This window comes from Brevundimonas naejangsanensis, assembly GCF_003627995.1.
Classification (GTDB): Bacteria; Pseudomonadota; Alphaproteobacteria; order Caulobacterales; family Caulobacteraceae; genus Brevundimonas; species Brevundimonas naejangsanensis_B.
Map to the genome: position 1 here is coordinate 297,501 of NZ_CP032707.1, position 223,277 is coordinate 520,777.

The window sequence follows — 223,277 nt, forward strand, 5'->3', positions numbered from 1 at the left end:
ATGTCTTTTCAAAAAGACCGCAGTTGTCAGTGTCGACTGATAGACCCCGAAGGGTCATCGCCAGGACACCGCCGCCTGCGTTTCTCTTTCCAGATCAACGATTTCAAAGACCAGGACCGGAAGAACCGGCCGGACCGTTTAGCGCCGGGTCCGCGGCGGAGGCGGCTATCTAGCCGACCCAGTTTTCGGTGTCAAGCAGTTCTTTTTAAAGAACTTTCTTTTCACCAAACCGCTCCGGGAGGAACGGCGGAGGCGGCTGTCTAGTGAGAGCCGATCTCCTTGTCAACCGGGCTTTTCAGCCTTTCTGCGTTTTCCGAAACCGAAGCTCCGAAGGCCGCAGATCATCGCCGAGAAAACCGAGAGGCTTGTCCCCCAAAGCATTTCAGCGATTCGATTGAGCCGTGGAAACTAACCGAACCAACCGACCGAGGCAAGAAGCTTTTTCAAACTCCTGCCCCGACCAAAACCCCGGAAATCCAATCTCCGAAGCCCGTCGGGCCAGCCCGTCTCCGAGCGAGGCGGCGATATACGTCCCGCTTTTCGGGGTGGCAAGGGCGTTTCTGAAGAAAGTCGAACCATCCACAGGCGGCCGACTTATGCACAGGCGCCCCGCCCGTCAGCCCGCCGCTATGTAGGTGCGCAGGCTTTCCGCCTCCTGGGTTGCGGCGGCGATCTGGCATTTCACCACGTCGCCGATGGAGACCACCCCCGCCAGCCGGTCGTCCTGCAGCACGGGCAGGTGGCGTATCCGGCGATCCGTCATGCGCGTCATCAGGAGCGCCACGGTCTCTGCCGGCTCGGCGAAGATCACCTCTGTCGTCATATAGGCGGAGGCGGGGCGCGACAGGGCCTCGGCGCCGTCGCGAGCAACGGCCCGGACGATGTCCCGTTCCGAGAGAACCCCGACCACCTGATCGTCACGGCAGACGATCAGGGCGCCGACCTGCTTGCGGTCCAGTTCCTGGCTCGCGTCGTGAAGAGAAACGTCGGGCGCGAGCGTGAAGACATCGCGTCCCTTGCCCTTGAGAATTTCGGCGACCAACATGACGGCGTCCTCCATCGCTGGTGACTGGGTGAACCGCGGATCAATCGCGGCTCGACCGCTCTGACGCAGGATCGCTCAGACGCCGCCGGTACGCAAATCACGCCCTGGCGTTCGACCCGCGCGCCAGGACGCCGACTGTGAGCAGGCCGAAGACGAAGCCTATGGCGTGGGCCTCCCAGGCGATGCGCGCGCCCTCGGCGCCGGGGGCCAGGCCGATGAGTCCCACGATGAGATTGACCGCCATCCAGGCCGCCGAAGCCTTGAGCACCGTCGGATGCAGCAGGGGCAGAACCCGGCCATGCCCGCCCATCAGCCGCGTCGCCGCCCCGATCAGGCCGAAGACGGCGCCCGACGCCCCGACCAAGGGGTCGACGCTATAAGGATGAAGCAGGCCATAGCCCAAGGCGGCGAGGGCGCCGCTCACTATATAGAAGAGGACGAAGATCAGCGGCCCGACGCCGCGCTCCAGCATCCGCGCCACGGGCGCGCCAAAGGCTAGGGCGCCGATCGCGTTCATGGCCACATGCGGCCAGCCGCCGTGCAGTAGCATGGAGGTGAACAGGCCGCCCCACTCCCCGCGCCACATATCGGCGGGGCGGAAGGCCATGGACAGCCCCTGATCGGGCAGCCGCTCCTGAAAGAAGAACAGCACCGGCATGGAGGCGGCGATCAGCAGCGGCAGGAAGGGCGCGTTGAAGATCTTTTCACGAGGCGGGCGCGGCGACGAGGCGTCGAAATGAGGCATGCCCCTTGATGGGGGCAAGACGCGCCAATCTCAAGGCGAACCTCTGCGCGGGGCTTTGGCTCATTCCGAGACTGGCACAGGCGTTGCTGTGTCCCGTTCAGAAGTCCTGCGGAGCGCGTGATGTCGTCTCATACACTGACACTGATAGCCGTGACGGCGGCGGGGGCCCTCGCGGCCGCCGACGCGTCAGCCCAAGCGGCCGGGTCGGCCGGCGCGGGCCAATTCCAGGCCGGCTACGGCGCCTCGCGCTACACCACCGCCCGCCCCTCGCAGGGGACGACCCGCGACGCCAACGGCAACCGCCTGGTGGTCAACGGCATCATCCAATCGGGCGCCAGCAGCTACTCCAGCACGTCCAGCGGCGTGTCCTCCTCCGGCTCGATCAACGGATCCGGCAACGGCTCGGGAACCAACATCAGCGGCGCCACAGCCATCGGCAACAATCTGAACGTGGTGGTCCAGGGCAACCGCAACACCGTCGTCGTCAACTCCACCCAGAACAACACCGGCAATATCACCGCCGGGACCGCGCTGAACGGAACGCTGGTCTTCCCATGATATTCTCCGCCTTTGGTTCTCCCTTGCGTTCCCTGGGCTGCCTGGCCGCAGCCGCCGCCCTCCTCGCCGGGTGCGCCAGCACCAGCGCGGGTTCGTCGGGCCATTACGCCAAGCCGATCGGCAACGCCCCGGTGACGTCGAACCCGACGCCCTATTCGACGGCGCTCTACTGCCTGGCCGACTATGCGCGCCGCTACAATCTGCCCTCGCCGCGCATGGCGGTGGGCCGGATCAGCGACTACACCGGCTCCATCTCTTCCGACGGCGGGCGCCAGATCACCCAGGGCGCGTCCCTGATGGCCAACACCGCCCTGGCCAAGGCGGGCGCGCGCATCGTCGAGCGCTACGACACCTCGGTGTCCGAGCTGGAGCTGCGCTACGCCAACAACAAGCTGATCGGCGACGACCAGCCCAACGGCGCGCCCCAGGACGCCGCCTTCCGCCGCATCCTGGCCGGCCAGGTGCCGGGCTCGGACTTCTACATCGTCGGCGGCATCACCGAGGTGAACTACAACATCCGTTCGGGCGGCTTCGACATCGCCGGCGGCGAGGTGAAGCAGAACGGCGGCTCGGGCATGCTGACCGGCAAGGTCTTCGTCATGAACGTCGCCATCGACCTGCGCCTAGTGCAGACCACCACCCTCGAGGTCGTGGACGTGGTCTCCTATCAGAAGCAAATCGTCGGCCGCGAAGTGTCGGCAGGCGTGTTCGACTTCCTGAACGGCAACGTCTTCGACATTTCGGCCGGGTCCAGCGGCCTGGAGCCGGTCCAACTGGCGGTCCGCGCCCTGGTCGAACGCGCCACGGTCGAGTTCATGGCCAACCTCTACGGCGCCCCCGGCCCGGAAATCTGCCTCAACCCCGCCAACGATCCGCTGGGCGGCAGCCCGGTCGGTCCGACCGGCGGCTACTATCCCGCTTACGCCAACACGGACACGAACAATGGCCAGACTCGCGCCGACCCGTCTCGCTGGCACGATCGCCGCGACAGCGCTGTGCGTGGCGGCGGCCGCTGAGGCCTCCGCTCAGGCCCAGCCCCAAGATCGAGGCCTAGTCCTGAACGAACAGCTGAACCTGGGCGACGTCATCGCCGGCCAGCGCCTGAACGTCGTCAACGTCAGCGACAACGTCGCTGTGTCGAACGCCGCCATGGGCAACGCCCTGGTCGGGGGCGCGGACGGCCGCGCCGTGGACGTGCGCTCGACCCAGGACACGCAGGGCGCCGTCGTGGCCGACACCGCCCTGACCCTGCGCGGCGAGACGGGCCGCGTGAACAGCCTGACCCAGGCGCGGGGGAACTATCTGGCCGGGACCGCCGTCAACACCGGCATAGACGTGGACGCCGCCCAGACCCTAGACGGCGCCGTCACCGCGCGCAGCCGCATCGAGGAGACCGGCGCTCGCCTGATCCATGGCGGCTACATGAGCTCCGACGCCATCGGCAACACCGTCGCCCTGGGCGGCGGCGGAACGGCAGCGGCGCGCGGCGCCGTGACCGGCCGCGCGGATCAAACCTCGTCCGGCGAGATCTACGCCGAGACCGAGGCCCGCTTCACCTACGCCCCGGCCCAGACTGCCTTCGCCAGCCAGGCCTCAGCCAACGCGGTCCAGGCCACATCGACCCCGAACGCGCACCAGGACCTGTCGGTCCGCCAGAGCGCCTCGGGCGCGGGCGTCACCGCCTGGACCGGCGTGTGGGCAGGCAACGCCTGGGACATCGCCGCGCGAAGCCGCGCCGCCTCCAACCAGGCCGCCTTCTACAACCAGGGCGGGTCGCTGGTGGTCGACGTCGATCAACAAAACGAGGCCGAGGCCCAGTCCCGCACCGAACTCAGCTCCTATGACTTCGGCGCCGCCTATGCGACGGCCGAGGCCGTGGGCAATGAGGTCCATGCCGGCAACAACGACATCTACGTCAGCATCGACAACGCCCAGATGAACACCGGCGGCGTCACCGCCAGCGCCGGCTTCACCGGCCAGAACGGCTATGACGCCTATGTCGGAGCCAATGCGGCGGGCAACGCCGTCACCGGCTTCGCCTGTTCGGACTGCGGCGGCGACCTGAACGCGCGCAACGTCCAGACCAATATGGGCGACGTCCGGGCCACGGCGACCACCACGATCAACGGCTGGGGCCGCAATGTCGTCGCCGGATCAAACGCGGTCGGCAATACGGCGAGCTTCTACGTCACCCGCCCGTGAATTAACTTTCGGTAACTTGAGGTAGTCAAGTTCGTTTGTCACCGTGAAACAGACGCGCGGCCTGGGGCGGCGCGTCCGTCATAGGGTGCAGGGCCGCCATCAGTCTCGGGGCCGCCCGTTCGCACGCCGCGGAGACACAACCGAATGCGATCCCCTCGCCGCCTGCTTCTGCTCGCCGCCTCCAGCCTGGCCCTGATGGGCGGCGCAGCGCTTCCCGCCTTCGCCCTGACGCCGCCGTCGGCCGTCGCGACGCAGGACGCCCCTCCGTCTCAGCCTTGGGCCCAGGCGGCCAGCGACATTCCCGCCGACGCGGCCGTGCGCTTCGGTGTCCTGCCCAACGGCATGCGCTACGCCATCATGAGGAACGCCACCCCGCCGGGCCAGGCGTCGCTGCGCCTGCGGATCGCGGCCGGCTCCCTGATGGAGAACGACGACCAGCTGGGCCTGGCCCACTTCATGGAGCACATGGCCTTCAACGGCACGACCAATGTGCCCGAAAACGAGCTGTTGCGAATCCTCGAGCGTCTGGGCCTGGCCTTCGGCGCCGACACCAACGCCTTCACCAGCTTCGACCAGACCGCCTATGTGCTGGAGCTGCCTCGCACCAACGACGAGACCGTCGACACCTCGCTGCGCATTATGCGTGAACAGGTCTCCGAGGCCCTGATGAAGGCCGAGGACATCGACGCCGAGCGCGGCGTGATCGAGGGCGAGGAGCGCCTGCGCAACACGCCCGCCCTGCGTTCGCTGAAGGCCCAGATCGCCCTGCTGGCGCCAGGTCAGCGCCTGTCCAACCGCCTGCCGATCGGCGACCTCAGCATCATCCGCTCGGCCCCGCGCGAGCGTTTCGTCGAATTCTACGAGGCCTATTACCGCCCCGAGCGCGCCACCCTGATCGCGGTCGGCGACTTCGACGTCGATCAGATGGAGGCCAAGATCAAGGCGACCTTCGGCGACTGGACGCCCAAGGCCGCCGACGGCCCCGAGCCCGATCTGGGACAGGTCGCCCCGCGCCGGCCCGAGACCCGCATCCTCGTCGAGCCGGGCATCCAGTCCTCGGTTCAGCTGAACTGGATCCGCAATCCCGATCTGGACCCCGACACGGCGGCCGAGCGTCGCGACGACCTGCTGCAGAATCTGGGCCTGGCCGTGCTGAACCGCCGCCTGGGCGAACTGGCCCGCGCCGACAACCCGCCCTTCATCAGCGCCGGCGTCGGCCAGGGAACCCTGTTCAAGACGCTGGACCTCGGCAGCGCGTCCGCCAACTTCAACCCCGGCGGGCTGAAGCGCGCCCTCGAGACCATCGAGCAGGAGCAGCGCCGCCTGGTGCAGTTCGGCGTGTCCCAGGTCGAGCTGGACCGCGAGATCGCCAACGCCCGCACCGCCCTGGAGAACGCCGTCCAGGCGGCGGCGACGCGCAGCACCCCGGCCCTGGCGAACGCCCTGCTGGGCGCCGCCAACGACGCCAAGGTCTTCTCGGCCCCCGCGACCAACCTCGCCCTGTTTGAAGCCTCGGTGAAGGATCTCAAGGCCGAACAGGTCAGCGCGGCGGTCAAGCACGCCTTCGAGGGGCAGGGCCCGCTGGCGCTGGTGGTCACGCCCGAAGCCATCGAAGGCGGCGAAGCCGGCGTCACCGCCCTGCTGGAAGCCAGCCGCGCCGTCCCGGTCAGCGCTCCGGCCGAACAGGCCAAGCTGGACTGGCCCTACGCCGACTTCGGCGCCGCCGCCGTCCCGGCCTCGACGACCCAGGTCGCCGCCGTCGGCGCCACCATCGTCACCTTCCCCAACGGCGTGCGGCTGACGGTCAAGCCGACCACCTTCAAGGACCAGCAGATCCTGGTCACCGTGCGCACCGGCATCGGCGAGATGGGCCTGCCGACCGATCGCTTCACGTCGCAATCCCTGGCCCCCATGGTCTTCACCGCCGGCGGCCTGGGCAAGCTGACGGCCGATGAGCTGAACCGCGTCCTGACCGGCAAGATCTACAGCGCCGGCTTCACCATCGAAGGGGACGCCTACCGGTTGGCGGGTGCCACCCGTCCCGCCGACCTGCAACTGCAGATGCAGGTCCTGGCGGCCTATCTGACCGATCCGGGCCTGCGCCCGGCGCCGTTCGAGCAGATCAAGGCCCTCCTGCCGCAGTTCATGGCCCAGCAGATGGCCACGCCGGGCGGCGCCTTCAGCCTTCAGGCCAGCGGCCTGCTGGCCAGCGGCGACAAGCGCGAGACCATGCCGTCCCCGGCCGAGATCGCCGCCTTCACCCTGGACGAGCTGAAGCAGGGCGTGGTTCAGGGCCTGGCTTCCGGCCTGATCGACATCGTCATGGTCGGCGACGTCAAGGTGGAGGACGCCGTCGCCTCGGTCGCCTCGACCTTCGCGGCCCTGCCGACGCGCGCCCCGGCGGCCCAGCCCCTGCCGGGCGCGGACCAGCGGCGCTTCCCGGCGCCGACGGCCCAGCCGATCCGCCTGCTGCACGCCGGTCCGGTGGATCAGGGCCTGGCCTACGTCGCCTGGCCGACGACCGACGCCGTCGACGACCGCACCGAATCCCGCAGGGTCGCCATCCTGGCGGAGGTGCTGAAGCTGCGCGTCCTGGACGAGATCCGTGAAAAGCAGGCCCTGGCCTATTCGCCCGGCGTGCGCGCCTCGGCCTCGGACGTGTTCAAGGGCTATGGCTCCATCTCGATCACGGCCGACACGGCGCCCGAGAAGTTCGGCGCCTTCTTCGCCGCCGTCGACGCCATCACCGCCGATCTGCGCGACACCCCGATCACCGAGGACGAGCTGAACCGAGCCCGCCTGCCGGTTATTGAAACCCTGCGCCGCAGCCTGGCCGGCAACGAATACTGGGTGGGCCAGCTTCAGGACCTGGCCGCCAAGCCCGCCTCCCTGGAGCAGATCCAGACGCACATCAGCGACCTGGAATCCTTCACGGCAGCGGACATCCAGGCTGCGGCCCGCCAGTATCTGCGGCCGGACACGGCCTGGAAGGCCGAGGTGGCGGCGGCCCAGTAACACAACGAAGGCCCTCCCCCTCAATGGCGGAGGGCCGCAAACCCCTCTCCCGCCGGGAGTGGGTCTTTGCACCTCACGCGAAAACCTTGGCCCAAAAGAAAGGGCCCCGTTCCTTTCGGAGCGGGGCCCAGTCGTTTGCAGGCCTGTCGACGGAGAGTCGATGCGGCAACCCTAGCCCGCCCCGCCTGTCGGCTGGCTGAACGGCGGGTTCAGAAAACCCGCCCGCCGACGCCGCCGTCCAGCATCATCATGCCGCTGACCGCCTCGCCCTGGACCATCTCCTCGCGATATTCGGTGTAGGTCTCCTCGCGGATCAGGGTCAGCACCTTCACCCCCGCGCCGTAGCGGCGAAGCAGCGAGCGCTCGTTGCAGTCGCGCGCCGCCTTTTCCGGGCGGCATTCCAGGCGGCCGCCCGCGCCGTGCCACAGGGCCTCGCGCTTGTTGCACGCCATCGTCTCGCCCGGCGCGCCCTCGGCCTCGCTGATGGTCCACTGCAGCTTGGTCCCGGCGATGCAGCGATACAGTTCGCCGTCGTAGTCCCCGCTCACGTCGCGGCCCGGACGCACCTGGGAGGCCGGGTGCGGCACGTTGCGGTCGTCGATGCAGACCGCCTGAAGAACCACCTGCTTCTCGATGCGGCGCGAGGCGGTGAAGGGCACGCGCACCATCTGCATCGCGCCCTGGACGTTCAGGCCCTGGATGGTGGTCGGATAGGGCTGGTCGACGTTGAAGTAGGCCCCGCCGCCCCCGCCGACGATGATCGTAGCGCCGCTGCGCGAGCCGGCGAAGGCGCGCGCCGTCGCCGTGGCGTTCGCGTTCGCGTTCGCACTGGCGTTCGCATTGACGTTGATGTTGACGTTCACATTGCCCCCGCCCGAGCCGCAGCAGGCCGGAGGCGGAGGCGGCAGGCAGCCCCCGCCGCCGCACGGCGGCGTGACCGGCGGCTGCGGCGGCAGGCAGCCGCTGGGGCCGCACCCCCCGCCCGGAGGCGGCGTCACCGGCGGCGGCATGATCGGCGGCGGCGGCGGCGGCGGCAGGCAACCGCTCGGGCCGCAGCCCGCCGAGGCGACGTCGGCGACCGCCATCAGGCCGGCGAAGGCCGCCGCGCCCGCCAGAATTTTCAACATCCCTGCCCGCATGGGATCGGACTCCTGCATCGATCGTCGACCGGTCGTTGCAAGCGCCGGGCCGCACGGGGCGTCCGACAATGGCCTGTTCCCTCGGTTTCCCCAGCCCTTCGCCGCCCCCGGCGGGCGGGCCTGTGCCATTGTGAGCCGTGCCAATGTGGGCCGGCCGGATCAGCCGATCAGCGTCAACTCCGCCACATAGCGCCGCCAGTTCTGGACATAGTGCTGGGCCGAGGCGCGCAGCCCCTCGATCTGCCCTTCGTCCAGTTCCCGCACCACCTTGCCGGGCTGGCCCATGACCAAGCTGTTGTCGGGGATGACCTTGCCCTCGGTGATCAGGGCGTTGGCGCCGATCAGGCAGTTCTTCCCGATGCGCGCCCCGTTCAGGACGACGGCGCCGATGCCGATCAGGCTGTTGTCGCCGATCTCGCAGCCGTGCAGCATCACCTTGTGCCCGACGGTCACGCCGGCGCCGATGGTCAGGGGCGCGCCCACGTCGGTGTGCAGGATGCTGCCGTCCTGAATATTGCTGTCGCGGCCGACGATGATGGGGTCGTTGTCGCCGCGCAGCACGGCGTTGAACCAGATGCTGGCGCCCGGATGCAGAATCACGTTCCCTAGAACGGTTGCACTCGGCGCGATCCAGTATTCGCCTTCCGGCGGAAGCTGAGGCTTGCTGTCGCCCAGGCTGTAAACACTCATCCGCACACCGCCTATCCTTATCGAAATGAAGGCTTTAACCCTTCGGAAACCACGTTAGCATCAGCCTGTTGATGCGATTCGAGGCCCCTATATCGGCCCCGGATCCGAAGCTGGATCAAGCCCGGTCCGGTCAGATGCTGGAGAATGCGCTTGGCGTGTTCGCGACCAGTCCGGGGACGGCGACGCACCTGCTGCGGCGAAGACCCTGCGACCGTTCGGGACGGCCACGCGGCTTCGGCCCCCACCTCCCCCACCGACGACCAAGGCGAGACCCTGCCGGGCTCGCCTTTTTTCATGCCCTGGAGACGTCCATGAGCAAACGATCGGCCATCAAGCGTCAGTTGCGCGAAGGCGTGCTGGATTCGCCCGAATTCATTCAGGACGCCAAGGTCAGGCGATTGCCCGCCCGCGTCGGCGGCTGGTCGCCCCTGCCCTCGAACGACGAGCGCGATCAGGGCTATCTCAAGACGCTGAAGCCCAAGTCGGACGGCCAGGCCGAACTGATGGAGGCCGTCGATCACGCCAACCTGGTGCTGGCGCTGGGCCCGGCGGGCACGGGCAAGACCTATCTGGCCGTGGCCAAGGCGGTCGAGGCGCTGGAGGCGGGCAAGGTCGGCCGCATCGTCCTGAGCCGCCCGGCGGTCGAGGCCGGGGAATCCATCGGCTTCCTGCCCGGCGACATGGAGGACAAGCTGGCCCCCTACCTGCGGCCGCTCTACGACGCCCTGTCGGACCGGCTGTCGATGAAGCGGGTCAAGGCCCTGATGGCCGAGGGCCTGATCGAGATCGCCCCCATCGGCTATATGCGCGGCCGCACCCTGAACAACGCCTTCATCGTCGTCGACGAGGCGCAGAACTGCACCTACGTCCAGCTGAAGATGCTGCTGACCCGCCTGGGCTGGCACTCGACCATGGTGGTCACGGGCGACCCGCATCAGTCGGACCTGCTGCCCGGCGTGTCGGGGCTGTCCGACATCGCCGACCGCCTGGAGGCCGTGCCCGAGATCGCCGTCGTCCGCCTGGCCGAGCGCGACATCGTGCGCCATCCCCTGGTCGCCAGCATGATCGGGGTATTGTGACCCTCGCCCTACTCTGATGAGAGAAGGAAAAAATAGAGTCCAATTCGTCTGAATCGTCTGAAATCCCCTCTCGGCCCGGATGCAGTCTAGCACAGGCGCCGAGGGGGGATGGCCGATTGCAGATTTAGGCTCGCGCGTGATCGCCGTCTTCCGCCATCCGCTGGTGGCTGACATGATCGAGGTGTTGCGATCCTTGCCCTTCTCCCCTTGTGGGAGAAGGTGGTCCGTGAGGACCGGATGAGGGGTGTCTGCGAGGCGACCCGCCGGTTTCGCTGAGAGCCTGAACGGTTGATGAGGTGTAAGCACCCCTCATCCGAACGCCTCCGGCGCCCACCTTCTCCCACAAGGGGAGAAGGAAGAACGCCTTACGCCCGCACCGCCCGGCTGGCGTCGACGCCCAGCGCCGTCAGCGCGGTCGCCGCGATGTGGTCGGCGTTGAGGCCCGCCTGGGCGTACATGGCCTCGGGCTTGTCCTGGTCCTGGAAGACGTCAGGCAGATGCAGGGTGCGGATCTTGAGGCCGGCGTCCAGCGCGCCCTTCTCGGCCAGCAACTGCAGCACGAAGGCCCCGAAGCCGCCCATGGCGCCCTCTTCCACCGTGATCAGGCACTCATGCTCGCGCGCCAGGCGCAGGATCATGTCGGCGTCCAGCGGCTTGGCGAAGCGGGCGTCGGCGACGGTGGCCGAGACGCCCTTGGCGGCCAGCAGATCGGCCGCCTTCAGCGATTCCTGCAACCGAGTGCCCAACGACAGGATGGCGACCGAGGTCCCTTCGCGGACGATGCGGCCCTTGCCGATCTCCAGCGGGGCGGCCAGTTCGGGAATGTCGACGCCGACGCCCTCGCCGCGCGGATAGCGGAAGGCGCTGGGGCGGTCGTCGATGGCCAGCGACGTCGAGATCATGGCGGCCAGTTCGGCCTCGTCGGCGGCGGCCATCAGCACCATGCCGGGCAGAGCCCCCATGAAGCCGATGTCGAAGCTGCCTGCGTGGGTCGCGCCGTCGGCGCCGACCAGGCCGGCGCGATCCATGGCGAAGCGCACCGGCAGGGACTGGATGGCCACGTCATGGACCACCTGGTCGTAGCCGCGCTGCAGGAAGGTCGAATAGATGGCGCAGACCGGCTTCATGCCGTCGGCGGCCAGACCGGCGGCGAAGGTGACGGCGTGCTGCTCGGCGATGCCGACGTCATAGGTGCGGTCGGGGAAGGCCTGGCCGAACAGGTCCAGCCCCGTGCCCGACGGCATGGCGGCGGTGATGGCGACGATGGAGGGGTCGCTTTCGGCGTGCTTGATCAGCTCCGTGCCGAACACCTTGGTGTAGCTGGGCGCGTTCGAGACCGCCTTGGACTGCTTGCCCGAGACCACGTCGAACTTGACCACCGCGTGCAGCTTGTCGGCGCTGCTCTCGGCCGGGGCGTAGCCCTTGCCCTTCTGGGTCACGACGTGGACCAGCACCGGACGGTCGGTGATGGCGGCGGCGTTCTTCAGGATGGGGACCAGATTCTCCATGTCGTGGCCGTCGATCGGCCCGACGTAGTAGAAGCCCAGCTCCTCGAACAGGGTGCCGCCCACGATCATGCCGCGGGCGTATTCCTCGGCCTTGCGCGCGGCATCGCGGAAGGGGCGCGGCATATGGTCGACGAACTTCTTCCCGACCTTGCGAATGTTCTGATAGGCGCCGCCCGAGACCTGCTTGGCCAGGTAGGCGCTCATGCCGCCGACGGGCGGGGCGATCGACATGTCGTTGTCGTTCAGCACCACCATCAGCTGGCCGTTGGTGGCCTCGGCGGCGTTGTTCATCGCCTCATAGGCCATGCCCGCCGACATGGAGCCGTCGCCGATCACGGCCACGACGCGGTTCTTCTCGCCCTTGTGGTCGCGGGCGGAGGCGAAGCCCAGGGCGGCCGAGATGGAGGTCGAGGCGTGGGCCGCGCCGAAGGGGTCGTATTCGCTTTCGGAACGCTTGGTGAAGCCCGACAGACCGCCGCCCTGGCGCAGGGTGCGGATGCGGTCGCGCCGCCCGGTCAGGATCTTGTGCGGATAGCACTGGTGGCCGACGTCCCAGATAAGGATGTCCTTGGGCGTCTCGAAGACGTGGTGCAGGGCGACCGTCAGCTCGACCACGCCCAGACCCGCGCCCAAATGGCCGCCGGTCACCGACACGGCGTCGATGGTTTCCGCACGCACCTCATCCGCCAGCTGCTTCAGCTGGGCGATGTCGAACCCCCGCGTGTCGGCGGGGATTTTGACGGTGTCGAGAAGCGGGGTGTGGGGCATAGGGATCGGGAGCCTTCGACGCGAGAACGTCACACAGTAACCCGCACGAAGCGGGCGCGTTTCCTATCAGGACCGGCGCTGGAGCACAAAGTCCACGCTGGCCCTGAGGATTTCGGCGTCATGGCCGAACAGGTCAAGGTGCGAGCGGGCCTGATCGGCCAGGTGCGCGACCCTCTGTCGCGCCGCGTCGACGCCCAGCAGGGTGACGAAATTGGTCTTGCCCAGGGCCGCATCCTTGCCGCCGGCGGCCTTGCCCATCTCCTCGGCCGAGCCTTCCGCGTCCAGCACGTCGTCGACGATCTGATAGGCCAGGCCCAGGTCGTGGGCGAAACTGGTCAGGGCGTGCCAGGCGGCCTCGCCCGCGCCGGAGATGATCAGCGGAATCTCGAAGGCGTAGGCGAACAGGGCGCCCGTCTTGAGCCGCTGCATCCGCGCCACGCCGCCGAGGTCGTCGCGCACCCCCATCAGGTCGATCATCTGGCCGCCCGCCATGCCCCGCGCGCCCGAGGCGAACGACAGCCGCCGCGCCAGTTCGCAGCGGACGGCCGGGTCGTCGTGGGTCTCTTCGTCCAGGATGATGTCGAAGGCGGCGGTCTGCAGCGCGTCGCCGGCCAGGATGGCGGTCGCCTCGTCATAGGCGATGTGCAGGGTCGGCCGACCGCGCCGCACGTCGTCGTCGTCCATGGCCGGCAGGTCGTCATGGACCAGGGAATAGGCGTGGACGCATTCCAGGGCGCAGGCGGCGCGCAGGACCGCGCACTCCTCCACCTCCAGCATCCGGCCGGCTTCCATGGCGAAGAAGGGGCGCAACCGCTTGCCGGGACCCAACGCGGCGTAGCGCATGGCCTCGGTCAGGCGGGCCTCCGGGCCGTCAGCGCGCGGCAGCAGCCGGTCCAGGGCGACGGTGACCACGTCGGCGATCTCGGCCACCCGGTCGATGACGGCCTGCTCCGGGGAATTGGCGGCGAGCATGGTCATAACGACGTCAACCGAACTCGGCCGGTTCGACGCCCTTGGCCTGACCGTCAGCGCCGACGACGATCTTCTCGACCCGCAGCTGAGCGGCCTTCAGGCGCGTCTCGCAGTGGGCCTTGAGGCGCGCGCCCTCTTCGTACAGGGCGATGGACTCTTCCAGGGGCGCCTGGCCCGACTCCAGGCGCGAGACGATGCCCTCCAGACGCGACAGGGCGTCCTCGAAGCTGAGGTCGGCGGGCACGGCGGGAGAAGCGGAAGCGTCGGTCATGATGCGGGCAACCTAGAGACGCCCGCGCGGCGCATCAACGACGAAAGGCCTCAACGCTTCTCGTAGCGACGTTGTGACCAGTATTTGAAGCCCTGGTTATGGGCCAGGCGCCAGCCGTGGGCTTTCAGCCTCTGGCCGACCATGTGGTTGAAATAGCCGTGGGCCAGGACCAGAACGTCCTGACCTTCGCCGGCGCGGGCGATCAGGACGCGCGCGGCCTGATCGGCGCGGACCTCGGCCTCGGCGCGGGTCTCCTGACCCTCGTGGTGATTGAACACGTGCCACCAGATGCGCGAGATCACGCCCCAATAGCGCGGCGACAGCTTGATCCAGGCCGGGAAGCGCGGCGGCGGCAGGGGCGCCTCGATGAACAGGGCGTCGACCAGGACGTCGCGGCCCGGCGCCACGGCGCGGGCGGTTTCCTGCGCCCTGGGACGGGTAGAGGCATAGATGGCGCCGGCGCCCTCGGCGGCGGTCAGCAGGGTCTGGGGCGGGGTCTGTCCGGCGCGCAGGCCGCCGATCTCATACCGGCCCCACCAGTCGCGGTACTGATCCGAGGTGATCATGCATTTGCGCGACAGGGCCGGCTCGCCGTGCCGGGCCAGGATGATCGCCCCATGGCCCATCGGCGCCTCGGCGGCGTCGCCGGGCGTCGCCAAGGTCCGGGCGGCTTCGGATTCGGAGTGAGTCATGAGCGCAGGAGAAGTCATAGCACGGGGATCAGCCTGTGAAACCAAGGCTTTGGCGACCCTCACCCTCCCCCGTTTCGGCATTGGCGCGCGCCGGTTCGGCGCGCTTCGGACCAAGGTGGTAGCCCCCGCCGCGCCCCCCTGCAACCATCCAGAGATGACGAGGCCGCGAAGGCCGTCTTCACAAAGGCGCTGTCGGCGGCTTCACCCCGGCCCGGCCCGGCGCTAAGCCTCGCAGGATGACCGAGCCCGTAATCCGCCCCGCCCGCCCCGACGACGCCGCCGCCCTGGGCGTGCTGGGGCGCCAGACCTTCATCGACACCTTCGTCACCGGATTCGGCATCCCCTATCCGGCGGACGACCTGAACGCCTTCCTGGACGCCAGCTTCAACGCCGAGACCATCGCCGCCAAACTGGCCGAGCCCGGCGCCGCCTGGTGGGTGGCCGAGCGCGACGGCGAACTGCTGGCTTTCGCCAACGCCGGGCCGAACACCTTGCCCCACCCCGACGGCCGCGCCAGCCACGCCGAACTGCGCCGCCTCTACGTCGGCAAGCCCGCGCAGGGCCTCGGCCTGGGCACGCAACTGCTGAAGGTGGCCCTGGAGTGGATGGAGGCCCACACCGACGGCCCCCTGTGGATCGGCGTCTGGAGCGGCAACGAAAAGGCCCAGAAGCTCTACGCCGCCTACGGCTTCGAGAAGGCCGGCGAGTATCAGTATCCGGTCGGCGCCTGGATGGACGACGAGTTCATCTTGCGGCGGGGATAGGCTAAACTACCTTCATGACCCGCGCTGAACTCCTTCAGAAGCTGCGAGACCTCAAACCGTGGCTGGCTGAGCAGGGCATCGTCAATGTGCGCCTGTTCGGCAGCTATGCGCGCGACGAAGCGGGACCGGACAGCGACGTGGATCTGCTGGTGGACATGACCAAGCCCTTGGGCTGGGATTTCTTCGGCATCGAGCGCGGGTTGAGCGAACAACTGGGCGTCAAGGTTGAGATGGGGACGGAGGATTCCATGCATCGCCTCGTCCGCAACCAAGCGGTCCGCGAGGCGGTCCTTGTCTGAACGCGACCGGCTGCACCTGCAGGAAATGATCGGAGCGATCGACGAACTGGCCGTGCAAACGGCGGGCGGCGAGCAGGAAAGCTGGATCGAAGATCGAACACGTGTCGCTGCCGCATCAATGTATCTGATCGTGCTCGGCGAAGGCGCGCAAAACCTGTCCGAGACTATGAAAGTTCAGACCCCGGATGTTCCCTGGGCCAATATCGCGGGCCTTCGCCACAGGTTGGCCCATAGCTACTTCCGGGCAGACAGGCGGCTGATCTGGCAGGCGGCGTCGGATCACGCCCAGGCCTTGAAGCCTGTTCTGGAGCGCTTGCTGCAGTCCCTGGGTCCCGAACCGCTCTGATGCTCCTGCCCTTCTTCACCGCCCTGCGCGAGGCCAAGGTGCCTGTGTCGCTCAAGGAATGGCTCCATCTGATGGAGGCCATGGACAAGGGCGTGGGGGGACGTGACATCGAGGCCTTCTACCACCTGTCGCGCGCCCTCCTGGTCAAGGACGAGAAGCACTATGACCGCTTCGACCAGGTGTTCGGCAAGGTGTTCAAGGGGCTGGAGGGCGTCGGTCCCGGCGAGGAGATCACCGCCGACATCCCCGAGGACTGGCTGCGGCTGCTGACCGAGAAGTTCCTGACGGACGAGGAGAAGGCCCAGATCGAGGCTCTGGGCGGCTTCGATAAGCTAATGGAGACGCTGAAGCAGCGGCTGGAGGAGCAGAAGGAGCGCCACCAGGGCGGCAATCGCTGGATCGGCACCGGCGGAACCAGCCCCTTCGGCCACGGCGGCTACAACCCCGAAGGCGTCCGCATCGGCGGCCCCGGCCGCCACGGCCGCGCGGTCAAGGTCTGGGAGAAGCGCGAGTACCGCAACCTGGACGACACGGTCGAACTGGGCACGCGCAACATCAAGGTCGCCCTGCGTCGCCTGCGCCGGTTCGCCCGCGAAGGCGCGGCCGAGGAACTGGACATCGACGGCACCATCGACGGCACGGCGCGTCAGGGCTGGCTGGACATCCACATGCGGCCCGAGCGACGCAACACCATCAAGGTGCTGCTGTTCCTGGATGTCGGCGGCTCGATGGACGGCCACATCCAGCTGTGCGAGGAGCTGTTCTCGGCCGCGCGGACCGAGTTCAAGAACCTGGAGTTCTTCTACTTCCACAACTGCCTCTACGAAGGCGTGTGGAAAGACAACCGACGCCGTCACAGCGAACGCATCCCGACCTGGGACCTGATCCATAAATACCCCGGCGACTGGCGCGCCATCTTCGTCGGCGACGCGACCATGTCGCCCTATGAGATCACCATGCCCGGCGGCTCGGTCGAGCATTGGAACGAGGAAGCCGGCGCGGTCTGGCTGAAACGCGCCCGCGAACAGTGGGGCAAGTCCGTCTGGCTGAACCCCGTGCCCGAGCGGCACTGGGCCTACACCCCCTCGGTCGGCCTGATCGGCGAGGTGATGGAGCACCGCATGTTCCCCCTGACGCTGGAGGGGCTGGAGCGAGCGATGCGGACGCTGGCGCGCTGAACCCGCCCGCCCTTCATGAGCGGCGTTTGTCGTAAATTTATTTGACAATACTGGCCGCTCGCCGCGACCATCCTCGGCTCAGGCGCACGGCGCCGTGCGGAGAACTCGACATGGTGTTTGCGACAAAATTCCCTGGCCGAAGCCTGGTCGCCCTAGCGGCCTGGGCGGCGGCCGTCGCCGCGCCGGGCATGGCCGCGGCCCAAACTCCGACCTATCCGGATGCGGCGGCCAGCGATCCCGTCGCCATGGGCTGGATGCAGGGCGTGCCGCCGCCCCCGGAACGCACCATCCGGTTCGAAGACCTGAGCTTCATGCAGTTTCCGCAGACGCGGTGGAGCTTCTCCCACTGGCGCGAACTGATGCCGACGGCCGAGGTCGCGCGCGGCGACGGGGCGGTCGGCGCCCTGCCCGTCCGGCTGCGGGAGGATCTGGACACGGTCAGCTTCATCCCGCTGGGCGGCGGCGCGCCGATGAGCTGGCGGCAGTCGCTGGACGCCAACTACACCGACGGCGTCCTGGTCATGCATCGCGGCGTCGTCGTCTATGAACGCTATTTCGGGGCGCTGACGCCCGCCGGGCAGCACCTGGCCCATTCGGTGACCAAGTCCTTCGTCGGCACGGCGGCGGCCATGTTGATCGCCGAGGGGCGGCTGGACCCCGAGGCGCCGGTGGTGCGCTACATCCCCGAACTGGCCGACAGCGGCTTCGCCGACGCCACCGTGCGCCAAGTCCTGGATATGACCACCGGCCTCGCCTACTCCGAAGTCTATACCGATCCGGCGTCCGACGCCTTCGACTTCATCCGCGCAGCCGGCCTGATGCCGCGCCCGCCCGGCTATGACGGCCCGCGCACCACCTTCGACTATCTGCGGACCGTCAAGAAGGCCGGGCGGCACGGCCAGGCGTTCGCCTACAAGTCCGTCAACACCGAGGTCGTCGGCTGGCTGGCGGCCCGTGTCAGCGGCCAGCCCCTGGCCCAGGTGCTGAGCGAGCGATTCTGGAAGCCGATGGGCATGGAGCGGGACGCCTATCTGCACGTCGATTCCAGCGGCGCCGGCTATGCCGCGGGCGGGCTGAGCCTGCAGCTCCGCGACCTGGGCCGGTTCTGCGAGATGATGCGCAACGGCGGCGCCTTCAACGGGCGCCAGATCGTGCCCGCCGGCGTGGTCGCCGACATTGCCGCGGGCGGCGACCGCCGGGCCTTCGCCTCGGCCGGCTACTCCACCCTGCCGGGCTGGAGCTACCGCAACCAGTGGTGGGTCTCGCACGACGACCACGGAACCTTCATGGCGCGCGGCGTCTATGGCCAGGCCTGCTACGTCGACCCGAAGGCCGAAATGGTCATCGTGCGGTTCGCCTCGAGCCCCCAGGCCAGCAACAGTCTGCTGGATCCGCTGTCCCTGCCCGCTTATCGGGCGGTCGCTGAACGCCTGATGGCGGACTGACCTAGCCTTTGGGCGCAGCGGGCTGGGCGCGCAGCCAGCGGGCCACGGCCCAGCTGTGCGCCTCGTGCCGAAGGCTGAACAGCGCCTCGAGCGGGTCGAGCCAGACCAGTTCGTGGTCGGCCTCCTGCTTGGCCGAAGGATCGGCGCCGGTCACGTGCACGATCCAGACGCCGCCGACGTTGTTGACCGGCGTGCCGTCGGTCTTGAGGAAATACTGCGCCGCCTCGGTCAGGCGGTCGACCGGCTCGACGATCAGGCCGGTCTCCTCGGCGAACTCGCGCACCAGGGCCTGCTGCTCGGTCTCCTCGCCATCCAGGGCGCCGCCGGGCAGGTCGAAATAGGGCGCGCCCTCGCCGCGGTCCACGCGCACGCAGGCCAGACGGCCCTCGCGCTCGGCCAGGCCGAAGACGGCGGGACGATGAATGTAGTCGAGACCCGGGCGGGCCGTGCCGAACTGAAGCTTCATTGGCGGAGCTTAACCCCGCCCCGTCGCCCGACGGAACCCCCGAAAGCGCCGTCGCGCCAGAGCCCCGCTCAGAGCTCGAAAGCCAGGCGCGCGCGCACCCCTTGGTGCGTCGGGTCGAACTCGACTGCGGAGCGCAGGCCGCTGGCCATGGCCGAGATGATCTTGGACCCCAGGCCCGTGCCCTGGGGCACGCCGTCGCCCAGGCCCGGCCCGTCGTCCTCGACCGTCAGGAGGGCGCGCTTGTCGCAGCACTTCTGCAGGATCACGCGAATCTCGCCCGGCGCGCCGGGGGCATAGGCGTATTTGGCGGCGTTGGTGACCAGCTCGGTGACGATGACGCCCAGGGAGACGGCCTGGTCGGTCGTCACCTGCAGCGGTTGGGCGCGCAGGGTCAGGCGCGGCTCGCCGCCGTCGGGTCCGATGGACTTGCCCAGTTCCTCGACCAGGCCGGCCAGATATTCGTCCATCTGCACCCGCTCGACGTCGGCCGAGGTGTAGAGGCGGCGATGGACGTGAGCCACGGCGTCGATGCGGGCCTGCGCCTCGCGCAGGGCGGCGCGCGCGCCCTCGTCGGCCAGCTGTCGCAGTTGCAGGGAGATGAAGCTGGACACCAGCTGCAGGGAGTTGCCGACGCGGTGGTTGACCTCGCGCAGCAGGGCTTCGGCGCGGTCGCGCGCCTGGCGCACCTCTTCGTGGGCCTCTTCGTTCTCGCGCTCCAGGCGACGGCGCAGCAGGGCGTCCTCAATCGCCGAGCGCAGCAGGGCGGTGAAGTCCTCGGACACGTCCTTGATGACGTAGTCGGCGGCCCCGGCGCGCAGGGCGGCCACGGCGATGCGCCCGTCCTGAGCCCCGGTGACATAGACCACCGGCGGCGGGTCCGACAGGGCCAGGATGTCGGGCAGGACATCCAGGCCGTCGCGGCCGGGCATGTAGTGATCCAGAGCGCAGACGTCGAACCGGCCCGCCTTCAGCGCCTCATAGCCGGCGTCGGCGTCGGGGGCGCAGGTCACGTCGTAGCCGTGGCGGCCGAGCTCCTTCTGCACCAGACGCGACAGGCCGCGATCATCATCGATGTACAGGAGACGGATGGCGGCTGCGGGCTCCGTCACGGCGTCAGATCTCGGGCGCCTGCATGACCGACAGGAACAGCCCCAACTGGCGGATGGCGCCGGCGAAGGCCTCATAGTCCACCGGCTTGGTGATATAGACGTTGCAGCCCAGGTCGTAGCAGCGGCGGATCTCGACCTTGTCGTCCGTGGTGGTCAGGACCACGACAGGGGCGCGACGCAGGTTTTCGTCGGATTTGACTTTTTCGAGAATGTCGGTCCCCGACATGTCCGGCAGGTTGAGGTCCAGCAGGATCAGCAGCGGCCCGTTGTGGCGGACCTCGTCGCTGAACAGATACGCCAACGCCGCGTCGCCGTGATCGAAGTGGACGATGTCGTTGCCGATGTTCGCCCGCCGAATGTTTTTTTCGATGAGCTTGGCATGACCGTGATCGTCCTCGACCATGACGATCTTCACCGAGTGGCTCACAGACGGTCTCCTTGATGGTCGCCCAGCACAACCAGACGTTTCGGAAATTTGAGGTGAAATGTCGACCCCCGGCCGAGTTCTGACTCGACCTCGATCGTGCCACCGAGGCGGCGCACGATGTTGCGCACGAAGGCCAGACCCAGGCCCTCGCCCGGTTTGTCCTGCTTGCCCGAGCGACGGAAAAGCTCGAAAATTCGCTCGTGATCCTTGGGCGAAACGCCCCGCCCGTTGTCGATGACCCGGTATTCGATCCAGCCTCCGGGCAGCTCCTGACCTTGGACCTCGACCCGGATCGGTCGGTCCGGCTGCTGATACTTCACCGCATTGTCGATCAGGTTGCCGAAGATCTGCTCGATCGACAGGCGGTCGCTCTCCAGGACGGGCAGGCGAGCGACCACGATTTCGCCGCCCGCTTCCCCGACCTGATGATGGACGGTGTCGGCGATGGCCCGAACCATGGCGGTCATGTCGAGGGGTTCGGGCGCCAGGGCGCGCCGTCCCTCGCGCGACAGGCGCAGGATGGCGTTGATCAGCCGATCCATCTTGGCGGTCGAGGTGCGGATGAAGCCGACCGCCTCGGGCGCGTCCTCTCGCACCGCGCGCAGCGCCTCGGGATCGACAAGGCCGGGCTGAGCCGCCTCGATGTCCGTCAACTGCTGGTCCAGCAGCCGGCTGACCTGCTCGAGCTCCGAGGTGTAGCCCATGATGTTGACCAGGGGCGCGCGCAGGTCGTGGCTGACGATGTAGGCGAAGCGCTGAATTTCCTCGTTGGCGCGGGTCAGTTCGGCGGTGCGGTCGCGCACCTCGTTTTCAAGCCCGGCGTTGACGCGATCCAGTTCGAAATGGGCCGCCTCGATCTCTCCGACATAGCGGCGCACCAGCCAGGCGCTGATCCCCGCCAGCACAAGGATCAGCAGCCCGGCCAGGGCGTTGACGGCGACGGTCACGGCCTGGGCCCATTCGGACCGGCGGGTGCGCTCGGAGAGGCGTCGCGCCTCGATGGCGTCGATGGCGGCCAATTCGTCCCGCATGGCGTCCATCAGGACCTTGCCCCGGCCGTTTCGGATGCCGGCCACCGCCTCGCCGATGCGGCCCGTCCGGGTCAGGTCGATGGTCCGTTCCATCATCACCAGACGGTCGTCCGCCATGGCCTGGACCTTGCTGACGCGGGCCGCGGATTCAGGGTCGTCGGCGACCAGGCTCTCCAGCCGCGCCATCACCGCCGGAAGCTTGGCCACGGCCTTGTCGTGCACGCCCAGGTATTCGTTCCGGGCCGTCAGCATGAAGCCGCGCTGACCCGTCTCGGCGTCGGTCAGCAACATGAGCGTGTCCTTGGCGGCCAGCCGCACCTGCTGGCTGTGGTCGACGGTGTCGTTGTACCGGGACGTCCGCTGGATCATCACCAGGGTGGCCGTATTGACCGCCAGCAGCAGCAGCAGCGCCAGGGCCAGAAGAGCGATGATCGAACGGCTGAGGGTCGGGGTCCGCAGGAAGACGCCGAAGGTGCGCAGGGCCGGCCGAATGCGTTTCATGCCCTCAACCTTTATTCAGCCGCTCCCCCGTGTCCAGCGTCAGACCGAGCCGACGGTGCGCAGCCGCGCCTTGGGGTGAATCTCGTTCTGGCTCATCACCACCGTCTGACCGCGGAAGCGTTCGATGATGGAGCGGACGTAGGGGCGCACCTGCGGCCCGGTCAGCAGGACCGGGTTCTCGCCCGTCATGGCGGCGCGCTCGAACACGTCGCGCACGGCGCGGATGAAGTCCTGCAGGCGGCTGGGGGCCATGGCCAGCTGCTTGTCCTCGCCGGGGCCGATCAGGCTCTCGGCGAAGGCCTGCTCCCATTCCGGCGACAGGGTGACGATGGGCAGGGCGCCGTCGTCGGCCCTGTGCTGCCAGCACAGCTGGCGCGCCAGGCGGCTGCGGACGTGCTCGACCAGGGTGGCGACGCTGGTCGTATGCGGCGCCGCCTCGGCCAGGCCTTCCAGGATGGCGGGCAGGTCGCGGATCGACACCTTCTCGCGCAGCAGGGCCTGGAGGACGCGCTGCAGGGTGGTCACGGTGACGACCGTGGGGATCAGCTCCTCGACCAGCTTCTGCTCCTCGCCCTTCAGCTCCTTCAGCAGCTTTTGCACCTCGGCGTAGGAGAGCAGCTCGGCCATGTTCTCCTTGAGGATTTCAGTCAGGTGGGTGGTCAGCACCGTCGAGGGGTCGACGATGGTGTAGCCGCGGAAGGTCGCCTCTTCCCTCAGCGACTCGTCGATCCAGGTGGCGGGCAGGCCGAAGGCGGGCTCGCGCGTGTGCTCGCCGGGCAGTTCGACCTGACGCCCGGCCGGGTCCATCGCCATCAGGGAGCCGAGGCGCACCTCGCCGGACCCAGCGTCCATCTCCTTGATGCGGATGGCGTAGCCCTGATTGGGCAGGCGCATATTGTCGAGGATGCGCACGCTGGGCATGACGAAGCCGTATTCCTGGGCCAGCGAACGGCGCAGGGCGCGGATCTGGTCCGTCAGGCGCCGCCCTTCCAGATCGTTGATCAGGGCCAGCAAGGCGTAGCCCAGCTCGATCTTCACCTCGTCGATGGTCAGGGCGGTGGCGATGGGCTCCTCCACCTCCTCCTTGGGCTTGAGGTCGACCGGCTCGGCGGGCGGCGGCTTCAGCCGGTCGCGGCCCAGCCGCCACGCCATGAAGCCCGTGCCCAGCGCAAGCGCCGCGAACGGCAGCAGCGGCATTCCCGGGATCAGGCCGATCAGACCCGCCGTGCCGGACACCACGCCCAGCGACACGGGGTTGGTGGCCAGCTGGCTGACGAAGGCCTTGTCGGCCGAACCCTCGACCCCCGCCTTGGTCACCAGGAAGCCGGCGGCGACCGAGACGATGATGGCCGGGATCTGCGTCACCAGGCCGTCGCCGACGGTCAGCTGCACATAGGTGTTGGCCGCGTCCATGGCGGGCATGCCGTGCTGCAGGATGCCGATCAGCAGGCCGCCGATGACGTTGATGAAGGTGATGATCAGGCCCGCGACCGCATCGCCGCGCACGAATTTCGAGGCGCCGTCCATGGCCCCGAAGAAGGTCGATTCCTGCTCCAGCTCCTTGCGGCGCAGCTTGGCCTGAGCCTCGTCGATCAGGCCGGACGACAGGTCGGCGTCGATGGCCATCTGCTTGCCCGGCATGGAGTCCAGGGTGAAGCGGGCCGAGACCTCGGCGATGCGGGTGGCGCCCTTGGTGATGACCACGAAGTTCACCACCAGCAGGATGGCGAAGATGATCACCCCGATGATGAAGTTGCCCCCCATCATCAGCTCGCCGAAGGCCTGGATGATCTTGCCGGCGCTGTCGTGGCCTTCCTGGCCGTGGCTGAGGATCAGCCGCGTCGAGGCCAGGTTCAGCCCCAGGCGGTACAGGGTCGAGACCAGCAGCACCGTAGGGAAGATGGCGAAGTCCAGCGGCCGCTTCATCATCACGGCCGTCATCAGGATCAGGACGCTGGACACCAGGGAGATGGCCAGCAGCAGATCCAGAAGCATCTTCGGGATCGGCATGATCAGCAGCATGATGACGGCGATGACGCCGACCGCCATGCCCACCTCGCCGCGCAGCAGCCAGCCGAGCGCATCGCGCCCCGTGGGGCGCGCCAGGCCGTCCTTCATCAGGATCGGCGCGTCAGCCATGGCGGAAGGCGAAGGTCATGCCGCCTGATGGCAGGATTCGCCGGGTCTCAGCCATGCCCCAGCGCCTTGAGCGCCTGACGGGTCGCCTCGGCGATCACCGCCTCGCGCTGGGCGTCGGTGGAGTCGGCAGTCGCATGGAAATAGACGGCTAGGACGATGGGCGCCCCAGTCGGCGGCAGGATCAGGCCGATGTCGTTGACCGGGCCGTAGCCGCCGGTGCCCGTCTTGTGCGCCACGGTCCAGCCGACGGGGACGCCCGCCCTGATCCGGCCCTGCCCCGTCGGCGTCTCGGTCATCCAGCGCATCAGCAGCGTCTTTGAGGCCGGGCTCAGCGGCGTGTCGGCTGAGACCAGCAGGCGCTCGATGTTCCGCGTCGATTGGTCGGGCGTGATGGTGTCCTTGTCGCCGTCCAGGCGGTTCATCTCGGGCTCGAGACGGTCGACGCGGGTGATCGTGTCGCCGAGGCCGCGATAGAAGGCGCGGAAGGGCTCCAGCCCGCCCATCTCGCGGATCAGGATGTTGGCGGCGGGGTTGTCGCTGACCTCGACCGTGCCCTTCATCAGTTGTTCGATGGTCAGGGTCGAGCCGACGGCGGGCTGCGTGACCGGGGCGTGGCTGACCATGTCGGCGGCCGTGATCGGGATCGCCCGGTCCAGCCGCTCCAGCCCCGACTGGACGCGTAGCAGGGTCGCCGCGGCCAGATACATCTTGAAGGTCGAGCAATAGACGAAGCGTTCGTCGCCGCGCCAGGCGGCGCGCTTGCCCTCGGTCGCGACGGCCACGCCCAGGCGGCCGCCGTGGCGGGCCTCCAGCGCCGACAGGTCGAGGTCGAGCACGACGGGTTCGGCCATCGCAGGCTCCGTCGTCCGGGCGCAGGCCCCCAGCGCCAGGGCGCCCGCCCCGATCAGCACGGTGCGACGGTCGGCGCGCATCGGATCAGCCCGCCGCGCCATAGGCGGCCGCCACGCCGGACTGCGGCGCCGGGATCGGCGTGCCCTGGTCGGCGTATTCGTTCAGCTTGTTGCGCAGGGTGCGGATCGAGATGCCCAGGATGGTCGCCGCATGGGTGCGGTTGCCCAGGCAGTGGCTGAGCGTGTCCAGGATCAGGGTCTTCTCCATCTCGGCCACCGTCTGGCCGACGAAGCTGCGGGTCACGGCGTCGGCGGCCTGGGCCGCCTGACCGGCCACGCCGGCGTCATAGGTCGAGGCGGCAGGCGTCGAGGCTCCCGCACCGCCCAAAAGCGGGCGGCCGTCCGGCAGGCGAATGGCCTCGACGTCGATCTCGGACCCGGACGCCAGCAACACCGCACGGTGCATGGCGTTTTCCAGCTCGCGCACGTTGCCGGGCCAGCGGTGGGCGACCAGGGCGCGCCGCGCCTCGGCCGAGATCGGGCGCGGCGGCACGCCGTTGGCCGCGGCGTACTTGCGGATGAAGTGGTCGCACAGGACGGCGATGTCGCCGGGGCGCTCGCGCAAGCTGGGCAGGCGCAGGTTCACCACGTTCAGGCGGTACAGCAGGTCCTCGCGGAAGCTGCCCTCGGCCACGGCCTTGGCCAGGTCGCGGTTGGAGGTGGCGATGATGCGGATGTTGACCGGCACGGGCTTGGAGCCGCCGACGCGGTCGATGACCCGCTCCTGAATGGCGCGCAGCAGCTTGGCCTGCAGCCGGGCGTCCATCTCCGAGATTTCGTCCAGCAGCAGGGTGCCGCCGTCGGCCTCCTCGAACTTGCCGATGCGGCGGGCCACGGCGCCGGTGAAGGCGCCCTTCTCGTGGCCGAACAGCTCGGATTCCAGCAGGTTGTCGGGAATGGCGGCGCAGTTGACGCTGATGAAGGCCTTGTCCGCCCGACGCGAGTTCGTGTGCAGATAGCGCGCCATCACCTCCTTACCCACGCCGCTTTCGCCGGTGATCAGGATGGAGGCTTCCGAACGGGCCACCTGGTCGGCCAGTTGGATGACGGACTTCATCGCCGGGTCGGCCGAGATCATCGGCCGTTCGTCGTCGGCCACCGCCGACAGGACGGCGGCGATCAGGTCCGCCTCGGGCGGCAGGGGGATGAACTCCTTGGCCCCGGCGCGGATGGCATCCGCCGCCTCGCGCGCGTCGGCGTCGACGCCGCAGGCGACGACGGGGACGTGGATGCGCTCGGCGTCGTTGGCGGAGATCAGGGCGGCGATGTCGATGCGGTAGTCGACCATCAGCAGGTCCGCGCCCTGCCCCCGGCGCAGTTGCTCGGTCGCCTGATCGGCGCGCTCGACGTGCTGGACCTTGGCGCCGTGCGCCATGGCCATCTTCACCGCCGTCGCCAGCTGACCGCTGAGACGGCCCACCACCAGAAGACGCATCGCCCTACTCCTCTAGAACCCGGTTTCCGAAGCGGTCGCCCGTCAGGCGCCCTTGTCCTCGGTCTTGATGATTTCCGTCATGGTCACGCCCAGGCGGTCCTCGACGACGACGACCTCGCCGCGCGCCACCAGGCGGTTGTTGACGAAGATGTCGATGGCCTCGCCGACCTTGCGGTCCAGCTCCAGCACCGAGCCCTTGTTGAGCTTCAGCAGCTGGGCGACCGACATGTGCGCCTTGCCCAACACGGCGGAGATGTTGACCGGCACGTCGAAGACCGGCGCCAGGTCGACAGCGGACTTCTCGCCGCCGTCATCGGCCAGGTTGAGGGCGGTGGACTCGCCGAATTCCTCAAGCGAAAGATCGTCGGTGGCCATCAGAAGCCCCTCCTGTCATGGGCGGCGTCAACGGGGGGGTCGGCGTGCCCGGCCTCTGCGGCCAGGGCGGCGTTGAGGGCGGCGGCGACGCGGCCTTCCGCCTCGGCCGGGTCGAATTCGGCGCGGCCGTCGGCCCATTCCAGGGCGAAGGCGGCGGCGGGCAGGTGCGGCTCGTCGCGGAACACCACGAGCCCTGAGAAGCCCGCCTGGGCGCACAGGGCCTCGACCTGGGCGCGGCCCTCGTCGTCCAGACCCGAGGCGCGGACGACCAGACGCGGCGTGGCGTCCATCTCCTGACCCAGGGCTTCGAGGGCGGCCTCGAGCGGGCGACGGGGGAAGCGGTCGAAGGCGGCCGAGGCGACGACCCGCGCGGCGGCCAGCGCCAGGTCGGCGGATTCGCGCCGGTGCGCCTCGGCCACGTTGCGCAGCAGGGTCGCGGCCTGAGACGTCGTCTGAGCCAGGATGGACAGGGCGTCGGCGCGCAGGGCCTCGACCTCGGCCAGGGCCTGCTGGCGGGCCTCGAGCCGGGCCTGGGCGACCAGGGCGTCGACCTCGGCCGGGGCGTAGGACCGCTTGACCGGCTGCCAGGTCGAGGGGCGCACCACGGCGCCGTCGGCCCCGAACTCGGTGTCGAAGACGAAAGGTCTGGCGTTGGCGGGAATGGCGGTCATGTCAGTAGATCAACTCGTCGTCGCCGCCCTGGCCGGCCAGCATGATTTCGCCGCGCGCCGCCAGGTCCTTGGCCACCTGGACCATGGCCATCTGGGCGCTGTCGACGTCCTTGAGGCGGACAGGCCCCATGGAATCCATATCCTCGCGCATGATCTTGGAGGCGCGCTCGGACATGTTGGAGAAGAACATTTCGCGCAGGGCGTCCGAGGAGCCCTTCAGCGCCAGGGCCAGTTGGTCCTTCTCGACCGCACGCAGCAGGGTCTGGACGCCGCCGGGGTCGAGGCGCGACAGATCCTCGAACACGAACATCAGGGCGCGGATGCGCTCGGCCGAGTCGCGGTTGCGTTCCTCCAGGGCGCCGATGAAACGGGCCTCGGTCTGACGGTCGAAGCTGTTGAAGATGTCGGCCATCAGCTCATGACTGTCGCGCTTGGACGTGCGCGCCAGGTTGGACATGAACTCGGTCCGGAGGGTCTGCTCGATCTTGTCCAGGATGTCGCGCTGCACCGGCTCCATGCGCAGCATGCGCTGGACGCACTCCAGGGCGAAGTCCTCGGGCAGGGCCGTCAGCACGCGCGAGGCGTGGTCCGGCTTGATCTTCGACAGGACCACCGCGACCGTCTGCGGGTATTCGTTCTTCAGATAGTTGGCGAGCACGGCCTCATTCACATTGCCGAGCTTGTCCCACATGGTGCGGCCCGCCGGACCGCGGATCTCCTCCATCAGGGCCTCGACCCGATCGGTGGGCATGAAGGACGCCAGCAGGCGCTGTGTCTGCTCGTAGGAGCCCATCAGCGAGCCGGAGCCGCCGATGCCGGAGACGAATTCGACCAGCACCTCCTCGACCACGGCGGCGGTGACATTGCCCAGCCCGGCCATGGCCTGGGAGACTTCCTTGATCTCCTCGTCGTCGAGCTGCTGCCACAGGGCGGTGTGATCCTCGCCGAGCGACAGCAGGACCACGGCCGCCTTTTCAGGCCCCGTCAGCTTCTTGGCGTCGTCGACCGCCGCCCCCTTGGACACCAGCCGCGCCATCAGGTTTCATGCATCCAGGCGCGCAGGATCGCCGTGGATTCCTCGGGGTGGGTGTCGACGAAATCGGCGACCTTCTTGATCGAGGAGGCCTTCACCTGGCCCTCGATGCGGGCGATGTCGATGCGCTGCTCCATGTCGCTGGGCCCGGACAGCATGGGCGTCCCGCCCGGCGAGGTTCCGCCGACCAGCTGGGTGTCCAGGGCGGTCACGGGGATGCCGCCCGCCAGGGCCGGAACGCCGCCCTGACCCGAAGCCGTCTTCAGCAGCGGCCGCACCACGAAGAAGATCAGCAGCAGGCCGGTGACCAGCAGCACCGCCAGTTCGACCCCGCGCATGATGTCGTTCTTGTCGAAGGCGAACATCGAGGAGCCTTCCTCGGCGCCCGGCGCGGCCGAGGGCTCGCGGTTGAAGCGGACGTTGACGACCTCCAGCTTGTCGCCGCGCGTCTCGTCGATGCCGACGGCGGCCGCGACCAGGGCCTTGATCTGCTGCACTTCCTCTTCGGTGCGGGCGGCGTAGGTCGGCTCGCCCTTGCCGTCGGCGGCGGGGGTGTATTTGCCGTCGACCGCGACCGAGACGGACAGCTTCTTGACCTCACCCGGCTCCTTCACCGTGGTCGTGGTGGTGTTGGAGATCTCGTAGTTGGTCGTCTCGGTGTTCTCGGCGCGGGTCGAGCCGAGCGGCGTCACGTTCGGGTCGGCGCCGCCGGGGATGTTGTTGGTGGCGGTGACGCCGCCGTCGGCCTGCCCCGTCGTGTCCTGCGACTGGCTGCCGTTGGTCGAGGTCGAACGGACGACCTGGCCGTCGGGATCGAACTTCTGCTCCTGGGTGGTGGAGCGGCTGTGATCGATGTCGGCCGTCACCTGGACGCGCGCCGCGCCGGCGCCGACGACGCCCTCGACGATGTCCTTGATGCGCGCCTGCATCTGGGCCTCGGTCGAGGCCTTGGCGGCCTCGGCGGTGGCCGAGGTGAAGCCGGAATCCTCGGAGCCCGCGGCCAGGGTGCGGTTGGCCTGGTCCGTCACCGTGACCTTGTCCGGCTTCAGGTTCGGGACGGAGGAGGCCACGACGTTGCGGATGGCGCGCACCTGATCGGCCGTCAGGTCGCGGCCCGACAGACCCACCACCACGGCGGCAGTGGGGTCGATGGCGGCGGCCTGGAACATCTCGCGGCGGGGCATGGTGATGTGGACGCGGGCCGAGCTGATGCCGCGCATCGACATGATGGTGCGCGCCAGTTCGCCCTGCAGGGCGCGCTGCTCGTTCAGGTTCTGCTGGAACTCGGTCTGGCCCAGCACCGACTGGTTGTCGAAGATCTCGTAGCCGACGCTGCCCGAGGTCACGAGCCCCTTGCCCGCCAGCATCAGACGCGCCGTGCCCACCTCGTCGCGGCTGACGAAGATGGTCGAGCCGTCGCCCTTGGAGGAGTATTTGATGCCCGCCTGGCCCAGCGCCGAGCCGATCTCGGAGGCTTCGCGCAGGTCCAGGTTGGAATAGAGCAAGGCGTCCGGGGCCTGGCCCACGCGCAGCATGACGGCCACCAGAACGGCCGCCACGCCCGCCGCGACGCCGAGCACCGCGGCCAGGCGGCCGATACCGAACTTCTGCAACGCCGCCGTAAAGCCGCCCACGCGCCACCGCCCCTGAACCAGCGGACGAACCGGACCCGCTAGGCAGAAACTGCCGCCTGGATGGTAAACGCAGCGTTAAGAGGCGTTAAAGACCGGGGGAATCCCAAGCGCGTCCCCTTCTCCCTCCCCTTCATGGGGAGGGTGGTCGCGTAGCGACCGGGTGGGGAGGGCTCGCGACGGTAATCGCACCCCATCCCTCTCCCGCCGGGAGAGGGAAGAAAAAAGGGCTGCGAGACTTTGACGTCCCGCAGCCCTTCATCCGTTTCATTCGCGAGGCGCGATTACAGCTTCAGCGCCGCAGCCTTCTTGTCGGCCGCGGCCTTGATGCGGGCCTCGGCGATGGCGTCGGCGATCAGGTGGGTCGGCTTGTTCTCGACGACCGAACGCTCGAGGATCTCCTCGAAGGTCTCCATCAGGCGCGACAGCTTGCCTTCGACCCACGACGGGTCATAGGCGCCGCCGGTCTGACGGGCGTTCATCTCCGAGGCGACGTTGATGATGCCCCCGCCGTTGATGACGTAGTCGGGCGAATACAGGATGCCGCGCTTAAACAGCTCGTCGCCGATGTCGGCGGTGGCCAGCTGGTTGTTGGCGGCGCCGCAGACGGCCTTGACCTTGAGGCGGTCCAGCGTCTGCGGGTTCAGCGTCGCGCCCAGGGCGCACGGGGCGTAGATGTCGGCGGCGACGTCATAGATGGCGTCCGGGGCGACGATCTCGGCGCCGGTCTTGGCGGCGACGGCTTCCAGGTTGGCCTGGTTGACGTCGGTGATGATCAGCTTGGCGCCGGCCTTGTGCAGCTTCTCGGCCAGATAGGCGCCGACGTGGCCCACGCCCTGGATGGCGACGGTCAGGCCGGTCATGTCGTCCTGCTTGAACAGGCGGCGGGCGACGACCAGGTTCGAGCGGAACACGCCCTCGGCGGTGACGGGGCTGGGGTCGCCCGAGGCTTCCGGGCCGTCCTTCAGGCCCAGGACGTATTCGGTGACCTTGCGCGCTTCGGCGATGTCCTCGACCGAGGTGCCGACGTCTTCGGCGGCGTAGTAGTGGCCGCCCAGGCCGTTCAGATAGCGGCCGAAGGCGTGGAACAGCTCCGGCGTCTTCTGGGTGCGGCTGTCGCCGATGATGACCGACTTGCCGCCGCCCATCTCCAGGTCCGCGACGGCGTTCTTGTAGCTCATGCCCTTCGACAGGCGCAGCACGTCTTCCAGGGCCTCGGCCGAGGAGGCGTAGTTCCACATGCGGGTGCCGCCGACGGCCGGGCCGCGCGCGGTCGAGTGAACCGCGACGATCGCCTTCAGGCCGGTTTTCTCGTCGTAAAAGGCGTGGACGCCTTCATGGTTCGCGAAAGAAGGGGATTCAAACAGCGTCTTGCCCATGACAGGCCTTTCCTGGGGTACTTTTTTGTGCGGATGGACATACGCGCCCGCCGGCCAAACGGCAAGCACGACCATCGGCCCGTCGCAGAGGGCGGTTCAGCGCGCCTTGGGATCGGCCTGCAGCGCCGGCAGGACCGGCGGCGCGCCGGACGGCAGGGGGGCGGCGGGGTCGCGCAGCCAGGCCTCGACGTCGGCGAAGACGGCCTCGGCCTGAAGGTCGCGGTTCAGGATGTGCCAGCCCTGGGCATAGTAGCCGGTCGTCAGATTGGACCGCGGCCCCGCCTGCTCCAGGGCCCGGCGCATGGGGCGTTTGGCGATGATCTGGTCGTGGGCGCCGTAGAGCAGCAGGGTCGGCGTCTCGATCCCGCCCAGGCGCCGCGTCGCCATCTCCATCAGGTCGACCAGGCCGTAGAGGGAATCGAACCGCGTCGACAGGATCGACAGGGGGTCGCGGCCGTTGCGGATCAGCTCCAGCGTATTGTCCGAGGCGCGGATGTCTCGCACGGCGAAGGCCGGGGGCTCGACCTGCTTGGCGCCCATCAGCCGGGCGGCGGTCCACAGGCTCGCGCGATTGAGGGCGGTCTGGCTGGACCAGCCCCAGACCGCGGGCGCCAGCAGCACCACCCGGTCGGCGTCCGGCGGCGCCTCCGAGCCGAAGGCGGCGATGGCCGAGGCCCCGCCCATGCTTTCGCCCGCCACCACGATCAGGGCGTCCGGCCGCTCGGCCCGGACCAGCGACACGATGGTGCGCAGGTCCTGGCTGGTCAGGCTTTCGGGGGCGAACTCGCCCCGGTTGGGGGCCAGGCCGAAGCCGCGCTGGTCATAGGCCCAGGTCTCGATCCCCCGCGTCGCCCACCACGGCCCGGCCAGGCGGAAGGAGGCGTAGTGGTCATTGAAGCCGTGCAGGGCGACGATGACGGCCCAGGGCGGCTCGTCCTCGGGCGTCCAGCGCAGATAGGGCAGGCTCGCCCCATCCTGGACAACGAAGGCGCCGCGCCCAAGCGTCCCTTCCTCGATGCGAGGGCCGCTGAACCCGGCGGGCGGCGTCAGCGACGGCTGGAGATGGGGCGTGGCGCAGGCTGCCAGGGCGAGAGAGAGACAGACCGCGATCCATCTTCCTTCTCCCCTCGTGGGAGAAGGTGGCTTGCGAAGCAAGACGGATGAGGGGGCCGCCGGCCGCCCCCGCCTCATCAACCGCTTGAGGCGCCGACAGACACCCCTCATCCGAGCGCCTCCGGCGCCCACCTTCTCCCACAAGGGGAGAAGGGGAAGATCGTGAGTCACGCCAGCATCTCCCTCACCCGCTCTCGAAGGTAGGGCAGAACCTCCGCCTCGAACCAGGGGTTCTTCTTCAGCCAGGCCGTGTTGCGCCACGACGGATGCGGCAGGGGCAGGATCGCGGGCGCATAGTCGCGCCAGGCGCGGACGGTCTCGGTCATGCCGGCCTTCGCGCGATCGCCCAAGGCCCACTCCTGAGCGTAGCCCCCGACAAGCAGGGTCAGTTCCACCTTGGGCAGTTCGGCCAACAGACGCGGCCGCCACAGTTCGGCGCAGCGACGCGGCGGCGGATAGTCGCCGCCCTTGGGATCGGTGCCGGGAAAGCAGAAGGCCTGGGCGGCGACGCCAATGCGCGGATCGCCGTAGAAGGTCGCCTCGTCCACCCCCAGCCAGTCGCGCAGGCGCACGCCGGACGGGTCGGTAAAGGGCAGGCCGCTCTCATGCACCCGCCGCCCCGGCGCCTGGCCGCAGATCAACAGGCGCGTCTGCGGCGTGACCATGACCACCGGGCGCGGCGCGTGCGGCAGCAGCCCCAGGCACGCCCGGCAGGCGCGGATCTCGGCCAGGACGCCGTCCAGGCCGGTTTCCGATTCAGACGAAATCGTCATCCGAAGCTTCGACCGGCGGCAGGGCCGCCTGGGCCGCGGCCGTCTCGGCCTCGGTCGGCAGGCGCAGGCGGATCACGCCCTTGAAGGCGTTCGGGTCGACCGGCTTGCCCTTCTTGGTGATGGTCAGCTTGCCCTGGCGCATCAGGCCCAGGGCCGTCGCCTTCACCTTGGGCAGCATGCGCTGCCACTGCTCGGGCTGCAGCTCCTTGGCCACATCGGCCGGTTCAATGCTCTTGCCGCCGACGTTCTTGGGGTCGGCCTTGGCCAGTTTTTCAAAAATGGCCGCTTCGATTGGATCGCTCATGGGCGCTATATGCTGCAGGGCGAGACCGGAAAGAAGGCGAAACCGACATGGTCGGAAGAATCACTGTCACCGAGGGCGAGTTCGCCGGCTGGGAAACCTATGAGGTGAGCGGCGCCACCTTCGATTCCACCGTCGGCCCCTTCTATCGCCGGCCCGACCCCGACGGCTCGATGCGCTGCGCCTTCCGCGCCGAGCAGAAGCACATGAATTTCGGCGGGCGGATGCACGGCGGCTGCCTGATGACCTTCGCCGACATCGCCATGTTCCAGATCGCCTATCAGGAGATGGAGGGCGCCTCGGGCGTGACGGTTCAGTTGGACTCCACCTTCATCGACGGCGCCTATGTCGGCGAACTGCTGGAGGCGACCGGCCAGGTCACCAAGGCGGGCAAGAGCCTGATCTTCGTGCGCGGCCAGATCGTCACCGGCGAGCGGCTGCTGATGACCTTCTCGGGCGTAATCCGGAAGTTCACGCCGCGCGGCTGATCCGCGTCACGACCGACAGGATCAGGGCGAACCCCGCCGCCGGCCACAGGGCGATCAGGCCCACGCCGTGATAGGCCGCCGCGCCGAGAAGGGCGCCGCCGGCCAGGCCCGCCCACAGGGCCAGATAAGGGCGGAACGCCCAGGGATCGCCGCCGCGCAGGGTCGCCGCCAGGGCATGGCCGGTCTTGACCAGGGTTCCGGTCATATAGGTCAGGCTGACCCCCACCTCGCCGTCGCGCAGGAAGACGGAGTTCTCCGCCCCCATGGCCAGAGCCATCAGGCCGATCGCCAGGGGCGCGAGGCCGGCGCCCGCCGCGACGGCGGCCCCGGCCAGCAGCAGGGCCTCGACCGCCAGCACCCGGCTGCGCGAACGCGCGCCCTCGCCGCCCGCGACCAGGGCGCCGATCATGGCCCCCAGGACGAACAGCCCGAGGATGGCGGCCACCCCGGCGGCGGCGGCCCAGCGTCCCTCGGCCAGCTTGACCGCCATGCGGGTGGTGTTGCCGCTCATGAAGGAGACGAAAACCCCGCCCAGATGCAGGAAGCCCAGACTGTCGACATAGCCCGCCAGGGCGGCCAGCAGCAGGGCCAGCCAGCGGTCCGGCGGCGTCAGCGTCCGCAAGGCCGGGTCACATCCCCGCCGAGGCCGCCGGGCGGGCGCGGCAGGCCTCCAGCCAGCGGGCCAGGTGGGTGAACTCCTCGGGCGGCCGGTATTTGACCAGGCGGGCGAAATCCAGCCCGACCACGCCGACGATGTCGGCGATGGTGAAGCGGTCGGCGGCGACGAACTCATGCTCGGCCAGATGGCGGTCCAGCGTCTTCATGAAGCGCTCGGCCGAGACGCGGTTGTAGTCGGCCACCTGGGGCTGCTGGGTCGCCTCCAGCGCCGCCAGCGCCGGATGGGTGTGGCGCACGTTCAGCATGATGGGGTTGGCCAGGTAGAACTCGCAGCGGCGGGTCCACATCTCGATGACGGCCTGTTCGCGCGCGTCGCGCCCGAACAGGTTCGGCTCGGGATAGAGGTGCTCCAGATAGCGGCAGATGGCGATGGATTCCGAGATGCAGGTCCCGTCATCCAGCTCCAGCGCCGGGACGTGGGGCACGCCCACCTTTGCGCGATAGTCGGGCGTCCGGTGCTGACCGGCCAGCAGGTCGACCTCGACGATCTCGACGTCCTGGACGCCCTTCTCGGCCATGACCCAGCGCACACGGCGCGGGTTGGGGGCGCGGCGGCTGTCGTAGAGCTTCATGATGCGAGACCTTCGGTTTCCTGCGGAAACGCTACTAGGCGAAGACGGAGGCGGGCAAGGCCCCGACGATGCAGGCCGTCATCAGGGTGGCCAGGAAGCCCGCGAACAGCGCCTTCCACACCATGCCCAGAACCTCTTCGCGCCGCTCGGGCATCAGCACCGACAGGCCGGTGACGGTGATCCCCACCGAGCCGATGTTGGCGAAGCCGCACAGGGCATAGGTCATCAGCATGCGGGTGCGCTCGCTCATCTCGCCCGCCGGAATCTTGCCCAGTTCGATGAAGGCGACGAACTCGGTCAGGGTCAGCTTGACCCCCAGCAGCCAGCCGGCCTTGGACGCCTCGGCCCACTCCACCCCCGTCAGCCAGGCGACCGGGGCGAACAGCACGCCCAGGACGCGCTCGACCGTCAGCGGCTCGCCCGCGATGACGAAGCCGCTGAGAAAGACGTTGGCCAGGGCCACCAGGGCCACGAAGACGATCAGCACGGCCGAGATGTTCAGCACCACCATCAGGCCGTCCGACGTGCCCTTGACGATGGCGTCGATGGCGCTGTCGTACTTCAGCGCCGAGTTGTAGTCGGCGACCGCCCCGCCCTCGCCCGGCTTTTCCGGGATGATGACGCGCGCCAGCAGCACGCCCGCCGGAGCCGAGACGATGGAGGCCACCAGGACGTGGCCCGCCGCATTGCTGAGCACCGGCGCCAGAATGGTCGCATAGGCCACCATGGTCGAACCGGCTACGGTGGCCAGGCCGACCACCATCATCAGGAACAGCTCAGAGCGGGTCAGCTTGTCCAGATAGGCGCGAATGACGATGGGGCTCTCGATCATGCCCAGGAAGACGTTGGCGGCGACCGCCAGGGCCGAGGCCCCGCCCAGACCCATGGTCCGCTGGAACAGGAAGCCGAAGCCCAGGGTGATCCACTTCAGAATGCGCCAGTGCCACAGCAGGGCCGACAGGGCCGAGATGACCAGGATCAGCGGCAGCACCTTGAAGGCGAAGGTGAACAGGGCGCCCTCGTTCTGCACCGGATAGGGCTGATCGCCGCCCGCCAGGAAGCCGAAGACGAACTTGGTCCCCTCCTCGGTCGCCAGCTCCAGGCCCCGGACCGCGTTGTTGATGCCGTCCAGCACCACCTGCGAGCCGGGAATGGCGAAGGTCGCCAGCACCAGGGCCGCCTGCACCAGCACCGCCCCGATCGCCAGCCGCCAGGGGAAGACGCGGCGGTTCTCGGAGATCGCCCAGCAGACGGCGACGATGACGACCAGGCCGAACAGGCTCTGGAGGTTCAGGAGGCTGAACATGGAAAGGCGGCTCCGCGACCGGCGCTACGGGAGCCGGCTTCTCAGCTGTGCTTGAACGACAGCCGCGCGCGGCTGGCAAGGGGGACTTTTTCCCTCTCCCGATGGGAGAGGGCTTGAGCGCACGAGAGCGAAGCGATCGTCCTTGCGCGAAAGGGTGAGGGTTCGCGATTGAAGGGGTCGCGCAACGGCTGACGCCGACTTCAGCCGAGAACCCTCACCCTTTCGCCTTGGCCAATCGCCTTCGGCTCTTGGAGGCTCAAGCCCTCTCCCATCGGGAGAGGGAGACTAGAGCGTTCCGCGCACCAGCTTGCCGTAGTCGTCCATCAGGGTCAGCGACAGCTCGCCCGGCGCGAAGCGATAGTCGCCGACAACGCCCACGGGGGTCACCTCGGCCGCCGAGCCGGTCAGGAAGCACTCCGAGAAGTCCGCCAGTTCTTCCGGCAGGATGTCGCGCACCACGACCTCGGTCCCGCGCGCCTTGGCCATCTCGATGACCGTCTGGCGGGTGATGCCGTCCAGGATGTGGTCGACGCGCGGGGTGTGCAGGGCGCCGTCCTTGACGAAGAAGACGTTGGCGCCGGTCGCCTCGGCTACATAGCCGCGCCAGTCCAGCATCAGGGCGTCGTTGAAGCCGCGCTTCTCGGCCGCCGTCTTGGACATGGTGCAGATCATGTAGAGGCCCGCCGCCTTGGCCGTGGACGGGGCCGTGGCCGGGTCGGGGCGGCGCCATTTGGCCCACTCCAGGGCGATGCCCTTCTTCTTGACCTCAGGGTCGAAATAGCTGGGCCATTCCCAGGCGGCGATGGCCAGGTGAACCCTGCTGTTCAGCGACGAGACGCTGAGTTGCTCGGCGCCCAGATAGGCCACGGGGCGGATGTAGCAGTCCGTCAGGCCGTTGCGCGCGCAGGTTTCCTTGCAGGCGGCGTCGATCTCGGCCACGCTATAGGGAATCTCGAAGTCGAGCAGTTCGGCCGAGCGCTTCAGGCGCTCGCTGTGGGCTGTCAGCTTGAAGATTTCACCGCCATACATACGCTCACCCTCGAACACCGACGAGCCGTAGTGGAGGCCATGGGTCAGAACGTGCGTTTTCGCCTCTCGCCAAGGGACGAAGTCGCCGTCAAACCAGATCCAGCCGTCACGATCGTCGAAAGGAACGAAGGCCATTGAAGAACGTCTCCCGCGCAACGATCTCGGTTAGACGCCTGTCGCACGCCAGCGTCAACGGCGCATCGCGAGGAGAGTCGCTATGAGCATGATCGATCCTCGCGCCGGCGGGCGCTCGGGCCCCGTCGCACCGGCGGGCAGCGGCCGCCACCTGCTGATCGTCGACGACGACGACCGCATCCGCGAACTGCTCAAGGAATTCCTCAGCCGCGAGGGCTATCGCGTCACCGGCGCCGCCCACGCGGGCGCCGCGCGCCGCCTGGTCGAGTTGATCGAGTTCGACCTGATCGTGCTGGACGTGATGATGCCGGGCGAGAGCGGCTTCGACCTGACGACCTGGATCCGCAGCCAGGCGGCCCTGTCCAAGACGCCGGTGCTGCTGCTGACGGCCAAGGGCGACCCGGACGACCGGATCGAGGGCCTGTCGCGCGGGGCCGACGACTACATGTCCAAGCCCTTCGACCCGCGCGAGCTGGCGCTGCGGATCGAGGCCATCCTGCGCCGCACCGGCGGCAAGCTGATGACGCCCAAGGAGATCCGCATGGGTCCCGCCGTCTTCGACATGGAGCGGCTGGAGCTGACCCGCGACGGCGCTCCCCAGCGCCTGACCGAGGCCGAGGCGCAACTGCTGAAGACCCTGGCCATCCACGCCCATTCGCCGGTCGAGCGCATGACCCTGTCGCCGGATACGGCCGACATCACCGGTCGAGCCGTGGACGTGCAGGTCACCCGCCTGCGCCGCAAGCTGGAGGCGGACCCCAAGAACCCGCGCTATCTCCAGACCGTTCGCGGCGTCGGCTATATGCTGGCGCCGGACTGAGGCCGAGCCTTGCGACCCTCTTTTCCGTCATCCCCGGGCTTGTCCCGGGGATTCATAAACACGGCCGTTCGTCGTCGTGCGCGGTCGTTGAGGTCGGCGTCTATGGGTGGCCGGGACAAGCCCGGCCATGACGTTTCTGGAGCGCGCCGAGCCTTTCCGCGGTCGTGTTTCCGGATTCTCGGGACAAGCCCGAGAATGACGGTGAGAATAGGCTCGACCGAGACTCGTAGGACGCCCCCATGCGGCTGATGCCGTTCAACGTCTGGACGCGGTGGATCAAGCGTCGGCTGCCGACCTCCCTGTGGGGCCGGTCGCTGCTGATCATCGTCCTGCCGGTGCTGATCATGCAGGCGGCGGTGACCTGGGCCTTCTTCGACGCCCACTGGCAGGCGGTGACCGCGCGCCTGTCCGAAGGCCTGGCCGGCGACGTGGCCTGGGCGGCGGAAAGCTATCGCGACGATCCATCGAGCCCGAACCTGGCGCTGATCTCCGAGCGCGCCGAGCGGTCGATGCAGCTATCGATCGCCTTCCAGCCGGGCGCCGCCCTGCCCAAGGAGGAGCGACGCGGCGCCCTGGGCCTGGTGGACCGGACGCTGGAGAAGGCCCTGGCCTCGCGCCTGGACCAGCCCTTCTGGTTCGACACCACCCGCTACCCCGCCTATGTCGACATCCGCGTGCAGGAAGCCGGCGGGGTGCTGCGCATCATCGCCCCGCGCGAGCGGGCTGTGGCGACCCAGGCTCACATCTTCGTCCTGTGGCTGATGATCGCGACGGTGCTGCTGCTGGGGGTGGCGGTACTGTTCATCCGCAACCAGGTGCGCGCCATCGAGCGCCTGGCCCATGCGGCCGAGGCCTTCGGCCGGGGCGAGAGCGTGCCCCGCTTCAAGCCGCACGGCGCGCGCGAGGTGCGGGCCGCCGCCAGCGCCTTCCTGGACATGCGCTCGCGCATCCAGCGCCACATCGACCAGCGCACGGCCCTGCTGGCCTCGGTCAGCCACGACCTGCGCACGCCCCTGACCCGTCTGCGGCTCGAACTGGCCCTGGCCCCGCCCTTCAAGCGCGCCGAGGCGATGAAGGGCGACCTGGACGAGATGGAGCACATGATCGACGAATACCTGGCCTTCGCCCGCGGCGAGGCCGGAGAGGCGATGCAGACCGTCTCCGTGCCCGAAATGCTGCGCCGCGCCGCCGAGGACGCCCGCCGCTCCGGGGCCGAGGCCGAGGTCGAGGCGCCCGACGACCTGGACATGCTGGCCCGCCCCCTGGCCTTCCGCCGGGCGATCAACAACCTGGTCGGCAACGCCGCCTCGCACGGCGAACACGTGCGGCTGACGGCCCGTCCCTTGCCCTCGGGCGGGCTGGAGATCACGGTCGAGGACGACGGCCCGGGCATTCCCGAAGACATGCACGAAGAGGCCTTCCGCCCCTTCTCGCGGCTGGACGCCTCGCGCAACCAGAACCGCAAGGGGGTGGGCCTGGGCCTGGCCGTGGCGCGCGACGTGGCGCGCGGCCACGGGGGCGACATCACCCTGGGCCGCAGCGACCTGGGCGGGCTGAAGGCGTCCATCCGTCTGCCGGCGGATCGTCGCGCCCCTTAGATCTTCGCGCGAAGGCTCTGGCGCAACAGCGAAATCATCGCCATGTTGCACCTGTTCCAGGGGGGCCTGGAATCAGGAGTCCGACACCATGCGTCGTATCGCCTTCCTCGCGCCGCTGGCCGCCGCCCTCGCCGTCTCCGGCGCCGCTGCGGCCCAACCTTCCGCCGTGGTCGTCACGGTCAGCCCCGACTTCGCCAAGACCGCCCAGGAACTGGGCGAGCGCGACGTGCAGCAGCAGGTCAGCGACCTGACCCGCACGGTCGAGCGCGTGCTGACCCAGCGCCACGCCCTGGACGGCGCCCGCATCGAACTGGTCATCACTGACCTGAAGCCCAACCGGCCCACCATCCAGCAGATGTCGGACAAGCCCGGCCTGGACATGATGCGCAGCCTGTCGATCGGCGGCGCCGCCGTGGAAGGGACGGTGACCATGGCCTCGGGCGCGGTCGAGCCGGTCAAGTTCGACTACTACACCCCGACCCTGGCCGACGCCCGCGGCTCGACCACCTGGACCGACGCCCAGCGCGCCTATGACCGCCTGGCCCGCAACCTGGCCGAAGGGCGTTACGTCCAGCGGTGAGACTTCTTTCCTCCGGGGAGGCCCGCACATGCCCCTCTCCCGCCGGGAGAGGGTTGGCCTAGGCGCTGAGTTCCGTCGACTTGGCGACCGCCGCCGTCACGGCGTCCTGGACCGCGCGGTCGAGGGCGCCGTTTTCGTTCAGGGCGACCAGGCCGGCCTGGGTCACGCCGCCGGGCGAGGCCACGCGGTCGATCAGGGCATCGAGGCCTTCCGTCCCCTCCACCCCGGCGGCAGCCGAGCGCAGGGTGGCGCGGGCCAGACGGGCGGCGGCCTCGGGCGACAGGCCTTCCGCCTCCCCGGCCTGGGCCAGGGCGCGGGTGAAGGCGAAATAATAGGCCGGACCGCAGCCGGACACGGCGGTCGCCGCGTGCATCAGGGCCTCGTCGTCCAGCAGCACCGTCTCGGCGATGGGCTCGAACAGTTCCTGGCCGACCGCGAGGGCGGCCGCATCGGCGGCCCACAGCGTCGCCACGCCGCGCGCCTGGGCCACGCCCGTCGTCGGCATGACGCGCACGACCGGACGACCGGCGTAGCCCTGGGAAATCGTCTCGCCGCGCACCCCGGCCATGACCGAGACGATCACGGCGTCAGGGGCCAGATGCGGCAGGACGGCTTGCGCCGCCTCCAGCCATTTGGCGGGCTTCACGCCGATGACGAAGGCGCGGGCCTCGGCCAGGGCTTCCAGCGGCGGATTGATCCGCGCGCCCCTGGCCCGCGCCGCCTCGGCGGCGGGCTTTTCGGACGGCGTCAGGATGATCAGGTCGGCCGGGTCGACGGCGCCCGTCGCCAGCCAGCCTTCCAGAATGGCCGAGCCCAGGCGGCCCACGCCCTGAAGGACGATCGGCCGCCGCGTCATCAGGCGTTGCCCACGGTCTCGAACAGGCAGGCGTCGATCGCCTCCTTGGGCTTCTTGGAGCCGCGCACCATGAAGTCGAAGGCGGGATAGTAGCGGTCCGCCGCCTCGACCGCCGCGTCGATCATGGACGCGGCCTGGGCCAAGGTCGGCCGCTCGCTATGCGGCAGGGCCAGGGCGTGGCGGAAGACGATCTCGCCCTCGTCCGGCCAGATCTCGAAATGACCCAGCCAGGTGCGTTGGTTGATCATGGAGACCAGTTCATAGGCGGCCGCGCGGCGCGTCTTGACCACGCGCAGGTCGAGCGCCAGGCACAGCTGCAGGCAGTCGCCCTCGGGGCGCCAGGCGAACCACAGCTCATAATCCTTCCAGTCGCCGGCTAGGGCGAAGGCCAGATCGCCCTCGTCCGTGCGGTCGAACGGCAGATTTTCCGCCGTCAGGACGTGTTCGACCACATCCAGCGGATCAAAGGGCAGGTCGACCTCTTCGGGTCTCACAGCATCCATCAGGCGTTCAACTCTTCAACGGCGGCAGCGACTCAGAGGAGCGCTTTCCAGGACGGTAGGCGTGTTCGCAGATTCGGCTCAACCGGCTGAATCCGGGGTCGAGGCGGCGTCTGTGGACGATCCCTTGGCGGCCTTCAGCGCCGCGATCTCGGCGCGCAGGGCGGCGATCTCGTCCTTGAGCACGTCGAACTCGTCGCGGCGCACCAGGTCCATCTCGGCCACGAAGCGGTCGGCCTGGGCGCGCCAGGCGGCCTTGGCCTCTTCACCCGCCGCCTGGGCCAGGCCCATGGCGCCGGTGGTCAGCTTGGCGAACTCATCAAGCAGGGGGTTGCGCGTCTGCATGGCGGCCTCTTGAGAACTCACGGACCTGAGGTCCGATCATGGTTAACGGTGCATTGATTTGGGTAAACCAAACCTTACCCGCCAGCCGCCTATAGACTGCTTCGCTGGAAAAGCGCGCGACGAATGCAGTCCCGCTTGCTAGACGAATGGACGAACCCTGAAAGCGCAGACGGAGGCCCCGTGCCCTTTCCCGAATTCGATCCCATCCTGATCCACATCGGCCCCCTGCCCATCCGCTGGTACGCCCTGGCCTATGTGGCCGGCATCGTGCTGGGCTGGTGGTATGCCTCGCGCCTGGCCAAGACGGAGCACCTGTGGGCGCCCGGCAAGCCCCCGGTCACGGGACCGCAGCTGGATGACCTGGTGTTGTGGATCACGCTCGGCGTCATCCTGGGCGGCCGCTTCGGCTACGCCCTCTTCTACAAGCCGTCGATGTTCACCCAGCTGTTCACGGGCGACAGTTGGGGCCAGCGGCTGGAGCTGCTGCAGCTGTGGACCGGCGGCATGAGCTTCCACGGCGGCTTCCTGGGCGTGGTCATCGCCCTGGCCCTCTACGCCAACCGCCAGAAGATCAATCCGCTGAGCCTGGGCGACCTGATCGCCCCCGTCGCCCCGCTGGGCCTGTTCTTCGGCCGCATCGCCAACTTCATCAACGGTGAGCTGTGGGGCCGCGAGACGACGGTTCCCTGGGCCATCCGCTTCTGCAACGAGCGCATTCAGCAGATGTACGGCTTCTGCCCCGCCGGCAACGAGCCGCGCCATCCCAGCCAGCTGTATGAGGCAGGCCTGGAGGGCCTGCTGCTGTTCATCGTCCTGTCGCTGGCGGTGTGGAAGTGGAAGATGTTCAAACGCCCCGGCTTCGTCACCGGCCTGTTCCTGCTGGGCTACGGCGTCAGCCGCGCCGCCCTGGAGAACGTGCGCCAGCCCGACATCGGCATGGAGAACCTGCCGCTGGGCCTGACCATGGGCATGATCCTGTCGATCCCGATGATGCTGGCGGGCGCCTGGCTGATCTGGCGGGCGCTGAAGAAGCCGGAAGCGGCCGCGTCGGCGGATTGATTTTCTTCGTCATTCTCGGCCTTGTGCCGAGAATCCAGAAACACGACGGTCGGATTCAGGACGCGACGCGCCTATGCCAGGCCTTGAGTTTCTGGATCCCCGGGACAAGCCCGGGGATGACGGAAAAAGAGAGCAGCAGGACATGAGCCCTCCATCAGAGCCCCCAGTGACGCAGACGCTCAAGGACCGGCTGGTCCGCGAGATCGTGCTGACCGGGCCGATGACGGTGGCGGACTACGTCACCCGCTGCCTGCACGACCCCAAGGGCGGCTATTACGCCACGCGCCCGGCCTTGGGCGAAGGCGGCGATTTCATCACCGCCCCGCTGATCAGCCAGATGTTCGGCGAACTGATCGGCCTGTGGGCCATCGAGACCTGGAGCCGCCTCGGCGCGCCCCAGCGGGTGCGGCTGGTCGAGGTCGGGCCGGGCGACGGCACCCTGATGTCCGACGTGCTGCGCGCCGCGCGGCTGGTCCCGGCCTTCCTGCAGGCGGTCGACCTGATCCTAATCGAACCCAGCGCTCCCCTGCGCGCCGAACAGGCGCGGCGGCTGGCCGAGGCCGACGTCCACCCGCGCTGGCTCAGCGCCCTGCACCAGGTCGAGACCGACGCCCCGGTCATCCTGATCGCCAACGAAGTGCTGGACTGCCTGCCCGCCCGCCAGTTCATGAAGACCGAGGGCGGCTGGGCCGAGCGCCGCATCGGCGTGACCGACGATAACGAACTGACCTTCGGCCTGACCGCCATCGCCGACGGATTCGAGACGCCGGGCTTCGAGGTCGAGCCGGGCCAGATCATCGAGATTTCGGAACAGCAGGCCGCCTTCGGCCGCGACCTGGCGACGCTGATCCGCGCGGCCTCGGGCGCGGCCCTGCTGATCGACTACGGCCGCGGCAAGCCCGAGGCGGGCGATACCCTGCAGGCCCTGCGGCGGCACCGGAAGGTCGACCCGCTGGAGACGCCGGGCGACGCCGACCTGACGCAATGGGCCGACTTTCCCCTGGTACTGGAGGCGGCGGTGCGCAGCGGCGCCGACGTGACCGGCTGCGTCGGCCAGGGCGACTTCCTCAAGGCCCTGGGGATCGAAGCCCGCGCCCAGCGGTTGATGCAGGGACGCCCCGAGGCCGCCCCCGTCATCCAGCGCCAGCTGGACCGCCTGACCGCGCCGGACCAGATGGGCGACCTGTTCAAGGCGGCGGCGATCTTCTCGCCCCGCTCGCTGGCCCTGCCGGGATTTGAGGCATGAGTTTGAACCCCATCACCCACCCCCTTCTGGACAAGGCCGGGGTGCGTCACGGCTTCTTCACCCGCGAGGGCGGGGTGTCCGAGGGCATCTACGCCGGACTGAACGCCGGCGTCGGCTCCAGCGACGATCCGGCCCGGGTCGCCGAGAACCGCCGCCGCGTCGCCGCCTGGATGGGCGGCTCCTACGACGATCTGTGCGGCTGCTATCAGGTCCATTCCTCCGTCGCCCGCGTCGCTGACCGCGGCTGGGCGGGCGAGCGCCCCGAGGGCGACGCCGTGGTCGCGGGGGTGAAAGGGCCGATCCTGACCGTCCTGACCGCCGACTGCGCGCCTGTCCTGTTCGCCGACGCTGAGGCGGGCGTGGTCGGCGCGGCCCACGCGGGCTGGAAGGGCGCCCTGGGCGGCGTCATCCACTCGACGGTCGCGGCCATGACGGCCCTGGGCGCGCGGGCCGACCGCATGGTCGCCGTGGTCGGCCCCTGCATCGCCCAAGCCTCCTATGAGGTCGGCGCCGACTACCAGGAGCGCTTCGCCCACCACGACCCCGGCAGCGAACGCTTCTTCGCTCCCGGCGCGGCGCCCGACAAGCGCCAGTTCGACCTGCCCGGCTTCGTGCTGTGGCGGCTGGAGCAGGCCGGCGTCGGCGAGGCCGCCTGGACCGGCGACGACACGCGCGCGGACGCAGAGCGCTTCTACTCGAACAGACGCGCCTTCCTGGCGGGCGAGCCGGATTTCGGGCGATTGGTTTCGGCGATCACCCTGACCTGATCCTTCTCCCCTTGTGGGAGAAGGTGGGCGGCGAAGGCGCTCGGATGAGGGGTGTTGCGACCTCGGACAGGGATTTCTCGGCGAACCATAGAGAGACCCCTCATCCGTCATGCCTGCGCATGACACCTTCTCCCACAAGGGGAGAAGGGAAAACTCAGCCCGCCATCGCCATGTCGGGGACGCGGATCGTTTCGCGCCAGGCGTCGGGCTGGGCCAGCAGGGCGCGGACCAGCTTGTTGTTCAGGGCGTGGCCCGCCTTGACGCCTTCATAGCGGCCCAGCAGGGGCGCGCCGAGGACGTACAGGTCGCCGATGGCGTCCAGGGCCTTGTGGCGCACGAACTCGCGCTCCATGCGCAGGCCGCCGGGGTTCAGGATCTGGTCGCCGTCGATGACCACGGCGTTCTCCAGGCTGCCGCCGCGGGCCAAACCGGCCTGACGCAGAGCCTCGACCTCATGGGCGAAGCCGAAGGTGCGGGCGGCCATGATCTCGGCGCGGAAGGTCGCCTCGTCCACGACGAAATCCACCACCTGATTGCCGATGACCGGCGTGGGGAAGTCGATCTCGAACCGCATCTCGTAGCGATCGCAAGGCAGCAGGACGGCGGACTTGTCGCCCTCCTTCACCCGGATCGGCTTGAGGATCTCGATATAGGTCTGGGGCGCTTCCTGGCGGCGGAAGCCCGCGCGGTCCAGAAGTTGAACGAACGGCAGGGCCGAACCGTCCAGGATCGGCAGTTCCGGCCCGTCCACCTCGATCACGGCGTTGGAGACGCCCAGGGCCGCCAGGGCGGCCATCAGATGCTCGATCGTCGACAGGCGCACGCCCGCCGCGTTCTCGATCATGGTGTTCAGGCGCGCGTCCACGACCGCCTCGCCCGAGACGGGGATGCGATTGTCGCGGTCGGTCACGTCGGTGCGCACGAAGACGATGCCGTGGCCGGGCGCGGCCGGGCGCACGACCAGACGCACACGGCGGCCGGTGTGCACGCCGACGCCGGCGCAGATGGCCGGGGCGACGATGGTCTGTTCGTACTGGTCGTTGCGGACCGTCACTCGGAAACTCTCTATTGCACGACCCGCCCGTCGGACGGTCGCCGCCTTGCCTGTCCTTTAACCACGCGGCCGCAAGCCTGAAAGCCAAGTCCAGTTTCGGATTGTTTCGGTTCAGTTACGGCGGAGCTGAAAGGGCCAGGTCGCCGCTCATCCCGGCGAAGGCCGGGACCAGATTGTAAGGCGCATCACCTACCGAGACGGCGTGACCGAGCCCTCAAGCCCGCCGCTTCGCCATATCTGGGCCCCAGCCTTCGCCGGGATGAGCGGTCAAGGATGATCGGGTCCAAAAAGAAAAACGCCCCGGAGGTCGGCTCCGGGGCGTTTCTTGTCAGGGTCTGTTTCGGCCGATCAGTTGGCCAGGCGACGCAGGAAGGACGGGATCTCCAGGTCGTCATCCTCGACCTGGCCCAGTTGCGGGTCCTGATGCTGCGGCTGGACCGATTGGGTCTGGCGCAGTTGCTGGGTCGTGCGGTTCGACGACGGCGGCGGCGCGTAGGAGGGCTGCTGCTGCTGCGGCTGCTGGCGCTTGCGGCCGAACAGGCTCCAGCCGCTGCGACGGTGGTCGCGCTCGTCGTAGAAGGCTTCCTCGGCGGGCTCTTCGTGACGGGCGGCAGGGCGCTGGGCCGGTTGCGGCGCCGGCTGCTGGCGCTGCGGAGCGCGGTCGAAATAGAGGTCGCCCTGCTCCGAGGCGGCGGGCTGGGCGCGGACGGCGCCCTGCTCGTATTCCTCGACCCACGGATCGACGATCGGCTCCAGATTGCGGGGCGCGTCGTGGATGACCGGCTCGGGCTTGGCCTCGATCTTGGGCTCGGGCGCGCGGGCGGCCGGGGTCTCATAGGCCGGAGCCGGCGCCGGAGCGGGCTCGCGCACCGGCTCGATACGGACTTCCGGCTGACGCGGCGCGGCGGCCGACAGACCGCCCGAGCGGCTGAAGGCCTGGCCCTGCGGCTCGATCTGCTGGATGACGCCTTCGTCCATGCCGGTGGCGACGACGGAGACGCGGATCTTGCCGTCCAGGGCCGGGTCGAAGGCGGCGCCGAAGATGATGTTGGCGTCGCCGTCCACTTCACCGGCGATGGCGTTGGCGGCCTCGTCGACTTCCAGCAGGGTCATGTCCATGCCGCCGGTGATGTTCACCAGCACGGCCTTGGCGCCCTTCAGGCTGGTCTCGTCCAGCAGGGGGTTGGCGATGGCGTTCTGGGCCGCCAGCAGGGCGCGGTCGTCGCCCGTGGCCTCGCCCGTGCCCATCATGGCCTTGCCCATCTCGCTCATCACGGCGCGGACGTCGGCGAAGTCGAGGTTGATCAGGCCCGGCAGGATCATCAGGTCGGTGATCGAGCGCACGCCCGAGTGCAGGACCTGGTCGGCCATACCGAAGGCGTCGGAGAAGGTGGTGCGCTCGTTGGCGACCCGGAACAGGTTCTGGTTCGGAATGACGATCAGGGTGTCGACGTAGCGCTGCAGCTCGGCCACGCCGGCGTCGGCCAGGCGCATCCGGTGACGGCCTTCGAAGGTGAAGGGCTTGGTCACCACGCCGACGGTCAGGATGCCGCGGTCGCGTGCGCATTTGGCGATGACCGGCGCCGCGCCGGTGCCGGTGCCGCCGCCCATGCCGCAGGTGATGAAGACCATGTGCGCGCCTTCCAGGTGCGCGTGGATCTCGTCGGCGCTCTCCTCGGCGGCGTTCATGCCGACCTCGGGGTGGGCGCCCGCGCCCAGGCCCTGGGTGATGGTCTCGCCCAGTTGGATGCGACGGTCGGTCTTGGCGAAGCTCAGGTGCTGGGCGTCAGTGTTGGCGACCACGAACTCCACGCCTTCGAGGCCCGAGTCGATCATGTTGTTGACGGCGTTGCCGCCCGCTCCACCGACGCCGAAGACGACGATGCGAGGCTTCAGTTCCGTGGCTTCCGGCTTCACCAGCGAGAGAGACATTGTGTAATTCCGACCTTAGGACCCTGCCCTTCGTCCCCGATGCGAACTCCCCGCCGAATCGCATTGGTTATGAGCGCGTTAAGGAAAACCCTTTCGGCGTTAACGAAGGGTTACCCTCATAGCGTGAGTCGGAGCCGACGGGACCCCGCCGAGCCAGCTTGGCCGCGAATATTCCTGAATTTTCTTCATCCGCACGGCCGAAAGAAAAAAGGGCGGCTCCGAGGAACCGCCCTTCGTCTTCATGCTCTCAGGCCGGACTTACCAGGGACGGTAGTTCACGCCGATGTAGAAGCGACGACCGTAGGGGTCGAAGTTCGAGTAGAGCGCATCGCCGAGCCACGGGTTTTGCGCCTTGTTGAAGACGTTGGTCACGCCAGCGCGCACGGTCACTTCGTCGTTCACCGAATAGCGAACGGAGAAGTCGTTACGGGCGAAGTTGCCGGTATCCAAGGCGCTGGCCGGACGCGAGTCCGTGTTGCCGCCCGAGATGAAGTCACGCTGGAAGATGATGTTCTGAGACGTCTGCCAGTCCGTTGTCCAGGTCATCGACAGGTCAGCGTTCGGCTGCCAGGTAATGCGGTTCGTCAGACGAACGCGCGGATAGTACAGCGCCGAGGCCGACTCCACGAAGAAATCGGGCGAGGTGAAGCTGTTGTAGTTCTTCTGCTCGATGAGCCACGAACCACCCAGATCCCAGGTGATGGAGCCCAAGTCGTGGCCGATCAGGTCCGCCGTTTCGAAGCCATAGCGGCCCTTGAAGTCCAGACCGCGGACTTCGCGACGGGCGTAGTTCAGCGGGACCTGAATGAAGCCGCCGACCGGATCGCCGCTCGGGCGACCGACCTTGAAGCTGTCAACAGCGTCCGCCGCGCCCGTTTCACGGAAGATGCGGCTGCAGGCGAAGACGTCGAGCGCCGGGCCGTCCACGCACTGGTTGGCGAGGATCTGCGCCGAGACCGACTGGATCACGCTCTCGATCTTGATCTCATAGTAGTCGAGAACCATCGAGAAGTTCGGGACAAAGCGCGGCTGGAAAACCGTCGAGAAGGTGAAGGATTCCGAGGTTTCCGGCTTCAGTTCCGGGTTGCCGCCGTTCACGCCGGCGATACCCGAGGAATAGGTCGGCAGATAGGCGTTGGCCGCCGTCACATCGGTCCAGTTGAAGCTCAGCCCCTTAGCCGCCGCAAGCGCCTCACAGTTGGCGATGCGGTTGGCGCGTTCGTCACCCTTGCGCGCCGCCGACGTGATCTGGCGGGTGTCGCAGGGGTCAACGAAGCCGTTGGCGAAGGTCTGGGTGAGCGGCGCGTTGGTCTCAGCCAGGTTCGGCGAACGGAACGAGGTGTTGAAGCTGGTCTTGAAGGTGATGTCCTGAACCGGACGATAGACCAGGTTCACGCCATAGACGTCGCCCGAACCCGCCTGAGAGTAGTCGAAGTAGCGGTACGAGGCGCTGAGTTCGGCATACTCGCCAAGGAAGCTGTCACGCAGCAGCGGAACAGAGATTTCGGCAAAGGCTTCATTGCTGTCGTACGAGGACGGCAAGAAGTCGCCGCCCGTGTTCAGTTGCAGGTAACGACCGGCGGTCGAGTTGGTGCGACCGAGGCCCTGGGCCTCTTCCTTGCGCCATTCGACGCCGACAGCGTAGCCCAGCGGGCCGGCGCCCCAGAAGTCCCAAAGTTGGCCCGACTGCGAGGCGATGAAGTTCTGCTGGCGGTTACGCTCATCCAGGAAGATCGACGCCGTGATGAAGTCGATGGCTTCAGCCGATTGATTGCCAGCGCCGAAGACGTTCAACGGAGCGCACTGGGCGACTTCCGGGTCGGTCTTGGACAGAAACTCGCGCTTGTCATCCAGATTGCCGCTCCAGTTATCCACCGGACGACCTTGGGCGGCCAGCAACTGAGCCCGACAGACGATCTGGCCCGGCTTTCCGCTGACGAGACCGGCGGTATCCACCACGGCGTCTAGCGCGAGCGCCGTCCGCAGAATGTCCATGCCGGTTTCTTTATTATAGTTGTCCAGCTGCCCGAAGGTATAGGACAAGTCCCATCCGAAGTTGCGGATGAAGCCCACCTGATCATAGTTGCCCTTCAGGGCCGCGACGTAGCGCTGGACCTGACGCGAATTTTCCTGGCTGCGATTAATGCCGAAGGCTTGGTGACGCGCATAGTTGCGAGTGACGGTGCTCGTGACGGCGCCCGGGGTCGTGGGCGTCGGCGAGCCGTACGTGTCGACCTGGTTGTTTTGCAGCGCGGCACGGATCACGGCCGGCAGGAAGGCGTTGTCGTCGATACGAGTGGTGAAGGCCGACGACCCAAGCAGCGGCTGAACGGCGTCATTCGCCCAGGTGTCCGAAATATAGACGTCGAAGAAGCTGGGCTGGGTGACAATGAAGCTTTGCTCATCGACATACTTGGCTTCGACGTAAGCGGTGACGTTGTCGGTCACCTTGAAGTTGGCGCCCACTTGGAAACGCGAGGATTCCGATTCCGGAGTCCGCGAGAAGCCGCCGAAGGTGGTGTTAGCGTTATCGCCGTCGCCACCGATGTTATACGGACGGTTGGTGCCGACAGCGCCGATGCGCGTGCCCAGGTTCACCAGCCGAGCCTGACCGTTTTCATACCAGTAGGTCTTGGCCGGATCGATGGCGTAGCAGGCGGCGACCGTGTAGCTGGTGCAGTTCGCGAGCGGGATCAGGGGGTTGGTGGTAGGCGAAGGCCGCTGGCTGTTCGCGATGTTGGTGACGCCCCAACGCGGACGGCCGACGTAACGCACGTCATAGAACAAGGCGTTGTCATAGATGCCGTCAGTGGCCGGGCCGATCAGCGCATTCGTCGGATCGGCGTCCACAGCCACGACAGTGCGGCCATCACGCAGCCAAGCGATGTCTTCACCCTGGACCTCGTCGACCTTCTCGTACTCGGCGAAGGCGTAGAGATTCAGACGATCATCGAAGAAGTTCTTACCGATCAACCCCGAGATACGGCGCGTCATCGGAGCGTCGGTGTCGTCGCCCGCGATCTGACCAGCGTTGGCGTCGATTTCTAGGCCGTCGAAGTCCTTGCGCAGGTTGTAGTTCAGAACGCCCGAAACGGCGTCAGCGCCGTAAACCGACGAGGCGCCCCCGGTGATGATTTCGATGTTCTGGATCAGCAGGCGCGGGATGGTGTCGACGTCGACCAGCAGACGGCCGACCTGGGCGCCGACCTGACGGCGACCATCGATCAACGTCAGAACGCGGTCGGTGCCGAGGCTGCGCAGGTTGGCAGCCGAAACGCCGGCGATGTTTAGCGAACCCGTGGTGTCCGAAGGAACCAGCGAGTTCGACAGGGCAGGAATGGTCGCCAGGTAGTCGATGACGCTGGTCAGACCAGTTTCCATCAGCTGTTCCTGACTCACTTGGATCAGCGGCGTCGGGGCGTTCACCGGGTCGCGGCGAATACGCGAACCCGTGACGACGATCTCGCCCACTTCAGTGGTTTGACCATCGACAGGAACCGGCGCGACCGGGGTGGCGCGTTCTTGAGCGAAGGCCGGAGCCGAAACGGCGATAACGCCGGCCAGGACGGTCGTCCCAAAGAGATATTTGCGCTTCAGATGCATTTGGTTTGCCCCAACCTTCGTTGAACTCGAAGAGCGCCCCCGTTGAATCAAGAGAGCCCCGTCAGGGTCCGTCTAACCAATAACCGCGCGCAAGCAAGCATTGTGTCGTGATTTTGGCCACGAAACGTCAGTCGTGTAACAATCAGGCCACAACCCCACCAAACTTGAGGTCACAAGAAGGCAGAAGGAGTTTGCGGTTGAAATTCTCACCGCCAGACCCGCCCTGCGCGCATGAAGTCACCATTTTCAATGGCAAGACGCCATACCCGCGGCGCCTCAATCAAGGCGACATTGCGCTGCAATCCGCCCAAGTCACGGGAAGGTCGGCTGCAGGGCGCGCGCCTGCGCATCCGCCATCTGAATCGGCCCAGATGGGCAAGGATTTTTAGAATTGGGTCCGGGCGCGCCTGGAGCGCCTACAGATTATCCCGCAGCCAGCCCGCCGCGCGGGCCACCATGCCGCCGCGGTGCACCTTGGGCGCGTCGGCGGCGGTGATCTGGCGTGACATCAGCTTGCGGGCGGAGACCGCCTCGCGCGGGCCGTAGGCGGCGCGCAGCAGGACGCCGGCGGCCGAGCAGAAGGCCGGGCCGGCGGCGGCGTCGGCCAGGTGGGGCGCGCGTTGCGGGCGGCCCAGGCGCACCGGGCGGTCAAAGACGCGCACGGCCAGTTCCCGGACGCCGTTCAGTTGGCTGGCGCCGCCGGTCAGGACGAGGCCAGCGCCGGGCTCCAGGCCCATGCCGGCGTGCTTCAGGCGGTCGCGCAGCAGTTCGAGCGTCTCTTCCACGCGCGGGGCGATGACGGTCTTCAGCATGGCGCGCGGGACGACGACAGGGCCGGCCGAGGCGTCCTCGCCGCGCGGCGGGGCCTCCAGCATTTCGCGGTCTTCGTTGGCGCTGGCCATGGCCGAGCCGTGCAGGGTCTTCAGACGCTCGGCGCCGACGCGCGAGGTCGACAGGCCGCGCGCGATGTCGGCGGTCACATGGTCGCCGCCGACGTTCAGGCTTTCGATGTGCAGCAGGGAGCGTCCGCCCCAGACGGCCGCCGAGGTCGAGCCGCCGCCCATGTCGATGCACAGGGCGCCCAGTTCCATCTCATCCTCCTCCAGCGCGGCGAGGGAGGAGACGACCGGCGCGGCGGCCACGCCCTGAAGATCCAGGTGGGCCAGTTCGAGGCAGTGGCTGAGGGCGTTGAACGATCCCTCCGACATGGAGACGACCAGCAGGTCCAGCCCCAGCGAGCCGCCGCGCATCGCACGCGGATCGTGCACGCCGCGCGCCCCATCCACCGACCAGGCGATGGGCAGGACGTGGATCGGACGCCGGTTCGGCAGGCGGATCTGGGCCAGGGCCATGCCGATGGCGCGCGCCAGATCGGCGTCGCTGATCGGGTGCGAGCCCAGCGAAACGCGCGCCTGCACCCGGTGGCTGGCCATCTGGCCGATGGCCGTGGTGACGACGACGCCGGAGACGGGCGCGCCCGCCGCGCGCTCGGCGCGTTCGACGGCGTGGCCGATGGCCTGGGCCGTCTCGTCCATGTTGACGATGGCCCCGCCCTTGACGCCGCGCGACTGGACATGGCCGGCGCCGGCGACGCGAATGGTGCGGTCGGCGTGGCGCACGCCGTCCGGCTTCATGATGAAGCAGGCGACCTTGGACTGGCCGAGATCGAGCGCGGCCACGACCGGCGCGCGCGGCGCGCCCCTGCCCTGTTCCGGCTTCATGTCTCGGCTGCGTCCAACCATGGGGTCGTGTCCTTGGAGGTCAGAGGGTGTCAGGCAGCGCCTTCGGAAGGGCGGACGGCCACTTCTTCCGGCGTGCGAAGGTCGATGCGGGCGAAGCCCAGGTCCAGCAGGCGTTCGCGCTGGTCCAGGGCGTCGAGGCGGATGAGGGCGGATTCCTGATCCACGGCGGGCAGCTGGATCAGGGCGCCGTCCTTGAGGCGCAGATCCCAGCGGCGCTCGTCCACGCGGACCAGGGCGTCGACCTTGGCCATCAGGCGCGGGCGCTGGGCCAGCAGGGGCAGGACGTCAGACGCGGCCTGATCGGCGCCCTTGCCCACCACCAGCGGCAGGCGCGGATAGCGGCCCGCGTCGGCGCCCGGAATGACGATGCCTTGCGCGTCGATGACATGGGCCTTGCCGCCGACCTGCCAGACGGCGAGGCGGTCGTGTTCCTTGACGTCCACGATCAGGGTGTCGGGCAGCAGGCGCACCACGCGCGCCTCCTTGACCCAGCCGACGGTCTGCACCCGGTCGCGCACGGCGCCCAGATCCAGGCTGACGATGGGCTGGTCGGCGTGAACGCCGACGGCGGCGCGCACGGCGGCGGCGGCCTCGGGCGAGGCGCCGGTGACGTGGACCTGACGCACCTTCAGGCCCATGCCGGTCGTCACCGCGTCAAAGCGTTGAACGGCGGCGTTGGAGATGCGCTCGGCCCGCGCCCCGGTGGCCAGGACGGCGGCCAGAATGCCGACGCCCACGACCAGGGTGGCCGCCACGACGCGCGGCGACATGTCCAGGCGGCCGATCGCGGCCGCGCGGCCGGACGACGCGCCGCGCGCCCCGCCCTTGCCCGCAGACTGTCGCCGACCGCCGCGCACTACCGCGGGCATGAGGCGTCCTCCACCATCCACCGAACCAGTTCGCGATAATCCATCCCGACGAAGGCCGCCTGCTCAGGGCTGAGCGAAGTCGGGGTCATGCCGGGCTGGGTGTTGACCTCCAACAGAACGAGAACGTCGTTAACATCGTCATAACGGAAGTCGGCCCGGGAAACCCCTCGGCAACCCATGGCCGTGTGGGCCAGCTCGGCCTGGCGCAGGGCCTTCTCGAACACATGCGGCGGCAGGTCGGCGGGCAGGACGTGCTTGGAGCCGCCCTCGGCGTATTTGGCCTCGTAGTCGTAGAAGCCCTTGGTCGGGGTGATGTCGGTGATGGTCAGGGCGCGCGGACCGGTCGCCTCACCGATCACGCTGACCGCCAGTTCCTTGCCGGGAATGAAGGGCTCGACCATGACCTGGTCGCCGTAGGCCCAGTCGTCGGCGCCGACCTCGACCACCGGACGGTTGGCGCCCTCGCGCACCAGGAAGACGCCGACCGAGGAGCCCTCGGCGTTCGGCTTGACGACATAGGGCGGGTCGATGACGTGGCGGCTGGCGACCTCATGGCGGTCAAACAGGCCGCCGCCGGGAACGATGACGCCCGCGGCGTGCAGGACGGCCTTGGACTTGTCCTTGTCCATGGCCAGGGCCGAAGCCAGGACGCCGGAGTGGGTGTAGGGAATTTTCAGCGTCTCGAGGATGCCCTGGACGCAGCCGTCCTCGCCCCATTTGCCGTGCAGGGCGTTGAAGACGACGTCGGGCTTCAGCGCCGTCAGCACCTGAGCCAGGTCCCTGCCGGCGTCGACGCGCGTGACCTTGGCGACCTGCCCTTCCAGGGCGTCGGCGCAGCCGCGGCCCGAGGACAGCGAGACCTCGCGTTCCGACGACAGGCCGCCCATCAGGACAGCGACGTGAAGGGTGTTCAGGGGCGCACGCATGGCAACATCCGAAGACTAGCCCGCCCCTATGCCCTGAATACGGTTAACCGGTTGGAAACGATACGGGGTCGTGCAGCGAAATTCGCAGGTTTTCCACCCTCTCCCGATGGGAGAGGGCTTGAGCCTCCAAGAGCGCAGCGATTGGCGAAGGCGAAAGGGTGAGGGTTCGCGATCGAAGTCGGCCAAAGGCCGTCGCGCAACGGCTTACGCCGACTGACGGGACAAGCCCCTCACCCTTTCGCGCAAGAACGATCGCCTTCGGCTCTCGTGCGCTCAAACCCTCTCCCGCCGGGAGAGGGTTACTTCCGCCCGATCCGCTTGATTTCCCAGTTCAGCTGCACGCCCGTCTTGGCCAGCACGTCGGCGCGGACGGCCTCGCCCAGGCCTTCGATGTCCGCCGCCGTCGCCTCGCCGGGGTTGATCATGAAGTTGGAGTGCAATTCACTGAACATCGCCCCCCGCCGGTGACGGCGTGCAACTTGCCGCGCCAGCCCGCCTCATCGACCAGCTTCCATGAGGAATGGCCGTCCGGGTTCTTGAAGGTCGAGCCGCCGGTCTTCTCGCGGATCGGCTGGGTCTTCTCGCGACGCTCGGTGATCTCGCTGATGCGGGCGGCGACGGCCTCGGGCGCGTCAGGCGTGCCGCGATAGGTCGCCTCGATCCAGATGATGTCGGCCGGGGCGTTCGAGTGGCGATAGGTATAGCCGAAGTCGGCCAGGGCCAGTTCGACCCGCTCGCCCTTGCGGTTCAGGCCCCAGGCCGAGACCAGAACGTCCTTGGTCTCCGCGCCGTAGCAGCCCGCGTTCATGGTCAGGGCGCCGCCGATCGAGCCCGGAATCCCGGCGTAGAACTCCAGCCCGGCGATGCCCGCCTTGGCCGAGGCGCGCGCCACCATGCTGTCCAGCGCGCCCGCGCCCGCCGTGACCGTGACGCCGTCGGTCGTCACCTGGCCCCAGGCGCGACCCGCCAGCCGGATCACCACGCCCTCGACCCCGCCGTCGCGCACGATCAGGTTGGAGCCGACGCCGATCACCGTCACCGGCACGGATTCCGGGAGGGCCTTCAGGAAGTCGGCCAGATCATCGGCGTCCGCCGGAATGAACAGCGCCTCCGCCGCCCCGCCCACGCGGAACCAGGTGTAGGGCCCCAGCGGCTCGTTCAGCAGCAGCTTGCCGCGCACGGCGGGGAGGTTGTCAGTCCAGGCCATCCAGTAATCCGCTCATCCCGGCGGACGCCGGGACCCAGTGCTTTGGCTGCATCCAGCCGTTTGACGTTCAATCCGATGTAGGGCGGCAAGGCTTCGTCGTGAAGCTCTCACTGGATCCCGGCGTCCGCCGGGATGAGCGGGAGCGTGAGATTCAGCCCAGCGCCTCCAGCTGCGCCGGCAGGGCGTAGGCCCAGCTGGTGATGTCGCCGGCGCCCAGCAGCACGACCAGATCGCCCGGCTTCGCCTCTTCGCGGATGACGCGCGGCAGGGCGGCGGCGTTCTCCAGCGCAGCGACGTGGCGGTGGCCGTAGCGGCGCACGCCCTCGACCAGGGCGTGTTTGTCGACGCCCTCGATCGGCTGTTCGCCCGCCGGATAGACGTCGGCGACCAGAACGCTGTCGGCGTCCGAGAAACAGGTCGAGAAGTCCTGCATCAGATCGCGCAGCCGGGTGTAGCGGTGCGGCTGGACCACGGCGATGACGCGGCCGGGGTTGTCGGCGTTCTGGACCACCTGGCGCGCGGCCTTCAGAACGGCGGCGATCTCGACCGGGTGGTGGCCGTAGTCGTCGATGACGCGCACGCCGTTAGCCACGCCCGTGGTGGTGAAGCGGCGTTTGACCCCGCCGAAGCCGGCCAGGCCGCGACGGATGGAGTCCTCGTCGACCCCGATCTCGCGCGCCACGGCGATGGCGGCCAGGGCGTTGGAGACGTTGTGCCAGCCCGCCATGGGCAGGTGCAGGTTCTCGATGCGCGCCGGTTCCTCCAGGGCGGCCATGCCCTGCCCCTGGATCACCACGTCGAAACGCGAGCCGTCCGGGTCCATGCGGACGTTGTCGGCGCGGACCATGGCCTGGGGGTTCAGGCCGTAGGTGACCAGGCGGCGGTTGTCGATCTTGGCCGCCAGCTTCTGCACCTCGGGGTGGTCCAGGCAGACCACGCCGAAGCCGTAGAAGGGAATGTCCTCGATGAAGTCGCAGAACGCCTTCTTCACCGCGTCGAAATCGCCGTAGTGGTCGAGGTGCTCCGGGTCGATATTGGTGATGATGGCGACCGTGCACTTCAGGCGCAGGAAGGAGCCGTCGCTCTCGTCCGCCTCGACCACGATCCAGTCGCCGTCGCCGACCTTGGCGTTGGTGCCATAGGCGTTGATGATGCCGCCGTTGACCACCGTCGGGTCCAGCGAACCCGCATCCAGCAGGGCCGCCACCATGGAGGTCGTCGTCGTCTTGCCGTGGGTGCCGCCGACGCCGATCGAGAACTGCAGACGCATCAGCTCGGCCAGCATCTCGGCGCGGCGCACCAGGGGGATGCGCCGCTCGCGCGCCACCATCAGCTCAGGGTTCGTCGCCTTGACCGCCGTGGAATAGACCACCGCCGAGACGCCCTCGGTCACATGGGCGGCGTCGTGGCCGATGTAGATGCGGGCGCCCAGCTTCTCGAGCCGCTCGGTGTTGGCGCTGGCCTTGGCGTCCGAGCCCTGCACCTGATAGCCGATCTTCAGCATGATCTCGGCGATGCCGCTCATGCCGATGCCGCCGATGCCGACGAAGTGGACAGGCCCAAGGGCGAACGGAACGGGGCGGAGGCGACGGATCATCCCCGCGTCATAGCCGCACCGCCGCGACCTGCGAAGGGCCCGACCCGCTGGCGATGAAATTTACGTCAAATCAGCCACGCCGTGCGCGACCAATCGCGGGCGCCCGCGTTCGCTCCTGGCCATCAAGGGCAAATCAGGAGCGCGCCGTGACGGATCAATCCAAGAATGGGGACGTAAGGGGCAATGGGGGCGAGTTGCAGCAACAAGCCTCGACGCCCGAAGCACGGCTGACCACCAACCATGGAGCGCCGCTCAGCGACAACCAGAACTCGCTGCGGGGCGGCCCGCGCGGCCCGACGCTGCTGGAAGACTTCATCCTGCGCGAAAAGATCCAGCATTTCGACCACGAGCGCATCCCCGAGCGCATCGTCCACGCGCGCGGCTCGGCCGCGCACGGCGTCTTTGAACTGACCGAGAGCCTGGCGGCCTACACCACCGCCAAGGTGCTGACCGAGGTCGGCGAGAAGACCGAGGTCTTCACCCGCTTCTCCACCGTGGCGGGGGGTGCCGGGTCGATCGACACGCCGCGCGACGTGCGCGGCTTCGCGGTCAAATTCTACACCAAGGAGGGCAACTGGGACCTGGTGGGGAACAACATCCCGATCTTCTTCATCCAGGACGCGATCAAATTCCCCGACCTGATCCACGCGGTGAAGATGGAGGCCGATCGCGGCTATCCCCAGGCGGCCAGCGCGCACGATACCTTCTGGGACTTCATCGGCCTGATGCCCGAAAGCACCCACATGGTGATGTGGGCCATGTCGGACCGCGCCATCCCGCGCTCGCTGCGGATGATCGAGGGGTTCGGCGTCAACACCTTCCGGCTGGTCAACGCCGAGGGCCAGTCCCACTTCGTCAAGTTCCACTGGCGGCCCCGGTTGGGCACGCAGTCGACCTGCTGGGACGAGGCGGTCAAGATCGCCGGGGCCGACCCGGACTTCCACCGCCGCGACCTGTTCGACGCCATCGACAAGGGCGACTTCCCCGAGTGGGACTTCGCCGTGCAGATCCTGACCCAGGCCGACGCCGACGCCCTGCCCTTCGACATCCTGGACGCGACCAAGCTGATCCCTGAGGAGACGCATCCGTTGAAGGTGATCGGGCGGATGACGCTGAACCGCAACCCCGACAACTTCTTCGCCGAGACGGAACAGGCGGCCTTTCTGCCGACCAACATCGTGCCGGGGATCGACTTTTCGGAAGACCCGCTGCTGCAGGGGCGGTTGTTCTCCTATCAGGACACCCAGTTGTCGCGGCTAGGGACGGTGAACTTCCACCAAATCCCGATCAACCGGGCCAAGGGCTGCCCCTTCCAGAACTTCCAGCGCGACGGCCACATGCAGACCCAGGTTTTCACCGGCCGGGCCAACTATGAGCCGAACAGCCTGGCCGAGTCTGGCGAAGCGGGCGGCCCGCGCGCCGACGCCAAGGGCGGCTTCACCAGCTTCCGCGCGCCCGTGGAGGGGGAGAAGGCGCGGCTGCGCTCCGAGACCTTCGCCGACCACTACAGCCAGGCCCGGCTTTTCTTCCGCAGCCTGGAGACGCCCGAACAGGCCCACCTGGCCTCGGCCCTCGTCTTCGAACTGTCGAAGGTGTCGCTGGAGCATGTGCGCGTCCGCGTCATGGGCAATCTGCGCAATGTCGACGAGGACCTGGCCAAGCGGGTGGCGGACGGCGTGGGCATGGCCCTGCCGAAGAAGAACCCGGCGGCGGCGGAGCCGATCGACCTGGCGCCCTCGCCCGCCCTGCGCCTGGTCGGCAAGTATCCCGCCAGCCTGAAGGGGCGGATGGTCGGCGTCCTGGTCACCGACGGGGCCGACGGCGCCGTGGTCAAGGCGGTGCAGGACGCGGCCGAGGCGGCCGGCGCGGCGGTGGAGATCATCGCGCCCAAGCGCGGAGGGGCCAAGCTTAAGGACGGCTCTACGCTGAAGGCGGACCATCAACTGGCGGGCGCGCCCTCGGTGCTGTTCGACGCGGTGGCCCTGGTGCTGTCGGCGGAGGGCTGCAAGCAGTTGCTGACCGAAGGCGCGGCCATCGACTTCGCCAAGGACGCCTTTGGGCACCTGAAGGCCATAGGTCATACGCCCGAAGCCCAACCCCTGCTCGACAAGGCGGGGGTCGAGGCGGACACCGGCGTGGTCGATCTGTCGAACGGGGCGGATCCCTTCATCAAGCCCGCCGCCACCCGCCAATGGGACCGCGAACCCAAGGTCCGCATCCTGGCCTGACACCACGGGTCAAGTCCAAGTCGGCGAAGAGGGGACCCCGCGTCACGCGGGGTCCCTATTGCTGCTTATATCTCACGAGTTCGCCAAAAGGCGTACAGGGCCGCAATGTCACCACTGCACAACAGGGGCATGGCCTCGCCCAGTCGGGCGTCGTCCCAGTCCCACCACTTCATATCCAGCAGCATGGCGATGCTGTCGTCGTCGAACCGCTTGCGGATGACCCTGGCCGGATTGCCGCCGACGATGGCGTAGGGCTCGACATCGCGCGTCACCAGCGCCCGCGTGCCGATCACGGCGCCGTCGCCGATCTTCACGCCCGGCATGATGATGGCCTCGCTGCCGATCCAGACGTCATTGCCGATGACGGTGTCGCCCGCCGGCTGGAAGGCGTCGACCGCCCCGGCGAAATGCGGGACCTCGGGCATGTAGAAGAAGGGGAAGGAGCTGGCCCAATCGTTCCGATGCCCCTGATTGCCCGCCATGATGAAGGCGGCTCCGCTGCCGATCGAGCAGAAGTCGCCGATGATCAGCCGGTCCACGCCCGGCTCGGTCATCAGATAGCGGGCGCAGTCGTCAAAGCCGTGGCCGTGATACCAGCCGGAATAATAGCTGTAGCGCCCGACGATGATGTTGGGATTGGTCACCAGATCGGACAGCAGTCGGCCCTTGAACGGGCTTTCGAAAACCTGAGTCATGGAAATCTCCATGTGCGGCCGCACCCGGTCAGCGCCGGGCGGCCTTGGAATTTTTACTGAAGGCTATGAAGCGCACAGCCGTGCGCCGGGCGAAGCCGGGTCGCACAAGGTGCGCCGCTCGGGGGCGTCAGGCCCGCGCGGACGCTATCAGAAGGGTCTGACCACCATGTCCATGCGCTGATTATGGTCCCTGTCCCGCCCCCGCGCAATCTGCGCAAATGTCGCCGCGTGAATCTTGGTTACTCCGCCTTAACCGTAAGGATTCACCATAAGCGCCTCATCTGTCCGGGGCCGCTTATCCATGTCCGAGTTGAAGACCGACGTCATCCTGCGTGGCGACTGCATCGAGGTGCTGAAGGGCCTGCCGGACAAGTCGGTGGACATGGTCTTCGCCGACCCGCCCTATAACCTGCAGTTGGGCGGCGACCTGCTGCGTCCCGACAACTCCAAGGTCGATGCGGTCGACGACGACTGGGACAAGTTCGAAAGCTTCGCCGCCTATGACGCCTTCACCCGCGCCTGGTTGGGCGAATGCCGCCGCGTGCTGAAGGACGAGGGCTCGCTCTGGGTCATCGGCAGCTATCACAACATCTTCCGCCTCGGCGCGGCGATGCAGGACCTGGGCTTCTGGGTGCTGAACGACATCATCTGGCGCAAGTCGAACCCGATGCCGAACTTCAAGGGCACGCGCTTCACCAACGCCCATGAGACGCTGATCTGGGCCGCCAAGTCGCGCGAGCAGAAGCGCTACACCTTCAACTACGACGCGCTGAAGGCCTTCAACGAAGACACCCAGATGCGCTCGGACTGGACCCTGGCCCTTTGCACCGGCCACGAGCGGCTGAAGGACGACGACGGAAACAAGGCCCATCCGACCCAGAAGCCCGAGGCCCTGCTGCACCGGGTCATCCTGTCGGCCAGCCGCGTCGGCGACGTCATCCTGGACCCCTTCTTCGGCACCGGCACCACGGGCGCCGCGGCCAAGCGCCTGGGCCGTCACTTCATCGGCATCGAGCGCGACGAGACCTACGCCAAACTGGCCGAAAACCGCATCAAGGCGGTCATCCCCGCCACGCCCGAAGACCTGGTCGTCACCGGCTCCAAGAAGGCCGAGCCCAAGGTCCCGTTCGGCGCCCTGGTCGAGGCGGGCCTGCTGGCCCCCGGCGACAAGCTCTATTGCCCCAAGGGCGACCATGAAGCCCGCGTCCGCGCCGACGGCTCCCTGGTGTCCGGCGCCCTGACCGGCTCGATCCACAAGCTGGGCGCCCTGCTGGAGAACGCTCCGGCCTGCAACGGCTGGACCTACTGGCGCTTCAAGACCGACACGGGCCTGCGCCCCATCGACGCCCTGCGCGCCGAAATCCGGGCGGGGATGCAGTAAGCGGGATTTCTCCTCCCCACGCAGTGGGGAGGTGGATCGGCGGCGCAGCCGACGAGACGGAGGGGCCGCTTGCTTCCGCTGCCCCAGCTCCTCCACCGCTTCGCGGTCCCCCTCCCCATTGCATGGGGAGGAAAGGCGGCGCCAGTCGGCTAAGCCACAGGTCGGATTGACTAAAATCCTTCCAGCCACGCTGGAACTCACGCCACGGCGACGGATTGACCCTGCGTGCCCCGCGTCGGCGGGCGCCGGAGCCCGTCATGAAAATCGCTCAAGTCACGCCCTTGTATGAGGCCGTGCCGCCCAGGCTTTACGGCGGCACGGAACGAGTCGTCGCCCATCTGACGGACGCCCTGGTCGACCTCGGCCACGACGTCACCCTGTTCGCCAGCGCCGAGGCCCAGACCCGCGCCCGGCTGATCCCCGTCCGCGATCAGGCGATCCGCCTGGACCCCGCCCACCTCAAGTCCGACCTCGCGGCGCACATGACCATGCTGGCCGAGGTGCTGGACCGCGCCGACGGCTTCGACGTGATCCATTTCCACACGGACATCGTCCACTTCCCCTTCTTCAGCCCCTGGGCCGACAAGACCCTGACCACCCTGCACGGGCGTCTGGACCTGAAGGACCTGCCCGAGGTCTATGCCCGCTGGCCGGAGTTCGGTCTGGTCTCAATCTCCGACGACCAGCGACGTCCCCTGCCCGACGCCAACTGGAAGGCGACGGTGCATCACGGCATGCCCGGCGATCTCTATCGCTTCTCGCCCCGGTCGCAAGGCTACCTGGCCTTCCTGGGCCGCATCTCGCCGGAAAAGCGGCCCGACCGCGCCATCGAGATCGCTACGCGCCTGGGCAAGCCGCTGAAGATCGCGGCCAAGGTGGACGCCGCCGACCGCGCCTATTGGGAGACGGTGATCGAGCCCCTGGTGCGCGACAATCCCCTGGTCGAGTTCGTCGGCGAGATCGGCGACGCCGAGAAGTCCGCCTTCCTGGGCGGCGCCGAGGCCCTGCTCTTCCCCATCGACTGGCCCGAGCCGTTCGGCCTGGTGATGATAGAGGCCATGGCCTGCGGCACCCCGGTCGTGGCCTTCGCCTGCGGCTCGGCGCCCGAGATCGTCGAGGACGGGGCCACGGGCTTCCTCGTGCACAGCGTGGACGAGGCCGTGGCCGCCGCCGGACAGGCGCACCGGCTCGACCGCGAGGCCATCCGCACCCGGTTCGACCTGCGCTTCTCGGCCACCGCCATGGCGCGGCGCTATCTCGACGTCTATGGCGACCTCTTGGCCCAACGGCCGTTCGCGGCGCCCGCCGACAGCGCCGCGCCGCCGCCCATGCGGCTGCGGGACGAGTCGCGCAGCTTCGCGGCCGAGCCTAGACCGGTGGCGAACGTCGGTTTCCTCTGAACCCAAGGCCGCCCTCATCCATTAGCTAGGATCGAGCCCTTCGCGCGTGAGGCGAAGGGACGTTCTATTGCCGCGGCGACGGCTTCGGAGCCGCCGCCCCGGCCACAGCGAGACGCTTCATGGACGACGTGTTTTCGGTCCAGACCGCCGCCGCAGCCGAAACCAACGACCAGGACGGGCTGGAAACCCTGATGGCGCTGAAGGACTGCGACACCTTCCTGGTCGCCGACCACTGGGGGGACGTGAAGGCCGGGGCCGACGGCCTGTTCAACAGCGATACCCGACTGCTGTCCCGCTACACCCTGACCGTCGGACGCGCGCGGCCGTCGCGGCTGAGCTCCGGCGTCACCAAGGACAACGTCTTCTTCACCTGTCACTCGACCAATCGGCCCCTGCCGCCGATGGGCGGGCGCTCGGCCCCGGCGGGGGTGCTGCACCTGGAGCGGCGCCGCTTCCTGTGGGAGCAGCGGCTGTTCGAGCGGGTGCGGATGGTCAATCACGGCATCGAGGACATCCTGCTGCCGCTGACGTTCGAGTTCGACGCCGATTTCGCCGACATCTTCCAGGTGCGCGGCATGGCTCGGCTCGAGCGCGGCGAGATGCATCCCCCGACCCTGGACGGGCGGCGCGTGACCTTCAGCTACACCGGGCTTGACGGCGCGTTGAGGACCAGTTGCCTGGCCTTTTCCGAACCGCCCGCCCGGCTGAGCGCGAACCGCGCGGACTTCATGTTCAGCCTGCCCAAGGGCCGCAGCCTGGATCTGTTCATCGAATGCGGCCTGGGCGCCAGCGACCAGCCGGACCAGGAGCGCTGGCGCTGGCACTCCATCCTGGCGCGGCTGGCCATGCGACGGCGGCTGCGGCGCGGGGCCATCGTCGAAGCGGGGCGCAATCCGGTCCTCAACGACTGGCTGAGACAGTCGCGGGCGGACATCGCCCTTCTGACCACCGACCTGCCGACCGGCCCCTACCCCTATGCGGGGGTGCCGTGGTTCTCGACCCCCTTCGGGCGCGACGGCATCATCACCGCCTGGCAGATGCTGTGGATCGACCCCAGCCTAGCCAAGGGGGTGCTGACCTATCTGGCGGCCCGTCAGGCGACCGAGACCAACCCCTTCATGGACTCCGCTCCCGGCAAGATCATGCACGAGACGCGCGGCGGCGAGATGTCCGTCCTCGGCGAGGTGCCGTTCGGCCTCTATTACGGCGGGGTCGACACCACCTGCCTGTTCATCGCCCTGGCCGGCGCCTATGCCAAGCGCACCAACGACTATCAGACCATCCGCGCCCTGTGGCCGAACCTGATCGCGGCGGCGGGCTGGATGGCCGACTATGGCGACTCGAACGGCGACGGCCTGATCGACTACGCCCGCGCCGCCGAAACCGGCCTGTCCAACCAGGGCTGGAAGGATTCCGAGGATTCCATCTTCTACGCCGACGGCCGCTATCCCAAGGGGCCGATCGCCCTTCTCGAGGTCCAGGGCTACGCCTTCGCCGCCTGGAAGGCTCTGGCCGAGATGGGCGCCGTCCTGGGCGACGAGCGGGCGCCCGCATGGGCCGCCCGCGCCGAAACGGTCCGCGCCCTGGTCGAGCAGCGCTACTGGATGGAGGACGAGGGCTTCTACGCCATCGCCCTGGACGGGGACGGGGCGCAGTGCCGGGCCATCGGCTCCAACGCCGGCCACCTGCTGTTCACCGGCCTGCCCTCGCCCGAGCGCGCGGCGCTAGTGACGCGGCGGATGCTGACGGCCGAGTTCCGTTCGGGCTGGGGCCTGCGCACCCTGGGCAAGGGTCAGGCGCGCTTCAATCCGATGAGCTATCACAACGGCTCGGTCTGGCCCCACGACACGGCCCTGGCGGCGGCCGGCATGGCCCGCTACGGCGAGCGGCGGGCCGTGGCCATGCTGATGGGCGAAATCTACGGCTCGGCGACCCATTTCCAAATGCGCCTCCCCGAACTCTTCTGCGGCTTCGTGCGCGAGACGGGCGAGCCGCCGATCGCCTATCCGGTCGCCTGCCTGCCCCAGGCCTGGGCGGCGGGGTCGGTCTTCCTGATGTTGCAGTCGGTCCTGGGCCTCAGCATCGACGCGGCCGACGGGGTGGTCGAGGTGGCCAACCCGGCCCTGCCCGCCGGGCTGGACCGGCTGTCGATCACCCGGCTGCAGGTCGGCGACGGGATCATAGACCTGCATTTCCAACGCCTGGACCACCACGTCGTGGTCATGCCCCGCGAACGCAGCGGCACGGTGAACCTGAGGGCCACTGGCTGACCCTCTCCCGATGGGAGAGGGCTTGAGCCTCCAAGAGCCGAAGGCGATTGGCTAAGGCGAAAGGGTGAGGGTTCGCGGGTGAAGTCGGCCAAAGGCCGTAGCGCGGCGGCTTACGCCGACTGAAGGGACAAGCCCCTCACCTTTGGCTGCTTCGCGCCGCCCTTCGGGTCGCGCTAGAACGATCGCTGCGCTCTCGTGCGCTCAAGCCCTCTCCCACCGGGAGAGGGTTCCGAGGGCGCGCTCCAACGCCTTCCTGAACACCGTCGGCAAGGCGTTCGCCGCCTGCTCCGCCGAGGTCCAGAGGAAGTCGCCCCCCTCGCCCGCAGCCACATGCACCTCCAGCGTCAGGCTGAAGTGGGTGAAGACGTGCTCCACGCTTCCGGCCGCGCGCCATGACCCCGCGACCGGCGGCGCGAACTCCGCCGCCGCGCCCCAGTCCGAGGTCGGCAGGCCCGCCATGCCGCCTAGCAGCCCCTTGTCCGGCCGTCGCACCAGGGCGACCCGCCCCGCGCCGTCGATCAGCACATAGGCATGACCCTGCCGACGCGGCCGCTCGGCCTTCTTCGTCTTCAATGGATAGCGTTCGGGCGTTCCCGTCTTCAGCGCCTCGCAGCCGAAGGCCAGGGGACAGCGGTCGCACGATGGCGACCGGGGCCGACAGACGCCGGAGCCCAGGTCCATCAGGGCCTGCGCCCAATCGCCAGGCCGATGCGCATCCACGAACAGGGCGGCCAGGCGGCGCAGCTCGGGACGGGCGGCGGGCAACGGCGTCTCGACCGCGAACAGGCGGCTCATCACCCGCTCGACATTGCCGTCGACGACGTTGGCGGCCCGGTCGAAGGCGATAGCGGCCACGGCGGCGGCGGTGTAGGCGCCCACCCCTGGCAGAGCCAGCAACTCCGCCTCCGTATCGGGAAAGACCCCGCCGTGCTCGTCCGCCACGGCGCGGGCGCAGGCCAGCAGGTTGCGCGCCCGGGCGTAGTAGCCCAGCCCGGCCCAGGCGGCCATCAGTTCGGCGTCCTCGACCGCCGCTAGGTCGCCGACCGTCGGCCAGCGCGCGGTGAACCGCTCGAAATAGGGCGCGGCGTGCGGCACCGTGGTCTGCTGCAGCATCACCTCCGAAAGCCAGACGCGATAGGGGTCGGTCTTCGCCTTCGCCCCCGGCGGCGCGCGCCACGGCAAGCTGCGCGCATGGGCGTCGTACCAATCGAGCAGGGCGGCGCGGAGGGAGAGGACGTCGGGCATGGGTCAGGCTATATAGGACGAATGCGTCGTCCCCTGCCCTCCGAAAGCGAAGCGCGCCAGATCCTGGCGCAACGGCGCACCCGCCCGGCGCCGCGCCCGCCGCCGCCCGCGGGCCGCTCGCTGGCGCCCCTGATCAAGAAGCTGGACGCCCAGTTCGGGCGCGGCGCCTCGGCGCTGGAGCCGCGCTGGGTCGAGATCGTCGGCGAGCGCCTGGCCCGCGTCACCCGCCCGCAGAAGCTGACCAAGGGACGCGGCAACGCCGGGGGGACTCTGGAGCTGCGCGTCGCCGGCCCCGCCGCCCTGCTGGTCCAGCACCAGTCGGCCGACATCATCCAGCGGGTGAACCTGTTCCTGGGCGCCGGATCGGTCGAGAAGCTGCGCATTGCCCAGGGGCCGGTGAAGCCCCTGCCCGCGAGCGGCCCCAAGCCTCGACCGCGCGGCCGCGCCGTCCTGCCGCCCCTGCCCGCCTCGACCGAGGCCGAGCTGAGCGCCTCGGTCGAAGAGGCGCCCGAGAGCCTGAAAGCCGCCCTGCGCAAGCTGGGGCGCGCGGTGCTGTCGCAGCCCCCCGAAGACGGCCGCCGTTGACAAAATCCCGCCGCGCCTGTTCTCGACAATCCAGGTGATTTCGCGGGCATCCGCGAATCGCGCAATCTCCAGAGTCACTACTCGCGACAAGGACCGCCGAATGGCCCCGACCTCCAAATACGCCGCCATGAGCCGCCGCGCGGCGCTGACCGCCGCCGCCCTCGCCTCCATGGCCGTCATGGCCGGCTGCACGGCCAAGACCGGCGGCGCCGCCGAGGGCGACATGGCCCTGGGCGCGGCCGAGGGGGCCAAGGTCACCGTGGTCGAATACGCCTCCGTCACCTGCGGCCACTGCGCCGCGTGGAACGAGGAGGTCTGGCCGGAATTCAAGACCAAGTATGTCGACACCAAGAAGGTGCGCTACGTCTTCCGCGAATTCCCGACCCCGCCCCAGGACATCGCCGTCGCCGGCTTCCTGATCGCCCGCTGCGCCGGGCCGGACAAGTATTTCGACGTGGTCGAGGACATCATGGCCAGCCAGAAGGAATGGCTGGCGGGCGTGGCTCCACGCACCACCCTGTTCCGCGCCGGCCAGGCCGCGGGCCTCAGCGAGCAGCAGATCAACGACTGCATCCGCGACAAGTCGGCCATCGAAGCGATGGAGAAGCGCATCAAGGCCGGCATCAACGCCGGCGTGACCGGCACGCCCTACTTCATGGTCAACGGCGTCAAGGTGGCGGACAGCTCGCTGTCGGGCCTGTCGGAAGCCATCGACGCCGAACTGGCTAAGTAAGTCGTCCAACGGGAGGGGGCGGACATGAGGAAGCGCACAACGGTCGCCGGCCTGGCGGCCCTGGCCCTGATCCTGTCCGCCTGCGGACAAGCGAGCGGCGGCGGCAAAACGGCGGCGCAGGGCGACATGGCCCTGGGCGCCGCTGAGGGGGCCAAGGTCACGGTGGTCGAATACGCCTCGACCACCTGCTCCGGCTGCGCCGCCTGGAACGAGACGGTCTGGCCGGAATTCAAGGCCAAATACGTCGACACCGACAAGGTCCGCTTCGTCTTCCGTGAGTTCCCGACCCCGCCCCAGGACGTCGCCGTGGCCGGCTTCCTGATCGCCCGCTGCGCCGGGGACGACAAATATTTCGAGGTGGTCGACCACCTGATGCGATCGCAGGTCGAGATGCGCAACGGCGCCGCCCCGCGCGACGTCCTGCTGCGCGCCGCCCAGGCCGCCGGCCTCAGCGAAGCCCGCTTCAAGGAATGCACGACCGACAAGGCCGCCATCGCGGCCCTGGAGCAGCGCATCAAGGACGCGGCGGCGGCGGGCGTGTCGGGCACCCCGACCTTCATGGTCAACGGCCAGATCGTGGCCGACAACTCCCTGTCGGGCCTGTCGGCCCGCATCGATCCCCTGCTATAGAGGCCGCATGACCCGTCGCATCCTGTCTCTTCTGTCCGCCCTGGCCGTCGTCGGCCTGAGCGCCGCCCCGGCCGCCGCGCTCGACCCCGTCCGCACCGCAGCCTCGACCACGACGGCGGTGCCGGCGGTCACGGCGGCGGATCGGATCATGGGGCGAGCCGACGCGCCGGTGACGGTGATCGAATACGCCTCCTTCACCTGCAGTCACTGCGCGCACTGGACCAACGACGTCCTGCCCCAGTTCAAGGCCCGCTACATCGACACCGGCAAGGTGCGGCTGGTGTTCCGCGACATGCCCACGGCCCCGGCCCAGGTCGCGGCCACGGCGGCGGGCATCGCCCGCTGCGCCGCGCCGGACAAGTTCTTTGACGTGGCCCACGCCCTCATGCGCGGCCAGGCTGACGCCTTCGAGAAGGGCGACGCTCGCGTCTGGTTCACGGACGCCATCGCCGCCAGCGGCCGCAACCAGGCGCAGATCGAGACCTGTCTGGCCGACCCCGCCGTCAGCCAGGCCCTGCAGGCCGAGGTCGAGGGCGCGGTGGCGGCAGGAGTGACGGGCACGCCGTCCTTCTTCGTCAACGGCAAGCGCATGGCCGACCCGTCGCTGGAGACCCTGTCGGCGGCCATCGACCCGCTGATCCGGGCGCGCTGACCCCGACGCGATGCAGTTCCAGCGCCTCCGGCTCGTCGGCTTCAAATCCTTCGTCGACCCGGCCGAGGTGCACATCGAGGCCGGGCTGACCGGCATCGTCGGGCCGAACGGCTGCGGCAAGTCGAACGTGCTGGAAAGCCTGCGCTGGGTCATGGGCGCCAACTCGGCCAAGGCCATGCGCGGCCAGGGCATGGAGGACGTGATCTTCGCCGGGGCGGCGGGCCGCCCGCCGCGCAACCATGCCGAAGTCCAGCTGACCATCGACAACGCCCAGAAGCGCGCACCCCAGCCCTTCACCGACAGCCCGATGCTGGAGGTCTCTCGCCGGATCGAGCGCGGACGCGGCTCGACCTATCGCATCAACGGCAAGGAGGTGCGGGCGCGGGACGTCCAACTGCTGTTCGCCGACGCCTCGACCGGCGCCAACAGCCCGGCGCTGGTGCGTCAGGGCCAGATCAGCGAACTGATCGCCGCCAAGCCCCAGAACCGCCGCCGCATCCTTGAAGAGGCCGGAGGCGTGGCGGGCCTGCACACCCGGCGTCATGAGGCGGAGCTGCGCTTGCGGGCGGCCGAGACCAACCTCGACCGCCTGGACGACATCGGCAAGGAGTTGGAGTCGACCCTGAACCGGCTGAAGCGCGAGGCGCGTCAGGCCGAGAAATACAAGAAGATCTCGGCCGAGATTCGCGCCCTGCAGGCGGCCCTGCTCTACGTCCGCTGGACCGACGCCAAGGCGGCGGCCGAGACGGCGGCGGCCGAACTGCGCGAGGCCGACCGGCTGGTGGCCGAAACGACCACGGCGGCGGCGGCGGCCCAGACCGCGGCCCTGAACGCCCAGGAGGGGCTGAAGCCCGCGCGCGAAGAAGACGCGGTCGCCACCGCCCTGCTGAACCGCGCCATCATCGAGCGCGACCGGCTGGACATGGCTGAACAGGCCGCGCGCGCCGAAGTCGATCGCCTGAAGGCCGAGGTCGCCCGCATCGAAGCCGACCGCGTGCGCGAAGACGGCATGGCCGCCGACGCCGGGCGCGAACTGGAACGGCTGGACCGCGAGCTGGAGAAGCTGAAGGCCGAGATCGCCGCCGCTCCCGAGCGCGGTCCCGAACTGGAACGCGCCCTGCTGGAGGCCGAAGACGCGCGCAAGGCCGCCGACGCCGAGGTCGAACGGTTGGCCGGAACGCTGGCCGCCGTCGAGGCCCGCGCCAACGCCGAAAGCGCCAGAAAGCGCGACGCCGAGGCCCGGTTGGCGCGGGTGAAGAGCCAGCACGAACAGGCCCGCCGTGAACGTGAGGCCCTCGGCCCGCTGGAGACGCCCGAGATCGAAACGGCACGCACGGCGCTAGAGACGGCGCAGGCCGACCTGGCCGCCGCGCGCGAGGCCGTCGAGGTTGCCGAAGCCAAACGCAGCGACATCGCCCGCGCCGAGCAGGAAGCGCGCACCGCCGCCCGCGCCGCCGAAGACCGGCTGGGCCGCCTGCAGACCGAGGCGCGCGGCCTGGCCCAACTGCTGGTCACCGGCAAGCGCGAGCATCCCCCGGCGCTGGATCAGGTGTCGGCGGCCAAGGGCTATGAAGCCGCGCTGGCGGCGGCGCTGGGCGACGATCTGGACGCCGCGCTGGACGCCCGCGCCCCGGCGCACTGGGCGGGCGCCGACGCGTCGCCGCCCGACTGGCCGCAAGGCGTCGAGCCCCTGTCCGCCCATGTGACGGCGCCGGGTCAGTTGGCGGCGCGTCTGGCCTTCTGCGGCGTGGCCCCGCGCGGGCGGATCGCCGAACTGGCCCGCGCCCTGCCGCGCGGCGCGCGCCTGACGACGGTTGAGGGCGACCTCTATCGCTGGGACGGCTTCGTCAGCCGCGCCGAGGCGCCGCGTCCCGCCGCCGTGCGTCTGGCCCAGCGCACGCGCCTGTCGGAGCTGGAAGCCGAGATCGACCTCGGCAAGCCCGCGCTGGAGAGAGCGCAAGCCGCGCTGAAGGCGGCGGGCGACGCCTTCCGCGCCGCCGAAGAAGAGGTCAAGGCTGCGCGCCTGCGCCCCTTCACCCTGGACAAGCAGGTCGTCTCGGCGCGCGACCGGCTGGAATCCCTGATGCGCGATCAGGCCCGCAAGGAGGCCCGCGCCCAGTCGCTGGACGAGACCGTCGCCCGGCTGGACGGCGAGGTGCAGGAGGCCGAGGCCGCCTTCGCCGAGGCCAGTTCGGTGGAGTCGTCCTCCGACGTCGTGGTCGGCCTGCGTCAGGAACTGACCGAGGCGCGCGGCGGGGCCGAACGCGCCCGTCTGGCGGCGCAGGCCGCCCGCTCGACCCGCGACGAGGAGGCCCGCGACCGCGCCATGCGCGAGCAACGGCTGGGCAGCCTGACCCGCGCCCGCGAGGGCTGGGTCACGCGATCCAGCGACAGCGCCGCCCGCCTCAAGACGCTGGAGCGCGACGCCGAAAAAGCTCAAGCGGCCCTGACGAAGGCGCAGGCCGCGCCCGCCGGGTTCGCCGAACAGCGCAACGCCCTGATGGACGCCCTGGCCGAGGCGGAGAAGCGCAAGCAGGCGGCGACCGACGCCGTCGCCGTGGCCGAGGCGGGCGCTCAGGAAGCCGACCGCGCCGCGCGCGCCGCCGAAACGGCCGCCTCACACGCCCGCGAAAGCCGAGCGGGCCTTTCCGCCCGCGCCGAGGCCGCCGCCGAGAAGCTGGCCGAGAGCGCCGCCAACATCCGCGAGACGGCGCAGATGTCGCCCGAGGAACTGGGCCGGAAGCTGACCGACGACGCCATCGCCCGCCCGCCCGACGCGGCCGGAGCCGAGAGCCTGCTGTACGGGCTTGAGCGCGAGCGCGAGGCGCTGGGCGCCGTCAACCTGCGCGCCGAGGAAGAAGCCGCCGAATACGGCGACCGGCTCAGCGCCATGAAGACCGAGCGCATCGACCTGACGCAGGCGATCGCCAAACTCAGAGATGGCATCGACGAACTGAACGCCGAGGGCCGCGAGCGGCTGATCGCCGCCTTCGACGTCATCAACACCAACTTCAAGACCCTGTTCGAGGCCCTGTTCGGCGGCGGCCAGGCCGAGCTGAAGCTGGTCGAGAGCGACGATCCGCTGGAGGCGGGGCTGGAGATCTACGCCTGCCCGCCCGGCAAGCGGCTGTCGGTCATGAGCCTGATGAGCGGCGGCGAGCAGGCCCTGACGGCGGCGGCGTTGATCTTTGGCGTCTTCCTGGCCAATCCGGCGCCGGTCTGCGTGCTGGACGAGGTCGACGCGCCGCTGGACGACGCCAACGTCGACCGCTTCTGCCGGATGCTGCACGAGATGCGCAGCCGCACCGACACCCGCTTCATCGTCATCACCCACAACCCGGTGACCATGAGCCGGATGGACCGCCTGTACGGCGTCACCATGCCCGAGCGCGGCATGAGCCAGCTGGTCAGCGTCGACCTGCAACAGGCCGAAGAGATCGTCACGGCGTGATCTCTTTTCCTCCCCACTGCGTGGGGAGGGGGACCACGAAGTGGTGGAGGGGCTTACGGCGGCGGAACCAAGCAGCCCCTCCGTCTCGTCGGCTGCGCCGCCGATCCACCTCCCCATGGAATGGGGAGGAAAAAGTCAGCCCCTGCGCTTTCTCGCCGCGCCCACATCGGCCAGGGCCGGGCCGATCAGGAACCACGGCTCGACGCAGTAGCGGGTGAACAGCCGCTTCGGATCAGCGAACAGGCGGAACAGCCACTCCACGCCCAGCCGCCCCATCCAGCGCGGCGCGGCCTTCTGAACGCCCGCCTCATAGTCGAAGGCGGCGCCGACCGGCAGGATCGGAACCGGCGGCAGGGACGCCAGATTGTCGGCGATCCACAGCTCCTGACGCGGCATGCCCATGCCAACGAACAGCACGTCCGGGGCGAAATCCCTGACCGCCGCCAGTACCGCCGTATTGCTTGCCGAGCCCGGCGTCGCGTCGAAATAGCCGCTGAGCCCCTGCACCGCCGTGTTCGAATAGCGCGCCGCCAGCCGCCGCGCCGCCTCCTCGGCCACGCCGTCGGCGCCGCCGACATAGAGGACGCGCCAGCCCTGGCGGTCGGCCAGGCTCCAGAAATGGTCGCGCCAGTCCAGATAGGTGCAGCGGTGCTGCGGCCGCGCCGGATGGCCCAGCAGACGAGCGAAATGGATCAGCGGCGTCGAGTCCAGCTCGATCAGGTCAGCCGCGTCATACAGGCGGCGCATCCCCGGCGTGCGCCGGATCAGGTAGAGGCTGTGCAGATTGTGGTTGGCGACCACGCTCTGGACGCCCGCCTCGACGCAGCGCTCGACGTGCAGCAGCATCTCTTCGGGCCGCACCAGGTCGACCGGTTCGCCCAGCAGGGTGATCCGCTCCTCGGGCCGACGCGCCTGGCGAAACGGCGCGCGGGCGCGGCCGCGCCGGTCGGGCGGCGGACCGGAGGGGTCGAAACCGGAAGGCGCGTGATACATGGGCCCTGTCTAGCGCGGCCGTTTCAACGGCGGGTATGCGGACAGGGTTAACCGCAACCGGCCGCCGGGTCATGTAGAGGACCGTCATGTCGATCACCCCCGTCCTGCTGTCGGTCGCCCTGGCGACCGTCGGCCCGTCCCTGTCCGAAGAGGCCCCGACCATGGAACTGGCCCTGACCGGCGTCGGTCGGTTCGCGGTCTTCGCCGACCTGGCCTCGATCACGCCGGACGGCGACGGGGTGCGGATGCGGTCGCTGCAGGTCAGCGAGGAGGACATGATGATCGGCGGCGCGGCCTATGCCGGCGGCTGGTCCTGGTGGCGGTTCGACTGCGAGGCTGGCACGGCGGATCGGCTGGACTTCGCCTCCCTGCGCGGCGATGGCGTCGAAGGGCCGATCACGCCCGAAACCGCCCCGCCCTATCCTTTCGCGCCGGGCGGGGACGCGGCGGAACTGGCGGACGTCGCCTGCGGCCGGGTCGCGCCGCTGGTCGAAGCGGCCACGGCCGCCGAGGCGGTGCGGGTCGGCCGGGCGCGGATGCGGGACTAGCCCCTAGTCCTGCTCGATCCGGCGAGGCGGCCCGCGCCGCTCCCGATCCAGCTCCAGCCGGTCGCGCGGCAGGGCCTCGGGGCACTCATCGCGCATGAAGGCCAGCATCTTCTCGCGCACCTCGGCGCGCAGGTCGAAGGCGGTCGAGGCGTTGCGCGCGCTGGTCAGGCAACGGATCTGAGCGACGCGCTCGGTCACGTCGGTGACGTGCAGGGCCACCACGTCGCCGTCCCAGTGCGGCGAGGCGTGGGCGATCTGCTCCAGCTTGATCCGCAGCCGGTCGATGGGCGCTTCGTAGTCGACATAGAGGAAGGCTACGCCGATCAGGCGCGAGTCCTCGCGCGTCCAGTTCTGGAACGGCCTCTGGATGAAGTAGGTCAGCGGCAGGACCATGCGTCGCCAGTCCCACAGCTTGACCACGACATAGGTCGAGGTGATCTCCTCGACCCGGCCCCACTCGCCCTCGACGATGACGGCGTCGTCCAGCCGGATCGGCTGGGAGGTGGCGATCTGGATGCCCGCGATCAGATTGGTCAGGAAGGGCTGCAGCGCCAGGCCGGCGACGATGCCTACCACCCCCGCCGAGGCCAGCAGCGACAGCCCCCACTGCTTGACGCCGGGAATGGTCAGCAACGCCAGCCCCAGGGTGATCAGGCCGATCAGGATGGCGGCCACCCGCTGCAGGATGCGCGTCTGGGTGACGTGCTTGCGGGCGTGGAGGTTGTCCTCCGCCTCCATGTTGAACTTCTTCAGGTGGACGATGGCGCCCATGTCCACCGCCCCGGCCAGCATCCAGCCGCACACCAGGATGAAGCCGAACAGCAGGCTGCGGCGGATGAACAGCGACGGATCGGGGTCCAGCGGCGACACGGTGACCGCCAGGGCCAGGGCGATGATCATCACCGCGATGCGCACCTTGAGCCGGGCGCGGTTCAGCATCCCCTTCCAGAACTCGTCGCGATTGCGCACGGCCAGCTTCAGCAGGGCGAAGACGACCTGGTTCGCCGCCCAGCCGATGAAGACGAAGACGACGGTGATGATCGAGATCACCGCCCATTCCGGCAGCCAGTGGAACTGGCGCCACAGGGCGAAGACGGAGTTGGTCAGGTCGACGACGAACTGGGGCATGGGCGGAGGTTAGACGGCGCGAACGGCCACGTCATCCCGCATCCCTCTCCCGGTGGGAGAGGGTTCAGGAGGCCGCCTCGACCAAATCGGCCAGCCGCTGCGCCGCGTCGGGGATCGCCACCGACCGCGCCGCCGCCGACATCGCCGCCAGCGTCGCCGGGTCCGCCAGCATCTCCTCCAGCGCCGCCGTCAGGCTCTCGACCGTCAGGTCGTCCTCGGCGATCACCCGCGCCGCCCCGGCGTCGGACAGGGCGCGGGCGTTCAGGGTCTGGTGGTCGTCCATGGCGATCTTAAGCGGGATCAGCACCGACGGCAGGGCCGCCACCGCCAGCTCCGAACAGGTCGAGGCCCCGGCCCGGCCGATGACCAGGTGCGCCTTCGACAGGCGTTCGGCCATGTCGCGGAAGAAGGGCGCCACCTCGGCCTCGATCCCGGCGTCGAGATAGATCTGGCGCGCGCTCTCCAGCGTCTCGGGGCGCGACTGCTGCTGCACCTTCAGCCGGTCGCGGATCGCCTCGGGCAGGGCCGCCAGGGCGCGCGGCGCGGTCTCGGACAGGATGCGGGCGCCCTGGCTGCCGCCGGTGACCAGCACATGGATCGGGCCGTCGGCGCTGGGCGCGGCGTAGGCCCGGTCGAACAGGGCGCGGATGTCCGGGCGCACCGGATTGCCGACGACCTTGGCTCGCGCCTTCACCTTGTCCGAGGCGCGCCCCAGCGTCGGAAAGGCCGAGGCCACCGTCCCCACGCTGGACGCCAGGAAGCGGTTGGTGCGGCCCAGGACCGCGTTCTGCTCATGGATCAGGGTGGGGCGGCGCGTCGCCACGGCGGCGACCAGGGCCGGCGCCGACGGATAGCCGCCGAAGCCCACCACCACGTCCGCCCCGATACGGTCGAACGCGGCCTTGGCCTGGCCCACGCCCTTGAGGATGGCCACGCCCGCCTTCAGCAGGCCGATCGGCCCCGAGCCCGTCGCCGCGTCCAGCGCCAGACGCTCCTCGGCCGGAAAGGCGTGGGCGTATTGCTCGCCGCGCCGGTCGGTGGCCAGCACCACGCGCCAGCCGCGCGCCGACAGCTCGCGCGCCAGGGCCTCGGCGGGGAACATATGGCCGCCGGTGCCCCCGGCGGCGACGACGCAGACCTTGGTCTTGGCGGTCATGAACACCTCAATCTGTTGGCCGCCCCCTTAGAGACGAGCCCAGCCGCACGCTCAACCGTCATCCCGGCCGCAGCGCAGCGAAGAGCCGGGACCGCCCAAGGCGCGGCGTTTTCAGCGGTCCCGGATAGCCCTGCGGGCTTCCGGGATGACAGGGAGCGGATCACGGCAGCAGGCGGCGACGCGGGGCGACGTTGGAGCCCAGTTCATAGGCCCCCGGCCGGCGCCGGGTCAGGGCCAGGGCGAACCCCATGGTCAGCCCCATGGCCATCATGGACGAGCCGCCATAGCTGATGAAAGGCAGGGTCATTCCCTTGGTCGGGATCAGGTTCAGGTTCACGGCGATGTTGATGCAGGCCTGCAGCCCGATCAGCATGAACAGCCCCGCCGCCGCCGTCTGCTCGAACGAGTCGTTCAGCTTCATCGCCTTCCTCATCCCGCGGATGACGATGAAGGCGTAGAGGCCGATCATGATCAGCGACAGGACCAGGCCGAACTCCTCGGCCCCGACGGAATAGATGAAGTCGGTGTGCAGGTCGGGCACGTGGCGCTTCATCACGCCTTCGCCGATGCCGCGCCCGACCAGCCCTCCGGCGCGGATGGCCTCCGACGCGCGGTCGATCTGGTGGGTGTCGGTGGTCTCGGGCGACAGGAAGCGGCTCAGGCGGTCGCGCATGTGGCTGAACATGAAATAGAGCGACACCACCCCGCCCGCGCCCGCCGCCGCCAGGGCCGCGACCCATTTCAGCGGCACCCCGGCCATGAAGAAGACGGCCATGAAGGTGGTGGTGATCAGAAGGGTCTGGCCGATGTCCGGCTGGATCAGCAGGAGGCCCACCGTCAGCGCCCACAGGCCGAAGGCGATGCTGACGCCCGGCACGCCCTCCCCCTTCTGGGCCTCGGCGAACATCCAGGCCGCGAAGACGATCAGGCCGGGCTTGGCGAACTCGGACGGCTGCAGGCTGAACGGCCCCAGGTTCACCCAGCGCGCCGCCCCCTTCACCGTGTCGCCGATGAAGGGCAGGGCCGCCATGACGACGATGGCGCAGCCCAGCGCCAGCACCGCGATGCGTCGCACCCCGCGCGGCGACAGCAGCGACGCCCCCAGCATCAAAGCGCCGCCCATGGTCGCCCACACCAGCATCCGCCAGGAATAGTGGAAGGGATCGGTGATCGACTCATCCGCCAGGATGGCCGCCGGGCTGGAGGCGAAGCTCAGCGCCACGCCCAGGGCGACCAGCGTCAGCGCCGCGCCCAGCAGGCCGCGATCCACCGTCCAGAACCAGCGCGCGATCAGACTCTGATCGTTGCGGGAAAAGGGATGGCTGTAGCTGTTGTGCGTCATGCGGCGGGCTCCGGCCGGGCGCCCAGGGCCAGGACGGCGGCGCGGAACGCCTCGCCCCGGACCTCGAAATCGGGAAACTGGTCGAAGCTGGCGCAGGCGGGCGACAGCAGGACGACCTGCTCGCCCCCGGCGGCGGCCGCGTCGGCGGCGGCCAGTTCGACGGCGCGCTCCATGGTGTGGGCGACGACGTGCGGCGCATGGGCCAGGGTCACGGCGAAGGCGTCGGCGGCCTCGCCGATCAGATAGGCCTTGGCCACGCGGGGGAAGAGGTCGCGCAGGGAGTCGATCCCGCCTTCCTTGGCCTTGCCGCCCGCGATCCAGAAGACGGAGGCGTAGGAGGCTAGAGCCTGTCGCGCGGCGTCGGCGTTGGTGGCCTTGGAATCGTTGATGAAGCGGATGGAACCCAGACGGCCCACGGCCTCCATCCGGTGCGCCAGGCCGGGGAAGGTTTGTAGCCCTTCCACCGCCGCCTCATGCGACACGCCCAGCGCCCGCGCGGCGGCATAGGCGAAGGCCGCGTTCTGGGCGTTGTGCCGTCCGGGCAGCGAGCGGGCCTGGGTTAGGTCGGTCAGCAGCACGCCGTCCGCCGACAACGCTCCAGCCGCCGCCACATACCCTTCTCCCACAAGGGGAGAAGGAAGGGACGTCACCGTCTCCACCCGTCGTCCGCTCGCCCGCAGATCGGCCGCGATCCCCTGCCCCCAGGCCTCGTCCACGCCGACCAGGGCCAGCGCCTCCGCCCCCTGCGCCTGGAAGATGCGGCGCTTGGCGGCGACATAGCCCTCCATGCCGCCGTGGCGGTCCAGATGGTCGGGGCTGATGTTGGTCAGGATGGCCACGTCGGGCGCGAAGCTCGTCGTCAAATCCAGCTGATAGGACGAGACCTCGATGACATAGACCGCCTCGGGCGTCGGCGCCGGCAGGGCCAGGACCCCGATGCCGATGTTGCCGCCGATATGGACGCTCAACCCCGCCGACTTCAGCACCCAGCCGATCAGGGCCGTGGTGGTCGACTTGCCGTTGGTGCCGGTGATGGCGACGACGCGCGGGCGCTGCCCTTCCGGCAAGGCCGCCAGCGCCCGGGCGAACAGCTCGACGTCGCCGATGACCGGCACCCCCGCCGCATGGGCGCGCTCGACCGTCCAGTGCGGCCGGGGATGGGTCAGGGGCGCGCCGGGCGACAGGACCAGGGCGGCGAAGCCCGACCAGTCGGCGCGGGTCAGGTCCTCCACCACAAAGCCCTCGGCCTCGGCCTGCATCCGGCCCGAGACGCCGTCGTCCCACAGCACCGGAATGGCCCCGCCCGCCTGCAACGCGCGCGCGGCGGTGATCCCGGACCGGCCCAGGCCGAAGACCGCGACGCGACGCCCCTCGAAGCCGGGAACGGGGACCATTGGATCAGCGCAGCTTCAGCGTGGCCAGGCCGGCCAGGGCCAGCATGGCGGCGACGATCCAGAAGCGGATGACGACGGTGGATTCCGGCCAGCCCATCTTCTCGAAATGGTGGTGGATCGGCGCCATCAGGAAGATGCGCTTGCCGGTCATCTTGTAATAGCCGACCTGGATCATGACCGAGGCCGCCTCGACGACGAACAGGCCGCCGACGATGCCCAGCACCAGCTCGTGCTTGGTGGCCACGGCCATGGAGCCCAAGGCGCCGCCCAGGGCCAGGGAGCCGGTGTCGCCCATGAAGATCTTGGCCGGCGGGGCGTTGTACCAGAGGAAGCCCATGCCCCCGCCGATGATGGCGGCGCAGAAGATGGCCAGCTCGCCCGCGCCGGGCACGAAGTGGACCTGCAGGTATTCGGCGAACAGGAAGTTGCCGACTAGGTAGGAGATGACGCCGAAGGCGCCCGCCGCCATCATCACCGGCACGATGGCCAGGCCGTCCAGGCCGTCGGTCAGGTTCACCGCATTGGAGAAGCCGACGATCGTGAAGGCGGCGAAGATCACGTAGAACCAGCCGATGTTCAGCAGCACCGCCTTCAGGAAGGGGAAGGCGATCGAGGTCTCGAGCCCCGGCGAGGTCGGGGACTGGGTCATCCACAGCACGGTCAGCACGCCGGCGATCACCGCCACCACCGTCTGGGCCAGGAGCTTCTGCTTGGACGTCAGCCCCGCCGAGGTCTGCTTGGTCACCTTGGCGTAGTCGTCGATGAAGCCCAGCACGCCGAAGGCGGCGGTCACCAGGGACACGATCCAGATGTAGGGATTGGTCAGGTCGCCCCACAGGAAGACCGCCACGCCGATGCCGGCCAGGATCATCAGCCCGCCCATGGTCGGGGTGCCGACCTTGGAGAGGTGGCTGACCGGCCCGTCGTCGCGGATCGGCTGGCCCTTGCCCTGCTTGGCGCGGATCCAGTTGATGAAGCGGCTGCCCATGGCGACGGCGACGATCATGGCCGTGGCCATGGCCAGGGCGACGCGCACCGTCTGATACTGGATCAGGTGCAGCAGCGGATATTCCCGAGCGATATCCGCATAGTAGAGGTAAAGCAGGTAGAACATTATGGAGTGACCCTATCGCGTCGCGCGCGGCGCGCCGCTGTTTGAGGGGTTGTCGCCTTCGTCTTCAATTCCGAGCCTGGCCAGGGCCGCCGCGACCAGCGACGCCTTGGACCCGTTCGATCCCTTGACCATGACCGCGTCGCCCGGCTGGACCAGACTTTTCGCTTCCGCGGCCAGTTCGGCGGCGGTTTCGCGCCATTGGCCCCGCAGCGACGGCGGAAGGATGTCGTAAAGCAGGCGCATCTGCGGTCCCGCCGCGTGCACCACGTCCAGTCCGGCCGCCGCGATGGCCGGAGCCAGGCCCTCGTGCAGGGCGCGGCTGTGCTCGCCTAGCTCCAGCATGTCGGTCAGGACGACGACGCGACGACCGCCCGGCCCGACGGGCTTGGCGCCCAGGCTGACGAAGCCCGCCTTCATCGACAGCGGATTGGCGTTGTAGCTCTCGTCGATCAGGGTGAAGGCGCCGCCGGGCACTGCGACCGTCTTCATCTGGCCGCGACCGGCCAGCGGCTGGAAGCCGGCGAGGGCCTGCAAGGCGGTGTCCAGCGACACGTCCAGCGCCTGCAGCATCAGGATGACGCACAGGCTGTTCAGGCCCCAGTGAACGCCCGACTGGGCCAGGCGATACTCGATCCGCTGACCGTCCAGCTCGGCCGTGACGGTCGCGCCCTCGCTGCCGGGCGTGAAGTCCAGCAGACGCGCGTCGCAGCCCGCCTCGCGGCCGAAGGTGCGGACGACGGCCCCCGCGTCCAGCGCGCCCTGACGCACGATGTCGGCATAGGCGTCGGCGGCGTTGACCACGGCGATCCCGCCGGGGACCAGCCCCTGGAAGATGGCGGCCTTTTCACGCGCCACGCCCGCCTCGCCGTCGGCGAAGGCCTCGATGTGCACCGGGCCGACCGTGGTGACGCAGGCGGCGTGCGGGCGCACGAAGGCCGACAGCGGCCCGATCTCGCCCGGATGGTTCATGCCGATCTCGAACACGGCCCGGTCGGTGCCGTGCGCCGTCCGCGCCAGGGTCAGGGGCACGCCGATGTGGTTGTTGTAGCTCTTGATCGAGGCGTGACTGGACCCGGCAAGATCGAGGCCCGCCTTGATCGCCTGGGTCACGCTGGTCTTGCCGACGCTGCCGGTGACGGCGCCGCGCAGGCGGGCGCGCTCGCGCGCGGCGACGCCCAGCGCCTCCAGCCCTTTCAGGGTGTCGGGCACCAGGACATAGGGCCCGCCCTCCACGGGTCGGTCGACCAGGGCGAGCGCGGCCCCGGCGGCGAAGGCGGCGGACGCGAACTCATGCCCGTCGCGCGCGCCGTGCAAGGCCAGGAACAGGTCGCCCGGCTGAATCTCGCGGCTGTTGTAGGTCAGGCCCGAGACATCAGCGTCGGGTCCGTGGAGTTGGCCGCCGGTCGCCGAGGCGATGGCTTCGGCGGTCCAGAGCGGCGTTTGGGCGTCAGGCATGGTCGCGCAGGGCTTCGGTCGCTTCGGTGGCGTCGTCGAAAGGATGCACGACCCCGCCGACGATCTGACCCTGTTCATGCCCTTTTCCGGCGATCACGACCACATCTCCTTCGCGCATCAGCGATACGGCGTGGCGGATGGCCTCGCGGCGGTCGCCGATCTCCAGGGCGTCGGGGCAGCCGGCGCGCACCTGGGCGCGGATGGCGGCGGGGTCTTCCGAGCGTGGATTGTCGTCGGTGACGATGGCCACGTCGGCCAGGCGTCCGGCGATCTCGCCCATCAGCGGCCGCTTGGCCCGGTCGCGGTCGCCGCCCGCGCCGAAGACGACGATCAGACGGCCGGTCGCGTGGGGGCGCAGGGCGTTCAGCACCGTCTCCAGCCCGTCGGGGGTGTGGGCGTAGTCGACATAGACCTCGCCGCCCCGCTTGGCTTCGCCCGGAATGCGTTGCAGGCGGCCTTGGGCGCCCTGGATCAGCTCCAGCGCCGGGATGACCCGGTCGGGGTCTTCGCCGCCGGCGATGCACAGGCCCGCCGCGACCAGGGCGTTGGACGCCTGGAACGCCCCCGCCAGCGGCAGCAGAATGTCATGCACCCGGCCGCGCGCGTCGAGGGTCAGGCGCTGGCCCTCCGGCGTCGCCCGGCGCGCCAGCAGGGTCAGGTCGCGCCCGCGCTCGCCCACGCCCATGACGCCCAGCCCCGCCATGATCGAGGCCGAGGCGAAGGCCGAATAGGCGTCGGAATCGGCGTTCAGCACGGCGGTGCGGCCGCGCGGCAGCAGGGCCTCGAACAGCCGCAGCTTGGCGGCGCGGTAGTCCTCCATGGTGCCGTGATAGTCGAGGTGGTCCTGGGTCAGGTTGGTGAAGCCCGCGGCGCGGATGGCCACCCCGTCCAGTCGCCGCTGCTCGATGCCGTGGGACGAGGCCTCCAGCGCCAGGTGCGTCACCTCCTTGCGGGCCAGTTCGGCCAGCAGGCGGGCGGCCTCGGCGGCGTCGGGGCTGGTCAGGCCGGGGCCGGTCAGGGCATAGGTCTTGTCGCCCTTCTGGCCGACGACGCCCAGGGTGCCCATGCTGGCCGACTTCAGGCCCATCCCCGCCCAGATCTGGCGGCAGAAGTTAGCGACCGAGGTCTTGCCGTTGGTGCCGGTCACCGCGACGCAGGTGCGCGGCTGGGCGCCGTAGAAGGCGCGCGCGGCGATGGCGTAGGCCCGATGCACGTCGCCCGATCCGACCAGGACCGGGGCCGCGCCCGCAGGCGTGTCGGACGGGGCCAGGACAGCGACCGCCCCTTTTGCGAGCGCCTGGGGGATGAAGGCGCGGCCGTCGGCCTGCGTCCCGGGCAGGGCGACGAACAGGGCGCCGGGCACGACCTGTCGGCTGTCGGCGGTGACGGCGGTGATCTCGGGGTCTGACGAGACGTCGCGGCGCAGCAGTTCGGAGAGGCGAAGAGGGCTCATCGGCCGTCGCCCTCCACGTCCTCGAACTCGGGAATCTTTTCGCCGAGGGCGGTCGACCAGCGGTCGGCCTTGCGCTCGACGCCCAGGAAGCCGGCGATGCGGTCGGCGATGCGGCCCACGACGGGCGCGGCGACATAGCCGCCGGTGCGCGGATAGGTCCCCGGCTCGTCCATCAGCACGAAGACGGTGTAGCGCTTGGCGTTGACCGGCCCGTCGGCGGGGAAGACCCCGGCGAAGGTGCCGACGGCCGTGGCCGGGTCATAGCGGCCGTTGACCAGCTTATTGGCCGAGCCCGTCTTGCCGCCCATGCGCAGGCCCGGCGCGTCGGCGAACCGGCCCGAGCCGCGCGTCACGTTGCGGCGCATCAGGTCCAGCATGGTCGTCGAGGTCTCGGCCGAGACCACCTGGCGCGTCGCGGCGTTCGGACGACCGCCCTTGCGCAGGGTCGGGGCGACGTAGCGGCCGCCGTTCACCAGGGCGCCGTAGGCCGCCACATACTGGATCGGCGTGACCATGATGCCGTAGCCGAAGGACAGCGACGCCAGGGTGCTGTCGTCCCACTTGCGCACCTTGGGCGGACTGGCCGATTCCTTCAGCTCGATCGGCGCGGCGTCCAGCAGGCCCAGGCGGCGGAAGTAGTCGCGCATCACGTCGCCGCCCATCTCGACCGCCAGGCGCGAGGTGCCGATGTTGGACGAGTGCAGATAGACCTCCTCCAGCGTCAGCACCTTGTTGGTGGCATGGTAGTCGGTGATGCGGCGCTTGCCGATCTGCAGCGCCTGGGAGGCGTCGAACAGGGTGTTCATGTCGGCGCGGCCGGTGTCGATGCCGGCGGCGACGGTGAAGCTCTTGAACACCGAGCCCATCTCATAGTGGGCCGAGGTGACGCGGTTCAGCAGCGCGTCTTCCGGGGCGGCGTTGCGGCGGTTGGCGTCGTAGGTCGGCCACGACGCCATGGCCAGGATCTCGCCGGTCTGGACGTCGGCGACCACGGCGATGGCGCCCTTGGCCTTCACCTGTTCGGCGGCGATGGCCAGTTCGTTCTCGACCACGCCCTGAACCCGCAGGTCGATGGACAGCTGGAAGTCCTCGCCGGCGGCGCCCGCCGCGCGGATCTCCTTGTCGAAGGCCAGCTCGGCGCCGGCCACGCCCTCGCCGCCCGTGTCCGACCGGCCGATCAGGTGCACGGCCGAGGTGCCCAGCGGATAGACGCGGCGGTCTTCCGGCTCGAACGTCACCCCGCCCAGGGCCAGGGCGTGGACCACGCGGCGCTCGGCCGGGGTCAGGCCGTTCAGCACGATCAGGCGGCGCTCCCCGCCCAGCACCTTGTCCAGACGGCTGGCCGAAATGCGCGGCAGGGCGCGGCGCAGCTGGGCCTTGGCGGCCGGGATGTCCCAGACCTCCCGCGGATCGATGTAGAGGCCGTAGTGGGTGATGTTCGTCGCCAGCAGCCGGCCGTTGCGATCCACCAGATCGGCGCGCGTCAGGGCGCCCGGATGGAATCCCGCGCCCGATCCGCCGCGCGGCGCCAGCAAGGCCGCGTGCGCCGCGCCCAGGGTCAGGCAGGCGAAGACCACGCAGAAGGCGGCCATGATCACGAAGATGCGGACGCGGGTGTCCTCTTCCGGGCGAGCGTCGGCGCGGGCGCGCTCGAACGAATGCTCCAGGTTCCAGACGACGGCGGCGACCCAGCGCCCCCAGGCCGCCATGGCGCCGCCCAAGGTGGCCGACGGCCGCGCGCGATAGCCCATGCCGTGATGGTCATGCACGCTCATTGCACGACCTCCGCCGCAGGGTCGGCCGCGGGCGCGGGCGCGGGCGCGACGGGCGGCGCGACCGGCTTCTCCACCGCCGGCGGCGGCGCGATCTCGGTCAGGGCCGCCTCGCCCGCCTGCTTCTTCACGTCGACCGGCCCCAGGCCGATCTCGCGCGACAGGGCCTCCAGACGCGCGGGCTGCTCCAGGCGCGTGACCTCGGCGCGCAGCAGGCGGACCCGCTGCCGGTTCTCACGGATGTCGCGCTCGATGCGGCTGATCTCGGCGCTTTCGCGCGCGGCGGCCGCCTTGGCGATATAGACCGAGAAGACCAGGGCCAGGACGCAGGCCACGCCGATGATCTCGACGCAGCGCACGCCGCGCACCTTCCACTCGAACAGACGCTGGACCGGGGCGGGCACGGCGATCATGCGCCCCTCCCCTTCGCCGCGCCCCACGCCGGTGCGTCCGTCCGCACCGCCGCGCGAAGCTTGGCCGAGCGGGCGCGGGGGTTGGCGGCCAGCTCGGCCTCGCCCGCCTCGCGCGCGCCCTTGAACAGCAGATCGAAGCTGGGCTTGCGCGTCTCCACCGCAACCGGCGCATGGCGCGAGCCGCCCGGCGCATTGCCGGTGCGCTCGGTCAGGAAGGCCTTGACCATGCGGTCTTCCAGCGAATGGAAGGTGACGACGACCAGTCGCCCGCCGGGCGCCAGCGTCGCCTCGGCCGCCTCCAGCCCGCGCTCCAGCTCGCCCAGTTCGTCGTTGACGGCGATGCGCAAGGCCTGAAACACGCGGGTCGCGGGATGGATGGCCGCGCCGCGGCGCCCGCCCAGAGCCTTTTCCACCACCTCGGCCAGATCGAGCGTGCGGGTGAACGGCTGCTCGACCCGGCGGCGCAGGATGGCCGCAGCCACCCGGCCCGACTGGCGTTCATCGCCGTACAGCTTGAAGATATGGGCCAGCGGCCCGTGGTCCCAGGTGTTGACGATGTCGGCGGCGGTCTCGCCCTCGTCGCTCATCCGCATGTCCAGCGGCCCGTCGCGCATGAAAGAGAAGCCGCGCTCGGCCTGGTCCAACTGCATGGACGAGACGCCGATGTCGAAGACGGCGCCGTCCAGCTTCGCCTTGCCGCTCTCGGCGAACGCCTCGGCCAGACCGGAGAAGGGCGTCCGGATCAGCTGGAAGCGATCGGGGAAGTCGCGCGCCACGGCCTCGGCGAACGGCTGCACCGTCGGGTCGCGATCCAGAGCCACGACCTCGGCGCCGCGCTCAAGGATGGCGCGGGTGTAGCCGCCGGCTCCGAAGGTGGCGTCGATGATGACGTCGCCCGGCTTGGGGGCGAGCGCCTCGATCACCTCGGCCAGCAGGACGGGCGCGTGCGAAGAGGTCATGCCGCCCCTCCCGACTTCGCCGCCAGCGCCTGACCTTGGGCCTGACGACGCATCTCGCCGAACTGCTTCAGGCCCTCGCGCGCCATGCGGCGCTGCTCGGCGCGGTGCGCGGCCCACTTGTCCTTGTTCCAGATCTGGAAGCGCTCGCCGACGCCGTAGATGACGACCGTGTCGGACAGGTCGACCTCGGCGCACAGATGTTCCGGCAGGGTGATGCGGCCGCCCGAGTCATAAGCCAGCGGCTTCTGCTCGCCGAAGATCGAAGCCTCCAGCGCCGAGCGGTAGGGGTCGCCGAACGGCAGGCTCTCGATCACGGTGCGATATTCGGCGAACAGCTTGTCGCCGCCCGCTTCAAGGCAATCGGCTTCGATGGAGGGGAAGCAGAAGACGCCGTGCTCAGCGCCGTTCTCAGCCGTACGGAATTCCTGGGGGATGAGGAGACGGCGCTTGCCGTCCAGCTGCTTCTCGTAGGTCGAGAGAAACACGCCCTGCCCTATCGAACCCTGCGGCCCGTCCCTGAAATCCGTTGAAAAGCCCACGCGTCGGGCTTCAGCCCCTACTCATGAACCATTGGGATAGCATGGGATCAGATGGGTCTCAATGGGATCAGTTGACGTGCTTTAACCTAATTTGCGGTTGGCGAGGGCCGTCGGGCCCGCGAAACCAGAACATACATGGAACAAATAGAGTATTCACAGGCTGTGGACGGCTTCTAACGCCACGGTTTCAACGGAATGGTTAATGAGGAGAGACAACCCTCTCCCGATGGGAGAGGGTTTAGCCTCAACGCCCTCAAGCAGGCCGAACGGCCGTTAGGGCGACAATAAAGCCCTCAAGCAGCGCGAAGCGCGGTAGGGCAAGATATAATGCCAGACGGCCTGTAAGCCGGGTTCTGTTCCGCTCGAAAGCGGCGACGATCATTCCTCTGGGCCGGCCATTGCTGGACGGCTCTCGCGACCTACCCGGACGCCTGGGGCGGTGAGCCCTGCGGCCGAGGCCGCGCGACGTCCCTATTTGGTCTTGCTCCAGGCGGGGCTTGCCATGCCGTCGACGTTGCCGCCGACGCGGTGGGCTCTTACCCCACCCTTTCACCCTTCCCCGGGCCGAAGCCCAGGCGGTTTGCTTTCTGTGGCGCTATCCCTCGGGTCGCCCCGGGCGGGCGTTACCCGCCGCCTTTTCACCGTGGAGCCCGGACTTTCCTCGACAGGAGCAAGCCCCCGCCGCGACCGCCCGGCCGTCTGACGCGGCCTAAGTGCGCGCGAACGGGGCGAAGGTCAATGTGAGAGACGAAGCGCCACCCTCTCCCTCCCCGTCCCGGGGAGGGTGGTTGAGCCGGAAAGGGCGAAACCGGGTGGGGACGGCAGGGCGATGCGGACGCGACAGGCGGACGGCTGGATCCTCGGGTCAAGCCCGAGGATGACGGCGGAAAAAACGGATCGGGTGGCGCCTGTATCACCCAGCCGCCCCCACCCGGTCGCTGCGCGACCACCCTCCCCGGGACGGGGAGGGAGAGGCGTCGCGGCCGTGTTAATCCAGCACGCCCGTCACGCTCTCGACGGCGGCCAGTTGCAGCAACCCCACCAAACGCGCGCGGGTCTCGCCGTCGGCCACGCCGTCGACGCGGTCCGGCCGCCAGTGGCGCTGGAAGGCCTCGACCGTCAGGCGCGTCTCCTCGTCATAGGCGCCGCCCGGCTGAAGTCCGTAGCCCAGGCGGTGCAGGCCCGAGCGCAGCACGATCACCCCCAGCCCCTCGTCCCCCGGTGACAGGGCCGCGCCGAGGGCGCCGATGCGCTCGGCCGCCGGCTCGAACCACAGGCCGTGCCCGGCCTCGGCCAGGCGCTTCCAGGGGAAGAGCTCGCCCGGGTCCTGCTTGCGCTCGGGCGCCATGTCGGAGTGGGCGATGATGCGGGCGTCGGGGATGGACCAGCGCGTGCGGATGTCGCCGACCAGGGCGATCACCGCCTGGAGCTGCGCCTCGAGAAAGGGGCGATAGCCGAACTCGTGGCCCGGGTTGACGATCTCGAGGCCGATGGAGGCGCCGTTGACGTCGGTCTCGCCCTGCCAGGCGCCGCGGCCCGCGTGCCAGGCGCGGCGCTCCTCGGGCACCAGGCGCAGGACCGAGCCGTCCTCGTCGACGACATAGTGGGCCGAGACCTTGGCCTCGGGGTCGCGCAGGCGGGCGATCGCCTCCTCGGCCGTGGGCATGCCCGTGTAGTGCAGCACCAGCATGTCCGGCGGGCCGCGCCGGGCGTCGAAGTTCGGGGACGGCGCGTCGGTGTAGGAAGTCATGAGGCCGCTGTCAGCGCCCTTCCTTTTCCCAGCCGTAGGCCACCCAGGTGTCGCCGACCTTCTTGGCGTCGATGACGCCCTCGTCGCGACGGCGGCGCGCGGTCATGGCGCGGCGGGCGCGCAGGGCGAAGCCGGCGAAGAAGACCAGGACGCCCGCCACCACGGCGATCATGGCCACGGCGGCGGCGGTGAAGACGGCCAGCAGGGCACCGACCGTGACGGCCAGGGCGGTGGCCACCAGGCCCGCGAGCCAGACGAAGGGCGCCAGGACGCTGGAGCCGGGCCGACGGCGCGCGTTGAAGCCAAGCTGGCCCATCGGGTCGGACTGGATCATGAACTCAAAGCCTCTCTCGGCGCCCTGATGAACGCCTGAAGGCGCAATGTCGGTCCATCGACCTGAACGGTCAATGGACTGCGACATCACGCATCAGTCACATTTGCGGTCGCGGAAGCCTCAGAAGACCGGCTGGTCGGCCAGGACCACGGCGCCGCGGCTGCGCAGACGGTCGGCCTCGACGCGGTTCAGCATGGCCTGGGCGGCGGGGTCGCCCATGACCTGGCCGACCCTGACCATGGCCTCGGCGGCCTGGCCCGAGGCGCCGAAGGCCGAGGCCAGGGCCTCCCACGGCGACAGCGGCGTCGGGAAGCGCTTGAAGCGGACGTTCTCCGACGCCGGAATCTTGGCCAGGTCGCGCGCCTTGGCGACGGCCTCGTTCAGGCCGCCCAGCTGGTCGACCAGGCCCAGGCCGTGCGCCTGGGCGCCGGTCCAGACGCGGCCCTTGGCGATCTCGCGCACGCGCTCGACCGGCAGCTTGCGGCCCTTGGCCACGCGGGCGACGAACTCTTCGTAGATGCGGTCCATCGAGGCGGCGAAGGCGGCGCGCTGGCCCTGATCGAAGCCTTGCGTCGAGGTGAAGGCGTCGGCGTAGTCGCCGCCGACCGACAGGCCCCGCATGTCCACGCCGAACCGGCCCAGGGCGTCGGCCAGCACGAACTTGCCGCCGAAGACGCCGATCGAGCCGGTCAGGGTCGAGGGCTGGGCCACGATCCAGTCGGCCTCGGAGCTGACCCAATAGCCGCCGGACGCGGCATAGGCGCCCATGGACACCACCACCGGCTTGCCCGCCGCCTTGGCCGCGCGCACGGCGGCCAGAATCTGCTCGGACGCCTCGGGCGAGCCGCCCGGCGAGGAGACGCGGAAGACGATGGCCTTCACGTCCTTGTCCTCGATGGCGTCATAGATGGCCTTGGCCGTGTCGTCCGAGCGGATGTTGGAGCCGCCGCCGAAGGGCGAATCATTGGCGCCGCGGCCGGTCATGATGGCGCCCTCGCCGCCGACGATGGCGATGGCCGACTTGGCCGTCCCCGAGCCCGAGGTCGTGCGCGTGCCCTTCAGCGAGGCGTAGTCGCCGAAGGCGACGATCTTGGCGCCCTTGCCCGCCTTCTCCTTGGCGGCGGCCTCGGCCTCCTCGACCTGGCCGATCTTGTCGACCAGCTTCAGCGACAGGGCCTGATCGGCCGAATAGGGGCCGGCCTCGACGACGGCCTTCAGGGCCTCGGGCGTGGTCTTGCGGTCGCGGGCGATGTTGGCGATGGCGCTGTCGTGGATGGAGCCCATCCAGGCCAGCATGGCCTCGCGGTGCGGGGCGGTGAAGTCGCTCTGGGTGAATTCGTTGACGGCGTTCTTGTATTCGTAGCGCTGCTCGAAGTCGGCCTTGACGCCGTACTTCTGGAAGGCGCGGCCCAGGAAGAGGCTATCGGTCGCCAGGCCCACGGCCTGGAAGTTGGCGGTGTTTTGCAGCCACAGCTGGTCGGCCGAGGCGGCGACCATATAGCTGGACATGACAGCGCCCACGGGCATGAAGCCCTGGCTGTGGGCGATGACCGTCTTGCCCGAGGCGCGGAAGCGGGCGATCGCCTGGCGCACCTCGTCGGCCGAGGCGGGCGTCATCCCGGCCTCGGGCGCGCGCACCAGCAGGACCTTCACATTGTCGTCCTTCTCGGCCTGGGCCAGGACGTCGACGACCTGGATCACCGACAGGCTGGGCCCGCCGAAGGAGGCGAAGGGATTGGCCGAGGTCTGGTCGCTCAGGCCGCTGCGCAGGTCCAGCTCCAGCACCGTATGGGCGGGCGTGGTCGGCTTGGAGGCGCTCGCCGCCACGGCGAAGAACAGGATGGCCACGACCGGCAGGACGATGAAGAAGGCCACAAGCCCGGCGAAGACGCCGAGCATGGTGAGGAAGAACTGCTTCATGAGGAGGCGGGCGTCCAGGATCGCGGCCACAGGCGGCCAAGGTCCAAGAATAAGGCCCCTATCGGGCGCGTCAAATGACGGCTCGGTAATGGTGGTGCAGAAACGCATCCCCTCTCCCGGCGGGAGAGGGCTTGAGCCTCCAAGAGCCGGAGGCGATTGGCCAAGGCGACCCGAAGGGCGGCGCGGAGCAGCCAAAGGGTGAGGGGCTTGTCCTTTCCGTCGGCGCAAGCCGCCGCGCGACGGCCTTCGGCCGACTTCACCCAGGAACCCTCACCCTTTCGCGCAAGAACGATCGCTTCGCTCTCGTGCGCTCAAGCCCTCTCCCAATAGGAGAGGGTTCGGAGATTAGCGCCCGATGTCATACGTCCCGCTGATGTCGATGCGCACGGTCAGTTCGCCCGCCGAGACCGGCGTCGAGGCGGCGGAGTCCATGGCGACGCGGGCGTACATGGCGACGGGGCGCGGCGGCTCGGGCGCATAGCCGCCGCCCTCGGTCAGCGAGCGCACCTGGCCCAACTGCACCCCCAGGGCCTGGGCGTACAGCCGCGCCTTGTCCTGCAAGGCGCGCACGGCCAGCAGCCGCGCCTGGTCCTCGGCCGCCTTGGGGTCCTTCAGGCCGAAGCCGATGCCGTCGATCTGATTGACGCCCGCCGCGACCACGGCGTCGGCGGTCGTTCCGACCTTGGCCAGGTCGTTGATCGTCACCGTGACGCGGTTCGAGGCCTGATAGCCGCGCAGCTTGGGCGGCTCGTTCTGCTGATAGTCGTACTGCGCCGACAGGTTCAGGCCCGAGGTCTGGATGTCGCGCTCGGCGATGCCGGCGCGGCGCAGGGCGGCGACCACGCGGGTCATCTGCTGGGCGTTCTGGGCCATGGCCGCCTGGGCGGTCGCAGCCTCGGTGACGACGCCGAAGTTGATGGTCGCCTGATCTGGCGCGACCTTGACCTCGCCATAGGCCGACAGGTTCAGAGCGGGTTGCTGGACCATGGCGTGCATCATCGGCATCGGGGAGGCGCCGCCGGGCTGGGATTGAGCAGACGCGACGGCCGGCGCCGCCAGGGCCATCAGGGCCGTGCCCAAGGTCGTGCCCAGCATCAGGGCGCGCGCGGTGCGGGTCATCGAAGTCTCCGTCGTGATTTCAGCCGGCGTCGGCGCCGACCGTTGAGCCTACCTTGGCCTTTTCAGGCTGAACCAACGCGCCCGCCCCCCATGCAGGTTCCATTCATCGACGTGAAAACCCTGACAGGTCCGCGGCGTCTTTGCAGCCGCCGCGCCGCCTGCTAGGCACGTCTCCCTGCTTCGGGGGCCCGTAGCTCAATGGTTAGAGCCGACCGCTCATAACGGTCTGGTTGGGGGTTCGAGTCCCTCCGGGCCTACCACCCTCAATGAAGAACCGTCGCTGAAAGAGGCGCGTCGCTGGTCTAGCGCCCGCGACGGCGTTCGATCTGGGCCAGGCGCACCGCGCGCCAATCGGCGGGCGGCAGGGCGGCGACCAGGGCATGTTCGACATGGGCTCGGCACTGATGCGGCGCGCCGGCCGCGCGAGGAGTGACGACGACGCGATGGCGATCACAATAGTGGGCCGCGGCCGCCTGAATCCGGCCCGCCAGAATGGCCGCGTCCTCGGGCCGTTCCAGGGTCAGGTCGCCGAACGAGACGCGCATGGCGTCGTCGGCGTCCGCAGCGGAGGGGGCGACGGGAGGGGCTGCAGCCAGAGCCAGGGCGGCGGCGACGGCGGTGAACATATGCGTTTTCCTTCAGTTGTCAGCGGCCGGAAGGCCTGTTCCCGAAAGAGACCGCGCGCGCCCGCCTCGGATGCAGGCGTGCGCGTTAAATCCTTGTCATCATTACGTCTTTCCTGAAGCGCTTGCCTCCATCGCGGGTGATCCGGCCGAGAGCGGCTTGGCCCCCGGAGCGCGGCGCCCTAGGGAGAAGCGATTGCCGTCCCGAGGAAACCGCATGTCCTACGTCGCCCGCGACGACCGCCCCGCCGACAAGGCCGAACGCTATGCCGAGGTCGAGGCCGAGATTCTGGCCGTGCTGGACGGCGAGCCGAACCTGACGGCGCGCATGGCCACCGTCGCCTCCATGCTGGCCGACGCCTTCCCGGCCTTCTTCTGGACCGGCTTCTACGTGGTGGACGCGGCCAAAGAGGAGGAGCTGGTGGTCGGCCCCTATCAGGGGACGCTGGGCTGCCTGCGCATTCCCTTCGCGCGCGGCGTGTGCGGCGCGGCGGCCCGCACGCGCCAGACCCAGGTGGTCGAGGACGTCCACGCCTTCCCCGGCCACATCGCCTGCGACAGCCGCTCAGCCAGCGAGATCGTGGTGCCGGTGCTGGACGCCGCGGGCGGCCTGATCGCGGTTCTGGACGTGGACGCCACCGAGAAGGCCGCCTTCGACGCCGTGGACGCCGAGGCGCTGGAGCGGCTGATGGCCAAGGTGTTCGGCGCGGGCTGAGGCCATTCTCCTACCCTCTCCCATCGGGAGAGGGTTCCGCACACGACGCCCGACGCCTCTCGTGCTACCTCCCGGCCATGCGGATCGGAATCGACTTCGGCGGCACCAAGATCGAGGCGGCGGCGCTGGACGAGGCGGGCGCCTTCGCCGCGCGCATCCGCGAGCCCAACCCCGGAAGCTATGACGCCGCCCTGGCCCTGGTCGCCGACCTGGTACGCCGGGTCGAGGCCGAGGCGGGCCCGGCGCGCTCGGTCGGGCTGGCCATACCGGGGTCGCCCTCGCCGCGCACCGGCATGATCCGCAACGCCAACTCCGTCTATCTGAACGGCCGCCGCTTCGCCGAGGACCTGCAGGCCGCGCTCGGCCGCCCGGTGCGGCTGGCCAACGACGCCAACTGCCTGGCCCTGTCGGAGGCCGCCGACGGCGCAGGCGCGGGCGCCGCCAGCCTGTTCGGCGTCATCCTGGGCACCGGCTGCGGCGGAGGACTGGTCATCGACGGCAAGCTGGTCGAAGGGGCGCACGGGGTCGCCGCCGAGATCGGCCACATCTCCCTGCCCTGGCCCGCAGCGGAAGAAGCGCCCGGCCCCGCCTGCTGGTGCGGCCTGAGCGGCTGTCTGGAGACCTGGGTGTCCGGGACGGGCTTCCAGCGCGATCATGAAGCTGCGACCGGGCGGGCGTGGAAGGCGCAGGCGATCGTGGACGCGGCGCGTGCGGGCGATGCGGAGGCCGCCGCCGCCCTCGACCGCTATATCCAGCGGCTGGGACGCGGCCTGGCCATGGTGGTGAATCTGGCCGATCCGGAAGTCTTCGTGCTGGGCGGCGGGATGTCGAACGTGCTCGAGCTTTATGACCGCCTGCCGCAGGCCGTGGGCCGCCATGTCTTCTCCGACCACTGGGATGGGCGGATCGTCCCGGCCAGATGGGGCGATTCCTCGGGCGTGCGCGGGGCCGCGCGCCTGTGGGGCGATTGACGCCGGGGCGATTGATACGGGCGCGGCCGCCGCTATGGTCCGCGGCGAACCGATAGGGATAGAGACGATGGACAAGCGAGTCGTGGCGATCACCGGGGGGCACGGCGCCCTGGGCCGGGCCGTGGTCGAGGCGGCGCAGGCGCGCGGCCTGTCGGTCGCCGTCATCGGCCGCACGCCGGCGCGCACGCCCACCGAGGGCGTTCTGGAGGTCGACGGCGTCGACCTGACCGACGCCGCGCAAGCGAAGGCGGCGATCGAGGCCGTCATCGCCCGCTTCGGCCGCCTGGACGCCCTGCTGAACATCGCCGGCGGCTTCGTCTGGAGCCCGGTCGAGGGCGACGAGGATGCGTTCGACCGGATGTACGCCCTCAACCTCAAGACGACGCTGAACGCCAGCCGCGCCGCCCTGCCCCATCTGAAGGCCTCGCCCGAGGGCCGCATCGTCAACGTCGGCGCCAATGGCGCGATCAAGGCCGGGCACGGCATGGGCGCCTACGCCGCCTCCAAGGCCGGGGTTCACCGCCTGACCGAGGCCCTGGCCGAGGAGCTGAAGTCGACCTCGGTGACGGTCAACGCCGTCCTGCCCTCCATCATCGACACGGCGGCCAACCGCGCCGACATGCCCGACGCCGACCCGAAGAAATGGGTCGCGCCCGCCGACCTGGCCGCCGTCATCCTGTTCCTGGCCTCGCCCGAGGCGCGGGCGGTGACGGGCGCCCTGATCCCCGTCACGGGCAAGGTCTGATGCGCGCGCGCAGCGTCCTCTACCTGCCCGCCTCCAATGAAAGGGCGGTGCAGAAGGCGCGCGGCCTGGCCTGCGACGTGGCGGTGCTGGACCTGGAGGACGCGGTCGCGCCCGAGATGAAGGCCGAGGCCCGCGCGGCCGCCGTCGCGGCGGCGCACGAGGGCGGCTTCGGCCCGCGCCTGGGCGTGCGGATCAACGGCCTCGACACGCCGTGGGGCGCCGACGACCTGGCGGCCCTGCAGGACGCCCCCGTCGACCTGATCATCGCCCCCAAGGTCGAGAGCGCGGCCATGGTCCGCGCCCTGTCGGAGGGAATGCGCCCCGGCGTCGCCCTGTGGGCCATGATCGAGACGCCGCGCGCCCTGGTGGACCTGCGCGCCATCGCCGAGGCGGGCGGGGCGCTGACCGGCCTGATGCTGGGCGTCAACGACCTGGCCAAGGATCTGAAGACCGGCGCCTCGCCCGACCGCGAGCCGCTCAAGCCCTGGCTGGCGGCGGTCGTGGCCCATGGGCGCGCCAACGGCCTGAGCGTCATCGACGGGGTGTTCAACCGCATCAAGGACGAGGCGGGGTTCGCGGCCGAGTGCGCGCAGGGCAAGCTCTATGGCTTCGACGGCAAGAGCCTGATCCATCCGTCGCAGATCGAGGGGGCGAACGCCGCCTTCGGACCGTCGGCTGACGAGGTGGAATGGGCCCGCAAGGTCGTCGCCGCCTTCGCCGCGCCCGAAGCCGCCGGGCTGGGCGTCATCCGCGTCGAGGGCGAGATGGTGGAGCGGCTGCATCTGGCCCAGGCGCAGGATTTGCTGGCCGACCTTTAAACCCTTCTCCCCTTGTGGGAGAAGGTGGGCGCCGGAGGCGCTCGGATGAGGGGTTGCGGGACCTTCAACGCGGCGCCTTCATCCGAGGTCAGAGACACCCCTCATCCGTCAGCCCACGGGTCAAGCCCGAGGGCTGCCACCTTTTCCCACAAGGGGAGAAGGAAGCATGGGGTGGCGCCTTCCTACGGCAGACCGTAGACAACCCCCATGACCGCACCGCTTCCGCCCCCCTCCAAAATCCGCGCCTGGGTCTGTGCGCCGGGGGTGCTGAAGGTTCCTTTCCTCTCCGCCTTCCTGCCCGATTACGACTTCTCCCCCCTGCCCGGCCCCCAGGCCGAGGCCGTGCTCGGCTGGGGCATGAAGCCGACGGCGGCGGCGGGGCGGCGCTGGGCGGAGAAGCGCGGCAAACCCTATGTCGCGCTGGAGGACGGCTTCCTGCGCTCGGTCGGCATCGGCGAGAGCAGGGCGACCAGCCTCAGCCTGATCGTCGACGACCTGGGCGTCTATTACGACGCCACCCGGCCCAGCCGTCTGGAGCATCTGATTCAGACCGCGCCCGACTGGTGCGACGCCGCCATGAAGACCCGCGCGCGCGACCTGATCGACCGCATCGTCGCCTCCGGCGTGTCCAAGACGAACATGGGCGGGCCGCTGGACCCCGGCCTGCTGAAGCCCGGCCGCCGGGTGCTGATCGTGGACCAGACCTTCGGCGACGCCTCCATCGGCTATGGCCTGGCGAGCGAGGCCAGCTTCTCGGAGATGCTGGCGACCGCGCGGCGCGACGAGCCGGAGGCCCAGTTGATCGTCAAGCGCCACCCGGCCGTGGCGGCGGGGCGCAAGTCGGGCTGCATCCCGGCGGACCAGCTTGAAGGCGTCACCCTGATCGACACCGACGTGCGGCCCGCCGACCTGCTGGCGGCGGTGGACGCGGTCTATGTCGTGACCTCGGCGCTGGGGTTCGAGGCCTTGCTGCGCGGCCTGCCGGTGCGCTGCTTCGGCGCGCCCTTCTATTCCGGCTGGGGGCTGACGACGGACGCGGTGCAGACCGGGCGGCGCGGCGTGGCGCGGGACCGGGAGCAGATCGCGGCGGCGGCCCTGATCGCCTATGCGCGCTATATCGATCCCGTGACCGGCCAGCGCTGCGAGGCGGAGCAGGCGCTCGAACGTCTGATCGCCCTGCGCGACCGGGCCGACCGGCTGGCCGGCGACTGGGCCGCCGTCGGCTTTGCCCCGGCCAAGCGCCCGCCGGTGCGGCGTCTGCTTAACTCGCCCAAGGGCCGCGTCCACTATTTCTGGCGCTCATCCGCCGCCGTCGCCCATGCGCGGGCGACGGGCGGCAGGCTGATTTGGTGGGCCGGCAAGGAGACGCCGCAGATCCGCGCCGCCGCCGACGCCTTCGAGGGCCCCGTCGTGCGCATGGAGGACGGCTTCATCCGTTCGCGCGGCCTGGGGTCCGACTTCTTCGGCGCCCTGTCCGTCGCCCTGGACGATCAGGGCGTCTATTACGACCCGACCCGGCCCAGTCGCCTCGAGAGCCTGATCGAGGCTGGCGAGCCGTCGTCGGATCAGGCCGCGCGGGCCGAGGCGCTTCGCGCCCGCGTGGTCGAGGCGGGCCTGTCGAAATACAATCTGAAGGGCGCGGGCGTCCCGGCGTCCTGGCCCAAGGACAGGCCGATCCTGCTGGTCGTGGGCCAGGTCGAGAACGACCGCTCGATCCTGATGGGCTGCGGCCCCGACATCCGCACCAACTCCGGTCTGGTGAAGGCGGCGCGGGCTGACCACCCCGACGCCTTCCTCATCTATCGCAACCACCCGGACGTGACGGCGGGCAACCGGCCGGGCCTGCTGGACCATGCGGCGATGGAGGAGGTGGACGCCTCGGCCGACGACCTGGACATCATCGACTGCCTGAACGCCTGCGACCGGCTGGCGACCCTGACCTCGCTGACCGGGCTCGAGGCCCTGATGCGGGGCAAGCCGGTCAGCGTCTATGGCCGCCCCTTCTATGCGGGCTGGGGCCTGACCGACGACCGGCTGACGTTCGAGCGCCGCACCCGCCGCGCCTCCCTGCAGAGCCTGATCCACGCGGCTCTGATCGGCTATCCCGTCTATGTCACGCCCGACGGTTGGCCGTGCGAGGCCGAGGACCTGGTCGAGGCGCTGATCGCCGCGCGCGACCATCCCCTGCCCGCCCCCCCGCGCGGCCGGATCAATCGTTGGTGGCGAGGGATCAAGGCCAGTCTCGACCGGAGCCTTCCCCCGGCCTATTGAGGAGGTTCGTCATCGCAACGGACCCTCCCTGAAGCAGCGAGGCGCCCCACGTCGAGCGATAGGGAAACAACACAGTGTCTAAAGCCGTCATCGCCGCCACCGGCCTGTTCACCCCGGACCAGTCGATCTCGAACGCCGAACTGGTCAGCGCCTACAACGCCTGGGCCGACGCCTGGAACGCCGAGAACGCCGAGGCCATCGCCATGGGCGAGGCAGAGCTGAAGACGCCCTCGTCCGAAGCCTTCATCGAGAAGGCCTCGGGCATCAAGTCGCGCTTCGTCATGGACAAGTCGGGCGTCCTCGATCCCGAGCGGATGCTGCCCAACCTGCCCGCGCGCGGCGACGACGAGTTGTCGATCCTGGCCGAGATGGCGGTGAAGGCGGCGCAGGACGCCATCAAGGCCTGGGGCAAGCCGGTCAGCGAGATCGGCGCCGTCATCTGCGCCGCGTCCAACATGCAGCGCCCCTACCCCGCCATGGCCATCGAGGTGCAGCAGGCGCTGGGCATCGAGGGCTTCGCCTTCGACATGAACGTGGCGTGCAGCTCGGCCACCTTCGGCATCAAGACGGCGGCGGACTTCGTGGCCTCCGGCTCGGTCAAGGCCGTGCTGATGGTCAACCCGGAAATCTGCTCGGCCCATCTGAACTTCAAGGACCGCGACAGCCACTTCATCTTCGGCGACGTCGCCACGGCCGTCATCATCGAGGCCGAGGACCAGGCCGGCCCCGGCGGCTGGGATATCCTGGGGACCAGGCTGCAGACGCAGTTCTCGAACAATATCCGCAACAATTTCGGCTTCCTGAACCGCGCCGCCCTGCCGACAGGCGAGAGCGAGCCGGTCCCGGCCGACGGCCTGACCGACAAGCTGTTCGTCCAGCAGGGCCGCAAGGTCTTCAAGGAGGTGGTGCCCATGGTCTCGGACATGATCCTGGACCACGCCGCCGAACTGGGCCTGGACCCTCAGGGGCTCAAGCGCCTGTGGCTGCACCAGGCCAACATCAACATGAACACCCTGATCGGAAAGAAGGTTTTGGGCCGCGAGCCCGAGGCGGAGGAGAACGTCATCATCCTGGACGACTACGCCAACACCTCGTCGGCCGGGTCGATCATCGCCTTCCACCTGCACCACGACGGCTTCGTTCCGGGCGACACGGGCCTGATCTGCAGCTTCGGCGCGGGCTATTCGGCGGGCACGGTTTTTGTGCAAAAGCGCGCCTGACCGGGGATAACAGGAATCATTATTTCCAGCGGCGCTTGCACTGTTCGCAGATTTTTGCAAATCGTAACGCCTTGTCGAGAACAAGGGGGGACGGCGCCCACATGACTCAGACAGAATTTATCTCGCCCTGGGCTGAAAAGCTCGACGATCCGTTGGCGCACGACGTGGCCACGGTGCTGCAACGCATGGGTGGATCAGCCCACCAGGACATGGTGGTCAACTGCGTGGCGGCGCTGAAGCGTCAGCGCGGCGAGTCGGTCACTCAGGATCTGCGTCACCGCATCATCGAAGTGTTCGAACGCTATCGCGAGTTCTTCTTCCGCCCCTTCGGCGAAGGCTCGCTGCGCTGGGCGCTGAAGGCCGAACTGGCCTGATCCGAGACGGTCCCAACGAAAAGGCCCGCTCCGTCGCCGGAGCGGGCCTTCGTCGTTTCAGGGATGCAGGCGTCTTAGAAGCGGCGGACGTAGTTCAACGAATAGACGTCCACCTCGCCGCCGTCGTCGGTGAAGTCGCGGCGGGTCCAGTCGCCGCGCACGCCGTTCTGGCCGTCGAAGAAGTAGTTGGCGCCGACGCCGTAGTTCCAGCTTTCGCCGTCGGCCTTGCTCTCGAAGCCCCCCAGTTCGGCCTTGATGCGGGTCGTGCCGTAGCCGCCGCGGGCGAACAGTTCGAAGTTCGGCGTCACAGGCAGGATCCCGACCACATAGGCGGCGGCGTCATAGTCGTGCTCCAGCTTGCCCGGGACCCCGGTGACGGTGAAGTCGTCGTCCTTGACCCCGATGGAGGCCTCGCCCTCGACGCCCAGATAGGGGTTGAGCCTGGCGCCCAGACGGCCGGTGACCGCGCCCAGGTCGCCGTCGGAATGGTCCAGCTGGGAATAACCGAGCGTGCCGTAGTAGGTCGGGCCGCCCGGCTGCACGACTTGGGCGGCCGCAGGCAGGGCGAATACAGAAAGGGTGGCGGCGGCGAGAATAACGTTACGCATGAGCTTAAATCACTCCTTATAGCGATGAACAGGCGCAGCCTGCTCACCCAGCGGAGAAACAAAGCCCGAGCGGTAAGCGTCGTTCCCGCTGCTTGATCAAGCAGCTGACGACTGTGAGGACGGAAGCACACACGGCGTTCCGTCAAGATGGACACTTTCGCGGCATGAAAAAGGCGGCCGCTACGCCTCTCCCTCCCCGTCCCGGGGAGGGTGGCTGAGGCGAAGCCGAAGCCGGGTGGGGGCGGCAGGGCAAATCAAGCGCCGAGGGCCGATCGCCTGGCCCTCCCCACCCGGTCGCTGCGCGACCACCCTCCCCGGGACGGGGAAGGAGAAGCGCCAGCCAGACCCCTAGCGGTCCTTTTCGCGCTCCACGCCCGAGCGAGCGGCCAGGGCAGCCTGGGCGGCGGCCAGGCGGGCGATCGGCACACGGTAGGGCGAGCAGGAGACGTAATCCAGGCCCACCTCTTCGCAGAAGGCGATGGACGACGGATCGCCGCCGTGCTCGCCGCAGATGCCCATCTTCATGCCCGGCTTGGTGGCGCGGCCGCGTTGCTCGGCGATGCGGATCAGGTCGCCGACGCCGTTCTGGTCCAGGCGGACGAAGGGGTCGCTCTCGAAGATGCCCTTGTCCAGATAGACCTGCAGGAAGCGGCCGGAATCGTCGCGGCTGATGCCGAAGGTCGTCTGGGTCAGGTCGTTGGTGCCGAAGCTGAAGAACTCGGCGTATTCGGCCAGATCGGCGGCGCGCAGGGCCGCGCGCGGCAGTTCGACCATGGTGCCGACCAGATAGTCGACCCGGTCGCCCGCCTCGGCGAAGACCTGCTCGGCCGTGCGGTCGGTCAGTTCGCGCAGATACTTCATCTCCAGGCCCAGGGCGACCAGGGGGTGCATGATCTCGGGGATCGGCGCCACGCCCGACGCCGCCTTGACCTCCAGCGCCGCCTCGAGGATGGCGCGGACCTGCATCTCGTAGATCTCGGGATAGGCCACGCCCAGGCGGCAGCCGCGGTGGCCGAGCATGGGGTTGGTTTCCTGAAGCTCCTTGGCGCGGCGCTTCAGCTTGGCGGCGTCCAGCCCCTGATGCGCGGCCAGGGCGTCGATCTCGGCCTCGGTGTGGGGGATGAACTCGTGCAGCGGCGGGTCCAGCAGGCGGACCGTGACCGGCAGGCCGCTCATGATGGCGAACAGCTCGGCGAAGTCGGCCTTCTGGAACGGAGCGATCTTGGCCAGGGCGGCGCGGCGGCCCTGCTCGTCGTCGGCCAGGATCATCTCGCGCACGGCGGCGATGCGGTCGTCGTCGAAGAACATGTGCTCGGTGCGGCACAGGCCGATGCCCTCGGCGCCGAAGCCGCGCGCCGTCTTGGCGTCCAGAGCCGTCTCGGCGTTGGCGCGGACCTTGAGACGGCGCAGACCGTCGGCCCAACCCATCAGGGTTTGGAAGTCGCCGGTCAGCTCCGGCTCGATCATGGCCACGGCGCCGTCCAGCACCTCGCCCTTGCCGCCGTCGATGGTGATGACCTCGCCGGCCTTGAAGACGCGGCCCCGCGCGGTGAAGGTCCCGGCCTTCTCATTGATCGAGATCTCGCCCGCGCCCGAGACGCAAGGACGGCCCATGCCGCGCGCCACCACCGCCGCGTGGCTGGTCATGCCGCCGCGCGCCGTGACGATGCCGCGCGCCGCGTGCATGCCGTGAATGTCCTCGGGGCTGGTCTCGTCGCGGACCAGGATGACGGCGTCGCCCAGTTGGGACAGGCGCTCGGCTTCGTCGGCGTCGAAGACGATTTTGCCGGTCGCCGCGCCCGGCGAGGCGGGCAAACCCGTGGCCACCACCGACCGCTCGGCCTTGGGGTCCAGGGTCGGGTGCAGCAACTGGTCCAGAGCGGCGGGCTCGACCCGCGACACGGCCTCTTCCTGGGAGATGACGCCTTCGGAGGCCAGGTCCACGGCGATCTTCAGCGCCGACTTGGCGGTGCGCTTGCCGTTGCGGGTCTGCAGCATCCACAGGCGACCCTGCTCGACCGTGAACTCGATGTCTTGCATGTCGCGGTAGTGGCTTTCCAGCCGCCCCACCACCTCCACGAACTGGGCGAAGACCTCGGGCATGGCCTCTTCCATCGAGGGGGCGGCCTCGCCCATCTCCTCGCGCCCGGCCCGGGTCAGAGACTGCGGGGTGCGGATGCCGGCCACCACGTCCTCGCCCTGGGCGTTGATCAGGAACTCGCCGTACAGCTTGTTCTCGCCGGTCGAGGGGTTGCGGGTGAAGGCGACGCCGGTGGCCGACGTCTCGCCCATGTTGCCGAACACCATCGACTGGACGTTGACGGCCGTGCCCCAGCTCTCGGGGATGTCGTGCATGCGGCGATAGAATTTCGCCCGGTCGTTCATCCAGCTTTCGAACACGGCGCCGACGGCGCCCCACAGCTGGGCCTGGGGGTCCTGCGGGAAGGGCTTGCCCAGTTCGCGCTCGACCAGGGCCTTGTAGTCGGCGACCACCTTCTCCCAGTTCTCGGCGGTCAGTTCAGTGTCGACCGAGACGCCCAGGCGATCCTTGTGATCGTCCAGCACCTCTTCGAAATAGTCGTGGCCCAGGCCCAGCACCACGTTGGAATACATGGTGATGAAGCGGCGGTAGGAATCGAAGGCGAAGCGCCGGTCGCCCGACAGCTGGGCCAGGCCCTCGACCGTCTGGTCGTTCAGGCCCAGGTTCAGCACCGTGTCCATCATGCCCGGCATGGAGGCGCGGGCGCCCGAGCGCACCGAGACCAGCAGGGGGTTGGCGGCGTCGCCGAAGGTCTTGCCCACCACGCCCTCGACGTGGGCCAGGGCGGCCTTCACCTGATCGACCAGGTCGGCCGGATAGGTCTCTTCATTGGCGTAATACCAGGTGCAGACCTCGGTCGTGATGGTGAAGCCCGGCGGCACCGGCAGACCCAGCGAAGACATCTCGGCCAGGTTCGCCCCCTTGCCGCCGAGAAGGTTCTTCATCGAAGCGTCGCCGTCCGCGGACCCGCCGCCGAAGCCGTACACCCACTTGGTCATTTCGCAGTTCCTGAACCGTGGTCGTCGGCGGGAACTTCCGAGTCCCGCTTTACGGAGGCTTTCACTAGCGCGCTGCACCTGCGAAGGCGAGGCCGGGGGCGTAACAATCCGTGAGAAGATGTGTCGGAAGGCGAATTGACTTCAACCCCGCCTGTCCCGGATAGACAGGCCTAGAGGACGACCTCTCCCATCTTGGGCATGACGCCGGGACGACCCGGCACGCCATGCAAGGGAGACTGTCATGGCCTGGATTTTCCTTTTTCTCGCCGGCCTGCTCGAAGTCGTCTGGGCCTTCCTGATGAAGATGTCGGACGGCTTCTCCAGACCCTGGCCGACGATCGGGACCCTCGCCTTCATGATCGTCAGCTTCGGCCTGCTGTCGCTGGCGATGAAGAGCCTGCCGCTGGGCACGGCCTATGTGATCTGGACCGGGATCGGGGCGGTCGGCGCCTTCGTCGTCGGCATCGCCGTCCTGGGCGAGCCCGTCACGCCGATGCGCGTCATCGGCGCGGTGCTGATCGTCAGCGGCCTGATTGTGCTGAAGCTCGCTTCGAGCCAATGATCGGGGCGACAGCCTCGGAGCCTCGCCATGGAACTGATCATCGGGCCGCGCCTCTTCTCCACCTGGTCGCTGCGGCCGTGGCTGGTGCTGAGGCGCGCGGGCGCCGACTTCGAGACGCGCGAGGTCTGGTATCGCACCGAGGCGGAGAAGGCCGAGTTGCGCCGCCTCTCGCCCTCGGGCTTCGTGCCCCTGCTCAAGGTCGAGGGCGAGACCCTCTGGGACACCCTGGCCATCAGCGAATGGGCCGCCGAACGCTATCCCGAGGCGCACCTGTGGCCGATCGATGCGACCGCGCGCGCCCTCGCCCGCTCGGCGACGGCCGAAATGCACTCCGGCTTCCACGCCCTGCGCGAGCTGTGCGGCATGGGGCCGGGCCACCCCATGGCCGGGGACGCGCGGGCCCAGGCGCCCGCCGATCCGGGCCTGGACCGCGACCTGGCGCGTCTGGTCGCCCTGTGGCGGCAGATGCGCGCGCGTTTCGGCGCCGGCGGGCCGTGGCTGTTCGGCGACTGGTCGATCGCCGACGCCTTCTTCACCCCGGTGGCGGCGCGGGTGCGCCACTATCAGATTGACCTGGCCGCGCATGGCGACGACGGCGTCGGCGCGGCCTATGTCGCCGCCCTGCTGGACCAGCCGGATTTTCGCGAATGGGAGACGGCGGCGCTCTCGCCTAACGCCGGTTAACCGCGCTTGAGAACGGCGGTTTAAGATCGCCGGTTTACGGCTCAGCTTGTCCGGTGGAGGGACGAGAGGGGGCGAGGGGCCATGCGCACGATCAGCAGGAACACCGACTGGGCGCGTACGGCGCGCGCCTACGCCCTGGCGGCGCTCGTCCTGGCCCTGGTCTGGACCTCTCTGCTGTCGCTGGTGATCTAGACGCCTAGCGGGCGCCGGCCAGGACGGCCTCAGCCACCTGCAGCGGCGCCTGAACGGGCGGGACGTGGTCCAGTCGGATCGGCACGGCGCGCGCGCCCGAGGCCACGGCGTCCAGCGTCTTCAGCGGCCCGCCCATCATGCGCTGGTAGATCCAGTAGGCCGCCACGACCTTCTCCACGTATTCGCGCGCCTGGGGCACGTCGATGGTCTCGATCAGCAGCAGGGGATCGGCCTCGGGGCCCAGCTTGCGGATCGCCGCCAGCATCGGCCCCGGCCCGGCGTTGTAGGAGGCCACGGCCTTCAGCAGGTCGCCCTGGAAGGACTCGATCTCCAACAGGCGGTTCAGATAGTCCTGGCCCAGCTTCATGTTCACGGCCGGGTCCAGCAGGCGCTGCGGCGTGCGGACATAGCCCTGGTCGCCGGTCATGTGCGCGGCCGTGGTCGGCATCACCTGCATCAGCCCATAGGCGCCGGCGCTTGAACGGGCCGCGGCGTTGAAGTCCGTCTCCTTGCGCGCGATGGCGTAGACGAGGGCCTTCTCGATGGTGAAGCCGCCCTCGGGCTGAAGGTCGGGCATGGGATAGCGCAGGGCGTCGATGCGGACGGCGTCGGCCTGGGCCGCACGGCCCGCGGCCACCAGGCGATAGAGGCCCGCCCACATCTGCCGCGCGGCCTTGTCGCCGCCCGAGGCGCGCAGACCGGTGCGGGCCGCCTGCTCGGCGTCGCCGCGGCGGCCGACCTCGTACAGGGCCACGGTGCGACGGGCGTTCTCGTCCGACTGGATGAAGGCGTTCAGCTCGCGCGCGTCGACGCCGATCGGCTCGGGCGCGAAGGCGGCGCGCTGCAGCGTCGCCGTCTCATAGGAGCGCGGCCCCAGGTTCTCGATCGCCGGCTCCTCGCCCAGCTGGCGCAGGGCGATCTGGCCGTAGAAGGTGGCCGGCCAGCGCGCGGCCTGGCGCAGATATTCGACGACCCGTTCGTGGCGGCCCGACTGGCCCGCCGCCCGCGCCGCCCAGAAGGCGCCGCCGGAACGGACCCACGGGTCCTCGGCCGGGTCCTGGGCCACGTGTTCGAAGGCGCGGAAGGCGTCGGAGTGCTCGCCCAGTCGCCAGGCCGCCAGGCCCGCCGTCCACCAGTCGCCGATCTCCACGCCCTGGGCGTAGGCGCCGTTCAGGTCGTCGTTGTTCAGGGCGACGCGCGCGGCCTTGGCGGGGTCGTTGACGCCGCCGTCGCTGGGCGCGCTGGTCAGGGTGTCCCAGGTGCGGGCCAGCAAGCCGCCGGGGCGCTTGGGCTCGGCCGCGCCGTCGGGAATGCGGCGCATGGCCAGGGCGTAGACGCGCGGCGCCATGGGCAGGTCTGAATAGGTCTCCAGCCAGGCCGCCAGTTCGTCGAAGCCGGCCGTGTAGCTGGGGTGGAACAGGCGCTCGAACTCGACCTGGCCCAGCAGGACACGGTCCTTGGCCTGGCGCGCCGCCGTGCGGGCCAGCTCCAGATCGCCGCGCCGCAGGGCGTCGAAGGCGGTGGTGTAGCTGAGGCGGTCCTCGCTGCTCAGGGCCGTCGGCGCAGCCAGGACGGCGCCGCCGCCCGCGACGGCAGAGGGCCGGGCCGTGTCGTTATCGTCGGCGAAGGCGGCGGTCGCAGCTGTGGCGCAGAGCGCAAAGGCGAGCAGGGACGCGCGGCGCGTCCGGCGGAAAGGATACATACGCGGGGGCCCCCTTCATCGGCGCCGGACCCGTCTCGATTCGGGATTCTACAACGCTCTGCGGACTGGTCTCCAAGCCGAAAGGATGCCTGAATCAGGCCCCCGGCTCAACCGCTCCGGTCGCCAATCGTGCCGACAAATTCAAAATGTCCTGCCAAACCAATCCCTTGGCCTGCGGCTGGCGCAGCAGGAAGGCGGGATGCAGGGTGGCCATGGCGGGGACGGACAATCCGCCTTCGGACAGTCGCCAGTCGCGCCACTGGCCGCGCACGCGCATGATGCTCTCGTCGGTCTTCAGCACCGCCTTGGCCGAGGCAGCCCCGACCAGCAGCACGGCCCTGGGCTTCAGTAGGGCGAAGGCGCGCTCGACGAAGGGGGCGCAGATCGCCTGCTCCTGCGGCGTCGGCGGGCGGGCGCCCGGCGTCTTCCAGAAGACGGTGTTGGTGATGAAGGCCTCGTCCAGCAGGCCGCCAGCCGTCAGGATGCGGTCCAGAAGCTGGCCGGCCTGTCCGACGAAGGGCTGGCCGCGCGCGTCCTCCTCGGCGCCGGGGCCTTCGCCGATGACCATCAGCGCGCCTTGCGGGTTGCCGCGCGCGAAGACCGCCTGGCGCGCCCCCATGGCCCGCAGAGGGCAGCCCTCGAAGGCGGCGATGGCCTGGGCCAGGTCGTCCAGGCTGCGAACCTCGGCCGCGAGGCGTCGCGCCTCGGCGACAGCGTCATCGATGCTCGGGGCGCCGCCGGGCGCGCGGATCGGCGTGATCGTGGCCGTCGCCCTGGGCGTCGGGGCGACGAAGACGGTGCGGTCGACCGGGGCGTCCTCGAAACAGGCGTCCACGCCCGCGTCGCGCCAGAAGGCGAACAGGGCCTCGGCGGCAGCCATGTCGAGGGGGGTGGTGTTCATAAGGCCTAAGGCAATAAGCCTTGACCGCCCCCGCGTCACCTCCCGATAAGGCGGATAACCACGACGATATCAGGGACTACGGGGATCATGGCCGAACAAATGTTCGAGGGCGGCGCCAAAAACGCGTGGCAGGAAGCCGTCATCGACAATCTGCCGCCGCTGGAGGCCCTGGCGGGCGTCGAGCGCGAGGTCATGGAGTATGACGTCGTCATCGTCGGCGGCGGCCCCGCCGGCCTGTCCGCCGCCATCCGCCTGAAGCAGCGGGCCGAGAAGGACGGCAAGGAGATCTCCGTCGCCGTGCTGGAGAAGTCGGCCGAGATCGGCGGCCATGTCCTGTCGGGCGCGGTGATTGATCCCAGGGCGCTGAACGAGCTCTTCCCCGACTGGAAGGAACGCGGCGCGCCGCTGGAAACGCCGGTGACCAAGGACAAATTCCTGGTCCTGGGGCCGCAGGGGCAGGCGTCGCTGCCGATGTTCGCCATGCCGCCCTTCATGCACAATGACGGCTGCTACATCGCCTCGCTGGGCAACGTCGCCCGCTGGCTGGCCGAGCAGGCCGAGGCGCTGGGCGTCGAGGTCTATCCCGGCATGGCCGCCAGCCACGTCGTCTGGGAAGAAGAGACCGGCCGGGTGAAGGGCGTCGTCGCCGGCGTCTTCGGCATCGACCGCGAAGGCAAGCCGACCGGCGACTTCCAGCCCGGCATCGAGCTGCACGGCAAATACGTCTTCATCGCCGAGGGCGTGCGCGGGTCGCTGGCCAAGACCATCATGGCCCGCCACAACCTGTGCGACGGCGCCGAACCGCAGAAGTTCGGCATCGGCCTGAAGGAGCTGTGGCAGGTCCCGGCCGAGAAGCACCAGCCCGGTCTGGTCCAGCACACGACCGGCTGGCCGCTGGACGACAAGACGGGCGGCGGCTCGTTCCTGTACCACTTCGGCGACCGCTATGTGTCCGTCGGCTTCGTAGTGCACCTGAACTACAAGAACCCCTTCCTGTCGCCGTTCGACGAGTTCCAGCAGTTCAAGCACCACCCGGCCATCGCAGAGCATCTTGAGGGCGGCACGCGCGTCTCCTACGGCGCCCGCGCCATCACCGAGGGCGGCTTCCAGTCGGTGCCCAAGCTGGCCTTCCCCGGCGGCGCCCTGATCGGCTGCTCGGCGGGCTTCGTGAACGTGCCGCGCATCAAGGGCAGCCACAACGCTATGAAGACCGGCATGATGGCCGCCGACGCCGCCTATGACGCGGTCATGGCCGGCCGTGCGGGCGACGTGCTGGAGGCCTATGAGGCGGCCTATAAGGCGTCGTGGGTCTATAAGGAGCTGAAGGTCGTCCGCAACGCCAAGCCCCTGCTGTCCAAGCTGGGCACGATGATGGGCGGGGCGGTCGGCATGTTCGACCTGTGGGTCAACCACCTGACCGGCGGCTTCTCCTTCTTCGGCACGATGAAGCACGGCAAGACCGACGCCGCCTCGACCGAACCCGCCTCGCAGCACAAGCCGATCGCCTATCCCAAGCCGGACGGGAAGCTGTCGTTCGACAAGCTGTCGAGCGTCTTCATCTCCAACACCAACCACGCCGAGGACCAGCCCGCCCACCTGAAGCTGCTGGACCCGTCCGTGCCGATCAGCGTCAACCTGCCCAAATACGGCGAGCCCGCGCGGCTCTACTGCCCGGCCGGGGTGTACGAAGTCGTCTATGCGGACGAGGCGAACCGCGCCGATCCGCGCTTCGTCATCAACGCCCAGAACTGCGTCCACTGCAAAACCTGCGACATCAAGGACCCGTCGCAGAACATCGTCTGGACCACGCCCGAAGGCGGCGGCGGCCCCAACTACCCGAACATGTAAGCCAGAGCCCCTCTCCCTCCCCGTCCCGGGGAGGGTGGTCGCGCAGCGACCGGGTGGGGAGGGCCAGGCGAAGCATCCTCCCTCTCCCGTTGGGAGAGGGGATTTGCGTTCTCGAACTCTTGCGGGCGGCGGGGAAAGCGTGAAGGGTCCGGCCATGCGTTTCGTCCCTCGTCGCCCCGTCCTGCTCCTGGCCGCTTCCGCCCTTGCGATCTCGCTCGCGGCGCCCTCGCTCGCGCAGGAAGCGCCCGCCGAGGCTCCGGCCGAGGCCCAGGCCCCCGAGCCGAACGGCGATCCCCAGGTTCCGCCCATCGTCATCGAGGATGCGGAAGCTCCTGAGACGCCCGAGGTCGCGCCCATTCCCGCCGAATGGACGCCGATCCCGCTGGACGCGCGGGGCCGCAGCGCCTTCGGCCTGTATCTGGCCGGGCGCAACGCCCTGACCAGCGGAGAGAGCGCGGCGGGGGCCGATTATCTGGCCCGCGTCTATGCCCTGACGCCCGAACAGCCGCGCGTGCGCGAACAGGCCTTCACCGCCGCCCTGCTGGCCGGCGACTTGGACGAGGCGGGCCGCATCGCCCCGACCGATCCGGAGGTTTCGCCGGCCCTCCTCCAGGCCGGACGCCTGGTCGAGGCGGTGCAGACCTATGTGCGCGGCGACGCGCGGCGCGCCGACGCCCTGCTGACGACCGCGCCGGTGGGTGCGCCCCATGATCGTGCGGGCTTCTACGTCCAGGGCTGGATCGCCGCCGCCGCCAAGGACTGGGACCGCGCCCTGGCCCTGCCGCCCGCCGATTTCGACCCGGTCAGCGTCCTGGTGGCGCGCGGCAACCGCGCCCGCCTGCTGGAACAGCGCCGCCGCTATGACGAAGCCGACGCCGAATGGCGCGACCTGACCAGCCACGCCCTGGCCGGCGCCCTGTTCCGCCTGCCCTACGGCGAGTTCCTGGAGCGGCGCGGCCGCCGCGACGAGGCGCTGGTCCAGTATGACGCGGCCGTCACGGCCGGGACCGCCGACCGCCGCATCCGCGAGGGGCGCGAGCGCGTGCTCGCCAAGGCCCGCCCGCCCGCCCTGCCCTCCTTCCGCGCCAGCGCGGCCCAGGCCCTGCGCACGGCCGCCGACCAGATGATCGCCCAGCGCGCCTATGAGTTCGGCGCGGTCTATCTGCGCCTGGCGCAGAACCTGGACCCCAGCGACAACACCCAGCTGCTGATCGGCCAGACCCTGATCCAGGGCGGGATCGAACCGGCCGGGCGCGCCGCCCTGGCCCAGGTCAGCCCGCGCTCGCCCTCGGCCTACGCCGCGGCCCGCATCCAGACGGCGATCAGCCTGGGCAAGATCGACCGCGACGACGAGGCCCTGGCCGAACTGCGCCGCGCCGCCGCCGTCAGCCCCGACGAGGTCTCGATCGCCTATATGCTGGCCAGCCAGCTGATGCAGATGAAGCGCTACGAAGAAGCGCTGGCCCTGCTGGACGCCCCGCTGCTGAACACGGCGGATCAGGGCTTTGAAGTCCATTTCCTGCGCGGGGCGGCCTATGAAGCCCTGGATCGGGACAAGGAGGCCGAGGCGGAGCTGTGGACCGCCCTGCAGATGCAGCCCGACAATCCGACCCTGCTGAACTACCTCGGCTATCTGTGGGTCGACACCGGCACGCGGGTCGCGGAAGGCGCCGCCATGATCGCCCGCGCCCACGCCGCCGATCCGTCGGACGGCAACATCCAGGACTCCCTCGGCTGGGCCCAGTTCCGCCAGGGCCAGTACGATGCGGCGGTGGCCAACCTGGAAGGCGCCGTCGACAAGGAACCGGCCAACGCCGAGATCAACGACCACCTGGGCGACGCCTATTGGGCCGTCGGCCGCACGCGCGAAGCGGGCTTCCAGTGGAACCGCGTCCTGACCCTGGACGTCGACGCCCAGCGCAAGGCCGAGGTCGAGGCCAAGCTGCGTGACCGCCTGGGCCAGGACCCGACGGGGGACAAGGGGCTGGGGAACGCCGGCGGCGCGGTCGACTGATCATGACCGACGTCCTGACCGGCCTGGCCCCGGCCAAGATCAACCTGCTGCTGCATGTCGGGCCGGTGCGCGCCGACGGCTACCACCCCCTGGTCAGCCTGGCCGCCTTCGCCGACGTCGGCGACCGGGTGGCGGTGCGCCGCGCCGAGGCCCTGTCGCTGGCGGTCGAGGGGCCGTTCGCCGCCGGTCTGGACGGACAGGGGGACAATCTGATCCTCAAGGCCCTGCGCGCCCTGGGCGAGGCGGCCGGGATCGGCGATCCGCCCCTGGCCGTGACCCTGGACAAACGCCTGCCCATCGCGGCGGGGCTGGGCGGCGGCTCGGCCGACGCCGGAACAGCCCTGCGGCTGGCGGCGCGCCTGCTGGACCTCGACCTGACGGAGGCGGCGCTGGAGCGGCTGGCGCTGGCGGCCGGGGCCGACGGCCCCATGTGCCTGCGCGCCCGCCCGGCCTGGGCCTCGGGCGTGGGCGAAGTCCTGGAGGACGAGCCGCGCCTGCCGCCGCTGCACGCCGTCCTGCTGAACCCTGGCCTGCCGTCGCCGACGGGGGCCGTCTATCGCGCCTATGACGCCGCGCCGGACGGGGCGGCGGACCGGCCCGCGCCGCCCGCCGATTGGTCGGCGCCCGCCGTCATCGACTGGCTGTCGGCCCAGAGAAACGACCTTCAGGCGCCGGCCCTGACGCTGACGCCCGGCATCGACGAGGCGCTGGCGGCCATGCAGGCCGCGCCCGGCTGTCGGCTGACGCGGATGTCGGGTTCGGGGGCCACCGTCTTCGGCCTGTTCGACGACCGCGCGGCGGCGATCGAGGCCGTCTTCGCCCTCGACCGGCCCGGCTGGTGGACCCGTCCGGCGGTGCTGGGCGCGCCGGATGTCGAACCGCGTGCGGTTATTTAACTCGATTTACAGCCCCTGAAGGCCAGGCTGACGGCCATGACCCAGCTGACGACCGAACAGACCGCCGCCTTTGAACGCAGCCTGTCGCGCCTGTCGCCCGCCGACCGCACCCGCGTCGAGGCCCTCAAGGATCCGGCCGCCCGCGCCGCCGCAGAGGCGGCCCCGCACTGGGACTTCGGCCTGCCCGCCCGCACCGTGGACGCCCTGCTGGGCGCCGAGGCGAACGACGACCAGAGGCGCGGCCTGATCGCCGCCTGGGCGCTGGAGCTGCCCGACCGCATCGCCGCCGAGCGCCTGCCCCAGCCGGTGCTGGCGGGGTATCCGACCTATATCGACCGCCTGGCCGCCTATCTGGACAGCGGCGCCGCCTACGATCCTGACTTCTGGGCCAAGGATGTGCGCGTGGCCCTGGCCCTCAGCGTGCCGGGCAGCAACACCCAGATGCTGGACATGTCCTCGCCTGTCGGGCCGGGCCTGGTGGTGCGGCACATGCTGGGCGGGCGCGGCCCCGGCCCGCTGATCGCCTGGGTGCAGGCCGGCGGCTGGCGGTCCTGGCTGGAAACCCACACCGAGGCGCGCGATCTTTCGGACTTCAACGAGCCGGGCTGGGAGCGGAACTGGGCCGCCGCCGCCGCCCTGCTGCGCACCCGGCCCGACCTGGCGGGCGTCATCGGCTCCAGCTGGTTCTTCGATCCGCCGCTGGAGACCATCAGCCCGCGCCTGACCTATCTACGCACCACGCCGATGAACAACGGAGCCTTCATGGTCCATCAGGGCGGCGGCCACATCCATGACGAACGCGCCTCGGCTTCCTCGCCCACACGCCGCGCCATGATCGAGAAGGGCGAATACAGCGCCTGCTCCTGGCTGTTGTGCTGGCCGCGCAAGCCGTTGATCGCCTGGGCCGAGAGGCGGGGCCTGATCTAGGCGTCTTCTTTCCTCCCCATTGCTTGGGGAGGTGAAGCTCAGCCTTCGCTTATCCGCGCCCACGCCTCGCCCACCGGCAGGACCTCCAGCCCGGCCGCCTTAGCCAGGCGGATCAGCCGGTCCAGGTCCTCGGGCGTGCAGCCGTAGGGGGTGGGATGGCTCTCCACGTCGTGGCCATAGGCGATCAGCCAGCCCGGCGCCTCGGCCGCGCGAGCGACCAGAGCCTCCAGGTCGTAATGGGGCAGGCGGCGCGACTCCAGGCCGATGGCCTGGAGATTGGCCCGGTCGGCGCGTCCGGCGTTGACGCCGTCGCGCACTCCACGTCCCAGCAGGAAGCGCTCGTCGATCACCGCCTTGGCGCCCAGGGCCACGTCGCCGAAGGGCCAGGCGAAGGTGGTCATGACGTGGCCGTCCAGCCGCTCTTCGACCCAGGCGGCGTTCCTCGCCAGTTGCTCCGTCAGCTCGGCGGGGCTCAGACGCAGGGCGCTGACGTGGTCGAAGGTGTGGCAGCCGACCTCATGCCCGGCTGCATGCGCGGCCTGCAGGTGTTCGACCTCGAACTGGGCCTTGCCGAGGTTCTCGCCGCCGCACAGGCCGCCCGCGACGTAATAGGTCGCCCGGACCCCGTGCTCGGCCAGGATCGACCCCGCCTCGATCCAGGCGCTGGCCGGGAAATCGTCGAAGCTGAGGCTGAGAATACCGCGCGCCGGCGCCACGGTCGTCGGCCGCACGTTGAGGTAGCGGGCCGCCCGGCGGCGCATCTGGTCGATCCGTTGCTGCATCATGGCCGCCTTCTAGCCCGAGCCCGCTTGCGGAAGAATGAAGCCCGTCGCCTTGCTGGCGAAGCGTGGCGGCCCTATGGTCCGCGCCTCCCGAAATCGGACCGAAATGTCGACCGTGGCCGCTGCTGAACCTCTCTCGTTTCAGGACCTGATCCTGACCCTGCACCACTATTGGAGCGAGCAGGGCTGCGCCATCCTGCAGCCCTATGACATCGAGGTCGGCGCCGGCACCCTGCATCCCGCCACCGTGCTGCGGGCGCTGGGCAAGAAGCCGTGGAAGGCCGCCTACGTCCAGCCGTCGCGTCGTCCCGGCGACGGCCGCTACGGCGAGAACCCCAACCGGCTGCAGCACTATTATCAGTATCAGGTCATCCTGAAGCCGAACCCCGACAACCTGCAGGAACTGTATCTCAACAGCCTGCGCGCCATAGGCATCGACCCCAGCCTGCACGACATCCGCTTCGTCGAGGACGACTGGGAGAACCCCACCGTCGGCGCCTGGGGTCTGGGCTGGGAGGTCTGGTGCGACGGCATGGAGGTGACGCAGTTCACCTATTTCCAGGGCGTCGGCGGCATCGAGGTCGACGTCGTCTCGGGCGAGCTGACCTACGGGCTGGAGCGTCTGGCCATGTATGTTCAGGGCGTCGACAACGTCTATGACCTGAAGTTCAACAAGGAAGGCCTGACCTATGGCGAGGTCTTCCTCGAGAACGAGCGTCAGCAGTCGGAAGCCAACTTCCACGGCTATGACGTCGCCGCGCTGAAGCGCCGCTTTGAGGACATGGAGCGCGAGGCCGCCCACTTCCTGACCATGAAGGGGCCGCAGGGGCAGCCGCTGGTGCTGGCCGCCTATGACCAGGTGCTGAAGGCCTCGCACCTGTTCAACCTGATGGACGCCCGCGGCGCCATCGCCGTCGCCGAACGCCAGAGCTACATCGGCCGCATCCGCGACCTGTGCAAAGCCTGCGCCCTGGCCCAGGTCGAGCACGAAAGGGCGACGGCGTGATGTCCCAGCTTCTCCTCGAAATCTTCTCCGAAGAAATCCCCGCCCGCATGCAACAAGGCGCTGCGCGCGACCTTGAGCGCATGGCGTGCGACCGTCTGAAGGCCGCGGGCCTGACCTGGGACGCGCTGACGACCTACGCTGGGCCGCGCCGCCTGACGCTGGTGATCGACGGCCTGCCCGCCGCCACGCCCGATCGCAATGAAGAGCTGAAGGGGCCCAAGACCTCGGCGCCCGCGCAGGCGCTAGAAGGCTTCCTGCGCAAGACCGGCCTGACGCAGGACCAGCTGGTCGAGCGCGACGGCGTCTGGTTCGCGCAGATCAGCAGCAAGGGCCGCGCGACCACCGAAGTCGTGGCCGAGAGCGTCGACGACATCATCCGCCACTTCCCCTGGCCCAAGTCGATGCGCTGGGGCACGGGAACCCTGCGCTGGGTGCGGCCGATCAAGCGCATCCTGGCCCTGTTCGACGGGGCGGTGATTCCGTTCGAGGTGGACGGTATCCAATCGGGCGACGTGACCGAGGGCCACCGCTTCATGGGCGCGGGCCAGCCGTTCGCGGTCAAGGACTTCGCCGATTACCGCACCAAGCTGGAGCGCAACTTCGTCCTGCTGGACGCCGCCGACCGCAAGCTGCGCATCCTTGAGGGCGCCCGGGCCGTCTGCGCGGCCAAGGGTCTGGCTCTGGTCGATGACGACGGCCTGCTGGACGAGGTGTCGGGTCTGGCCGAATGGCCGACGCCGATCCTGGGCGACATGGACCCGCAGTTCCTGGCCCTGCCGCCGGAAGTGGTCCAACTGTCGATGAAGGTGCACCAGAAGTATTTCGCAGTGCGCGAACCGGGCAAGGACGGTCTCGCCCCGCACTTCGTCGTCGTGGCGAACGTCGAGGCGACCGACGGGGGGCAGGCTCTGGCGGCGGGCAACGCCAAGGTGCTGTCGGCGCGTCTGAGCGACGCCGAGTTCTTCTGGACCGAGGACCAGAAGGTCGGCTTCGACGCCTGGAACGCCAAGCTGAAGGACGTCACCTTCCACGCCAAGCTGGGCACCCTGGCCGAGCGGGTGGACCGCATCGCCGCCCTGGCGCGCGAGATCGCCCCGCTGGTCGGCGCCGACGCTGATCAGGCCGAACAGGCCGCACGCCTGTCCAAGGCTGATCTGGCCTCAGGCATGGTCGGCGAGTTCCCGGAACTGCAGGGGATCATGGGCGGCTACTACGCCCGTCTGGCCGGCCAGCCCGACGCCGTGGCCGACGCCATCCGCGACCACTACAAGCCGCAGGGACCGGGCGACACCGTCCCGACCGCCCCGGTCACGGTCGCCGTCGCCATGGCCGAAAAGCTGGACACCCTGGTCGGCTTCTTCGCCATCGACGAAAAGCCCACGGGGTCGAAGGATCCCTATGCGCTGCGCCGCGCCGCGCTGGGCGTGATCCGGCTGGTGCTGGAGAACGGGGTGCGTGTCGAGCTTTCGAATATCGTCATCCATGCAGGGCGACGACTAATGGCTCAGCAGTTGGCTGGCCGCGCCGACAAGCTTGAGGCTTTCTTGGAGCCGCTTCGTAAGAGCGGCGACTTGGCAGACAATGGGCTGTTGCAACAGCTTTCAAGCGTATCTCAAAAGACTGCCGGTGTGCTTGTCGTTGATAGCGTTGAGAAAACAACGCCTCAGGATTGGGAGCGTCGACGCTCCCTCGATTTTGGGTTGTTTGTAATGGACCGCCTGACCGTCCTCCTGCGCGACAAGGGCCAGCGACACGATCTCGTGGCGGCCGTCTTCGCGCTGGGCGACGACGATCTGGTGCGGATCGTGCGTCGGGTGGAGGCGCTGGCCGCCTTCCTGGCGACGGACGACGGGGCGAACCTGCTGGCGGGCTACAAGCGCGCCGCCCAACTGCTCAAGGCCGAGGAGAAGAAGGGGCCGCTGCCCGAGGGCGCCGTCGCCACCGGCCTGCCGAACCAGCCGGCGGAAGAGACCGCCCTGGCCTTCGCCGCCGCCGCCGCCGCCTCGGCCGTGGACGCGGCGCTGGAGGCCGAGGACTTCGCCGCCGCCATGACGGCCCTGGCCGCCCTGCGCGGCCCGGTGGACGCCTTCTTCACCGCCGTCATGGTCAACTCCGACGTGGCCGAAGAGCGCGAAAACCGCCTGAAGCTGCTGGGCCAGGTGCGCGGCGTCATGAACCGCGTCGCCGACTTCGGCCAGATCGCGGGCTGAGGCGCTCAAGCAGCCGAAGCACAAGAATGATCCTTCTCCCCTTGCGGGAGAAGGTGGACGGCGAAGCCGGACGGATGAGGGGTTGCGGGACGTCAGGTCTCGCACCCCTTTTTCATATGTCGAGAGACCCCTCATCCGGCCCTGGCGGGCCACCTTCTCCCGCAAGGGGAGAAGGAAGAAAAAGGCCCCTGCGCCGGAGCGGAGGGGCCTGATCCTGTTTACGCCTTCCGGGCGTCCAGCCAGCGGACGGCGTCGGCGTCGCGGGCCGACAGGTCGGGGTAGTCGGGGTCCGAGCCGACGTCCGGCACCCGGCGCCAGGAGCGGGCGCACTTGGGATGGTCGGCCAGCTTGACCTCGACGGTGACGGCCTCGCCGCCGACCACCAGTTCAGCGCCCGAGGTGCGGAACACCTCGGCGGCGTCCAGCCCCTCGAACGGCGCCAGCAGCTCGGCCGGGGCGGTGACAACCGGCCAGGCGTCCAGGGCGCCGCCGATGACCTTGTCGCGGCGCGCGGCTTCCAGGGCTTCGTTGACGACCTCCAGCACGGTTTCGACCTGGGCCCAGCGACGAGCTTCGGCATCATGCCGCCACGTATCAGGCGTGTCGGGGATGACGCGCGCGCAGTTGGTGCCGGCGTCGGGGAAGCGCGTGGTCCAGGCCTCGTCCATGGTGAAGGGCGTCAGCGGGGCCAGCCAGGCGGTCAGGCGGCTGAAGACCTCGTCCATCACCGTGCGCACGGCGCGGCGGCGGACGCTGTCGGGACGGTCGCAGTAGAGGCTGTCCTTGCGCACGTCGAAATACAGCGCCGACAGATCGCCCGAGCAGAACTCCAGCACCGGGCGCACCACGTCCTGGAAGCGGTAATCGCGGTAGGCCTCGCGCACCTGCTGATCCAGCTCCCACAGGCGGTGCAGGATGAACTGCTCCAGCGGCGGCATTTGGTCGTGGGGCAGGCGCTCGGCCTCGTCGAAGCCGTTCAGCGCGCCCAGCAGATAGCGGACGGTGTTGCGCAGCTTGCGATAGGCGTCGACCGTGGTCTGCAGGATCTGCTTGCCGATGCGCTGGTCGTCCGAATAGTCGACCAAGGCCACCCACAGGCGCAGGATGTCGGCGCCCGACTCCTTGATGATGGTCAGGGGGTCGGTCGTGTTGCCCCGCGACTTCGACATCTTCTCCCCGTTTTCATCAAGGGTGAAGCCGTGGGTCAGGACCGCCTTGAACGGGGCGCGGCCGCGCGTGCCGCAGCCTTCCAGCAGCGACGACTGGAACCAGCCGCGGTGCTGGTCCGAGCCTTCCAGATAGAGGTCGGCCGGCCAGTGCGACGGGCGGTCGCCCGTATAGCCGCTCTCGGCCGTGCGCGGGTCCAGGGTGAAGGCGTGGGTCGAGCCTGAGTCGAACCAGACGTCGAGGATGTCGGTGACCTTCTCGAACCGCTCGGGATCGTGCGCGCCCAGGAAGTCGGAATCGGGGGCCGAGAACCAGACGTCGGCGCCGCCCTCGGCCACGGCCTTGACGATGCGGGCGTCGACCTCGGGGTCATGCAGGGGCTGGCCCGTCTGCTTGTCGACGAACATGGCCAGGGGCGTGCCCCAGGCGCGCTGACGGCTGATCAGCCAGTCGGGACGGCCCTCGACCATCGAGCGGATGCGGTTCTTGCCCGCCGCCGGGTGGAAGGCGGTGGCGTCGATGGCGTTCAGGGCGCGGTTGCGCAGGGTGCCGTCGTCCTCGAGCCGCTCGTCCATGCGGATGAACCACTGCGGCGTGTTGCGGAAGATGATCGGCGCCTTGGAGCGCCAGGAGTGCGGATAGGAGTGCTCCATCCGGCCGCGCGCCAGCAGGTTGCCGGCCTCGATCAGCTTCTCCATCACCGCGCCGTTGGCGGGACCGAACTTGCCGGTCTTCTTGCCCTCGGTCTCCAGCACCTTGAGGCCCGCGAACAGCGGCACGTGCTCGTAATAGGCGCCGTCGGGATCGACCGTGTCCGGCACCTCGCGATGGCCGTGGGCCAGCCAGACGGCGTAGTCGTCCGCGCCGTGGCCCGGCGCGGTGTGGACGAAGCCGGTTCCTGCGTCGTCGGTGACGTGATCGCCCGCCAGCAGCGGCACGGAGAAGCCGTATCCGCTGTCCAGCGCCGCCAGCGGGTGGGCGCATTCCAGGCCCGACGGGTCGATGTCGTAAACCCGCGTCCAGGCGGCGATCTTGGCGGCCTTGAACACGTCCTCGGCCAGTTTGTCGGCGATGATGAAGCGGTCGCCCGGCTTGGCCCAGGGCTCGTAGTCCAGCCCTTCCTCCAGGGCCGTGACCTCATACAGGCCGTAGTTGATGTCCGGTCCGTAGGAAATCGCCCGGTTGGCGGGGATGGTCCAGGGCGTGGTGGTCCAGATCACCACCGACGGCGTGGCCGTGCGGAAGGCCAGCAGGTCGTCCGGATGGCTGTCGGTCGCCCCGACCACCGGGAACTTGACCCAGACCGTGGGCGAGACGTGGTCGTGATACTCGACCTCGGCGTCGGCCAGGGCGGTGCGCTCGACCGGCGACCACATGACGGGCTTGGAGCCGCGATACAGCTGGCCCGAGTTCTTGAACTTGTGGAACTCGGCGACGATGGCCGCCTCGGACGTGAAGTCCATGGTGGCGTAGCGGTTGGCGAAGTCGCCGGTGATCCCCAGGCGCAGGAACTGGTCGCGCTGCAGGTCGATGTATTTGCCGGCGTATTCGCGGCAGGCGGTGCGGAACTCTTCCTTCGAGACCTCGTCCTTGCGGCGGCCCTTGGCGCGGAACTGCTCCTCGATCTTCCACTCGATCGGCAGGCCGTGGCAGTCCCAGCCCGGCACGTAGTCGACGTCATAGCCCAGCAGGAAGCGCGAGCGGACCACGAAGTCCTTCAGCGTCTTGTTCAGGGCGTGGCCGATGTGGATGTCGCCGTTGGCGTAGGGCGGTCCGTCGTGCAGCACATAGAGCGGCGCCTTCTGGGCCTGACGCAGGCTGCGCAGATGACCGTACAGGTCGCCCCACTGCTCCAGGATCTCAGGCTCCTTCTTGGGCAGGCCGCCGCGCATGGGGAAAGGCGTCTCGGGCAGGAAGACGGTGTCGCGATAGTCGCGGCCGGAAGGGGTCTGGGTGTCGGCGTCGGCCATGGGATGTCTTTTCATCTTTGCGCGCGCGGCCGCTCGGAAACGGCGTCGGGCGTCAGTCTAGCGTGAAGGCGCCGGACGGCCCATGCCCTGATCGCCTCAGGAGGCTTCGTCTCGGCGAAATGTTTCGAAAAATCCCGACGTGCGCGGGGCCAGGCCCTGCGGCGCTACGCCGGGCGGCTAATCGAAATCGGACGGATCACGCGAACGGTCATGGTTGAAATGCTCTAGCAGAGACGCCCGCCCGCGCGCCATCCCCGGATCGCGCAAAGCTTGTCAGCCGCCCCGGCGCGCCGGATAGTCCTCGGGAGCGGCGGGAGGAATTGCGATGCGCAAGCTGATGACGGCGAAGACCACGGCCATGGCGGTGCTCGCCCTGCTGGCGGCCTGCTCCCAGGCCGGAGAAGCCGCCGACGCGCCCGAGCCGCCCGCCCCCGCCAAGGTCGGCCGCGACGCCGCCTATGAGGCCGCCGCCGGCGAACCCGAGGGCTTCGTGCGCGCGCTCTACGGCGTCTACGCCGCGACGGGCCAGGCCTCGCCCGCCCCCGGCCGCGATCCCCTGCTGGGCCGCACCCTGAACGCCATGGTCGGCGCCGACCACAACCAGGCTTTGGGCAAGGGGCGACGCCCCTATCTGCGCAAGGACTTCATCTGCGACTGCACGGGCGGCCAGGTCGTCCTGACCTCGGTGCAAACCGCCCAGGCCGACAAGAACAACGCCGAGGCCGCGGTCGTCTTCACCGTCGACGGCCAGGAGAAGCGCCAGACCCTGAAGCTGGTCCGCGAGGGGATGAGCTGGAAGGTGGCCGACGTCCTCGTCCCCGGCCAGGCCCCGCTGACGGAGCGGCTGCTCAAGGTGATCGAGTAGAAGCCCCTCTCCCGCGGGGAGAGGGTTTAGGAGAGCACGGCCCTCGCCGCCGCGGCGTCGGCTTCGATCTGGACCTTGAGGGCGTCCAGGCCGTCGAACTTCATCTCGCCGCGCAGGAAGGCGACCAGTTCCGTCTCCAGCGTCTGGCCGTAGAGGCTCTCGTCGAAGTCCAGCAGCCAGACTTCCAGCAGGGGCTCTTCGATCTCGAACATGGGGCGGACGCCCAGGTTGGCGACGCCCTTGATCACCCGCCCGTCCGGCAGACGGGTGCGGGTCGCATAGACCCCATAGGCCGGGCGCATATAGTCGCCCATGGCGATGTTGGCGGTCGGCACGCCGATGGTGCGGCCGCGCTTGTCGCCGTGGATCACCTCGCCCTGGATGGCGAAGGGGCGGCCCAGGATGGCGGCGGCGCGGTCCATGTCGCCGGCCTTCAGGGCCTCGCGCACGGCGCTGGACGACAGCTTCAGGCCCGAGGCGTCGTCGACGCGGTCGGTGACCGAGACAGTGAAGCCCAGGGTCTCGCCATAGGCCCGCAGCGCCTCGGGCGAGCCGGAACGGCCCTTGCCGAAGGTGAAGTCGAAACCGACGGCGGCGTGGGCGATGCCGAGGCCTTCGGACAGAACGCGGCGGGCGAACTCCTCGTCCGACATGGCCGCCATCTCGCGGTCGAACGGGATCAGATAGAGGCGGTCGACGCCCAGCGGCGCCAGGGCGCGGGCCATCTGGTCCGGCGTCATCAGACGAAAGGGCGCGGCCTCGGGCTGGAAGAGGCGACGCGGGTGGGGATCGAAGCTGATCACGCCCAGGGGCGCGCCCAGGCGCCGGGCCGCCTCGCGCGCCGAGGCGATGACCGCCTGGTGGCCGCGATGCACGCCGTCGAAGGCGCCGACGGCGACGGCCGCGCCCTTCTGGGCCTCCGCCAGACCGCGCCAGCCGCGAATGACCTCAACCACCGAAGGCGGCCTCAGCGGGCCGAGGGCTTGCGCCGGCGCGGCACACGCACGACGGCCACGCCGTCCATGATCAGCTTGTCCTCGACGAAGCCTTCGCACTTCAGCTGGGCGCGAGCGCCTTCCTGGTCCAGCTCGATGACGGTGATCTGGATCCGCACCAGGTCGCCGATCCGCACCGGGAAGTGGAAGGCCAGGGTCTGGGAGATGTAGATCGAGCCGGCGCCGGGCAGGATGGTGCCCACCACGGCCGAGCCGAAGGCCGCGCTCAGCAGGCCGTGGGCGATTCGGCCGCGATAGGCCGTCTTGGCGGCGAAGGCTTCGTCCAGGTGCACCGGATTGAAGTCGTCGGACGCCTCGGCGAAGAGGCGAATTCGCTCTTCGGTGACGTGAACCGTCTTCTCGGCGGCCATGCCGACATGCAGTTCGTCAAGGATATAGCCGCCCGAGGGGTGCGCTTGGACCAGATCAACCATGTGCGGCCTTTACGGCAGCTGTGACGAAATGGCGAGCCTTCACCACGTGAGTTCCAGCGCGGCGTAGCGGGCGAAGGTCGTCTCGGCGCGGAGCAATTCCCCCGCGCGAGCGGGATCCAGGGTCCCGTCGGCCGCCTTGGCCGCGTCGCCATGAATCCCTTGGGCGATGAAGAGGCAGTCCAGCGCCTGCTCGGCGGCGCCCAGGACGTCCGTCACCACCCCGTCGCCTATGCACAGCACGCGCGAGCGGTCGGCCGGGCGGCCCAGCAGCGCCTCCGCCTCCTTCAGCGCCAGGGCGTAGATGGGGCCGAACGGCTTGCCGGCCATGATCACCCGCCCACCCATGGACTCATAGAGGTCGGCGATGGCGCCGCCGCAGTAGATGATCGCATCGCCGCGCTGCACCACCCGGTCGGGGTTGGCGCAGATCAGCTCCAGCCCGCGCTCGACGGCGGGAACCAGCCGCTCGCGATAGTCCTCGGGCGTCTCGGTGGTGTCGTCATAAGGCCCGGTGACGGAGATGAAGGCGGCGTCGTTCGCGTCATGGGCGCTGGTCAGGTCCAGCCCTTCATAGAGGACGAAGTCCCGGTCGGGCCCGATGATCCAGGCCGGGCCCGGCGCGCGGCGCGCCAGTTCGACGCGCGTGGCGTCGCCGGAGGTGACGAAGGCCTTCCAGGCGCTGCGCGGCACGCCCAGGCCGTCCAGCTGCGCCACGACGTCCGAAGACGGACGCGGCGAGTTGGAGATCAGGACGACATGGCCGCCCTTCTCATTGAAGCGGGTCAGGGCCTCGCAGGCGGCCGCCCAGCTTTCGCGGCCGTTGTGGATCACGCCCCAGACGTCGCAGAGCAGGATGTCGTAATCGTCGGCGACGGCGGACAGGCGGGGCAAGGGATGCGGCAGGGTCATGCGCCGCTTATAGCGGCCGAAACGGCGGGGGAAAGGCCGGCGCCGCCCGCCGCGTCCGTGCGCTTTTCCCTCTTCGCCGCCGGGGCGCTTCCTGCTAACCGGCTGGACATGAAGATTTCCCGTCTCGCGCTCGGCGCCTACGGCGTCGCCCTGGCCGTCATCATCCTGGACCAGTTGACCAAGGCCTGGGTGCTGGGGGCCATCGACGCCGCCCATGTCTCGCACATTCCCGACGGCTACCGCATCGCCGAGGTCGCCCCGCCGGTCTTCAACCTGACCTATGTGCTGAACACGGGCGTCAGCTTCGGCCTATTCGGCGGCGGCGCCGGACGCTGGATCCTGAGCGCCTTCTCCATCCTGGTGGCGGGCCTGCTGGGCTGGTGGGCGACGCGGGCGGACCGGCGGCTGCTGGTCGCCGCCATCGGCCTGGTCATGGGCGGGGCGATCGGCAACGTCGTCGACCGAATCCGCTTCGGCGGGGTGGTCGACTTCCTCGACTTCTCAGGCACCGGCCTGTTCCCGTGGATCTTCAACGTGGCCGACAGCGGCATCACCGTCGGGGTGATTCTGCTGATCCTCGACAGCTTCCTGTCGGAACGCCGGTCCCCGGTTGGCGCGGCCCACGAAAAGTCGTAATCAAACCCTCTTAACTATCGACCCGAGCCTGCGCCCAAGCGGCGCGCCTCCCGGAGCCGAACGACCCATGCGTATCCGTCCCGTCCTGACCGTGACCCTGGCCGCCGGCGCGGCGCTCGGCCTGACCGCCTGCTCCGGCATGAAGCAGAGCATCGGCCTGGCCAAGGTCGTGCCGGACGAATTCGTCACCGTGGCCAGCGCCCCCCTGGTGGTGCCGCCCGAATACGGCCTGACCCCGCCCGCGCCGGGTCAGCCCCGCCCGCAGGAGCTGGCCCCCGAAAGCGCCGCGCGCCAGATTCTTCTGGGCCAGCGCCAAGCCGTGACCCGCACCCCGGGCGAGCAGGTGCTGGCCGCCGAGGCGGGCGCCGACCGCGCCGATCCCCTGGCCCGCTATGTCGTCGACGACGAGTTCGGCAACATCGCCCACAAGGAAGAGAGCTGGGCCAACCGCATCCTGTTCTGGCGCAAGAACGACGCGGCCAGCCAGGCCGCGACCGTCACCCAGACGGCCGAAGGCGCCAAGACCATCGACGCCGCCAGCGAGCAGGCCCGCCTGCAGGCCCTGACCGGCGGCCGCGAAGGCATCACCATCGCCCCGCGCCGCGACAGCCGCTTCAAGCTGCCGGGCCTGTAAGGGGCGCGCGTTTTCCAGATTCAAGGGCGCGTTCGCTTCGGTGGACGCGCCCTTTCCAATTGGGCGAAGACGCCGCTGGCTTCTCCTCCCTACGAAGTGGGGAGGTGGATCGGCGGCGAAGCCGGCGAGACGGAGGGGCCTCTTGGCTCCGCCGAAGCAGCCCCTCCACCGCTACGCGGTCCCCCTCCCCACAACGTGGGGAGGAAAGCGGAGCCTCTACTACGTCGTCAGCGCGCGCGGCAGCTTGAAGGTCACCGTCTCGCGGGCGCCGTCGTCCTCGGTCACGGTCAGGTCGAAGCGGGTCCGCAGGGCCTCGATCACCCCCTGCACCAGCGGCTCGGGCGCCGAGGCGCCGGCGGTCAGGCCCAGCGTCTCCACCCCGTCGAACCAGGCCCAGTCCAGGTCGCCCGCGTCATCGACCAGGCGCGCGTCTCCGGCCCCCGCCTTCAGCGCCACATCCACCAAACGCGCCGAGTTGGACGAGTTCCTGGACCCCACCACCAGCACCAGGCCGCAGTCCTGGCCCAGGCGCTTGACCGCCTCCTGCCGGTTGGTGGTGGCGTAGCAGATGTCTTCCTTGTGCGGGTCGGGCAGTTCGGGGAAGCGCCGCTTCAGCGCCGCCAGGATCTCGGCCGTGTCGTCCACCGACAGCGTGGTCTGAGTGGCGTAGGCCAGGGGCCGATCGCCGGGGCGCTGGAAGCGCTCCGCATCCTCGACCGTCTCGACCAGGCTGATGGCCCCGGCGGGCAATTGGCCCATGGTGCCGACCACTTCGGGGTGGCCCGCATGGCCGATCAGGATGACGTGGCGGCCCGCGGCGAAATTGCGCTCGGCCTCGACGTGGACCTTGGACACCAAAGGACAGGTGGCGTCCAGGAACAGCATCTCGCGCGAGCGCGCCGTCGCAGGCACCGACTTGGGCACGCCATGAGCCGAGAAGACGACCGGCCGGTCGTCCGGGCATTCGTCCAGTTCCTTGACGAAGACGGCGCCCAGGCCCTTGAGCCGGTCGACCACGTGGCGGTTGTGGACGATCTCGTGGCGCACATAGACGGGGGCGCCGTATTTCTCGATCGCGCGCTCCACGATCTGGATGGCCCGGTCCACCCCGGCGCAGAAGCCGCGCGGCGTCGCCATGCGGACGGACAGGGGGCGACGTTGAAACTGGGCGGGCGAGACGGGCGCGTTCATGGCCGCGAACTTAGGGCTTCGCGCGCCGGATCGCCACCTAGAGTCAGCACGCCGTTTGCCGCGCCTCGCTTTAGCCGCTATCACCACCCAGCGTGGCCCGTTCGGGCGTCCGATCGGCCCGCCTTCATCGACTGCCGGAAAGCTCCTGATGCGTCGCGTCCTGACCGCCCTCGCCGCCCTTTCTCTCGCGGCCGCGCTGATCCCCCACGCCGCCGAGGCCCAGAGCGGGCGCCAGCAGGGCGGCGGCGGCAAGAAGGCCGAGCAGGCGCCGTCGCGCCCGATGCGGATCGCGCCGCTGAATCGCCGCGCCAACGCGGGCCCCTGCCCCTATGTGAAGATTCTCTACGACGCGGCCCGCTACGTCGAAATGTCGGACTATGAGCGGCCCACCACCAACAGCGTCGGCTTCACCGGCGAGATCGAGGGCGTCAGCGCCGACTGCGCCTATCGCGAGGCCGACCCGATCCGCCTGGACGTGAACCTGCTGTTCAGCCTGGGCAAGGGCCCCCAGGCCCAGGGCGACGCCCGCACCTATCGCTACTGGATCGCGGTGACCGAGCGGAATTCCGCCGTCCTGGCCAAGGAGTATTTCGACCTGCCGGTGACCTTCAACGGCGCCGACCGCACCCAGGCCGAAGCCAGCCAGACCATCGTCATCCCGCGCGCCGACGCCACCACCAGCGGCGGCAATTTCGAAGTCCTGATCGGCTTCGACGTCACGCCCCAGATGGCCGAGTTCAACCGATCGGGCAGCCGATTCCGCCCGACCGCAGGCCAGCAGACCAACTAAGACATGACCGACCTCAAGACTTCTCTCAGCGAAGCGGTCGGAGCCGCCTTCGCCGCCGAAGGCGTGGACAAGGCCCTGGCCCGCGTCACCGCCTCCGACCGTCCCGACCTGGCCGACTTCCAGTCGAACGGCGCCCTGGCCGCCGCCAAGGCGCTGAAGGCCAATCCGCGCGAACTGGCCGCCAAGGTGGCCGAGCGCCTGGCCGCCGATCCGCGCCTGTCCTCGGTCGAGGTCGCCGGTCCCGGCTTCATCAACATGAAGCTGTCGAACGCGGCCCTGGCCCAGCGCGCGGCCGAGGTCGCGGCGGATGAAGAGCTGGCCGGCGCCTCGCGCGTCGAACCGCGCAAGGTGGTCATCGACTACGGCGGTCCGAACGTGGCCAAGCCCATGCACGTCGGCCACCTGCGCAGCGCCATCATCGGCGAGAGCCTGAAGCGGCTCTTCCGCCTACGCGGCGATGAAGTCGTCGGCGACGCCCACTTCGGCGACTGGGGCTTCCAGATGGGCCTGCTGATCACCGCCTGCGGCGACGAAGGCCTGGCCGACGCCTTCATGGCCGAGGGCGACGGCCCCTTCCCGGCCGAGACGCCGGTGACGCTGGCGGACCTGGACCGCCTGTATCCGCTGGCGGCGGGCAAGGCCAAGGAAGACCCCGCCTTCCGCGACCGCGCCCGAAAGGCGACCGCCGAACTGCAGGGCGGCCGCCCCGGCTATCGCGCCCTTTGGCAACACTTCGTCGCCGTCAGCCGCGAGGCGCTGAAGCGCGAATATGACGACCTGTCGGTCGACTTCGACCTGTGGAATGGCGAGAGCGACGCCGATCCCCTGATGGACGAGATGATCGCCGACCTGAAGGCCAAGGGTCTGCTGGTCGAGGACGACGGCGCCCAGGTGGTCCACGTCGCCCGCGAGGGCGAGACCCGCAAGAAGAAGCTGGCCGACGGCTCGGTGATCGAGGCGCCGTCGCCCCCGCCCCTGCTGGTCATCAGCTCGGAAGGCTCGGCCATGTATGGCACGACCGACCTGGCCACCATTCTAGACCGCAAGAAGTCGATCGGGCCGGACCTGATCCTCTACGTTGTCGACGAGCGTCAGGCCGAGCATTTCGAACAGGTCTTCCGCGCCGCCTATCTGGCCGGCTATGCGCCTGAGAAGTCGCTGGAACACCTCGGCTTCGGCACCATGAACGGCGCCGACGGCAAGCCGTTCAAGACGCGCGCGGGCGGCGTGCTGAAGCTGCGCGACCTGATCGATCAGGCGACGGAAAAGGCGCGCGAGCGTCTGCACGAGGCCAAGCTGGGCGACGACCTGCCTGCCGAAGAGTTCGAAGACATCGCCCACAAGGTGGCGGTCGCCGCGCTGAAATTCTCGGACCTGTCGAACAACCGCACGACCTCTTACGTCTTCGACCTCGACCGCTTCATGAGCTTCGAGGGCAAGACCGGCCCCTATCTGCTGTACCAGGCCGTGCGGGTGAAATCCCTGCTGCGCAAGGCGGCGGAACAGGGCGTGGCCCTGGCTCCCATCGTCATCGAGGAAGCCGCCGAACGCGACCTGGCGCTGACGCTGGACGCCTTCGACGCGGCCACGGCGGACGCCTATGACAAGCGCTCGCCCAATCTGATCGCCGAACACGCCTATCGACTGGCGCAGAGCTTCTCGAAATTCTACGCCGCCTGCCCGATCCTGGTCGCGCCGGATGCGGCGACCCAGGGCTCGCGCCTGGCCCTGGCCGCCGCGGCCCTGCACCAGTTGGAGACGGCGCTTCGCCTGCTGGGCATCGAGACGCCCGAGCGGATGTGACCGCCCGCCCTCAGGCGAGGGCGAGCATCAGATAGGTCGTCAGATTGGCCCCGGCGTGCAGGCCGTAGCCCGGCAGGATGGAGCCGCCCCCGCGCCGCTCGTTCAGCCAGCCTGCGGCCAGGGCCATCAGGAAGGCGAAGCCGATCATGGCCGCGCCGATCAGGCCGCCTCCCTGCGGCAGCAGCAGCACCGGCAGGTGGACGGCCGCGAACAGGGCGGCCTGCAGCCCATTGCCAACCGTGAAGCCGGTCCAGGCGTAGAGCCGCCGGGCGATCAGGCCCCGGAACAGCAGCTCCTCGGCCAGGGCCGTCTTGACCAGGGCGGCCACGGCCAGGGCGGCCAGGCCGACGGCGTCGGGCCGCCCCTCGCCGACCACGGCGTTGATCACCGTCTCCGGCCCCGAGGCCAGGGCCGCCAGTCCCGGCGTCTGCAGCAGCAGGGCCGCGCTCGCCGCGCCCGCCGCCGCCGCGATCAGCACCAGTCCCGCCGGCGCGGCCTTCAGCCCCAGCCAGGCCCGCAGCCTCCAGCGCCGACGCCCGAAGATCGCCCAGGCGATCAGACACAGCAGCGCGACCGCGCCCAGTTGCAGCGCTGCGCTCGCGACGCTCTCGATCAGAACAGCCAGAGCCCCCTCCCTCGTCTGAAAGACCGACGCTAGCCCGCCCATGCCGGGGTGGAGAGTTAAATTTTGTTCGGGATCGCCGGGCGCTCGGTGGACAGCCTTGGGTGCGACGGGTCTAAGTCACCGCAAGGAGTTTGCCATGTCCGACCTCGACGCCTTCATCGCCGGCCTGCCCAAGGCCGAACTGCACCTGCACATCGAAGGCAGCCTCGAGCCCGAGCTGATGTTCGAGCTGGCGCAGAGGAACGGCGTCGCCATTCCTTACGACAGCGTCGAGGCCGTGCGCGCGGCCTATGACTTCTCGAACCTGCAGGACTTCCTCGACATCTATTACGCGGGCGCGGCCGTGCTGCTGACCCGTCAGGACTTCGAGGATTTGGCCTTCGCCTATTTCCAGCGCGCCGCCGCCGACAACGTCCGCCACGCCGAGATCTTCTTCGATCCCCAGACCCACACCGACCGGGGCGTGCCCTTCGGCGTGGTGGTCGAGGGTCTGATCGCCGGGATGGAGCGGGCCAAAGCCGAGCTGGGCGTCACCAGCGGCCTGATCCTCAGCTTCCTGCGACACCTGTCGGAAGACGAAGCCTTCGCCACCCTGGAGGCCGCCAAGCCCTGGCTGCACCACTTCATCGGCGTCGGATTGGATTCCTCCGAGGTCGGCCACCCGCCGTCGAAGTTCCAGCGCGTCTTCGCCGCCGCCCGCGAGTTAGGGCTTAAGCTGTGCGCCCACGCCGGCGAGGAAGGCCCGCCCGAATACGTCCGCGAGGCGCTGGACCTGCTGCACATCGACCGGATGGACCACGGCAACCGCTCGATGGAGGATGAGGCCCTGATCGAGCGCCTGGCCGCCGAGCAGATGACGCTGACGGTCTGCCCCCTGTCGAACCTGAAGCTGTGCGTGGTCAAGGACCTGAAGGACCACCCGGTCCCCGAGATGCTGCGCCGCGGCCTGCACGTCACCCTGAACTCGGACGACCCGTCCTATTTCGGCGGCTATGTGAACGCCAACTACATCGAACTGGCCAAAGCCGTGGGCCTGACGCGGGAACAGGTGGTGCAGTTGGCGAAGAACAGCTTCGACGGCAGCTTCCTCAGCGACGCCGACAAGGCCGCCAGGATCGCCGAGGTCGAGGCCTACGCGGCGGGCTACTGATGCATCCCGCAACGGCCACAGTGATGCTTCTCGGTTTCGTCAGCTTCGGCGCCGGGTGGTTCGCCTCGGCCTTGGCCGACCTCGCCGCAGACGCCCTACGCCGCAACGGTGATGCGCCGCCGACGACGCCCGCCTTCTATCTTTTCTCTCGAAATCCGGCGGCGCTTGGCATCCGTCCATCATTTCGTCGGCTCTACTCAAACCTGCACCGTGATTACGACAACAGGTTCATCACCGGATGCGTCTATATCGCCCGGTGTGCTTTTCCTCTCGCGGCGATCCTCCTTCCGATCGGATTCCTCGCGGCGTTTTTACAAAGCTGAGGCGCTTCTCCGGCGTCGTCATCCCGGACGAGCCGCAGGCTTGATCCGGGACCGCCGGAAGCGCAACCGTTGGAATGTCGAGGCCTTGGCGGTCCCAGCTCTGCGCCTCGCGACGCGAGACTTGGCCGGGATGACGCTTGGGGAGCGTGAGCGCTCAGGCCGCCGCGATCTCATCGACCTCGTTGGCCGAGCCCAGGACGACCGGCACCCGCTGGTGCAGTTCGGTCGGGGTCACGTCCAGAATGGCCTGTTTGCCGTCGGTGGTGGACTTGCCGCCCGCCTGTTCGACCAGGAAGGACATGGGGTTGCCCTCGTACATCAGACGCAGCTTGCCCGGCTTGTTCGGCTCGCGCTTGTCCCAGGGATAGAGGAAGACGCCGCCGCGCATCAGGATGCGGTGCACGTCGGCCACCATGGCGGCGACCCAGCGCATGTTGAAGTTCTTGCCCCTCGGGCCGTCCGCGCCCTGCAGGCAGCCGTCGATGTAGCGCTGGACGCTCTCGGCCCAGTGGCGCTGGTTCGACATGTTGATGGCGAACTCTTTGGTATCGGCCGGGATGCGGATGTCCTCATGCGTCATCAGCCAGCAGCCGTCGGGCGACAGGGTGAAGCCCGCCACGCCCCGGCCCGTGGTCAGCACCAGCATGGTCTGGCCGCCGTAGAGGCAATAGAGGGCCGCGACCTGACGGCGGCCGGATTGCAGGAAGTCGGCCTCGGTCGGCGCGGCCGACGGCGCCTTCAGCACCGAGACGATGGTGCCGACGGGGGCGTTGATGTCGATGTTGGACGAGCCGTCCAGCGGGTCGAACAGGACCAGATACTCGCCCGCGGGATTGGTCGCCGGATGGACCGTGTCCATTTCCTCGGACGCCACCCCGGCCACGACCGGGCAGGCCATCAGGGCGTCGGTCAGGATGTCGTTGGCGATGACGTCGAGCTTCTTCTGCTCCTCGTCCTGGACGTTGACGGCGCCGGACGCGCCGAGCGCGCCGACCAGGGCCCCGCCCGCGACCACGGCCTTGATGTCCACGCAGGCGGCGGCGGCCACGGTCAGCGTCTGCGTCAGCCCCTGCGGCAGATCGAGCGCGGCGAGATGGGCGGCGAGGTCGGTGCGGGCGGTCATGGCGTCCTACAAATCCTGGGGGCGAAGCGCGGTTCCGCCTCTCATGGCCGTTCGGATCGCCCGCGGCAAGCCCGGCGCCGCTTGACTTCGCGCCGGAGTCGGGGCCTTACGTCGAACGCTCTCGCGGGAGAGACCGGGGTCGTTCGCGGCGCCCGGAGCCGAAGGCGCAACCGCCCCGGAAACGCTCAGGCAAAAGGACCGCGAAAGCGCACGGACGCTGGAAAGTCGCCGACGGATCGGAGGGTCCGGGAAGCGCGCCGACGGAGCAAGGCCGGCCTCTTTCGGGGACGGTCGGAATCTCTCAGGCTTCGAGACAGCGGGGGCGCAACGACGGCGGAGCTATCGCCGCAACTCGCGACCCGGAGGCGACGCCATGAGCGATCAGGCCCTTAAGACTACCCCCCTCAACGCCGCGCACCGCGCGCTGGGCGCCCGCATGGTCGGCTTCGGCGGCTACGACATGCCGGTCCAGTATGAAGGCGTGCTGGCCGAGCACCGCTGGACCCGCGAACACGCCGGCCTGTTCGACGTCTCCCACATGGGCCAGGCCCGCATCACCGGCGCCGACGCCATCGCCCAGTTCGAGCGTTTCGTGCCGGGCGACTATGCGATCGTGAAGCCGGGCAAGCAGAAATATTCGGTGCTGCTGAACGACCAGGGCGGCATCATGGACGACCTGATGGCGGGCAAGCCGTTCGAGGACGGCCTCTACGTCGTCGTCAACGCCGGCAACAAGGACGCCGACTTCGCCTTCCTGAACGCCAACCTGTCGGGCGACGCCAAGCTGGAGGTGCTGGACCGCGCCCTGCTGGCCATCCAGGGGCCGGAAGCCGCCGAGGTCATGGCCAAGCACGCGCCGGCCCTGGGCGACATGGGCTTCATGGACTGCCAGACCGTGACCCTGTTCGGCGAGGAGTGCATCGTCTCGCGCTCGGGCTACACCGGCGAGGACGGCTACGAGATTTCGCTTCCGGCCGCCGCCGCCGAGCGGGTGTGGCCCCTGCTGCTGTCGGACGCCCGCGTGAAGCCGATCGGCCTGGGTGCGCGCGATTCCCTGCGCCTCGAAGCCGGCCTGCCGCTGCACGGCCATGACGTCGACGTCGGGACCACCCCGGTCGAGGCCGGCCTGACCTTCGCCCTGTCCAAGTCGCGCAAGGAGCGCGCCGACTTCGCCGGCGCCGAGACCATCCTCAAGCAGCTGGCCGACGGCCCGGCCCGCGTCCGCGTCGGCCTGCACGTCAAGGAAGGCGCCCCGGCCCGCGAAGGCGCCGAGATCGCCGACATGGACGGCGCCGTGATCGGCAAGATCACCTCGGGCGGCCCCTCGCCGACGCTGGGGCACAACATCGCCATGGGCTACGTCCCGCCCGCCTTCGCGGAACTGGGCACGGCGCTGAAGGTTCTGGTGCGCGGTCGCCCGGCCGCCGCCGAAGTCGTCGCTACCCCCTTCGTGGCGACCCGCTATTATCGGAAGCCGAAGGCCTAAGGCCCTCCCCCCTTCCGTCATCCTCGGCACAAGGCCGAGGAAGACGCCTTGAAACAAAGCCTGGACCACAGGCTCTATGAGGAAGACCAGAATGAAGTTCACCAAGGATCACGAGTGGGTTCGCCTGGACGGCGACGTCGCCACCGTCGGCATCTCCAAACACGCGGCTGACGCCCTGGGCGACGTGGTGTTCGTCGAGACGCCGGAAGCCGGCAAGACCGTCTCGGTCGGCGACAGCTTCGCCGTCGTGGAGTCGGTCAAGGCCGCCTCGGACGTCTACGCCCCCATCGCCGGCGAAGTGGTCGAGGGCAACGCCGTCCTGGCCTCGGCCCCGGAAACCGTCAACGCCGACCCAGAAGGCGAAGGCTGGTTCGCCAAGATCAAGGTGTCGGACGCCTCGGCCCTGGACGGCCTGATGGACCGCGCCGCCTACGACGCCTACCTGACCACCCTCTAAGTCCCGCCGTCGTCCCGGACGGCGCGGCGCGCCGGTCCGGGATCGCCGGATTTTCCGCCGCTTGAAGCGCTCCCGGAGCGTCGCGCCCCGCGACCTCCGGGATGCCGCCGAGGACCTGTAATGCGCTACCTCCCCCTGACGCCCGACGATCGCGAGGCCATGCTGGCCGCCATCGGCGCCGAATCCATCGACGACCTGTTCATCGACGTGCCGCAGGCCGCGCGACGCGACGGCTTCGTCGACCTGCCCCGCGTGGCGGGCGAGCTGGAGGTCGAACGCGCCCTCTCGACCATGGCGGGCAAGAACGCCACGGCCTCGACCGTGCCCTTCTTCTGCGGCGCCGGCGCCTACAAGCACCACGTCCCGGCCACGGTCGATCACGTGATCCAGCGGTCGGAGTTCCTGACCAGCTACACCCCCTATCAGCCGGAAATCGCGCAAGGGACCCTGCAGTACCTGTACGAGTTCCAGACCCAGGTCGCGAACCTGACCGGCATGGAAGTCGCCAACGCCTCGCTTTATGACGGCTCGACGGCGATGGCCGAGGGCGTGCTGATGGCCACCCGCGTGACCCGCCGCAACAAGGCCGTCATCTCGGGCGGGGTCCACCCCCACTACGTCAAGGCGACCGAGACCGTGGTTCACGCCGTCGGCGTCGAGACCCAGGCCCTGACCGCCGCCGTCGACGCCGAAGACGCCGTCATCGCCGCCATCGACAAGGACACGGCCTGCGTCGTCGTCCAGACCCCCAACGTCTTCGGCACCGCCACGGACGTGACCAAGATCGCCGAGGCCGCCCACGCCGCCGGCGCCCTGCTGATCGTCGTGGTGACCGAGGCCGTGTCGATGGGCCTGCTGAAGTCGCCTGGCGAAATGGGCGCCGACATCGTCGCGGCCGAAGGCCAGTCGATCGGCAACGCCCTGAACTTCGGCGGCCCCTACATCGGCCTGTTCGCCACCCGCGAGAAGCTGCTGCGCCAGACGCCCGGCCGCTATTGCGGCGAGACGGTGGACGCCGAGGGCCGCCGCGGCTTCGTCCTGACCCTGTCGACGCGCGAGCAGCACATCCGCCGCGACAAGGCCACCTCGAACATCTGCACCAACTCGGGCCTCTGCTGCCTGGCGTTCAGCATCCACATGAGCCTGCTGGGCGAGACGGGCCTGCGCCAGCTGGCCCTGCTCAACCACGAGAAGGCCGTCGCCACGCGCGACGCTCTGGCCGCCATTCCGGGCGTCGAAATCCTGACCCCGCGCTTCTTCAACGAGTTCGCGGTCAAGCTGCCCAAGAACGCCGCGGAGGTCGTCCAGACGATGGCGGACAACGGCGTCCTGTGCGGCGTGCCCTACAGCCGCCTGGCCCCGGACGCGGGCCTCGACGACGTCCTGCTGGTCGCCGCCACCGAGACGACGCTGGACGCCGACATCAAGATCCTGGCGGCTTCGCTCGCCAAGGTCCTGGCCGCCTAAAGGGAGTTTGGAACCATGAGCACGATGAACACTGTCGGCCGTCCGACCGCCCCCAACGCCGGCTTCGACAACGACTACAAGCACCCGACCCTTACCGGCGGGCGCGGCCTGCTTCAGGACGAGCCGCTGATCTTCGAAGGCGAAGGCTGGGGCAAGACCGGCGTCGATCTGCCCAAACCTGCCACCGACGGCTCGGACCTGGGCGACCTGGTCCGCAAGGATCCGATCGGCCTGCCCGGCCTGTCCGAGCCCGAGGCCATGCGCCACTATGTGCGCCTGAGCCAGAAGAACCACGCCATCGACCTGGCCATCTATCCGCTGGGGTCGTGCACGATGAAGCACAACCCGCGCCTGAACGAGAAGATGGCGCGTCTGCCCGGCTTCTCGGACATCCACCCGCTGCAGCCGCAGTCGACGGTGCAGGGCGCGCTGGAGTTGATGGACAACCTGGCCCACTGGCTGACGACGCTGACGGGCATGCCCGCGGTGGCCCTGTCGCCCAAGGCCGGCGCCCATGGCGAACTGTGCGGCCTGATGGCCATCCGCGCCGCCCACGAAGCCAAGGGCGAGCATGAGCAGCGCCGCAAGGTGCTGGTCCCGACCTCGGCCCACGGCACCAACCCGGCCACGGCCGCCTTCGTCGGCTATTCGGTCGTGGAAGTAGCCCAGACCGACGACGGCCGCGTCGACGTGGCCGACCTCGCCGCCAAGCTGGGTCCGGACGTGGCGGCCATCATGGTCACCAACCCGAACACCTGCGGCCTGTTCGAGCGCGACATCCTGGAGATCAGCCGCCTGACCCACGAAGCGGGCGCCTACTTCTATTGCGACGGCGCCAACTTCAACGCCATCGTCGGCCGGGTGCGCCCCGGCGACCTGGGCGTCGACGCCATGCACATCAACCTGCACAAGACCTTCTCGACGCCGCACGGCGGCGGGGGGCCGGGCGCCGGTCCGGTGGTGCTGTCGGAAGCCCTCGCCCCGTTCGCGCCTGCGCCTTGGGTCGTGAACACCGGCGACGGCTACAAGCTGGTCGAGCGCGAGGAAGACGAGGCCGAACAGGCTTTTGGCCGCCTGTGCGCCTTCCAGGGGCAGATGGGCATGTATGTGCGCGCCCTCAGCTACATGATGTCCCACGGCTCCGACGGCCTGCGTCAGGTCGCCGAGGACGCCGTCCTGAACGCCAACTACATCAAGGCCCGTCTTGAGGACCTGATGAGCCCGGCTTTCCCCGAGGGCCCCTGCATGCACGAGGCCCTGTTCGACGACGAATGGCTGAAGGGCACGGACATCACCACGCTCGACTTCGCCAAGGCGATGATCGACGAGGGCTTCCACCCGATGACCATGTACTTCCCCCTGGTCGTCCACGGGGCCATGCTGATCGAGCCGACCGAGACCGAGTCCAAGGCCGAGCTGGATCGCTTCATCGAGGCCATGCGCCTACTGGCCCAGGCGGCCAAGGCGGGCGACGTGGACCGCTTCAAGGGCGCGCCCTTCCACGCGCCCCTGCGGCGCCTGGACGAGACCCGCGCCGCGCGCTCGCCGCGCCTGCGCTGGTCGGCCCCGGAAGGCTCCAACCGCGCCGGCTGACGTCGACGACAAGCCTGACGACAAGGAACGCCGTGTCTTTCGGGACACGGCGTTCTGCATTTCGGGCCGCCCTTACGAAAGCGTCATGCCGACGCCGCCTTTCGGCCTTGTCTCACGGGTTTAGTGCAGGTCGGCCCCTTCCCCTGGCCGCTCCCTTGTTTCGAGACGTCCGTGACCCTGGTCCTGCCCTCGCTGCGCCCTTCCTCGCCGCCCCGTCCGGGGCTGGCGCGGCGTCTGCGTCGCCTGGCCCTGATGGCCGTGGGCTTCCTCGTCATCCTGCTGGGCGTCCTGATCGCCCCCCTGCCCGGTCCCGGCGGCGTGCCGGTCATCGCGCTCGGCCTCGTCATCGTCCTGCGCAACTCCTGGTGGGCCAAGCGGCAGTTCATCCGCGCCCAGCGCGCCCGGCCCAACTGGGTCTATCCCTTCCGCCGCCTGATGCGGAAGAAGCCCGAGATCGCTCCCGTCTTCTGGCAGCAGACCCTGCGCGCCGAGAAGATGGTGCTGCGCCGCCGCCGCCGTCCGCTGGCGCGCTTCCGGCGCCGCCTGCGCCGAGCCTGGCGCGCGCTCCGCCAATAAAGGCCAAGCTAAGGCCAACACGGGAATGTGAACGGCGTTCATGCCGCTTCCGCGCGGATCGGCGTATGCTCCCCCTTGCGTAGTCTCGAAGTTGATAGCGTTGGGAGGCGCTTTTCACATGATGTCACGCGTAAAAAAGGGAATCATCGCCGGTTTCATAGCGACCGTCGTGGTTTCCGTGCTTGAGCTCGGCAACATGCTTCTGGGTCAGATGTTCGACCCGTTCCCGAGCGTTGTGGCCCGACTGTTCGGCATGCCCGGCAATCTGGCGGCCGGATGGGCGCTGCACTTCATCGTCGGTTCCCTGATCCTGGGCTCCCTGTTCGGGATCATCCATGAGCGCATCCCCACGCGGACGCCCGAGACCAAGGGCATCCTGTTCGCCGTGGCGGCCTGGGTGGCGATGATGCTGTTCATCACCATGATCGGCGATCCGCGCACCTTCACCGGTTCGGCGGGCTTCGGCACCTTCGGCTGGATGCTGGTGACCCACATGGTCTACGGCGGGGTCATGGGCAACCTCTACGCCCGCCTGGTCGCGCGTGAGAAGCGCGGCGCCGCTCCGATCGGGGCCGCTCCGGCCCACTAGGCCAAGGCTGGGTCCCGACACCTGGACCTGAAATGCAAAAGGCCCCGCCGGCGACGGCGGGGCCTGATGTTTTTGGGCTGCGCCGATCCGCTGGGGATCAGTTCAGCTTGCCGTTGATCTGGGCGATAGCCTGATCCAGCAGCGGGTCCGTCTTGGCGCCGGCGATGCGGGCGGCCAGGATTTGCTGCGCGGCCTTGGCGGCCAGGTCGGCGGCCGCGGCCTTGACCTCTTGCGTCGCCTCGGCCTCGGCCTGGGCGATGCGGCGCTCGGCCAGGGCCTGGCGGCGGGCGGCCGATTCCTCGATGCGGGCCTTGGCGTCGGCTTCCAGACGCTTGGCGTCGGCTTCGGCCGTAGCCAGCAGCTCGGCGGCCTGGGCCTCGGCCTCGGCCTTCTCCTGGCGGATCTGGGCCAGCATGGCTTCGGCTTCGGCGCGCAGGCGGGCGGCCTCGTCCAGGTCGGCCTGGATCTTGGCGCCCTTGGCGTCCAGGTTGGCGGCGACCAGCTTGGGCACCCCGGCCATCACCACGATGGCGACGAAGATCAGCAAGCCGACGGCGACCCACAGCTCAGGGTTGGCGACGTCATAAAAGTGACCGGTCAGGAAGGCGGGCATATCAGGCGGCTCCCTTGATGGCGGCGGCCAGTTCGGCGTCGGACGCCTTCGAGCCGGTCAGACGCTCCAGCATGGCGCCGGCGGCGTCAGAGGCGATGGCCGTGACGTTCGACATGGCGGCGTCGCGCGTCTTGGCGATGGCGCCTTCGGCCTCGGCGATGCGCGCGCTGACCACGGCCTCGTCGGCGGCCAGGCGGGCGTTGAATTCTTCGGTGACGCGCTGCTTGGCGGCAGCGGCGGTGGCGCGGGCGTCGGCGCGGGCCTTCTCGACCTCGGCGCGGGCGGCCTCGGCCTGTTCGGCGGCCTCGGCCTGGACCGAGCGGGCGGCGGCGATGGCGCCGTCGATGGTCTCGGCGCGTTCGTCCATCACCTTGCGCAAGCGCGGAGCGAACACCTTGGCCACCAGCACATAGAGGACGGCGAACAGGATCAGCAGATAGCCGATCTGGCCGGCCCAATGCTGGAATTCGAACTGGGGCAGTCCGCCCGAGGCATGCTCGGCCGCCGCCTGGGTCTCCGCATGGAGGTCGCCCTGCGCCGGGATCTGAACGTCGTGTGTGGGGGTGATGGCCATGAACCGTCTATCGCTAGGTCAGGACAACGGCGCGCAGGGCAGGCCCGCGCGCCGTCGATTCTGAAGAATCGTGGGCTGGGATCAGCCGAAGATCATCAGGACGCCCAGCACGAAGGCCAGGATGCCCAGGGCTTCGGCCAGAGCCGCGCCGACGAACAGGTTGCCGACTTGCGAAGCAGCAGCCGCCGGGTTGCGCAGAGCGCCAGCCAGGAAGTTGCCGAAGATGTTGCCGACGGCCAGGGCCGAGCCGATCATGCCGAGGGTGGCGAGACCAGCGCCGATGTACTTGGCGGCTTCAGCGTCCATGATGATATCCTAGTTCTTTGGAGCGTTGGAGGGTGGGGTTAGGACTGAACCAGAGCCTTAATGGCCCTCGCCCAGGTTGACCACATCGTTGAGGTAGATGCAGGTCAGAACGGTGAAGACGAAGGCCTGAAGGAAGGCCACCAGGAACTCAAGCGCCGTCATGGCCACGACCATGCCCAGGGACAGGGCCGCGACCGGAATGAAGGCGTAGGCCAGGCCGCCGGTAACGATGGCCACCGCGCCCAGCTGAACGACGAACTGGGCGAAGATCTTCAGCGCCACGTGACCGCCCAGCATGTTGCCGAACAGACGAAGGGCCAGGGTGGCCGGGCGCAGCAGGAAGGAGACGAACTCGATGGCGCCGACGACCGGGCGCAGCAGCAGCGGCGCGCCCGACGGCCAGAACAGCTTGAGGAAGCCGAAGCCGTTCTTGACGATGCCGACGATGATGACGGTCAGGAAGGTCAGCAGGCCCAGGGTGACGGTCACGGCCAGCTGCGAGGTGGCGGTGAAGGTCAGGAACATGCCCAGCAGGTTCATCGACAGAACCATCAGGAACATGGTGAAGGCGAAGGGGAAGTATTTGCGGCCTTCGTGACCGATGATGGAGTTGGCCAGGTTGTCGACCATGCCGAACAGGCTTTCGCCCGCAGCCTGCATCCGGCCCGGCACCACCTTGGCGCCCGAGGTGGCCAGGGCCAGGAAGCCCACGACGCCGACGAAGGCAATGGTCATCGCCACGTGCGAATTGGTGATGGCCAGGGTCTGCTCGCCCAGGACGGGAACATTGACCGTGCCGAACTCGACGAGCGGCGTGACCTCAAATTGTTCAATCGGACCGGCCATTAAGCCTATCGTTCCCTGTCTTCGTCATCGGCCTCGATGATGGGCTCGCCCTGTTGGGGCAAACCCGCCGCCTTGGCCTGCGCCATCAGCCGGTTGGCTGTGCGGCGCGCCATATAAATCGACAAGGCGAAGCCCAGAAGGACCCCGCCTACAACGCCCATCGGCGTCGTCCCGAACAACCGGTCGACGCCAAAACCAAATGCCAGACCGATCGCCACGCCGCCGAGCAGTTCGGCGATGATGCGATAGGCCTGCCCGACCACCTTCTGAGCGGCGACCTCGGCGGACTTGTCCGCCTGCGTCCTCGCCTCCAGAGCGGATGCGCTTTTGTTGAGGCGTTTGATCGCCTCTTCGCGCGATTCCTTCGTCGGGGACATGGGCCTGTTCGCTCAGCGCCCGGCGCGGGCCGGAACGGGTCTGAATTTCGGCGCGGAACCTATAGGCGGGAGGCCCGCAGGTCAAGGCGGCGCGCCTTGGACTTAAGTCCATGACTTTCCGTGGTTTCTTGGGGGCGCGACGTTCCGTCCCGGCTAAGGTTGCGACTCTTCGTCCTCGCTGACGAAATCCTGGGCGAATTCGGGCGCGGCGTCGTCCAGTCCGGTCAGCAGGTCCTCGCCCTCCTCGTCGCCGCCGCGCGAGGGATCGGGCACCTCGAAACCGACCGGCATGGACAGGTCCAGCAGGCCCGCGGCCTTCATCTCCTGCACGCCCGGCAGGTCATAGAGGCTGGCCAGGCTGAAATGCTCCAGGAAGCGGTCGGTCGTGGCGTAGGTCACCGGCCGCCCCGGCGTGCGGCGCCGGCCGCGCAGACGCACGAAGTCCATCTCCAGCAGCAGGTCCAGCGTGCCCTTGGACAGGGAGACGCCGCGCACGCTCTCGATCTCGGCGCGGGTGCAGGGCTGGTGATAGGCGATGATGGCCAGGGTCTCGAGCGCAGCCTTGGACAGGCGGCGCGGCTCCTCGCGCTCCTCGGTCATCAGGAAGCCGAGGTCGGGCGCCGTGCGGAACCGCCAGCGCTCAGCCACGCAGTCCAGTTCGACCCCCCGGCCCTGATAGCGCGCCTGAAGCGCGGTCAGCGCCCCGCCGACGTCGGCGCCCTGCGGCAAGCGGCGCGCGATCTCGGCCAACGACAGGGGCGCGGCGGCGGCGAACAGCAGGGCCTCGACCCGGCGTTCGATCTCGAGGTGGTCGGGGGTGAAGTCGAGGGTCACGGCGTCAACTCCAGCGGCTGGGCCAGCCCGCGCCGTTTCAGCCAGACCGCGTCGAAGGGCCGCTCCTGGCGGATGTCCATGCCGCCCTCCTTCACCAGTTCCAGACTGGCCGACAGGGTGGAGGCGGTATAGCTGGCCTGGCTCGGACCTTCCTGCCCCTCGGGCTTCTGCGGCGCCACGCGCTCCAGCGGCGTCCATTCGGCTAGGCGCGGCATGATCTCGCGCAGCCAGTCGCGCGCGGCCTCCAGCTGGAAGGCCTCGACCCGCTGGCCGGGGGCGTATTTGCGGCGCTCCTCGCGGCGGCGCTGGGCGACATAGGCGCTCATCAGCTCATAGAGGCTGGCGTCCACCCGGTCCGAGGGGATGATGACGGTCGCCTCGGGGTCGCCGCGCGTGAAGACGTCACGCTTCAGCTGCGGGCGGCCGGTGATCGCCTCCACCGCCGTGCGCATGGCCTCCAGCTTCTGCAGGCGGAAGGCCAGGGCGGCGGCGATCTCCTCGGCCGGCGGCTCCTCCGGCTTGTCCTTTTCGTTGCGCGGGATCAGCAGGCGCGACTTCAGGTAGGCCAGCCACGACGCCATCACCAGATAGTCGGCCGCCAGCGCGAAATTGCGCCGCCGCGCCTCATGCACGAAGGCCAGATACTGTTCGGCCAGGCGAGTGATGGACAGCTTGAGCAGGTCCACCTTCTGCGTCCGCGCCAGGGCCAGAAGAACGTGCAGCGGGCCTTCATAGCCCTCCAGGTCGACGACAAAGGCCTCCTGCGCCTCGACCTGCTCGACGGCGGTGAAGTCCAGGTTGGGCTGGAAGGCCTCTGTCATGCCCCCTCCCCTTCCATCTAGGCTTGCGCCTCGCCCACGTCCGGCCCCTTGGCAGCGTCAAAGCGGCCGTTCAGGGCCGCCTCGAGCCGGGCGCGGCCCTCGGCGACGTCCAGCGGCTCGGGCGCGCGGACGATGCGGTTGAGCGCGGCCTCGGCGCGGCGTCGAGCCTCGCCCTTCAAGCGCTTGGTGCCCTCGGCGACGGCGGCCATCTCCGTCAGGTCGCCGTTGCAGTGAAGCACGACGTCGCAGCCCGCCTTCAGCGACTGTTCGGCGCGCTCGGTCAGGGTGCCGGACAGGGCCTGCATCGACAGGTCGTCGGACATGATCAGGCCGGAGAAGCCCAGCCGCTCGCGCATCAGGCGGATCGCCTTCTTCGACGTCGTGGCCGGGCGCTTGGCGTCGACGGCGGTGAAGACGACGTGGGCCGTCATCGCCATCGGCATGTCCGACAGGGCCTTGAACGGGGCGAAGTCCCAGGCGTCCAGGTCCTCGATCGCCGTCTCGACCACGGGCAGGTCGTGATGGCTGTCCGAGAAGGCGCGGCCGTGGCCGGGGATGTGCTTGATGATCGGCAGGACGCCGCCGGCCAAGAGGCCTTCGGCGGCCGCCCGGCCCAGTTGGGTCACGGTCGCGGGGTCCTGGGCGTAGGCGCGGTCGCCGATGATGTCGTGGGCGCCCGGCACCGGCACGTCCAGCACGGGCACGCAGTCCACGGTGATGCCCAGCTCGCGCAGGTCATGGGCGATCAGGCGCGCGCCCAGGCGGACCAGTTCGCGCGCCGCCGCCGGGTCGTTGGTCGCCTTCAGATAGGCTGCGCCCGGCGGATATTTCGGCCAGTGCGGCGGGCCGAGACGTTGCACCCGGCCGCCTTCCTGATCGATCAGGACGGGGGCGTCGTCGCGGCCCACGCTGTCGCGCAGGTCGGCGACCAGGGCCTTCACCTGCTCGGGGCTGTCCACGTTGCGGCGGAACAGGATGAAGCCCCAGGGCTTGGCCTCGGCGTAGAAGGCGCGCTCCTCCGCCGTCAGCCTGTGGCCGGAACAGCCGTAGATGGCGGCGGAGGTCATTCGGTCAGGCCCTAGCGGACGATGCAGTCGCGGCCCGCGGCCTTCAGCGCGTTGCAGAAGGCGACGGCGCGATCGCGACTCAGGCCGGTGAAGGTGGTGCGATAGACGGTCAAGCCGTTGGCGGCGGTGACTTCCTGCACGCGCTTCTCGGCGCCCGAGGCGTACTGGCCGAAGCGAGCGGCGACGGCGGCGTATTCGCGGTCAGCGACAGCGGTCGAGGAGAAGGCGCCGATCTGCACGCCCGACGAGCCGCCAGTCGCGGTCGGGGCCGGGGCCGGGGCCGGAGCAGGCGCGGGGGCCTTGGCCGCCGGAGCGGGCGCTGCAGGCGCCGAGGCGGGCGCGGCCGCGACACGGGCCGGGGCGGCGAGCGTCAGGGGAGCGGCCTCGATCGGCGCGGCCGGGGCGGTCGGCGCGGGGCGCGGCAGGACGTCTTCGGGGCCGGGGGTGAAGGTCGGCGCCGTATCAGCGGGCTCGCCTCCGTCGCGATAGACGCGGATGTCGGCCTCGGGGTCGACCGGCTGGGCGTCCAGCGGCGCCTCGACCTTCATGCTCTCGACCGGCGAGCCCACGGCGGGCGGGGCGTCGGTCGAGGAGCGCACGCCCGAGCGATAGAAGACCACCACGGCCACGATCAGCAGCAGCAGGACCACGGCGCTGATGATCAGGGTGATCGGCGGCGACTTGGCGGCCGGGGCCCGACGGGGGTCATAGCCGCCGCGCGTGAAGGGCAGGTCGTCGTCGGTCGGCGGCGTGTAGGCCCCGCGCTCGCGGCCCGCGTTGGGGTGGCCTCGGTGATCGTCGTCGTAGGACATGGGTCGCGCCTTGGTGGTCTCAATGGCCCGCGCGCGAATCGGCGCGCAGGGATGTTCAGTCTAACCCGCCCCCGGCGGCTTTCGAATCACAGATCGAGGGCGAGGTCGAGACTGAACAGCTTGCGGTGCACCTCGATGGCGTAGCGGTCCGTCATCCCGGCGATGTAGTCGCACACCGCCCGCGCCCGCGCGTCGCGGTCGTCGGTCAGGGCCGAGGCCTGCCATTCGGGCGGCATGACCTCGGGCTCGGCCATGAACAGCTGGAACAGCTGGGCCAGCACCCGGCGCGCCTGGCTGCGGGTGCGATTGACCCGATAGTGGCGATACATCCGCTCGAACAGGAAGCGGCGCAGCACGGCCAGCTCGGCCATCATGCCGGACGAGAACTGCACCAGGGTCTCGGGCGCGTTGCGGACGTCCTCGACCGTCTCGATCCGGTGCTTGGCCAGGCGGCGCTCGGTCTCGGCCAGGACGTCGTCGACCATGACGCCGATCATGCGGCGCACCGCCTCCAGCCGCAGCATCCGCTCGTCGATATCCGGCCAGTCGCCGCGCGCCTCGGCCAGGCAGCGCCCGATCAGGGGCACGTCCATCAGGTCGGCCAGGGTGAACAGTCCGGCCTGCACGCCGTCGTCCACGTCGTGGTTGTTGTAGGCGATGTCGTCGGCAATGGCCGCGCACTGCGCCTCCAGGGAGGCATAGGTGCCCAGGCGCAGGTCCCAGTCGGCCTCGCCGCCCGGCGCATAGGCGGCGACCGCCTTCCACGCCGGGTCCGTCAGCTGGTGCGCCACCGGGCCGTTGTGCTTGACCACCCCCTCGACCGTCTCCCAGCTCAGGTTCAGGCCAGGGAAGCCGGGATAACGGGTCTCCAGTTCGGTCACCACGCGGAAGCTCTGGACGTTGTGGTCGAAGCCGCCGAAGGCCTTCATCTGCTCGTGCAGTTCGTCCTCGCCCGCGTGGCTGAACGGCGGGTGGCCCAGGTCGTGGGCCAGGGCGACCGTCTCGGCCAGGTCGTCGTCGAGGCGCAAGGCATGAGCCAGGGAGCGGGCGATCTGCGCCACCTCCAGGCTGTGCGTCAGCCGGGTGCGGTAGTGGTCGCCCTCGTGCGCCACGAAGACCTGGGTCTTCTCCTTCAGGCGACGGAAGGCGGTGGCGTGGATGATGCGGTCGCGGTCGCGGGCGAAGGCGGTGCGGGTGCGGCTGGCGGGCTCGAAGACGCGGCGGCCCCGGCTGGCGGCGGGGTTTTCGGCGTAAGGGGCGCGGGTCTGGCTCAATTCGTCAGGCCTCGTGGGGAAGCGGCAGGACTTCGTGATGGCGACAGGCCTTTGCGAACGCCCGTCAGCCCCTCATATAGAGGGCCGTGAGCACCGTCCAATCCACAGAATCAGCCCGCGACCTGTCGCTGTCGGTCGCAACCCGGTCGCCCGAAGGCATCGTCCTGGCCGAAAGCGGCGCGCGACGCCTGGCCAAGCTGTCCGAAGCCGAGGGCAAGCCGGTTCTGCTGCGCGTCGCCGTCGACGGTGGCGGCTGCTCGGGCTTCCAGTATCGCTTCGAACTGGTCGACGGCCCCGAGGCCGACGACCTGATGGTGCGGCGCGACGGCCAGGCCGTGGTCGTCGACCCGGTCTCCGTGCCCTTCCTCAAGGATTCCGAGATCGCCTTCGTCGATGAGCTGGCGGGCGCCCAGTTCGTCATCCGCAACCCCAACGCGGCCTCGAGCTGCGGCTGCGGCGTCAGCTTCTCGATCTGAGACCGCGCCCCTGATGGGCGCGCCCTCCCATAAACCTCGTCATTCTCGGCCTTGTGCCGAGAATCCATAGACGCCGACTTCGAGGTTGATGCTCGCCCCGGCGACGCCTGTGTGTCTGGATCCCCGGGACAGCCCCGGGGATGACGAAGAGAGGTTAGTGAGCCGAGGGCCGCGCGCCCTCGACCGCCTTCTTCCGTCGACCCCGACGCGGCGCCTGGGCGAAGGCCTCGATCATCGCCGCGTTGAAGGCGGGCAGGTCGTCGGGGCTGCGGCTCGTGACCAGCCCCTCGTCGACCACCACTTCCCGATCCACCACCTCGGCGCCCGCGTTGCGCAAATCGGTGCGGATGGACTTGTAGGCCGTCAAGGTGCGCCCCTCGGCCACGCCCGCATCGATCAGAATCCACGGCGCGTGACAGATGGCGGCCACCGGCTTGCCCGCGTCGAAGAAGGCCCGCACGAACCGCAGGGCCCCCTCATGGATGCGCAGCCGGTCTGGGTTGGCGACGCCGCCGGGCAGGACCAGGCCGTCGTAGAGGGAGGCGTCCGTCGCCTTCAGCGTCTTGTCGACCGGGATCATCTCGTCCGGCGTCAGGTGGTCGAAGCCCTGGATCCAGCCCGGCTCGAGCGAGACCACCTCGACCGTCGCCCCTTCGGCCCTCAGCGCCTTGACCGGCTCCTGCAGCTCGATCTGCTCGACGCCGTCCGTGGCCAGGACGGCGATGGTCTTTCCGGCGAGAGTTTGAGTCATGGGGCGGCTCCTTGAACGCGATGCGGCGGTGCGCCCTAAACCGCTCGTCCCGGAAGAGGTTGCGGCCGCGCTTGGCGCGACGGCGAGGCGCGCCCATCTTCGCTCCATGCGCCGTTTCGTCCTCGCCCTGCTGCTGATCGCCGCGCCGATGACCGGCGCGGCCTCGGCCCAGACTTGGCCCGGCTGGCCTGCTCCGCCGCCGCGCGGATACGACCCGCAACAGGCCGCCGCCGAACAGCACCGCCAGGCGATCGAGCAGCTGCGCCTCGAGGCCGACCGGCGCGAGATCGAGGCGCGTCAGAACCGGCTCGAATCCGCCCTGACCGTCCAGCGGCTCCAAGCGGCGCGCGCGCCGTTGCCCGCCTCGCCCCCCGCCACGGCCTATGCGCCCGCGCCTGCCGTACTACCCGCCCCCGCCGATCAGACGGCGCGCGGGGTGGACGAGATCGACGCCTGGCTGGCGCGTCGGCCGCACTGACGCGCCTTTACGTTTGCATCCCTTCACCAGGCCCTGCGTTTTCGCCTAGCTTCAGACCAGACGGGACAGCGGAGAGCGACACATGCGTTGGCAGGGCGGACGGCGCGGCGGCGGAGTCGAGGATCGGCGAGGCATGGGCGGCGGCGCGGTCGCGGGCGGCGGCATCGGCGTGCTGGTGCTGGCGGCCATCGGCTATTTCGTCTTCGGCATCGACCCCAACACCACCCAGCAGGTCGCCAGCCAGCTCGGCGGCGTCGGCCAGGCCGAACAGCAGGGCCGGATGGGCACGCCCGAGGACCAGGCCGGCCAGTTCGTCGACGTGATCGGCACGAACATCAACGACGTGTGGAAGGCCAAGCTGAACGGCTACACGCCCCCGACCACGGTGATCTACGAGCAAGGCACCACGACCGGGTGCGGCTATGGCCAATCGGCCATGGGGCCCTTCTATTGCCCGACCGATCACAGGGTCTATCTGGACCTGGGCTTCTGGGGCGAGATGGAGAAGCTGGGCGGGTCCAGCGCCGACTTCGCCAAGGCCTATGTCCTGGCCCATGAGTACGGCCATCACGTCCAGACCCTGACCGGCGCCAGTCAGCAGGTGCAGCGCGCCCAGCAGCAGGCGGGCAGCAAGGCCGAGGGCAATCGCTATTCCGTGGCCCTGGAGCTGCAGGCCGACTGCTACGCCGGGGTCTGGGCGCGCAACGCCTCAGCGGCCTCGGGCGGCCAGGTGGCGCTGGAGCCCGGCGACCTGGAGGCGGGCATGAAGACGGCCCAGGCCATCGGCGACGACGCCCTGCAGCGACGCGGCGGCGGGCGGGTCTCGCCCGAAAGCTTCACCCACGGCTCCTCGGCCCAGCGGGTGGAATGGCTGCAGCGCGGCTATCAGACCGGCGACCCGGCCGCCTGCGACACCTTCGCCCAGCTGTGATCGGAGGCGGCGCGAGCCGCCTCCTCCTGCCTAGCCGGCGCTGCGTTCGGCCAGGGCCTCGGCCGCGATCAGGCGGCGACGCAGCGGGGCCGGGCGGCCGTAGGCGACCCAGCGCAGCAGCCACTCCATCGGCCCGAAGGCGAAGGCCTGCAGCCAGGCGAGGCTGAACAGGGCCTGTGCGACCCAGACCCCGACGGCCAGCCCCCACAGCCCCCACCAGTCCAGCCGCCCCCACAGGCCGAAGCCGTAGAACAGCAGGGCGGCGATCGCCGACTGCAGCAGATAGTTGGTCAGGGCCATCCGCCCCATCGCCCTCAGGCCGACGCCGACGACGCCCCAGGCGTTCAGCTTCCACAGGACCAGCACCAGGCCGACATGGCCCAAGGTCATGCTGCACCGGCCGATCTCATAGCTGGCCTGGGAGACCCAGGCGCCGGGCGCGAACTGGCTGCGCCACAACTCGATCGCCTGGACGCCGTTGACCAGCAGGCCCAGGCCGTAGCCGACCGCCGCCATCCCCACATAGAAGCCCAGCGACCGGCGCCCGGTCAGCACCCCCAGCTTGAACAGGGCCATGCCCGCCAGCATGAAGGCCGCCGACTCCAGCACCAGAGTGATGGTGTAGCTGGACGCCGCATAGTCCAGCCAGGTCCTGACGCTCCATTCCAACAGGCCGACCGGGCCGCCGGTGCGGATCGCCGCCTCCTCCTGAAGCGCCTGCGGGTCGGGGAGGCGGGCCGCCGCGGCCGTGCGAGGCGCCGTCGCCGCGGCCTGTTCGGCCGCCACCAGGCCATCCCCGGCCAGGCCCTGGGCCGCCACCGCCTGGCCGTGCCGCGCTGCGGCCGCCCGCTGATGGCCGACCACGGCGGTCTCGATGGTCAGCAGCAGGATCAGCAGGGCCGCGATCCGCAGTAGGGTGCGAGGCGCGGCGGTGCGGAAGACGAACAGCAGGAAGCCCGAAAGCCCATAGACATAGAGGATGTCGCCGGGGAACAGCAGGCAGGTGGCGTTGAACACCCCCAGCGCCAGCAGGGCCATGCAGCGCCGGAAATAGACGTCTGCCGACTGGATCGTGCCCTGGCTTTCCTCCCCGCGCAGGGTGATCAGCAGCATCCCCGCCCCGAACAGCAGGGTGAACAGGCCTCGCATCGCGCCCTGGAAGAACAGGTGCTGGACGACCCAGGCTGACCAGTCCGGGTTGGCCAGGGTCGCCGGCAGGCTGGGATGATAGCCTTCCCACGGCCCGCCCATGGGCATGATGTTGACCAGCAGAATGCCGCACAGGGCGAAGCCGCGCAGCAGGTCCAGGCTTTCCAGGCGCTGGCTGGCGGGGACCGGAGCGAGGCGGGCGGCGGTGGACATGGATGACGCGTTATCCCCCTTCCAGCGGCGGCAAAACCCAATTCGCGCGGCAGGGCGCGTCAGACGCTAGACAACCGTAACGCTCATCATCGGCGCAAGATGCAGCCGCCCTCCCCCCAGGTCCAGCGATACCTCGCGCCCCAGGAAGGCCCCCATGCCCAACAGAGCCTCGGGATAGTTGGGCAGAGGCGCGTCGACGAAGACCGGCGTGGCCACGTTACGCCACAGGTCGTCGCCGAAGGTGACGGTCCGCGCCCGGATCACCCGCGCCGACGTCACCCCGCCCAGGACGATGCTCGACCCCGGCGCCTCGGGCCGGCCGTCCAGCAGGCCCGCGCTCTCGGCCGCGCCCTGGCTGAGGGCGATCAGGGCCGAGGCGCCGGTGTCGACCACGGCGCGGACCACCACCCCCTCGACCGTGACCTCGGCGACCATGGCGGTGCCGGAGCGCCCCACGCCGATGGAGCGCAGGGCGGGCGACGGCGCGTGGCGCGCCGGGGCGACGAAGCGTGCGCGGCGGCGCTTCAAGTCCAGGTCCAGAACCGTCTGCATCAACAGGTCCTGCCCCAGGATCAGCGGCGTCCCCAGTCCCTCGGCCACGGCCAGCGGCCCCAGGTCGAGGATGCCCACCCGCAGGCCCGTCACCGCCATGCCCCCGACCTGCAACGCCAGGGTGACGCCGCGTCCCAGCTGCGGCCGCCCGCCGACGCCATAGGCGACCAGCGGCATGTCGAAGAAATCGTCCAGCCCCAGCTCGGCCACCAGGGCGCGGTCGATCACCGAATACTGCGCCCCGCTGTCGATCAGGGCGGCGACCTCGCGTCCGCCCAGCCGGACCCGCACCGTCGGCGTCAGCGCATCGCCCGCCACGAAGGGCCGCCAGCCGCTGCTCCCGTCCCCAGCGAAGGCCACCGAGGGGCGGCGCCAGATCAGATGATCCTTCAGCCACAGGCCCCCGGCGACAGCCGAGGTCAGGGCGGCGGCGCGGATCAGGAAGGAGCGGCGTCTCATTCCCTCTTCCATGAACTTCTGCGCGGCGATGCGCCAGCCTCCGTCGCGTCGCGGCCTGGCGAGACTCCGCGCCGCCCCGCGCCAGGCTATTGCGCAAAACGGCGAAATTGCCTTCGCAGGCGCAAAATAATCATGACGAAGCGCAGGCCAGCGGCTAGAAACGACCCGATATGCCAGCTTCTCCTGACCGATACCTCTCGACGCGCGGCGACGCCGCTTCGACCAGCTTCGCCGACGCCCTGCTGCGCGGCATCGCCCCGGACGGCGGCCTCTACATGCCCCAGGCCTGGCCCGCCCTGCCGGTCGACGCCACCCGCCCGGGCCGCGGCTACGCCGAGATCGCCAAGGCGGCGATGGCGCCCTTCATCGGCGACGCCCTGCCTGCGGGCGCGCTCGATCGCGCGCTGGAGCGGCTGGTCCAGGGCTTCGACCATCCGCTGGTGACGCCCCTGGTCGAACTGGAACCCGGCCTGTTCGTGCTGGAGCTGTTCCACGGCCCGACGGCGGCGTTCAAGGACCTGGCCATGCAGCTGGTCGCCGCCCTGTCGGACGAGGCCCTGGCCGCCACGGGCGAGACCCTGACCCTGCTGACCGCCACCAGCGGCGACACCGGCGCCGCCGCCGTGCGCGCCTTTGCGGGCGCCGAACGCATCAAGCTGATCGTGCTGCACCCGCTGGATCGCGTCTCGCCGGTGCAGCGCAAGCAGATGACGACGGTCGAGGCCGACAACGTGCTGAACCTGGCCGTGCGCGGCGACTTCGACGACTGCCAGCGTCTGGTGAAGGGGCTGCTGGCCGAGGAGTCCTTGCGCGAACAGGGCCGCCTGTCCTCGGTCAACTCGATCAACTGGGGCCGTCTGGCGGGCCAGATTCCCTACTATGTGTCGGCCACGGCCCAGCTGGGCCAGGCGGCAACCTTCGTAGTGCCGACCGGCAATTTCGGCGACGCCTTCGCCGGGATCGCCGCCCGCAAGATGGGCCTGCCCGCCGCCGGCTTCGTCGCCGCCGTCAATCAGAACGACGCCCTGGCCCGGGCGATCAACGACGGCGTCTATGCTCGCCGCCCGGCGGTCGAGAGCGGCAGCGTCTCCATGGACGTGCAGGCGCCGTCCAACTTCGAACGCCTGGTCTATGAAGCCTCGGGCCGCGACGCCGAGGCGACCCGCGCCGTGTTCGAGACCTTCGCTCGCGAGGGCTCCGTCACCCTGTCGTCCGAGCTGCTGGCCGCCCTGCGCGCCGAGGTCTCGGCCGTCTCGGTCGACGAGGCGACGACCAAGGCCGAGATCGCCCATGCCTACGCCGCCTGGGGCCGCGTCGTCTGTCCGCACACGGCCGTCGCCCTGGCCGCCGCGCGCCGCCTGGACCGCAACGGCGCGCCCATCGTCGCCCTGTCCACCGCCCACCCGTCCAAGTTCGGCGCCTTCGTCTCCGACGTGCTGGGCTTCGAGCCCGAGCCCGCCCCCGTCATCCGCGCCCTGGGCGACCGTCCCGAGCGGCTGACGGTGATCGAGAACACGCCCGAGGCGGCCCTGGCGGCGGTGAAGGGGTTCGCGGGGTAAGGCTCCCCGGCGGCGTCATCCCACCCGTCGCGGATGACGCGGGCGCCCCTCCTCGCATTCCAGCGCCGCCCGACCCCACCCGCCCAGGTCGGCGGCGGCCGCATAGGTGGTTTCAAGAAACACGCCCAGAGCCGCGTCGGGATCGGCCGCCGTCCTGACGGCCTCATAGGGCAGGATGAACTCCCCGAGCGCCGCATCCCAGCGAGCCTCGGCCGGCGCGACCGCCGCTGTGTCGAAGCCCGGCGGCGCGGGATAGGTGTCGGCGTAGAAGGCCGGCGCCTGACCGGGATCGCCGGGCCAGAAACCCGCGCTGGACACCTCATGGGAATAGGCCTCGCGCGTGACGGCGTCGGGCAGGTTCGGAAACCCGCCCGGATGCAGCGGCGCCCGCCGCCCCGAGAACCGGGTCACGGCCAGATCGAACCCGCCCCAGAACAGCTGGACGGGGCTGCATTTCCCCAGGAACCGGGTGCGGAACCGGTTGAAGACGCGATCGACCTGCACCAGGGCGCGCCAGTAGTCCCGCGCGACCTCCGGATCATAAAGGCGATGCCGCCGGTCCTCCGGAAAGGGCGTCGCCTCGGCCATCTCGTCCGGCGTCAGGTCGATGCGGCACGCGACGCCCAGCCCCGCCAGCGCCACCATGACCTGGGCGTAGAAGTCCGCCACGGCTCCGGGCTTGAGCGCGACGCGGCGCTCGCCGCCGTCGCTGACGCGGATGACGAGGGTTCCGGCGATGAAGTCGAACTCCATCTCGAAGTCCACCGCGCCGTGCGGAATGAGCCCGGTCGACAGCCCCCGCGCGGTCACCCCCAGCGTCACGTGCCAGCCGTGGTTGAGCCAGGGCGTCTGCGACAGCCGCACCTTGCCGACGATCTGCGCCCACAGCTGCAAGGTCTCCACCGTCGGCCAGAGCGCCGAGGGCTGCAGTTCGGGCCATGTCAGTGCGTTGTCGTCGGGCGCCATCGGAAGCCTCCTCGCCTGCCCCTCCCTCAAAACCCCGCGCGGCGAGATCGTTGCATCAGGGCTGGAAGCGGACCTAGTGAGGGACAGCTATGGGTGGATAGCGGACCTTGGCTTTGTCATGCTGATGCTCTCGCGTAACGGGAGCACTCACCATGGATCATAAGAGAGACTTAGCTGTTCCGTGGGTGCCACTTCCGGATATCCCTCAGTCGCCATGCGGGATCGAAGTGGACGCCGCGCCGGGATGGGTGACGGTTCGTGCTGTGTATTCGTTCTACGGCGGCGACCGCGATTTGATCATCGAGATGCGTTCGTTAGTCGCGAGCCTCTTTGATGAAGCTGCTTCGCCGCTCGTCGATTTCTCCCGGGGCTACCCGAAGCTCACCGATCCTCGTTGGCCGCGTCACTGGTGGCCACTCATGAAGGTTGAGAACTCTAGTTGGCTGGTTGAAAACCGTGCACGCCTGTTCGAAGATATTGCGTATGAACACATTCGAATAGTCTCGGACGATGGCACCTTCGATGCGATCGTTGAGCAAGCGCCGGACAATGTGCAGTGGGTTCCAGGCAAGGGCGCTTCGTTTTACACGCCTTCCTACCGATCAAAATGAGGCCTTGGCACAATCGACAATTCTGTTAGGGGGCGCATCGGTCGTCCGCCATAGCCCTAGAGCGAACAGTTCTGCGGCGGTCAGACAGCAGCACACTGAACGTCAGCGAGGGGGCGGAGCGGTCATCGATACCGAAGCCCGAAGCGGACATCGGCGGTTGGGCCCAAGAGCGGCTCCGCTGCAGTTCCGCTAAGGGTCGAAAGCAGTCTCTCGCCTCAATGCGAAAAGCCGCCCCTCATACCGCCTCCGCCGCCTTCCAGTAGTCCAGCCGCCGGAAGAAGGGCGCCGGGTCCTTGGGCGTGACCAGGTTGGCCGGGTCGTGGAACAGGCGGTCGTGCAGGCGCGTCAGGGTGAAGCGCACCGCCGCCGCCGCGCCGAGCTCCGGCAGGGCTTCGCGCTCGGCGTCCGACAGGGGCCGCACCGACTCATAGCCCTTCTGGAAGGCGCGAAGGGCCGACGGCAGGGGCCGTCCCTCGGCGTCGAAGCCCCAGGCGCTCAGCGCGATGGCCAGGTCGTAGGCCAGCACGTCGACGCAGGCGAAATAGAAGTCGATCACCCCGCCCACGTCCGTCGCCCCATGCTCGTTCGTCGCGAACAGGACGTTGTCGGGGAAATAGTCGGCGTGGATCGGCCCGCGCGGCAAGGTGGGGTCGCTCCACGGCCGGGCCAGGTCGGGCAGCAGGCGCTGCATCTGGTCCAGCATTCGCCGGTCCTCGCCCTTGGCGGCCATATCGCAGCGCGCGGCCAGCTCGGCCCAGGCGCGCGGCCCGACCGGGTTGTCGCGCACGCCCTCATAGTCGGCGGCGTCCAGGTGCAGCAGGGCCAGGACCTGGCCCGCGCGATACTGGTCCTTGTCCGTCGGTTGACGCTTCCAGGCGCCGGGCGTCCATTCCACGAGGGCGGCGGCGCGGCCGTTCAGGCGGCCGATCACCTGGCCTTCCCGGTCCGCGACCGGCGCGGGCGTGGGGAAGCCTTGCGCCGCCAGACGCCCCGTGAGGCCCAGGCAGAACGGCAGAGCCGAGGGGTCCGTCCGCCCCTCGAACAGGGTCAGGACATAGGCGCCCCGATCCGTCACCAGGCGATAGTTGGTGTTCTCGACCCCCTCGGCGATCGGGGTCAGTTCGACCAGGCCGCCGAGAGGGTAGCGCATGAGATAGTCGGCGGCCTGCTGCGGCGTGACGGGCGTGAAGACGGCCATGACTAGACAAGCTCCGCGGCGGCGCGTCGGGCGCGCATGACGTCGGCCACGTCGGCCAGGACGCTCTCGGTCGTGGCCCAGCGCCCGGCGCCGCGCCCCTTGCACGTCCACACCCGGCCGTCCTGACCATAGACCTTCAAGGCGTTGCGCTCTCCGTTCAGGGAGAGGAAGAGCGCGTCTTCCAGTTCGCCGTCAAGGCGCACCGAGGCGTCCAGCCCGCCGTCGCGGTCGAAGCAGGCGCCGATCTGGCGCACCGGCGCCTCGCCCAGGGGCGTCTCGGCGGCCAGGACGTCGCGCGGCAGGTCGTCGGGCGAGCGGCCGAAGGCCTCGAAGGACAGCAGCTTGACCTTGGCGGCGGCGTCGAAGCCTTCCAGGTCCGAGGACGGGTCCTCCTCGGCGAAGCCCGCGGCGCGGGCGTCGGCCAGGGCGTCGCCGAAGGTCGCCCCGGCGCCCAGGCGCTCGAGCATGAAGTTGACCGTGCCGTTCAGCACCGCCTCGAAACCGGCCACCGGACCGGCGGCGCGGGCGGCGCGCAGCGTCTCGATCATCGGCGAGCCGCCGCCGACCGAGGCCGACCAGGCGACGCGGCAACCGTTGGCGTCAGCCAGGGCCTGAAGCCCCTTGGGATCGCGGGCCACGGCCTGCTTGTTGGCGCTGACCACGTCGCAGCCGGCCTCGAGCGCGCGGCGGATCAGGGCGTGGCCCGCCTCGCCCTCGGACAGGGCCTCCAGCAGCAGGTCCGGCTTCTTGGCCAGCACGGCGTCGACGTCGTTGGTGAACAGGTCGGCCGGGGCGGCGACGTCACGTTTCTTCTTAGGATCGCGCACCAGGACGGCGACCACCTCGAAGCGGCTATCGGGCAGCAGGCGGCTGAGCAGGCCCCCGCCCACCACGCCGCAGCCGGCCACGGCCACCTTCAGCGGCGCCGGGACCTGGACCGGGCCGGGAGGGGCGCCGCGCTCGCCCACCACCGTGCCCTCGGCGCGGCCCAGGGCGGCCACCTCGATCTCGACGCCGCGCGCCTGGGCCAGGTCGATGGCGTCGTGCTGGACCAGGGCGCCGCCGACCTGGCGGGCCGTGTCCCAGCAGGCGCGGCGATAGCGTTGCGGCGTGCCCGCGCTGGAGGCCGGGTCGCGGTCGTAGAGGCCGTCCACGTCCTTGACCAGGCGCACCCGCTTCAAGCCCAGCTCGGCGGCCAGGACCACCGCCGTCAGGTCCGACCCGCCCCGGCCCAGCAGGGCCACGCGGCCGTTGCCGCGCACCGCGCCGAAGCCCGGCACCACGACAACCTCATGCTCGGCCAGGGCCTGATGCAGGCGCTCGCCCTTCAGCCCGACCGGGCGGGCGTGCTGGCTCGGGCCTTCCGCCACGATGCCCAGTTCGCGCACCGACAGGCCGACGGCGTCCAGCCCCACCCGGTCGCAGGCGACGGCGACCAGGGCGGCGGCCTTCTCCTCGCCCAGGACGACATAGGCGGGCAGCAGTTCGTTCTCGTGATCCAGGCCCAGGCCGCGGGCCTCGGCCAGCAGTTGGTCCGTCTGGCCGGCCAGGGCCGAGACCACCGCCACCACCTTACGCCCGGCGCGGACGTGGCCGTAGATCTCGCTGGCGACGGCGGGCGCCTGGGCGGCGTCGCGCAGGACCGAGGAGCCGAACTTCAGCACCACGACATCGGCGGCGGGGGCGGCCGCAACGGGTTTCGACTGATCGGCGACGAGGGCGAGAGAGGCGGACATGGAGCAGTTCCTGAAGGCTGGGTGTCGGGGAGAGGAAGGTTGGGTTCGGGCCAAGAAAAAACCCCGCCCGGGGGTCCGGGCGGGGTGATCGGTTCTTGCGTGTCTCGCCTAGACGGCGCGCATCATCCGGTCCCCGCCCGCAAGGGCATGGTGGTGGTACCGGTGGTGGTAATCATGGACGCGAAGAGACCCGTCGCCGAGGCGGCGAGCGCGGTCATCTGCATGCTGGCGAGGCGGTGAAGCACAGGCGGCGTCCGGTTGAAAAATCGTGCCCCAAGGGTGGGACACGGCGCCGCGCTGCGTCAACCCCCGTCAGAAAGAATTTTTCACAGCAACGCTTTGCATGGCCGTTTTCGCCGACATTTGGCGGTCACCTCAGCGAAACGGGGTGAAATTTTTCGCTTGACCGGCGCTCTTCGCAACCGCACCGTAAGCTCACTCATCAAGACCGGCTGAGGGATTAGGCCCTTTGACGCCGGGGCAACCATCGGGTTCCGCCCGAAACGGTGCCAACTCCTGCGGGGCCCTTTCGGGCCGCGAGAGATGAGTGGAGCGTCGACGAGGCGACGCGCCACGGGTCTGTCACTGCATGGGTTTCGGGGTGAGCCGGAACCGCGCGTGATTGTTGAGACCCATGACCCTGGCCCTGATTTCCATCGACGCACCCGAAGAGCCTTCCTGTCAGGCCGCCGCGCCTGCGACCAGGGCTGCGCGCCGTCCGTCCGAACTGCTGCAACGCGACGGCGCCCACGACGTCGTGGTTCCGATTCCGGACGGTTTCGAGCTGGATTTCGGCGGAACCCTGACCCAGAAACAGGTCGTCGGCCGCCTGCACGGCAAGGCGAACGCCCCCCTGATCGTGGTCGCGGGCGGGATTTCCGCCGACCGCTACGTCCACCGCACCGAGACCAAGGGCCTGGGCTGGTGGTCCGGCGCCGTGGGCGTGCGCGCCCCCATCGACCTGACCCGGTTCCGCGTCCTGGCCTTTGATTTCGCGCCGGAATTTGGCGACGGCGTCACCGAGCCCAAAGCGCCGCTGACCATCACCACCCAGGATCAGGCGCGCCTCCTGGCCCTGCTGCTGGATCACCTGGGCGTCGAGAAGGTCGCCGCCTTCATCGGCTGCTCCTACGGCGGCATGATCGCCCTGGCCTTCGGCGAGCTCTTTCCCGACTGGGCCGAGCAGCTGGTGGTGGTGTCCGCCGCCCACCGCCCTCACCCGCTGGCCACGGCCTGGCGTGGCATCCAGCGCCGCATCCTGCAACTGGGCCTCGAGACCGGCCGGGTGGATCAGGCGATCGGCCTGGCGCGCGAACTGGCCATGACCACCTATCGCACCCAGGAGGAGTTCGGCGACCGCTTCGATTCCGAGGCCCCCAGCCATGCCGGCCAGGCCTATCCCGTCTGCGACTATCTGACGTCGCGCGGCCGAGCCTATCGCGACCGCACCACCCCCTCGCGCTGGCTGACCCTGTCGGACTCCATCGACCGCCACCGGGTCGAGCCCGAGGCGATCAGCGCCCCCGTCACCCTGGTCGGCTTCACCACCGACCGCCTGTGCCCCATCGACGACATGCGAGAGCTGGCCGACCGCCTGCCCAACCTCTGGCGCTTCGAACAGCACGCTTCCGTCTACGGCCACGACGCCTTCCTGAAGGAAGACGCGCTGGTCGGCGACATTCTGACTTCCGTACTGAAGGACATCGACCAATGAGCCGCGCCCGTCCCGCCGATCCCCGCACCATCGCCGCCCGCTCGGGCGTCGATACGGACACGGCCCACGGCGCGGTCATGCCGGCCCTTTATCTGTCGTCCAACTATTCCTTCGCCGCCTTCGGCCAGCCGCGCAAATACGACTATTCGCGCTCGGGCAATCCGACCCGCGACGTCCTGGCCGAGACCCTGGCCGAGCTGGAAGGCGGCGCCGGTTGCGTGGTCACCGCCACCGGCATGGCGGCGGTCGACCTGCCGCTGAGCCTGCTGGAGCCGGGCGACCTGCTGATCGCCCCGCACGACTGCTACGGCGGCACCCACCGCCTGCTGACCGCCCGGGCGAAGAAAGGCCATTTCCGCGTCGCCTTCGTCGATCAGAACGACGGCCCGGCACTGGACGCCGCCCTGGCCGACGGCGCCAGGCTGGTGCTGATCGAGACCCCGTCCAACCCGCTGCTGCGCGTGGTCGACGTGGCCGACGTCTGTCGCCGCGCCCACGCCGTCGGGGCCAAGGTGGTGTGCGACAACACCTTCCTGTCGCCCGCCCTGCAGCGCCCGCTGGAGCTGGGCGCCGACATCGTCGTCCACTCGACCACCAAATACATCAACGGCCATTCCGACGTGGTCGGCGGCGCCGTGATCGCGGCCGATCCGGCCGATCATGAACAGTTGGCCTGGTGGGCCAACTGCCTGGGCGTCACCGGCTCGCCGTTCGACGCCTATCAGACCCTGCGAGGCCTGCGCACCCTGTTCACCCGCATCGAGCGCCAGCAGGCCACGGCCGGCCTGGTCGCGGCGGCGCTGGAGCAGCATCCGGCGGTGAAGGCGGTTCACTATCCGGGCCTGGCGTCCCATCCCGGCCACGCCCTGGCGACGCGTCAGCAGTCAGGGCCGGGCGCCATGCTCAGCTTCGAGCTGACCGGCGGGACCGAGGCCGTCTGCGCCGTCATCGAGCAGCTGGACGTCTTCACCCTGGCGGAATCCCTGGGCGGCGTCGAAAGCCTGATCGCCCACCCGGCCACCATGACCCACGCGGCCATGACGCCCGAGGCCCGCGTGACGGCGGGCATCACAGACGGCCTGCTGCGCCTGTCGGTCGGACTGGAGCATCAGGACGACATCCTGGCCGACCTGGTGCAGGCGCTGGACGCGGTGACGCTGAAGGCGGCGGCGTAATCGGCGAAGTGCGCGCCTCTCCCTCCCCGTCCCGGGGAGGGTGGTCGCAGCGAAGCGGAGACCGGGTGGGGAGGGCCAGGCGATCCTGGGCTCGGCGCTTGAATAGCCCTGCCGCCCCCACCCGGCTTGGCTGCTCCGCGCCGCCCTCCGGGTCGGCCTGACGGCCTCAGCCACCCTCCCCGGGACGGGGAGGGAGAATTTGGCGCTTACGCCACGGCCCGCGCCAGGGCCTCCATCCGGCCGCGCGCGTCCAGGTCGCGCGTGTCGTCCAGGGCGAACTGTCCCATCATGCGGTCCAGCTCGACCGCGTCGGCGGCCAGGGCGTGGCTGGCGGCGGTCGACTGCTCGACCATGGCCGCATTCTGCTGCGTGACCTGATCCATCTGGGTGACGGCGATGTTGACCTGCTGCAGGCCGCTGGCCTGTTCCTTCGAGGAGGCGGCGATCTCTTCGGCGATGACGGTCAGGCGCTGGATCTGGTCGGCGATGCGCTCCAGCGCATGGCCCGTGTCGCCGACCAGGGCGACGCCCTCGCCGACCTGGCGGCCCGAGGCGGTGATCAGGGTCTTGATCTCCTTGGCCGCTTCGGCCGAGCGCTGGGCCAGGGCCCGCACTTCCGAAGCGACGACGGCGAAGCCGCGACCGGCGTCGCCCGCGCGCGCCGCCTCGACGCCGGCATTCAGGGCCAGAAGGTTGGTCTGGAAGGCGATCTCGTCGATCACGCCGATGATGGCGCCGATCTCGGAGGACGAACGCTCGATCTCGCCCATGGCGGCGATGGCGCGGCCCACCACGGCCTGCCCCTCGACCGCCTCGGACCGAGCCCCGCGGACCACGCCGCCGGCCTCGACCGCGCCCTCGGCCGAACGGGCCACGGTGGCGGTGATCTGCTCCAGGGCGGCGGCCGTTTCTTCCAGGCTGGCCGCCTGCTGCTCGGTGCGGCGCGACAGATCATCCGACGCATGGCTGATCTCCCGCGCGCTGGAGCCGATGGCGCCCGCGCGTTCGACGATGATCCGCATCACGCCCTGCAGCTTGTCCATCGCCGCGTTGAAGTCGATGCGCAGCGCCTCATAGGCGGGCGGAAAGGACTCGGTCAGGCGGAAGGCCAGCTGGCCGTGCGACAGCCGCTCCAGCCCGCGAGCCACCCCCTCGACCACACGGGCCTGCTGGCGGGCGGTCTCGGCGCTGCGCGCGGCCTGCTCCTGGCGTTCCTGCTCGGCGGCCAGCCGGGCGGCCTCCGTCTCGGCCTCCAGACGCACCTTCTCCTCGGCGTTCTGCTTGAAGGTCAGCACGGCGCCGGCCATGCGGCCGATCTCGTCACGACGCCCGACGGCCGGGACGACGACGTTCAGATCGCCGCCGGCCAGGCGCGTCATGGCGCGAGTCATGGCCTCGACCGGGCGGCTGAGGGCGCCGATCAGCCACAGGGCGGCGCCCACGGCGATGATCAGGGCCAGGAAGCCGCCGATGCCGAAGGCGACATAGGCCTGGGTGAAGGCCGCGGCCTTGGCCCTTTCACGCTGGGCCGCGACGACCGATTCCTTTTCCTGGATGGCGGCGACGCTCGCGCGGATGTCGAAAAGGCGCGCCGAGGCCTTGAGGTTCGCCAGCGCCTGGGCGTGGGTCGCCGGATCGCGCGCCAGGGCGATCTCCTTTTCGGCGCTCTGGCGGAAGGCGTCGCCCCCGACCTTCAGCGCATCCTGTTCGGCCCGATAGGCGCCCGTCGCATCGACCGCCGCCAGATCGGCCAGACGGGCGGTGTAGCGCGCCGTGGCCTCCTGATAGTGGGCCAGGAACTCCTCGTCGCGGGTTGCGACGAAGCCGCGCAGGCCGTTCTGCTGCTCGACCGACGCGGTCTGGATCAGGTCGGTCGTCTTGAAGATCGCGTTCGAGGCCGCGTCGGCCGCGTCGGCGCGCTGCAGAGCCGCGACGGCCCAAAGGACGACAAGCGTCGCCAAGCCGCACGCGCCGATCACGGCGGCGAAGGACGCCATCAGCTTCTTGGGAACAGAAAGATTTTGCAGCATGGTCAGGCAACTCGGCAGGAGGTCAGAATTTCTGACTAGCCGCGAGGGGGTTCGCCAAGTGTTAGCGCCCGCGTGGGGGCATCTACGTAGTCGCGCTCACAGCGCCTTCAGCACCACCGACAGAGCCGTCAGCAGCAGATAAGCGGCAAAGGCCCGGCGCAGAAGACGCCGGTCCAGCCGGTGCGCCAGCCGCGCCCCATAGGGAGCCGTCAACGCCGTCAGCAGCCCCATGATCACCGCCGCCGGCACGTTGACATAGCCCAGCGACAGCGGCGGCCTCCCCGGCGCGTCCCAGCCGAAGGCCGCGAAGCCCAGGGCCGCCGTCGCCCCGATGGCCAGGCCGAAGCCCGAGGCCGTCGCCACCGCCTGATGGATCGGCCGTCCGCACAGGGTCATGGTCATGCCGCCGAAACTGCCGCCGCCGACGCCCATCATGGCCGACAGCAGGCCGATCATCGTGCCGACGCCGCGCCGTCCCCAGCCGGTCGGCAAATCCTTGCGCAGGGTATAGCGCTCGGGCATCAGCCCCATCTGCAGGGCGACCAGCAGCAGGCAGACGCCGTAGACGACGGCGAGGCCCTCCATGGAGACCACCCCCGCGATCGCCGCCCCGACCAGGCCGCCGAACGCCACCCAGGGCGTCCAGGTCTTCAACACCTGCTCGTCCACCGCCCCGTGCGCCCGGTGCGTCGCCAGCGACCGCAGCGAAGTGGCGACGATGGTCAGCAGGGAGGTGCCGATGGCGACGTGCAAATTGCTCTCGCCGCCCACGCCCAGCACCGAGAAGGCGTAGAAGAGGGCGGGCACCAGCACCGTGCCGCCGCCGACTCCGAACAGGCCGCCGATCACGCCCGCGATCGCCCCCGCCCCGGCCAGGGCGGCGAGCATGAGCACGAGTTCGGACAGGGGCAGGGTCATGAGCCATGGCTTAGCGGCACAACCCGCCAGCGTCATCCCGGAAAGGGCTCAGCCCTTATCCGGGACCGGCTCTCCGCTTCGCTGCGGCCGGGATGACGGTTTTTGCGACGCCTTTCCTCCCCATGAAATGGGGAGGGGGGCCGCGGAGCGGTGCAGGGGCAAGGACGGCGGAACCAAGCGGCCCCTCCGTCTCGTCGGCTGCGCCGCCGATCCACCTCCCCACTGCGTGGGGAGGAGAAGAACTCAGGCCGCCTTGCGCGCCTCGGCCTCGCGCACGGCCTCGACGGCGCGGTCGACCACTTCCAGGCCCGCGCCCGGCTTGACGCCCTCGACGGTCAGGATGCGGCGGAAGGCGCGCGCCCCGGCGCGGCCGTGCATCAGCCCCAACATGTGCCGGGTCATGCTGGCCAGATTGGCGCCCTCGTCCAGCCGTGCGGCCATATAGGGGCGATAGCGCTCCAGCGCCTCGAACACGTCCACGTCCTCAACAGCCTCGCCGAAGAGGCGGCGGTCCACCTGCCCCATCAGCGCCGGCTCGTGATAGGCGGCGCGGCCCAGCATGACGCCGTCCAACTGCACGCCGTCGTCGGCCTTCAGATGCGCCTCGGCCTGGTCCAGGTCGCCGATGCCGCCGTTGATGCAGATGGTCAGGTGCGGCCGCTCGCGCTTCAGACGCCGCACCAGATCATAGTCCAGCGGCGGCACGTCGCGGTTCTCCTTGGGCGACAGCCCCTTCAGCCAGGCCTTGCGCGCATGGACGATGAAGTGGGTGATGCCCACCGCCGCCGAGGCATCGACCGTGGCGAACAGGCTTTCCTGCGGGTCCTGATCGTCGACGCCGATACGGCATTTGACGGTGGCGGGGACGCGGACCGCCTCCTTGATGGCCGCCATGCAGTCGGCCACCAGCTCCGGCTCGCGCATCAGGCAGGCGCCGAACTTGCCCGACTGCACCCGGTCCGAGGGGCAGCCGACGTTCAGGTTGATCTCGCCATAGCCGTAGGCCTCGCCGATCCTGGCCGCCTCCGCCAGCTGGGCCGGGTCCGAGCCGCCCAGCTGCAGGGCCACGGGATGCTCCACCGCGTCGAAGCCCAGCAGCCGGTCGCGGTCGCCGTGGATCACCGCCGGGGCCGTGACCATCTCCGTATAGAGCAGGGCGCGCGCGCTCAGCGCACGATGAAACGCCCGACAATTGCGGTCGGTCCAGTCCATCATGGGGGCGACGGAAAACCGGTGCGGCGGATGCTGGCTCATGGGCCGCCCCTATACTGACAATGGGCCGGAATGGCGACCGGCCCCCGCTGGGGTCAGCCCCGCGCCACCTGGAAGCCCGCGAAGGACTGGCTGACCGGCATCAGCTCCAGGGCGTTGATGTTCAGGTGCGGCGGCAGGGTCGCGACCCAGAACAGGGTCTCGGCGATGTCCTCGCCGGTCATGGGCGCCGCCCCGCCGTAGAGGGCGTCCGACGCCGCCTGGTCGCCGCCGGTGCGGACCAGGGTGAACTCCGTCTCGGCCATGCCCGGCTCGATGGAGGTGACGCGCACTCCCGTCCCGTGCAGGTCCGACCGCAGCCCCAGCGAGAACTGGCGCACGAAGGCCTTGGTCCCGCCATAGGCGTTGCCGCCCTTGTAGGGATAGGTCGCGGCCACCGAACTGATGTTCAGGATCGCCCCCTTGCGCGCGATCAGGCGCGGCAGCAGACGACGCGTGATGGTCACCAGGCCGGTGATGTTGGTGTCGATCATCTGCCGCCACTGATCCAGGTCGGCCTCCTGCGCCGTCGCCGTGCCCAGCGCCAGCCCGGCGTTGTTGATCAGCACGTCGATGTCGCGGAAGCCTTCCGGCAGGGCGTCCAGGGCGGCGTCGATGGCGGCCTCGTCGCGCATGTCGAAGGGGGCGGCGTGAACCCGATCCGCCCCCAGCTCGGCGACCAGTTCGTCCAGGCGCGCCTGGCGGCGGCCGGTGGCGATCACCTTCCAGCCCGCGCCGGCAAAGCGGCGCGCCGCCGCCCGGCCGATGCCCGAGGTGGCTCCGGTGATCAGAATGACGCCGCTCATGATGTCCGTCCTGGCTGAGGCTTTACTGTTGTCGCTGGCTTAATCCCGCACCAGCCCGCCGTCGACCACCAGATTCTGCCCCGTCACCGCCCGGCTCCACGGCGAGGCGAAGAAGAGGACGGCGTCGGCGAACTCCTGCGGCGTCGTCACCGAACGCAACGGCGTCATGCCGGCGATCAGGTCGAACACCGCCTCCGGCGTCGCCGCGCTGGCGTCCGTGGTGCGCAACAGCCCGCCCGAGACCATGTTGACCGTGATGCCCGAGGGGCCGAGGTCGCCCGCCGCCGTCCGCGTCAGGCTCAGCAGGGCGGCCTTGGCGGCGGTGTAGTCGTGATAGGGCACGACCGGATTCTGGAACAGGTTGGTGCCGATGTTGACCACCCGGCCGAAGCCTTGCGCGCTCATGCCCGGCGCCGTGGCCTGGATGACGTTCAGCGCGCCGCGGATCACGGTCGCGAACTGGCGCTCCATGTCCGCCCAGGGAATGTCGGCCATCTGGGCGCGGGCGTCGCCGTTGAAGCTGTAGTCCAGGGCGTTGTTGACCACGGTGCTGACCGGAGCGCCGAAATGGTCGACCCCCTTGGCGACCATGGCGTCGACCGCCGCGCGGTCGGTCACGTCGGCCTGGATCGCGATCGCGCGATCGCCCAGTTCGGCCGCCAGCGCCTCGGCCTGCTGGCCGCTGCTGCGCCAGTTGATGACCACCCGCGCGCCCTGCCCGGCGAAAGCCCGCGCCGCCGCCGCGCCCACGCCGCGCGCGCCGCCGGTGATGAGAACGATCTGATCGCGGATGTCCATTTTGGCCCTCACTCTGAACAATGACGCCCAGCCATAGGCCGCGCCCTCCCCCGCGTCATCCCTGAGCAGGTCTTTCCTAGCCCGCTCATCCCGGCGAAGGCCGGAATCCAGATGCACAAGCGCCGGGCTCGCTGCTGCCAAGAGGCGTCGTGGAGCGTCGCCTGGCGGCGGCCAGCCATACAATCTGGATCCCGGCCTTCGCCGGGAGGAGCGGCGAGAGTTAACGAACATGGGTTGCATTTAGCGTCTTACCTAATTAGCTTTCTGCCTATGAACAGCCTGTTCAAAGCCCTGTCGCATCCAGTTCGGCGCCGCATCATCGCCATGCTGCGGTCCGGGCCGCTGTCCTCGGGCGAGATCGCCGCCGCCTTCGACATGAGCTGGCCCACCGTCACCGGCCACCTCAACGCCCTGAAGGAGGCCGAACTGGTCAGCACCGAACGTGAGGGCCAGTCGATCCGCTATCGACTGGAGATCTCGGCGGTGGAGGAGGCCCTGGCCTTCCTGATGGACCTGACCGGAACAGGCGCAGACCAAGCCGACACGGAGGAGCCCCGATGAACCGTCTCACCCTGGCCGACACGGCCGCCGGGATCGTCTCCCTATTGATCCTCACGGCGGCGGCGTGGGTGGCGATCTACGGCCCCGCCGCGCCCATTCCCTTGCATTTCGACGCCTCGGGCCAGGCCGACCGCTACGGCGACCGCCATGAGCTGGCGGCGGCTCTCGCGGGGCTGGCGGGGTTGAACCTGCTGGTCGCCTGGATGACCGGACGCCAGGCCGACGCCGCCGCCGATCCGATCCGCCAGAAGGGCCTGCGGCGCGGTCAGTGGCTGTCGATCATCATCATGGGAGCGACCGCCGCCTTCGTCGCCTGGTCCAGCCTGAGTCCCGCCGCCCTGACCGGCGCGGCGCATCCGGGCGGGGCCATGGCCTTCCTCGCCTTCATCCTGCTGGTCGCGGGGGCGGTCCTGGGTCGCGTCGGCCCCAACCCCTTCATCGGGGTGAAGACGCCCTGGGCCTACAAGTCGCGCCTGGCGTGGGACCGCTCCAACCGCCTGGCCGGGCGGCTGATGTTCTGGCTGGGCGCGCTCGGCCTGATCGCCAGCCCGTTCGCGGCCCAACCGACGGGCCTGATCGCCCTCACGATCGGCGTCCTGATCGCCGCCGCCTGGTCGGTGTTCGAAAGCTGGCGCGTGTGGCGCGCCGACCCCGAGCGCCAGCCCTTCTGACCTTGAAAACCTCACGACGGAGACAAGCATGCTGACCCTCGCCGCCGCCCTGCTGCTCTCGCCGGTCTCGACGCCCGTCGAACTGGCCTCCAGCCCAGCGCCCCTGCACGGAACCCTGCTGACGCCCGAGGGCGAGACGCGCGCGGCCGCCGTCATCATCGCCGGATCCGGCCCGACAGACCGGGACGGGAACAGCCCCGTCGGCGTGACCGGCGGCGTCTATCGCCAGTTGGCCGAGAGCCTGGCCGAGCGCGGCGTGGCCACCGTCCGCTATGACAAGCGCGGCATCGCGGCCAGCGCCGCCGCCGCCACGGACGAGGCCAAGCTGACCTTCGACGCCCTGATCGACGACGCCCGCGCCTGGGCCCGGCTGACGGCGGAGCGGACCGGCCGTCCGTGCGTCTGGCTGATCGGCCACAGCGAAGGCGCCCTGATCGGCCAGGCCGCGGCGGCCGACAATCCCAAGGTCTGCGGCCTGGTGCTGCTGTCGCCGGTCGGAGAGCGGGCGGGCGCGCTGATCCGCCGCCAGCTGGGCGCCGGCCTGCCCGAGGCCATGAAGCCCGAGGCCTTCGCCGTCCTGGACGAACTGGAGGCGGGGCGCACCGTCGCGAACCCGCCGCCCGCCCTGGCCGCCCTGTTCCGCCCCTCGGTCCAGCCCTATCTGATCTCCTACCTCGTCGTGGACCCCGAGGCCCTGATCGCCGACTACGACCGCCCGGTCCTGCTGGGCCACGGCGCCGCCGACATCCAGGTGCCGCCGTCCAATACGGAGCGCCTGGCCAAGGCTCAGCCCAAGGCCGAGGTGGCGATCTTCGACGGGCTGAACCACGTCCTGCGCCCGGCGCCGCTGGACCGCGCCGCCAACCTGGCGACCTATGGCGACGCCGCCCTTCCCCTGGGCGCCGAGGTCGCGCCCGCCGTGGCGGACTTCATCCTGAAGTAATCGCCCCTCTCCCCTTGAGGGAGAAGGAAAATCAGTCGTCCAACTCCGCCCGCGCCTGTTCGGCCAGATCGAAGAAGCGGCGGCGGACTTCGGCGGCGAAGGGGTTGTCGTGTTCGATGGCGCGGAAGACCGCCGCGCTGTCGTGGCGCACCATGTCGACGCCCTGCATGACGCGCTCGAAACTGGTCGTGGTCATGCGCGTCGGCAAGGGCTCCATCGCCAGCAGGACCTTGGCGATCAGATGGGTCAGGCCCTGCACCGTCGCCGCCTCGCGGTCGTGATCCTCGGGCGTGACGACGAAGACCTTCAGCCCCAGGGCCTTGCGGCAGAAGGCGGCGACGCGCCACGCCGCCTTGTCGCCGCGCACCGGGCAGACGGCGATGCGCAGGCCCGCGATGCCGTCCTTGCCGCTCTGGGGGCCGAACAGGGGATGGGTGCCGACGATGTCGACGCCCTCGGGCAGGCCGTCCAGCATGACCTTGGCCGGCTTCACCTTCACCGACCCGACGTCGAGGATCAGGGCGCCGGGCGTCACGTGCGGCGCGATGGCCGCCACCGTCTCGGCCAGCACGCCGACCGGCACGGCCAGCACCACCATCGGACAGGCCGCCGCCTCTTCCAGCGTCGTCAGCCGCGCCCGCCCCTCGCCGTCGCTTGCCGCTGGGTCGTGGGCGAGGATGTCGAACCATGGCGACAGATGCTTCGCCGTCAGCCGCCCGAAGGCGCCGAAGCCGATCAGGCCGAGTTGGGGCCGGGACTGGCTCACCCCGCCAGCGTCTCCTGGAACCGCACCGGCTGGCCGTGGGCCTGGCCGATCAGTTCGCCGTCCTTCATCACCACGCGACCGCGCACGATGGTGGCCACCGGCCAGCCGGTCGCCTCGAAGCCGTCGAAGGGGGTCCAGCCGCAGCGCGTGGCCTGCTGATCGTGGGTGATGGTCTTCTTGGCCTTCAGGTCGACGATGGTCAGGTCGGCGTCATAGCTGACGGCCATCCGTCCCTTGTTGGCGGTGCCGAACACCCGCTGCGCCCCGCCCGAGGTCAGGTCGATGAAGCGCTCCAGCGACAGCCGCCCATTGGCGACGTGCGTCAGCATCAGCGGCACCAGGGTCTGCACCCCCGGCATCCCCGACGGCGAGGCCGGATAGGGCTTGGCCTTCTCTTCCTTGGTGTGCGGCGCGTGGTCAGAGCCCAGCACGTCAGCCACCCCCTGTTGCATGCCCCACAGCCACAGGGCGTCGACGTGCTCCTGCGACCGGATCGGCGGGTTCATCTGGGCGTAGGCGCCAAGACGTTCATAGGCTTCCGGCGCGACAAGGGTCAGGTGCTGCGGCGTGATCTCGACGGTGGCGACATCCTTGTGGAAGCGCAGGAACTCCATCTCATCCTTGGTCGTGACGTGCAGGACGTGGATGCGCGCGCCGGTCTCCTTGGCGAGGCCCACCAGGCGGCGGGTGGACATGATGGCGCTCTCGGCGTCGCGGACTTCGGGGTGGCTGGTCCAGTCGCCGGTGCGGGCCAGGCTGCGGCGCTCGACCAGACGGTATTCGTCCTCGGAGTGGAAGGTGGCGCGGCGGCGCACGTTCGACAGGACCTTCCTCACCCCCTCGTCGTCGGCGATCAGCAGGTCGCCGGTCGAGGCGCCCATGAAGACCTTGACCCCGCAGCAGCCCGGCAGCCGCTCGAGATCGGCCAGATCCTCAGCGTTTTCATGCGTGCCGCCGACGTAGAAGGCGTGGTCGGTCCACATCCGGTCCTTCGCCCGCACCAGCTTGTCGGCCATGGTGTCGGGGTCGGTGGTGTTGGGGTTGGTGTTCGGCATCTCGAACACGGCGACGACCCCGCCCAGGGCGGCCGCGCGGCTGCCGGTCTCGAGGTCTTCCTTCCACTCCAGACCCGGCTCGCGGAAGTGGACCTGGGTGTCGATGACGCCGGGCAGGACGGTCAGGCCGGCAGCGTCGAATACTTCTCCGGCCGAGGCCTGGCTCAGGTCGCCGATGAAGGCGATGCGGCCGTCGATGACCCCCACGTCGGCCCGGCCGCGTCCGGCGTGGTTGGCCACCTCGCCGCCCCGAACGATCAGGTCATAGGTCTGGGTCATCGCGCGCATCTCTCCTGAGGTCCCGGCGCTTATGCGCGCTGGACGCTCGGGGACGCAAGCGGACGAGGTCAGAGCCCTTCCCCCATCGAGGGGTAAGGGAGCCTCAGGCTCCCCGTTCCGCCAGCAGCTTCTTCGCCGCCTTCAGCACCCGCTCATAGGGCAGGTCCATCATGTGCTGGATATGCTGGTTCAGGCGCGGGTCCAGTTCCTGGAACTCCTGCAGGCTGCGCGGGCCGCGCACGGCGACGCCGGTCCAGGGACGCTTCAGCGTCTCGTCCGAAGGGCCGAAGACCGCCACCGCCGGCACGCCCGCCGCCACGGCAAGCTGGGTCCACAGGGAGTCGCCGCCCAGGTAGAGGTCGGCGCGCGACAGGGCCGCCGCCGTCTGCAGCCGCGTCAGCCGGCCCTGCAGCTCGATCACCCGCTCGCGCTTGACCGCCGAGCGGACGGTCTTGGCCGCGTCGCGGTCCGCCTCCTCGCCGACGATCATCAGACGCCCCCCGGCCAGCGGCCCGCCTTCGCCCAGCAGGGAGATGGCGACCTTGGCGTAGCGGTCGGCGGGCCAGCGCTTGCCGATCCAGTCGGCGCCCGGCCCGATCGCCAGGATCGGCCCGTCGCCCGGTGGGATCAGGGCGTCGGCGGCTTCCTGCGCATCGCGGCCGATGAACAGTTTCGGCGCCGGAATCTCGTCCAGTTGCAGCGTCCGCGCCGCCTGTTCGACCAGGTGCACGCCCGGCAGAACCTTGCCCTTCACCGCCCGGCGCTGACGCCGCAGCTTGCCCGACAGGGTCGAGCCGCGCATGTCGACCACCAGGCCCCAGTGGGTCTCGCGCACCTGGTTCCACAGGGCGATCCAGTCCCAGCGCCCGTCGCGGTCCAGGGTGATCAGCCGTTGCAGGCGCGGCAGGTCCGCGAACAGCGGCGCGCTGGCGGGCGAGCCGACGACGGTGAAGGTCGCCTGCGGTATGGCCTCGACCAGCTGGGCCAGCGCCCCCGACGACAGGACCGCCTCCTCGGCGTCCGCCTCGGCGATGTAGAGGATCGGGAAACGACCGTGCATGGCGGGAGCCTAGCGGGATTCTCTACGCAATTCAGCGTAGATGCGATGAAGGCCGATCCCGCCCTCGCCGCCATCCCGAGGCCATGCGGCCGCCTGCGGGATCCGAGCTCAATCCTAAGCTACACGACGGCCGCTGGGCCGTCCGCGATGACGGCCGGCAGACGGCTCGGCGATGACCGCTTACGACCCGTAGTCGACCTTCAATCGGTCTTCCGCAGGCGCACGGACGCAGAGATTCTGTCTGCGCGAGGCTGATCATTGGGCACTTCCAGGCTCCAGACCTGGACCTCACTTGGCCAATCGTATGGTGCGGCGAGGAGTCGGCTCCGCGGTATCGACCTATTTGCGAAGTTGCCCACATACAGACCAGCGTATTGGACACCGCCACAAGTCACACTGAAGGTTTGAAAATCTAGCTTGACCCCATCTGTCGCCATCGCGCAGTCCGATGGAATATCAATGTCAAAAGCCATGCGTCCGTCATCTAGCATCGGACCAATTTTCGGCTGCGCCGAGCAGCCCAACGCTACAAACATGAATGCGATGAGAACAGCAGAGTTCGTCGGGCGGACATTGTTCATGGAGTAACTTTAGCCCAGTGACGCTTCGAGCTACAAATGCCCGCTTCCCACCCATCGCTGACATCGACGGCGACGGCTCTCCGGCCTGGAGGCCAAGGTCCGTTTTCGGCGCCCATGTCCAAGACCGTTCTCGACCCTTAGCGGCTCTTGCGAGGGTCCGATTCCGGGCGAAGTGACCATTGGAAAGGCCAAATGTCGTCTTTCCGGCGTCCGCACCCCACGCAGTTTTCAGGTGTCCGCAACCAAGGTGCGACGTAGCCCTTCCCTGTGTCCATGATGTGCTTTCGACAGCGGGGGCACCGAAGCGAGTTCCCCATCACCATCCAGAAGAGCGGGCCGAGAAGAAGCAGCGGCCAGAAAAACTGCGCGAGAGCGACGCCTACAAGGAGAAGAGCAGCCGCACAGGCGAAGAGAGGGTAATACCAGCGCATTTAAGTCTGCCTCTTCAGATTCTGAGCGCTTACAGCGATCAACGTCCGCCTCCCATCCTCAAGCGAACTTCGCTTCCCGACCCGTTGCGGACGTTCCTACGGGATCGGCGTGTTGCTACGCCAAGTGAAGAAAGCGAGCAGCCCAGCGGCCGGACCGATAATCGCGATTAAGGGCCACCAGTCAGCAGCCAGCGGCTGCAATGGCAGTCCGGTTCCAAGTGCTAACGCTAGAATGGCAAGGGAGAACGTCGCGCTTGTGCCCACAAGCATCCAAGCGCCCCGAAGCCATGGCCCGATATTTTTGGCGCTTTGAATTGCCCGCCTGGCGGCCAACCACGCCAGCGTGATTAGAGCGGCGGAAATCAGACCGTTCGTAAGCGCAAAGCGAAAGATCGGTTGCTGAACATTCAGCGGGCCCATAGTGCCCCACGCCAGAAAGCCAGCCAGTTTCAACCCACTGATAACTGCAAACCACGAGACGGGCACCACTGCCGTTCGGGCAAGACTCAAAGTAGGAACTGGCTCGTCACTCCATGCGAGCATGCCAAGAGCAACCAGCAAGGTGGCCCCGCCTCCGATAGCGACCCAGTTAAGCGCAAGTTGAGGCCAGAACGGCAGATAGGGATTGAAGCCAGGGTAGTCGATCTGCGGAGAGCCGATCATCGGCGTCATATCAACGAGGCCGCTGACCAAGAGGGCGCCGACCATCATCAAGACGGCCGAGATGAGTTTTCGAAGCGAGCGTCCCAACATTTGCCTCTCCCCATTTTGGGGACAGCTTAGTTGCTAAATGTCCGCTAACCACCCTTCGCGGACGTTCAGCGCGTCTGCTCCGCACCGACCGGACCATACACCCGCTTCCGCTGCGCCGAGGTTCGTGGCACTGACGCGCGATGAAGCCGCCTGAAGCCGCCGCCAAGATCGTTCGCCCCCTTCCCACCCTGATGCTGGAGCTTGAGGCCCGCGCGGCCTCGGGCGGGCCTGTCTGCGGCGTGGACGAGGCGGGGCGCGGCCCCTGGGCCGGGCCGGTGTCGGCGGCGGCGGTGATCCTGAACCCCGACGACCTGCCTCACGGCATCGACGACTCCAAGGCGCTGAACGAAAAGCGCCGCGCCGTGCTGGAGGTCGAGATCAAGGCCCGGGCGGTGGCCTGGGGCGTCGGCTTCGCCTCGGTCGAGGAGATCGAAGAGCTGAACATCCTGCACGCCACCGGCCTGGCCATGCGCCGCGCGGTCGAGGCCTTGGCCCATCCGCCGGTTCACGCCCTGGTGGACGGCAACTATCGCTTTCCCCTGCCCTGCCCGGTGACCACGGTGGTCGGCGGCGACGCCCTGTCCCTGTCGATCGCGGCGGCGTCGATCCTGGCCAAGACGGCGCGAGACCGGCTGATGATCGAACTGGACGCCCAATATCCCGGCTACGGCTTCGCCAGCCACAAGGGCTACAGCGCCCCGGCCCACCAGAAGGCGCTGAAGACCCTGGGCCCCTGCCCCGCCCATCGGCGCGGCTGGAGCCCGATCAGGGCCCTGCTCGAGGCCTAGCGTCAGACGCCGAGGGCGCCGCCGACGAGCAATCCCAGAACGATGGCGACCACAGCCATCGCCAGAAGGATCATCCAAGTCGGCAGACCGGTGGAAGCCCGGCGATGGGACGGTGCGCGATGGCTCGGCATACTCATGCCACCCGTAACCCGATCACCGCGAGAATGTTCCACTCAGGCGGCCACGGGCAGGTCGACCGGCTGATCCGTCACGATGAACAGATATTCCACGTTCCGCAGGCGTCCGACCGCCCCGACCTTCTCGCCCTTCAGATTGTGGATGCCGATGCGGGCGCCGACGTAGCGGGGACGCGGAATCTCGATCACCTGGACCCGGCCGCGCGCCGACAGCATGGCGGTCAGGTCGTCCCGGCTCAGATAGCCCTCGTCGTTGAAGCTGACGATCAGATTCGGCGCCCGCAGCCGCTCGACGACGGTCTGCAGCGCCGGGCCGATGCCGGGCTTGGAGTTGAAGGCGCTCTTGCGCGTCCTCACGTCGACCCGCTTGCGCGCCACGCCGTAGGTCTGAGGCTTGTCCCACAGCACCAGGCTTTCCCAGCAGTGATAATTGCCCAGGTAGGAGTGCTGGTTATAGGGCGGGTCCAGATAGACGAGGTCGGCCTCGACCTCGGCCGCCACCTCCACCGCGTCCCCGCGCGTCGCCACGCACGGCCCCGCCGCCACGCCGGGCAGCAGGTCCGGCAGACGCAGCTCCAGCGGCTTCAAGGCGCGCGGCGCCCACTGCTTCATATAGGCCATCTGCAGGCCCGCCGTGGAATCCACCCGGTCGGCCGCCTCCATCAGGGCCACCAGGACCACGGCCTTGAGCTCCGGCTCCAGCCCCATGGCCTCGATGCGCTCACGCATGGCGTCGATGCGGGCGCCGTTGTCGGGATGGAAGAAGCGGGCCTCTTCGCAATAGGTGCGGGTGAACCAGCCCGGGGCGGGCGCCACCCCCCGAAGCTCGGCCAGAACCGCCTCGGCCTTGTCCACCCAGCGCTCTCGGTCGGCCTGGACATAGGCGGTCGCGAGGGCGTGGGCATAGGCGTTGTGATCATTGGACCAGACGCGAAACCCCTCGCGCTTCAGCGCATGACCCACGCGCGCGGTGCCGGAAAACAGATCGCAGACCGTCCCCCCGTCAGGCTGGGCGGCCCGCACAGCGCCGATCACCTGGCCCAGAAGCGCGCGCTTTGAGCCGATGTATTTGATCATTCCGTCCCGTTAGGTCCTGCGGGCGCGCTTCGCCCCACGCTCAACATGGGCCGGAGCATGGGCCAGACGCAACAGATTCGCGGCCCCCGGCGCGCCAAAAGGCGTTCCGGCCAGGATCAGGATGCGCTGGCCGGGCTCGGCCAGGCCATAGAGCATGGCCGCCTCGACCGCGTCGTCGGTCAGGCCTTCCAGCGACGACGGCTGGTCCCCCAGGCGCGGCTCAAGCCCCCAGACCAGCGCCAGCCGGCGCGCCGTTTCGGGCTTGGGCGTCAGGGCCAGGACCGGCTGCAGGGGCCGCTCGCGCGACATGCGCCGCGCCGTGCCGCCCAGGGTGGTGAAAACCACCATACAGGCCGTGGTCGAAGCCTCGGCCGCCTTGCGCGCCGCCGCGACCAGGGCGTCGACGTCGTGGATGTCCATGCCCGCGTGGTCGGCGTCCATCAGGCCCGGCCACAGGGGATCGCGCTCCACCCGCTCCATGATACGGTTCATGATGGTGACCGCTTCCAGCGGATAGTCGCCCGCCGCCGTCTCGGCCGACAGCATCAGGGCGTCGGCGCCCTCATAGACGGCGTTGGCCACGTCGGACGCCTCGGCCCGCGTCGGGGCGGGCGAACTGGTCATCGACTCCAGCATCTGGGTGGCGACGATGGCGGGCACCCCGCGCTGGCGGGCGGCGCGCAGGATCTTCTTCTGCGCGACCGGCACCTCTTCGGGCTCCATCTCGACGCCCAGGTCGCCGCGCGCGACCATGACGCCGTCGCAGTAGTCGAGGATGCTCTCGAGGTCGTTCAGGGCCTGGGGCTTCTCGATCTTGGCCAGGCAGGCGGCCTGGCCGTCGACGATCTGTCTCAGCTCGGCCATGTCCTCAGCCTTCTGGACGAAGCTGAGGGCCACCCAGTCGACGCCCAGGCGCAGGGCGAAGGCCAGGTCCTCGCGGTCCTTGGGCGTCAGGGCCGAGACCGGCACCACCGCCTCGGGCACGGCCACCCCCTTGCGATCCGACAGCTTGGAGCCGCTTTCGACCGTGACGTCGCACCATTCGTCGGTGCGCTCGCCCACCCGCAGCCGCACCCGGCCGTCGTCGATCAACAGCAGCATGCCGGTGCGCAGGGCGCGGAAGATTTCGGGATGCGGCATCTGCACCCGCGTCTCGTCGCCCAGCGCCGGGTTCAGGTCGAAGCGCATCTTGTGGCCCGGCTTCACCTCGATCTCGACGTCGGCGAAGCGGCCCAGCCGCAGCTTGGGGCCTTGCAGGTCGGCCAAGATGCCCAGCGGCCGCTTCAACGCCATCTCGGCCCCGCGCACGGCCTTGAAGGCGGCAGCGTGGTCGTCGTGCGAGCCGTGGCTGAAGTTCAGGCGAAAGACGTCCACCCCAGCCTGGGCCAGCGCCTTGACCGTTCCCGGCGCACGGCTGGCGGGTCCTAGGGTCGCGACGATGCGGGCGCGGCGGGCTCTTTGCATGAAACTGTTTCCTCTGGCTCTGACGGCCGGCGCCTCCCCTCAGAGGCGCTTGTTCAGCCTCTTGTGGCAAGGAAACGCCGGGGGCGTAAGGCCGGCCCCCGGCGCGGAAACACGAGTTTATGACCGCGAAACACGAAGTTATGGCGGCGAGCGCCCTTACTTCGCCTCGCAGCGGCCCTTGGCGAACTGCGGCAGGTCCATGCAGCGGCCGTCGATCTCGGCGTCCAGCTTGACGCCGATCAGATTGGCCAGGGTCGGGGCGATGTCGATGGTGCGCATCGGCAGGAAGCGCTCCTGGCCTTGCGCGCCCGGCCACCAGAAGACGATCGGCACGCGGCGGTCGTAGTCCCAGGGCGAACCGTGGCTGGAGATGGCCCCGCCGACGCGGCCCTGGCCGGTCAGGCCCGGCTGCCAGGCGCGCAGGATGTCGGGCGAGCGGCTGGCCACGGCCGACAGGCGCAGGCGCTCGCGCACGCTCAGCTCCTCGGGATTGCCGGAGGCCGGAACCGGCTCGGCCAGCAGCTCGTCGCGGGCCACAGCCAGGGCCACCTGCGGCTCGGCGTTCAGCAGCTCGACGGCGGCGGCCAGCACCTGGGAGCGCAGCGGCTCGGCCAGGGACTTGCGGTCCTTGTCGACGATGACGAAGCCGCCGGCCGAGGACACCAGGGGATCGGCGTCCAGGCCGAAACGGGCCTTGAGCGCGGCGTTGACGCGCGGCTGCAGGGCGCGGTCGACGCGGCCCGCGCTGGGATAGCCCTCGACCGACGACCGCTCGGGGAAGTCCGAACCGCCGTGGTCGGCCGTCAGCACGACGATCGCCCCGTCCGGCAGGGTCGACAGCTTGTCCAGCAGCACGCCCAGGGCCGCGTCCAGGCGCAGCATCTGTTCGCACATCTCGGGGCCCTGGGTGCCGTAGCCGTGGCCGATGCGGTCGGTGGCCGACAGGCTGACGCCCAGCATGTCGACGACGCCGCGACGGCCCAGCTGCTGGCTGTCCAGCAGTTCGATGGCGCCCTCGACCGTCAGCTCGTCCAGGATGGGCGAGCTGTCGAGGCTGAAGTCCGCCGGGGGCACCTTGGAGTCGAAGGTCTGGCCGGCGATGGTCCACTGGCCTGCCAGGCGACGGCAGCCCTCGTTCGTATAGGTCCAGGTCGGCGGCGTGCGCGAGAAACGGTCGATCATGCGCGCGTTCAGCGCCGCCATGGGCGCCAGGCGCCCCTCGGCCGACTGGCCCGGCTCGACATAGGTGGTGAAGCCGAAGCCGTCGGTCAGCCAGAAGGCGCCGTCGCCGTTGTGGCCGGCCAGGGTGATGGCGCCGCGATCCTTGCCCGACACGCCATAGACGCGGCTTTCAGGGCTGACCGCCTTCAGCCAGTCCCCCAGGGTCGAGGCGCTGAGGTTGCCGGGACCGACCGGCCCGTTGTCGGTGTTCTTGCCGTGGGCCAGGGCGTTCTGCGGCGCCGCGAGGCAGTAGGTGGTCTCGCCCGTCCGGGTGTCGACCCAGTCATTGGCCGGAATGCCGCTGCGCGCCGGATGGGCGCCCGTCAGGATGGTGGAGTGGCCGGCGCAGGTCACGGTCACGCCGTGGGTCTGATAGCCGTTGATCGACACCATGCCCTGGTCGGCCAGGGTCTTGAGCCCGCCGGTGAACTGGCCGCGATACTGGTTGAACAGATTGGCGCTGAGCTGGTCCACCACCACGGTGACGATCAGGGAGGGCGAGGCGCGGTCGCCCTGGGCGGCGATCACCGGGGTCGATTGCGCGGCCTCGGCCAGGGCCGGCGCCGCGGCACCGGCCATGAGGGCCAGAGCCAGGGTCGAAGTCAGAACGCGGCGCAGACGCATGAACCTACCTGAACGAAACAAATGATGAAGCGGCACCGGACTACCCCTCGTTCATGACGGCGCCAAGACCGTGCGGCGCCCGGGGCGGCGTGCTAGGCTGCGCCGCGCAGAAAAGGGAGGCGTCATGAGCCGCGGGCTTCACAGGGAAACCCACCTGGTCAGCCGCATCGGCTGGATGCGCGCCGCCGTCCTGGGGGCCAACGACGGCATCGTCTCGACCGCCAGCCTGATCGTCGGGGTGGCGGCGGCGGGCTCGCCGAAATCGGCCATCCTGATCGCCGGCGTCGCCGGCCTGGTCGCGGGCGCCATGTCGATGGCGGCGGGCGAATATGTCTCGGTCAGTTCCCAGTCCGACACCGAGAAGGCCGACCTGGCGCGCGAGACGGCCGAACTGGCCGCCGACCCCGAGGCCGAGCGGCGCGAACTGACCGCCATCTATGTGCAGCGCGGGCTGGAGCCGGGCCTGGCCCGGCAGGTCGCCGAACAAATGATGGCCCACGACGCCCTGTCGACCCACGCCCGGGACGAGCTGGGCATTTCCGAGATCACCACCGCGCGTCCCATTCAGGCGGCCCTGACCTCGGCCGCGACCTTCGCCGTCGGCGCGGCCCTGCCGCTGGCGACCGTGGCCGTGACGCCGGCGGGGGTCATGGCCCCCGTGGTGTCGGCGGCGGCGCTGGTCTTCCTGGCCCTGCTCGGCGCGGTCGGCGCTCGGACCGGCGGGGCGGCCATGCTGAGGCCCGTCGTGCGCGTCGTCTTCTGGGGCGCCGTGGCCCTGGCGGCGACGGCGGGAATCGGCGCCCTGTTCGGCGTGGCGGCCTGACCGCCCCGCCGAGGGGCCGTGGTGCGAGCGGCGGGAATCGAACCCGCATGACCGAGGCCGAGCGATTTTAAGTCGCTTGCGTCTACCAGTTCCGCCACGCTCGCGGCGCGCCTGCCGAGGCCAAGACGGCGCAGGCCGACCGTCCTGAAAAAAAGGGGGCCGCAGCCCCCTTCGCCTCAGATCATCGGCTCGCCGCGTCGGCGCGACTCCAGCCATTCGCGGAAGAAGGCCCAGGCGATGAAGCCTAGAACTCCCGCGACGATGACGGGCCAGATCAGAACATAGGCGGTCAGCCAGACGGCATCCATGGTCAGTTCTCCATTTGCTGCGGGTGAATGATCGGCGAGCCGGCGCGAGCCGACGCCGGTGCGGGCGTTCGGGCGGCGGCGGACGCCTCCTCCACATCGAAATCCCCGGTCAGGCGGGCGATGCGGGAGAAGTCAAAACCGGTCCGGTTGGACAGGGACATCAGGGTGCAGACCACGGTGCTGACGGCATAGGCGATCAGCGAGCCGCTGAGCACGGGGTAGTCGTGCAGGAAGCCCAGGGCGAAGGGGGCGGCGGCCAGGGCCGCCACCACGCCGACGATGCGCGCGGGCCGGGCTCCGAAGAAGCCGAACACCATCAGGCCCGCCACCACGCCGACGCCGACCACGGCGACCGCGTCGAAGGCGTAGCCCACGGCGCCCTGCATCGGGATCCAGCCGAAGCGAACCGGAAAGAAGATCGCCAGGGCGGCGATGACCGAGACGGTGAAAGCCTTGTTGGTCACCTTCTCCCAGTAGAAGCTGGCGATGACGGGGAAGACCAGAGCGCCCCAGATGGCGCCGACCAGGACCAGCAGGTCCAAGATGTTCATCCGCGCCCCGGCGAAGTAGAGGGCGACGCCGGTGGCCACCACCATGGTGGCCCGCCCCACCGTCAGCATCAGCCGCGGATCGGCCTTGCGGCGGCCGGCGCGGCCATAGACGTCGGCCATCATGATCGAAGACAGGGCCGACAGGTCGGAGTCCGCCGTCGAGGCCAGGGAGCCGATGATCATGATGAAGAAGACGCTGAGCAGCACCGGTCCGAAATAGGTCCCGGCCATCTGGGGGATCAGGTTGTTGAGGTCGCCCTCCATGGGATTGATCCCAGCGTAGAGCGCCACCACGCCCAGCATGCCCACCCCGATGATCGTCGCGCCGTAGCCGATGGTGGCGGTGATGAAGGTCGGCTTGATCAGGTCCTCGCGCACGGCGAACAGGCGCTGGGCGATGGTCTGGTTGCCGATGGCGTAGGCCAGGACGGCGGCGATATAGGGCGCACCCTGGTTGAGGAAGGCGTCTGAGGAGAAGAAGCTGGTCTGCTGCGGCGTCAGATTGGCGGCGCCCTCGACGAAGACGGCCGGGCCGCCCATGGCGAAGAAGATGGCGGGGATGACCACGACGACCGCCCCCAGCATGGCGCAGACCTGGATGAAGTCGGTCAGCACCGAGGCGCGGAAGCCCGACCACAGCGTATAGAGCAGCACCCCCCCGGCGATGACGGCGATGCCCTGGCTGAAGCTGAACGGCGACAGCATGGCGATCAGGGCGCCGCCGGCGATGAAGTTCGACGTCAGGCTGATGACGCTGCCCAGAATGTTGGACCCGGCCAGCATCAACTGGCTGGACCGACCGTGCCGGGCGTACATGACCTCGGCCAGGGTGTGGGCGTTCGGCGCCACGGCGCGGATGCGGCGGCCATAGGGGTAGATGAACAGGATCATCAGCGCCCCCCACAGCCCGTAGTGGATGGGGCCGGAGACGCCATAGACATAGCCCGAGGTGGCCGAGGCGTACATCGAGGCCGCCCAGATCCAGGTCGCGGTCATCGAAGCCGCCGAGACCCCCAGCCCGATCTTATTTCCTGCGGTCATATAGGCGTCGGCGTTCTCCTTCCGGCGGCTGATCCTCAGCGAAATCAGCATGGTCAGCCCGAAGAACAGAACCAGCAGACCGACGGTCAGCGGCCCGCCCAGTTGTTGAAGTTGCAAGTCGTCCACGCGCGCCAGCGCTCCTGTCTCTTGTCCAGCGAGCCCCCGGCCCGCGATCCGCGCAGCCGCAAGACGTCGCCGCGCCAGGCGCAGGCAGACGGGATGTTACGGCTGCATTCGCGCCCGACCCGGCCGGGCGCAGGTTCGGCGCATCAGGCGCCGGCGCGGCTCGAACCCCGAGCCACGGCGACGGACCCTAATACAAGAACCGTCAAGTCGCGGTAAAGTTTTTGTGCACCGCAAAATGCTTGACATGAACCTTGCCAAAAGCGCGGCGATTCAGGAAAGAATTTCAAGATCGATGAAGATCTTACTGCTCGAACGACGAGCCGTGATTGATACCCTATTCAAAGAGATCTCTACTTGATGATGAAAGGCGACCAAGATCACTGAAAGAAATCACAGCCATCCCAAACCATCATTCACACCGAGATGGCGCGAGCCTGGACCAAGGCTGACGGAGGCGCCAAGCCCCGGAGGGCCGCGCAAAAAAGGCAGAGGGAGAGCCGGCGCGCGCCGGCATCGGCGCCCTGTTCGGCGTGGCGGCCTGACCGCCCCGCCGAGGGGCCGTGGTGCGAGCGGCGGGAATCGAACCCGCATGACCGAGGCCGAGCGATTTTAAGTCGCTTGCGTCTACCAGTTCCGCCACGCTCGCGGCGCGCGCCTCAGCGCTTCGCCTCCTGTGCCGCACGGGCGGCCCGGAAGTCCACATCTGAATCGGCGATCAGACGCACCAGGGCCGCCCAGGCGGCGACGTTCTGCGTCATCTGCGCCGGGTCGATCTTGTCCAGGGTGTCGTCGGCCGTGTGGTGCAGGTCGAAATAGCGCGTGCCGTCCTGGCGCAGGCCGAAGACCGGCACGCCCGCGCGCGCCAGCGGGCCGATGTCGACGCCGCCGAACAGCTCCGCCTCGCCCGGCAGGATGCCCAGCGGCCGCAGGACGCGCTCGGCGATCCTGGCGAAGTCGGTGCCTTGCGACCCGGGCGGCAGGCCCAGGGCGTAGACCCGATCGGCGCCGAAGTCGCTCTCGCCGGCGATGACGTGCTTCTCGACGCCCGCGCCGATGTTGCGGACATAGGCGCCGCCGCCGTTGCCGTGGTCGGTCGGCTGGGCCACCTCTTCCGAGCCGTACAGCACCACGCGCACCGTGCGGGCCGGACGGCCCTGTTCGGCGATCAGCTTGGCCGCGGCCAGGGTGATGGCCCCGCCCGCCGCGTCGTCGATGGCGCCGGTGCCCAGGTCCCAGCTGTCCATGTGCGAGCCCAGGACGATGATCTCGTCCGGGCGCGAGGCGCCGACGATGTCGCCGATGACGTTCTGGCTGACCGTCTCATAGGTGTGGGCGGTGGACTTCAGGCGCAGGCGCACCGTCTCGCCCATGCCGACCAGGCGCGCGATCTGATCGGCGTCAGGCGCGCTGAGGGCGAAGGACGGCAGCGGCACCTTGCCGTCGACATAGCGGGTGGTGCCGGTGTGCGGCATCCGGTGCTCGTCCGAGCCCGCCGAGCGCATCACGAAGGCGACCGCGCCGCGCTTGGCTGCTTCGGTCGGGCCCTGGCTGCGCAGCCGCGACAGGGGGCCGTAGCCCGAGCCGTCCTGCATCCGCACCATCTGGCCGCCGTCGACCATGGCGATCTTGCCGGTCAGCGACCCGGCCGGCGCGGCCATCAGGGCGTCCAGCCCGTCGAAGAAGACGATGTCGGCCTCGATCCCCCCAGCCGGCGTGGCGATGGAGTGGCCCAGGGCGGCGGCGACCAGCTTCTGCGGACGGGCGCCGAGAATCTCGGCGCTCTCCTCGCCCCGCTCCCAACCGATCAGGGGGAAGGTCTCGATGCGGACGTTCTGGAAGCCGTGGGCGCGCATGTAGTCGGCGGCCCAGGCCGAGGCGTCCTGCTCGGCGCGCGAGCCCGCCGGGCGCGGGCCGAAGCGGGTGGTGATCTGGGTGACGTAATCGAGGGCGATGTTGCCCTTCAGCGCCTGGTCGCGCACCTGTTCGGCGGCGCGGATGGTCCTGGCGTCCTGGGCCAGGACCGGCGTGGCGATGAGGCCGAGCGCCACAGCGCTGGCGGCCATCAGACGAGCATTGAACGACAAAAGCGCCTCCCCAACTCAACAATGAGGCGCGGACCCTAGCGGGCGAAGCCTGCGACCGAAAGTCTCAGCTTCGCGGATCGCTATTCCCATCGTCATCCCCGGGCTTCTCCCGGGGATTCAGGCGCTCCGCCGCAAACCACGGCGAGGCGCGCCACTCAAAAGGATTACCTGTCGTGTTTCTGGATCCTCGGGACAAGCCCGAGGATGACGAAAGGGGGAGGCCCCTCTCAGTGCGAAATTACTCGCCCTTCAGATAGGGCTCGACCGGGCCTTGCAGCTTGACGGTCAGGGCCTTGCCGCGACGGTCGACGCGGTTGCCGACGGCCAGGCGGACCCAGCCCTCCGAGACGCAGTATTCCTCGACGTTGGTCTTTTCCTCGCCCTTGAAGCGGATGCCCACGCCACGCGCCAGCAGGTCGGCGTCGTGGAAGGGGCTGTCGGGATCGACCGAGAGGCGGTCAGGCATGACGTCGGACATGGCAAGTCTCATGAAAAGGGGAGCCGGCTGAATAGCCGGGCGGGCGGGTCGCCACAACAGCAACCACTCTCCCTTCCCCTCGATGGGGGAAGGGTCGGGGATGGGGCTGGTCGCTCCCCCATCGAGGGGAGGGCTTTGGTGATTTATTGCACTGACTGGCGCGGCGCGACCGGTGAGTCATCGGCGGCGGGCGCGTAGGGGCGCGGGCCGGCATCAGCCGTCGTCGGGGCCTTCGCGGCGGGTTGAGCCGCCGGACGGGCCGCTGGCGTCGCCGGGCGGCGGGCTGGGGTCGGTTGCGTCGCGCGGGCGGGCGTGGGCGCGGCGGCGGGCTGGGCGGCGGGGGTCGAAGCGGGCGTCGTCTCGGCCGGGGCCGAGGCGGCGGCGGCGCGAGCGGCGTATTGCTGGGCCTGGAAGCGCTTGGCCAGCTTCTCGGTCAGTTCGCGCGCGGCGGCGGGCTGCATCTGGGCCATGATGGCGGCCAGGGTGCGCGGGCGCATGGCCGAGGCGACCGGCAGGCGCACGCTGTCGTCCAGGGTGGCGAAGACGGCCGCCGCCTCCTTGGGCCGCATGGCGGAATAGACGGCGACCAGGCGGTCGGCCTCGGCCTTTTCCTTCTCGTCGACCTGGCCGACCAGGGCGCTGATCTCGCCCTTGAGAGCCTCCAGCGCCTGCAGCTTGGCGTCCAGCTTCTGCTCGGCGGCGACCATCAGCGGCAGGGTGGTGGCGAAGTCGGCGTCGCGCGCGTCCAGGGCGTCGCGGCGCTTGGACAGGGACTGGATGATGCGCAGCTCGGCCGGGGAGATGCCCGCTTGCTGGGCCAGTTGCTCGGGCGTCAGGGCACAGACGGCCGGGGCCGGCTTGGCCTCAGCCTTGCCGCCGCCCTCGCCCGGGGTTTCGCCCGCGACGGCTTCCTGAGCCCAGGCGGTCGCGCCCTGGAACAGCTCCGGGGCCACGCCCGCGGCGCGCACGGCCACGACGCCGCCGATGGCGACGGCGATCAGGGGCAGAAGGCGGGGCAGCTTGCTCATCGGTCAAACTCGAAACGGCGGCGCCCTCAAGTCGTCCGGCGCCGCGCGCCGGACATAGGGCAGGAAAGATACTTCGCCCCTCAAGTCGTCCGGCGCCGCGCGCCGGACATAGGGGCCGCTATCAAGCAGCGAAAAGGTCTTCGTCCAGGCTACGACGGGCGCGGTTGAGGCTCTGTTGCGCAGCATGGTTAGCGGCGAGGGCCTGCATCACCGGCGAGGCGCGCTCGGGCGCCGGCTTGGGCGAGGGCGCCTTCATGACGGCGCGGGCGCCCTCGATGCGCTCCATCAGGGCCGCCATGCGGCGGGCGCGGGTCTCGTCGTCCAGCAGGGGGGCGACGGAGGAGGCGCGGCCAAGCTCAAGGACGGGTTCCGGCGCCGGTTCGGCAGGCGCCGGCATCCGGGCGGCGGCGCGCAGTTCGTCAGCGCGGGTCTCGATGCGGCTTTCGGCCGGGCGGGCGGGGGCGCGGGCGATCAGCACCTCCAGCTCCTGCTTCACGGCGCGGGCCTTGATGATGCGGTCGTGCAGCAGGTCCGTCTCCTGGCCCGAGGCGCGCAGGGTGGCCAGGGCCTGTTCGGCGCGGCCGGCGGCGCTGTTCAGCTCGGTCACGGCGGCGGCGAAGGCCAGCTGCCCCTCGCGCAGGGTCCTGAGCTTGCGCTCCAGCTTGATGCCGTAGCCGATGGCCGCGACCAGCAGCAGCATGAGGATGGAGTCGAGGATGATGCCGGTCATGTCAGCTGTTCCCTCTGGTGATGCGGGCGGCGGCGTCGGTGCTGATGGGGGCCTCGACGCGGACGGCGATGTGCTGCCCCCGGCGGCCCATGCGGCCGGTGGTCAGCGGGATCGAGCCCGCGCGCACCGACACCTCGGAGTCCGGGGTGGCGTTCAGCATCAGGGTGTCGCCGACCTTCAGGTCCAGCACCTTGGACAGGGGCATCTGCTGCTCGTCGAGCACGCAGCGCACCTCGGTCTCCGTGGTCCAGAGCTCGGTGGCCAGGTGGCCTTCCCAGATGTTGTCGCGGCCGAACTTCTCGCCCATGAACTGCTGCAGCAGCATCTTGCGGATGGGCTCCAGCGTCGAATAGGGCAGCAGCAGTTCGACCCGGCCGCCGCGATCTTCCATGTCGATGCGCAGCTTGACCAGGATGGCGGCGTTGGCCGGGCGCGCGATGGCGGCGAAGCGGGGGTTGGTCTCCAGCCGGTCCAGATTGAAGTGGACGGGGGTCAGCGGCTCGAACGCCTGGCGCGCATCGTTCAGGATGACCTCGATCATGCGCTGCACCAGCACCCGTTCGATGGTGGTGTAGGGCCGGCCCTCGATCCGCAGGGCCGCCGTGCCGCGACGCCCGCCCAGCAAGACGTCGACGATGGAGTAGATCAGGTTGGAGTCGACCGTCAGCAGGCCGTAGTTGTCCAGTTCCTCGGCCCGGAACACCGCCAGGATGGCCGGCAGGGGGATGGAGTTCAGATAGTCGCCGAAGCGGATCGAGCTGATGGTGTCGAGGCTGACCTCGACGTTGTCGGAGGTGAAGTTGCGAAGGCTGGTCGTCATCAGCCGCACCAGGCGGTCGAAGACGATCTCGAGCATCGGCAGGCGCTCGTAGGACACCAGGGCCGAGTTGATGATGGCGCGGATGCCGCTGCGCTCATTATCGTCGCCGTCGCCCATGTCGAAGCCCAGCAGGCTGTCGATCTCATCCTGGTTCAGCACGCGCTCGGCCAGGGCCGCCCCGGCGTCGGCCTCGCCAAAGGGGTCCAGAAGGGTGTCGGGCGCCAGGGAGTCGGTCATGCCTACTGCACCAGCATCTCTTCGATCAGCACGGCGTCGACCTTGCCCGGCGCGGCGATCAGGTTGACCCGACGCAGGATCTCGGCGCGCAGCTGGAACGACCCGGCCGATCCGGCCAGATCCTCGGGCCGCAGCTCGCGCAGGAAGCCCTGGAACATGTCCTGCAGACGCGGGGCCTCGGCCTGAAGGCGCGAGGCGACCTCGGCGTCCTTCATCTCCAGCGTCAGGCGCAGCTTCAGATAGGTCGGACGGCCGTCGACCGACTGAATGTTCACGATCATGTCGGGCAGGGTGTAGAAGGTCACGCCGTCGGGACCGGCCGCGATCTTGCCCGCGCCCTCGGCCGCCTCGCCGCCTTCCTTGCCTCCGCCGCCGTGGCCGCCGCCTTCCTTCTTCTTCTCCGCCTTGGCCGGAGCCGCATGGCCGCCCGCCGCCTCGGCGGGCTTGGGCTTCATGATGAGGAAGGCCGCCGCCCCGCCCCCGCCCAGCACCACCAGGGCGGCCGGGATGATGATGAACAGCAGGGGGATCTTCTTCTTGCCGGACGCGGCTTCGCCCTCGGCCCCGGGCTCGCCCTCGCTCACGGCGGGCAGGTTGGCGTCGTCGCCGATCGGCGCCTCGCTCTTCTTCTTGCCCAGCTTCAGTTTCAGCATGCGTAAGCCGCCCCGATCCTCACCCTGCCGGGTGTGGGCCGATTTTGGTTAACGAGGCGTTTACGATCGGCAATTCCTGCCGGGCGCCGCAGGGGTGAAAACCGCTCAAACCCCCATTCCACGGGCATTAACCCTGTTGGCACGGTCGTTGCGACGGAGAGCGGCGAAAGGAGCCCGCTCGTGGAAAACGCCGCCTACATCGGATTGTCGCGCCAGATGACGCTTCGCCGCGAGCTGGACATCGTGGCCAACAACGTCGCCAACGCCGACACCACCGGCTTCAAGGTCGAACAGCTGATGGTCGGGACCGAGATCGGCCCGCGCGCCCGCAATGACGCCATCCGTCCTTCGGCCAGCTTCGTACTGGACAAGGGCGTGGGCCGCGACTTCGGCCAGGGCGCGCTGAAGCAGACCGGCCGCGACCTGGACTTCGCCATCGAGGGCGAAGGCGCCTTCTTCACCGTGCAGACCCCGTCCGGCCCCGCCTATACCCGCGACGGCGCCTTCGTGACCGATCCCGAAGGACGGCTGACGACCAAGCAGGGCCTGCCGGTCCTGGCGGACGGCGCCGAGATCGTTCTGGATCCGCAGCGCGGCCCCGCCAGCGTCGGCCACGACGGCACGATCAGCCAGGAAGGCCAAGCCGTCGGCCGCCTGACCGTTGTGCGCTTCGACGCCCTGGGCGCCCTGCAGAAGAGCGGCGACGGCCTGTATCGCAACGCCTCGAACGCCCAGCCCATGGAGGCGACCGACGCCCAGGTCCGCCAGGGGATGCTGGAGGGGTCGAACGTCAATCCGCTTCTGGAAATCACCAATCTCATCGAGATCAACCGCGCCTATGAGCGCGTGACCAAGATGATCGAAAGCACCAACGACCTGTCGCGCCGCTCGGTCGAGCGGCTGGGCCGGGTCTCGTAAGGGAGAGCTGAGACATGCGCGCGCTTCGCACCGCCGCCACCGGCATGGCTGCCCAGCAGCTGAACGTGGAGGTCATCTCCAACAACATCGCCAACATGAACACGGTCGGCTACAAGCGCCAGCGGGCCGAGTTCCAGGACCTGCTGTACCAGAACGTCGAGCGCATGGGGGCCCAGTCCTCGTCGCAGGGCACCGTGGTTCCCACCGGCATCCAGATCGGTTCGGGCGTCAAGGCGGGCAGCGTCTATCGGATCACCGAACAGGGCAGCCCGAACCGCACCGGCAACACCTACGACATCGCCATCCAGGGCAAGGGCTATTTCCAGATCACCATGCCCTCGGGCGAGCTGGCCTACACCCGCGCGGGCAACTTCACCGTCAACGGCGAAGGCCAGCTGGTGACGGACGACGGCTATGCGGTCGAGCCCGCCATCGCCATCCCGCAAGACGCCCTGGACGTCTCCATCTCCAAGTCGGGCCAGGTCCAGGTGACCACCGCCGGCCAGACCGAGCCGCAGGTCGTGGGCCAGCTGGAGCTGGCCACCTTCTTCAACGAGGCGGGCCTGGAAGCCATCGGCGACAACCTGCTGCTGGAGACGGCGGCCTCGGGCCCGGCCACGGTCGGCGCGCCCGGCGAGGTCGGCTACGGCACCCTGCTGCAGCACTACACCGAGGCCTCGAACGTCGACGCGGTCAGCGAGATCAGCGCCCTGATCGTGGCCCAGCGCGCCTATGAGATGAACTCCAAGGTCATCACCACCGCCGACGAGATGCTGTCCGTCTCGGCCCAGGTGAAGAGCTAAAGGGAGAGGCTGAGCCATGAAGCGCGCCCTGGTCCTCGCCGCTGTCCTGACCGCCCTCGCCGCCCCGGCGCTCGCCGGGCCGGTCACCCTGCTGGCCGATCCGGTCGACGACGACGGCCGCATCACCCTGGGCGAGCTGTTCGACGGCGCGGGCGCCGCGTCCGGCGTGGTCGTCGGCCGCCGCACCGGGGCCACCGCCGTGCTGGAGGCCGCCCAGGTCCAGATCGCCGCCCGCCGCGCCGGGTTGGAGTGGAGCAACCCCAGCGGCCTGCGCCGCATCGTGGTGCGCGAGGGCGGCGCCCTTCCCGGCGGGGCTTTGGCCGCCGAAGCCTCGGCCCGTCCCGCCGCCGCCAGCATCGGCGCCCCGGCGCGCATGGGCGCCAGCGTCGAGGTCCTGACCTACGCCCGCAGCCTGGCCGCCGGCGAGGTGGTCCAGCCCGAGGACGTGGTCTGGGCCCCCGTGCAGTCGCACCTGGCCCCCGCCGGCGCGCCCCAGGACGCCGAGGCCGTGATCGGCCTGCAGGCCAAGCGCGCCCTGCGCGCCGGATCGCCCGTGGGCCCGCGCGACCTGGCCTCGCCCCAGGTCATCGCCCGCAACGACATGGTCGAGGTGGCCTACCTCTCCGACGGGGTCGAGCTGACCGTCACCGGCAAGGCGACCCGCAACGCCTCGGCCGGCGAGGCCGTGCCGATCCTCAACGTCCAGTCCAACCGCACCATCGACGCCGTGGCCGTGGCCCCCGGCCGGGCTGTCGCCGGCCCCGCCGCCCAGGCGGCCCGCCGCAACCCGCAACAGTTCGCCGCCCGTTGAGCGAGAGAGTCATCATGCGCCCCATCACCGTCGCCGCCCTGTCGCTGTCCGCCCTCTCCCTGGCCGCCTGCTCCACCGCCATCGAGGCGGTGAAGGGGCCCGAACTGGCCCCCATCGGCTATCCGGCCGCCCTGGTCCCGGTCGAGCAGGCCTATCTGCCCGAGCCGACCTCGGCCAGCGCCAACAGCCTGTGGCGCACCGGCGCGCGCAGCTTCTTCGGCGACCAGCGGGCGCGCCGCGTCGGCGACATCCTGACCGTGGCCATCGACATCAACGACCGCGCCCAAACCCAGAACGCGACCCAGCGCAGCCGCTCCAACAGCGCCTCGGGCGGGGTGACCCATTTCTTCGGCCTGGAGAACAGCCTGGGCCGCGCCTTCCCCGGCGGCTTCGACCCGGCCAACATGATCGGTACGGAAGGCGAAGTCACCGCCAACGGCTCGGGCAGCGTCAACCGCTCGGAGCGGGTCAACCTGACGGTCGCCGCCGTCGTCACCGCCGTCATGCCCAACGGCAACCTGGTCATCCAGGGTCGGCAAGAAGTGCGCACCAACCGCGAGGTGCGCGAGCTGACCGTGGCCGGCATCGTCCGGCCCGAGGACATCTCCAGCGCCAACACCATCCGCCACAGCCAGATCGCCGAGGCGCGCATCAGCTACGGCGGACGCGGCGACATCAGCCGGATGCAGGCGACGCCCGCGGCCCAGTCCCTGGTCGAGCGCTTCAGCCCCTTCTGATCGCTGTTCACCGAAACGTGTGATTCAGGTGTCTCCTCATCACGAATCGCACCTCGGCCCAGCGGAGCCGTGAACCGTTAACAAGCGACCCGCGTTTGCCCTGTCGAACGCGAGTGAACTTGTCATGCGTAAAACCGTCTTCTCCGCCCTGGCGGCCGTGGGGCTAGCCGCCTTCGCCGCCCATGCGGCGACCTACGCCCCCGCCTCTTCCCAGAACGGCGCTGCCGGGTGGCACATGCTCCATGAGGGCGCGATGGCCAAACTGGCCTACGGCCTGCCGGATTCGGACCAGCTGGCCTTGATGCTGACCTGCGCGCCGGGCGACCGCGCCGCCGTGGTCTATGGCGACGTCCACCCCCGCAGCCCGGCCCTGGTCCTGGCCGCCCAGGGACCGCAGCCCATCGACCCCCTGTCGGACGGCGAGGCCTATGAGGCGCGGCTGCCGCTCAGCGACGCGGCCCTGACCGGCCTGGCGCGCGGCGGGCGGATGACCGTCCAGACCGAGGCCGGAGACCGCCAGCTGACCGCCACCCGCGCCGAGCGGCGCATGGTCCAGGGCTTTCTTAGCTATTGCGCTTCGGGACAGGCCTGATCACAGTCCCGCCGTCTTCCTCAGCGGGGGCTGAATCATGACCGCAGTGCTCGGCCTGGCCCAGGCCCTGATGCTCGCCATGGCCGTGCAGACGGCGCCTCAGGCGGCCTCGCAGACCGCGCCGGCCGCCGCCGCGCGTCCGGCCGAGGCCTGGACCTGGACCCTCTACAACGGCGACGGCCCGCTGGTCCTGGCCAATGAGATTCCCGACACGCCGCGTCTGCGCACCACCCTGGAGTGCATGCCCGGCTCCAGCATCGCCCGCCTGACCTTCCATGAGACGCCCGGCGCCGACGGCTTCGCCACGGTCCGCTCCGGCGCCGCCTCGGCCGAGGTGGAGACGCGGTCGCGACGCGGACGGCTCGAGACCGCCCTGCGCGCCGACCACCCCGTCTTCGCCGCCTTCCTGGCCTCGGGGCGGCTGAGCCTCGCCGTCGGCGACCAGACGCTTTCAATCGAGATCGATCGCGCGAATCTGCCCAAGCTTCGCCGGTTCGCCGAATTGTGCACCGGCTGAGGAGAAGGATGCGCCCGACCGTCTGGCTGATCGCCGCCGCCGCCATCGCGGCCCTCGGAGCCTGCGCCCCGCGCATGGCCCCGCTGTCGCTCGTAGCCGCGGGCACGCCCCGCCCGGCCGAGGGCTACGACTGGTTCCTGAACGAGGACCCCGACGAGCCGCGCCTGTCCTACGGCCTGGCCCAGTCGGACGAGGTTCCCCTCAGCCTCATGTGCGCCCCCGGCTCTGGCAAGGTCGGCCTGGCCCTGGCCGGCGACCGCCGCTCGGGCGGCGCCATCACCCTGGAATCCGGCGGCGAGACAGAGACCTACCCCGCCCGGACCGAAGCGGCCGAGATGCACGACGGCGTCCAGCTGGTCGCCTCGGCCCCGACGTCGGACCCCGTCTTCCAGCGCTTTCGCCGCCTCGGCTGGCTGGCGCTGCTGGAGGGCGAGGCGCGCTGGATGATGGCCGCCCAGCCCGGCTCCGAAACGCGCGCCGCCCGCTTCCTGGACCTGTGCGCCTGAGCAGGACGTTTGACCGCGTCGCCCGTTCCCTTCCCCATGTTTTGGCTGAGGTCACCCAATGGCCCCCTTCCCCCTCGATGGGGGAAGGGACGGGGATGCGGGTGTGAGCGCGACATTGCCGATAGAGCGCCTGAGGCGAGCGTCTCCTGAGACCTGCGGGACCCGGCCTGCCTTCACCCCACCCAACCCTCCCCCATCGAGGGGGAGGGCCTTGTTCTGACAATCACCAACACTCTAGGTGGACTCAGCCATCGTCCTTTGGGAGGGGTTTCATCATGCGTCATCTTCTGTTCGCCGCCGGAGTGGGCCTGGCGGCCCTCGCCGGAGCCGCCGCACCCCTGCCGCTCCAGGCCGCGACGGTGCAGACCTCGCCGTCCGCCTCGGCCGCCCTCGACGCCGTCCTCAAGGACTATGAAGCCTATCTGCGCGACGCCGATCCCATCGGCTCGGGCCTGGACGGGGACCGGGCGGCCCTCTCCCGCCTGCCCGACGCCACGCGCGCGGGCGAACTGGCCCGCCGCGCGCCGCTGAACGCCCTGAAGGCGCGGCTGGACGCCATCGCCCCCGCCGCCCTCGACGAAGCGGGCCGCCTCGACCACGCCTTCGCCGGCTATCTGATCGGGCGGGAGCTGGAGCGCATCGCCCTGGATCCGTCGCGTCTGGGCTTCGATTCCGAAGGCGGCCCCGGCCAGCTTCTGGCCTATCTGGCCTCGGGGACGCGCATCGCCACCGCGGCTGACGCCGAGGCTTGGCTGTCGCGGATGGAGGCGGCGCCCGCCTTCTACGACGCCGGCATCGCCAATACGCGCCGCGGCCTGGAGACCGGCCTGATCCAGACCCGATCGGTCGTCGACAGCGCCCTGGCCCAGGCCGAGCGCGACCTGACGCCGAGCGAGGCGGGCGACGTCCTGCTGCGCCCGTTCGACGCCCTGCCCGCCGTCATCCCCGCCGCGCAACAGGCGCAGCTTCGCGCCCGCGCCCGCGCCCTGGTCGAGGGGCCGATCACCGCCCGCCGCGCCGCCTGGCGCGACCTGCTGCGCGACGAATACGCACCGAAAGCCCCGCAGGAGCCCGGCCTGGTCCACCGCCCCGGCGGCCGCGACCTCTACGCCTTCCTGGTGCGCAGCCACACCACCACCGACCTGACGCCCGACCAGGTGCACCAGATCGGCCTGGAGGAGGTCGCCCGCATCCGCGCCCGCATGGAGGTCGAGATGCGCGCCGCCGGCTGGACCGGCGACTTCGCCGGCTTCCTGACCTTCCTGCGCACCGACCCGCAATTCTACGCCGTCAGCCGCGAGCAGTTGCTGGAGAAGGCCTCCGAGATCGCCAAGCGCGCCGACGACCGCCTGCCGTCTCTGTTCGCCACCCTGCCGCGCCTGCCCTACGGCGTGCGTCCCGTGCCGCGCGAGATGGAGGAGACCTACACCACCGGCCGCTACAACCCCGGCTCGATGGCGACGGGCGTGGCCGGGGGCTACATCGTCAACACCGGCAAGCTGGACCAGCGGCCGCTCTATGAACTGCCCGCCCTGACGGTGCACGAGGCCGTGCCGGGCCACCACCTGCAGATCGCCCTGCAGCAGGAAGCCGCCGACCAGCCCTATTACCGCCGCGACGCCTCGGTCACCGCCTTCAGCGAAGGCTGGGGCCTGTATTCCGAATTCCTCGGCGAAGAGATGGGCATCTATCGCACGCCCTATGAGCGCTTCGGCCGCCTCAGCTACGAGATGTGGCGCGCCTGCCGCCTGGTGGCCGACACCGGCCTGCACTGGCTGGGCTGGAGCGAGGAGCAGGCCCGCGCCTGCTTCCGCGACAACTCCGCCCTGTCGCCGCACAATATCGAGACCGAACTGCAGCGCTACATCGGCGACCCCGGCCAGGCCACGGCCTACAAGATCGGTGAGATCCGCCTGCGCGAAATCCGCAGCCGGGCCGAGCGCGAACTGGGCGACCGCTTCGACGTGCGCACCTTCCACGACGCCCTGCTGGTCGACGGCGCCCTGCCGCTGGCCCTGCTGGACACCCGCATGGACCGCTGGATCGCCGAGCAGAAGGCCAAGTAGCCGCGCCTCTCCTCCCCACTTCGTGGGGAGGGGGACCGCGTAGCGGTGGACGCCGCCTTGGGCGCCGCGCCACCTCCCCATTACATGGGGAGGAGAAGCCCCAGTTCAGCCCGCGCCTTCTTCGTCAGCTTGGCGGCGATCAGGGCGTGGGCCGACTTCAGGTGATCGGCCAGTTCCTCATCCGGCCAGTCCGCCGGATCGGCCAGATGCACCCATTTCGCCCGCGCCAGATACGGCGCCGGCGCCGCCCGCCCCGTCTCGATCAGCACCTCATAGGCGATGTCGGACACCTTGAACGACAGCCCGCCCTCGCCGCCGACGATGGCGAACATCTTGCCGCCGACCTTGTAGGCGTCGTGATCATCCCCGAACGGATGCTCCAGCGTCACCCCCGGCATCGCCAGGCAGACCTTGCCCACCCCCGCACGATCCATGGGTTCAGGCGCCGACGCCGAGGCCGATCGGGCAAACCACGCCCGTCCCGCCGATGCCGCAATAGCCGGCCGGGTTCTTGGCCAGATAACCCTGGTGATAGTCCTCGGCGAAGTAGTAGGGGCCGGCCGGCGCGATCTCGGTCGTGATCGTCCCCCGCCCAGCCGCGCTCAGCGCCGCCTGATAGGCCTCGCGCGAGGCCTCGGCCTCTGCATGCTGCGCCTCATTCAAGGTATAGATCGCCGAGCGATACTGGGTGCCCTGGTCGTTGCCCTGGCGCATCCCCTGGGTCGGGTCGTGGTTCTCCCAGAAGGCCTTGAGCAGGTCGCCGTAGCTGATCCGGGCCGGATCGAACACCACCTGCACCACCTCCGTATGGCCGGTGCGGCCCGAGCAGACCTCTTCATAGGTCGGATTGGGCGTGATCCCGCCCGCATAGCCCGCCGAGGTCACCCAGACGCCCGGCAGCTGCCAGAACACCCGCTCGACGCCCCAGAAACAGCCCATGCCGAACACGGCCGTCTCCATGCCCGCCGGATGCGGCCCCTTCAGCGCATGACCCAGAACGAAGTGGGTCTCGTCGGTCGCCAGCGCCTCGGCCCGACCCGGCAGAGCCGTCTCGGCCGTGGGCAGTTCATCGGTCTTCTTCAACAACATGGGGCGAACTCCGGGAAAACACCTTCGCCGCCTATATGGAGGCTTCAAGGGCGCTTGCCCATGGGGGCGTCATGCTCTAATCAGCCCCTCCCGTCGGTCCGCTCCCGACGGCTCCGCCCCGGACGCATCCGGGCTCAGGTGGAATGGACAGGTGGCCGAGTGGTTGAAGGCGCACGCCTGGAACGCGTGTATAGGGGCAACTCTATCGAGGGTTCGAATCCCTCTCTGTCCGCCACCACAGCGATCATTCTTACATCAAAACAATACGTTACGATGATCGCCAGCCATTTCGCCCCAAAACTCGCCCCAAATTCACTTCGCGTAGCGAGACGCTAGGCACTGGCCCCATTGCAAGCGTTGCAATAGCTTCACGCCATAGGGGAGAAGCAATCATGGCAAAGCTAAACCGCGCGCAAATTGGAGCAAAGGCCCGAGCTGTTCTGGAGCAGAATCCCAAAGGCATTCGCTGGATGGAACTGTTGCGGGCGGTCGAAAAGGACGAGCCTGAAACCCCACACAACTCAGTTCATGGAGGCGTACATCACTTCCTGAAAAGTGCTGACGACGTGGTGAAGGTTGCAAAGGGCACGTACGTTCTGGCGGCCTTCGCGGGAGCTATTGACGTCACTGGCGATCTCGAAACACTCTCGGCTGCCACCTCCCCCACCTCGCTGCCCGCTCACATTGAGCACCAATATTACGGCGCTTTCGCTGAGTGGCTGACGGAAGAGCTAGAAGAGGCAAACCATGCCGAGGCCGTGGGCGGAAACATTCTCAAAGGCAAATGGGGTACACCGGACGTTATCGGCGTCCTCAGGCCAAAATCATCCGACCTGATCAAATTCGAAACCCAGATCGTGTCTGCCGAAATCAAGACAGACGCGAACGCGCCAGTGGTCGCCTTCGGACAGGCCGTCGCCTACCGGCTCTTCTCCCACAAGTCCTACATGGTGATGCCGAACACGGTCTCTAAACCCGATATGGAACGGCTCGAGGCTCTAGCCACGCTTTACGGAATCGGCCTCGTGACATTCGCTCTCGACCCTGAGAACCCCGATTTTTCGCTACGGGTACGCGCCCTGCCCTCCCAACCTGATAGATTCTACGTCAACGAGATGGCACGTCGCGTCTTCGATCACAGCTCCAAGCTCTTCAACTCCCTGTTCTAAGAATGCAGCGGCACTTACGGCGAAATCTTTCCGTCGAAGCGACCCTCACGATTGCGCTTTGCATCGGCCTATTCGGCGCAGTGGTTCTATGGCCGTCAAAACCAGTCATGGAGCGCCCGTTCACCGCTGCGGAGCAAGTGAGACACACCCTCGCCAAGCCAAACTGCTCGGCTGCCAGGCTAATGCGTCTAGCGCCCGCCCGTAGAGGCGAACCCGGCTATCACCCTGAGCACGATAGAGACGGCGACGGCTGGGCCTGCGAACCTACCCCTCGTCGGAGAGGGTGAAAGGCCAAAATGAAAAGCCGTCCCGAAGGCACCCAAAACCAACGTTGCGCAGCGGGACTATTGCTCCAACGCAGTGAATTTCGGTTGCCAAGCCTAAAGCCGCGCGACATATTACAGCCAAGCTTGCGGATAGATTTTGCTATCATGCTTCGTGATAGTTGAAAGCAATGTTGCAGACATTGCCCATACGCGACAATTCGCCCCTCAATGTAACCTTTGGTTGCCAACGAGTATCCGCAAGCGTTCACTTAATTTTGAGTTATTATGTCTCGACTAGACAATCTCAAGAAATGCAAATCTCTAACTGATTTAGCACTGGTTCTGGGCATATAACCGAAGATACTGGCTCATAGAATTTATGGAATTCCGGATAGCCAAAAATACACTACATTTCAGATACCGAAGAAAAACGGCGGCACAAGAACCATTCACGCCCCCGTTGAACGGCGCAAGAAAATTGATTTCAGCGACTTCAAAATACTTCTGGACCGAATTGTCGCAGTACAGCCAAGGGGGCTGGCCCATATAGGCGCCCCACTCGGCACCGGCGGCGCCGCCCCTCTCCCAAGGGTTTCACCATGTTCTGGGCCTTGCGGTACGCCTCGATCTCGGTTCCCAGCAGAATCTTCAGGCTCTTCTGCGAAACGGTGTGCTTTGCGATCGCCTTGAACTCGCAAACGGCATCGACGTCATATTCTTCTTCCAGGCTCAACGGCTTGATCACAGTCCCGAGGCCAAAGGACCCCTGGATGTAGACCGCCGGTCCATAGGCTCCGATCGTGGAGGCTGGCCGGTTGAGCCAGCGCCCGAGCGAGAGGTAGCTGTCGTTCGCCTGTTCGTAGCGTCCTTCGCTGATGTCCAGTTCGTCGACCAGCGCCTCGATGAAGCGCTTCGATGATGTGCTCGCGATCGTAACCAAGGCTCCCCCCAAGATTTGTTTCCCGTTTGTTCCTAATGTGCAGCTGGATTTGAGACGAGCCGTATCCTTAGGGAGACGTTCGAGGATGGCTCGGGAAAAGCCCTTAGAGGGATAGGCAACTGGCTTTGCTTGCTGCTCTCGCGGCGATGCCAAAGCTGACATCGCCCAACTCACCGCAATCCGAGCCCCAAAGCGAACCTTGCGAATCGCCGTTCTGAGTCAGAACCCGCCGAGACGAAACTAGAGGCTGAAGTTGCGATCAATTCTCATGTTGAGCCACTTTTAACTGGTTTTGAGCCAGTTCTAAGTGGTCCCGACAAGGAATGGCGACCCCGCCAGGACTCCAACCTGGGACCTCGGCTTTAGGAAAGCCTTGCTCTATGCAGCTGAGCTACGGGGCCACGTGTGTCTGCCTAAAGGAGGTTGAGGTCGCAGGGAAGCCCCTGTGAAAACTGAACGCGCGACGGCGACCGCTCGATGGTTCGGCCTTGTGGTTAAGCTGCGTTAAGCTACTATCCCTAGTATGGAACAAAGCCTGAATCGGCGAGCGTCGCTGATTCGGTCATGATTCGTTTCGCCCGTGTTCCAGGGCGCGGTAAGGTTCCGCTTACCATTCCCCGCATCGTCGCTCCGCCCCCTCGGCGCCGCTTGTGCAAGCGGGCGCGGTTCGCCACCTTGGGCCGGTCATGAGCGACCGTTCCGCAGGCATGGCCCCCTCGCGCGTCACGGCGATCCTGGGCCCCACCAACACCGGCAAGACCCATCTGGCGGTCGAGCGCATGCTGGGCCACGCCTCGGGCATGATCGGCCTGCCGCTGCGCCTGCTGGCGCGCGAGATCTATGAGCGGATCGTCAAGCGGCGCGGGGCGGCCTCGGTCGCCCTGATCACCGGCGAGGAGAAGATCGTCCCGCCGCGCCCGGCCTTCTTCGTCTGCACGGTCGAGGCCATGCCGCTGGAGCGGTCGGTCGACTTCCTGGCGGTGGACGAGATCCAGCTGGTCGCCGATCCCGAGCGCGGCCACGTCTTCACCCAGAGGCTGCTGCATGCGCGCGGCCGGTTCGAGACCATGTTCCTGGGCGCCGGGACGATGGCGCCGCTGATGCGGTCGCTGGTCCCCGATGCGGAGATCGTCTCGCGCGAGCGGCTGTCGACGCTGAGCTACGCCGGGTCGAAGAAGCTGACCCGCCTGCCCCGCCGCAGCGCCGTGGTCGCCTTCTCGACCGAGCAGGTTTACGCCATCGCCGAACTGCTGCGTCGTCAGAGGGGCGGGGCGGCGGTGGTCATGGGCAGCCTCAGCCCCCGCACCCGCAACGCCCAGGTCGAGCTGTTCCAGTCGGGCGAGGTCGACTTCCTGGTCGCCACCGACGCCATCGGCATGGGGCTGAACATGGACGTGGACCATGTGGCCTTCGCGGGCCTGCGCAAGTTCGACGGGCGGCGCACCCGCTGGCTGCACGCCGCCGAGATCGGCCAGATCGCCGGGCGCGCGGGGCGGCACCTGCGCGACGGGACCTTCGGCGTCACCGGCGAGGCGGAAGAGCTGGACGAGGACCTGGTCGAACAGGTGGTCGAGCATCGCTTCGATCCGGTTGAGGCGGCCGAATGGCGCAGCGGGCGGCTGGATTTCGATGCGCTGCCCGACCTGCTGCGCTCGCTTACGGTGACGCCGGATCGGCATGGGCTGCGGCTGACGGCGCAGGCGCTGGACGAGACCCTGCTGCGGCGCTTTGCGGTCGATGAGGACGTGAAGAAGATCGCCCGCTCGCGCGGCGCCCTGATGCGTCTGTGGGAGGCGTGCCAGTTGCCGGACTTCCAGAAGACGACGCTGGACGAGCACGCCCGTCTGTCGAAGGAGATCTTCACAGCCCTGACCAGTCGGCGCGGGCGGTTGACCGAGGACTGGGTGGCGCCGCGCTTCAACGACCTGGACCGCGACGACGGCCAGATCGACCAGTTGTCGGCGCGGCTGTCGGGGGTGCGGACCCTGTCCTACATCGCCAACCGGCCCGACTGGATGGCGGGCGCGCAGGAGTGGCGCGACCGGACCAAGGCGCTCGAGGAGCGGCTCAGCGACGTGCTGCACGAACGGCTGACGGCGCGCTTCGTCGACCGGCGCACGGCGGCCCTGATGCGGGCGCTGCATGTGCGCTCCGACGTGCTGGCGGGGGTGGCCAAGGACGGCGAGGTCACGGTCGAGGGCGAGGTGGTCGGCCATCTGGACGGGGTGCGCTTCACCGTCGACGCGGGCGGCTCGGCCCTGGCCGATCGGGCGCTGCGGCAAGCGGCGACGCGCGCAGTGGGGCCGGAGGTGGCGCGGCGGCTGGGGCGGCTGACGGCCGACGGCGACGACGCCTTCGCCGTCACGCCCGACGGCGGGGTGCTGTGGAGCGGCGCCCTGACCGGCCGCATCGTCAACGAAGACCCCTTCTCGCCGCGCGTGCGGCTGCTGGGCGAACTGGGGCCGGCGCCTGCGCGCGAGCGGGCCGAGCGGCGCATGGAGGCCTGGCTGGCGGGCGAGGCCGGACGCGCGCTGAAGCCGCTGAAGCGGCTGCGCCACGCGATCGAGAGCGGCGCCCTGACCGGCCTGCCGCGCGGCCTGGCTTTCCGCCTGGTCGAGGCGGGCGGCCTGATTCCCCGGCGCGAGGTCGAGCGTGACCTAGCGGCCCTGAGCCAGCATGAGCGGCGCACGCTGAAGACCTTCGCCATCCGGGTCGGCGCCCATTCGGTCTGGCTGCCGGGCGTGATGAAGCCGCGCGCCGCCGCACTGGCCCAGGCCTTCCTGCCGCGCGAGGCGACGAACGGCCTGGCCGGCGAGGGCCTGCTGCCCCTGCCGGAGCCGGCGCCCCCAGCGCGCGCCCTGTCCGCCTTCGGCCGACGCGCGGTCGACCGCTGGACAGCGCCGGTCGAAGCGCTGGAGGCCTTCGCCGAGGCCCAACGCGCGGCAGGCAAGGCGCCGCCGTCGGATCAGGCGCTGGCCGGCCTCGGCTGGACGGCGGAGCAGGCGAAGGCGATCCAGGCCGCCCTGCGCACGCCGCGCGCCGAACGGGCGCTGCATCCCGGCAAGCCGACGCCGCCGCCCAAGGACTCGCCCTTCGCCGCCCTGGCGCAGTTGACGCAGCCGCCGCGCCCCGCCCCCTCCGTCAAGCCCAAGGCGGCGCGCAGGCCCCGCCGCCGCCCGAGGCGGCCAGCCGCCAAAACCGCTGAATGAGCGTCGAGAGCTGCCGTATCGACGTCTGGCTGTGGCGGGCGCGCTTCGCCAAGACGCGCAGCCTGGCGGCCGCCCTGGTCGAGAAGGGCGCCATCCGACTGTCCCACAACGGCGTCCAGACCCGGCTCGACAAGCCCAGCCGCAGCGTCCACCCCGGCGACGAGGTGCTGTTCGCCCAGGGCGGGCGGCTGATCGCCGTGCGCGTGCTGCAGATGGGCGAAAGGCGCGGCCCGCCCGAGGAAGCCCGCGCCCTGTATGAGGCGCTGGACTGACGCCCCACCTCCCCGTGCAATGGGGAGGTGGATCGGCGGCGCAGCCGACGAGACGGAGGGGCCGCCTCCTCAAGCGCAGAAGCCCCTCCACCGCTACGCGGTCCCCCTCCCCATTCCATGGGGAGGAAAACTCAGCCCTGCGGCTTCACGAACTCGCCTTCGATGTGCAGCGTCACCTCGTCGCCCAGGGCGGGCAGGCCGTAGGTGATGCCGAAGTCCGAGCGCTTGATGGTCGCCTCACCGTCGAAGCCGGCCTTGTAGCCGCCGCGCGTCGGGCCGGCCTGGTTGAACCTGACCTGCATGGTCACCGGCTTGGTCACCCCGCGCAGGGTCAGCTCGCCATGCACCATGGCCCGGTTCGGCTGGGCCGGGTCCAGCATGATGTGGACCGAGCGGAAGGTCGCGGTCGGGTGGTTGGCCGTACCGAAGAAGTCCGCCGTCTGCAGGTGGCGGTTCAGCCCGTCCGAGTTGGAGGCGACGTCCGTCAGGGGGACGGTCGCCGTCAGGCGGCTGGCCGACGGATCGGCCGGGTCCAGCTTCAGCTGGGCCTGCACGTTCACGAACTGGCCCGTATAGGTCGAGAAGCCCAGATGATCGACCGACCAGGTGATCTTGCCGTGGGCGGAATCCAGCCTGTAGTCGCCCGCCTGCACCTCGGACGGGACCTTGGTCAGGGCCGCCTGGGCGACGACGGCGCCGCCGGCCAGAAGGCTGAGCGCGAGAGCTCCGGCGCCGATGCGGGCGACAGCGGATCGGGCGATGAGACGCATGGGCGAACCTCCTTCTGAACGACGATATGCCGACGCCTTGGATGTCGGCTGGCCGGGACGGCGTCAAGCGGGGGCGGCGCGCGACCGCGCCCTCGGTTGACAGTTGGGTCTCGCGGGGTCATTTCCCCGCCCTCGACCGTTTTTGTCCCTGCAACAGGCTGATCCCCGCCCGCCATGACCTACATCGTCACCGACGCCTGCGTGAAATGTAAGTTCATGGACTGCGTCGAAGTGTGTCCGGTGGACTGCTTCTACGAGGGCGAGAACTTCCTGGTCATCGCCCCCGACGAATGCATCGACTGCGGCGTGTGCGAGCCGGAGTGCCCCGTCGACGCCATCGTCCCTGACACCGAGGATGAGCCGGACGGCAAGTGGCTGCAGGTCAACGCGGAATACGCCAAGGTCTGGCCGAACATCACGGTCAAGGGCACGCCCCCGGCGGATCGCGAGCAGTATGAGCGCGAAACCGGCAAGTTCGAGAAGTATTTCAGCCCCAAGCCGGGCAAGGGCTCCTAAGAACCCGCCACATTGCGGTCACATTGTGCCCGGCCACGCCGACCGCCCTGTGGATATTTTGAGATTCCCTAATTTTATGATAGGTTCCTGCCTATTCGAAACGGGCGGTTCCGCAGTTCTGCGCGCCGCCCGCATTTGCGACAGAGCCCCGCCGCGAGGACGGGGTCGGCCAGAGGTTCGGTGATCCGTTTTCGCGTCTGACAGTGCGACCCTCCGCTCAACCGACGGGCCCGACGCCCGGCGGACGGGCGGTTTTTGCTTGGAAGACACGGCGGCGATCTCGCTTCCCCTGGTTCGGGAAAGGAATGACATGACGAGCAAGACCGGTCTGGAATTCAAGGTTGGCGATGCGGTGGTCTATCCAGCCCACGGCGTCGGCAAGGTCGCCGCGATCGAGACCCAGGAAGTCGCCGGCATGGCGCTGGAAGTCTATGTCGTGACCTTCGAGCACGAGAAGATGACGCTGCGCGTCCCGACCAAGAAGGCCAAGACTGCCGGCCTGCGCACCCTGGCCGCCGACGACACCGTGTCCAAGGCCCTGACCACGCTCAAGGGCCGCGCCCGCGTCAAGCGCACCATGTGGTCGCGCCGCGCCCAGGAATACGAAGCCAAGATCAACTCGGGCGACCTGATCTCGATCGCCGAGGTGGTGCGCGACCTGCACCGCGCCGAGACCCAGCCGGAACAGTCCTATTCCGAGCGCCAGCTCTATGAATCGGCCCTGGACCGCATGGCCCGCGAAGTCGCCGCGGCCAACAAGATCGACAAGGACGAGGCCATGGCCCTGCTGGGCAAGTCGCTCAGCGCCAAGAAGCCCGTCGCTCCGGCCGCCGAGGCCGAGGCCGCCTGACACCCGGCGCCCTTCGAAGACGACAAAAGGCCCGGCGGCGACGCCGGGCCTTTTTTGTGACGCGCGACCGGCGGCCGCCGCCCTTTTCAGCTTCCCTCAGAAATATTCAGCGCCGGCCGGACACTGGGCGGCCAGACGTCGCGCCGTGATGCTGGCGGGGATGTAGGGGGTCCCGCGCACCAACTGGGCGCCGCCGTTGAAGCGGAAGGCCTGCTGCTCATAGGTGCCGTTCAGGCGCACATTGATGCGGCGGCCCTTGCGGTCCTGGCAACTGCCTTCAAAGCGGGCCTTGCCGTCGCCGACCTCGCGCGTCGGATAGGTGCATTGCCATTTGCGCGTCGACAGGCCGCCGAAGAAGCGGTTGATCTCGCTGGGCCGCACGCATTTCTGTTCGGTGTCGCGCGCGCCCATGACGCTGGTGGTGTATTCCCAGTAGCCTGGCAAGACCTCGCTCTGGGCCGCCGACTGCGCATGCGGGGCCGAAGCGGGCGCGGCCAGCATGACGGCGCCGGCGAGCACGGGAGCGGCCATGGCCGCGAGCTTGGCGAAGGGCGTCAGGGTCTTCATCGGCTTGGCGTTCATGGAACTGTTCATGGATCTTTCTATATAGGCACGGCTTGAACGGCTGCTGAACGACAGCGATCCGTCGCCTTCAGAATGACTCCAGCCTTGACGCCCGGCGAGTCATTCCTCTATACGGCCCCCTCTCGCGCGGGCCCCTTTGCTCGCCGCGCCCCTGTTTCATGCGTCCGCATCGGTCCGCGGATGTGACCTTGAGGATCTTAAGATGTCGCGTCGCTGCGAACTCACCGGTATCGGCCCCATGGTCGGCCATCACGTGAGCCACTCCAACATCAAGACCAAGCGCCGTTTCCTGCCGTCGCTGAAGACGGTCAAGGTTCAGTCGGAATCGCTGGGCCAGACCTTCTCGCTGCGGATCTCGAACGCCGCCCTGCGCACCCTGGACTTCAAGGGCGGCCTGGACGCCTTCATCGTCAAGGCCCGCGACGAGCAGCTGTCGACCGCCGCCCTGCGCATCAAGCGTCAGGTCCGCGCCAAGCTGGCCGAGCAAGCCGCCGCCTGATCGGCGTCGACTGACGGATTTTGAAGAGGCCGGCGGAAACGCCGGCCTTTTTGTTTGGCGCGCTTCCAGAGCGTCTCCCTTCCCCCTCGATGGGGAAAGGGCGGGGATGGGGGTGCCCGCGAGGCATTAAATGCAAAGGCGCGTGAGGCGCCGGCGTCTCCGAGCTTGGCGATCCAGCTCCTGCCTCCACCCCCACCCAACCCTCCCCCATCGAGGGGGAGGGCTTCACCTGTGGGACGCCGGCAAGGGCAATGACGCAAAGCAAAGGGTTGCCGCACGGCGCTCCCCCGCTACCCTCTCGGCTCATCTCGCCGGAGCCCTCGTCTTGCGCCCTCTCGCCGCCCTCTGCCTGACCACGGCCCTGCTGTCGTCGCCCGCCCTCGCGCAGGAGAAGCAATCAGTCGCCCAGTTGCGCGACTCCACCGCCTTCACCCTATCCAGCGGCACAGCCCGCAGAGGTTCGCAAAAGGTAGTGCGGTTCGACAAGGCGGACCTGTCTTTCACTGTATTGCCCGACGAGCAGGCTTTGCGGGGTGAAGCCACCCTGACTTTCGCCCCGCTAGCTCCGATAGAGTTCATCGATTTGGACTTGGACGCTGTGTTCGACATCATCGAGATTCAGCTGAACGGTCAGTCCTTACCACCCGGAGCTTGGAGCAATCCCGAAGGTCGGCTGAGCATTGCTCTACCCCGGACCTTCGCTGTGGATGAAGTCGTTAATGTCCGCATCGCCTACGCCGGCCGCCCGCATCAGGCCAAGCGGGCGCCCTGGGACGGCGGCTTCGTCTGGACCACCACGCCCGACGGCCAGCCGTGGGTCGCCAGCGCGGTGCAGGGCGAGGGCTGCGACCTGTTCTGGCCCTGCATCGACCATCCGCAGGGCGAGCCCGACCGGGTGGACCTGCACATCACCGTGCCGTCGGACCTCAGCGCCCCCGCCAACGGCCGCTTTCTCGGCAAGACAGACAACGGCGACGGCACGACGACCTGGAACTGGACCGCGCGCCAGCCGGACACCTACGCCATCAGCCTGAACGTCGGCTCCTATATGGAGATGTCCGCCGACTACCCCAGCCGGTTCGGCAAAGTGATCCCCCTGCGCTTCTGGCGCCTGGCCTCCGACGATCCGGCCAAGGCCCAGGCCCTGTTCGACGAATTCCCCAAGATGATGGACTTCTTCGAGGCGACGATCGGCCCCTTCCCCTTCGGCGACGAGAAGATGGGCGTGGTGGAGACCCCGCACCTGGGCATGGAGCACCAGACCATCAACGCCTACGGCAACGGCTACAAGCTGGACGGCAAGGGCTACGACTGGCTGCTGCAGCACGAACTGGCGCACGAGTGGTTCGGCAACCAGATGACCAACGCCGACTGGGACGACATGTGGCTGCACGAGGGGTTCGGCACCTATATGCAGCCCCTCTACGCCCGCTGGCTGAACGGCGAGCGGGCCATGCAGGCCGAACTGCAGACCATGCGGCTGACGCTCGCCAACCGGTTCCCCGTCGTCTCGGGCCGGCCGCAGGACGCCGGGACCGTCTATAACGCCGAGACCGGACCGGCGCTGGACCTCTATTACAAGGGCGCCCTGATCGCCCACACCCTGCGCCTCTACATCGGCGACGACGCCTTCTACGAATCCCTGCGCCGCCTGGTGTACGGCCGCCCCGATCCCAAGCCGGGGAACTTCCAGCCGCGCTACGCCACGACGCCGGAGTATGTGGCCATCGTCAACGAGGTGACCGGCCGTGATCTGGGCTGGTTCTTCGACGCCTACCTCTACCAAGCCGCCCTGCCCGATCTGGTCATGACCCGCGACGGCGAGCGCGTGAGCCTGGAATGGAAGACCGGCAACGCCCGCCCCTTCCCCCTGCCGGTCGAGATCGAGGTGGACGGCAAGCGGCGCGTCCTGCCCATGGCCGACGGCCGCGCGACGTTCAGTGCGCCCGCGAGCGCGCACATCCTTCTGGATCCCGGCTCCAAGGTGCTGCGCCGCCTGGAATATCTGGAGCGGTGGAAGGCGTCGCAGACGCCGAAGACCTGACGTCTAAGGCTCCAATTCGATGTCCCAGTAGAGGTAATCCAGCCAGCTCTGATGCAGGAAGTGCGGCGGGAAACGGCGGCCCGCCTGCTGTAGCTGCCAGGCGCTGGGCTGGTGGGCGGTGCGGCGCAGGGGCATCTGGGCCTGGCCGGGGGTGCGCCCGCCCTTGCGCAGATTGCAGGGGCCGCAGGCGGCGACGATGTTCTGCCAGGTGGTGCGGCCACCGCGCGAGCGGGGGATGACGTGGTCGAAGGTCAGGTCCTGGGCCGTGCCCGGCTCGCCGCAATACTGGCAGGCGAAACCGTCGCGCAGGAAGACGTTGAAGCGGGTGAAGGCGGGGCTGCGGTCCTGATCGACGTAGGACTTGAGGCAGACCACGCTGGGCAGCTGCATCTCCAGCGAGGGGCTGCGGACGATCTTGTCATAGGTGGCGACCACGTCGACGCGGTCCTGCCATACAGCCTTGACCACCTCTTCCCAGGGCCACAGCGACAAGGGGAAGTAGGACAAGGGCCGGAAGTCGGCGTTCAGCACCAGGGCTGGAAAACCGGACGGCGGACGGGTCAGGACCTGCATCAGGCCCTCCCGTCCATGCGGGGGGATATCGACGCTACAGGACTGAAGACACGTCTCCTTCCTTGGTCTGCTGACGAAAATCCTACGCCTGATTCCCGCGCATCGCCATGACCGGCATGAGGAGTTTTCGTGACGACCCGCGCCAGGCTCCGGGCCGCGGGCTCAGTAGCGGCTGGCCGCGCTGGGGAAGGCCGGCAGGCTCCAGCCCCACATCAAGGCGCCGGCGCGCAGCAGGAGGCCCGCCGCCAGGCCCGCGCCGACCGCCGGCCAGATAGGGACCGACGCCGCCTTCAGCCCGACGAACAGGCCCGCCGACACCAGGGCCGCGGTGATGTTCAGCTCGCGCCGTAGCAGGATGGAGGGCTGGCCCGCCAGGACGTCGCGCACGATCCCGCCGAAACAGGCCGTCAGCACCCCCATGACGATGCAGATCAGGGGCGCGACCCCATAGCTGGCGGACTTGGCCGCCCCCATCACCCCGTAGGCCGCCAGGCCGACGGCATCGAGCCACAGCAGGGCCCGGAAGCGCCATGACCGCGCCCCCAGCGTCCAGAAGGCGACCGCCACGGCCACGCAGACGGCGATGTAGCGCCAGTCCTGCACCCAGAAGACGGGGGCGCCGATCAGCAGGTCCCGCAACGTCCCGCCCCCGACCCCGGTGACGGCGGCGAAGAAGGCCAGGGTCAGGACGTCGTGCTTCTGGCGCGCGGCGGCCAGGGCCCCGGTGGCCGCGAACACGGCCACGCCCGCGAAGTCCAGCAACGGCAGGACGGCCGCCGGTCGGGCCAGGTCTGCGCCGGCGATCGGCTCCAACATCGTCATCATCCCCAGGGCGCCGCTCAGGGGCGCCGTCTTCGGGGTCGCCCCCGGTCGTCAATGGAAAACGGGGCTCAGGCCCCTTCGTCCAGCGCGATCTCGCCGCGCCGAACGCCTCCATACCACCCCCAGAGCAAATGCGCCGCCACCCCGCGATGCGGCCGCCAGATCTCGGCCCTGGCGTAGGCTTGCTTCTCGTTCGGACGGGCTTCGGCGCGGTCGGCCCAGCGCATCGCCTCCTGCAGGGCCACGTCGCCGCCGGGAAAGACGTCCAGCCGCCCCTCGCAGAACATCAGGAAGGTCTCGGCCGTCCATCGGCCCACCCCCTTGATGGCGACAAGGGCGGCGACGGCCTCGGCGTCGTCCAGTCGTTCCAGGTGGTCGAAGTCGATGCACCCCTCGACCTGGGCGCGAGCGATTTCCTGGCCGTATTTCGCCTTCTGACCGGACAGGCCGAAGGTCCGCAACGCTTCGACGTCCAGCGCCAGCACGGCGTCCGGCGTCACCTGGCCGTCCAGCCCCTCGACCACCCGCTTCCAGATGGAGGCCGCCGCCGCGACCGAGACCTGCTGCTCCACGATCATGCGGAACAGCCCCTCAAAGCCGCCGGGCCGCAGTCGCCATTCGAACACCGGCGTCGAGGCATGGGCCCGCGCCAGGGCCGGATCGGCCACGGCGAGCGCGTCGCGGGCGGCGGCGATGGAGGAAGCAGACGGAGCAAGGGCCATGAGGTCGTATCGACAGGAAAACAGCGCCGCTCTAGCATCGCGCCCATGCGTACTCTGGACGATCTTCTTCACCCGATCACCCCTGATCGCTTCTTCGCTGAGTTCCACGGCCGAAAACCGCTGCACATCCCGGCTGACGAAGGCGCGCCGAAGCGGGCGCTTCTGGATTGGCGCACGTTCAACAGCCTGCTGAACCAGCCCTCGATCTGGACCGCCCAGAGCCTGAAGCTGGTGCGCGACACTCAGCCCGTGCCGCCCGAGCAATATTGTCGTTCGGTGCAGACGCAGTCCGGCGCGGCGTTCCGCCCCGATCCCGCCAAGGTCGCGCTTTTCCTGACGGGAGGCGCCAGCCTGATTGCAGGCGACGTGCAGGATCTGACGCCCCCCATAGCCGCCCTCTCAGCCGCGCTGGGACGCCCGTTCGCCGCCGCCGTGGGCGCGAACATCTACTGTTCGTTCAAGGGCGTTCAGGCCTTTGGAACCCACTTTGACCTGACCGACGTCTTCGCCGTGCAGACCGAAGGCGAGAAGCTGTGGCGCCTCTACGAGAGTTGCGCGGACGCCCCCGTGGAAATGCCCTCGGGCGTGGGCGATGTGCGGCGATGGTTCGAGCAGACGAGAGGCCGCCTCCAGGCCGAGATCGTGATGAAGCCGGGAGACGTCCTGTATCTGCCGCGCGGCTGGTATCATGACGCCCTGGCCCAGGACACGGCCTCGCTTCACGTGACCTTTTCGCTGGCCTCCCTTCATGGCCGGATCATCTTCAACCTGCTCGAGCAGGCCGCCATGCAGGATTCCGCTTTTCGCGCCTATCTGCCGGCCGCCGAAAAGGACGGCGGCCGGGCGCTGCAGCAGCACCTCGCCGACCTGGGCCGACGGCTGGCGCAATTGACCGCCTCTCCAACCTTCCGCGACGAGGTGGCCATGACTCAGGAACGCCTGACGCCGCGCACGCACAGCTTCGCCCTGCCGGCCCGCGCACCGCTGACGCAATACAAGACCAACGGACTTCTGGGCCCCGCCTATGAGGGACCTGTCGCCCATGCCATGCACTGGGCGCTGTCCCAGCCCGCCTTCGCCCTAGAGGAGGTCATCGCCCAGTTCGACTTCGTGCCGGAAGCCGACATCCGCGCCGCCGTCGATCAGGCCGAAAAGACGGGAGTGTTGAAGCGGGTCTGACCCGCTCGGACGCGCCATGTTCGCCACCCGCTTCGCCCCCTCGCCCACAGGCCGCCTGCACAAGGGCCACGCCTTTTCGGCCCTGACGGCGTGGAGCGCAGCCAAGGCGGAAGACGGCCGCTTCGTACTGCGGATCGAGGACATCGACCCGACGCGGTGCAGGCCGGAGTTCGAGGCGGGAATTTATGAAGACCTGGCCTGGCTCGGCCTCGACTGGGAGACGCCGGTGCGGCGGCAATCCGAGCACCTGGCCGACTACGCCGCCGTGGGCGAGGCGTTGAGGGCGCGCGGCCTGCTCTACCGCTGTTTCCGCACGCGCAAGGAGATCCTCGACGCCATCGGCGACGCCCCCCACGGCCCCGCCGAGGCGGCCCGGCCCGGCCCGCACCCGGCGGAAGAAGAAGCACGCCTTCTGGCCGAGGAGCGGCCCTTCGCCTGGCGCCTGTCGCTGGACCGGGCCAAGGCGGCGCTGGGCGGGGCGGCATGGGAGGCGCTGAGCTTCGTCGAGGAAGGCGCAGGACCGAACGGCGAGACCGGCCTGGTCAAGGCGCGGCCCGAGACGGCGGGCGACGTGGTGCTGGCGCGCAAGGACGCCGGGGCCGCCTATCACCTGGCGGTGACGCACGACGACGCCCTGCAGGGGATCAGCCATGTGATCCGCGGCCAGGACCTGTTCGAGGCGACGAACATCCAGCGGCTGATCCAGGCCCTGATGGGCTGGCCGGCGCCCGTCTATCGCCACCACCGCTTGCTGACCGGGCCGGACGGCCGCCGCTACGCCAAGCGCGACCGCTCGGCGACCCTGTCCGAACTGCGCGCAGACGGCCTGACGCCCGAGGCGCTGAAAGCCGAACTGGGATTCTGAAGGGCCAGGACGGGCGCGCGTCGCGCGGCGAGCGGCGAGCGGCAGGACAACCGCGCTCAAGCAGCGAGCCGCCGCGCGGCGAGCGATAGCGCGCTGAAAGCCGTCCAACAAAAAAGACGCGGAGGTCGCCCTCCGCGTCTTCATTCGTCTGACGAACCTGAAGGTCCGTCGGCCTTAGAGGAGCTTGAGTTCCACGGCCGAGGTCTTGCCGCGCTGGGTTTCCAGCTCGTATTCGACCTTGGCGTTGTCATCGAGACCCGCCAGACCCGCCTTCTGAACGGCGGTGATGTGGACGAAAACGTCCGAGCCGCCGGTGTCGGGTTGGATGAAGCCGTAGCCCTTGGTGGGGTTGAACCACTTGACCGTGCCGGTCGCCATATTGCGTCTCCGTAAACGCGCTTTGCCAGTCGGACGTCCACGCGGGAGCGCCCGTCAGCCCATCTGGACAAGCTCGTTCAGGCGAAGGAGCGAGACGCGGGTTTGGACCCCACGTGAAATCCGGACTGCGGCGATGTTGTCACCCGACTATCCACAGCGGTCAACTGTAAAGCGAACGGCGGCCCCCCAGCTTTACAGTTTAATTTCCGGCTCCCGACGCGGCCGCGATCAGTCCCCTGGCCAGGGCCTGGCAAGCCGGGCCGCCACGCTCGCCGTCGTTGGACAGGCCGATGAAGGCCCGCCCGCCCCGGACGTCCACCAGAGCGAGGGCGCGCCACAGGGTGTTCGACCCCTCGTGCGCCACGACCGGCCCCCCGGCCCAGGCTTGCGGCGGAAGCGCGATCCAGCCCAGGGCGTAGCTCCGGCCCGCGCTCGGCGTCGTCAGACGGCGCACCGTCTCCGCCGACAGCCAGCCGCCGCCGTCCGTCAGGAACACCGCGAGGAAGCGGGCGTAGTCGGCCAGGCTCATGTGCGCCGTCCCCGCCGGCCCCAGGGCCAGGGGATTGTCCGCCCCCGGATCGGCGGGGTTCATCGGGACAGCCTCGCCGCCCGTGCGGCGATGGCCCCAGGCGTAGTCGCCCCCTGCCCCTTTGGCCCCGGGCGCGCCGAAGCCGCCGCTGGCGAGGTCCAGGGGGGCGAAGACCTCGGCCCGCATGGCGTCCTCCCACGACCCGCCCGTGATCGCCTCGATCGCCGCCCCGACCAGGACGTAGTTGGCGTTGCCGTATTGAAAGAGGCCCGGCGTTCCCGCCGGCGGCGCCTTGAGCGCCTGCTCGACGAGGGCGCGGCGCTGCTCCGGCAGGGACCTGGGATCGGCCCGGGCCGTCATCAGCCAGGGCCGCCCCATGACGGAGGCGTCGGCCAGTCCGGCCGCATGGCTCATGAAATCGTCGATCGTCGCCGCTCCCCATGCGGGGTCGATGCGCAGGCCCGGAAAGACGTCGGCCAGGGGCATGGCCCAACGCGCGCGGCCCTGCTCGACCAGCCGTCCCCATAGGGCCGCCGTCATGGCCTTGGTGTTGGAGCCCAGATGCCAGCGGTCGTCCGCCGTCGCCAGAGCTTCGTGATCCGCCCGACGCACACCGCGCGCGCCGGACCACGCCAGCCCCTGGGGCGTGACCAGACCCCCGGCGAGGGCGACCGGCCCGACCGCGTCAAAAGCCGCGCTGAGCGCCGCATCCAGGGCCTCTGCCGATCCCGCGCTCGCGATGGACGGCAGGGCGACAGCGGCCGCGCCGGCGGCCAGGGCATGACGACGGGTGATCATATGGCGGCTCCGAGGGCGATGACGGCGCCATGCTGACGCCCGCCTCTGGCGCGTCCAGTTAAAAGGTCGCAAGGTTCTCCCTCAGCGACGAAAGGACTCCCCATGGCCAAGGACGACTACGACGCCACCCTGGAGATGCTGCAGATTCAACTGGTCGAGACCCAGGCCTGGGCCATCGACCAGGGGCTGAAGATCGTCATCGTCTTCGAAGGCCGCGACGCCGCCGGCAAGGACGGGGCGATCAAGCGGATGACGGAATACATGGCCCCGCGCCAGACCCGCGTGGTCGCCCTGCCCAAGCCGAGCGACCGCGAACTGACCCAGTGGTATTTCCAGCGCTACGCCAGCCACCTGCCGGCGGCGGGCGAGACGGTCTTCTTCAACCGCTCCTGGTACAACCGGGCGGGAGTCGAGCCGGTCATGGGCTTCTGCACGCCCGAGCAGCACGAGCGCTTCCTTCACGACGCGCCCCATTTCGAGCGGATGCTGACCCAGTCCGGCACCATTCTCATCAAGCTGTGGCTCGACATCTCGCGTGCCGAGCAGGACCGGCGGCTGGAGGAGCGCGTCAGCCATCCGCTGAAACGCTTCAAGGTCTCGCCGCTGGACGCCGAGGCCCAGAAACGCTGGGACGCCTATTCCGCCGCCCGCAACGAGATGCTGGAGCGCACCCACGTCGACTATGCGCCGTGGACGGTCGTCGCCACCGACGACAAGAAGAAGGCGCGGCTGAACATCATCCGCCACGTCCTGCACCGGTTGGCCGCCCCTGGGCTGGAGTGCCAGAAGCCGGATTCCGAGATCGTCTTCTCCGCCGAAAAGACCAAGGGGCGGCTGGCGAAGTAGGCCTGCGCCGCCCTCGCCGACGATCAGCGCTCGGCGGCCAGAGGCTCGAGGCGCCGCGCCCGCCTGGCCCTCGGTTGAGGCCGCACGCCCAGCAGCAGGCCCAGCCAGCCCAGGCGACGCGCCGCCTCATAGGTCGCGAAACAGCCCAGGAAGGTGGCGGCGATCAGCAGCCCCGCCTCCAGCAGCAAGGGCAGGCCCAGCGGCGCCAGATGGTGCGCCGTCACCACGGTGATCGTCTGGTGCATGATGTAGAAGGGGAAGACCCCGACCGTCAGATAGCGCAGCACCGGCCCGCCCCGATTCAGATAGCGCGCGCCATAGCCCAGGACGGCGACGATGAAGGCCCACTGGTCGACGGCATAGACTAGGCGCATGGCCGCCTGCAGCGCCTCGGGCGGCACGGCGTCCTCGGCGCGCCAGGTCCAGGCGTAGGCCGCCCACCCGGCCCAGGCCACCAGGGCCAGGATCAGGGCCGGGCGGCGCAAGCGCTCATAGCCCGCCTTCAGCGCCTCGGAGCGCGCGCTGGCGAAGCCGAACAGGAAGACGCTGAACGACAGGGCGTGGTTGTACCAGTCGTCGACCAGGGCGTGGGTGACGGGAAAGATCGGGGCCAGGGCCAGGCGGATCAGCGCCAGCCAGACGATCGGCCAGACCAGCAGGCCCCAGCCCTTGAGGACGCGCTCCAGCCCCGCCTGGATCGGCGTCAGGAAGCGACGCCCGGCCGCCAGCAGCCCCGCCAGGATCAGGCTGTAGGCCAGCAGATAGGCCACGAACCACATATGATTCCAGGTCGGGGTGATCAGGCAGCCGTCGGCGTCGCACCAGCCGCCCGAGGCGGTCGCGTACTTCACCCAGAAGTCGGTCAGCCAGGGCGAATGCGCCGGGTCGGCGACGCCCAGCCCCCGCGCCGCCTCGACCACCTCGTAATAGGTCTGCGGCGGCACGATCACGAACATGGCGAACAGCAGCGGCGGCGCCAGGCGCAGCAGGCGCGATCCGGCGAAGCGGCGGGCGCCGCCCTCCCCTTGCCGCGCGAAGCCGTCGAACAGGAAGCGCGTCGCCGCCCCCGACACCAGGAACAGCAGCGTCAGCCGCCAGGGGCTGGTCAGTTGCATCACCGGCTCCAGCGCCTCGACGGGGCGCGGACTGTTCACATGCCAGTCCCAGGGCACGTAGAACATGCCGACGTGATAAAGGATGAGCAGCATGAAGGCGCCGACGCGGATCCAGTCCAGATCATGGCGGCGCGTCGGCGGGGCGAGAGGTTCGGCGGGCATGGGGGCGACCTGTGAGGAATGACGAAGCGAGGCCTGGGCTCTCATTTCGGCGCGGCGGGCCGCAACCGGCCGGGGCCGGGCGGAGGCCCGGCGGGGCCGATCCGAAGACGCCGGGGACGAGCGGCGACGCTCAGGGGGCGAACGGGGCGCGGCGCGACCTCGTGCAGGGCTGGACGGTCGCGGTCGGCGTCATCGCAGCCTTCATGGTGGTCAACGCCCTGACGGAGCTGACCGACTCACCGTCGCTGCGGCTCTGGGCGCCTTGGGTGTGGGAGGCCACCAGCGCCCTGGCCCTGGCCCTGGTGGTCTGGCTGCCCTGGCTGGCGGGCCGCATCGCCCCGCCCGCCCGGCTGAACGACGGCTGGGGCGCGTGCACCCGCTTCTTCGCCCTGCATCTGGCGACGGCGGTCTTCTACAGCCTGCTGCACGTGCTGGTGATGGGGGCCATGCGCCACGGCGTCTACGCCGCCCTGGGCGAGGTCTATGACTACGGCCCGCCGGTCGAGCGCTTCATCTATGAGTTCCGCAAGGATCTGCTCAGCTACGGCCTGTTCGTCGGCGTCTTCTGGGCGGTGCGAAGCCTGCGCGAGGCGCGCGAGACGCCGCTGCGGCCGGTCAGCTTCGACATCCGCGACGGGGCCCGGCTGATCCGCGCGCCGCTGGACGACATCCTGGCCGCGACCTCGGCGGGCAACTACGTCGAATTCGTGCTGGCCGACGGCCGTCGCCCGCTGATGCGCGCCACCTTGGCGGCGGTGGAGGCGGAGCTGGAGCGCTGCGGCTTCGTCCGCACCCATCGCGGCTGGCTGGTCAACGCCGCGCGGATGAGCGGCCTGCGGCCCGAAGGCTCGGGCGACTGGACCGTCGAACTGGGATCACTGGAGGCGCCGCTGTCGCGCCGCTATCCCGAGGCGCTGGAGAGGCTCAGGGCCGAGCGCTCCGGCGCCTAGGCCTACTTCAAGCCATCTTCCGCCAGCGTGTGCGCCACGATGGCATTGGCGTGGCCATGGCCCAGGTCGTGCTCGTCCTTGAGCAGGGTCACCAGCTCCATGTGCTTGGCGGGATAGCGGGCGCGGACCTCCGCCTTCCACTCGGCGATGGGTCGCCCGTACTTCTTCTCGATAGAGGGGAAATAGGACGCAGGGCCCTTGATCGGCGCTTCAGTCATCGGCGGCTTCCTCGCGTTTGCGAGCCACTAGACGCGCGACCGCCGCGCTGCGCAATGGGCCTCGCATGACGCGGATCGGACGCGCCCCCTTCACCCGCGACGGCCTCAGGGTCTAAGACCCCTGCATGAACACCACCGCCCCGCTTCCCGACGCCGCCGGCCAGAACTGGGTGGACCGCCACGCCCCCGAGGGCCTCAAGCCGTGGCTGAAGCTGGGCCGCTTCGACCGCCCGATCGGCACCTGGCTGCTGCTGCTGCCCGGCTGGCAGGGGATCATGCTGGCGCTGAACCAGTACGACCGGCCGTTCGGCGGCTATGAGCTGTGGCTGCTGGGCGGCTTCGCCGTCGGCGCCGCCCTGATGCGCGGGGCGGGCTGCGCGGTGAACGACATCGCCGACCGAAACTTCGACGCCCAGGTGGCGCGCACCGCCCTGCGCCCCATCCCGGCGGGCCAGATCAGCGTCAAGCAGGCCTGGCTGTTCGTGGCGGGCCTGTGCCTGGTCAGCCTGTGCATCCTGCTGACCATGAACCTGATGTCCGTCCTGCTGGGCGCCCTGTCTCTGGGCCTGGTGGCGGCCTATCCCTTCATGAAGCGCATCACCTGGTGGCCCCAGGCCTGGCTGGGCCTGACCTTCAACTGGGGCGCCCTGCTGGGCTTCGCGGCGGCGACGGGGGGGCTGTTCGCCCTGGGCTGGCTCTATGTGCTGAGGGTCAAGGCCAGCGGCGACGGCTACTGGATGGCCGAGGGACTGGACCGGATGGGTCACCTCGCCCTGTCGGCGGGCCTGCTCTACGCGGGCGGGCTGTTCTGGACCCTGGGCTATGACACCATCTACGCCCTTCAGGACATCGAGGACGACGTCATGGCCGGGGTGAAGTCCTCGGCCCGCGCCCTGGGCGGCAAGGTCAAGGAAGGCGTGGCCGTCTTCTACGTCCTGGCCGTGGTCCTGGCCGGGGCGGCCGGTTTCGCCGCCGGTCTGGGGCCGGTCTTCTATGTCGGCCTGGCGCTCTACGCCCTACATCTGGCGTGGCAGGCGCGGCGGCTGGACCCGCAGGACACGGTCTTGTGTCTGCGGCTTTTCAAGTCAAATCGCGATGCGGGGTTGATCCTTCTGGCCGCGATCGCGTTCAACGGCCTAGCTTTCTGATCGAACCGTTCCCAAGGAGCCCGGCATGATCCCTTCGCGCCCCGTTCGCGCCCTTCTCGTCACCGTCGCCGTCGCGGCCTCGCTCGCTGCCTGCCAGCGCCAAGAGAAGAAGGCGGCACCGACCGCGCCGGAGGCGACCGCCCAGGCCGTCGCCGAGGGGCCGCTGAAGTATGAAAGCGCCACCCCCTACGCCAAGGTCAGCCTGAGCCTGCCGGAGGCCGTCCTGGCCTACCCCGCCCTCTATGCGCCGCTGTACCGCGACGAGGTGGCCAGGCTGAAGGAATACGCCGAGGGCGCCCAGGCCGACCGCACCGAGGCGGGCTCGCCCGAGGGCATGCCCCCTTATGAGAAGACCATCGTCTTCGGCGCCCCGGTCGAGACCGGCCGCCTGTTCAGCCTGATGCGGACCGACTTCGACTATTCCGGCGGCGCCCATCCGAACACCGTCGCCACCGGCCTGCTGTGGGACAAGGCCGAGGGCCGTCGCATCGCCGCCGCCGACCTGTTCGCTAAGGGCGCCGACCGCGCGGGCGTGGAGCGCGCCCTGTGCCAGGCGGTGAACACGGCCAAGAAGGCCCGCCCCGGCGCCCAGCCCGTCGCCGCGACCGGCGACATCTGGACCTGCCCCAAGCTGGACAAGGTGGCCGTGACCCTGGCCCCCGGCGCGGTTCCGGGCAAGGCGGGGGGCCTGACCTTCCTGATCGACGCCTATGCGGTCGGCCCCTATGTCGAGGGCGCCTACTATCTGACCCTGCCGCTCTCGGCCTTCCAGAGCGCCCTGTCGCCGACCTATGCGGGCGAGTTCGAGGGCGCCCCGGCCAAGGCGGGCGACGTCACCGAGGACCTGCGGCCGAAGGGCTAACCCTTCTACCGCTCATCCCTGCGGAGGCGGGGATGAGCGGTGTGTTTCTCAGTCCGCCAGAAAGGCGTCGACCAGGACGTCCAGCCGTTCGGGCTGGTCGATCATGATGAAGTGCCGGGCGTCGTCGACGCGCGTCAGCGTCACGCCCGGCAGGGCGGCGTATTCGCGGCTCCACAGGGCGTCGGCCAGGGCGGCGGGCGCCCCGCCGTCGGCGTCCGAGGCATAGACGGCCCAGACCGGCGTGGTCATGGCGGCCAGGCCCGGACGGGCGTCGGTGGTCATCACCTCGCGGATGGCGCTGGCCATGGCCTGGCGGTCGGAGGCCATCGACCAGTCGACCATGGCGGCGCGCCCGGCCGCGTTGCGCATCATGCCCACGGCCGTCTGTTCCTGCTGGCGGCGGAAGCTCGCGGCGTCCGCGCTCAGGAGGGCGGCGGCGGCCTGATCGGCGAAGGGGCGCGCCGTTTCCGGCGTGGCCTGCGGGCCGAACATGGCGCTGAAGAAGGGCAGGCTGTCGACGCTCATCACCCGACCGACCGCCTCGGGATGTTGCTGGGCCAGCAGCAGGCCAGCCAGACCGCCCATGGAGTGGCCGATGATCGCGGGCCGGTTCAGCGTCACGGCGTAGCGGGCGAGGTCGTCGACGGCGGGCTGGACGAAGGCGCCGTCGCCGTGCGTCCAGGCCTCTCCGGCGAAGCCCGCCAGCTGGACCAGATGAACGCGATGGGTCGCCGACAGCCGCTCGGCCAGCGGCCGCCACACCTCGCGCGAGGAGGCGAAGCCGGGGATCAGGATGACGTCCGGCCCCTGCCCCATGACCTCGACCGACAGGCGGTCGGAGACGAAGGCGGGCGCCGCGACGCGCGCCGGTTCGGCCTGGGCGGGGAAGACGATGCTGGCGGCCGCGAAGCCGACGGCGGCGGCCAGGAGGAAGGCGCGCAGGGTCCTGGCGGGAGCGGAGATCGTGGTCATGGCGGTTCCTTTGTTCGGCGCCCTCCCCGGCCGTCATCCTCGGGCCTGACCCGAGGATCGGGTGATCCGCTGGCGCATCGCCGGATCAGACGAGCGCGCGGCCGGCCTCGATCCTCGGGTCAAGCCCGAGGATGGCGGAGGTGGGGGGGCCTGTGTGAAGGGTCAGGCGTGAGGGTTTTCGAAGATGTCCTCGACCGGCCGCTCGAACAGGGCGGCGATGCGGTAGGCCAGATCCAGGGAGGGGTCGTGCTTTTCGGTTTCGAGCGCGTTGACCGCCTGGCGCGAGACGCCCAGCGCCTGCCCCAACTGCTCCTGGGTCCAGTTGCGTTCGACGCGCAGCAGTTTCAGCTTGTTCTTCATCAATTCGACGACCGGATGAAGGGCGCCGTCGCGCCGAACGCCGCCCAGAACAGCGGGATGATCAGCCAGCCAGGCAGATGCGGCGCGCCCGCGAAATTCTCGCCAAAGCCCCAGGCGGCGAACACGGCCATGGCGACCCCCGAAGCGACGATGAACTGCTTGGCCATAATCGCGCGCACGAACTCGTCCGAGTCGCGCATGAAGCTGAGCAGCGCCCAGATCTGGCAGGCGATGGGGGCGGCGGCGGCCAAGGCCAGGAGCCAGGCGACAGGCTTGCCCTGAACCGCGTCGAAGACGCCGCCGATCACCGCGACCATCAGAACGACATAGCCGCCCATGAAGGCGAAGGTGCGCCGGGCGTAACGGCGCGAAGCCGGGGTGAGAACGCTGGAAGTTAAGGACAACATGACAGGCGCTCCTGACTTTGTGTAAGGGTAACCTGACACGCCCGAAATGTCATGTCAACCTGACTTTTCGTCAGCACATCCTGACTTTCTTGCCAGCCGCCCCGGCGCCCCCTAGCCTGTCGCCATGCGTAGTGTTTTCGCCCTCGCCGGCGCGTTCCTGACGGCCGCCCTCTCCGCCCCGAGTTTCGCGCAGGATGTCCGGGGCGCACGGGACTTCGCCGACCTGCCGCGCGTCGAGGGCGCCCACGTCCGCGCCTGGCGCCAGCTGGCGGTGGCCGAGATCACCTTGCCGACCGGGCCGGTGGCCGAGGGGAGCGCGCCCGACAAGGCGGTGCGCCTGCAGGGCCAGATCAGCCATACCGACTATGTGATCCGCCCGGCGATCAGCCCGCTGGACATCGACCGCCACTATGAGGAGGCCCTGCGCTCAGCGGGCTATGAGACGGTCTTCGCCTGCACCGGCATCAGCCGCTGCGGCGCGGGCATGGGCGCGCTGATCCTGCTGGGCGACGCGGTGTCGCCGCCGGGCTTCGCCGACGGCGTCTTCAACGACCAGTTGCGCGTGACCGTGGCGCGCAAGGGGGCGACCTGGGTGCTACTGCACATGACGCGGGGACCGGACCGGTCGCTGGTCTATCAGGCCGTGGTCGAGGGCGCCCGTGACGTCGACTAGACGGATCGCCGATCCGGCCCGTTTCATCCGCGACAACACCCGCCTTCAGCCCGTCTCGCACACGCCCGAGATTTCGCTGTGGCTGGCCGACGAAGTCACGCCCATCTGGCGGCTGACGGAAGAGGAGCTGGGCGAGATGGGCCTGCCGCCGCCGTTCTGGGCCTTCGCCTGGGCGGGCGGGCAGGCGCTGGCGCGCTGGCTGCTGGACCATCCCGAGAGCGTCAGGGGCCGCCGCGTGCTGGACCTGGCGACGGGGTCGGGCCTGGTGGCGATCGCGGCGATGAAGGCGGGCGCGGCCTCGGTGCTGGCGGCCGACATCGACCCCTTCTGCGCCGCCGCCGTGGCCGCCAATGCCCTGGCGAACGGGGTCGAGATCGCCTTCACCGCCGAGAACCTGCTGGAGAACCCGCCCCCGCCGTTCGACCTGATCTGCGCCGGGGACGTCTTCTACGAAGGGCCGATGGCCGAGGCGGTGCTGGCCTGGCTGAAGGCGGCGCGGGCGCAAGGGGCCGAGGTGCTGGTCGGCGATCCGGGGCGCACCTATTTCCCCACATCGGGCCTGACCCGGCTAGCGGAATACCGCGTGCCGACCACGCGCGAGCTGGAGGACCAGGAGGTCAAGCGCACCCGCGTCTGGTCGCTGGACGGCTAGGGGCCACCGCCTTCCCTTCGCACGCCGCCCTTCCTCCCCCACGCCGTCATCCTCGGGCTTGACCCGAGGATCGGGGGCGATGGCGCGATCGGCCTCGTTGCCCCCAGCGGGCGGACGGCTCGATCCTCGGGTCAAGCCCGAGGATGACGACGGGGGAATGAAGCGGAGCCCCCCTCAGGCGTCGCGCGGCAGGACGGTCAGCACCCGCGCCATGAACTGGTGGAAGGCTTCCATGTAGTCGCGCAGGAATTGTTCGGTGTCGGACGCCGACACATTGCCGTCGTCGTCGACCAGGCCGGGCTTGAACTGGATATAGGCCTCGGGCGCGTTCATCTGCGGCGCCTGGAGGAAGCTCAGCACCGAGCGGAGGCTTTGCTGGCTCACGGCCGTGCCGATGGCGCCGGGCGAGGTCCCGATCACCGCCGTCGGCTTGTTGGCGAAGGCGTTGGTTCCATAGGGACGGCTGGCCCAGTCGATGGCGTTCTTGAGCCCGCCGGGGATCGAACGGTTGTATTCGGGCGTGACGATCAGAATGGCGTCCGAGCCCTTGATCGCCGCCTTGAAGTCCGTGGCCACGGCCGGATAGGCGGCGTCGTAGTCATAGGAATAGAGCGGCAGACCGGAAAAGCCGATCTCGTGCATCTTCAGCTTCTCGGGCGCCAGCTTGACCAGGGCCTTGGCCAGCTTGCGGTTGATCGAGTCCTTGGCCAGGCTGCCGATGATGTAGCCCACATTGTAGCTGGTCATGACGCGCATCTCGCTGGTGAAGGCAGCGCCGACCGCCGCCGTCTATGAAATGTCCGGCGAAACGGCGGGGTTCCGCCCTCAGACGCGCACGGCCCGCCGTCCTCGCCCCGCCTCGCCGAAGACGCGCAGATAGCGGTCGATTTCGGCCCGGTCGCCGGTGGCCTTCTCGACGTTGTCGGACAACTTGACCGCCGGGCGGCCCGCCGCCTTCGTGACCTTGCACACCAGGGACAGCGGGATCAGTTCGGGCGCCGGAACCGGGGCGCAGTCGCGGAAGTCGTTGGTCAGGTTGGTGCCCCAGCCGAAGCTGGTGCGCACCCGCCCCTTGAAGTGGGCGTGGGCCGCCTCGATGCCGTCGACGTCCAGGCCGTCGGCCAGCACCAGCAGCCGCTCGCGCGGGTCGCGGCCCTTGGACGCCCACCAGGCCATGATCTCCTCGCCGCCCTCGATCGGCGGGGCGGAATCGGGGCGGAAGCCCTTCCAGTCGGCCAGCCAGTCGGGCGCGTCGGCCAGGAAGGCGCGGGTGCCGAAGGCGTCCGGCAGGGCCACCAGCAGATTGCCGTCATAGGCCGCGCGCCATTCCTCCAGCACGCGATAGGGCGCGGCGCGCAGGGCCGCATCGTCCTCGCCCGCCATGGCCGCCAGCACCATGGGCAGCTCGTGGCCGTTGGTGCCGATGGCCTCTAGGTCGTTGTTCATGGCCAGCAGCACGTTGGAGGTGCCGATGAAGGCGACGCCCAGTCCCTCCTTGAGCGCCTCGACGCACCAGCCCTGCCACAGGAAGCCGTGGCGGCGCCGCGTGCCGAAGTCCGACAGGGCCAGGCCGTCCAGCGCCCTCAGCCGTTCAATCTTGCTCCACAGCTTGGTCTTGGCGCGCGAATAGAGGATGTCGAGCTCGAACCGGCCCATGCGGCGCAGGGCGCGGCGGCTGCGCAGCTCGTTGAGGATCGAAAGGGCCGGAATCTCCCACAGGGTGACATCGGCCCAGCTCCCGGAAAACTCCAGCCGGAACTGGCCGTCGGCCCCGCGCGACAGGTCGTATTCCGGCAGGCGATAGTCGGCCAGCCAGGCCAGGAAGTCGGGGC

General features: G+C 69.3%; 213 protein-coding genes, 5 tRNA genes, 1 other RNA gene, 1 pseudogene and 2 riboswitches (1 of these 222 only partly in view). Of the genes and pseudogenes, 94 read left to right on the top strand and 126 right to left on the bottom strand.

What is annotated here, in order from left to right:
- Positions 1-616: 616 nt before the first annotated feature.
- Positions 617-1,045, bottom strand: coding sequence for a CBS domain-containing protein (locus D8I30_RS01375; RefSeq protein ID WP_121483335.1), 429 nt, complete (start codon positions 1,043-1,045; stop codon positions 617-619).
- A 97-nt stretch (positions 1,046-1,142) separates the two neighbouring features.
- Positions 1,143-1,790 carry a rhomboid family intramembrane serine protease gene (locus D8I30_RS01380; RefSeq protein ID WP_121481141.1) on the bottom strand — a complete coding sequence of 216 codons (648 nt, stop codon included), beginning with the start codon at positions 1,788-1,790 and terminating at the stop codon, positions 1,143-1,145.
- A gap of 120 nt (positions 1,791-1,910) precedes the next feature.
- Here D8I30_RS01380 and hfaA point away from each other — a divergent pair, with 120 nt between their 5' ends.
- From hfaA to D8I30_RS01400, 4 genes are all read left to right on the top strand, one after another.
- Positions 1,911-2,348 carry a holdfast anchoring protein HfaA gene (gene hfaA, locus D8I30_RS01385; RefSeq protein WP_162938774.1) on the top strand — a complete coding sequence of 146 codons (438 nt, stop codon included), beginning with the start codon at positions 1,911-1,913 and terminating at the stop codon, positions 2,346-2,348.
- On the top strand, positions 2,345-3,364 hold the full coding sequence (hfaB, locus tag D8I30_RS01390) for a holdfast anchoring protein HfaB (protein ID WP_121481142.1): 1,020 nt from the start codon (positions 2,345-2,347) through the stop codon (positions 3,362-3,364). Before hfaA ends, hfaB begins: the two co-directional genes overlap by 4 nt.
- Complete coding sequence (hfaD, locus tag D8I30_RS01395; protein ID WP_121481143.1) at positions 3,291-4,550, top strand: holdfast anchor protein HfaD; 1,260 nt, start codon at positions 3,291-3,293, stop codon at positions 4,548-4,550. Before hfaB ends, hfaD begins: the two co-directional genes overlap by 74 nt.
- Before the next feature lie 144 nt (positions 4,551-4,694).
- Positions 4,695-7,565, top strand: coding sequence for a M16 family metallopeptidase (locus D8I30_RS01400; RefSeq protein ID WP_121481144.1), 2,871 nt, complete (start codon positions 4,695-4,697; stop codon positions 7,563-7,565).
- Positions 7,566-7,774: 209 nt separating this feature from the next.
- Here the strand turns inward: D8I30_RS01400 and D8I30_RS01405 are convergent, their stop codons facing one another.
- The gene (locus D8I30_RS01405; protein WP_240387409.1) at positions 7,775-8,692 is read right to left on the bottom strand and encodes a hypothetical protein; all 918 of its coding nucleotides are present in this window, start codon (positions 8,690-8,692) and stop codon (positions 7,775-7,777) included.
- A 171-nt stretch (positions 8,693-8,863) separates the two neighbouring features.
- The gene (locus tag D8I30_RS01410; RefSeq protein ID WP_121481145.1) at positions 8,864-9,394 is read right to left on the bottom strand and encodes a gamma carbonic anhydrase family protein; all 531 of its coding nucleotides are present in this window, start codon (positions 9,392-9,394) and stop codon (positions 8,864-8,866) included.
- 299 nt (positions 9,395-9,693) lie between these two features.
- On the opposite strand from D8I30_RS01410, the gene D8I30_RS01415 reads away from it, so the two are divergent.
- Positions 9,694-10,473, top strand: coding sequence for a PhoH family protein (locus D8I30_RS01415; RefSeq protein ID WP_121483338.1), 780 nt, complete (start codon positions 9,694-9,696; stop codon positions 10,471-10,473).
- Between the two features lie 365 nt (positions 10,474-10,838).
- Here the strand turns inward: D8I30_RS01415 and dxs are convergent, their stop codons facing one another.
- From dxs to D8I30_RS01435, 4 genes are all read right to left on the bottom strand, one after another.
- Complete coding sequence (gene dxs, locus D8I30_RS01420; RefSeq protein ID WP_121481146.1) at positions 10,839-12,749, bottom strand: 1-deoxy-D-xylulose-5-phosphate synthase; 1,911 nt, start codon at positions 12,747-12,749, stop codon at positions 10,839-10,841.
- 66 nt (positions 12,750-12,815) lie between these two features.
- Positions 12,816-13,721 (bottom strand): polyprenyl synthetase family protein, encoded by a 906-nt coding sequence (locus D8I30_RS01425; RefSeq protein WP_121483339.1) that lies wholly within the window; start codon positions 13,719-13,721, stop codon positions 12,816-12,818.
- 13 nt (positions 13,722-13,734) lie between these two features.
- Positions 13,735-13,992: an exodeoxyribonuclease VII small subunit gene (locus tag D8I30_RS01430; RefSeq protein WP_121481147.1), complete on the bottom strand. Its 258-nt coding sequence runs from the start codon at positions 13,990-13,992 to the stop codon at positions 13,735-13,737.
- Between the two features lie 50 nt (positions 13,993-14,042).
- Positions 14,043-14,684 (bottom strand): histidine phosphatase family protein, encoded by a 642-nt coding sequence (locus D8I30_RS01435; protein WP_121481148.1) that lies wholly within the window; start codon positions 14,682-14,684, stop codon positions 14,043-14,045.
- Between the two features lie 236 nt (positions 14,685-14,920).
- Between D8I30_RS01435 and D8I30_RS01440 the strand changes: the two genes are divergently transcribed.
- From D8I30_RS01440 to D8I30_RS01460, 5 genes are all read left to right on the top strand, one after another.
- Positions 14,921-15,448, top strand: a complete 528-nt coding sequence (locus tag D8I30_RS01440) for a GNAT family N-acetyltransferase (RefSeq protein WP_121481149.1) — start codon at positions 14,921-14,923, stop codon at positions 15,446-15,448.
- Between the two features lie 14 nt (positions 15,449-15,462).
- Positions 15,463-15,747, top strand: a complete 285-nt coding sequence (locus D8I30_RS01445) for a nucleotidyltransferase family protein (RefSeq protein WP_121481150.1) — start codon at positions 15,463-15,465, stop codon at positions 15,745-15,747.
- Entirely contained in the window at positions 15,740-16,093 is a 354-nt protein-coding gene (locus D8I30_RS01450; protein WP_121481151.1) for a HepT-like ribonuclease domain-containing protein, read from the top strand. Before D8I30_RS01445 ends, D8I30_RS01450 begins: the two co-directional genes overlap by 8 nt.
- A complete protein-coding gene (locus D8I30_RS01455) occupies positions 16,093-17,271 on the top strand; it encodes a vWA domain-containing protein (protein WP_121481152.1) in 1,179 nt (392 codons plus the stop codon). The genes D8I30_RS01450 and D8I30_RS01455 overlap by 1 nt, the downstream gene beginning before the upstream one ends.
- A gap of 110 nt (positions 17,272-17,381) precedes the next feature.
- Entirely contained in the window at positions 17,382-18,716 is a 1,335-nt protein-coding gene (locus D8I30_RS01460) for a serine hydrolase domain-containing protein (protein ID WP_121481153.1), read from the top strand.
- A gap of 1 nt (position 18,717) precedes the next feature.
- Here the strand turns inward: D8I30_RS01460 and D8I30_RS01465 are convergent, their stop codons facing one another.
- The 15 genes from D8I30_RS01465 to D8I30_RS01535 all read right to left on the bottom strand — a co-directional run bounded on the left by D8I30_RS01465 (position 18,718) and on the right by D8I30_RS01535 (position 34,014).
- Positions 18,718-19,182, bottom strand: a complete 465-nt coding sequence (locus tag D8I30_RS01465) for an NUDIX domain-containing protein (protein WP_121481154.1) — start codon at positions 19,180-19,182, stop codon at positions 18,718-18,720.
- A gap of 68 nt (positions 19,183-19,250) precedes the next feature.
- Positions 19,251-20,291 (bottom strand): sensor histidine kinase, encoded by a 1,041-nt coding sequence (locus D8I30_RS01470; RefSeq protein ID WP_240387282.1) that lies wholly within the window; start codon positions 20,289-20,291, stop codon positions 19,251-19,253.
- 4 nt (positions 20,292-20,295) lie between these two features.
- On the bottom strand, positions 20,296-20,718 hold the full coding sequence (locus D8I30_RS01475) for a response regulator (protein ID WP_240387283.1): 423 nt from the start codon (positions 20,716-20,718) through the stop codon (positions 20,296-20,298).
- Positions 20,715-22,250 carry a sensor histidine kinase gene (locus tag D8I30_RS01480; RefSeq protein WP_121481156.1) on the bottom strand — a complete coding sequence of 512 codons (1,536 nt, stop codon included), beginning with the start codon at positions 22,248-22,250 and terminating at the stop codon, positions 20,715-20,717. The genes D8I30_RS01475 and D8I30_RS01480 overlap by 4 nt, the downstream gene beginning before the upstream one ends.
- A 39-nt stretch (positions 22,251-22,289) precedes the next feature.
- On the bottom strand, positions 22,290-24,389 hold the full coding sequence (flhA, locus tag D8I30_RS01485) for a flagellar biosynthesis protein FlhA (RefSeq protein ID WP_121481157.1): 2,100 nt from the start codon (positions 24,387-24,389) through the stop codon (positions 22,290-22,292).
- Between the two features lie 47 nt (positions 24,390-24,436).
- On the bottom strand, positions 24,437-25,321 hold the full coding sequence (gene bla / locus D8I30_RS01490; protein ID WP_162938775.1) for a class A beta-lactamase: 885 nt from the start codon (positions 25,319-25,321) through the stop codon (positions 24,437-24,439).
- A 4-nt stretch (positions 25,322-25,325) separates the two neighbouring features.
- Positions 25,326-26,735, bottom strand: coding sequence for a sigma-54-dependent transcriptional regulator FlbD (locus tag D8I30_RS01495; RefSeq protein ID WP_121481158.1), 1,410 nt, complete (start codon positions 26,733-26,735; stop codon positions 25,326-25,328).
- Positions 26,736-26,777: 42 nt separating this feature from the next.
- The gene (gene fliN / locus D8I30_RS01500; protein ID WP_004370801.1) at positions 26,778-27,110 is read right to left on the bottom strand and encodes a flagellar motor switch protein FliN; all 333 of its coding nucleotides are present in this window, start codon (positions 27,108-27,110) and stop codon (positions 26,778-26,780) included.
- Entirely contained in the window at positions 27,110-27,781 is a 672-nt protein-coding gene (locus tag D8I30_RS01505) for a flagellar assembly protein FlbE (protein ID WP_121481159.1), read from the bottom strand. The genes fliN and D8I30_RS01505 overlap by 1 nt, the downstream gene beginning before the upstream one ends.
- Position 27,782: 1 nt before the next feature.
- Positions 27,783-28,817, bottom strand: a complete 1,035-nt coding sequence (gene fliG / locus D8I30_RS01510) for a flagellar motor switch protein FliG (protein WP_121481160.1) — start codon at positions 28,815-28,817, stop codon at positions 27,783-27,785.
- A complete protein-coding gene (gene fliF / locus D8I30_RS01515) occupies positions 28,817-30,448 on the bottom strand; it encodes a flagellar basal-body MS-ring/collar protein FliF (protein WP_121481161.1) in 1,632 nt (543 codons plus the stop codon). The genes fliG and fliF overlap by 1 nt, the downstream gene beginning before the upstream one ends.
- Positions 30,449-30,729: 281 nt before the next feature.
- Positions 30,730-31,824: a Glu/Leu/Phe/Val family dehydrogenase gene (locus D8I30_RS01520; RefSeq protein WP_121481162.1), complete on the bottom strand. Its 1,095-nt coding sequence runs from the start codon at positions 31,822-31,824 to the stop codon at positions 30,730-30,732.
- Between the two features lie 96 nt (positions 31,825-31,920).
- The gene (locus tag D8I30_RS01525; protein ID WP_240387284.1) at positions 31,921-32,979 is read right to left on the bottom strand and encodes an alpha/beta fold hydrolase; all 1,059 of its coding nucleotides are present in this window, start codon (positions 32,977-32,979) and stop codon (positions 31,921-31,923) included.
- A gap of 125 nt (positions 32,980-33,104) precedes the next feature.
- Complete coding sequence (locus D8I30_RS01530) at positions 33,105-33,710, bottom strand: uracil-DNA glycosylase family protein (protein WP_121481164.1); 606 nt, start codon at positions 33,708-33,710, stop codon at positions 33,105-33,107.
- The gene (locus tag D8I30_RS01535) at positions 33,694-34,014 is read right to left on the bottom strand and encodes a DUF3253 domain-containing protein (protein ID WP_121481165.1); all 321 of its coding nucleotides are present in this window, start codon (positions 34,012-34,014) and stop codon (positions 33,694-33,696) included. Before D8I30_RS01535 ends, D8I30_RS01530 begins: the two co-directional genes overlap by 17 nt.
- 47 nt (positions 34,015-34,061) lie before the next feature.
- Here D8I30_RS01535 and D8I30_RS01540 point away from each other — a divergent pair, with 47 nt between their 5' ends.
- On the top strand, positions 34,062-34,499 hold the full coding sequence (locus D8I30_RS01540) for a PaaI family thioesterase (protein ID WP_121481166.1): 438 nt from the start codon (positions 34,062-34,064) through the stop codon (positions 34,497-34,499).
- Here D8I30_RS01540 and D8I30_RS01545 read toward each other — a convergent pair.
- The 4 genes from D8I30_RS01545 to D8I30_RS01560 form a co-directional block, all read right to left on the bottom strand.
- Positions 34,483-35,121, bottom strand: a complete 639-nt coding sequence (locus D8I30_RS01545; protein ID WP_121481167.1) for a YoaK family protein — start codon at positions 35,119-35,121, stop codon at positions 34,483-34,485. The two genes, D8I30_RS01540 and D8I30_RS01545, sit on opposite strands and share 17 nt — an antisense overlap.
- Positions 35,122-35,128: 7 nt before the next feature.
- Positions 35,129-35,749 carry a glutathione S-transferase family protein gene (locus D8I30_RS01550; protein WP_121481168.1) on the bottom strand — a complete coding sequence of 207 codons (621 nt, stop codon included), beginning with the start codon at positions 35,747-35,749 and terminating at the stop codon, positions 35,129-35,131.
- A gap of 34 nt (positions 35,750-35,783) precedes the next feature.
- Positions 35,784-37,055 (bottom strand): NupC/NupG family nucleoside CNT transporter, encoded by a 1,272-nt coding sequence (locus tag D8I30_RS01555; protein ID WP_121481169.1) that lies wholly within the window; start codon positions 37,053-37,055, stop codon positions 35,784-35,786.
- 285 nt (positions 37,056-37,340) lie between these two features.
- Positions 37,341-38,219 (bottom strand): branched-chain amino acid aminotransferase, encoded by an 879-nt coding sequence (locus D8I30_RS01560; RefSeq protein WP_121481170.1) that lies wholly within the window; start codon positions 38,217-38,219, stop codon positions 37,341-37,343.
- Positions 38,220-38,307: 88 nt separating this feature from the next.
- On the opposite strand from D8I30_RS01560, the gene D8I30_RS01565 reads away from it, so the two are divergent.
- The 3 genes from D8I30_RS01565 to D8I30_RS01575 all read left to right on the top strand — a co-directional run bounded on the left by D8I30_RS01565 (position 38,308) and on the right by D8I30_RS01575 (position 41,217).
- Positions 38,308-39,039: a response regulator gene (locus D8I30_RS01565; RefSeq protein ID WP_205570736.1), complete on the top strand. Its 732-nt coding sequence runs from the start codon at positions 38,308-38,310 to the stop codon at positions 39,037-39,039.
- Positions 39,040-39,278: 239 nt separating this feature from the next.
- Positions 39,279-40,637 carry an ATP-binding protein gene (locus tag D8I30_RS01570; RefSeq protein ID WP_121481172.1) on the top strand — a complete coding sequence of 453 codons (1,359 nt, stop codon included), beginning with the start codon at positions 39,279-39,281 and terminating at the stop codon, positions 40,635-40,637.
- Positions 40,638-40,725: 88 nt separating this feature from the next.
- A complete protein-coding gene (locus tag D8I30_RS01575) occupies positions 40,726-41,217 on the top strand; it encodes a hypothetical protein (RefSeq protein WP_121481173.1) in 492 nt (163 codons plus the stop codon).
- 58 nt (positions 41,218-41,275) lie between these two features.
- On the opposite strand, the gene D8I30_RS01580 is transcribed toward D8I30_RS01575, so the two are convergent.
- The 3 genes from D8I30_RS01580 to D8I30_RS01590 all read right to left on the bottom strand — a co-directional run bounded on the left by D8I30_RS01580 (position 41,276) and on the right by D8I30_RS01590 (position 42,918).
- Positions 41,276-42,073: a pyrroline-5-carboxylate reductase family protein gene (locus D8I30_RS01580; protein ID WP_121481174.1), complete on the bottom strand. Its 798-nt coding sequence runs from the start codon at positions 42,071-42,073 to the stop codon at positions 41,276-41,278.
- Positions 42,073-42,576: a YbjN domain-containing protein gene (locus D8I30_RS01585; protein ID WP_121481175.1), complete on the bottom strand. Its 504-nt coding sequence runs from the start codon at positions 42,574-42,576 to the stop codon at positions 42,073-42,075. Before D8I30_RS01585 ends, D8I30_RS01580 begins: the two co-directional genes overlap by 1 nt.
- A gap of 78 nt (positions 42,577-42,654) precedes the next feature.
- Positions 42,655-42,918: an accessory factor UbiK family protein gene (locus D8I30_RS01590; RefSeq protein WP_121481176.1), complete on the bottom strand. Its 264-nt coding sequence runs from the start codon at positions 42,916-42,918 to the stop codon at positions 42,655-42,657.
- A 180-nt stretch (positions 42,919-43,098) separates the two neighbouring features.
- Here D8I30_RS01590 and lgt point away from each other — a divergent pair, with 180 nt between their 5' ends.
- The 3 genes from lgt (at position 43,099) to pgeF (ending at position 45,990) form a co-directional block, all read left to right on the top strand.
- The gene (lgt, locus tag D8I30_RS01595; RefSeq protein ID WP_121481177.1) at positions 43,099-43,977 is read left to right on the top strand and encodes a prolipoprotein diacylglyceryl transferase; all 879 of its coding nucleotides are present in this window, start codon (positions 43,099-43,101) and stop codon (positions 43,975-43,977) included.
- Positions 43,978-44,143: 166 nt separating this feature from the next.
- Entirely contained in the window at positions 44,144-45,223 is a 1,080-nt protein-coding gene (locus D8I30_RS01600; RefSeq protein WP_121481178.1) for a class I SAM-dependent methyltransferase, read from the top strand.
- On the top strand, positions 45,220-45,990 hold the full coding sequence (gene pgeF, locus D8I30_RS01605) for a peptidoglycan editing factor PgeF (RefSeq protein ID WP_121481179.1): 771 nt from the start codon (positions 45,220-45,222) through the stop codon (positions 45,988-45,990). The genes D8I30_RS01600 and pgeF overlap by 4 nt, the downstream gene beginning before the upstream one ends.
- 154 nt (positions 45,991-46,144) lie before the next feature.
- Here the strand turns inward: pgeF and lpxC are convergent, their stop codons facing one another.
- The 8 genes and pseudogenes from lpxC to murC all read right to left on the bottom strand — a co-directional run bounded on the left by lpxC (position 46,145) and on the right by murC (position 58,920).
- A complete protein-coding gene (gene lpxC / locus D8I30_RS01610; RefSeq protein WP_121481180.1) occupies positions 46,145-47,044 on the bottom strand; it encodes a UDP-3-O-acyl-N-acetylglucosamine deacetylase in 900 nt (299 codons plus the stop codon).
- Positions 47,045-47,392: 348 nt separating this feature from the next.
- On the bottom strand, positions 47,393-48,976 hold the full coding sequence (gene ftsZ / locus D8I30_RS01615) for a cell division protein FtsZ (protein WP_121481181.1): 1,584 nt from the start codon (positions 48,974-48,976) through the stop codon (positions 47,393-47,395).
- 258 nt (positions 48,977-49,234) lie between these two features.
- Entirely contained in the window at positions 49,235-52,579 is a 3,345-nt protein-coding gene (locus tag D8I30_RS01620) for a TonB-dependent receptor domain-containing protein (protein WP_121481182.1), read from the bottom strand.
- A 416-nt stretch (positions 52,580-52,995) separates the two neighbouring features.
- Positions 52,996-54,321, bottom strand: a complete 1,326-nt coding sequence (gene ftsA, locus D8I30_RS01625; RefSeq protein WP_240387285.1) for a cell division protein FtsA — start codon at positions 54,319-54,321, stop codon at positions 52,996-52,998.
- Positions 54,322-54,350: 29 nt separating this feature from the next.
- Positions 54,351-55,190, bottom strand: a complete 840-nt coding sequence (locus D8I30_RS01630) for a cell division protein FtsQ/DivIB (RefSeq protein WP_121481184.1) — start codon at positions 55,188-55,190, stop codon at positions 54,351-54,353.
- Positions 55,178-56,116, bottom strand: a complete 939-nt coding sequence (locus D8I30_RS01635; protein ID WP_121481185.1) for a D-alanine--D-alanine ligase — start codon at positions 56,114-56,116, stop codon at positions 55,178-55,180. The genes D8I30_RS01630 and D8I30_RS01635 overlap by 13 nt, the downstream gene beginning before the upstream one ends.
- 299 nt (positions 56,117-56,415) lie before the next feature.
- Positions 56,416-57,323 (bottom strand): annotated as a pseudogene (murB, locus tag D8I30_RS01640) (UDP-N-acetylmuramate dehydrogenase).
- A gap of 151 nt (positions 57,324-57,474) precedes the next feature.
- On the bottom strand, positions 57,475-58,920 hold the full coding sequence (murC, locus tag D8I30_RS01645; RefSeq protein ID WP_121481186.1) for a UDP-N-acetylmuramate--L-alanine ligase: 1,446 nt from the start codon (positions 58,918-58,920) through the stop codon (positions 57,475-57,477).
- A 146-nt stretch (positions 58,921-59,066) separates the two neighbouring features.
- Between murC and D8I30_RS01650 the strand changes: the two genes are divergently transcribed.
- Positions 59,067-61,148, top strand: coding sequence for a catalase (locus D8I30_RS01650; RefSeq protein ID WP_121481187.1), 2,082 nt, complete (start codon positions 59,067-59,069; stop codon positions 61,146-61,148).
- A 65-nt stretch (positions 61,149-61,213) separates the two neighbouring features.
- Here D8I30_RS01650 and catB read toward each other — a convergent pair whose 3' ends face one another.
- Positions 61,214-61,843 (bottom strand): type B chloramphenicol O-acetyltransferase, encoded by a 630-nt coding sequence (gene catB, locus D8I30_RS01655; RefSeq protein ID WP_121483342.1) that lies wholly within the window; start codon positions 61,841-61,843, stop codon positions 61,214-61,216.
- Between catB and D8I30_RS14285 the strand changes: the two genes are divergently transcribed.
- The 4 genes from D8I30_RS14285 (at position 61,842) to D8I30_RS01670 (ending at position 66,894) form a co-directional block, all read left to right on the top strand.
- A complete protein-coding gene (locus D8I30_RS14285; protein WP_162938777.1) occupies positions 61,842-62,024 on the top strand; it encodes a hypothetical protein in 183 nt (60 codons plus the stop codon). The genes catB and D8I30_RS14285 overlap by 2 nt on opposite strands.
- A 120-nt stretch (positions 62,025-62,144) precedes the next feature.
- Positions 62,145-63,224, top strand: coding sequence for a site-specific DNA-methyltransferase (locus tag D8I30_RS01660; RefSeq protein ID WP_121481188.1), 1,080 nt, complete (start codon positions 62,145-62,147; stop codon positions 63,222-63,224).
- 257 nt (positions 63,225-63,481) lie between these two features.
- Positions 63,482-64,624, top strand: coding sequence for a glycosyltransferase family 4 protein (locus tag D8I30_RS01665; protein ID WP_121481189.1), 1,143 nt, complete (start codon positions 63,482-63,484; stop codon positions 64,622-64,624).
- A 119-nt stretch (positions 64,625-64,743) separates the two neighbouring features.
- The gene (locus D8I30_RS01670) at positions 64,744-66,894 is read left to right on the top strand and encodes an amylo-alpha-1,6-glucosidase (RefSeq protein WP_121481190.1); all 2,151 of its coding nucleotides are present in this window, start codon (positions 64,744-64,746) and stop codon (positions 66,892-66,894) included.
- Positions 66,895-67,095: 201 nt separating this feature from the next.
- Here the strand turns inward: D8I30_RS01670 and mutY are convergent, their stop codons facing one another.
- A complete protein-coding gene (gene mutY / locus D8I30_RS01675; protein ID WP_121481191.1) occupies positions 67,096-68,139 on the bottom strand; it encodes an A/G-specific adenine glycosylase in 1,044 nt (347 codons plus the stop codon).
- Between the two features lie 21 nt (positions 68,140-68,160).
- Between mutY and D8I30_RS01680 the strand changes: the two genes are divergently transcribed.
- From D8I30_RS01680 to D8I30_RS01700, 5 genes are all read left to right on the top strand, one after another.
- On the top strand, positions 68,161-68,724 hold the full coding sequence (locus tag D8I30_RS01680; protein WP_121481192.1) for a DUF721 domain-containing protein: 564 nt from the start codon (positions 68,161-68,163) through the stop codon (positions 68,722-68,724).
- A gap of 100 nt (positions 68,725-68,824) precedes the next feature.
- Entirely contained in the window at positions 68,825-69,457 is a 633-nt protein-coding gene (locus tag D8I30_RS01685) for a DsbA family protein (RefSeq protein WP_121481193.1), read from the top strand.
- Between the two features lie 24 nt (positions 69,458-69,481).
- Complete coding sequence (locus D8I30_RS01690) at positions 69,482-70,087, top strand: DsbA family protein (protein ID WP_121481194.1); 606 nt, start codon at positions 69,482-69,484, stop codon at positions 70,085-70,087.
- A 7-nt stretch (positions 70,088-70,094) separates the two neighbouring features.
- The gene (locus D8I30_RS01695; RefSeq protein ID WP_121481195.1) at positions 70,095-70,739 is read left to right on the top strand and encodes a DsbA family protein; all 645 of its coding nucleotides are present in this window, start codon (positions 70,095-70,097) and stop codon (positions 70,737-70,739) included.
- Between the two features lie 10 nt (positions 70,740-70,749).
- Positions 70,750-74,190 carry an AAA family ATPase gene (locus D8I30_RS01700; RefSeq protein ID WP_121481196.1) on the top strand — a complete coding sequence of 1,147 codons (3,441 nt, stop codon included), beginning with the start codon at positions 70,750-70,752 and terminating at the stop codon, positions 74,188-74,190.
- Positions 74,191-74,325: 135 nt separating this feature from the next.
- Here the strand turns inward: D8I30_RS01700 and D8I30_RS01705 are convergent, their stop codons facing one another.
- Positions 74,326-75,183 carry a WecB/TagA/CpsF family glycosyltransferase gene (locus D8I30_RS01705; protein WP_121481197.1) on the bottom strand — a complete coding sequence of 286 codons (858 nt, stop codon included), beginning with the start codon at positions 75,181-75,183 and terminating at the stop codon, positions 74,326-74,328.
- Between the two features lie 86 nt (positions 75,184-75,269).
- On the opposite strand from D8I30_RS01705, the gene D8I30_RS01710 reads away from it, so the two are divergent.
- Entirely contained in the window at positions 75,270-75,731 is a 462-nt protein-coding gene (locus D8I30_RS01710) for a hypothetical protein (protein WP_121481198.1), read from the top strand.
- Between the two features lie 3 nt (positions 75,732-75,734).
- On the opposite strand, the gene D8I30_RS01715 is transcribed toward D8I30_RS01710, so the two are convergent.
- The 16 genes from D8I30_RS01715 to D8I30_RS01790 all read right to left on the bottom strand — a co-directional run bounded on the left by D8I30_RS01715 (position 75,735) and on the right by D8I30_RS01790 (position 93,579).
- Positions 75,735-76,859, bottom strand: coding sequence for a mechanosensitive ion channel family protein (locus tag D8I30_RS01715; protein ID WP_121481199.1), 1,125 nt, complete (start codon positions 76,857-76,859; stop codon positions 75,735-75,737).
- A gap of 64 nt (positions 76,860-76,923) precedes the next feature.
- Positions 76,924-78,015: an undecaprenyldiphospho-muramoylpentapeptide beta-N-acetylglucosaminyltransferase gene (gene murG, locus D8I30_RS01720; RefSeq protein WP_121483343.1), complete on the bottom strand. Its 1,092-nt coding sequence runs from the start codon at positions 78,013-78,015 to the stop codon at positions 76,924-76,926.
- Positions 78,016-78,175: 160 nt separating this feature from the next.
- Positions 78,176-79,357 (bottom strand): putative lipid II flippase FtsW, encoded by a 1,182-nt coding sequence (gene ftsW, locus D8I30_RS01725; protein ID WP_121481200.1) that lies wholly within the window; start codon positions 79,355-79,357, stop codon positions 78,176-78,178.
- A complete protein-coding gene (gene murD, locus D8I30_RS01730; protein WP_121481201.1) occupies positions 79,354-80,751 on the bottom strand; it encodes a UDP-N-acetylmuramoyl-L-alanine--D-glutamate ligase in 1,398 nt (465 codons plus the stop codon). The genes ftsW and murD overlap by 4 nt, the downstream gene beginning before the upstream one ends.
- 4 nt (positions 80,752-80,755) lie before the next feature.
- The gene (mraY, locus tag D8I30_RS01735; protein ID WP_121481202.1) at positions 80,756-81,865 is read right to left on the bottom strand and encodes a phospho-N-acetylmuramoyl-pentapeptide-transferase; all 1,110 of its coding nucleotides are present in this window, start codon (positions 81,863-81,865) and stop codon (positions 80,756-80,758) included.
- A 12-nt stretch (positions 81,866-81,877) separates the two neighbouring features.
- Complete coding sequence (locus D8I30_RS01740) at positions 81,878-83,320, bottom strand: UDP-N-acetylmuramoyl-tripeptide--D-alanyl-D-alanine ligase (protein ID WP_121481203.1); 1,443 nt, start codon at positions 83,318-83,320, stop codon at positions 81,878-81,880.
- Complete coding sequence (locus D8I30_RS01745; protein ID WP_121481204.1) at positions 83,313-84,773, bottom strand: UDP-N-acetylmuramoyl-L-alanyl-D-glutamate--2,6-diaminopimelate ligase; 1,461 nt, start codon at positions 84,771-84,773, stop codon at positions 83,313-83,315. The genes D8I30_RS01740 and D8I30_RS01745 overlap by 8 nt, the downstream gene beginning before the upstream one ends.
- A complete protein-coding gene (locus D8I30_RS01750) occupies positions 84,770-86,548 on the bottom strand; it encodes a peptidoglycan D,D-transpeptidase FtsI family protein (protein WP_121481205.1) in 1,779 nt (592 codons plus the stop codon). Before D8I30_RS01750 ends, D8I30_RS01745 begins: the two co-directional genes overlap by 4 nt.
- On the bottom strand, positions 86,545-86,958 hold the full coding sequence (gene ftsL, locus D8I30_RS01755; protein WP_121481206.1) for a cell division protein FtsL: 414 nt from the start codon (positions 86,956-86,958) through the stop codon (positions 86,545-86,547). Before ftsL ends, D8I30_RS01750 begins: the two co-directional genes overlap by 4 nt.
- Complete coding sequence (rsmH, locus tag D8I30_RS01760; RefSeq protein WP_121481207.1) at positions 86,955-87,917, bottom strand: 16S rRNA (cytosine(1402)-N(4))-methyltransferase RsmH; 963 nt, start codon at positions 87,915-87,917, stop codon at positions 86,955-86,957. The genes ftsL and rsmH overlap by 4 nt, the downstream gene beginning before the upstream one ends.
- Positions 87,914-88,402 carry a division/cell wall cluster transcriptional repressor MraZ gene (locus D8I30_RS01765; RefSeq protein ID WP_121481208.1) on the bottom strand — a complete coding sequence of 163 codons (489 nt, stop codon included), beginning with the start codon at positions 88,400-88,402 and terminating at the stop codon, positions 87,914-87,916. Before D8I30_RS01765 ends, rsmH begins: the two co-directional genes overlap by 4 nt.
- 380 nt (positions 88,403-88,782) lie before the next feature.
- An RNA gene (gene rnpB / locus D8I30_RS01770) (RNase P RNA component class A) lies at positions 88,783-89,159 on the bottom strand.
- A 285-nt stretch (positions 89,160-89,444) separates the two neighbouring features.
- Entirely contained in the window at positions 89,445-90,206 is a 762-nt protein-coding gene (locus D8I30_RS01775) for an N-acetylmuramoyl-L-alanine amidase (RefSeq protein WP_121481209.1), read from the bottom strand.
- 10 nt (positions 90,207-90,216) lie between these two features.
- Entirely contained in the window at positions 90,217-90,540 is a 324-nt protein-coding gene (locus D8I30_RS01780; RefSeq protein WP_240387286.1) for a hypothetical protein, read from the bottom strand.
- Between the two features lie 120 nt (positions 90,541-90,660).
- Positions 90,661-92,460, bottom strand: a complete 1,800-nt coding sequence (sppA, locus tag D8I30_RS01785; protein WP_121483344.1) for a signal peptide peptidase SppA — start codon at positions 92,458-92,460, stop codon at positions 90,661-90,663.
- A 345-nt stretch (positions 92,461-92,805) separates the two neighbouring features.
- The gene (locus tag D8I30_RS01790; RefSeq protein ID WP_121481211.1) at positions 92,806-93,579 is read right to left on the bottom strand and encodes an SIMPL domain-containing protein; all 774 of its coding nucleotides are present in this window, start codon (positions 93,577-93,579) and stop codon (positions 92,806-92,808) included.
- 184 nt (positions 93,580-93,763) lie between these two features.
- On the opposite strand from D8I30_RS01790, the gene D8I30_RS01795 reads away from it, so the two are divergent.
- Positions 93,764-93,839, top strand: a tRNA-Ile gene (locus D8I30_RS01795).
- A gap of 42 nt (positions 93,840-93,881) precedes the next feature.
- Here D8I30_RS01795 and D8I30_RS01800 read toward each other — a convergent pair.
- Complete coding sequence (locus D8I30_RS01800) at positions 93,882-94,205, bottom strand: UrcA family protein (protein ID WP_121481212.1); 324 nt, start codon at positions 94,203-94,205, stop codon at positions 93,882-93,884.
- 214 nt (positions 94,206-94,419) lie between these two features.
- Between D8I30_RS01800 and D8I30_RS01805 the strand changes: the two genes are divergently transcribed.
- The 7 genes from D8I30_RS01805 (at position 94,420) to D8I30_RS01835 (ending at position 101,316) form a co-directional block, all read left to right on the top strand.
- Entirely contained in the window at positions 94,420-94,917 is a 498-nt protein-coding gene (locus D8I30_RS01805; protein WP_121481213.1) for a GAF domain-containing protein, read from the top strand.
- 77 nt (positions 94,918-94,994) lie between these two features.
- Entirely contained in the window at positions 94,995-95,888 is an 894-nt protein-coding gene (locus D8I30_RS01810; protein ID WP_121481214.1) for an ROK family protein, read from the top strand.
- 67 nt (positions 95,889-95,955) lie between these two features.
- Entirely contained in the window at positions 95,956-96,633 is a 678-nt protein-coding gene (locus D8I30_RS01815) for an SDR family NAD(P)-dependent oxidoreductase (protein ID WP_121481215.1), read from the top strand.
- Positions 96,633-97,451, top strand: a complete 819-nt coding sequence (locus D8I30_RS01820; protein ID WP_121481216.1) for an HpcH/HpaI aldolase/citrate lyase family protein — start codon at positions 96,633-96,635, stop codon at positions 97,449-97,451. Before D8I30_RS01815 ends, D8I30_RS01820 begins: the two co-directional genes overlap by 1 nt.
- Before the next feature lie 207 nt (positions 97,452-97,658).
- Positions 97,659-99,722, top strand: coding sequence for a capsular polysaccharide biosynthesis protein (locus tag D8I30_RS01825; RefSeq protein ID WP_240387287.1), 2,064 nt, complete (start codon positions 97,659-97,661; stop codon positions 99,720-99,722).
- 74 nt (positions 99,723-99,796) lie between these two features.
- Entirely contained in the window at positions 99,797-100,942 is a 1,146-nt protein-coding gene (locus tag D8I30_RS01830) for a beta-ketoacyl-ACP synthase III (RefSeq protein WP_121481218.1), read from the top strand.
- 101 nt (positions 100,943-101,043) lie between these two features.
- Positions 101,044-101,316 (top strand): hypothetical protein, encoded by a 273-nt coding sequence (locus tag D8I30_RS01835; RefSeq protein WP_121481219.1) that lies wholly within the window; start codon positions 101,044-101,046, stop codon positions 101,314-101,316.
- 74 nt (positions 101,317-101,390) lie between these two features.
- Here D8I30_RS01835 and D8I30_RS01840 read toward each other — a convergent pair whose 3' ends face one another.
- Positions 101,391-101,924, bottom strand: coding sequence for a porin family protein (locus D8I30_RS01840; protein ID WP_121481220.1), 534 nt, complete (start codon positions 101,922-101,924; stop codon positions 101,391-101,393).
- Positions 101,925-102,272: 348 nt separating this feature from the next.
- Complete coding sequence (gene ppdK, locus D8I30_RS01845) at positions 102,273-104,963, bottom strand: pyruvate, phosphate dikinase (protein WP_121481221.1); 2,691 nt, start codon at positions 104,961-104,963, stop codon at positions 102,273-102,275.
- A 241-nt stretch (positions 104,964-105,204) separates the two neighbouring features.
- Between ppdK and D8I30_RS01850 the strand changes: the two genes are divergently transcribed.
- Entirely contained in the window at positions 105,205-105,525 is a 321-nt protein-coding gene (locus D8I30_RS01850) for a DMT family transporter (RefSeq protein WP_121481222.1), read from the top strand.
- 27 nt (positions 105,526-105,552) lie between these two features.
- Complete coding sequence (locus D8I30_RS01855) at positions 105,553-106,209, top strand: glutathione S-transferase (protein ID WP_121481223.1); 657 nt, start codon at positions 105,553-105,555, stop codon at positions 106,207-106,209.
- A 196-nt stretch (positions 106,210-106,405) separates the two neighbouring features.
- On the opposite strand, the gene D8I30_RS01860 is transcribed toward D8I30_RS01855, so the two are convergent.
- Both D8I30_RS01860 and D8I30_RS01865 read right to left on the bottom strand, forming a co-directional pair.
- A complete protein-coding gene (locus tag D8I30_RS01860) occupies positions 106,406-108,103 on the bottom strand; it encodes a lytic transglycosylase domain-containing protein (RefSeq protein WP_121481224.1) in 1,698 nt (565 codons plus the stop codon).
- 94 nt (positions 108,104-108,197) lie between these two features.
- A complete protein-coding gene (locus D8I30_RS01865) occupies positions 108,198-109,004 on the bottom strand; it encodes a uracil-DNA glycosylase (RefSeq protein WP_121481225.1) in 807 nt (268 codons plus the stop codon).
- A gap of 192 nt (positions 109,005-109,196) precedes the next feature.
- Between D8I30_RS01865 and D8I30_RS01870 the strand changes: the two genes are divergently transcribed.
- From D8I30_RS01870 to D8I30_RS01885, 4 genes are all read left to right on the top strand, one after another.
- The gene (locus D8I30_RS01870; protein WP_240387359.1) at positions 109,197-110,852 is read left to right on the top strand and encodes an electron transfer flavoprotein-ubiquinone oxidoreductase; all 1,656 of its coding nucleotides are present in this window, start codon (positions 109,197-109,199) and stop codon (positions 110,850-110,852) included.
- Between the two features lie 154 nt (positions 110,853-111,006).
- Positions 111,007-112,866, top strand: coding sequence for a tetratricopeptide repeat protein (locus tag D8I30_RS01875; protein WP_121481227.1), 1,860 nt, complete (start codon positions 111,007-111,009; stop codon positions 112,864-112,866).
- A gap of 2 nt (positions 112,867-112,868) precedes the next feature.
- Positions 112,869-113,762 carry a 4-(cytidine 5'-diphospho)-2-C-methyl-D-erythritol kinase gene (locus D8I30_RS01880; protein WP_121481228.1) on the top strand — a complete coding sequence of 298 codons (894 nt, stop codon included), beginning with the start codon at positions 112,869-112,871 and terminating at the stop codon, positions 113,760-113,762.
- 36 nt (positions 113,763-113,798) lie between these two features.
- Positions 113,799-114,689: a hypothetical protein gene (locus tag D8I30_RS01885; protein ID WP_121481229.1), complete on the top strand. Its 891-nt coding sequence runs from the start codon at positions 113,799-113,801 to the stop codon at positions 114,687-114,689.
- Positions 114,690-114,727: 38 nt separating this feature from the next.
- Here D8I30_RS01885 and D8I30_RS01890 read toward each other — a convergent pair whose 3' ends face one another.
- Complete coding sequence (locus D8I30_RS01890) at positions 114,728-115,474, bottom strand: polysaccharide deacetylase family protein (RefSeq protein WP_121481230.1); 747 nt, start codon at positions 115,472-115,474, stop codon at positions 114,728-114,730.
- Between the two features lie 103 nt (positions 115,475-115,577).
- Between D8I30_RS01890 and D8I30_RS01895 the strand changes: the two genes are divergently transcribed.
- Both D8I30_RS01895 and glyS read left to right on the top strand, forming a co-directional pair.
- Positions 115,578-116,477, top strand: coding sequence for a glycine--tRNA ligase subunit alpha (locus D8I30_RS01895; protein ID WP_003165881.1), 900 nt, complete (start codon positions 115,578-115,580; stop codon positions 116,475-116,477).
- Complete coding sequence (gene glyS, locus D8I30_RS01900; RefSeq protein ID WP_121481231.1) at positions 116,477-118,687, top strand: glycine--tRNA ligase subunit beta; 2,211 nt, start codon at positions 116,477-116,479, stop codon at positions 118,685-118,687. Before D8I30_RS01895 ends, glyS begins: the two co-directional genes overlap by 1 nt.
- 218 nt (positions 118,688-118,905) lie before the next feature.
- Here the strand turns inward: glyS and ileS are convergent, their stop codons facing one another.
- Entirely contained in the window at positions 118,906-121,824 is a 2,919-nt protein-coding gene (gene ileS / locus D8I30_RS01905; protein ID WP_121481232.1) for an isoleucine--tRNA ligase, read from the bottom strand.
- Positions 121,825-122,149: 325 nt separating this feature from the next.
- On the opposite strand from ileS, the gene D8I30_RS01910 reads away from it, so the two are divergent.
- Positions 122,150-122,689, top strand: coding sequence for a DUF3828 domain-containing protein (locus tag D8I30_RS01910; RefSeq protein WP_121481233.1), 540 nt, complete (start codon positions 122,150-122,152; stop codon positions 122,687-122,689).
- A gap of 26 nt (positions 122,690-122,715) precedes the next feature.
- Here the strand turns inward: D8I30_RS01910 and D8I30_RS01915 are convergent, their stop codons facing one another.
- The 3 genes from D8I30_RS01915 to D8I30_RS01925 are packed head-to-tail and all read right to left on the bottom strand — an operon-like array spanning position 122,716 to position 125,027.
- Complete coding sequence (locus D8I30_RS01915; RefSeq protein WP_121481234.1) at positions 122,716-123,645, bottom strand: bifunctional riboflavin kinase/FAD synthetase; 930 nt, start codon at positions 123,643-123,645, stop codon at positions 122,716-122,718.
- An 11-nt stretch (positions 123,646-123,656) separates the two neighbouring features.
- Positions 123,657-124,118 carry a MaoC family dehydratase gene (locus D8I30_RS01920; RefSeq protein ID WP_121481235.1) on the bottom strand — a complete coding sequence of 154 codons (462 nt, stop codon included), beginning with the start codon at positions 124,116-124,118 and terminating at the stop codon, positions 123,657-123,659.
- 39 nt (positions 124,119-124,157) lie between these two features.
- On the bottom strand, positions 124,158-125,027 hold the full coding sequence (locus D8I30_RS01925) for a TIGR01459 family HAD-type hydrolase (RefSeq protein ID WP_121481236.1): 870 nt from the start codon (positions 125,025-125,027) through the stop codon (positions 124,158-124,160).
- A 108-nt stretch (positions 125,028-125,135) separates the two neighbouring features.
- On the opposite strand from D8I30_RS01925, the gene lspA reads away from it, so the two are divergent.
- Complete coding sequence (gene lspA / locus D8I30_RS01930; RefSeq protein ID WP_121481237.1) at positions 125,136-125,663, top strand: signal peptidase II; 528 nt, start codon at positions 125,136-125,138, stop codon at positions 125,661-125,663.
- A 67-nt stretch (positions 125,664-125,730) separates the two neighbouring features.
- Positions 125,731-126,297, top strand: coding sequence for a DUF3035 domain-containing protein (locus D8I30_RS01935; protein ID WP_121481238.1), 567 nt, complete (start codon positions 125,731-125,733; stop codon positions 126,295-126,297).
- Between the two features lie 219 nt (positions 126,298-126,516).
- Here D8I30_RS01935 and ispH read toward each other — a convergent pair whose 3' ends face one another.
- Positions 126,517-127,488 (bottom strand): 4-hydroxy-3-methylbut-2-enyl diphosphate reductase, encoded by a 972-nt coding sequence (ispH, locus tag D8I30_RS01940; protein ID WP_121481239.1) that lies wholly within the window; start codon positions 127,486-127,488, stop codon positions 126,517-126,519.
- Between the two features lie 148 nt (positions 127,489-127,636).
- Here ispH and D8I30_RS01945 point away from each other — a divergent pair, with 148 nt between their 5' ends.
- On the top strand, positions 127,637-128,278 hold the full coding sequence (locus D8I30_RS01945) for a Tat pathway signal sequence domain protein (protein ID WP_121481240.1): 642 nt from the start codon (positions 127,637-127,639) through the stop codon (positions 128,276-128,278).
- Between the two features lie 3 nt (positions 128,279-128,281).
- Positions 128,282-130,081 carry an arginine--tRNA ligase gene (argS, locus tag D8I30_RS01950; protein ID WP_121481241.1) on the top strand — a complete coding sequence of 600 codons (1,800 nt, stop codon included), beginning with the start codon at positions 128,282-128,284 and terminating at the stop codon, positions 130,079-130,081.
- 10 nt (positions 130,082-130,091) lie between these two features.
- Here the strand turns inward: argS and D8I30_RS01955 are convergent, their stop codons facing one another.
- A complete protein-coding gene (locus D8I30_RS01955; protein WP_121481242.1) occupies positions 130,092-130,748 on the bottom strand; it encodes a CPBP family intramembrane glutamic endopeptidase in 657 nt (218 codons plus the stop codon).
- A 94-nt stretch (positions 130,749-130,842) separates the two neighbouring features.
- On the opposite strand from D8I30_RS01955, the gene D8I30_RS01960 reads away from it, so the two are divergent.
- Together D8I30_RS01960 and D8I30_RS14290 are read left to right on the top strand one after the other, a co-directional pair.
- Positions 130,843-131,856 carry an adenosine deaminase gene (locus D8I30_RS01960; protein ID WP_121481243.1) on the top strand — a complete coding sequence of 338 codons (1,014 nt, stop codon included), beginning with the start codon at positions 130,843-130,845 and terminating at the stop codon, positions 131,854-131,856.
- 23 nt (positions 131,857-131,879) lie between these two features.
- A complete protein-coding gene (locus D8I30_RS14290) occupies positions 131,880-132,179 on the top strand; it encodes a hypothetical protein (RefSeq protein WP_162938778.1) in 300 nt (99 codons plus the stop codon).
- A 154-nt stretch (positions 132,180-132,333) separates the two neighbouring features.
- Here D8I30_RS14290 and D8I30_RS01965 read toward each other — a convergent pair whose 3' ends face one another.
- The gene (locus D8I30_RS01965) at positions 132,334-133,302 is read right to left on the bottom strand and encodes a class 1 fructose-bisphosphatase (protein WP_121481244.1); all 969 of its coding nucleotides are present in this window, start codon (positions 133,300-133,302) and stop codon (positions 132,334-132,336) included.
- A gap of 114 nt (positions 133,303-133,416) precedes the next feature.
- Positions 133,417-133,513, top strand: a riboswitch (glycine riboswitch).
- 162 nt (positions 133,514-133,675) lie between these two features.
- Here D8I30_RS01965 and gcvT point away from each other — a divergent pair.
- The 6 genes from gcvT to D8I30_RS01995 all read left to right on the top strand — a co-directional run bounded on the left by gcvT (position 133,676) and on the right by D8I30_RS01995 (position 139,470).
- Positions 133,676-134,788 (top strand): glycine cleavage system aminomethyltransferase GcvT, encoded by a 1,113-nt coding sequence (gcvT, locus tag D8I30_RS01970; RefSeq protein WP_121481245.1) that lies wholly within the window; start codon positions 133,676-133,678, stop codon positions 134,786-134,788.
- Positions 134,789-134,879: 91 nt separating this feature from the next.
- The gene (gene gcvH / locus D8I30_RS01975) at positions 134,880-135,245 is read left to right on the top strand and encodes a glycine cleavage system protein GcvH (RefSeq protein WP_121481246.1); all 366 of its coding nucleotides are present in this window, start codon (positions 134,880-134,882) and stop codon (positions 135,243-135,245) included.
- 120 nt (positions 135,246-135,365) lie between these two features.
- Positions 135,366-136,712 (top strand): aminomethyl-transferring glycine dehydrogenase subunit GcvPA, encoded by a 1,347-nt coding sequence (gcvPA, locus tag D8I30_RS01980; protein ID WP_121481247.1) that lies wholly within the window; start codon positions 135,366-135,368, stop codon positions 136,710-136,712.
- A gap of 15 nt (positions 136,713-136,727) precedes the next feature.
- On the top strand, positions 136,728-138,305 hold the full coding sequence (gene gcvPB / locus D8I30_RS01985; protein WP_121481248.1) for an aminomethyl-transferring glycine dehydrogenase subunit GcvPB: 1,578 nt from the start codon (positions 136,728-136,730) through the stop codon (positions 138,303-138,305).
- A 171-nt stretch (positions 138,306-138,476) separates the two neighbouring features.
- Positions 138,477-138,881 (top strand): PGPGW domain-containing protein, encoded by a 405-nt coding sequence (locus D8I30_RS01990; protein WP_240387288.1) that lies wholly within the window; start codon positions 138,477-138,479, stop codon positions 138,879-138,881.
- Positions 138,882-139,002: 121 nt separating this feature from the next.
- Positions 139,003-139,470, top strand: coding sequence for a DUF6789 family protein (locus D8I30_RS01995; protein WP_346426483.1), 468 nt, complete (start codon positions 139,003-139,005; stop codon positions 139,468-139,470).
- 97 nt (positions 139,471-139,567) lie between these two features.
- Here D8I30_RS01995 and D8I30_RS02000 read toward each other — a convergent pair whose 3' ends face one another.
- The 10 genes from D8I30_RS02000 to D8I30_RS02045 form a co-directional block, all read right to left on the bottom strand.
- The gene (locus tag D8I30_RS02000) at positions 139,568-140,083 is read right to left on the bottom strand and encodes a F0F1 ATP synthase subunit B (RefSeq protein ID WP_121481250.1); all 516 of its coding nucleotides are present in this window, start codon (positions 140,081-140,083) and stop codon (positions 139,568-139,570) included.
- A 1-nt stretch (position 140,084) separates the two neighbouring features.
- On the bottom strand, positions 140,085-140,657 hold the full coding sequence (locus tag D8I30_RS02005; protein WP_121481251.1) for a hypothetical protein: 573 nt from the start codon (positions 140,655-140,657) through the stop codon (positions 140,085-140,087).
- Between the two features lie 81 nt (positions 140,658-140,738).
- Positions 140,739-140,963, bottom strand: coding sequence for a F0F1 ATP synthase subunit C (locus tag D8I30_RS02010; RefSeq protein WP_003168985.1), 225 nt, complete (start codon positions 140,961-140,963; stop codon positions 140,739-140,741).
- A 57-nt stretch (positions 140,964-141,020) separates the two neighbouring features.
- Positions 141,021-141,809 carry a F0F1 ATP synthase subunit A gene (locus tag D8I30_RS02015; protein WP_121481252.1) on the bottom strand — a complete coding sequence of 263 codons (789 nt, stop codon included), beginning with the start codon at positions 141,807-141,809 and terminating at the stop codon, positions 141,021-141,023.
- A 5-nt stretch (positions 141,810-141,814) separates the two neighbouring features.
- On the bottom strand, positions 141,815-142,186 hold the full coding sequence (locus D8I30_RS02020; RefSeq protein WP_121481253.1) for an AtpZ/AtpI family protein: 372 nt from the start codon (positions 142,184-142,186) through the stop codon (positions 141,815-141,817).
- 153 nt (positions 142,187-142,339) lie between these two features.
- Complete coding sequence (gene scpB, locus D8I30_RS02025; protein ID WP_121481254.1) at positions 142,340-143,020, bottom strand: SMC-Scp complex subunit ScpB; 681 nt, start codon at positions 143,018-143,020, stop codon at positions 142,340-142,342.
- The gene (locus D8I30_RS02030) at positions 143,017-143,841 is read right to left on the bottom strand and encodes a segregation and condensation protein A (protein ID WP_121481255.1); all 825 of its coding nucleotides are present in this window, start codon (positions 143,839-143,841) and stop codon (positions 143,017-143,019) included. The genes scpB and D8I30_RS02030 overlap by 4 nt, the downstream gene beginning before the upstream one ends.
- Before the next feature lie 17 nt (positions 143,842-143,858).
- On the bottom strand, positions 143,859-144,908 hold the full coding sequence (gene nagZ / locus D8I30_RS02035) for a beta-N-acetylhexosaminidase (protein WP_121481256.1): 1,050 nt from the start codon (positions 144,906-144,908) through the stop codon (positions 143,859-143,861).
- Positions 144,909-144,919: 11 nt separating this feature from the next.
- Positions 144,920-145,720: an SPOR domain-containing protein gene (locus D8I30_RS02040; RefSeq protein WP_121481257.1), complete on the bottom strand. Its 801-nt coding sequence runs from the start codon at positions 145,718-145,720 to the stop codon at positions 144,920-144,922.
- Positions 145,721-145,806: 86 nt separating this feature from the next.
- Entirely contained in the window at positions 145,807-146,994 is a 1,188-nt protein-coding gene (locus D8I30_RS02045) for a deoxyguanosinetriphosphate triphosphohydrolase (RefSeq protein ID WP_121481258.1), read from the bottom strand.
- 128 nt (positions 146,995-147,122) lie between these two features.
- Between D8I30_RS02045 and erpA the strand changes: the two genes are divergently transcribed.
- Positions 147,123-147,470: an iron-sulfur cluster insertion protein ErpA gene (gene erpA / locus D8I30_RS02050; protein ID WP_162938911.1), complete on the top strand. Its 348-nt coding sequence runs from the start codon at positions 147,123-147,125 to the stop codon at positions 147,468-147,470.
- Positions 147,471-147,624: 154 nt separating this feature from the next.
- Here erpA and D8I30_RS02055 read toward each other — a convergent pair whose 3' ends face one another.
- Complete coding sequence (locus tag D8I30_RS02055; protein WP_121481260.1) at positions 147,625-148,221, bottom strand: type 1 glutamine amidotransferase domain-containing protein; 597 nt, start codon at positions 148,219-148,221, stop codon at positions 147,625-147,627.
- A 106-nt stretch (positions 148,222-148,327) separates the two neighbouring features.
- On the opposite strand from D8I30_RS02055, the gene D8I30_RS02060 reads away from it, so the two are divergent.
- Together D8I30_RS02060 and ypfJ are read left to right on the top strand one after the other, a co-directional pair.
- Positions 148,328-148,699 carry a hypothetical protein gene (locus tag D8I30_RS02060; RefSeq protein WP_121481261.1) on the top strand — a complete coding sequence of 124 codons (372 nt, stop codon included), beginning with the start codon at positions 148,328-148,330 and terminating at the stop codon, positions 148,697-148,699.
- 82 nt (positions 148,700-148,781) lie between these two features.
- Positions 148,782-149,630: a KPN_02809 family neutral zinc metallopeptidase gene (gene ypfJ, locus D8I30_RS02065; protein WP_121481262.1), complete on the top strand. Its 849-nt coding sequence runs from the start codon at positions 148,782-148,784 to the stop codon at positions 149,628-149,630.
- A gap of 30 nt (positions 149,631-149,660) precedes the next feature.
- On the opposite strand, the gene D8I30_RS02070 is transcribed toward ypfJ, so the two are convergent.
- Positions 149,661-150,992, bottom strand: coding sequence for a DUF418 domain-containing protein (locus D8I30_RS02070; RefSeq protein ID WP_121481263.1), 1,332 nt, complete (start codon positions 150,990-150,992; stop codon positions 149,661-149,663).
- Between the two features lie 66 nt (positions 150,993-151,058).
- Positions 151,059-152,003, bottom strand: coding sequence for a pepsin/retropepsin-like aspartic protease family protein (locus D8I30_RS02075; protein ID WP_121481264.1), 945 nt, complete (start codon positions 152,001-152,003; stop codon positions 151,059-151,061).
- A gap of 170 nt (positions 152,004-152,173) precedes the next feature.
- On the opposite strand from D8I30_RS02075, the gene thrC reads away from it, so the two are divergent.
- The gene (thrC, locus tag D8I30_RS02080; RefSeq protein ID WP_121481265.1) at positions 152,174-153,562 is read left to right on the top strand and encodes a threonine synthase; all 1,389 of its coding nucleotides are present in this window, start codon (positions 152,174-152,176) and stop codon (positions 153,560-153,562) included.
- A gap of 15 nt (positions 153,563-153,577) precedes the next feature.
- Here the strand turns inward: thrC and D8I30_RS02085 are convergent, their stop codons facing one another.
- Positions 153,578-154,528, bottom strand: a complete 951-nt coding sequence (locus D8I30_RS02085) for a DUF5996 family protein (RefSeq protein ID WP_121481266.1) — start codon at positions 154,526-154,528, stop codon at positions 153,578-153,580.
- 152 nt (positions 154,529-154,680) lie between these two features.
- Between D8I30_RS02085 and D8I30_RS14295 the strand changes: the two genes are divergently transcribed.
- A complete protein-coding gene (locus D8I30_RS14295) occupies positions 154,681-155,139 on the top strand; it encodes a hypothetical protein (protein ID WP_162938779.1) in 459 nt (152 codons plus the stop codon).
- 235 nt (positions 155,140-155,374) lie between these two features.
- Here the strand turns inward: D8I30_RS14295 and D8I30_RS02090 are convergent, their stop codons facing one another.
- Together D8I30_RS02090 and D8I30_RS02095 are read right to left on the bottom strand one after the other, a co-directional pair.
- Positions 155,375-156,337 carry a homoserine kinase gene (locus D8I30_RS02090; protein WP_121481267.1) on the bottom strand — a complete coding sequence of 321 codons (963 nt, stop codon included), beginning with the start codon at positions 156,335-156,337 and terminating at the stop codon, positions 155,375-155,377.
- 2 nt (positions 156,338-156,339) lie between these two features.
- Positions 156,340-158,073 carry a homoserine dehydrogenase gene (locus tag D8I30_RS02095; RefSeq protein WP_121481268.1) on the bottom strand — a complete coding sequence of 578 codons (1,734 nt, stop codon included), beginning with the start codon at positions 158,071-158,073 and terminating at the stop codon, positions 156,340-156,342.
- Positions 158,074-158,509: 436 nt separating this feature from the next.
- Positions 158,510-158,623: riboswitch (SAM riboswitch) on the top strand.
- A gap of 84 nt (positions 158,624-158,707) precedes the next feature.
- Between D8I30_RS02095 and metX the strand changes: the two genes are divergently transcribed.
- Positions 158,708-159,787: a homoserine O-succinyltransferase MetX gene (metX, locus tag D8I30_RS02100; protein WP_121481269.1), complete on the top strand. Its 1,080-nt coding sequence runs from the start codon at positions 158,708-158,710 to the stop codon at positions 159,785-159,787.
- Positions 159,784-160,962 carry a cystathionine gamma-synthase gene (metB, locus tag D8I30_RS02105; RefSeq protein WP_121481270.1) on the top strand — a complete coding sequence of 393 codons (1,179 nt, stop codon included), beginning with the start codon at positions 159,784-159,786 and terminating at the stop codon, positions 160,960-160,962. The genes metX and metB overlap by 4 nt, the downstream gene beginning before the upstream one ends.
- A gap of 206 nt (positions 160,963-161,168) precedes the next feature.
- Here the strand turns inward: metB and D8I30_RS02110 are convergent, their stop codons facing one another.
- The 5 genes from D8I30_RS02110 to D8I30_RS02130 all read right to left on the bottom strand — a co-directional run bounded on the left by D8I30_RS02110 (position 161,169) and on the right by D8I30_RS02130 (position 166,765).
- The gene (locus tag D8I30_RS02110; RefSeq protein ID WP_240387290.1) at positions 161,169-162,959 is read right to left on the bottom strand and encodes a methyl-accepting chemotaxis protein; all 1,791 of its coding nucleotides are present in this window, start codon (positions 162,957-162,959) and stop codon (positions 161,169-161,171) included.
- Between the two features lie 129 nt (positions 162,960-163,088).
- Positions 163,089-163,910, bottom strand: coding sequence for a sulfite exporter TauE/SafE family protein (locus D8I30_RS02115; RefSeq protein ID WP_121481272.1), 822 nt, complete (start codon positions 163,908-163,910; stop codon positions 163,089-163,091).
- Between the two features lie 243 nt (positions 163,911-164,153).
- Positions 164,154-165,164 carry a tRNA dihydrouridine(20/20a) synthase DusA gene (dusA, locus tag D8I30_RS02120; protein WP_121481273.1) on the bottom strand — a complete coding sequence of 337 codons (1,011 nt, stop codon included), beginning with the start codon at positions 165,162-165,164 and terminating at the stop codon, positions 164,154-164,156.
- 53 nt (positions 165,165-165,217) lie between these two features.
- A complete protein-coding gene (locus tag D8I30_RS02125; protein ID WP_121481274.1) occupies positions 165,218-165,967 on the bottom strand; it encodes an SDR family NAD(P)-dependent oxidoreductase in 750 nt (249 codons plus the stop codon).
- Positions 165,968-166,006: 39 nt separating this feature from the next.
- Positions 166,007-166,765: a 3-oxoacyl-ACP reductase gene (locus D8I30_RS02130; protein ID WP_121481275.1), complete on the bottom strand. Its 759-nt coding sequence runs from the start codon at positions 166,763-166,765 to the stop codon at positions 166,007-166,009.
- A 270-nt stretch (positions 166,766-167,035) separates the two neighbouring features.
- On the opposite strand from D8I30_RS02130, the gene D8I30_RS02135 reads away from it, so the two are divergent.
- From D8I30_RS02135 to D8I30_RS02145, 3 genes are read left to right on the top strand one after another with little or no spacing between them, the layout of a single operon-like run.
- Positions 167,036-167,326 (top strand): metalloregulator ArsR/SmtB family transcription factor, encoded by a 291-nt coding sequence (locus tag D8I30_RS02135; protein WP_121481276.1) that lies wholly within the window; start codon positions 167,036-167,038, stop codon positions 167,324-167,326.
- On the top strand, positions 167,323-167,997 hold the full coding sequence (locus D8I30_RS02140) for an SdpI family protein (protein ID WP_121481277.1): 675 nt from the start codon (positions 167,323-167,325) through the stop codon (positions 167,995-167,997). Before D8I30_RS02135 ends, D8I30_RS02140 begins: the two co-directional genes overlap by 4 nt.
- A gap of 28 nt (positions 167,998-168,025) precedes the next feature.
- Positions 168,026-168,940, top strand: coding sequence for an alpha/beta hydrolase (locus tag D8I30_RS02145; protein WP_121481278.1), 915 nt, complete (start codon positions 168,026-168,028; stop codon positions 168,938-168,940).
- Positions 168,941-168,971: 31 nt separating this feature from the next.
- Here the strand turns inward: D8I30_RS02145 and D8I30_RS02150 are convergent, their stop codons facing one another.
- From D8I30_RS02150 to D8I30_RS02165, 4 genes are all read right to left on the bottom strand, one after another.
- Positions 168,972-169,706, bottom strand: coding sequence for a prephenate dehydrogenase (locus D8I30_RS02150; protein ID WP_121481279.1), 735 nt, complete (start codon positions 169,704-169,706; stop codon positions 168,972-168,974).
- The gene (locus D8I30_RS02155) at positions 169,703-171,040 is read right to left on the bottom strand and encodes a dihydroorotase (RefSeq protein WP_121483346.1); all 1,338 of its coding nucleotides are present in this window, start codon (positions 171,038-171,040) and stop codon (positions 169,703-169,705) included. Before D8I30_RS02155 ends, D8I30_RS02150 begins: the two co-directional genes overlap by 4 nt.
- 103 nt (positions 171,041-171,143) lie before the next feature.
- The gene (locus D8I30_RS02160) at positions 171,144-172,100 is read right to left on the bottom strand and encodes a glycosyltransferase family 9 protein (RefSeq protein ID WP_121481280.1); all 957 of its coding nucleotides are present in this window, start codon (positions 172,098-172,100) and stop codon (positions 171,144-171,146) included.
- Positions 172,101-173,208: 1,108 nt separating this feature from the next.
- Positions 173,209-173,865: a hypothetical protein gene (locus D8I30_RS02165; RefSeq protein ID WP_121481281.1), complete on the bottom strand. Its 657-nt coding sequence runs from the start codon at positions 173,863-173,865 to the stop codon at positions 173,209-173,211.
- Positions 173,866-174,005: 140 nt separating this feature from the next.
- On the opposite strand from D8I30_RS02165, the gene D8I30_RS02170 reads away from it, so the two are divergent.
- A complete protein-coding gene (locus tag D8I30_RS02170; RefSeq protein WP_430805122.1) occupies positions 174,006-174,653 on the top strand; it encodes a ribonuclease HII in 648 nt (215 codons plus the stop codon).
- A 173-nt stretch (positions 174,654-174,826) separates the two neighbouring features.
- Here D8I30_RS02170 and D8I30_RS02175 read toward each other — a convergent pair whose 3' ends face one another.
- From D8I30_RS02175 to D8I30_RS02185, 3 genes are all read right to left on the bottom strand, one after another.
- A complete protein-coding gene (locus tag D8I30_RS02175; RefSeq protein ID WP_121481282.1) occupies positions 174,827-175,867 on the bottom strand; it encodes a DNA adenine methylase in 1,041 nt (346 codons plus the stop codon).
- A 9-nt stretch (positions 175,868-175,876) separates the two neighbouring features.
- The gene (gene pyk / locus D8I30_RS02180) at positions 175,877-177,331 is read right to left on the bottom strand and encodes a pyruvate kinase (protein ID WP_121481283.1); all 1,455 of its coding nucleotides are present in this window, start codon (positions 177,329-177,331) and stop codon (positions 175,877-175,879) included.
- A gap of 156 nt (positions 177,332-177,487) precedes the next feature.
- Entirely contained in the window at positions 177,488-179,176 is a 1,689-nt protein-coding gene (locus D8I30_RS02185; RefSeq protein WP_121481284.1) for an alkaline phosphatase family protein, read from the bottom strand.
- A 124-nt stretch (positions 179,177-179,300) separates the two neighbouring features.
- On the opposite strand from D8I30_RS02185, the gene D8I30_RS02190 reads away from it, so the two are divergent.
- Positions 179,301-179,999 carry a VIT1/CCC1 transporter family protein gene (locus D8I30_RS02190; protein ID WP_121481285.1) on the top strand — a complete coding sequence of 233 codons (699 nt, stop codon included), beginning with the start codon at positions 179,301-179,303 and terminating at the stop codon, positions 179,997-179,999.
- A gap of 19 nt (positions 180,000-180,018) precedes the next feature.
- Here the strand turns inward: D8I30_RS02190 and D8I30_RS02195 are convergent.
- The 10 genes from D8I30_RS02195 to D8I30_RS02235 all read right to left on the bottom strand — a co-directional run bounded on the left by D8I30_RS02195 (position 180,019) and on the right by D8I30_RS02235 (position 188,055).
- Positions 180,019-180,103 (bottom strand) — tRNA-Leu (locus D8I30_RS02195).
- A 72-nt stretch (positions 180,104-180,175) separates the two neighbouring features.
- Positions 180,176-180,307 (bottom strand): putative transporter small subunit, encoded by a 132-nt coding sequence (locus D8I30_RS14635; RefSeq protein ID WP_240387291.1) that lies wholly within the window; start codon positions 180,305-180,307, stop codon positions 180,176-180,178.
- Positions 180,308-180,309: 2 nt separating this feature from the next.
- Positions 180,310-182,025 carry a sodium:solute symporter family protein gene (locus D8I30_RS02200; RefSeq protein ID WP_121481286.1) on the bottom strand — a complete coding sequence of 572 codons (1,716 nt, stop codon included), beginning with the start codon at positions 182,023-182,025 and terminating at the stop codon, positions 180,310-180,312.
- Positions 182,026-182,586: 561 nt separating this feature from the next.
- Positions 182,587-182,671: transfer RNA gene (locus D8I30_RS02205), tRNA-Leu, on the bottom strand.
- Between the two features lie 10 nt (positions 182,672-182,681).
- Positions 182,682-184,088, bottom strand: coding sequence for a M28 family peptidase (locus D8I30_RS02210; protein WP_121483348.1), 1,407 nt, complete (start codon positions 184,086-184,088; stop codon positions 182,682-182,684).
- A gap of 259 nt (positions 184,089-184,347) precedes the next feature.
- Positions 184,348-184,587, bottom strand: coding sequence for a DUF3297 family protein (locus tag D8I30_RS02215; protein ID WP_121481287.1), 240 nt, complete (start codon positions 184,585-184,587; stop codon positions 184,348-184,350).
- A gap of 143 nt (positions 184,588-184,730) precedes the next feature.
- Positions 184,731-185,615, bottom strand: a complete 885-nt coding sequence (locus tag D8I30_RS02220; RefSeq protein WP_121481288.1) for a MotE family protein — start codon at positions 185,613-185,615, stop codon at positions 184,731-184,733.
- Between the two features lie 121 nt (positions 185,616-185,736).
- Entirely contained in the window at positions 185,737-186,345 is a 609-nt protein-coding gene (locus D8I30_RS02225; protein ID WP_121481289.1) for a DUF6468 domain-containing protein, read from the bottom strand.
- Between the two features lies 1 nt (position 186,346).
- Positions 186,347-187,402 carry a flagellar motor switch protein FliM gene (gene fliM / locus D8I30_RS02230; RefSeq protein ID WP_121481290.1) on the bottom strand — a complete coding sequence of 352 codons (1,056 nt, stop codon included), beginning with the start codon at positions 187,400-187,402 and terminating at the stop codon, positions 186,347-186,349.
- Positions 187,403-187,404: 2 nt separating this feature from the next.
- Positions 187,405-188,055, bottom strand: coding sequence for a flagellar basal body-associated FliL family protein (locus D8I30_RS02235; protein ID WP_121481291.1), 651 nt, complete (start codon positions 188,053-188,055; stop codon positions 187,405-187,407).
- Between the two features lie 180 nt (positions 188,056-188,235).
- Between D8I30_RS02235 and flgF the strand changes: the two genes are divergently transcribed.
- The 8 genes from flgF (at position 188,236) to D8I30_RS02275 (ending at position 195,005) form a co-directional block, all read left to right on the top strand.
- A complete protein-coding gene (gene flgF, locus D8I30_RS02240) occupies positions 188,236-188,973 on the top strand; it encodes a flagellar basal-body rod protein FlgF (protein WP_121481292.1) in 738 nt (245 codons plus the stop codon).
- A gap of 14 nt (positions 188,974-188,987) precedes the next feature.
- Positions 188,988-189,776, top strand: a complete 789-nt coding sequence (flgG, locus tag D8I30_RS02245; protein ID WP_121481293.1) for a flagellar basal-body rod protein FlgG — start codon at positions 188,988-188,990, stop codon at positions 189,774-189,776.
- Positions 189,777-189,792: 16 nt separating this feature from the next.
- Positions 189,793-190,587, top strand: a complete 795-nt coding sequence (flgA, locus tag D8I30_RS02250) for a flagellar basal body P-ring formation chaperone FlgA (protein ID WP_121481294.1) — start codon at positions 189,793-189,795, stop codon at positions 190,585-190,587.
- Positions 190,588-190,598: 11 nt separating this feature from the next.
- Entirely contained in the window at positions 190,599-191,324 is a 726-nt protein-coding gene (gene flgH / locus D8I30_RS02255) for a flagellar basal body L-ring protein FlgH (RefSeq protein ID WP_240387360.1), read from the top strand.
- Between the two features lie 124 nt (positions 191,325-191,448).
- The gene (locus D8I30_RS02260; protein WP_121481296.1) at positions 191,449-191,916 is read left to right on the top strand and encodes a hypothetical protein; all 468 of its coding nucleotides are present in this window, start codon (positions 191,449-191,451) and stop codon (positions 191,914-191,916) included.
- 37 nt (positions 191,917-191,953) lie between these two features.
- Positions 191,954-192,433: a hypothetical protein gene (locus tag D8I30_RS02265; protein ID WP_121481297.1), complete on the top strand. Its 480-nt coding sequence runs from the start codon at positions 191,954-191,956 to the stop codon at positions 192,431-192,433.
- Between the two features lie 8 nt (positions 192,434-192,441).
- Positions 192,442-192,939 (top strand): hypothetical protein, encoded by a 498-nt coding sequence (locus D8I30_RS02270; RefSeq protein ID WP_121481298.1) that lies wholly within the window; start codon positions 192,442-192,444, stop codon positions 192,937-192,939.
- A 275-nt stretch (positions 192,940-193,214) separates the two neighbouring features.
- Positions 193,215-195,005, top strand: a complete 1,791-nt coding sequence (locus D8I30_RS02275; protein ID WP_121481299.1) for a DUF885 domain-containing protein — start codon at positions 193,215-193,217, stop codon at positions 195,003-195,005.
- An 80-nt stretch (positions 195,006-195,085) separates the two neighbouring features.
- On the opposite strand, the gene D8I30_RS02280 is transcribed toward D8I30_RS02275, so the two are convergent.
- Entirely contained in the window at positions 195,086-195,439 is a 354-nt protein-coding gene (locus tag D8I30_RS02280) for an MmcQ/YjbR family DNA-binding protein (RefSeq protein WP_121481300.1), read from the bottom strand.
- A gap of 4 nt (positions 195,440-195,443) precedes the next feature.
- Positions 195,444-196,094, bottom strand: coding sequence for a peptide-methionine (S)-S-oxide reductase MsrA (gene msrA / locus D8I30_RS02285; protein ID WP_121481301.1), 651 nt, complete (start codon positions 196,092-196,094; stop codon positions 195,444-195,446).
- Between the two features lie 145 nt (positions 196,095-196,239).
- Here msrA and D8I30_RS02290 point away from each other — a divergent pair.
- The 3 genes from D8I30_RS02290 (at position 196,240) to D8I30_RS15010 (ending at position 197,550) form a co-directional block, all read left to right on the top strand.
- Positions 196,240-196,329: transfer RNA gene (locus tag D8I30_RS02290), tRNA-Ser, on the top strand.
- Between the two features lie 157 nt (positions 196,330-196,486).
- Positions 196,487-197,263 (top strand): hypothetical protein, encoded by a 777-nt coding sequence (locus D8I30_RS02295; protein WP_121481302.1) that lies wholly within the window; start codon positions 196,487-196,489, stop codon positions 197,261-197,263.
- Positions 197,264-197,370: 107 nt separating this feature from the next.
- Entirely contained in the window at positions 197,371-197,550 is a 180-nt protein-coding gene (locus tag D8I30_RS15010) for an excalibur calcium-binding domain-containing protein (protein ID WP_346426484.1), read from the top strand.
- A gap of 472 nt (positions 197,551-198,022) precedes the next feature.
- Here the strand turns inward: D8I30_RS15010 and D8I30_RS02305 are convergent, their stop codons facing one another.
- Both D8I30_RS02305 and D8I30_RS02310 read right to left on the bottom strand, forming a co-directional pair.
- Positions 198,023-198,469 carry a cyclic GMP-AMP synthase DncV-like nucleotidyltransferase gene (locus D8I30_RS02305; RefSeq protein WP_162938780.1) on the bottom strand — a complete coding sequence of 149 codons (447 nt, stop codon included), beginning with the start codon at positions 198,467-198,469 and terminating at the stop codon, positions 198,023-198,025.
- A 324-nt stretch (positions 198,470-198,793) separates the two neighbouring features.
- A tRNA-Arg gene (locus D8I30_RS02310) sits at positions 198,794-198,870 on the bottom strand.
- A 285-nt stretch (positions 198,871-199,155) separates the two neighbouring features.
- Here D8I30_RS02310 and D8I30_RS02315 point away from each other — a divergent pair.
- Together D8I30_RS02315 and D8I30_RS02320 are read left to right on the top strand one after the other, a co-directional pair.
- Complete coding sequence (locus tag D8I30_RS02315; RefSeq protein ID WP_121481305.1) at positions 199,156-201,678, top strand: helicase-related protein; 2,523 nt, start codon at positions 199,156-199,158, stop codon at positions 201,676-201,678.
- The gene (locus tag D8I30_RS02320; protein WP_121481306.1) at positions 201,675-201,950 is read left to right on the top strand and encodes an RNA-binding S4 domain-containing protein; all 276 of its coding nucleotides are present in this window, start codon (positions 201,675-201,677) and stop codon (positions 201,948-201,950) included. The genes D8I30_RS02315 and D8I30_RS02320 overlap by 4 nt, the downstream gene beginning before the upstream one ends.
- A 131-nt stretch (positions 201,951-202,081) precedes the next feature.
- Here the strand turns inward: D8I30_RS02320 and D8I30_RS02325 are convergent, their stop codons facing one another.
- The gene (locus D8I30_RS02325; protein ID WP_121481307.1) at positions 202,082-202,720 is read right to left on the bottom strand and encodes a YceI family protein; all 639 of its coding nucleotides are present in this window, start codon (positions 202,718-202,720) and stop codon (positions 202,082-202,084) included.
- Between the two features lie 174 nt (positions 202,721-202,894).
- Here D8I30_RS02325 and fdxA point away from each other — a divergent pair, with 174 nt between their 5' ends.
- Positions 202,895-203,236, top strand: coding sequence for a ferredoxin FdxA (gene fdxA, locus D8I30_RS02330; protein ID WP_054764750.1), 342 nt, complete (start codon positions 202,895-202,897; stop codon positions 203,234-203,236).
- 310 nt (positions 203,237-203,546) lie between these two features.
- On the top strand, positions 203,547-204,086 hold the full coding sequence (locus tag D8I30_RS02335; protein ID WP_121481308.1) for a CarD family transcriptional regulator: 540 nt from the start codon (positions 203,547-203,549) through the stop codon (positions 204,084-204,086).
- A 96-nt stretch (positions 204,087-204,182) separates the two neighbouring features.
- Here D8I30_RS02335 and D8I30_RS02340 read toward each other — a convergent pair whose 3' ends face one another.
- On the bottom strand, positions 204,183-204,680 hold the full coding sequence (locus D8I30_RS02340) for a DUF3617 domain-containing protein (RefSeq protein ID WP_121481309.1): 498 nt from the start codon (positions 204,678-204,680) through the stop codon (positions 204,183-204,185).
- 193 nt (positions 204,681-204,873) lie between these two features.
- Between D8I30_RS02340 and rpmB the strand changes: the two genes are divergently transcribed.
- Together rpmB and D8I30_RS02350 are read left to right on the top strand one after the other, a co-directional pair.
- Entirely contained in the window at positions 204,874-205,170 is a 297-nt protein-coding gene (gene rpmB, locus D8I30_RS02345; RefSeq protein ID WP_121481310.1) for a 50S ribosomal protein L28, read from the top strand.
- Positions 205,171-205,495: 325 nt separating this feature from the next.
- The gene (locus D8I30_RS02350; protein ID WP_121481311.1) at positions 205,496-207,214 is read left to right on the top strand and encodes a M1 family metallopeptidase; all 1,719 of its coding nucleotides are present in this window, start codon (positions 205,496-205,498) and stop codon (positions 207,212-207,214) included.
- Positions 207,215-207,217: 3 nt separating this feature from the next.
- On the opposite strand, the gene D8I30_RS02355 is transcribed toward D8I30_RS02350, so the two are convergent.
- The 3 genes from D8I30_RS02355 to D8I30_RS14300 all read right to left on the bottom strand — a co-directional run bounded on the left by D8I30_RS02355 (position 207,218) and on the right by D8I30_RS14300 (position 209,331).
- The gene (locus D8I30_RS02355; RefSeq protein WP_205570760.1) at positions 207,218-207,790 is read right to left on the bottom strand and encodes an HNH endonuclease; all 573 of its coding nucleotides are present in this window, start codon (positions 207,788-207,790) and stop codon (positions 207,218-207,220) included.
- 159 nt (positions 207,791-207,949) lie between these two features.
- Positions 207,950-208,612 (bottom strand): trimeric intracellular cation channel family protein, encoded by a 663-nt coding sequence (locus D8I30_RS02360; RefSeq protein ID WP_121481313.1) that lies wholly within the window; start codon positions 208,610-208,612, stop codon positions 207,950-207,952.
- Between the two features lie 65 nt (positions 208,613-208,677).
- The gene (locus D8I30_RS14300) at positions 208,678-209,331 is read right to left on the bottom strand and encodes a DNA-3-methyladenine glycosylase family protein (RefSeq protein ID WP_162938781.1); all 654 of its coding nucleotides are present in this window, start codon (positions 209,329-209,331) and stop codon (positions 208,678-208,680) included.
- A 45-nt stretch (positions 209,332-209,376) separates the two neighbouring features.
- Here D8I30_RS14300 and D8I30_RS02365 point away from each other — a divergent pair, with 45 nt between their 5' ends.
- Together D8I30_RS02365 and gluQRS are read left to right on the top strand one after the other, a co-directional pair.
- Positions 209,377-210,510 (top strand): JmjC domain-containing protein, encoded by a 1,134-nt coding sequence (locus D8I30_RS02365; RefSeq protein WP_162938782.1) that lies wholly within the window; start codon positions 209,377-209,379, stop codon positions 210,508-210,510.
- 16 nt (positions 210,511-210,526) lie between these two features.
- Positions 210,527-211,375, top strand: a complete 849-nt coding sequence (gene gluQRS, locus D8I30_RS02370; protein ID WP_121481315.1) for a tRNA glutamyl-Q(34) synthetase GluQRS — start codon at positions 210,527-210,529, stop codon at positions 211,373-211,375.
- A gap of 174 nt (positions 211,376-211,549) precedes the next feature.
- Here gluQRS and D8I30_RS02375 read toward each other — a convergent pair whose 3' ends face one another.
- The gene (locus tag D8I30_RS02375) at positions 211,550-211,753 is read right to left on the bottom strand and encodes a cold-shock protein (RefSeq protein ID WP_121481316.1); all 204 of its coding nucleotides are present in this window, start codon (positions 211,751-211,753) and stop codon (positions 211,550-211,552) included.
- Positions 211,754-211,952: 199 nt separating this feature from the next.
- Positions 211,953-213,080 (bottom strand): serine hydrolase domain-containing protein, encoded by a 1,128-nt coding sequence (locus D8I30_RS02380; protein ID WP_121481317.1) that lies wholly within the window; start codon positions 213,078-213,080, stop codon positions 211,953-211,955.
- Between the two features lie 102 nt (positions 213,081-213,182).
- Between D8I30_RS02380 and ppk2 the strand changes: the two genes are divergently transcribed.
- Entirely contained in the window at positions 213,183-213,926 is a 744-nt protein-coding gene (gene ppk2 / locus D8I30_RS02385; protein WP_121481318.1) for a polyphosphate kinase 2, read from the top strand.
- 23 nt (positions 213,927-213,949) lie between these two features.
- Here ppk2 and D8I30_RS02390 read toward each other — a convergent pair whose 3' ends face one another.
- Complete coding sequence (locus D8I30_RS02390; RefSeq protein ID WP_121481319.1) at positions 213,950-215,203, bottom strand: acyltransferase family protein; 1,254 nt, start codon at positions 215,201-215,203, stop codon at positions 213,950-213,952.
- A gap of 161 nt (positions 215,204-215,364) precedes the next feature.
- Here D8I30_RS02390 and D8I30_RS02395 point away from each other — a divergent pair, with 161 nt between their 5' ends.
- Complete coding sequence (locus D8I30_RS02395) at positions 215,365-216,153, top strand: LytTR family DNA-binding domain-containing protein (RefSeq protein WP_240387292.1); 789 nt, start codon at positions 215,365-215,367, stop codon at positions 216,151-216,153.
- Positions 216,154-216,155: 2 nt separating this feature from the next.
- Here the strand turns inward: D8I30_RS02395 and D8I30_RS02400 are convergent, their stop codons facing one another.
- Positions 216,156-216,371, bottom strand: a complete 216-nt coding sequence (locus D8I30_RS02400; RefSeq protein WP_121481320.1) for a DUF4287 domain-containing protein — start codon at positions 216,369-216,371, stop codon at positions 216,156-216,158.
- A 125-nt stretch (positions 216,372-216,496) separates the two neighbouring features.
- Between D8I30_RS02400 and D8I30_RS02405 the strand changes: the two genes are divergently transcribed.
- Positions 216,497-217,519 carry a UbiA family prenyltransferase gene (locus D8I30_RS02405; protein WP_121481321.1) on the top strand — a complete coding sequence of 341 codons (1,023 nt, stop codon included), beginning with the start codon at positions 216,497-216,499 and terminating at the stop codon, positions 217,517-217,519.
- A gap of 25 nt (positions 217,520-217,544) precedes the next feature.
- The gene (locus tag D8I30_RS02410) at positions 217,545-218,381 is read left to right on the top strand and encodes a DUF3298 and DUF4163 domain-containing protein (protein WP_121481322.1); all 837 of its coding nucleotides are present in this window, start codon (positions 217,545-217,547) and stop codon (positions 218,379-218,381) included.
- 48 nt (positions 218,382-218,429) lie between these two features.
- On the opposite strand, the gene D8I30_RS02415 is transcribed toward D8I30_RS02410, so the two are convergent.
- The 3 genes from D8I30_RS02415 to D8I30_RS02425 form a co-directional block, all read right to left on the bottom strand.
- On the bottom strand, positions 218,430-219,353 hold the full coding sequence (locus D8I30_RS02415; protein ID WP_121481323.1) for an alpha/beta fold hydrolase: 924 nt from the start codon (positions 219,351-219,353) through the stop codon (positions 218,430-218,432).
- 162 nt (positions 219,354-219,515) lie between these two features.
- Positions 219,516-219,713, bottom strand: a complete 198-nt coding sequence (locus tag D8I30_RS02420) for a helix-turn-helix transcriptional regulator (protein WP_121481324.1) — start codon at positions 219,711-219,713, stop codon at positions 219,516-219,518.
- Positions 219,713-220,120 (bottom strand): hypothetical protein, encoded by a 408-nt coding sequence (locus D8I30_RS02425; protein WP_121481325.1) that lies wholly within the window; start codon positions 220,118-220,120, stop codon positions 219,713-219,715. Before D8I30_RS02425 ends, D8I30_RS02420 begins: the two co-directional genes overlap by 1 nt.
- 124 nt (positions 220,121-220,244) lie before the next feature.
- Here D8I30_RS02425 and D8I30_RS02430 point away from each other — a divergent pair, with 124 nt between their 5' ends.
- The gene (locus D8I30_RS02430) at positions 220,245-220,793 is read left to right on the top strand and encodes a hypothetical protein (protein WP_121481326.1); all 549 of its coding nucleotides are present in this window, start codon (positions 220,245-220,247) and stop codon (positions 220,791-220,793) included.
- Complete coding sequence (locus tag D8I30_RS02435) at positions 220,780-221,445, top strand: class I SAM-dependent methyltransferase (RefSeq protein ID WP_121481327.1); 666 nt, start codon at positions 220,780-220,782, stop codon at positions 221,443-221,445. Before D8I30_RS02430 ends, D8I30_RS02435 begins: the two co-directional genes overlap by 14 nt.
- 174 nt (positions 221,446-221,619) lie before the next feature.
- On the opposite strand, the gene D8I30_RS02440 is transcribed toward D8I30_RS02435, so the two are convergent.
- Entirely contained in the window at positions 221,620-222,192 is a 573-nt protein-coding gene (locus tag D8I30_RS02440; protein WP_121483350.1) for an NADPH-dependent FMN reductase, read from the bottom strand.
- Between the two features lie 78 nt (positions 222,193-222,270).
- On the bottom strand, positions 222,271-223,277 hold the 3' portion of the coding sequence (locus D8I30_RS02445) for a nicotinate phosphoribosyltransferase (protein WP_121481328.1). It continues 304 nt past the right edge of the window; 1,007 of the gene's 1,311 nt are visible here — the last part of the coding sequence; the start codon falls outside the window, past its right edge; it ends in the stop codon at positions 222,271-222,273.

Bases quoted from the DNA above. Each gene is read 5' to 3' on its own strand.
- D8I30_RS02360 (WP_121481313.1), bottom strand. From the start codon at position 208,612: ATGATGACGATGTTGGAGCCGATCGCCGGCGCAGACCTGGCCCGACCG.
- D8I30_RS02430 (WP_121481326.1), top strand. From the start codon at position 220,245: ATGCGTAGTGTTTTCGCCCTCGCCGGCGCGTTCCTGACGGCCGCCCTC.
- D8I30_RS01870 (WP_240387359.1), top strand. From the start codon at position 109,197: ATGGAGTATGACGTCGTCATCGTCGGCGGCGGCCCCGCCGGCCTGTCC.
- D8I30_RS02375 (WP_121481316.1), bottom strand. From the start codon at position 211,753: ATGGCGACCGGCACGGTCAAGTGGTTCAACCCCACCAAGGGCTACGGC.
- D8I30_RS01955 (WP_121481242.1), bottom strand. From the start codon at position 130,748: ATGGGCGGGCTAGCGTCGGTCTTTCAGACGAGGGAGGGGGCTCTGGCT.
- hfaD (WP_121481143.1), top strand. From the start codon at position 3,291: ATGGCCAGACTCGCGCCGACCCGTCTCGCTGGCACGATCGCCGCGACA.
- D8I30_RS14300 (WP_162938781.1), bottom strand. From the start codon at position 209,331: ATGGCCCTTGCTCCGTCTGCTTCCTCCATCGCCGCCGCCCGCGACGCG.
- D8I30_RS02030 (WP_121481255.1), bottom strand. From the start codon at position 143,841: ATGACAGAGGCCTTCCAGCCCAACCTGGACTTCACCGCCGTCGAGCAG.
- dusA (WP_121481273.1), bottom strand. From the start codon at position 165,164: ATGAGCCAGCATCCGCCGCACCGGTTTTCCGTCGCCCCCATGATGGAC.
- hfaB (WP_121481142.1), top strand. From the start codon at position 2,345: ATGATATTCTCCGCCTTTGGTTCTCCCTTGCGTTCCCTGGGCTGCCTG.
- gluQRS (WP_121481315.1), top strand. From the start codon at position 210,527: ATGTTCGCCACCCGCTTCGCCCCCTCGCCCACAGGCCGCCTGCACAAG.
- D8I30_RS01460 (WP_121481153.1), top strand. From the start codon at position 17,382: ATGGTGTTTGCGACAAAATTCCCTGGCCGAAGCCTGGTCGCCCTAGCG.
- D8I30_RS01740 (WP_121481203.1), bottom strand. From the start codon at position 83,320: ATGCCTGACGCCCAAACGCCGCTCTGGACCGCCGAAGCCATCGCCTCG.
- catB (WP_121483342.1), bottom strand. From the start codon at position 61,843: ATGACTCAGGTTTTCGAAAGCCCGTTCAAGGGCCGACTGCTGTCCGAT.
- D8I30_RS01570 (WP_121481172.1), top strand. From the start codon at position 39,279: ATGCGGCTGATGCCGTTCAACGTCTGGACGCGGTGGATCAAGCGTCGG.
- D8I30_RS01840 (WP_121481220.1), bottom strand. From the start codon at position 101,924: ATGCGTAACGTTATTCTCGCCGCCGCCACCCTTTCTGTATTCGCCCTG.
- ftsW (WP_121481200.1), bottom strand. From the start codon at position 79,357: ATGACGCACAACAGCTACAGCCATCCCTTTTCCCGCAACGATCAGAGT.
- D8I30_RS01695 (WP_121481195.1), top strand. From the start codon at position 70,095: ATGACCCGTCGCATCCTGTCTCTTCTGTCCGCCCTGGCCGTCGTCGGC.
- thrC (WP_121481265.1), top strand. From the start codon at position 152,174: ATGCCAGCTTCTCCTGACCGATACCTCTCGACGCGCGGCGACGCCGCT.
- D8I30_RS02060 (WP_121481261.1), top strand. From the start codon at position 148,328: ATGCGCCGTTTCGTCCTCGCCCTGCTGCTGATCGCCGCGCCGATGACC.
- D8I30_RS01445 (WP_121481150.1), top strand. From the start codon at position 15,463: ATGACCCGCGCTGAACTCCTTCAGAAGCTGCGAGACCTCAAACCGTGG.
- D8I30_RS02055 (WP_121481260.1), bottom strand. From the start codon at position 148,221: ATGACTCAAACTCTCGCCGGAAAGACCATCGCCGTCCTGGCCACGGAC.
- D8I30_RS01960 (WP_121481243.1), top strand. From the start codon at position 130,843: ATGTCCGACCTCGACGCCTTCATCGCCGGCCTGCCCAAGGCCGAACTG.
- D8I30_RS02145 (WP_121481278.1), top strand. From the start codon at position 168,026: ATGCTGACCCTCGCCGCCGCCCTGCTGCTCTCGCCGGTCTCGACGCCC.
- D8I30_RS01565 (WP_205570736.1), top strand. From the start codon at position 38,308: ATGATCGATCCTCGCGCCGGCGGGCGCTCGGGCCCCGTCGCACCGGCG.
- D8I30_RS14290 (WP_162938778.1), top strand. From the start codon at position 131,880: ATGCTTCTCGGTTTCGTCAGCTTCGGCGCCGGGTGGTTCGCCTCGGCC.
- D8I30_RS01880 (WP_121481228.1), top strand. From the start codon at position 112,869: ATGACCGACGTCCTGACCGGCCTGGCCCCGGCCAAGATCAACCTGCTG.
- D8I30_RS01575 (WP_121481173.1), top strand. From the start codon at position 40,726: ATGCGTCGTATCGCCTTCCTCGCGCCGCTGGCCGCCGCCCTCGCCGTC.
- ftsL (WP_121481206.1), bottom strand. From the start codon at position 86,958: ATGATCGCCGTGCCCGCCCCGGTCCAGCGTCTGTTCGAGTGGAAGGTG.
- D8I30_RS14285 (WP_162938777.1), top strand. From the start codon at position 61,842: ATGGAAATCTCCATGTGCGGCCGCACCCGGTCAGCGCCGGGCGGCCTT.
- D8I30_RS01375 (WP_121483335.1), bottom strand. From the start codon at position 1,045: ATGTTGGTCGCCGAAATTCTCAAGGGCAAGGGACGCGATGTCTTCACG.
- ppk2 (WP_121481318.1), top strand. From the start codon at position 213,183: ATGGCCAAGGACGACTACGACGCCACCCTGGAGATGCTGCAGATTCAA.
- pyk (WP_121481283.1), bottom strand. From the start codon at position 177,331: ATGCAAAGAGCCCGCCGCGCCCGCATCGTCGCGACCCTAGGACCCGCC.
- ileS (WP_121481232.1), bottom strand. From the start codon at position 121,824: ATGGCCGACGCCGACACCCAGACCCCTTCCGGCCGCGACTATCGCGAC.
- gcvPB (WP_121481248.1), top strand. From the start codon at position 136,728: ATGAGCACGATGAACACTGTCGGCCGTCCGACCGCCCCCAACGCCGGC.
- D8I30_RS02210 (WP_121483348.1), bottom strand. From the start codon at position 184,088: ATGGCCGCCAGCGCTGTGGCGCTCGGCCTCATCGCCACGCCGGTCCTG.
- D8I30_RS02190 (WP_121481285.1), top strand. From the start codon at position 179,301: ATGAGCCGCGGGCTTCACAGGGAAACCCACCTGGTCAGCCGCATCGGC.
- pgeF (WP_121481179.1), top strand. From the start codon at position 45,220: ATGAGTTTGAACCCCATCACCCACCCCCTTCTGGACAAGGCCGGGGTG.
- argS (WP_121481241.1), top strand. From the start codon at position 128,282: ATGACCGACCTCAAGACTTCTCTCAGCGAAGCGGTCGGAGCCGCCTTC.
- ispH (WP_121481239.1), bottom strand. From the start codon at position 127,488: ATGAACGCGCCCGTCTCGCCCGCCCAGTTTCAACGTCGCCCCCTGTCC.
- D8I30_RS02365 (WP_162938782.1), top strand. From the start codon at position 209,377: ATGCGTACTCTGGACGATCTTCTTCACCCGATCACCCCTGATCGCTTC.
- mutY (WP_121481191.1), bottom strand. From the start codon at position 68,139: ATGCCCGACGTCCTCTCCCTCCGCGCCGCCCTGCTCGATTGGTACGAC.
- D8I30_RS01665 (WP_121481189.1), top strand. From the start codon at position 63,482: ATGAAAATCGCTCAAGTCACGCCCTTGTATGAGGCCGTGCCGCCCAGG.
- metX (WP_121481269.1), top strand. From the start codon at position 158,708: ATGACCCTGGCCCTGATTTCCATCGACGCACCCGAAGAGCCTTCCTGT.
- D8I30_RS01555 (WP_121481169.1), bottom strand. From the start codon at position 37,055: ATGTTCAGCCTCCTGAACCTCCAGAGCCTGTTCGGCCTGGTCGTCATC.
- D8I30_RS02270 (WP_121481298.1), top strand. From the start codon at position 192,442: ATGCGCCCGACCGTCTGGCTGATCGCCGCCGCCGCCATCGCGGCCCTC.
- D8I30_RS02380 (WP_121481317.1), bottom strand. From the start codon at position 213,080: ATGATCACCCGTCGTCATGCCCTGGCCGCCGGCGCGGCCGCTGTCGCC.
- D8I30_RS02295 (WP_121481302.1), top strand. From the start codon at position 196,487: ATGGCAAAGCTAAACCGCGCGCAAATTGGAGCAAAGGCCCGAGCTGTT.
- sppA (WP_121483344.1), bottom strand. From the start codon at position 92,460: ATGAAGCAGTTCTTCCTCACCATGCTCGGCGTCTTCGCCGGGCTTGTG.
- D8I30_RS02090 (WP_121481267.1), bottom strand. From the start codon at position 156,337: ATGGCCGTCTTCACGCCCGTCACGCCGCAGCAGGCCGCCGACTATCTC.
- D8I30_RS01635 (WP_121481185.1), bottom strand. From the start codon at position 56,116: ATGCGTGCGCCCCTGAACACCCTTCACGTCGCTGTCCTGATGGGCGGC.
- murC (WP_121481186.1), bottom strand. From the start codon at position 58,920: ATGATCCGTCGCCTCCGCCCCGTTCCGTTCGCCCTTGGGCCTGTCCAC.
- D8I30_RS02185 (WP_121481284.1), bottom strand. From the start codon at position 179,176: ATGCGTCTGCGCCGCGTTCTGACTTCGACCCTGGCTCTGGCCCTCATG.
- D8I30_RS01455 (WP_121481152.1), top strand. From the start codon at position 16,093: ATGCTCCTGCCCTTCTTCACCGCCCTGCGCGAGGCCAAGGTGCCTGTG.
- D8I30_RS02015 (WP_121481252.1), bottom strand. From the start codon at position 141,809: ATGGCCGGTCCGATTGAACAATTTGAGGTCACGCCGCTCGTCGAGTTC.
- D8I30_RS02260 (WP_121481296.1), top strand. From the start codon at position 191,449: ATGCGTAAAACCGTCTTCTCCGCCCTGGCGGCCGTGGGGCTAGCCGCC.
- D8I30_RS01585 (WP_121481175.1), bottom strand. From the start codon at position 42,576: ATGGATGCTGTGAGACCCGAAGAGGTCGACCTGCCCTTTGATCCGCTG.
- D8I30_RS02130 (WP_121481275.1), bottom strand. From the start codon at position 166,765: ATGGACATCCGCGATCAGATCGTTCTCATCACCGGCGGCGCGCGCGGC.
- D8I30_RS01935 (WP_121481238.1), top strand. From the start codon at position 125,731: ATGCGTATCCGTCCCGTCCTGACCGTGACCCTGGCCGCCGGCGCGGCG.
- D8I30_RS01715 (WP_121481199.1), bottom strand. From the start codon at position 76,859: ATGCCCCAGTTCGTCGTCGACCTGACCAACTCCGTCTTCGCCCTGTGG.
- D8I30_RS01435 (WP_121481148.1), bottom strand. From the start codon at position 14,684: ATGACTCACTCCGAATCCGAAGCCGCCCGGACCTTGGCGACGCCCGGC.
- rpmB (WP_121481310.1), top strand. From the start codon at position 204,874: ATGTCGCGTCGCTGCGAACTCACCGGTATCGGCCCCATGGTCGGCCAT.
- flgG (WP_121481293.1), top strand. From the start codon at position 188,988: ATGCGCGCGCTTCGCACCGCCGCCACCGGCATGGCTGCCCAGCAGCTG.
- D8I30_RS02405 (WP_121481321.1), top strand. From the start codon at position 216,497: ATGAACACCACCGCCCCGCTTCCCGACGCCGCCGGCCAGAACTGGGTG.
- D8I30_RS02140 (WP_121481277.1), top strand. From the start codon at position 167,323: ATGAACCGTCTCACCCTGGCCGACACGGCCGCCGGGATCGTCTCCCTA.
- D8I30_RS01580 (WP_121481174.1), bottom strand. From the start codon at position 42,073: ATGACGCGGCGGCCGATCGTCCTTCAGGGCGTGGGCCGCCTGGGCTCG.
- D8I30_RS02125 (WP_121481274.1), bottom strand. From the start codon at position 165,967: ATGAGCGGCGTCATTCTGATCACCGGAGCCACCTCGGGCATCGGCCGG.
- D8I30_RS02235 (WP_121481291.1), bottom strand. From the start codon at position 188,055: ATGCTGAAACTGAAGCTGGGCAAGAAGAAGAGCGAGGCGCCGATCGGC.
- D8I30_RS01855 (WP_121481223.1), top strand. From the start codon at position 105,553: ATGGAACTGATCATCGGGCCGCGCCTCTTCTCCACCTGGTCGCTGCGG.
- D8I30_RS01705 (WP_121481197.1), bottom strand. From the start codon at position 75,183: ATGTATCACGCGCCTTCCGGTTTCGACCCCTCCGGTCCGCCGCCCGAC.
- D8I30_RS02160 (WP_121481280.1), bottom strand. From the start codon at position 172,100: ATGCACGGTCGTTTCCCGATCCTCTACATCGCCGAGGCGGACGCCGAG.
- fliM (WP_121481290.1), bottom strand. From the start codon at position 187,402: ATGACCGACTCCCTGGCGCCCGACACCCTTCTGGACCCCTTTGGCGAG.
- D8I30_RS01790 (WP_121481211.1), bottom strand. From the start codon at position 93,579: ATGACCCGCACCGCGCGCGCCCTGATGCTGGGCACGACCTTGGGCACG.
- D8I30_RS02175 (WP_121481282.1), bottom strand. From the start codon at position 175,867: ATGATCAAATACATCGGCTCAAAGCGCGCGCTTCTGGGCCAGGTGATC.
- D8I30_RS02000 (WP_121481250.1), bottom strand. From the start codon at position 140,083: ATGCCCGCCTTCCTGACCGGTCACTTTTATGACGTCGCCAACCCTGAG.
- D8I30_RS01865 (WP_121481225.1), bottom strand. From the start codon at position 109,004: ATGAACACCACCCCCCTCGACATGGCTGCCGCCGAGGCCCTGTTCGCC.
- D8I30_RS01530 (WP_121481164.1), bottom strand. From the start codon at position 33,710: ATGACGATTTCGTCTGAATCGGAAACCGGCCTGGACGGCGTCCTGGCC.
- D8I30_RS01505 (WP_121481159.1), bottom strand. From the start codon at position 27,781: ATGACCGCCATTCCCGCCAACGCCAGACCTTTCGTCTTCGACACCGAG.
- ppdK (WP_121481221.1), bottom strand. From the start codon at position 104,963: ATGACCAAGTGGGTGTACGGCTTCGGCGGCGGGTCCGCGGACGGCGAC.
- D8I30_RS02115 (WP_121481272.1), bottom strand. From the start codon at position 163,910: ATGACCCTGCCCCTGTCCGAACTCGTGCTCATGCTCGCCGCCCTGGCC.
- hfaA (WP_162938774.1), top strand. From the start codon at position 1,911: ATGTCGTCTCATACACTGACACTGATAGCCGTGACGGCGGCGGGGGCC.
- D8I30_RS01920 (WP_121481235.1), bottom strand. From the start codon at position 124,118: ATGGTTGATCTGGTCCAAGCGCACCCCTCGGGCGGCTATATCCTTGAC.
- D8I30_RS01875 (WP_121481227.1), top strand. From the start codon at position 111,007: ATGCGTTTCGTCCCTCGTCGCCCCGTCCTGCTCCTGGCCGCTTCCGCC.
- D8I30_RS02010 (WP_003168985.1), bottom strand. From the start codon at position 140,963: ATGGACGCTGAAGCCGCCAAGTACATCGGCGCTGGTCTCGCCACCCTC.
- D8I30_RS02215 (WP_121481287.1), bottom strand. From the start codon at position 184,587: ATGTCCGACGTCATGCCTGACCGCCTCTCGGTCGATCCCGACAGCCCC.
- D8I30_RS02135 (WP_121481276.1), top strand. From the start codon at position 167,036: ATGAACAGCCTGTTCAAAGCCCTGTCGCATCCAGTTCGGCGCCGCATC.
- gcvH (WP_121481246.1), top strand. From the start codon at position 134,880: ATGAAGTTCACCAAGGATCACGAGTGGGTTCGCCTGGACGGCGACGTC.
- D8I30_RS01620 (WP_121481182.1), bottom strand. From the start codon at position 52,579: ATGCATCTGAAGCGCAAATATCTCTTTGGGACGACCGTCCTGGCCGGC.
- D8I30_RS01700 (WP_121481196.1), top strand. From the start codon at position 70,750: ATGCAGTTCCAGCGCCTCCGGCTCGTCGGCTTCAAATCCTTCGTCGAC.
- D8I30_RS01560 (WP_121481170.1), bottom strand. From the start codon at position 38,219: ATGGCCTTCGTTCCTTTCGACGATCGTGACGGCTGGATCTGGTTTGAC.
- D8I30_RS02340 (WP_121481309.1), bottom strand. From the start codon at position 204,680: ATGAACAGTTCCATGAACGCCAAGCCGATGAAGACCCTGACGCCCTTC.
- D8I30_RS01775 (WP_121481209.1), bottom strand. From the start codon at position 90,206: ATGACTTCCTACACCGACGCGCCGTCCCCGAACTTCGACGCCCGGCGC.
- rsmH (WP_121481207.1), bottom strand. From the start codon at position 87,917: ATGACCTCTTCGCACGCGCCCGTCCTGCTGGCCGAGGTGATCGAGGCG.
- msrA (WP_121481301.1), bottom strand. From the start codon at position 196,094: ATGTTGTTGAAGAAGACCGATGAACTGCCCACGGCCGAGACGGCTCTG.
- D8I30_RS02040 (WP_121481257.1), bottom strand. From the start codon at position 145,720: ATGTCCTACGACGACGATCACCGAGGCCACCCCAACGCGGGCCGCGAG.
- D8I30_RS01495 (WP_121481158.1), bottom strand. From the start codon at position 26,735: ATGCGTCTTCTGGTGGTGGGCCGTCTCAGCGGTCAGCTGGCGACGGCG.
- D8I30_RS01965 (WP_121481244.1), bottom strand. From the start codon at position 133,302: ATGACCGCCCGCACCGACCTCGCCGCCCATCTCGCCGCGCTCGATCTG.
- D8I30_RS01820 (WP_121481216.1), top strand. From the start codon at position 96,633: ATGCGCGCGCGCAGCGTCCTCTACCTGCCCGCCTCCAATGAAAGGGCG.
- D8I30_RS02220 (WP_121481288.1), bottom strand. From the start codon at position 185,615: ATGAGCAAGCTGCCCCGCCTTCTGCCCCTGATCGCCGTCGCCATCGGC.
- mraY (WP_121481202.1), bottom strand. From the start codon at position 81,865: ATGTTCTACCTGCTTTACCTCTACTATGCGGATATCGCTCGGGAATAT.
- D8I30_RS02005 (WP_121481251.1), bottom strand. From the start codon at position 140,657: ATGGCCATCACCCCCACACACGACGTTCAGATCCCGGCGCAGGGCGAC.
- D8I30_RS01465 (WP_121481154.1), bottom strand. From the start codon at position 19,182: ATGAAGCTTCAGTTCGGCACGGCCCGCCCGGGTCTCGACTACATTCAT.
- D8I30_RS01995 (WP_346426483.1), top strand. From the start codon at position 139,003: ATGTCACGCGTAAAAAAGGGAATCATCGCCGGTTTCATAGCGACCGTC.
- D8I30_RS01520 (WP_121481162.1), bottom strand. From the start codon at position 31,824: ATGGGCAAGACGCTGTTTGAATCCCCTTCTTTCGCGAACCATGAAGGC.
- D8I30_RS01805 (WP_121481213.1), top strand. From the start codon at position 94,420: ATGTCCTACGTCGCCCGCGACGACCGCCCCGCCGACAAGGCCGAACGC.
- D8I30_RS15010 (WP_346426484.1), top strand. From the start codon at position 197,371: ATGGAGCGCCCGTTCACCGCTGCGGAGCAAGTGAGACACACCCTCGCC.
- D8I30_RS02075 (WP_121481264.1), bottom strand. From the start codon at position 152,003: ATGAGACGCCGCTCCTTCCTGATCCGCGCCGCCGCCCTGACCTCGGCT.
- D8I30_RS01885 (WP_121481229.1), top strand. From the start codon at position 113,799: ATGACCCAGCTGACGACCGAACAGACCGCCGCCTTTGAACGCAGCCTG.
- D8I30_RS01410 (WP_121481145.1), bottom strand. From the start codon at position 9,394: ATGAGTGTTTACAGCCTGGGCGACAGCAAGCCTCAGCTTCCGCCGGAA.
- D8I30_RS01895 (WP_003165881.1), top strand. From the start codon at position 115,578: ATGTCGACCGTGGCCGCTGCTGAACCTCTCTCGTTTCAGGACCTGATC.
- flgA (WP_121481294.1), top strand. From the start codon at position 189,793: ATGAAGCGCGCCCTGGTCCTCGCCGCTGTCCTGACCGCCCTCGCCGCC.
- D8I30_RS01925 (WP_121481236.1), bottom strand. From the start codon at position 125,027: ATGACCCTGCCGCATCCCTTGCCCCGCCTGTCCGCCGTCGCCGACGAT.
- ypfJ (WP_121481262.1), top strand. From the start codon at position 148,782: ATGCGTTGGCAGGGCGGACGGCGCGGCGGCGGAGTCGAGGATCGGCGA.
- nagZ (WP_121481256.1), bottom strand. From the start codon at position 144,908: ATGACCTCCGCCGCCATCTACGGCTGTTCCGGCCACAGGCTGACGGCG.
- D8I30_RS02335 (WP_121481308.1), top strand. From the start codon at position 203,547: ATGACGAGCAAGACCGGTCTGGAATTCAAGGTTGGCGATGCGGTGGTC.
- D8I30_RS14295 (WP_162938779.1), top strand. From the start codon at position 154,681: ATGGATCATAAGAGAGACTTAGCTGTTCCGTGGGTGCCACTTCCGGAT.
- D8I30_RS02170 (WP_430805122.1), top strand. From the start codon at position 174,006: ATGAAGCCGCCTGAAGCCGCCGCCAAGATCGTTCGCCCCCTTCCCACC.
- D8I30_RS02085 (WP_121481266.1), bottom strand. From the start codon at position 154,528: ATGGCGCCCGACGACAACGCACTGACATGGCCCGAACTGCAGCCCTCG.
- D8I30_RS02440 (WP_121483350.1), bottom strand. From the start codon at position 222,192: ATGACCAGCTACAATGTGGGCTACATCATCGGCAGCCTGGCCAAGGAC.
- metB (WP_121481270.1), top strand. From the start codon at position 159,784: ATGAGCCGCGCCCGTCCCGCCGATCCCCGCACCATCGCCGCCCGCTCG.
- D8I30_RS01800 (WP_121481212.1), bottom strand. From the start codon at position 94,205: ATGTTCACCGCCGTCGCCGCCGCCCTGGCTCTGGCTGCAGCCCCTCCC.
- D8I30_RS01540 (WP_121481166.1), top strand. From the start codon at position 34,062: ATGGTCGGAAGAATCACTGTCACCGAGGGCGAGTTCGCCGGCTGGGAA.
- D8I30_RS01690 (WP_121481194.1), top strand. From the start codon at position 69,482: ATGAGGAAGCGCACAACGGTCGCCGGCCTGGCGGCCCTGGCCCTGATC.
- D8I30_RS02265 (WP_121481297.1), top strand. From the start codon at position 191,954: ATGACCGCAGTGCTCGGCCTGGCCCAGGCCCTGATGCTCGCCATGGCC.
- D8I30_RS01405 (WP_240387409.1), bottom strand. From the start codon at position 8,692: ATGTTGAAAATTCTGGCGGGCGCGGCGGCCTTCGCCGGCCTGATGGCG.
- D8I30_RS01680 (WP_121481192.1), top strand. From the start codon at position 68,161: ATGCGTCGTCCCCTGCCCTCCGAAAGCGAAGCGCGCCAGATCCTGGCG.
- D8I30_RS02410 (WP_121481322.1), top strand. From the start codon at position 217,545: ATGATCCCTTCGCGCCCCGTTCGCGCCCTTCTCGTCACCGTCGCCGTC.
- D8I30_RS01860 (WP_121481224.1), bottom strand. From the start codon at position 108,103: ATGTATCCTTTCCGCCGGACGCGCCGCGCGTCCCTGCTCGCCTTTGCG.
- D8I30_RS02110 (WP_240387290.1), bottom strand. From the start codon at position 162,959: ATGGCGTCCTTCGCCGCCGTGATCGGCGCGTGCGGCTTGGCGACGCTT.
- D8I30_RS01710 (WP_121481198.1), top strand. From the start codon at position 75,270: ATGTCGATCACCCCCGTCCTGCTGTCGGTCGCCCTGGCGACCGTCGGC.
- murG (WP_121483343.1), bottom strand. From the start codon at position 78,015: ATGACCGCCAAGACCAAGGTCTGCGTCGTCGCCGCCGGGGGCACCGGC.
- gcvPA (WP_121481247.1), top strand. From the start codon at position 135,366: ATGCGCTACCTCCCCCTGACGCCCGACGATCGCGAGGCCATGCTGGCC.
- fliG (WP_121481160.1), bottom strand. From the start codon at position 28,817: ATGGCGCGGCTGGTGTCCAAGGGGGCGGCGGTCGACGACGCCAAGAAG.
- D8I30_RS01480 (WP_121481156.1), bottom strand. From the start codon at position 22,250: ATGAAACGCATTCGGCCGGCCCTGCGCACCTTCGGCGTCTTCCTGCGG.
- D8I30_RS01890 (WP_121481230.1), bottom strand. From the start codon at position 115,474: ATGATGCAGCAACGGATCGACCAGATGCGCCGCCGGGCGGCCCGCTAC.
- D8I30_RS01850 (WP_121481222.1), top strand. From the start codon at position 105,205: ATGGCCTGGATTTTCCTTTTTCTCGCCGGCCTGCTCGAAGTCGTCTGG.
- D8I30_RS02320 (WP_121481306.1), top strand. From the start codon at position 201,675: ATGAGCGTCGAGAGCTGCCGTATCGACGTCTGGCTGTGGCGGGCGCGC.
- D8I30_RS01400 (WP_121481144.1), top strand. From the start codon at position 4,695: ATGCGATCCCCTCGCCGCCTGCTTCTGCTCGCCGCCTCCAGCCTGGCC.
- D8I30_RS01630 (WP_121481184.1), bottom strand. From the start codon at position 55,190: ATGCCCGCGGTAGTGCGCGGCGGTCGGCGACAGTCTGCGGGCAAGGGC.
- D8I30_RS01825 (WP_240387287.1), top strand. From the start codon at position 97,659: ATGACCGCACCGCTTCCGCCCCCCTCCAAAATCCGCGCCTGGGTCTGT.
- D8I30_RS02325 (WP_121481307.1), bottom strand. From the start codon at position 202,720: ATGCGTCTCATCGCCCGATCCGCTGTCGCCCGCATCGGCGCCGGAGCT.
- D8I30_RS02315 (WP_121481305.1), top strand. From the start codon at position 199,156: ATGAGCGACCGTTCCGCAGGCATGGCCCCCTCGCGCGTCACGGCGATC.
- D8I30_RS01815 (WP_121481215.1), top strand. From the start codon at position 95,956: ATGGACAAGCGAGTCGTGGCGATCACCGGGGGGCACGGCGCCCTGGGC.
- D8I30_RS02155 (WP_121483346.1), bottom strand. From the start codon at position 171,040: ATGACCCAGACCTATGACCTGATCGTTCGGGGCGGCGAGGTGGCCAAC.
- lspA (WP_121481237.1), top strand. From the start codon at position 125,136: ATGAAGATTTCCCGTCTCGCGCTCGGCGCCTACGGCGTCGCCCTGGCC.
- bla (WP_162938775.1), bottom strand. From the start codon at position 25,321: ATGCGCGCCGACCGTCGCACCGTGCTGATCGGGGCGGGCGCCCTGGCG.
- D8I30_RS01685 (WP_121481193.1), top strand. From the start codon at position 68,825: ATGGCCCCGACCTCCAAATACGCCGCCATGAGCCGCCGCGCGGCGCTG.
- D8I30_RS02070 (WP_121481263.1), bottom strand. From the start codon at position 150,992: ATGTCCACCGCCGCCCGCCTCGCTCCGGTCCCCGCCAGCCAGCGCCTG.
- D8I30_RS01440 (WP_121481149.1), top strand. From the start codon at position 14,921: ATGACCGAGCCCGTAATCCGCCCCGCCCGCCCCGACGACGCCGCCGCC.
- D8I30_RS02420 (WP_121481324.1), bottom strand. From the start codon at position 219,713: ATGAAGAACAAGCTGAAACTGCTGCGCGTCGAACGCAACTGGACCCAG.
- glyS (WP_121481231.1), top strand. From the start codon at position 116,477: ATGTCCCAGCTTCTCCTCGAAATCTTCTCCGAAGAAATCCCCGCCCGC.
- fliN (WP_004370801.1), bottom strand. From the start codon at position 27,110: ATGGCCACCGACGATCTTTCGCTTGAGGAATTCGGCGAGTCCACCGCC.
- D8I30_RS02280 (WP_121481300.1), bottom strand. From the start codon at position 195,439: ATGGATCGTGCGGGGGTGGGCAAGGTCTGCCTGGCGATGCCGGGGGTG.
- D8I30_RS02390 (WP_121481319.1), bottom strand. From the start codon at position 215,203: ATGCCCGCCGAACCTCTCGCCCCGCCGACGCGCCGCCATGATCTGGAC.
- D8I30_RS14635 (WP_240387291.1), bottom strand. From the start codon at position 180,307: ATGGATGCCGTCTGGCTGACCGCCTATGTTCTGATCTGGCCCGTCATC.
- D8I30_RS01945 (WP_121481240.1), top strand. From the start codon at position 127,637: ATGCGTCGCGTCCTGACCGCCCTCGCCGCCCTTTCTCTCGCGGCCGCG.
- D8I30_RS01745 (WP_121481204.1), bottom strand. From the start codon at position 84,773: ATGAGCCCTCTTCGCCTCTCCGAACTGCTGCGCCGCGACGTCTCGTCA.
- D8I30_RS02415 (WP_121481323.1), bottom strand. From the start codon at position 219,353: ATGACCACGATCTCCGCTCCCGCCAGGACCCTGCGCGCCTTCCTCCTG.
- D8I30_RS02225 (WP_121481289.1), bottom strand. From the start codon at position 186,345: ATGACCGGCATCATCCTCGACTCCATCCTCATGCTGCTGCTGGTCGCG.
- D8I30_RS02165 (WP_121481281.1), bottom strand. From the start codon at position 173,865: ATGTTGGGACGCTCGCTTCGAAAACTCATCTCGGCCGTCTTGATGATG.
- fdxA (WP_054764750.1), top strand. From the start codon at position 202,895: ATGACCTACATCGTCACCGACGCCTGCGTGAAATGTAAGTTCATGGAC.
- D8I30_RS02425 (WP_121481325.1), bottom strand. From the start codon at position 220,120: ATGTTGTCCTTAACTTCCAGCGTTCTCACCCCGGCTTCGCGCCGTTAC.
- D8I30_RS01660 (WP_121481188.1), top strand. From the start codon at position 62,145: ATGTCCGAGTTGAAGACCGACGTCATCCTGCGTGGCGACTGCATCGAG.
- murD (WP_121481201.1), bottom strand. From the start codon at position 80,751: ATGGTCCCCGTTCCCGGCTTCGAGGGGCGTCGCGTCGCGGTCTTCGGC.
- D8I30_RS01380 (WP_121481141.1), bottom strand. From the start codon at position 1,790: ATGCCTCATTTCGACGCCTCGTCGCCGCGCCCGCCTCGTGAAAAGATC.
- ftsZ (WP_121481181.1), bottom strand. From the start codon at position 48,976: ATGTCTCTCTCGCTGGTGAAGCCGGAAGCCACGGAACTGAAGCCTCGC.
- D8I30_RS01550 (WP_121481168.1), bottom strand. From the start codon at position 35,749: ATGAAGCTCTACGACAGCCGCCGCGCCCCCAACCCGCGCCGTGTGCGC.
- D8I30_RS01750 (WP_121481205.1), bottom strand. From the start codon at position 86,548: ATGAGCGTGCATGACCATCACGGCATGGGCTATCGCGCGCGGCCGTCG.
- D8I30_RS01835 (WP_121481219.1), top strand. From the start codon at position 101,044: ATGACTCAGACAGAATTTATCTCGCCCTGGGCTGAAAAGCTCGACGAT.
- D8I30_RS01430 (WP_121481147.1), bottom strand. From the start codon at position 13,992: ATGACCGACGCTTCCGCTTCTCCCGCCGTGCCCGCCGACCTCAGCTTC.
- D8I30_RS01780 (WP_240387286.1), bottom strand. From the start codon at position 90,540: ATGATCCAGTCCGACCCGATGGGCCAGCTTGGCTTCAACGCGCGCCGT.
- D8I30_RS01810 (WP_121481214.1), top strand. From the start codon at position 94,995: ATGCGGATCGGAATCGACTTCGGCGGCACCAAGATCGAGGCGGCGGCG.
- gcvT (WP_121481245.1), top strand. From the start codon at position 133,676: ATGAGCGATCAGGCCCTTAAGACTACCCCCCTCAACGCCGCGCACCGC.
- D8I30_RS01535 (WP_121481165.1), bottom strand. From the start codon at position 34,014: ATGAGCGATCCAATCGAAGCGGCCATTTTTGAAAAACTGGCCAAGGCC.
- D8I30_RS02020 (WP_121481253.1), bottom strand. From the start codon at position 142,186: ATGTCCCCGACGAAGGAATCGCGCGAAGAGGCGATCAAACGCCTCAAC.
- dxs (WP_121481146.1), bottom strand. From the start codon at position 12,749: ATGCCCCACACCCCGCTTCTCGACACCGTCAAAATCCCCGCCGACACG.
- ftsA (WP_240387285.1), bottom strand. From the start codon at position 54,321: ATGGTTGGACGCAGCCGAGACATGAAGCCGGAACAGGGCAGGGGCGCG.
- D8I30_RS02095 (WP_121481268.1), bottom strand. From the start codon at position 158,073: ATGTCCGCCTCTCTCGCCCTCGTCGCCGATCAGTCGAAACCCGTTGCG.
- D8I30_RS01910 (WP_121481233.1), top strand. From the start codon at position 122,150: ATGCGCAAGCTGATGACGGCGAAGACCACGGCCATGGCGGTGCTCGCC.
- D8I30_RS01425 (WP_121483339.1), bottom strand. From the start codon at position 13,721: ATGCTCGCCGCCAATTCCCCGGAGCAGGCCGTCATCGACCGGGTGGCC.
- flhA (WP_121481157.1), bottom strand. From the start codon at position 24,389: ATGGCTGACGCGCCGATCCTGATGAAGGACGGCCTGGCGCGCCCCACG.
- D8I30_RS02400 (WP_121481320.1), bottom strand. From the start codon at position 216,371: ATGACTGAAGCGCCGATCAAGGGCCCTGCGTCCTATTTCCCCTCTATC.
- D8I30_RS01590 (WP_121481176.1), bottom strand. From the start codon at position 42,918: ATGCAGACGCGCAACCCCCTGCTTGATGAGTTCGCCAAGCTGACCACC.
- D8I30_RS02275 (WP_121481299.1), top strand. From the start codon at position 193,215: ATGCGTCATCTTCTGTTCGCCGCCGGAGTGGGCCTGGCGGCCCTCGCC.
- D8I30_RS01670 (WP_121481190.1), top strand. From the start codon at position 64,744: ATGGACGACGTGTTTTCGGTCCAGACCGCCGCCGCAGCCGAAACCAAC.